At 63.8% G+C, this 229,047-nt stretch carries 213 protein-coding genes, 2 tRNA genes and 4 pseudogenes (1 of these 219 cut by a window edge); 103 read left to right on the top strand and 116 right to left on the bottom strand.

Going from position 1 to position 229,047, the window contains the following annotated elements; translation table 11 throughout:
* Positions 1–116 precede the first annotated feature (116 nt).
* The 10 genes from BLR13_RS17640 (at position 117) to BLR13_RS17685 (ending at position 11,674) form a co-directional block, all read left to right on the top strand.
* The gene (locus tag BLR13_RS17640; RefSeq protein ID WP_074821207.1) at positions 117–455 is read left to right on the top strand and encodes a P-II family nitrogen regulator; all 339 of its coding nucleotides are present in this window, start codon (positions 117–119) and stop codon (positions 453–455) included.
* A 74-nt stretch (positions 456–529) separates the two neighbouring features.
* The gene (locus tag BLR13_RS17645) at positions 530–1,837 is read left to right on the top strand and encodes an ammonium transporter (RefSeq protein WP_074821204.1); all 1,308 of its coding nucleotides are present in this window, start codon (positions 530–532) and stop codon (positions 1,835–1,837) included.
* 306 nt (positions 1,838–2,143) lie between these two features.
* Positions 2,144–2,482, top strand: coding sequence for a P-II family nitrogen regulator (locus BLR13_RS17650; RefSeq protein ID WP_007598642.1), 339 nt, complete (start codon positions 2,144–2,146; stop codon positions 2,480–2,482).
* 36 nt (positions 2,483–2,518) lie between these two features.
* Entirely contained in the window at positions 2,519–3,961 is a 1,443-nt protein-coding gene (locus BLR13_RS17655; protein ID WP_074821200.1) for an ammonium transporter, read from the top strand.
* Between the two features lie 204 nt (positions 3,962–4,165).
* The gene (locus BLR13_RS17660) at positions 4,166–4,966 is read left to right on the top strand and encodes a DUF3658 domain-containing protein (RefSeq protein WP_074821197.1); all 801 of its coding nucleotides are present in this window, start codon (positions 4,166–4,168) and stop codon (positions 4,964–4,966) included.
* A gap of 40 nt (positions 4,967–5,006) precedes the next feature.
* Positions 5,007–5,408 carry a GFA family protein gene (locus BLR13_RS17665; RefSeq protein WP_074831391.1) on the top strand — a complete coding sequence of 134 codons (402 nt, stop codon included), beginning with the start codon at positions 5,007–5,009 and terminating at the stop codon, positions 5,406–5,408.
* Between the two features lie 690 nt (positions 5,409–6,098).
* Positions 6,099–7,325, top strand: a complete 1,227-nt coding sequence (locus tag BLR13_RS17670; protein WP_074821194.1) for an aminotransferase class I/II-fold pyridoxal phosphate-dependent enzyme — start codon at positions 6,099–6,101, stop codon at positions 7,323–7,325.
* Positions 7,326–7,338: 13 nt separating this feature from the next.
* The gene (locus BLR13_RS17675) at positions 7,339–9,786 is read left to right on the top strand and encodes a DNA translocase FtsK (RefSeq protein ID WP_074821191.1); all 2,448 of its coding nucleotides are present in this window, start codon (positions 7,339–7,341) and stop codon (positions 9,784–9,786) included.
* Between the two features lie 180 nt (positions 9,787–9,966).
* Complete coding sequence (locus tag BLR13_RS17680) at positions 9,967–10,770, top strand: outer membrane lipoprotein carrier protein LolA (RefSeq protein WP_079586220.1); 804 nt, start codon at positions 9,967–9,969, stop codon at positions 10,768–10,770.
* Between the two features lie 88 nt (positions 10,771–10,858).
* A complete protein-coding gene (locus BLR13_RS17685) occupies positions 10,859–11,674 on the top strand; it encodes an exodeoxyribonuclease III (RefSeq protein ID WP_074821185.1) in 816 nt (271 codons plus the stop codon).
* Positions 11,675–11,680: 6 nt separating this feature from the next.
* Here the strand turns inward: BLR13_RS17685 and BLR13_RS17690 are convergent, their stop codons facing one another.
* Together BLR13_RS17690 and BLR13_RS17695 are read right to left on the bottom strand one after the other, a co-directional pair.
* A complete protein-coding gene (locus tag BLR13_RS17690; RefSeq protein ID WP_074821182.1) occupies positions 11,681–12,121 on the bottom strand; it encodes a cyclic nucleotide-binding domain-containing protein in 441 nt (146 codons plus the stop codon).
* A gap of 54 nt (positions 12,122–12,175) precedes the next feature.
* Positions 12,176–12,862 carry a response regulator transcription factor gene (locus BLR13_RS17695; RefSeq protein ID WP_027540370.1) on the bottom strand — a complete coding sequence of 229 codons (687 nt, stop codon included), beginning with the start codon at positions 12,860–12,862 and terminating at the stop codon, positions 12,176–12,178.
* Positions 12,863–13,117: 255 nt separating this feature from the next.
* Here BLR13_RS17695 and BLR13_RS17700 point away from each other — a divergent pair, with 255 nt between their 5' ends.
* Together BLR13_RS17700 and BLR13_RS17705 are read left to right on the top strand one after the other, a co-directional pair.
* Positions 13,118–13,687 carry a L,D-transpeptidase family protein gene (locus BLR13_RS17700; RefSeq protein ID WP_074831390.1) on the top strand — a complete coding sequence of 190 codons (570 nt, stop codon included), beginning with the start codon at positions 13,118–13,120 and terminating at the stop codon, positions 13,685–13,687.
* A gap of 15 nt (positions 13,688–13,702) precedes the next feature.
* A complete protein-coding gene (locus BLR13_RS17705) occupies positions 13,703–14,488 on the top strand; it encodes a 2-keto-4-pentenoate hydratase (RefSeq protein WP_074821179.1) in 786 nt (261 codons plus the stop codon).
* A gap of 103 nt (positions 14,489–14,591) precedes the next feature.
* Here BLR13_RS17705 and BLR13_RS17710 read toward each other — a convergent pair whose 3' ends face one another.
* Complete coding sequence (locus BLR13_RS17710) at positions 14,592–15,281, bottom strand: YggS family pyridoxal phosphate-dependent enzyme (RefSeq protein WP_074821177.1); 690 nt, start codon at positions 15,279–15,281, stop codon at positions 14,592–14,594.
* A gap of 106 nt (positions 15,282–15,387) precedes the next feature.
* Between BLR13_RS17710 and BLR13_RS17715 the strand changes: the two genes are divergently transcribed.
* From BLR13_RS17715 to holA, 4 genes are all read left to right on the top strand, one after another.
* The gene (locus BLR13_RS17715; RefSeq protein ID WP_074821174.1) at positions 15,388–17,082 is read left to right on the top strand and encodes a diguanylate cyclase domain-containing protein; all 1,695 of its coding nucleotides are present in this window, start codon (positions 15,388–15,390) and stop codon (positions 17,080–17,082) included.
* A gap of 130 nt (positions 17,083–17,212) precedes the next feature.
* Positions 17,213–19,837 carry a leucine--tRNA ligase gene (leuS, locus tag BLR13_RS17720; RefSeq protein WP_074821171.1) on the top strand — a complete coding sequence of 875 codons (2,625 nt, stop codon included), beginning with the start codon at positions 17,213–17,215 and terminating at the stop codon, positions 19,835–19,837.
* The gene (gene lptE / locus BLR13_RS17725; RefSeq protein WP_074821169.1) at positions 19,824–20,375 is read left to right on the top strand and encodes an LPS assembly lipoprotein LptE; all 552 of its coding nucleotides are present in this window, start codon (positions 19,824–19,826) and stop codon (positions 20,373–20,375) included. The genes leuS and lptE overlap by 14 nt, the downstream gene beginning before the upstream one ends.
* Positions 20,376–20,378: 3 nt before the next feature.
* Entirely contained in the window at positions 20,379–21,407 is a 1,029-nt protein-coding gene (gene holA, locus BLR13_RS17730; protein ID WP_074821167.1) for a DNA polymerase III subunit delta, read from the top strand.
* 134 nt (positions 21,408–21,541) lie between these two features.
* Here the strand turns inward: holA and BLR13_RS17735 are convergent, their stop codons facing one another.
* From BLR13_RS17735 to hemJ, 7 genes are all read right to left on the bottom strand, one after another.
* Entirely contained in the window at positions 21,542–22,429 is an 888-nt protein-coding gene (locus BLR13_RS17735) for a ParB/RepB/Spo0J family partition protein (protein WP_074821165.1), read from the bottom strand.
* A 104-nt stretch (positions 22,430–22,533) separates the two neighbouring features.
* Entirely contained in the window at positions 22,534–23,385 is an 852-nt protein-coding gene (locus BLR13_RS17740) for an AAA family ATPase (protein WP_074821163.1), read from the bottom strand.
* The gene (gene rsmG, locus BLR13_RS17745; RefSeq protein ID WP_074821161.1) at positions 23,382–24,071 is read right to left on the bottom strand and encodes a 16S rRNA (guanine(527)-N(7))-methyltransferase RsmG; all 690 of its coding nucleotides are present in this window, start codon (positions 24,069–24,071) and stop codon (positions 23,382–23,384) included. The genes BLR13_RS17740 and rsmG overlap by 4 nt, the downstream gene beginning before the upstream one ends.
* Positions 24,072–24,268: 197 nt before the next feature.
* Positions 24,269–26,164, bottom strand: a complete 1,896-nt coding sequence (gene mnmG / locus BLR13_RS17750; RefSeq protein WP_074821158.1) for a tRNA uridine-5-carboxymethylaminomethyl(34) synthesis enzyme MnmG — start codon at positions 26,162–26,164, stop codon at positions 24,269–24,271.
* 139 nt (positions 26,165–26,303) lie between these two features.
* On the bottom strand, positions 26,304–27,635 hold the full coding sequence (gene mnmE, locus BLR13_RS17755) for a tRNA uridine-5-carboxymethylaminomethyl(34) synthesis GTPase MnmE (RefSeq protein WP_074821156.1): 1,332 nt from the start codon (positions 27,633–27,635) through the stop codon (positions 26,304–26,306).
* A gap of 314 nt (positions 27,636–27,949) precedes the next feature.
* Positions 27,950–29,215, bottom strand: coding sequence for a transcription termination factor Rho (rho, locus tag BLR13_RS17760; RefSeq protein WP_074821153.1), 1,266 nt, complete (start codon positions 29,213–29,215; stop codon positions 27,950–27,952).
* Between the two features lie 259 nt (positions 29,216–29,474).
* The gene (gene hemJ / locus BLR13_RS17765; protein ID WP_074821150.1) at positions 29,475–29,897 is read right to left on the bottom strand and encodes a protoporphyrinogen oxidase HemJ; all 423 of its coding nucleotides are present in this window, start codon (positions 29,895–29,897) and stop codon (positions 29,475–29,477) included.
* A gap of 443 nt (positions 29,898–30,340) precedes the next feature.
* Between hemJ and BLR13_RS17770 the strand changes: the two genes are divergently transcribed.
* The 4 genes from BLR13_RS17770 to dnaQ are packed head-to-tail and all read left to right on the top strand — an operon-like array spanning position 30,341 to position 33,152.
* On the top strand, positions 30,341–31,180 hold the full coding sequence (locus BLR13_RS17770) for a pyruvate, water dikinase regulatory protein (protein WP_074821148.1): 840 nt from the start codon (positions 30,341–30,343) through the stop codon (positions 31,178–31,180).
* A 10-nt stretch (positions 31,181–31,190) separates the two neighbouring features.
* Positions 31,191–31,799 (top strand): Maf family protein, encoded by a 609-nt coding sequence (locus BLR13_RS17775; protein ID WP_074821145.1) that lies wholly within the window; start codon positions 31,191–31,193, stop codon positions 31,797–31,799.
* Between the two features lie 27 nt (positions 31,800–31,826).
* Positions 31,827–32,426 (top strand): dephospho-CoA kinase, encoded by a 600-nt coding sequence (coaE, locus tag BLR13_RS17780; protein ID WP_074821142.1) that lies wholly within the window; start codon positions 31,827–31,829, stop codon positions 32,424–32,426.
* Between the two features lie 30 nt (positions 32,427–32,456).
* A complete protein-coding gene (gene dnaQ / locus BLR13_RS17785; RefSeq protein WP_074821140.1) occupies positions 32,457–33,152 on the top strand; it encodes a DNA polymerase III subunit epsilon in 696 nt (231 codons plus the stop codon).
* A gap of 152 nt (positions 33,153–33,304) precedes the next feature.
* Here dnaQ and secB read toward each other — a convergent pair whose 3' ends face one another.
* Positions 33,305–33,793, bottom strand: a complete 489-nt coding sequence (secB, locus tag BLR13_RS17790) for a protein-export chaperone SecB (RefSeq protein ID WP_074821139.1) — start codon at positions 33,791–33,793, stop codon at positions 33,305–33,307.
* Between the two features lie 558 nt (positions 33,794–34,351).
* Here secB and BLR13_RS17795 point away from each other — a divergent pair.
* From BLR13_RS17795 to BLR13_RS17805, 3 genes are read left to right on the top strand one after another with little or no spacing between them, the layout of a single operon-like run.
* A complete protein-coding gene (locus BLR13_RS17795; RefSeq protein ID WP_074821137.1) occupies positions 34,352–35,059 on the top strand; it encodes a Tim44/TimA family putative adaptor protein in 708 nt (235 codons plus the stop codon).
* On the top strand, positions 35,037–36,593 hold the full coding sequence (gene mltA / locus BLR13_RS17800; protein ID WP_083387599.1) for a murein transglycosylase A: 1,557 nt from the start codon (positions 35,037–35,039) through the stop codon (positions 36,591–36,593). Before BLR13_RS17795 ends, mltA begins: the two co-directional genes overlap by 23 nt.
* Positions 36,590–37,186 carry a Smr/MutS family protein gene (locus BLR13_RS17805; RefSeq protein ID WP_074821134.1) on the top strand — a complete coding sequence of 199 codons (597 nt, stop codon included), beginning with the start codon at positions 36,590–36,592 and terminating at the stop codon, positions 37,184–37,186. The genes mltA and BLR13_RS17805 overlap by 4 nt, the downstream gene beginning before the upstream one ends.
* A gap of 4 nt (positions 37,187–37,190) precedes the next feature.
* Here BLR13_RS17805 and BLR13_RS17810 read toward each other — a convergent pair whose 3' ends face one another.
* The 4 genes from BLR13_RS17810 to hslV form a co-directional block, all read right to left on the bottom strand.
* Positions 37,191–38,315 (bottom strand): hypothetical protein, encoded by a 1,125-nt coding sequence (locus tag BLR13_RS17810; RefSeq protein WP_074821131.1) that lies wholly within the window; start codon positions 38,313–38,315, stop codon positions 37,191–37,193.
* A 229-nt stretch (positions 38,316–38,544) separates the two neighbouring features.
* Positions 38,545–39,849 (bottom strand): ATP-dependent protease ATPase subunit HslU, encoded by a 1,305-nt coding sequence (gene hslU, locus BLR13_RS17815; RefSeq protein WP_074821128.1) that lies wholly within the window; start codon positions 39,847–39,849, stop codon positions 38,545–38,547.
* Positions 39,850–39,900: 51 nt separating this feature from the next.
* Entirely contained in the window at positions 39,901–40,512 is a 612-nt protein-coding gene (locus tag BLR13_RS17820) for a DUF2585 domain-containing protein (RefSeq protein WP_074821125.1), read from the bottom strand.
* A gap of 31 nt (positions 40,513–40,543) precedes the next feature.
* The gene (hslV, locus tag BLR13_RS17825; RefSeq protein ID WP_074821122.1) at positions 40,544–41,095 is read right to left on the bottom strand and encodes an ATP-dependent protease subunit HslV; all 552 of its coding nucleotides are present in this window, start codon (positions 41,093–41,095) and stop codon (positions 40,544–40,546) included.
* A 212-nt stretch (positions 41,096–41,307) separates the two neighbouring features.
* Between hslV and hisB the strand changes: the two genes are divergently transcribed.
* From hisB to coaA, 7 genes are all read left to right on the top strand, one after another.
* On the top strand, positions 41,308–41,901 hold the full coding sequence (hisB, locus tag BLR13_RS17830; protein ID WP_074821119.1) for an imidazoleglycerol-phosphate dehydratase HisB: 594 nt from the start codon (positions 41,308–41,310) through the stop codon (positions 41,899–41,901).
* Positions 41,902–41,928: 27 nt separating this feature from the next.
* Positions 41,929–42,459 carry a DUF2628 domain-containing protein gene (locus BLR13_RS17835; RefSeq protein ID WP_074821115.1) on the top strand — a complete coding sequence of 177 codons (531 nt, stop codon included), beginning with the start codon at positions 41,929–41,931 and terminating at the stop codon, positions 42,457–42,459.
* Entirely contained in the window at positions 42,456–43,106 is a 651-nt protein-coding gene (hisH, locus tag BLR13_RS17840; RefSeq protein WP_074821112.1) for an imidazole glycerol phosphate synthase subunit HisH, read from the top strand. The genes BLR13_RS17835 and hisH overlap by 4 nt, the downstream gene beginning before the upstream one ends.
* Positions 43,103–43,843, top strand: a complete 741-nt coding sequence (gene hisA / locus BLR13_RS17845) for a 1-(5-phosphoribosyl)-5-[(5-phosphoribosylamino)methylideneamino]imidazole-4-carboxamide isomerase (RefSeq protein ID WP_074831387.1) — start codon at positions 43,103–43,105, stop codon at positions 43,841–43,843. Before hisH ends, hisA begins: the two co-directional genes overlap by 4 nt.
* Before the next feature lie 64 nt (positions 43,844–43,907).
* Positions 43,908–44,684, top strand: a complete 777-nt coding sequence (gene hisF / locus BLR13_RS17850; protein WP_074821110.1) for an imidazole glycerol phosphate synthase subunit HisF — start codon at positions 43,908–43,910, stop codon at positions 44,682–44,684.
* Positions 44,685–44,767: 83 nt separating this feature from the next.
* Positions 44,768–45,091, top strand: coding sequence for a phosphoribosyl-ATP diphosphatase (locus BLR13_RS17855; RefSeq protein WP_074821108.1), 324 nt, complete (start codon positions 44,768–44,770; stop codon positions 45,089–45,091).
* Between the two features lie 15 nt (positions 45,092–45,106).
* Positions 45,107–46,063 carry a type I pantothenate kinase gene (coaA, locus tag BLR13_RS17860; RefSeq protein ID WP_074821106.1) on the top strand — a complete coding sequence of 319 codons (957 nt, stop codon included), beginning with the start codon at positions 45,107–45,109 and terminating at the stop codon, positions 46,061–46,063.
* 103 nt (positions 46,064–46,166) lie between these two features.
* Here the strand turns inward: coaA and BLR13_RS17865 are convergent, their stop codons facing one another.
* The 10 genes from BLR13_RS17865 to rsmI all read right to left on the bottom strand — a co-directional run bounded on the left by BLR13_RS17865 (position 46,167) and on the right by rsmI (position 57,990).
* A complete protein-coding gene (locus tag BLR13_RS17865; protein ID WP_074821103.1) occupies positions 46,167–48,395 on the bottom strand; it encodes a PAS domain-containing hybrid sensor histidine kinase/response regulator in 2,229 nt (742 codons plus the stop codon).
* A gap of 178 nt (positions 48,396–48,573) precedes the next feature.
* A complete protein-coding gene (locus tag BLR13_RS17870; protein ID WP_074821100.1) occupies positions 48,574–49,041 on the bottom strand; it encodes a hypothetical protein in 468 nt (155 codons plus the stop codon).
* Between the two features lie 753 nt (positions 49,042–49,794).
* Positions 49,795–51,333, bottom strand: a complete 1,539-nt coding sequence (locus tag BLR13_RS17880) for a YifB family Mg chelatase-like AAA ATPase (RefSeq protein ID WP_074821098.1) — start codon at positions 51,331–51,333, stop codon at positions 49,795–49,797.
* Positions 51,334–51,462: 129 nt separating this feature from the next.
* Positions 51,463–52,716, bottom strand: a complete 1,254-nt coding sequence (locus BLR13_RS17885) for a GGDEF domain-containing protein (protein ID WP_157793707.1) — start codon at positions 52,714–52,716, stop codon at positions 51,463–51,465.
* Between the two features lie 142 nt (positions 52,717–52,858).
* Positions 52,859–53,179 (bottom strand): hypothetical protein, encoded by a 321-nt coding sequence (locus BLR13_RS17890; protein WP_074821092.1) that lies wholly within the window; start codon positions 53,177–53,179, stop codon positions 52,859–52,861.
* Between the two features lie 135 nt (positions 53,180–53,314).
* Positions 53,315–54,298: an MBL fold metallo-hydrolase gene (locus tag BLR13_RS17895; RefSeq protein ID WP_074821089.1), complete on the bottom strand. Its 984-nt coding sequence runs from the start codon at positions 54,296–54,298 to the stop codon at positions 53,315–53,317.
* Between the two features lie 316 nt (positions 54,299–54,614).
* Positions 54,615–55,436 (bottom strand): hypothetical protein, encoded by an 822-nt coding sequence (locus BLR13_RS17900; RefSeq protein WP_143039718.1) that lies wholly within the window; start codon positions 55,434–55,436, stop codon positions 54,615–54,617.
* Between the two features lie 166 nt (positions 55,437–55,602).
* Positions 55,603–56,550, bottom strand: a complete 948-nt coding sequence (gene gshB, locus BLR13_RS17905; RefSeq protein WP_074821082.1) for a glutathione synthase — start codon at positions 56,548–56,550, stop codon at positions 55,603–55,605.
* 92 nt (positions 56,551–56,642) lie between these two features.
* On the bottom strand, positions 56,643–57,050 hold the full coding sequence (locus BLR13_RS17910; protein ID WP_074821079.1) for a YraN family protein: 408 nt from the start codon (positions 57,048–57,050) through the stop codon (positions 56,643–56,645).
* Positions 57,037–57,990, bottom strand: coding sequence for a 16S rRNA (cytidine(1402)-2'-O)-methyltransferase (rsmI, locus tag BLR13_RS17915; protein ID WP_074821077.1), 954 nt, complete (start codon positions 57,988–57,990; stop codon positions 57,037–57,039). The genes BLR13_RS17910 and rsmI overlap by 14 nt, the downstream gene beginning before the upstream one ends.
* A gap of 332 nt (positions 57,991–58,322) precedes the next feature.
* Between rsmI and BLR13_RS17920 the strand changes: the two genes are divergently transcribed.
* Positions 58,323–59,570 (top strand): penicillin-binding protein activator, encoded by a 1,248-nt coding sequence (locus BLR13_RS17920; RefSeq protein ID WP_074821075.1) that lies wholly within the window; start codon positions 58,323–58,325, stop codon positions 59,568–59,570.
* A gap of 5 nt (positions 59,571–59,575) precedes the next feature.
* On the opposite strand, the gene hemW is transcribed toward BLR13_RS17920, so the two are convergent.
* Genes hemW through rph form a run of 3 tightly spaced genes read right to left on the bottom strand, consistent with a single transcriptional unit; the run spans position 59,576 to position 62,083 of the window.
* A complete protein-coding gene (gene hemW / locus BLR13_RS17925; RefSeq protein WP_074821072.1) occupies positions 59,576–60,733 on the bottom strand; it encodes a radical SAM family heme chaperone HemW in 1,158 nt (385 codons plus the stop codon).
* Positions 60,726–61,355: an RdgB/HAM1 family non-canonical purine NTP pyrophosphatase gene (gene rdgB / locus BLR13_RS17930; RefSeq protein ID WP_074831385.1), complete on the bottom strand. Its 630-nt coding sequence runs from the start codon at positions 61,353–61,355 to the stop codon at positions 60,726–60,728. Before rdgB ends, hemW begins: the two co-directional genes overlap by 8 nt.
* A gap of 11 nt (positions 61,356–61,366) precedes the next feature.
* Positions 61,367–62,083 carry a ribonuclease PH gene (gene rph, locus BLR13_RS17935; RefSeq protein WP_074821068.1) on the bottom strand — a complete coding sequence of 239 codons (717 nt, stop codon included), beginning with the start codon at positions 62,081–62,083 and terminating at the stop codon, positions 61,367–61,369.
* 257 nt (positions 62,084–62,340) lie between these two features.
* Between rph and hrcA the strand changes: the two genes are divergently transcribed.
* Entirely contained in the window at positions 62,341–63,429 is a 1,089-nt protein-coding gene (gene hrcA / locus BLR13_RS17940) for a heat-inducible transcriptional repressor HrcA (RefSeq protein ID WP_074821065.1), read from the top strand.
* 98 nt (positions 63,430–63,527) lie between these two features.
* Positions 63,528–64,151, top strand: a complete 624-nt coding sequence (gene grpE, locus BLR13_RS17945; RefSeq protein WP_074821062.1) for a nucleotide exchange factor GrpE — start codon at positions 63,528–63,530, stop codon at positions 64,149–64,151.
* Here the strand turns inward: grpE and pncA are convergent.
* Positions 64,148–64,873, bottom strand: coding sequence for a bifunctional nicotinamidase/pyrazinamidase (gene pncA, locus BLR13_RS17950; RefSeq protein ID WP_091977530.1), 726 nt, complete (start codon positions 64,871–64,873; stop codon positions 64,148–64,150). The genes grpE and pncA overlap by 4 nt on opposite strands.
* A gap of 95 nt (positions 64,874–64,968) precedes the next feature.
* Entirely contained in the window at positions 64,969–65,907 is a 939-nt protein-coding gene (locus BLR13_RS17955) for a hypothetical protein (protein WP_074821057.1), read from the bottom strand.
* Between the two features lie 413 nt (positions 65,908–66,320).
* Between BLR13_RS17955 and hisC the strand changes: the two genes are divergently transcribed.
* The 9 genes from hisC to BLR13_RS18000 all read left to right on the top strand — a co-directional run bounded on the left by hisC (position 66,321) and on the right by BLR13_RS18000 (position 74,944).
* A complete protein-coding gene (hisC, locus tag BLR13_RS17960; protein WP_074821055.1) occupies positions 66,321–67,397 on the top strand; it encodes a histidinol-phosphate transaminase in 1,077 nt (358 codons plus the stop codon).
* Between the two features lie 281 nt (positions 67,398–67,678).
* Complete coding sequence (gene dnaK / locus BLR13_RS17965) at positions 67,679–69,589, top strand: molecular chaperone DnaK (RefSeq protein ID WP_074821053.1); 1,911 nt, start codon at positions 67,679–67,681, stop codon at positions 69,587–69,589.
* 141 nt (positions 69,590–69,730) lie between these two features.
* Positions 69,731–70,873: a molecular chaperone DnaJ gene (dnaJ, locus tag BLR13_RS17970; protein ID WP_074821050.1), complete on the top strand. Its 1,143-nt coding sequence runs from the start codon at positions 69,731–69,733 to the stop codon at positions 70,871–70,873.
* 212 nt (positions 70,874–71,085) lie between these two features.
* A complete protein-coding gene (locus BLR13_RS17975) occupies positions 71,086–71,694 on the top strand; it encodes a class I SAM-dependent methyltransferase (protein WP_074821047.1) in 609 nt (202 codons plus the stop codon).
* Positions 71,695–71,745: 51 nt separating this feature from the next.
* A complete protein-coding gene (locus tag BLR13_RS17980; RefSeq protein WP_074821044.1) occupies positions 71,746–72,324 on the top strand; it encodes an NADPH-dependent FMN reductase in 579 nt (192 codons plus the stop codon).
* Positions 72,325–72,330: 6 nt separating this feature from the next.
* Positions 72,331–73,041: an orotidine-5'-phosphate decarboxylase gene (gene pyrF, locus BLR13_RS17985; RefSeq protein ID WP_074821041.1), complete on the top strand. Its 711-nt coding sequence runs from the start codon at positions 72,331–72,333 to the stop codon at positions 73,039–73,041.
* A gap of 54 nt (positions 73,042–73,095) precedes the next feature.
* Complete coding sequence (locus tag BLR13_RS17990) at positions 73,096–73,398, top strand: DUF1330 domain-containing protein (protein ID WP_074821036.1); 303 nt, start codon at positions 73,096–73,098, stop codon at positions 73,396–73,398.
* 63 nt (positions 73,399–73,461) lie between these two features.
* On the top strand, positions 73,462–74,277 hold the full coding sequence (gene dapB / locus BLR13_RS17995) for a 4-hydroxy-tetrahydrodipicolinate reductase (RefSeq protein WP_074821033.1): 816 nt from the start codon (positions 73,462–73,464) through the stop codon (positions 74,275–74,277).
* Between the two features lie 43 nt (positions 74,278–74,320).
* Positions 74,321–74,944, top strand: a complete 624-nt coding sequence (locus BLR13_RS18000; protein WP_074821031.1) for a 2,3-bisphosphoglycerate-dependent phosphoglycerate mutase — start codon at positions 74,321–74,323, stop codon at positions 74,942–74,944.
* Positions 74,945–75,062: 118 nt separating this feature from the next.
* Here the strand turns inward: BLR13_RS18000 and BLR13_RS18005 are convergent, their stop codons facing one another.
* Positions 75,063–75,959: a methylated-DNA--[protein]-cysteine S-methyltransferase gene (locus BLR13_RS18005; protein WP_074821029.1), complete on the bottom strand. Its 897-nt coding sequence runs from the start codon at positions 75,957–75,959 to the stop codon at positions 75,063–75,065.
* Positions 75,960–76,015: 56 nt separating this feature from the next.
* On the bottom strand, positions 76,016–76,537 hold the full coding sequence (locus BLR13_RS18010; RefSeq protein WP_074821027.1) for a DUF2244 domain-containing protein: 522 nt from the start codon (positions 76,535–76,537) through the stop codon (positions 76,016–76,018).
* 22 nt (positions 76,538–76,559) lie between these two features.
* On the opposite strand from BLR13_RS18010, the gene nth reads away from it, so the two are divergent.
* The 6 genes from nth (at position 76,560) to BLR13_RS18040 (ending at position 83,474) form a co-directional block, all read left to right on the top strand.
* Positions 76,560–77,333, top strand: a complete 774-nt coding sequence (nth, locus tag BLR13_RS18015; protein ID WP_074821025.1) for an endonuclease III — start codon at positions 76,560–76,562, stop codon at positions 77,331–77,333.
* Between the two features lie 199 nt (positions 77,334–77,532).
* Positions 77,533–78,570 (top strand): HlyD family secretion protein, encoded by a 1,038-nt coding sequence (locus BLR13_RS18020; protein ID WP_433994283.1) that lies wholly within the window; start codon positions 77,533–77,535, stop codon positions 78,568–78,570.
* Positions 78,557–80,185, top strand: a complete 1,629-nt coding sequence (locus BLR13_RS18025; RefSeq protein ID WP_074821019.1) for an MFS transporter — start codon at positions 78,557–78,559, stop codon at positions 80,183–80,185. Before BLR13_RS18020 ends, BLR13_RS18025 begins: the two co-directional genes overlap by 14 nt.
* Before the next feature lie 171 nt (positions 80,186–80,356).
* Positions 80,357–81,409, top strand: coding sequence for a type III polyketide synthase (locus BLR13_RS18030; protein ID WP_074821016.1), 1,053 nt, complete (start codon positions 80,357–80,359; stop codon positions 81,407–81,409).
* On the top strand, positions 81,406–81,921 hold the full coding sequence (locus BLR13_RS18035) for an isoprenylcysteine carboxyl methyltransferase family protein (protein WP_074821010.1): 516 nt from the start codon (positions 81,406–81,408) through the stop codon (positions 81,919–81,921). Before BLR13_RS18030 ends, BLR13_RS18035 begins: the two co-directional genes overlap by 4 nt.
* On the top strand, positions 81,918–83,474 hold the full coding sequence (locus tag BLR13_RS18040; protein WP_171944953.1) for a DHA2 family efflux MFS transporter permease subunit: 1,557 nt from the start codon (positions 81,918–81,920) through the stop codon (positions 83,472–83,474). Before BLR13_RS18035 ends, BLR13_RS18040 begins: the two co-directional genes overlap by 4 nt.
* A 242-nt stretch (positions 83,475–83,716) precedes the next feature.
* On the opposite strand, the gene BLR13_RS18045 is transcribed toward BLR13_RS18040, so the two are convergent.
* Positions 83,717–84,496, bottom strand: a complete 780-nt coding sequence (locus BLR13_RS18045; RefSeq protein ID WP_074821006.1) for a hypothetical protein — start codon at positions 84,494–84,496, stop codon at positions 83,717–83,719.
* A gap of 346 nt (positions 84,497–84,842) precedes the next feature.
* Between BLR13_RS18045 and BLR13_RS18050 the strand changes: the two genes are divergently transcribed.
* Both BLR13_RS18050 and BLR13_RS40210 read left to right on the top strand, forming a co-directional pair.
* Complete coding sequence (locus BLR13_RS18050) at positions 84,843–86,708, top strand: caspase family protein (protein WP_074821003.1); 1,866 nt, start codon at positions 84,843–84,845, stop codon at positions 86,706–86,708.
* Between the two features lie 49 nt (positions 86,709–86,757).
* Positions 86,758–86,898, top strand: a complete 141-nt coding sequence (locus BLR13_RS40210; protein WP_157793708.1) for a hypothetical protein — start codon at positions 86,758–86,760, stop codon at positions 86,896–86,898.
* 132 nt (positions 86,899–87,030) lie between these two features.
* Here the strand turns inward: BLR13_RS40210 and BLR13_RS18055 are convergent.
* Positions 87,031–87,323 (bottom strand): annotated as a pseudogene (locus BLR13_RS18055) (IS701 family transposase); the annotation flags it as partial.
* Positions 87,324–87,707: 384 nt separating this feature from the next.
* Here BLR13_RS18055 and BLR13_RS18060 point away from each other — a divergent pair.
* The gene (locus BLR13_RS18060; protein WP_074831382.1) at positions 87,708–88,073 is read left to right on the top strand and encodes a RidA family protein; all 366 of its coding nucleotides are present in this window, start codon (positions 87,708–87,710) and stop codon (positions 88,071–88,073) included.
* On the opposite strand, the gene BLR13_RS18065 is transcribed toward BLR13_RS18060, so the two are convergent.
* The 3 genes from BLR13_RS18065 to BLR13_RS18075 all read right to left on the bottom strand — a co-directional run bounded on the left by BLR13_RS18065 (position 88,074) and on the right by BLR13_RS18075 (position 91,528).
* Positions 88,074–88,826 (bottom strand): sulfate transporter family protein, encoded by a 753-nt coding sequence (locus BLR13_RS18065; RefSeq protein WP_074821000.1) that lies wholly within the window; start codon positions 88,824–88,826, stop codon positions 88,074–88,076. It abuts the gene before it with no gap.
* Positions 88,827–89,002: 176 nt separating this feature from the next.
* Positions 89,003–90,415: an MFS transporter gene (locus BLR13_RS18070; RefSeq protein ID WP_074820997.1), complete on the bottom strand. Its 1,413-nt coding sequence runs from the start codon at positions 90,413–90,415 to the stop codon at positions 89,003–89,005.
* Between the two features lie 186 nt (positions 90,416–90,601).
* Positions 90,602–91,528, bottom strand: coding sequence for a LysR family transcriptional regulator (locus BLR13_RS18075; RefSeq protein WP_074820991.1), 927 nt, complete (start codon positions 91,526–91,528; stop codon positions 90,602–90,604).
* 113 nt (positions 91,529–91,641) lie between these two features.
* Here BLR13_RS18075 and BLR13_RS18080 point away from each other — a divergent pair, with 113 nt between their 5' ends.
* Positions 91,642–92,805 (top strand): CaiB/BaiF CoA transferase family protein, encoded by a 1,164-nt coding sequence (locus BLR13_RS18080; RefSeq protein ID WP_074820988.1) that lies wholly within the window; start codon positions 91,642–91,644, stop codon positions 92,803–92,805.
* 7 nt (positions 92,806–92,812) lie between these two features.
* Positions 92,813–93,760, top strand: a complete 948-nt coding sequence (locus BLR13_RS18085; protein WP_074820985.1) for a hydroxymethylglutaryl-CoA lyase — start codon at positions 92,813–92,815, stop codon at positions 93,758–93,760.
* On the opposite strand, the gene BLR13_RS18090 is transcribed toward BLR13_RS18085, so the two are convergent.
* A complete protein-coding gene (locus BLR13_RS18090) occupies positions 93,757–96,171 on the bottom strand; it encodes a heavy metal translocating P-type ATPase (RefSeq protein WP_074820982.1) in 2,415 nt (804 codons plus the stop codon). The genes BLR13_RS18085 and BLR13_RS18090 overlap by 4 nt on opposite strands.
* Before the next feature lie 50 nt (positions 96,172–96,221).
* On the opposite strand from BLR13_RS18090, the gene BLR13_RS18095 reads away from it, so the two are divergent.
* Both BLR13_RS18095 and BLR13_RS18100 read left to right on the top strand, forming a co-directional pair.
* The gene (locus BLR13_RS18095) at positions 96,222–96,497 is read left to right on the top strand and encodes a metal-sensitive transcriptional regulator (protein WP_074820978.1); all 276 of its coding nucleotides are present in this window, start codon (positions 96,222–96,224) and stop codon (positions 96,495–96,497) included.
* A 199-nt stretch (positions 96,498–96,696) separates the two neighbouring features.
* Entirely contained in the window at positions 96,697–98,844 is a 2,148-nt protein-coding gene (locus BLR13_RS18100) for a TonB-dependent receptor domain-containing protein (protein ID WP_079586175.1), read from the top strand.
* Here BLR13_RS18100 and BLR13_RS18105 read toward each other — a convergent pair.
* The gene (locus tag BLR13_RS18105; RefSeq protein ID WP_074820974.1) at positions 98,841–99,830 is read right to left on the bottom strand and encodes a YiiX/YebB-like N1pC/P60 family cysteine hydrolase; all 990 of its coding nucleotides are present in this window, start codon (positions 99,828–99,830) and stop codon (positions 98,841–98,843) included. The two genes, BLR13_RS18100 and BLR13_RS18105, sit on opposite strands and share 4 nt — an antisense overlap.
* A gap of 203 nt (positions 99,831–100,033) precedes the next feature.
* On the opposite strand from BLR13_RS18105, the gene BLR13_RS18110 reads away from it, so the two are divergent.
* Positions 100,034–101,455: a flavin monoamine oxidase family protein gene (locus BLR13_RS18110; protein WP_074820971.1), complete on the top strand. Its 1,422-nt coding sequence runs from the start codon at positions 100,034–100,036 to the stop codon at positions 101,453–101,455.
* A 274-nt stretch (positions 101,456–101,729) separates the two neighbouring features.
* Here BLR13_RS18110 and BLR13_RS18115 read toward each other — a convergent pair whose 3' ends face one another.
* The 7 genes from BLR13_RS18115 to rpmI form a co-directional block, all read right to left on the bottom strand.
* Positions 101,730–102,497, bottom strand: coding sequence for a sulfite exporter TauE/SafE family protein (locus BLR13_RS18115; protein WP_074820968.1), 768 nt, complete (start codon positions 102,495–102,497; stop codon positions 101,730–101,732).
* A gap of 75 nt (positions 102,498–102,572) precedes the next feature.
* On the bottom strand, positions 102,573–104,981 hold the full coding sequence (gene pheT / locus BLR13_RS18120) for a phenylalanine--tRNA ligase subunit beta (RefSeq protein WP_074820965.1): 2,409 nt from the start codon (positions 104,979–104,981) through the stop codon (positions 102,573–102,575).
* Complete coding sequence (locus BLR13_RS18125; RefSeq protein WP_074831381.1) at positions 104,978–105,412, bottom strand: endonuclease domain-containing protein; 435 nt, start codon at positions 105,410–105,412, stop codon at positions 104,978–104,980. The genes pheT and BLR13_RS18125 overlap by 4 nt, the downstream gene beginning before the upstream one ends.
* 227 nt (positions 105,413–105,639) lie before the next feature.
* Positions 105,640–106,044, bottom strand: coding sequence for an ASCH domain-containing protein (locus tag BLR13_RS18130; protein ID WP_074820962.1), 405 nt, complete (start codon positions 106,042–106,044; stop codon positions 105,640–105,642).
* On the bottom strand, positions 106,041–107,123 hold the full coding sequence (pheS, locus tag BLR13_RS18135; protein WP_074831379.1) for a phenylalanine--tRNA ligase subunit alpha: 1,083 nt from the start codon (positions 107,121–107,123) through the stop codon (positions 106,041–106,043). The genes BLR13_RS18130 and pheS overlap by 4 nt, the downstream gene beginning before the upstream one ends.
* Before the next feature lie 174 nt (positions 107,124–107,297).
* Complete coding sequence (gene rplT / locus BLR13_RS18140) at positions 107,298–107,657, bottom strand: 50S ribosomal protein L20 (RefSeq protein WP_074820961.1); 360 nt, start codon at positions 107,655–107,657, stop codon at positions 107,298–107,300.
* Between the two features lie 78 nt (positions 107,658–107,735).
* Positions 107,736–107,936, bottom strand: a complete 201-nt coding sequence (gene rpmI, locus BLR13_RS18145; RefSeq protein ID WP_027540021.1) for a 50S ribosomal protein L35 — start codon at positions 107,934–107,936, stop codon at positions 107,736–107,738.
* A gap of 190 nt (positions 107,937–108,126) precedes the next feature.
* Here rpmI and BLR13_RS41755 point away from each other — a divergent pair, with 190 nt between their 5' ends.
* Both BLR13_RS41755 and BLR13_RS18150 read left to right on the top strand, forming a co-directional pair.
* The gene (locus BLR13_RS41755) at positions 108,127–108,318 is read left to right on the top strand and encodes a hypothetical protein (RefSeq protein ID WP_244525202.1); all 192 of its coding nucleotides are present in this window, start codon (positions 108,127–108,129) and stop codon (positions 108,316–108,318) included.
* Entirely contained in the window at positions 108,278–108,622 is a 345-nt protein-coding gene (locus BLR13_RS18150; RefSeq protein ID WP_244525203.1) for a hypothetical protein, read from the top strand. The genes BLR13_RS41755 and BLR13_RS18150 overlap by 41 nt, the downstream gene beginning before the upstream one ends.
* Before the next feature lie 204 nt (positions 108,623–108,826).
* Here the strand turns inward: BLR13_RS18150 and infC are convergent, their stop codons facing one another.
* Positions 108,827–109,366 (bottom strand): translation initiation factor IF-3, encoded by a 540-nt coding sequence (gene infC / locus BLR13_RS18155; RefSeq protein ID WP_091977533.1) that lies wholly within the window; start codon positions 109,364–109,366, stop codon positions 108,827–108,829.
* A 226-nt stretch (positions 109,367–109,592) separates the two neighbouring features.
* Between infC and BLR13_RS18160 the strand changes: the two genes are divergently transcribed.
* Together BLR13_RS18160 and BLR13_RS18165 are read left to right on the top strand one after the other, a co-directional pair.
* Entirely contained in the window at positions 109,593–110,408 is an 816-nt protein-coding gene (locus BLR13_RS18160; RefSeq protein ID WP_074831378.1) for an alpha/beta hydrolase, read from the top strand.
* Positions 110,409–110,571: 163 nt separating this feature from the next.
* The gene (locus BLR13_RS18165) at positions 110,572–111,042 is read left to right on the top strand and encodes a nuclear transport factor 2 family protein (protein ID WP_074820951.1); all 471 of its coding nucleotides are present in this window, start codon (positions 110,572–110,574) and stop codon (positions 111,040–111,042) included.
* Between the two features lie 138 nt (positions 111,043–111,180).
* On the opposite strand, the pseudogene BLR13_RS18170 reads toward BLR13_RS18165, so the two are convergent.
* The 3 genes and pseudogenes from BLR13_RS18170 to BLR13_RS18180 form a co-directional block, all read right to left on the bottom strand.
* Positions 111,181–111,977, bottom strand: a pseudogene (locus tag BLR13_RS18170) (thioesterase family protein).
* Between the two features lie 144 nt (positions 111,978–112,121).
* Positions 112,122–113,321, bottom strand: coding sequence for a tRNA epoxyqueuosine(34) reductase QueG (gene queG, locus BLR13_RS18175; RefSeq protein WP_074820948.1), 1,200 nt, complete (start codon positions 113,319–113,321; stop codon positions 112,122–112,124).
* The gene (locus tag BLR13_RS18180) at positions 113,270–113,962 is read right to left on the bottom strand and encodes a glutathione S-transferase family protein (protein WP_074820943.1); all 693 of its coding nucleotides are present in this window, start codon (positions 113,960–113,962) and stop codon (positions 113,270–113,272) included. The genes queG and BLR13_RS18180 overlap by 52 nt, the downstream gene beginning before the upstream one ends.
* A gap of 182 nt (positions 113,963–114,144) precedes the next feature.
* On the opposite strand from BLR13_RS18180, the gene BLR13_RS18185 reads away from it, so the two are divergent.
* Positions 114,145–114,951, top strand: coding sequence for an undecaprenyl-diphosphate phosphatase (locus BLR13_RS18185; protein WP_074831376.1), 807 nt, complete (start codon positions 114,145–114,147; stop codon positions 114,949–114,951).
* Positions 114,952–115,081: 130 nt separating this feature from the next.
* On the opposite strand, the gene BLR13_RS18190 is transcribed toward BLR13_RS18185, so the two are convergent.
* On the bottom strand, positions 115,082–116,050 hold the full coding sequence (locus BLR13_RS18190; RefSeq protein WP_074831375.1) for a complex I NDUFA9 subunit family protein: 969 nt from the start codon (positions 116,048–116,050) through the stop codon (positions 115,082–115,084).
* 160 nt (positions 116,051–116,210) lie between these two features.
* Between BLR13_RS18190 and BLR13_RS18195 the strand changes: the two genes are divergently transcribed.
* Positions 116,211–116,297: transfer RNA gene (locus BLR13_RS18195), tRNA-Leu, on the top strand.
* 83 nt (positions 116,298–116,380) lie between these two features.
* Here the strand turns inward: BLR13_RS18195 and BLR13_RS18200 are convergent.
* Positions 116,381–116,638: a hypothetical protein gene (locus BLR13_RS18200; RefSeq protein WP_074831373.1), complete on the bottom strand. Its 258-nt coding sequence runs from the start codon at positions 116,636–116,638 to the stop codon at positions 116,381–116,383.
* Positions 116,639–116,811: 173 nt separating this feature from the next.
* Here BLR13_RS18200 and BLR13_RS40215 point away from each other — a divergent pair, with 173 nt between their 5' ends.
* A complete protein-coding gene (locus BLR13_RS40215) occupies positions 116,812–116,970 on the top strand; it encodes a hypothetical protein (protein WP_154070814.1) in 159 nt (52 codons plus the stop codon).
* Positions 116,971–117,013: 43 nt separating this feature from the next.
* Here the strand turns inward: BLR13_RS40215 and BLR13_RS18205 are convergent, their stop codons facing one another.
* Together BLR13_RS18205 and BLR13_RS18210 are read right to left on the bottom strand one after the other, a co-directional pair.
* Entirely contained in the window at positions 117,014–118,270 is a 1,257-nt protein-coding gene (locus BLR13_RS18205; RefSeq protein ID WP_074831372.1) for an MFS transporter, read from the bottom strand.
* 141 nt (positions 118,271–118,411) lie between these two features.
* Positions 118,412–119,167 (bottom strand): NYN domain-containing protein, encoded by a 756-nt coding sequence (locus tag BLR13_RS18210; RefSeq protein WP_074820939.1) that lies wholly within the window; start codon positions 119,165–119,167, stop codon positions 118,412–118,414.
* A 160-nt stretch (positions 119,168–119,327) separates the two neighbouring features.
* Between BLR13_RS18210 and BLR13_RS18215 the strand changes: the two genes are divergently transcribed.
* From BLR13_RS18215 to ptsN, 7 genes are all read left to right on the top strand, one after another.
* Positions 119,328–119,942, top strand: coding sequence for a ribonuclease D (locus BLR13_RS18215; RefSeq protein ID WP_074820937.1), 615 nt, complete (start codon positions 119,328–119,330; stop codon positions 119,940–119,942).
* A gap of 134 nt (positions 119,943–120,076) precedes the next feature.
* Positions 120,077–120,805, top strand: coding sequence for an LPS export ABC transporter periplasmic protein LptC (gene lptC, locus BLR13_RS18220; protein WP_074831369.1), 729 nt, complete (start codon positions 120,077–120,079; stop codon positions 120,803–120,805).
* Positions 120,806–120,810: 5 nt separating this feature from the next.
* Complete coding sequence (locus BLR13_RS18225) at positions 120,811–121,476, top strand: LptA/OstA family protein (protein ID WP_074831370.1); 666 nt, start codon at positions 120,811–120,813, stop codon at positions 121,474–121,476.
* A 176-nt stretch (positions 121,477–121,652) separates the two neighbouring features.
* Positions 121,653–122,717: an LPS export ABC transporter ATP-binding protein gene (gene lptB / locus BLR13_RS18230; RefSeq protein WP_074820933.1), complete on the top strand. Its 1,065-nt coding sequence runs from the start codon at positions 121,653–121,655 to the stop codon at positions 122,715–122,717.
* 93 nt (positions 122,718–122,810) lie between these two features.
* Complete coding sequence (gene rpoN / locus BLR13_RS18235; RefSeq protein ID WP_074820930.1) at positions 122,811–124,469, top strand: RNA polymerase factor sigma-54; 1,659 nt, start codon at positions 122,811–122,813, stop codon at positions 124,467–124,469.
* A 132-nt stretch (positions 124,470–124,601) separates the two neighbouring features.
* Complete coding sequence (gene hpf, locus BLR13_RS18240) at positions 124,602–125,201, top strand: ribosome hibernation-promoting factor, HPF/YfiA family (protein WP_074820926.1); 600 nt, start codon at positions 124,602–124,604, stop codon at positions 125,199–125,201.
* 230 nt (positions 125,202–125,431) lie between these two features.
* Entirely contained in the window at positions 125,432–125,893 is a 462-nt protein-coding gene (ptsN, locus tag BLR13_RS18245) for a PTS IIA-like nitrogen regulatory protein PtsN (RefSeq protein ID WP_027540046.1), read from the top strand.
* An 87-nt stretch (positions 125,894–125,980) separates the two neighbouring features.
* Here ptsN and BLR13_RS18250 read toward each other — a convergent pair whose 3' ends face one another.
* Positions 125,981–126,619 (bottom strand): TetR/AcrR family transcriptional regulator, encoded by a 639-nt coding sequence (locus BLR13_RS18250; protein ID WP_079586174.1) that lies wholly within the window; start codon positions 126,617–126,619, stop codon positions 125,981–125,983.
* 319 nt (positions 126,620–126,938) lie between these two features.
* On the opposite strand from BLR13_RS18250, the gene BLR13_RS18255 reads away from it, so the two are divergent.
* From BLR13_RS18255 to BLR13_RS18265, 3 genes are read left to right on the top strand one after another with little or no spacing between them, the layout of a single operon-like run.
* On the top strand, positions 126,939–127,742 hold the full coding sequence (locus BLR13_RS18255) for an SDR family NAD(P)-dependent oxidoreductase (RefSeq protein WP_074820923.1): 804 nt from the start codon (positions 126,939–126,941) through the stop codon (positions 127,740–127,742).
* Positions 127,743–127,778: 36 nt separating this feature from the next.
* Positions 127,779–128,900: a DUF5938 domain-containing protein gene (locus BLR13_RS18260; RefSeq protein WP_074820921.1), complete on the top strand. Its 1,122-nt coding sequence runs from the start codon at positions 127,779–127,781 to the stop codon at positions 128,898–128,900.
* Positions 128,901–128,959: 59 nt separating this feature from the next.
* Positions 128,960–130,510 carry an acyl-CoA synthetase gene (locus BLR13_RS18265; RefSeq protein ID WP_074820918.1) on the top strand — a complete coding sequence of 517 codons (1,551 nt, stop codon included), beginning with the start codon at positions 128,960–128,962 and terminating at the stop codon, positions 130,508–130,510.
* A 136-nt stretch (positions 130,511–130,646) separates the two neighbouring features.
* Here BLR13_RS18265 and BLR13_RS18270 read toward each other — a convergent pair whose 3' ends face one another.
* From BLR13_RS18270 to BLR13_RS18305, 8 genes are all read right to left on the bottom strand, one after another.
* The gene (locus BLR13_RS18270; protein WP_027538066.1) at positions 130,647–130,913 is read right to left on the bottom strand and encodes a DUF1150 family protein; all 267 of its coding nucleotides are present in this window, start codon (positions 130,911–130,913) and stop codon (positions 130,647–130,649) included.
* 50 nt (positions 130,914–130,963) lie between these two features.
* Positions 130,964–131,389, bottom strand: a complete 426-nt coding sequence (locus BLR13_RS18275) for an Hsp20 family protein (RefSeq protein ID WP_028347911.1) — start codon at positions 131,387–131,389, stop codon at positions 130,964–130,966.
* 220 nt (positions 131,390–131,609) lie between these two features.
* Positions 131,610–132,701 (bottom strand): sn-glycerol-3-phosphate import ATP-binding protein UgpC, encoded by a 1,092-nt coding sequence (locus BLR13_RS18280; protein WP_074820914.1) that lies wholly within the window; start codon positions 132,699–132,701, stop codon positions 131,610–131,612.
* A 33-nt stretch (positions 132,702–132,734) separates the two neighbouring features.
* Positions 132,735–133,583, bottom strand: coding sequence for a sn-glycerol-3-phosphate ABC transporter permease UgpE (gene ugpE, locus BLR13_RS18285; protein ID WP_074820911.1), 849 nt, complete (start codon positions 133,581–133,583; stop codon positions 132,735–132,737).
* The gene (gene ugpA / locus BLR13_RS18290) at positions 133,583–134,464 is read right to left on the bottom strand and encodes a sn-glycerol-3-phosphate ABC transporter permease UgpA (RefSeq protein WP_074820908.1); all 882 of its coding nucleotides are present in this window, start codon (positions 134,462–134,464) and stop codon (positions 133,583–133,585) included. The genes ugpE and ugpA overlap by 1 nt, the downstream gene beginning before the upstream one ends.
* Positions 134,465–134,530: 66 nt before the next feature.
* Complete coding sequence (ugpB, locus tag BLR13_RS18295; protein WP_074820901.1) at positions 134,531–135,844, bottom strand: sn-glycerol-3-phosphate ABC transporter substrate-binding protein UgpB; 1,314 nt, start codon at positions 135,842–135,844, stop codon at positions 134,531–134,533.
* A gap of 196 nt (positions 135,845–136,040) precedes the next feature.
* Positions 136,041–137,246, bottom strand: a complete 1,206-nt coding sequence (locus BLR13_RS18300) for a CaiB/BaiF CoA transferase family protein (RefSeq protein ID WP_074820898.1) — start codon at positions 137,244–137,246, stop codon at positions 136,041–136,043.
* 156 nt (positions 137,247–137,402) lie between these two features.
* The gene (locus BLR13_RS18305) at positions 137,403–137,828 is read right to left on the bottom strand and encodes an organic hydroperoxide resistance protein (RefSeq protein ID WP_027538073.1); all 426 of its coding nucleotides are present in this window, start codon (positions 137,826–137,828) and stop codon (positions 137,403–137,405) included.
* Between the two features lie 164 nt (positions 137,829–137,992).
* Between BLR13_RS18305 and BLR13_RS18310 the strand changes: the two genes are divergently transcribed.
* A complete protein-coding gene (locus BLR13_RS18310) occupies positions 137,993–138,451 on the top strand; it encodes a MarR family winged helix-turn-helix transcriptional regulator (protein ID WP_074820895.1) in 459 nt (152 codons plus the stop codon).
* A gap of 13 nt (positions 138,452–138,464) precedes the next feature.
* On the opposite strand, the gene BLR13_RS18315 is transcribed toward BLR13_RS18310, so the two are convergent.
* The 3 genes from BLR13_RS18315 to BLR13_RS18325 all read right to left on the bottom strand — a co-directional run bounded on the left by BLR13_RS18315 (position 138,465) and on the right by BLR13_RS18325 (position 139,506).
* Entirely contained in the window at positions 138,465–138,701 is a 237-nt protein-coding gene (locus BLR13_RS18315; protein ID WP_074820892.1) for a GIY-YIG nuclease family protein, read from the bottom strand.
* Positions 138,702–138,942: 241 nt separating this feature from the next.
* Positions 138,943–139,018: transfer RNA gene (locus tag BLR13_RS18320), tRNA-Ala, on the bottom strand.
* Between the two features lie 68 nt (positions 139,019–139,086).
* On the bottom strand, positions 139,087–139,506 hold the full coding sequence (locus BLR13_RS18325; protein WP_074820889.1) for a TIGR02300 family protein: 420 nt from the start codon (positions 139,504–139,506) through the stop codon (positions 139,087–139,089).
* A 143-nt stretch (positions 139,507–139,649) separates the two neighbouring features.
* On the opposite strand from BLR13_RS18325, the gene aroA reads away from it, so the two are divergent.
* The 4 genes from aroA to cmk are packed head-to-tail and all read left to right on the top strand — an operon-like array spanning position 139,650 to position 142,624.
* Complete coding sequence (gene aroA, locus BLR13_RS18330; protein ID WP_074820885.1) at positions 139,650–140,987, top strand: 3-phosphoshikimate 1-carboxyvinyltransferase; 1,338 nt, start codon at positions 139,650–139,652, stop codon at positions 140,985–140,987.
* 10 nt (positions 140,988–140,997) lie between these two features.
* Positions 140,998–141,603 (top strand): hypothetical protein, encoded by a 606-nt coding sequence (locus BLR13_RS18335; protein ID WP_074820882.1) that lies wholly within the window; start codon positions 140,998–141,000, stop codon positions 141,601–141,603.
* The gene (locus tag BLR13_RS18340; protein WP_074820879.1) at positions 141,581–141,988 is read left to right on the top strand and encodes a hypothetical protein; all 408 of its coding nucleotides are present in this window, start codon (positions 141,581–141,583) and stop codon (positions 141,986–141,988) included. Before BLR13_RS18335 ends, BLR13_RS18340 begins: the two co-directional genes overlap by 23 nt.
* Positions 141,989–141,994: 6 nt before the next feature.
* Positions 141,995–142,624 (top strand): (d)CMP kinase, encoded by a 630-nt coding sequence (gene cmk, locus BLR13_RS18345; RefSeq protein WP_074820876.1) that lies wholly within the window; start codon positions 141,995–141,997, stop codon positions 142,622–142,624.
* Between the two features lie 29 nt (positions 142,625–142,653).
* On the opposite strand, the gene BLR13_RS40220 is transcribed toward cmk, so the two are convergent.
* Positions 142,654–142,821, bottom strand: coding sequence for a hypothetical protein (locus tag BLR13_RS40220; protein WP_154070813.1), 168 nt, complete (start codon positions 142,819–142,821; stop codon positions 142,654–142,656).
* A 495-nt stretch (positions 142,822–143,316) separates the two neighbouring features.
* On the opposite strand from BLR13_RS40220, the gene rpsA reads away from it, so the two are divergent.
* The 11 genes from rpsA to BLR13_RS18405 all read left to right on the top strand — a co-directional run bounded on the left by rpsA (position 143,317) and on the right by BLR13_RS18405 (position 155,141).
* Positions 143,317–145,017: a 30S ribosomal protein S1 gene (rpsA, locus tag BLR13_RS18355; protein WP_074272187.1), complete on the top strand. Its 1,701-nt coding sequence runs from the start codon at positions 143,317–143,319 to the stop codon at positions 145,015–145,017.
* A 465-nt stretch (positions 145,018–145,482) separates the two neighbouring features.
* A complete protein-coding gene (ltrA, locus tag BLR13_RS18360; protein WP_244525128.1) occupies positions 145,483–146,868 on the top strand; it encodes a group II intron reverse transcriptase/maturase in 1,386 nt (461 codons plus the stop codon).
* 323 nt (positions 146,869–147,191) lie between these two features.
* A complete protein-coding gene (sppA, locus tag BLR13_RS18365) occupies positions 147,192–148,172 on the top strand; it encodes a signal peptide peptidase SppA (RefSeq protein ID WP_074820870.1) in 981 nt (326 codons plus the stop codon).
* A 171-nt stretch (positions 148,173–148,343) separates the two neighbouring features.
* The gene (locus BLR13_RS18370; RefSeq protein WP_074820867.1) at positions 148,344–148,649 is read left to right on the top strand and encodes an integration host factor subunit beta; all 306 of its coding nucleotides are present in this window, start codon (positions 148,344–148,346) and stop codon (positions 148,647–148,649) included.
* A 114-nt stretch (positions 148,650–148,763) separates the two neighbouring features.
* Complete coding sequence (locus BLR13_RS18375) at positions 148,764–149,156, top strand: lipopolysaccharide assembly protein LapA domain-containing protein (protein WP_074820864.1); 393 nt, start codon at positions 148,764–148,766, stop codon at positions 149,154–149,156.
* A gap of 64 nt (positions 149,157–149,220) precedes the next feature.
* The gene (locus BLR13_RS18380; RefSeq protein ID WP_074820859.1) at positions 149,221–149,880 is read left to right on the top strand and encodes a phosphoribosylanthranilate isomerase; all 660 of its coding nucleotides are present in this window, start codon (positions 149,221–149,223) and stop codon (positions 149,878–149,880) included.
* Positions 149,877–151,094 (top strand): tryptophan synthase subunit beta, encoded by a 1,218-nt coding sequence (gene trpB / locus BLR13_RS18385; protein WP_074820856.1) that lies wholly within the window; start codon positions 149,877–149,879, stop codon positions 151,092–151,094. The genes BLR13_RS18380 and trpB overlap by 4 nt, the downstream gene beginning before the upstream one ends.
* Entirely contained in the window at positions 151,091–151,927 is an 837-nt protein-coding gene (gene trpA, locus BLR13_RS18390; RefSeq protein WP_074820854.1) for a tryptophan synthase subunit alpha, read from the top strand. Before trpB ends, trpA begins: the two co-directional genes overlap by 4 nt.
* Before the next feature lie 159 nt (positions 151,928–152,086).
* On the top strand, positions 152,087–153,028 hold the full coding sequence (gene accD / locus BLR13_RS18395; RefSeq protein WP_074820851.1) for an acetyl-CoA carboxylase, carboxyltransferase subunit beta: 942 nt from the start codon (positions 152,087–152,089) through the stop codon (positions 153,026–153,028).
* The gene (locus BLR13_RS18400) at positions 153,025–154,365 is read left to right on the top strand and encodes a bifunctional folylpolyglutamate synthase/dihydrofolate synthase (protein ID WP_074820849.1); all 1,341 of its coding nucleotides are present in this window, start codon (positions 153,025–153,027) and stop codon (positions 154,363–154,365) included. The genes accD and BLR13_RS18400 overlap by 4 nt, the downstream gene beginning before the upstream one ends.
* 35 nt (positions 154,366–154,400) lie before the next feature.
* Complete coding sequence (locus tag BLR13_RS18405) at positions 154,401–155,141, top strand: metallophosphoesterase family protein (RefSeq protein ID WP_074820847.1); 741 nt, start codon at positions 154,401–154,403, stop codon at positions 155,139–155,141.
* A gap of 55 nt (positions 155,142–155,196) precedes the next feature.
* Here the strand turns inward: BLR13_RS18405 and trxA are convergent, their stop codons facing one another.
* The 11 genes and pseudogenes from trxA to ubiE all read right to left on the bottom strand — a co-directional run bounded on the left by trxA (position 155,197) and on the right by ubiE (position 172,248).
* Positions 155,197–155,517 carry a thioredoxin gene (gene trxA, locus BLR13_RS18410; protein WP_027538091.1) on the bottom strand — a complete coding sequence of 107 codons (321 nt, stop codon included), beginning with the start codon at positions 155,515–155,517 and terminating at the stop codon, positions 155,197–155,199.
* A gap of 69 nt (positions 155,518–155,586) precedes the next feature.
* Positions 155,587–159,121 (bottom strand): annotated as a pseudogene (addA, locus tag BLR13_RS18415) (double-strand break repair helicase AddA).
* The gene (gene addB / locus BLR13_RS18420) at positions 159,115–162,261 is read right to left on the bottom strand and encodes a double-strand break repair protein AddB (protein WP_074820841.1); all 3,147 of its coding nucleotides are present in this window, start codon (positions 162,259–162,261) and stop codon (positions 159,115–159,117) included. The pseudogene addA and the gene addB overlap by 7 nt, the downstream one beginning before the upstream one ends.
* 215 nt (positions 162,262–162,476) lie before the next feature.
* Positions 162,477–163,199: a nucleotidyltransferase family protein gene (locus tag BLR13_RS18425; protein WP_074820838.1), complete on the bottom strand. Its 723-nt coding sequence runs from the start codon at positions 163,197–163,199 to the stop codon at positions 162,477–162,479.
* A gap of 138 nt (positions 163,200–163,337) precedes the next feature.
* On the bottom strand, positions 163,338–163,658 hold the full coding sequence (locus tag BLR13_RS18430) for a PilZ domain-containing protein (protein ID WP_074820835.1): 321 nt from the start codon (positions 163,656–163,658) through the stop codon (positions 163,338–163,340).
* A gap of 88 nt (positions 163,659–163,746) precedes the next feature.
* A complete protein-coding gene (tsaE, locus tag BLR13_RS18435; RefSeq protein WP_074820832.1) occupies positions 163,747–165,267 on the bottom strand; it encodes a tRNA (adenosine(37)-N6)-threonylcarbamoyltransferase complex ATPase subunit type 1 TsaE in 1,521 nt (506 codons plus the stop codon).
* On the bottom strand, positions 165,264–167,783 hold the full coding sequence (locus tag BLR13_RS18440) for a PAS domain-containing sensor histidine kinase (protein ID WP_074820829.1): 2,520 nt from the start codon (positions 167,781–167,783) through the stop codon (positions 165,264–165,266). The genes tsaE and BLR13_RS18440 overlap by 4 nt, the downstream gene beginning before the upstream one ends.
* Positions 167,784–167,957: 174 nt before the next feature.
* Complete coding sequence (dut, locus tag BLR13_RS18445) at positions 167,958–168,416, bottom strand: dUTP diphosphatase (protein ID WP_074820824.1); 459 nt, start codon at positions 168,414–168,416, stop codon at positions 167,958–167,960.
* Positions 168,413–169,858, bottom strand: a complete 1,446-nt coding sequence (gene coaBC, locus BLR13_RS18450; RefSeq protein WP_074820821.1) for a bifunctional phosphopantothenoylcysteine decarboxylase/phosphopantothenate--cysteine ligase CoaBC — start codon at positions 169,856–169,858, stop codon at positions 168,413–168,415. Before coaBC ends, dut begins: the two co-directional genes overlap by 4 nt.
* Before the next feature lie 57 nt (positions 169,859–169,915).
* On the bottom strand, positions 169,916–171,490 hold the full coding sequence (gene ubiB, locus BLR13_RS18455) for a 2-polyprenylphenol 6-hydroxylase (protein WP_074820819.1): 1,575 nt from the start codon (positions 171,488–171,490) through the stop codon (positions 169,916–169,918).
* Positions 171,487–172,248: a bifunctional demethylmenaquinone methyltransferase/2-methoxy-6-polyprenyl-1,4-benzoquinol methylase UbiE gene (gene ubiE, locus BLR13_RS18460; protein ID WP_074820816.1), complete on the bottom strand. Its 762-nt coding sequence runs from the start codon at positions 172,246–172,248 to the stop codon at positions 171,487–171,489. The genes ubiB and ubiE overlap by 4 nt, the downstream gene beginning before the upstream one ends.
* A gap of 78 nt (positions 172,249–172,326) precedes the next feature.
* On the opposite strand from ubiE, the gene mutM reads away from it, so the two are divergent.
* From mutM to ggt, 3 genes and pseudogenes are all read left to right on the top strand, one after another.
* A complete protein-coding gene (gene mutM / locus BLR13_RS18465) occupies positions 172,327–173,211 on the top strand; it encodes a bifunctional DNA-formamidopyrimidine glycosylase/DNA-(apurinic or apyrimidinic site) lyase (protein ID WP_074820814.1) in 885 nt (294 codons plus the stop codon).
* A pseudogene (locus tag BLR13_RS18470) lies at positions 173,199–173,763 on the top strand (GNAT family N-acetyltransferase). The gene mutM and the pseudogene BLR13_RS18470 overlap by 13 nt, the downstream one beginning before the upstream one ends.
* 85 nt (positions 173,764–173,848) lie before the next feature.
* A complete protein-coding gene (gene ggt / locus BLR13_RS18475) occupies positions 173,849–175,528 on the top strand; it encodes a gamma-glutamyltransferase (protein ID WP_074820812.1) in 1,680 nt (559 codons plus the stop codon).
* Positions 175,529–175,664: 136 nt separating this feature from the next.
* On the opposite strand, the gene BLR13_RS18480 is transcribed toward ggt, so the two are convergent.
* Complete coding sequence (locus tag BLR13_RS18480; RefSeq protein ID WP_074820810.1) at positions 175,665–177,044, bottom strand: serine protease; 1,380 nt, start codon at positions 177,042–177,044, stop codon at positions 175,665–175,667.
* Between the two features lie 117 nt (positions 177,045–177,161).
* Here BLR13_RS18480 and BLR13_RS18485 point away from each other — a divergent pair, with 117 nt between their 5' ends.
* Entirely contained in the window at positions 177,162–177,962 is an 801-nt protein-coding gene (locus BLR13_RS18485; protein ID WP_074820807.1) for a HesA/MoeB/ThiF family protein, read from the top strand.
* A 68-nt stretch (positions 177,963–178,030) separates the two neighbouring features.
* Here the strand turns inward: BLR13_RS18485 and BLR13_RS18490 are convergent, their stop codons facing one another.
* Both BLR13_RS18490 and BLR13_RS18495 read right to left on the bottom strand, forming a co-directional pair.
* The gene (locus tag BLR13_RS18490; protein ID WP_074820805.1) at positions 178,031–178,303 is read right to left on the bottom strand and encodes a hypothetical protein; all 273 of its coding nucleotides are present in this window, start codon (positions 178,301–178,303) and stop codon (positions 178,031–178,033) included.
* Positions 178,304–178,499: 196 nt separating this feature from the next.
* Positions 178,500–179,504 (bottom strand): aldo/keto reductase, encoded by a 1,005-nt coding sequence (locus BLR13_RS18495; protein WP_074820803.1) that lies wholly within the window; start codon positions 179,502–179,504, stop codon positions 178,500–178,502.
* Positions 179,505–179,625: 121 nt separating this feature from the next.
* Here BLR13_RS18495 and BLR13_RS18500 point away from each other — a divergent pair, with 121 nt between their 5' ends.
* On the top strand, positions 179,626–180,585 hold the full coding sequence (locus BLR13_RS18500) for a LysR family transcriptional regulator (protein ID WP_074820800.1): 960 nt from the start codon (positions 179,626–179,628) through the stop codon (positions 180,583–180,585).
* Between the two features lie 106 nt (positions 180,586–180,691).
* Here the strand turns inward: BLR13_RS18500 and BLR13_RS18505 are convergent, their stop codons facing one another.
* On the bottom strand, positions 180,692–181,693 hold the full coding sequence (locus tag BLR13_RS18505) for a 2-hydroxyacid dehydrogenase (RefSeq protein ID WP_074820795.1): 1,002 nt from the start codon (positions 181,691–181,693) through the stop codon (positions 180,692–180,694).
* Between the two features lie 334 nt (positions 181,694–182,027).
* Here BLR13_RS18505 and BLR13_RS18510 point away from each other — a divergent pair, with 334 nt between their 5' ends.
* Positions 182,028–182,555: an SH3 domain-containing protein gene (locus BLR13_RS18510; RefSeq protein WP_074820790.1), complete on the top strand. Its 528-nt coding sequence runs from the start codon at positions 182,028–182,030 to the stop codon at positions 182,553–182,555.
* A 141-nt stretch (positions 182,556–182,696) separates the two neighbouring features.
* On the opposite strand, the gene irrA is transcribed toward BLR13_RS18510, so the two are convergent.
* On the bottom strand, positions 182,697–183,167 hold the full coding sequence (irrA, locus tag BLR13_RS18515) for an iron response transcriptional regulator IrrA (RefSeq protein WP_283806904.1): 471 nt from the start codon (positions 183,165–183,167) through the stop codon (positions 182,697–182,699).
* 351 nt (positions 183,168–183,518) lie between these two features.
* On the opposite strand from irrA, the gene fabA reads away from it, so the two are divergent.
* The 3 genes from fabA (at position 183,519) to fabV (ending at position 186,576) form a co-directional block, all read left to right on the top strand.
* Complete coding sequence (fabA, locus tag BLR13_RS18520) at positions 183,519–184,040, top strand: 3-hydroxyacyl-[acyl-carrier-protein] dehydratase FabA (RefSeq protein WP_074820786.1); 522 nt, start codon at positions 183,519–183,521, stop codon at positions 184,038–184,040.
* A 55-nt stretch (positions 184,041–184,095) separates the two neighbouring features.
* Positions 184,096–185,319: a beta-ketoacyl-ACP synthase I gene (fabB, locus tag BLR13_RS18525; protein WP_074820783.1), complete on the top strand. Its 1,224-nt coding sequence runs from the start codon at positions 184,096–184,098 to the stop codon at positions 185,317–185,319.
* 84 nt (positions 185,320–185,403) lie between these two features.
* On the top strand, positions 185,404–186,576 hold the full coding sequence (gene fabV, locus BLR13_RS18530) for an enoyl-ACP reductase FabV (RefSeq protein ID WP_074820779.1): 1,173 nt from the start codon (positions 185,404–185,406) through the stop codon (positions 186,574–186,576).
* Positions 186,577–186,666: 90 nt separating this feature from the next.
* Here fabV and BLR13_RS18535 read toward each other — a convergent pair whose 3' ends face one another.
* The 10 genes from BLR13_RS18535 to rimP form a co-directional block, all read right to left on the bottom strand.
* Positions 186,667–187,263: a glutathione S-transferase family protein gene (locus tag BLR13_RS18535; RefSeq protein ID WP_074820777.1), complete on the bottom strand. Its 597-nt coding sequence runs from the start codon at positions 187,261–187,263 to the stop codon at positions 186,667–186,669.
* A gap of 84 nt (positions 187,264–187,347) precedes the next feature.
* Positions 187,348–187,821: a GNAT family N-acetyltransferase gene (locus tag BLR13_RS18540; protein WP_074831363.1), complete on the bottom strand. Its 474-nt coding sequence runs from the start codon at positions 187,819–187,821 to the stop codon at positions 187,348–187,350.
* 173 nt (positions 187,822–187,994) lie between these two features.
* A complete protein-coding gene (pnp, locus tag BLR13_RS18545; protein ID WP_074820774.1) occupies positions 187,995–190,154 on the bottom strand; it encodes a polyribonucleotide nucleotidyltransferase in 2,160 nt (719 codons plus the stop codon).
* 283 nt (positions 190,155–190,437) lie between these two features.
* Positions 190,438–190,707 (bottom strand): 30S ribosomal protein S15, encoded by a 270-nt coding sequence (gene rpsO / locus BLR13_RS18550; RefSeq protein WP_027538116.1) that lies wholly within the window; start codon positions 190,705–190,707, stop codon positions 190,438–190,440.
* 2 nt (positions 190,708–190,709) lie between these two features.
* Entirely contained in the window at positions 190,710–191,849 is a 1,140-nt protein-coding gene (gene truB, locus BLR13_RS18555; protein WP_074831361.1) for a tRNA pseudouridine(55) synthase TruB, read from the bottom strand.
* Positions 191,849–192,262, bottom strand: coding sequence for a 30S ribosome-binding factor RbfA (gene rbfA / locus BLR13_RS18560; protein WP_027538118.1), 414 nt, complete (start codon positions 192,260–192,262; stop codon positions 191,849–191,851). The genes truB and rbfA overlap by 1 nt, the downstream gene beginning before the upstream one ends.
* A gap of 183 nt (positions 192,263–192,445) precedes the next feature.
* Positions 192,446–195,106: a translation initiation factor IF-2 gene (infB, locus tag BLR13_RS18565; RefSeq protein ID WP_074820771.1), complete on the bottom strand. Its 2,661-nt coding sequence runs from the start codon at positions 195,104–195,106 to the stop codon at positions 192,446–192,448.
* 59 nt (positions 195,107–195,165) lie between these two features.
* On the bottom strand, positions 195,166–195,849 hold the full coding sequence (locus BLR13_RS18570; RefSeq protein WP_074820768.1) for an RNA-binding protein: 684 nt from the start codon (positions 195,847–195,849) through the stop codon (positions 195,166–195,168).
* Positions 195,850–195,924: 75 nt separating this feature from the next.
* Positions 195,925–197,535, bottom strand: coding sequence for a transcription termination factor NusA (gene nusA, locus BLR13_RS18575; RefSeq protein WP_074820767.1), 1,611 nt, complete (start codon positions 197,533–197,535; stop codon positions 195,925–195,927).
* Positions 197,536–197,538: 3 nt separating this feature from the next.
* The gene (rimP, locus tag BLR13_RS18580) at positions 197,539–198,315 is read right to left on the bottom strand and encodes a ribosome maturation factor RimP (protein WP_074831360.1); all 777 of its coding nucleotides are present in this window, start codon (positions 198,313–198,315) and stop codon (positions 197,539–197,541) included.
* A gap of 336 nt (positions 198,316–198,651) precedes the next feature.
* Here rimP and BLR13_RS18585 point away from each other — a divergent pair, with 336 nt between their 5' ends.
* Together BLR13_RS18585 and BLR13_RS18590 are read left to right on the top strand one after the other, a co-directional pair.
* Complete coding sequence (locus BLR13_RS18585) at positions 198,652–199,734, top strand: DUF2336 domain-containing protein (RefSeq protein WP_074820765.1); 1,083 nt, start codon at positions 198,652–198,654, stop codon at positions 199,732–199,734.
* A gap of 213 nt (positions 199,735–199,947) precedes the next feature.
* Complete coding sequence (locus tag BLR13_RS18590; protein ID WP_074820763.1) at positions 199,948–200,793, top strand: phytanoyl-CoA dioxygenase family protein; 846 nt, start codon at positions 199,948–199,950, stop codon at positions 200,791–200,793.
* A 2-nt stretch (positions 200,794–200,795) separates the two neighbouring features.
* On the opposite strand, the gene BLR13_RS18595 is transcribed toward BLR13_RS18590, so the two are convergent.
* The 16 genes from BLR13_RS18595 to murJ form a co-directional block, all read right to left on the bottom strand.
* Entirely contained in the window at positions 200,796–201,542 is a 747-nt protein-coding gene (locus BLR13_RS18595) for a tRNA (guanine(46)-N(7))-methyltransferase TrmB (protein ID WP_074820762.1), read from the bottom strand.
* A complete protein-coding gene (locus BLR13_RS18600; RefSeq protein ID WP_074820761.1) occupies positions 201,539–202,666 on the bottom strand; it encodes a M20 family metallopeptidase in 1,128 nt (375 codons plus the stop codon). The genes BLR13_RS18595 and BLR13_RS18600 overlap by 4 nt, the downstream gene beginning before the upstream one ends.
* Positions 202,667–202,758: 92 nt before the next feature.
* Positions 202,759–203,175, bottom strand: a complete 417-nt coding sequence (locus BLR13_RS18605; RefSeq protein WP_074820759.1) for a helix-turn-helix domain-containing protein — start codon at positions 203,173–203,175, stop codon at positions 202,759–202,761.
* Positions 203,176–203,426: 251 nt separating this feature from the next.
* A complete protein-coding gene (lnt, locus tag BLR13_RS18610) occupies positions 203,427–205,037 on the bottom strand; it encodes an apolipoprotein N-acyltransferase (protein ID WP_074820758.1) in 1,611 nt (536 codons plus the stop codon).
* Positions 205,034–206,179, bottom strand: a complete 1,146-nt coding sequence (locus BLR13_RS18615; protein ID WP_074820756.1) for a hemolysin family protein — start codon at positions 206,177–206,179, stop codon at positions 205,034–205,036. Before BLR13_RS18615 ends, lnt begins: the two co-directional genes overlap by 4 nt.
* Position 206,180: 1 nt before the next feature.
* Positions 206,181–206,696 carry an rRNA maturation RNase YbeY gene (gene ybeY / locus BLR13_RS18620; protein ID WP_433994270.1) on the bottom strand — a complete coding sequence of 172 codons (516 nt, stop codon included), beginning with the start codon at positions 206,694–206,696 and terminating at the stop codon, positions 206,181–206,183.
* 97 nt (positions 206,697–206,793) lie between these two features.
* On the bottom strand, positions 206,794–207,849 hold the full coding sequence (locus tag BLR13_RS18625) for a PhoH family protein (protein WP_079586169.1): 1,056 nt from the start codon (positions 207,847–207,849) through the stop codon (positions 206,794–206,796).
* A gap of 4 nt (positions 207,850–207,853) precedes the next feature.
* Positions 207,854–209,290: a tRNA (N6-isopentenyl adenosine(37)-C2)-methylthiotransferase MiaB gene (miaB, locus tag BLR13_RS18630; protein ID WP_074820750.1), complete on the bottom strand. Its 1,437-nt coding sequence runs from the start codon at positions 209,288–209,290 to the stop codon at positions 207,854–207,856.
* Positions 209,291–209,357: 67 nt separating this feature from the next.
* A complete protein-coding gene (locus BLR13_RS18635; RefSeq protein WP_079586167.1) occupies positions 209,358–210,062 on the bottom strand; it encodes an HAD family hydrolase in 705 nt (234 codons plus the stop codon).
* A gap of 73 nt (positions 210,063–210,135) precedes the next feature.
* A complete protein-coding gene (locus BLR13_RS18640) occupies positions 210,136–210,585 on the bottom strand; it encodes a Fur family transcriptional regulator (protein ID WP_074820746.1) in 450 nt (149 codons plus the stop codon).
* A 51-nt stretch (positions 210,586–210,636) separates the two neighbouring features.
* Positions 210,637–211,143, bottom strand: coding sequence for a ribosomal protein S18-alanine N-acetyltransferase (gene rimI, locus BLR13_RS18645; RefSeq protein WP_079586166.1), 507 nt, complete (start codon positions 211,141–211,143; stop codon positions 210,637–210,639).
* Positions 211,143–211,838, bottom strand: coding sequence for a tRNA (adenosine(37)-N6)-threonylcarbamoyltransferase complex dimerization subunit type 1 TsaB (tsaB, locus tag BLR13_RS18650; protein ID WP_074820744.1), 696 nt, complete (start codon positions 211,836–211,838; stop codon positions 211,143–211,145). Before tsaB ends, rimI begins: the two co-directional genes overlap by 1 nt.
* A gap of 374 nt (positions 211,839–212,212) precedes the next feature.
* The gene (locus BLR13_RS18655) at positions 212,213–212,782 is read right to left on the bottom strand and encodes a NifU family protein (RefSeq protein WP_074820742.1); all 570 of its coding nucleotides are present in this window, start codon (positions 212,780–212,782) and stop codon (positions 212,213–212,215) included.
* Positions 212,783–212,934: 152 nt separating this feature from the next.
* On the bottom strand, positions 212,935–213,429 hold the full coding sequence (locus BLR13_RS18660; RefSeq protein ID WP_074820740.1) for a universal stress protein: 495 nt from the start codon (positions 213,427–213,429) through the stop codon (positions 212,935–212,937).
* A gap of 92 nt (positions 213,430–213,521) precedes the next feature.
* Positions 213,522–214,574 (bottom strand): tryptophan--tRNA ligase, encoded by a 1,053-nt coding sequence (gene trpS / locus BLR13_RS18665; protein ID WP_074820738.1) that lies wholly within the window; start codon positions 214,572–214,574, stop codon positions 213,522–213,524.
* A gap of 53 nt (positions 214,575–214,627) precedes the next feature.
* Positions 214,628–216,187: a murein biosynthesis integral membrane protein MurJ gene (gene murJ, locus BLR13_RS18670; RefSeq protein WP_074820736.1), complete on the bottom strand. Its 1,560-nt coding sequence runs from the start codon at positions 216,185–216,187 to the stop codon at positions 214,628–214,630.
* 90 nt (positions 216,188–216,277) lie between these two features.
* Between murJ and BLR13_RS18675 the strand changes: the two genes are divergently transcribed.
* Positions 216,278–217,279, top strand: coding sequence for an adenosine kinase (locus BLR13_RS18675; protein ID WP_074831355.1), 1,002 nt, complete (start codon positions 216,278–216,280; stop codon positions 217,277–217,279).
* Between the two features lie 163 nt (positions 217,280–217,442).
* On the opposite strand, the gene BLR13_RS18680 is transcribed toward BLR13_RS18675, so the two are convergent.
* A complete protein-coding gene (locus tag BLR13_RS18680) occupies positions 217,443–219,137 on the bottom strand; it encodes an AMP-binding protein (protein ID WP_074820734.1) in 1,695 nt (564 codons plus the stop codon).
* Positions 219,138–219,259: 122 nt separating this feature from the next.
* On the bottom strand, positions 219,260–220,447 hold the full coding sequence (locus BLR13_RS18685; RefSeq protein WP_074820732.1) for a serine hydrolase domain-containing protein: 1,188 nt from the start codon (positions 220,445–220,447) through the stop codon (positions 219,260–219,262).
* 354 nt (positions 220,448–220,801) lie between these two features.
* On the opposite strand from BLR13_RS18685, the gene BLR13_RS18690 reads away from it, so the two are divergent.
* Positions 220,802–221,122, top strand: coding sequence for a hypothetical protein (locus BLR13_RS18690; RefSeq protein ID WP_074820731.1), 321 nt, complete (start codon positions 220,802–220,804; stop codon positions 221,120–221,122).
* A 225-nt stretch (positions 221,123–221,347) separates the two neighbouring features.
* The gene (locus tag BLR13_RS18695; RefSeq protein ID WP_074820729.1) at positions 221,348–222,844 is read left to right on the top strand and encodes an NAD-dependent succinate-semialdehyde dehydrogenase; all 1,497 of its coding nucleotides are present in this window, start codon (positions 221,348–221,350) and stop codon (positions 222,842–222,844) included.
* A 38-nt stretch (positions 222,845–222,882) separates the two neighbouring features.
* Here the strand turns inward: BLR13_RS18695 and BLR13_RS18700 are convergent, their stop codons facing one another.
* From BLR13_RS18700 to BLR13_RS18720, 5 genes are all read right to left on the bottom strand, one after another.
* On the bottom strand, positions 222,883–223,917 hold the full coding sequence (locus BLR13_RS18700) for an alpha/beta fold hydrolase (protein WP_074820726.1): 1,035 nt from the start codon (positions 223,915–223,917) through the stop codon (positions 222,883–222,885).
* Positions 223,918–223,992: 75 nt separating this feature from the next.
* The gene (locus BLR13_RS18705) at positions 223,993–226,191 is read right to left on the bottom strand and encodes an SLC26A/SulP transporter family protein (protein WP_244525205.1); all 2,199 of its coding nucleotides are present in this window, start codon (positions 226,189–226,191) and stop codon (positions 223,993–223,995) included.
* A 107-nt stretch (positions 226,192–226,298) separates the two neighbouring features.
* Positions 226,299–227,111, bottom strand: coding sequence for a crotonase/enoyl-CoA hydratase family protein (locus BLR13_RS18710; RefSeq protein WP_074820722.1), 813 nt, complete (start codon positions 227,109–227,111; stop codon positions 226,299–226,301).
* Positions 227,112–227,427: 316 nt separating this feature from the next.
* Positions 227,428–228,342: a phosphoribosylaminoimidazolesuccinocarboxamide synthase gene (locus tag BLR13_RS18715; protein WP_074820720.1), complete on the bottom strand. Its 915-nt coding sequence runs from the start codon at positions 228,340–228,342 to the stop codon at positions 227,428–227,430.
* 69 nt (positions 228,343–228,411) lie between these two features.
* A protein-coding gene (locus BLR13_RS18720) for a pirin family protein (RefSeq protein ID WP_074820718.1) crosses the window boundary here: on the bottom strand, positions 228,412–229,047 show its 3' portion. The gene runs 282 nt beyond the window's last position; 636 of the gene's 918 nt are visible here — the last part of the coding sequence; the start codon falls outside the window, past its right edge — the gene reads right to left on this strand; the stop codon is at positions 228,412–228,414.

Here is a 229,047-nt window from a genome sequence, read left to right on the forward strand (position 1 = left end):
TGCAAGTTTTTTGTGCCATTTGCCCAGAAAAATGCCAGATTTGGGCAGGCAGCCGAACCAACGGGTGGTAGGCCTGCCAACAGCGAACAGCCAAGAGAAGAAATGAAGGCCTGACCATGAAACTCGTCGTCGCGATCATCAAACCCTTCAAGCTTGACGAGGTGCGCCAGGCGCTGACGGCCATCGGGGTGCACGGCATGACCGTGACCGAGGTCAAGGGTTACGGCCGCCAGAAGGGGCACACCGAAATCTATCGCGGCGCCGAATATGTCGTGAACTTCCTGCCCAAGCTCAGGATCGAAATCGCGGTTGCTTCCGACATCGCGGACAAGGCGGTCGCCGTCATCACCTCGAGCGCACGCACCGGACAGATCGGCGACGGCAAGATCTTCGTCACGCCGATCGATCACGCGCTGCGAATTCGCACCGGCGAGACCGACAGCGACGCGCTCTGACACCCACACAATTCGAGGCGCGCCGGCGACGACGCCGGACGCGCGAGAGAACGACAACAGGCCGGGGAAATTCCATGGGGGCACTATCGGTTCGTGCAGCGAAGCTGGCTGCGCTCATCACAGTTGCGGCGGGCTGCCCGCTGGCGACACCGGCCTTCGCCGAGACGTCGACCATCAACGCCGCCGATACCGCATGGATGATCGTCGCCACCGCGCTGGTGCTGATGATGACGATACCGGGCCTCGCGCTGTTCTATTCCGGCATGGTGCGCAAGAAGAACGTGCTCGCGACCATGGCACAGAGCCTCTCGGCGGTCGCGATCATCTCGATCCTGTGGGTGGCGTTCGGCTATTCGCTGGCCTTCGTCGGTGACGGGCCCTGGCTCGGTACGCTCGACCGCTGGCTCCTGATTGGGATGACGATGGATGGCGTCAACCCGGCGGCAAAGACCATTCCGGAAGCGCTTTTCATGCTCTACCAGATGACGTTTGCGATCATCACGGTGGCGCTGGTGGCGGGTTCGGTAGCCGACCGGATGCGGTTCTCGGCCTATCTTCTGTTCTCGATCGGCTGGTTCATGTTCGTCTATGTGCCGCTGGCGCATTGGGTATGGGGCGGCGGCTTCCTCGCCACCATGGGCGTGCTGGATTTCGCCGGCGGACTTGTCGTGCATCTTTCCGCCGGCATCGGCGGACTGGTCGCAGCAAAAGTAATGGGCCGGCGCCACGGCTATGGCAGCGAGAACCTTTCGCCATTCGACCTGTCGCTCGCGGTGATGGGCACCGGTCTGTTGTGGGTCGGCTGGTTCGGCTTCAATGGCGGATCGGCGCTGGCGGCCAATTCGCGCGCGGTGATGGCGATCATCGCGACGCATCTTGCCGCCTGCGCCGGCGCGCTGACCTGGGGCGCGATCGAGTGGGCGACGCGGCGCAAGCCCTCGGTGCTCGGCATGATCTCCGGCGCGGTCGCCGGTCTCGGAACGATTACGCCGGCGTCCGGCTTCGTCGCACCCTGGCACGGCGTCATCATCGGCATCGTTGCTGGTATCGTCTGTTTCTGGGCCTGCACCTGGCTCAAGCACCGGTTCAACTATGACGATTCGCTTGACGTGTTCGGCGTGCACGGCATCGGCGGGCTGACCGGCACCCTGCTCGCCGGCGTCTTTGCGGTCAGCGCCATCGGCGGAACCGCCGGCCTGATCGAGGGCCATCCGCAGCAGCTGCTGATCCAGCTCTACGGGGTCGCGGTGACCTTGGTCTGGTCCGGCGGCGTGACCTATGTGCTGCTCAAGCTGGTCAGCGTGTTCGTGCCGCTGCGGGTATCGCTGCAGCAGGAGCTCGAAGGCCTGGATATTTCGCAGCACGGCGAAGCGCTGCAATAAAATCCCCACCTGAATACCTTTCAACTGCCCTCGCGCTGGGCAGGATTATGGTCGCAGTCTGGCGTGCTCATGTTTTGAGCATGTCTGACTATGCTTTGGGCGCGACGGAATATCGCAGTGCACGCCTTTTCCCGCAAAGGGCGAAAAGGGCCGGATTCATAAACCGTTAGAGAATTCGGCCGATCTGGCACGGTATTTGACTCTAAGGGTCCTGGCTGTGCCCGCGTAGTGAACTTCTCCGCGTGGTGAACCTCAGTCGAGAACGCCCGGTTTTGTCTAGGCCGGGCCCAAGCGGGGATAGGACCCATGAAAATTGTTATGGCGATCATCAAGCCATTCAAGCTCGAAGAAGTCCGTGACGCCCTGACCGCCATTGGCGTTCACGGTCTCACGGTGACGGAAGTCAAAGGATATGGCCGACAGAAGGGTCATACCGAAATCTATCGCGGCGCTGAATACGCCGTGAGCTTCCTGCCCAAGATCAAGATCGAGGTCGCTGTCGCCTCGGACCAGGTCGACAAGACCATCGACGCCATCACCACGGCTGCCAAAACCGGCCAGATCGGCGACGGCAAGATCTTCGTCATCAACCTCGACCATGCGGTTCGCATCCGCACGGGTGAGGCGGATGCCGCGGCCCTCTGATTTCGCGCTCAACCTTACCACTCAGGAGTACAACAAATGACGTTCAAGCGTCCCTATAGCGCGGGATTGGCGGCCCTCGCAGTCGGCCTGTTCGCGGCGACCGCTGCCTACGCCGAACCAACGATCAACAAAGGCGACAACGCCTGGATGCTGACATCGACAGTGCTGGTGCTGTTGATGACGATCCCGGGCCTTGCGCTGTTCTATGGCGGCCTGGTCCGCTCCAAGAACATGCTCTCGGTGCTGATGCAGGTTTTCTACACGGTCTGCATCGTGACCCTGATCTGGGCTCTCTACGGCTACAGCCTCGCCTTCACCGGCGGTTCCGACTTCATCGGCGGCTTCTCCAAGGCCTTCCTGATGGGCGTGACGCCGGATTCGAAAGCGGCGACCTTCAGCGTCGACGCCAACATCTCGGAGCTGGTCTATGTCTGCTTCCAGATGACCTTCGCGGCGATCACCCCTGCCCTCATCGTCGGCGCCTTTGCCGAACGCATGAAGTTCGCGGCGATCGCATTGTTCATCCCGCTCTGGGTGACGCTGATCTACTTCCCGATCGCACACATGGTTTGGTACTGGGCCGGACCGGACGCGATCTCGGATGCGGTGAAGGCGCTTGCCGCGGCGGCTGACGGCGCGGCGAAGACCGCGGCGCAGGCCAAGCTCGATGAAGTGAACGCCGACGCCGGCTGGATCTTCAAGAAGGGCGCGATCGACTTCGCCGGCGGCACCGTGGTGCACATCAACGCCGGTATCGCCGGTCTCGTCGGTGCGCTCCTGATCGGCAAGCGGGTCGGCTACGGCAAGGAGCTGATGGCTCCGCACTCGCTGACCATGACCATGATCGGCGCTTCGCTGCTCTGGGTCGGCTGGTTCGGCTTCAATGCCGGATCGAACCTCGAAGCCAACGGCGGCGCCGCGCTCGCCATGACCAACTCCTTCGTTGCAACTGCAGCGGCGGCGATGGCCTGGATGTTCGCGGAATGGATCGTCAAGGGTCATCCCTCGGTGCTCGGCGCGTTGTCGGGTGCGGTGGCTGGCCTCGTCGCGGTTACGCCGGCGGCCGGTTACTCCGGTCCGATGGGCGCGATCGTGCTCGGTCTCGTGGTTGGCGTCGTCTGCCTGTTCTTCTGCACCGTGGTGAAGAATGCGCTCGGCTATGACGACTCGCTCGATGTGTTCGGCGTCCACTGCGTCGGCGGCATCGTCGGCGCGCTCGGCACCGGCATCCTGGTGAATCCGGCGCTCGGCGGCACCGGCATCATGGACTACACCACCGGCAAGATCGCGGACTACGACTTCGTTGCCCAGATGACCTCGCAGAGCTGGGGCGTCTGCACCACGCTGGTGTGGTCGGGCATCGGTTCGGCGATCCTCTACAAGGTGGTCGACGTCATCGTCGGCCTGCGCGTCAACGTCGAGACCGAGCGTGAAGGCCTCGATGTCACCGAGCATACGGAGCGCGCTTACAACATGTGAGTTCTCCCGGGGTGCGGACCCCCAAGGCCCGCACCCACAACTTCGGTTTGGGCACATACCCGGCAATGCCCTGACCGTAGAGGGGCTCCAGCGCAAGTTGGAGCCCCTTTCTTTTTTGTCCGCCGCGCGAAGCCGCAGGTTGCAAACAAGGTGGACGTGGGATTCCGGAAGTGCCATCAAGGGCTCCTCCATTGAGGATCCGCGATGAAGACCACCCTTCATTTCGTTTTCACGCAATCAGGCGCGGGATGCCTGGTCCAGGCCTTGCGGAAGGCGGGGCGATCCGACCCGGTCATCGTCACGCACGACGACCTCAGCTTCGGACCCGTCAATTCTTCTGATCGAGACGTACGCACCAAGTGGGTCGCTGATGAGTTGGGCGAGCCCAGGTGGATCAACATCCGCACCGGCTCCGAGCGACTGTGGGACGACTCTAATGCCCCCGACAACCGCAAAATCCTCTGGCTGACGCGCCGATCCGCGATGGAATATGCGGGTTTCCTCGATTGGTTATCTCACCTAGGTGATGCCCCCTGTGAAGTGGTGGACCTGAGCGAGATCATGGTACCCAACCAGTCCGAACAAGACAGATCTCGACCGCCACGCTTGTTAGTGAGCCTTGGCATGCTTCATCCCGACGTCATCTGCCCCGAAAAGTTCTGGGAGTTGGCAAAGCCGCTGCAGGAAACCGCTCGAAAGCGCTATCAAAATCTTTGGCAGCAACTTCTGGCGGAGAACGCGCCGCTGCGGGTCATCAAAGGTGACGTACTTGTATCGGCACCCATTTCCTTCTTCGACTCCAGATTGATGTCGCAAGTGACGAACAAGTGGCAAAATGTCTGGAAAGTTGTGGGGCAGACTTTGGTGAGCGGGCCAGACGACTTAATCGAATACGGCGACACCTTCGTCATGGGACGACTGAGGGCGTTGGTAAAAAGTGGTCAATTGGAAGTTCAGGGCGAACTCCGCGATGAAGTGCGCGACAGCCGAGTGAGGTTGTCCTGAGCGCAATGATCTAGAAACAACAACAAACAGGGAGGACATGATGAAACTCGAAGGTGGATGCTATTGCGGCGCGGTGCGCTATGAGGCCGAAGGCGAGCCGATGTTGCAGGCGCAATGTCATTGCCGCGAATGCCAATTCATCACCGGCGGATCGCCCAACATGTTCGTGGTGATGCCGCTTGACGGCTTCAAATACACCAAGGGCGCGCCGAAGCAGTTCGCGCGCAAGGATCTGGAGAAGCCGGTGACGCGCGAATTCTGCGCCGAATGCGGCACGCATGTGGTGACGCTGCCGCAGCGGCCGGTCGTGGTCGTGAAGGTCGGAACGCTCGACAACCCCGCCCAGATCACGCCGCAAATCGCGATCTACACGATCGACAAGCAGCCGTTCCACCACATTCCCGAGGGCATGCCGAGTTTCGAGCGCATGCCGCAGGGGTAGCGCAGGAAAATCGAGCCGCCGCAGGCAAGTTGGGCGCTTTACGAAGCCGTTTCCGTCATGGCGGGGCATAGCCGTTCGAAGGACGGCGTCGCTTCCGCTCGCCTATGCCGGCCATCCACGTCTTCACTTGCTGAGATACGCGCAACCAGGGCGAACGCGTATAAGCCGTAAAGCCATTGCGCAGGGAAGGCCGGGTGTTCTCCGCTGAACCTGTATGCTCGTGTGCGCATTTCCTAGTGCATCATGCACGCGAGACCGCGGGTGCAGCGCGCACCCGGTCTTCCCTGCGCCCTCTATCTCAGAGGGCCAACGAATTTGCAGAACTCGGGCGGATCGCGCCGCGGGAGTGCAAATTCATGTTCAACTTCGTAGCCCGGATGAGCCAACGGGTCGCGCGAATGCGCGCTCGATGACAGGCTCCGCGACATCCGGGGCCACTCCCACACCGTCCCCGGATATCGCTTCGCTCATCCGGGCTACTTGCTGTTACCCCCGTCATTTCGGGATGGGCTCGGAATGACAGTCCAAGGACATCGCCGTGGACACCAATCCCCAACCCAAATCCATCAAAATCGGCGCTGGCGTCGATGGTTAATCGCGTCTTAACCTCGCCGTATCTATGGTGGTTTGATCCGTTTCCTGGGTCGCTTAGATCCTTCGACGGCTTTTGAAAGTGTTGGCGTATCAGACATGGCAATGACCGCCTCTTCCGGTGTGGCGCAGGGCGCCGGCAGCGTCTCTCCTGCCGGTCAGGCCGAGCGTTCGCCATTTGCGCGGACGGCCGAGCTGCTGGCCCCGTATCAGCCGGCTAAACCATTGATTACGCTGTCCTTGGGTGAGCCGCAGCACCCGGTGCCGGCCTTTGTCGGCCCGGTCCTGGCCAAGCATATCGCCGAGTTTGGCCGCTATCCGATCGCCAAGGGAATCGAGCCGTTCCGGCAGGCCGCGGCTCGCTGGCTTTCGACCCGCTTTCATTTGCCGCGGCCGATCGATCCCGAGAGCGAAATCCTGGTCCTGAACGGCAGCCGCGAAGGGCTTTTTTTCGCGGCCATCACCGCGGCCCGCTATGTCGGCGCACGCCGGGGCAAGCCTGCTATCCTGGTGCCCAACCCGTTCTATCCGGCCTATGGCGCCGGGGCGCGAGCGGCAGGATGCGAGACCATCTATCTGCCGACCACGCTGGCCAACGGATTTTTGCCGGATCTCGATGCGCTGGATGACGCGACGCTGGCACGCACCGTTGCGATCTTCATCGCATCGCCCGCGAATCCGCAGGGCTCGGTCGCCTCATCAGACTATTTCGCGAAGCTGAAAAAACTCGCGGACCGCTACGGTTTCATGATCCTGAGCGACGAGTGCTATTCGGAAATCTACACCAGGCAGGCGCCGGGCAGCGCGCTGGAATATGCCGGGCCCGATTTTACCAATGTGGTCGCGTTCCAGTCGCTGTCGAAGCGATCGAACCTGCCCGGCATGCGCGTCGGCTTCGCCGCCGGCGACAAGAAGTTTCTTTCGGCCTTCCACGAACTGCGCAACGTCGCCGCACCCCAGGTGCCGGTACCGCTGCAGCATGTCGCGGTCGCCGCCTATAGCGACGAGGCGCATGTCGAGGAAAATCGCCGGCTCTACCGCATCAAGTTCGACCTCGCCGACCAGATCCTCGGCAATCGCTACGGTTATGTCAGGCCGGCCGGCGGCTTCTGCGTCTGGCTCGATGTCTCCGAGCGTGGTGGCGACGAGGCCGCGGCCGTGAGGCTGTACCGCGATGCCGGCGTGCGCGTGATCCCCGGCAGCTATCTGTCGCGCCCGCAGGACGACGGCTTCAATCCCGGCGCGGGTTACATCCGGCTCGCGCTGGTCTCGGACAGTGAATCAACGGCCGAGGCGTTGCACCGGCTGGTCGAAATTCTGGATTAATCGCAGGGCCCACATGAGCATGCCAGCGATCGAACGTGTCATTCCCCTGGTCGGCCACCTGCCGGCCTCGATCCGCGACGCCTTGGCGCGGCGCCTGCGCGAAGTCGCGGGTCTCAGCCTGATCGCCTTGTCAGGCGTGGCGGCGACCGCGCTGATGACCTGGTCGGTGCAGGACCCGAGCCTGAGCCATGCGACCTCGCGCGCCATCCGCAACTTTGTCGGCTATCCCGGCGCGATCGGTGCCGACCTGCTGATGCAGATTCTCGGCCTCGGCGCGATCATGTTGATCCTGCCGGTCGCGGTGTGGGGCTGGCGCATGCTGACCCATCGCACCTTCGACCGCGAGGCGCTGCGGCTGGGATGCTGGATTCTCTGCACCGTGATCGCGGCGGGATTTGCCAGCTGCTGGCCGCATGGCGGTGCATGGCCGCTGCCGACTGGACTTGGCGGCGTCGTCGGCGATGCGCTGGTGCGGGCGCCGGCCGTGGTGTTCGGCCCTGCCGGCTTCACCTATCGGCTGGTGCTGGGAATCATTCTGTTCGCGGCGATGAGCGCCGCGTTTCTGTTCGCAAGTGGCTGGGGTTCGCGCCCGCGCGACGAGGAACTGACGCCGATCGAGGACGACGACACGCCGTTCGTGGAAGAAGACGATCGCAGCTCGGTTTCGCTCGGATGGGTGTTTCATGCGCTGATGAGTACGAAGGCCCGGCTGGCCTGGCTGCTCGGCACCGCCTATCGCTCGCTTGTCGCAAGCGCGCCGCAGCCCCGCACGTCGTCCTTTGAACGCCAGGAACCAAACCTGAGCGGCCGCACCGCGCCGTCGATCGCCCCGCAGGGAGAAGACTTCGAGGACGAAGAAGAGGAAGAAGACGAGGAAGAGGAAGCCCCGGCCGCGCGCGCTCCGCGCAAGAAGGCCGCCCCGCGTGCCGCCGCGCGCAAATCCGACAAGTTCGAACTGCCTTCGGTCTCGGTCCTGACCGCGCCCAAGGCATCGGATCGCCAGCCGCTCAGCAAGGCCGAGCTGGAAGCCAATTCACGTGCGCTGGAAGGCGTGCTCGGGGATTTCGGCGTCCGCGGCGAGATCGTCAAGGCCAACCCCGGACCTGTCGTGACGCTGTATGAACTCGAGCCGGCGCCGGGCATCAAGTCCTCGCGCGTGATCGGTCTTTCCGACGATATCGCCCGTTCGATGAGCGCGCTTTCGGCGCGCGTCGCCGTGGTCGCCGGCCGCAACGCCATCGGCATCGAATTGCCGAACGCCCACCGCGAAAAGGTTTATCTGCGCGAGTTGCTGACCGCAAAGGACGAGTCGTCTGCGAAGCTCCCGCTCTGCCTCGGCAAGAACATCGGCGGCGAGTCTATCATCATCGATCTCGCGCGCACGCCGCACATGCTGATCGCCGGCACCACCGGCTCGGGCAAGTCGGTCGCCATCAACACCATGATCCTCAGCCTGGTCTACCGCCTGAGACCGGACCAGTGCCGCCTGATCATGGTCGATCCCAAGATGCTCGAACTCTCCGTCTATGACGGCATCCCGCATTTGCTGACGCCGGTCGTGACCGATCCGAAGAAGGCGGTGGTCGCGCTGAAATGGGCCGTGCGCGAGATGGAAGAGCGCTACAAGAAGATGTCCAAGCTCGGCGTCCGCAACATCGACGGCTACAATCAGCGTCTCGTCGAAGCCAGGGGCAAGGGCGAGGAACTGACCCGCACGGTGCATACCGGCTTCGACAAGGAGACCGGCAAGGCGATCTACGAGGAAGAGAAGCTCGACCTCGATCCGCTGCCCTACATCGTCATCATCGTCGACGAAATGGCCGACCTGATGATGGTCGCCGGCAAGGACATCGAAGGCGCGGTGCAGCGCCTGGCGCAGATGGCGCGCGCCGCCGGCCTGCATGTCATTCTCGCGACCCAGCGTCCGTCGGTCGACGTCATCACCGGCACGATCAAGGCGAACTTCCCGACCCGCATCTCGTTCCAGGTCACTTCAAAGATCGACAGCCGCACCATCCTTGGCGAGATGGGCGCCGAACAACTGCTCGGACAGGGCGACATGCTCTACATGGCGGGCGGCGGACGCATCAGCCGCGTGCACGGACCGTTTGTTTCGGACGAGGAAGTCGAGAAGGTGGTGCGCCACCTCAAGACCCAGGGCCAGCCGGAATATCTCGAAGCGGTCACGGCGGAAGAGCCGACCGACGAGGACGGCGCGGTATTCGATTCCACCGGCATGGGCGGCGATGGCGGCGGCGACCTGTTCTCGCAGGCGGTTGCGATCGTCAAACGCGACCGCAAGGCCTCGACCTCCTACATTCAGCGCCGGCTGCAAATCGGCTACAACCGCGCCGCCTCGCTGATGGAACGGATGGAACTCGAAGGCATCGTCGGGCAGGCTAACCATGCCGGCAAGCGCGAAATTCTGATTGAGGAAGAAGAGGGCCAAGGCCGATTCTAAGAGGCCGCTTCCAGATGCGGCCCGCAAACCAGGTCAGGCGAAACGATTTTCACGGAAAAACGATACCTCCTTTGGTCGAAAGCGCGATAAAATGACCGGAAGCGGCAAGACTGATGAGATCAAGACCAGTGCGATCAAGACTCGTCAGACGCCGCGTCGAATAGAGATCCGAAATATCTGATGACACAACCATCCACCTATCGCCGCTTCCGTCACGGACTCGCGCTGCTGATCGCGACATCCATCGGGGGGGGTGCGGCACCCGTTTTCTCGCAAACCGTTCCGGTTCCGAAACCCGCGCCCAAGGCGCGCGACGGCGGCGTGCAGATGAGCGCGCAGGACAAGGCTGCGATGACGACCGGGACAACCCAGGCGCCGCCTAATCCGGTGATCCCGGATCCGCGCCGCAATGTCCCCACCAATATTTTCGCGAGCTTCGACGCCAACCAGAAGGCACAAGCCACCAAGGTGAGCTCCTATCTGTCGTCGCTGCAGACGCTGGTCGGGAATTTCGTCCAGGTCGGACCCGACGGCAGCAAGACCAAGGGCGATTTCTACATCCAGAAGCCGGGCAAGCTGCGCTTCGAATATGACGCGAGCCCGATCGCCATCGTCGCCGACGGATCGTCACTGGCGGTACGCGACAAGAAGCTCGCGACCCAGGACATCTATCCGCTGTCGCAGACGCCGCTGCGCTTCCTGCTGTCGGACCGGATCGATCTGCTGAAGGACACCAATGTCGTGAGCATCACTGCCGACGATGTCTTCATCAGCGTCACGATCGAGGAGAAGAATGTCGTGATCGGCACCAGCCGCCTGATGCTGATGGTCGGCGCCAAGGACGGCCAGCTCAAGCAATGGACGGTGACCGATCCGCAGGGCTACGACACCACCGTTGCGGTCTACAATCTGGACACCTCCAAGAAGGTCGATCCCGGCCTGTTCAAGATCGATTTCACCAACTATATGACCCCGCCGGGCTGACGGTGCTGCAGCAGAAAGGCGTGGATGGCCGGGACATAGGCTGGTGGAAGCGACGCCGTCCTTTGGACAGCTATGCTACATCCCTGCCATGCGCTTCTCCCTGACAACGTGGAATATCAACTCGGTGCGCCTGCGCATCGATCTCGTCGCCAAATTCCTCAAATCGGTGCGGCCGGACGTGCTGTGCCTGCAGGAAACCAAATGCATCGACGATGCATTCCCGCTGAAACGCTTCAAGCGCCTCGGCTATGAGCACGTCGCGCTGAACGGGCAGAAGGGCTATCACGGCGTCGCCATCGTCTCGAAGCTGCCGTTCGAAAACACCGACATCCGCACCTTCTGCGATAAGATCGATTCACGCCATATCTCGGTGTCGTTCGGCGAGAAGGCGCAACTGACAAAGCCGCTGGAGCTGCATAATTTCTACGTGCCGGCCGGCGGCGACATTCCCGATCCCGTGCTCAATCCGAAATTCGATCACAAGCTGAAATTCCTCGACGAGATGAAGGCCTGCGAGCCGCTGCACCCGCGCGGCGACGATCGCCACATCCTGGTCGGCGATCTCAACGTCGCGCCGCACGAGAACGACGTATGGTCGCACAAGCAGCTCTTAAAGATCGTGTCGCACACGCCGATCGAAACCGAGAAGCTGCTCGCCGCGCAGACCCATGGCGAATGGTTCGACGTCGCGCGCGAGCGCATTCCGATGTCGGAAAAGGTCTATACCTGGTGGAGCTACCGCGCCGCCGACTGGACCGTGGGCAACCGCGGCCGCAGGCTCGATCACATCTGGGTCTCGCGCGCGCTCAAGGACGGCATCAGCGATTTCCGCATCACCCGCGACGCCCGCGGCTGGGAACGGCCGTCCGACCATGTACCGGTTACGGTGACGCTGGACGTGTAAGGGAGATCAGGTGCTCAGCTTGGCGCCGGCCATCAGAATATCGCTGGCGAGCTGGCTGGTGCGGGTAGCGAGTTCGTCGCGCAGCCGGCGCGCCGCGGCGGGATCGCTTTCGAGGACGCGCTGGAACAGGCTGCGCGCGACACGAATGACCGAGGAATGTTCGATCGCAACGGCGCTGGACGGCCGCCGCATTGAGACGATCAGCGCCAGCTCGCCGATCAGGGCGCCGGGTCCGGCAATGATTTCAGCGCCGCCATCCTCAACCCGGAACGCGCCACGCTGAACCACATAGCCGGCATCGGCTTCGTCGCCGGCGTTGAACAACTGGTCGCCGCGCGCGAAATCGCGCTGCTCGGAGCCGATCGCCAGCATGCGCAGAGCCGTATTTCCCAACAGCCGCAATGTCGGGACCCGCTCGAGCAGGGCTACATCATCTTCGATCGACATGCGTACCGGGCACCGGGATGCGCAAAAATTTACGAATCGCAGGTGCCAAACGTATCACGGCACCAGCTTGTAGCCACCGGCTTCCGTCACCAGGATTTCCGGATTGGCTGCATCTTTTTCGATTTTCTGGCGCAGGCGGTAGATATGGGTTTCCAGCGTGTGCGTGGTGACGCCCGAATTGTAACCCCAGACTTCCTGCAGCAGCGTCTCGCGCGACACCGGCATCTGGCCGGCGCGATACAGGAAGCGTAGAATCGCGGTTTCCTTCTCGGTCAGCCGCACTTTCCGGGCGTTGGCGCCGGTCAGCATCTTGGAGCCGGGGCGGAAGCTGTAGGGACCGACGGAAAATACCGCGTCCTCGCTGGCCTCATGCTGGCGGAGCTGGGCCCGGATCCGGGCCAGCAGCACCGCGAACCGGAACGGTTTTGCGACATAGTCGTTGGCGCCGGATTCGAGGCCCAAAATGGTGTCCGAATCGGTATCGTGGCCGGTCAACATGATGATCGGGGCCTTGAAGCCGCCCTTGCGCAGGGACCGCACGACTTCCCTGCCGTCGGTGTCGGGCAACCCGACATCCATCAGCACCAGATCGGGGGAATTGGCCTTCGCGGCACTGGCGCCCTTGGCGCCGGTATCGACCGCGGAAGCTTCGAACTCTTCATGCAGCGATAATTGCTCGACCAGCGTATCGCGCAGATCGGTGTCGTCTTCCACGATCAGGATCTTGCGGGCATTGGCCATAGGTACGATCCTCTTGAGGCAGGCGGCGGACACAAGGGAAGCGTCTCAAGCCGGGTCTTGGTAGGTGATGAACCCTGTCAGCGGGACAGACCGGGTCATCGGTACTCATTCGCAATCAGGTAAGAGATTGTTACAGTTTCACAAGGCGAACCGCAGTCTATCCCAGATTCGGAGGGCATTTGGATGAATGTCCTGTAATGGCGCCAAATAGATCAATTGCGGCCGGGCAGGCAACCCCAAGATTCGAGCATGGGCATGGGAAGCACCACCTTTTCAATCACTTATGAGACAGTTGTGCGTGATCGGCCGGTCTCGATGATTCGCATCCACCGCGCCGCCGGCGACCCCCGCCGGGGCTGGCTGACCGCTGATAGCTGGACCATACCGGTGGCGCTTGGCCGCGGCGGCATCCTGGCCAACAAGCGCGAGGGCGATGGCGGCACCCCCATGGGCAGCTTCCGCCCCCTGCAGTTATGGTGGCGCGCCGACCGGCATCCGCGGCCGCAGACCTATCTGCCGGCGCGGCCGATCCGGCCCGAAGACGCCTGGTGCGAAGACCCGAGCGACCGCCATTACAACCAGCCGGTCCGGCTGGTTCACGACCAGGCCGGCGACCGGCTGACGCGCCAGGATCACCTCTACGACTTCATCGTCGAGATCGATCACAACTTTAGCCCGCGCATCGCCGGACGCGGCAGCGCCGTATTCCTGCATCTGGCGCGAATTAATTTTTCACCGACGGCGGGATGCGTTTCGATGACGAAATCCGCCATGCTACGGCTGTTGCGGCGGATGGGCCCGCAGACCAAGATCATCATCGGCTGACCGGGGATCCAATCCATGCTCGACAAGAACCAGATCGCCGCGGCGTCGAAGACCCTGCACGACCATTGGCGCGCCGGCACCAAGTTCACCGGCATCGACGCCGATCAGCGGCCGCGCGACCGCGCCGAAGGCTATGCCATTCAGGCGGCGATCGAAAAATATTCTTCCGAACCGCTGTTCGGCTGGAAGATCGCAGCCACCAGCGAGGCCGGTCAAAAACACATCAATGTGGACGGCCCGATGGCCGGACGAATCCTGGCCGAGACCGTCATCGCCGATGGCGGCACGGCTTCGATGGCCGGCAATGAAATGCGCGTCGCCGAGCCCGAATTCGCCTTTCGCATGCGCAAGGATTTGCCGGCACGTTCGACCCCCTACACCCTGCAGCAGGTTCTCGATGCGGTCGACACGCTGCATCCCGCGATCGAAATTCCGGATTCGCGATTTGCGGATTTCGTCAGCGCCGGAGCCGCGCAGATCATCGCGGACAATGCCTGCGCGCATTTGTTCGTGCTCGGCCCGCCGACAACGACGGACTGGCGTGCGCTCGATCTCGTCGAGGAGAAACCTGTCATCACGCTGCGCGGCCAACAATTCACCGGGCACGGCAAGAACGTGCTCGGCGATCCCCGCGTGGCGCTGACATGGCTTGCCAATGAATTGCGTCAACTCGGCATGACGCTGAAAGCCGACCGCGTGGTTACGACCGGCACCTGTCACCCGCCGCTCCCGATCCAGTCGGGCGATCGCGTCGAATGCGATTTCGGTTCGCTCGGAAAAGTGTCGGTGGGGTTCAAGTAGGCTCTCTCCCCGTCATTCCGGGATGGTGCGTCAGCACCAGACCCGGAATCTCGAGATTCCGGGTTCGATGCTTCGCATCGCCCCGGAATGACGGTAACGCGCTTTACCGATGCCCGAAGATCGCCGACCCCACGCGCACATGCGTCGCGCCGAACTGAATCGCGACCGCGAAATCCGCGCTCATGCCCATCGACAGATTCGTGAACCCGTTGCGCGCGGCGATCTTGGCGGTCAGCGCAAAATGCGGCGCCGGCGCCTCGTTGACCGGCGGGATGCACATCAGCCCGGAAATCACGAGGCCGTATTTGTCGCGGCAGCTCGCAATGAACGCATCCGCCTCGCCCGGCGCGACCCCGGCCTTCTGCGGTTCCTCACCGGTGTTGAGCTGGACGAACAATTCCGGCTGCTTTTTCTGCGAATTGATTTCCTTGGCTAACGCTTCGCAAATGCTCGGACGGTCGACCGAATGGATGGCATCGAACAGCGCCACCGCCTCCTTCGCCTTGTTGGATTGCAGCGGCCCGATCAGATGCAGGGCAATGCCGGCGTAAGCGGACGTTAGCGCCGGCCACTTCGTCTTCGCCTCCTGCACGCGATTTTCGCCGAATACGCGCTGTCCGGCGTCGATAACAGGCGAAATCGCCGCCGCATCGAACGTCTTCGACACGGCGATCAGCGTCACCGACGCGCGCTCGCGGCGCGCTTCCTTGCAGGCCCGCGCGATCTCCTGCTCCACCGTGGCGAGACCGTTTGGTAAAGGCTTGGTTAGCGGTGCTGTCATCTCTCGCGTCATCTCGCGTGCTGAACGTAGATTTACGGGATTTCCTCGAATTTTACCAAGTTCGGGAAAGGCTTTTTGAACCCTTCGCTCTACCTTGCCAACGGGGTAGGGGACAAAGATGTCTGGCGTCAGTTTCAACCGCAACAGGGTTAAACTCAAGAAGCTTCTGGGAATCCGCGCACGGCTGGCCTTGCTCGCCGTGATCCTGGTGGCGCCCTTGATGCTGGAACGCGCCCGGTCGCTCGAAGACACCCGTGCCCGCCAGATCGCACAGGCCTCCGACGAATTCTCCAACCTCGCCCGCCACAGCGCCGATGCCCAGCGCGAGGTGATTTCGTCGGTCGAGACCATCCTGAAGTCCGCCGCCTATATCCGCGCCTCGGCCGGCGGTATCGCCCGCAGTTGCGACATGATGCGCGCCAGCCTCCCCGCCAACCTGCCCTGGATCCGCACGCTGTTGATCGTCGGCGGCAACGGACGGGTACAGTGCTCGACCACCAACGCCTTGGTCGGCCTCGATCTCAGCGACCGGGCCTATATGAAGAAAGCGCGCGAAACCCGCGACTTCGTCCTGAGCGACTTTTTGTTCGCGAAGCCAACCAATTCACCGATCGTGATGGCCGCCTATCCGGTGTCGGCCATCAACGACGAGGCCGATTCCGTCATTCTCGCCGCCGTCAGCCTCGACTGGATGTCGAAGATCCTCGGCAATCTCAGCGGCCGCCCCGGTGTCACGGCAGCGCTGATCGACAGCACCGGGACCATCATGGCGGCACCGGGCGATCAGGCCAGCATGATCGGCCGGTCGCTCGACAATGTGCCGCTGTTGTCGGCGATCGCTGACAAGGCGCTAAGTTCCGACGCGCCCAACGGCTCGATCGCGTTTTCGGCGGCCGATGGCTTCAAACGAGCCCTCAGCTTCATCCGCATTCCTGGCACCGACTCACGCCTGATCGTCAGCATCGACGAAGCCAAGGTCACGGCGGCGATCAATCGCGAGATTCGTACCGCCTATCTCCAGCTTTGCTTCGTCTGCCTGTTCGTGCTGCTCGGGGCGCTGATCGCGGCGGAGAAGCTCGTCATCAACCCGATCGAAGTCATGACCGGAATGGCCAGGCGCTTCGGCGAGGGCGACTCGTCGGCCCGCGTCGCGCGCAGCCGCCTGCCGTCCGAATTCATGCCGCTGGCCCGCGCCTTCAATGCGATGGCAGCGCAACTCAGCCAGCGCGAGCGCGAACTGGTCGCCACCAATGACCGGCTCACCGTGATGGCCTCGATCGACATGCTGTCGGGCCTGGCCAACCGGCGCGGCTTCCAGAGCCGGCTCGATTTCGAATGGATGAAGGCGCAGCAGTACAACAGCGAGCTGTCGCTGCTGATGATCGATGTCGATCACTTCAAGCTCTACAACGACACCTACGGCCATCCCGAAGGTGACACCTGCCTGACCCGGCTCGGCGAAACCCTGGCCGGCATCGCCGCCGACACCATGGGCTTTGCCGGCCGCTATGGCGGCGAGGAATTTTGTCTGTTGCTGCCGAATACCGGGCCGTTGAAGGCGCTCGAAGTCGGCGAAACGGTGCGGGCGGCGATCCTGGGCCTCGCCATGCCGCATGTGACGTCCAATCACCAGATCGTCACCGTGAGCGTCGGCGTCGCCGTGACGCTGCCAAACGAGAGCCAGCGCCCCGGCGACCTGATCGAGGCCGCCGACGCCGCCCTCTACGCCGCCAAACACCGCGGCCGCAACACCGTGGTCGAGCACGGCTTTGCCAAGCTGGTCGACGAGGCCGGGCTGGCGATGGCGGGGTAATCGTCGTCACGCGGCCCGGGCCAAACGGCCGTTAGCACCCTCCCCGACCCGTTGACCCCACAGCCGCTTTTGTGGCCTAGTCCGCCGTCCCTAAACGGGCCCCCGAATCCACAAAAAGCCCTGCGATTTCATGACCTCCGAACGCTATAACGCCCGTGATTCCGAGCCGCGCTGGCAACGCCAGTGGGACCAGAAGGCGATCTTCGCCTCCAAAAACGACGATCCGCGGCCGAAATATTACGTGCTCGAGATGTTCCCCTACCCGTCCGGGCGCATCCATATCGGGCATGTCCGCAATTACACGCTGGGCGACGTGCTGGCGCGGTTCATGCGCGCCAAGGGTTTTAACGTGCTGCACCCGATGGGCTGGGACGCGTTCGGACTGCCGGCGGAGAACGCCGCGATCGAGCGCAAGGTGGCGCCGAAAGCCTGGACCTACGACAACATCGCCGCGATGAAGAAACAGCTGCAGTCGATCGGGCTGTCGCTCGACTGGTCACGCGAATTCGCGACCTGCGACCCCAGCTACTACAAGCACCAGCAGAGGATGTTTTTGGATTTTCTGCGCGAAGGCCTCGCCGAACGCGAGAAGCGCAAGATCAACTGGGACCCGGTCGACATGACCGTGCTCGCCAACGAGCAGGTGATCGACGGCCGCGGCTGGCGCTCCGGCGCTGTCGTCGAGCAGCGCGAGATGAACCAGTGGGTCTTCAAGATCACGAAGTACTCGCAGGAACTGCTGGACGCTTTGGATGGCCTGGATCGCTGGCCCGACAAGGTCCGCCTGATGCAGCGCAACTGGATCGGCCGCTCCGAAGGCTTGCTGGTGCGCTTCGCGCTCGATCCGGCAACGACGCCGGCCGGCGAGTCCGAGCTGAAGATTTTCACGACGCGGCCCGACACGCTGTTCGGCGCCAAGTTCATGGCGATCGCGGCCGATCATCCGCTGGCACAGGCAGCGGCTGCAAAGAATCCGAAGCTCGCCGAGTTCATCGCCGAGGTGAAGAAGATCGGCACCGCGCAGGAAATCATCGACACCGCTGAGAAGCAGGGTTTCGACACCGGCATCCGCGCCGTGCATCCGTTCGACCCAAGCTGGAAGATTCCGGTTTACGTCGCCAACTTCGTGCTGATGGAATACGGCACCGGCGCGATCTTCGGTTGCCCGGGGCACGACCAGCGCGATCTCGACTTCGTCAACAAATACGGCCTCGGCGTCACGCCGGTGGTCTGCCCCGAGGGCCAGGACCCGGCCACCTTTGTCATCACCGACACCGCCTATGACGGCGACGGCCGCATGATCAATTCGCGCTTCCTCGATGGCATGACCATCGAGCAGGCCAAGGAAGAAGTCGCAAAGCGGCTGGAAACCGAGGTTCGCGGCAACATGCCGGTCGGCGAGCGGCAGGTGAACTTTCGCCTGCGCGACTGGGGCATCTCACGGCAGCGCTATTGGGGCTGCCCGATCCCGGTGATCCATTGCCCGAAATGCGACGTCGTGCCAGTGCCCGATGCGGATCTGCCGGTCGTGCTGCCCGAGGATGTCTCCTTCGACAAGCCCGGCAACGCGCTCGACCATCATCCGACCTGGAAGCACGTCGCCTGCCCGAAATGCGGCGGCAAAGCCCAGCGCGAAACCGACACCATGGATACCTTCGTGGACTCGTCCTGGTATTTCGCGCGCTTCACCGACCCCTGGAACGACAAGGCGCCGACGACGCCAGAAGTTGCGAACCGGATGATGCCGGTCGACCAGTATATCGGCGGCGTCGAGCACGCGATCCTGCATCTGCTGTACAGCCGCTTCTTCACCCGTGCGATGAAGGCGACCGGACATATCGGCATGGACGAGCCGTTTGCCGGCATGTTCACGCAGGGCATGGTGGTGCACGAGACCTATCAGAAGGCCGACGGCTCCTACGTGACGCCGGCGGAAGTGAAGATCGAGACCGCCGCCAACGGCAAGCGCGCCACGCTGCTCACGACAGGCGAAGACATCCATGTCGGCGCCATCGAGAAGATGTCGAAGTCGAAGAAGAACACCGTCGACCCCGACGACATCATCGCGACCTATGGCGCCGATGTCGCGCGCTGGTTCATGCTGTCGGACTCGCCGCCCGATCGCGACGTGATCTGGAGCGACGAGCGCGTGCAGGGCGCCTCGCGCTTCGTGCAGCGGCTGTGGCGGCTGGTGAACGAATCCGCTGACCTTGCCAAATCAGCCCCGGCGGCCCGGCCGGCGGCGTTCGGCCCGGACGCCCTGGCGCTGCGGAAAGCGGCCCATGGCGCGCTGGACAAGGTGTCCTCAGGTATTGAGCGGCTGCATTTCAATGTCTGTCTCGCCCATATCCGCGAATTCGCCAATGCGCTGGCCGAGGTGCTGGCGCGCGAGGGAACCCCTGCGCCCGATCTCGCCTGGGCAGTCCAGGAGGCCTCCGTCATCCTTGTTCAACTGTTTGCGCCCATGATGCCGCATCTGGCCGAGGAGTGCTGGACGGTATTGGGGCAATCCGGGCTGATTTCGGAGGCCAATTGGCCCCAAATCGAACGCGATTTGCTGGTTGAAGACACCGTGACGCTGGTGGTCCAGGTCAACGGCAAAAAGCGGGGTGATGTAACCGTGCCACGGGGCGCCCAAAATCCGGAAATTGAGGCTGCCGTTCTGGCACTCGATGCGGTAAAACTGGCCCTCGGCGGCAAGTCCGTCCGCAAGGTGATCGTGGTTCCGATGAGGATTGTGAATGTCGTTGGCTAACACCCGGATCGTCGCTCGGCTGCTCGCCGTGGCCGCTCTGGCAGCGCTGACGGCCGGCTGCTTCCAGCCGATGTATGCCGAGCATGCCGACGGCACCCCAGGGCTGCGCGAAAAGCTGATGGGCGTGGAAGTCCCGCCGGTCGACAAGAACAACGCGTCGCGCGAAGCCCGCATCCAGGTCGAAATCCGCAACGCGCTGGCGTTCAAGCTCTACGGCACCGCCACCGGAATGCCGCCGACCCATCGGCTGGTGCTTCGCTTCAACTCCAGCCGCTCTTCGCTGATGATCGATCAGGCCACGGGACTGCCGACCAGCGAGAACTACGGCATCGACGCGCAGTACAATCTGATCGACCTCGCCACCAACAAATCGGTCATGACCGGCACCACCTTCTCCCGCGTGTCCTACGATATCCCGGGCCAGCTGCAGCGCTTCGCCCGTGCCCGCGCCTTCCGCGACGCCGAAGATCGCGCCGCCAACGAAATCGCGGAAAACATCCAGACCCGGTTGGCGTCGTTCTTCGTCGCCGGCACCTGATCCTTGGTCGCGCTCCGCGGAAAAGAGATCGACGCTTTTCTCGCCCGGCCCGATGCCGGCCGCCCCATCATCCTGCTTTACGGTCCCGACGCCGGCCTCGTGCGCGAACGCGCCGATGCCTTGTTGGCGTCTGCGGTCGACGATCCCAACGATCCCTTCTCGCTGGTCCGGCTGGATGGCGACGAACTGGCGGCCGAGCCTTCGCGGCTGGTCGACGAAGCGATGACGGTGCCGCTGTTCGGCGGCCGCCGCGCCATTCGGGTGCGCGCCGGCTCGCGCAGTTTCGCTGGCGGAGTCGACACGCTGGCGGACATGCCGCTGAAGGATTGCCGCATCGTGATCGAGGCCGGCGAGTTGCGGCCGGAGTCGGCGCTGCGCAAGGCCTGCGAACGCGCCAAGACCGCCGTCGCCATCGCCTGCTATCCCGACACCGAGCGCGACCTCGCTAAATTGATCGATGACGAGCTGCGCGTCTCCAACCTGCGCATCGCGCCGGACGCGCGCGCGGTGTTGGCGGCGCTGCTCGGCGGCGACCGGCAGGCCTCCCGCAACGAGCTTCGCAAGCTCGCGCTTTATTCCCATGGCCAGGGCGAGGTGACGCTCGACGACGTCATGACCGTGGTTTCCGACGCTTCCGAACTAAAGCTCGACCCGATCGTCGACAGCGCCTTTGCGGGCAAGCCGGATCTGGTCGAGAGCGAGTTTGCGAAAGCGATGGTCGCCGGCACCTATCCCGGCGTGATCATCATGGCCGCGCAGCGCCAGGCGGCATGGCTGCACAAATCATCGCTGGCGGTGGCCGAGGGCACGCCGACCTCGGTCCTGCTGGAGAGCGGATATCCGCGCGTCCATTTCTCGCGCAAGGCCAATGTCGAAATCGCGCTGCGCAATTTCAGCCCGGCCAAGCTCGTCGCCATCATCGAGCAGCTCGCCACCGCCGCGTTCGACATGCGCAAGCAGGCCACGCTGGCGTCCGCGATCGCGCAACGCACGCTGCTTTCGATCGCTGTCAATGCGCGGCGACGGGGGTAGCTTTCTCGGTGTCGTCCCGGCGAACGCCGGGACCCATAACCACCGTCACCAGTTGTTGGAGAAGGCGTTAGCGATCTTGCTTAATCGATAGCACAACGCGGTATGGGTCCCGGCGTTCGCCGGGACGACGGTGACTAACTTCCCCGCGCCAACCGCCGCATTACTTCGTCGAGCTGTTCGAGGTTGCGATAGTTGATCTGCACGCTGCCGCCGGGATCGCGGTGGTTAACCGTCACGGCAAGACCGAGCGCGTCGCTGACGCGCTTTTCCAATGCGATCGTATCGGGGTCCTTGACCTTGGCGCCACCGCCACTGCGCGCCTTCTGCGGCTTGCGCTCCGGCACGCCTTCCTCATGCGCCAGCGCTTCGGTCTGTCGTACGCTGAGGCCTTCGGCGACGATGCGCTTCGCGGCGGTCAGCGGGTCGGGCACGCCGATCAGCGCACGGGCATGGCCGGCCGACAATTCGCCCGTGGCGATATAGGCCTGCACCTCCGACGGCAGTTTGGTCAGCCGCATCATGTTGGCGACGTGGCTGCGGCTCTTCCCGACGATCTTGGCGATGTCTTCCTGGCTGCGTTTGAATTCGTCCGCCAGCGCGTGATAGCCCTGCGCCTCTTCCATCGCGTTGAGGTCTTCGCGCTGCACGTTTTCGATGATCGCGATTTCGAGCGCATCGGCGTCGCTGACGTCCAAGGGGACGATCGGCACTTCGTGCAGGCCGGCGAGCTGCGACGCGCGCCAGCGGCGTTCGCCGGCGATGATCTCAAAGCGATCCTGCGCGCCCTTGACCGGGCGCACCACGATCGGCTGGATCACGCCATGCTGCTTGACGGAGGCGGCGAGCTCGCCGAGTTCGGAATCGGAAAAAGTCCGGCGCGGGTTGCGCGGATTGGGTTTCAGGAATTCGATCGGCACCTTGCGCTGGTTGCGCGGCCGGTCGACATGCGCGGCCTCGCCGCCGACATCTCCGATCAGACTTGCAAGACCGCGGCCCAGTCGCGAACGCGCTTCGTCGGCCATTGCCAACTCCCTTGGATTCACTTCGCATCACTCCGGAACTAGAAATTCGTAGGGTGGTGAAGGTGGTGGGCACGGCGAAGACGCCTTTGCCCACCCTACGTAGCTCAATGCGTCTTCAGCTCGCGCTCGCGCTGGATCACTTCGGTCGCGAGCTTCAGATACGCATCGCTGCCGACGCATTTGAGATCGTAGACCAGCACCGGCTTGCCGTAGGACGGCGCCTCGGAGATCCGCACGTTGCGCGGGATCATGGTGTTGTAGACCTTGGAGCCCATGAACTGCCGGACGTCGGCGACGACCTGGTTCGACAGGTTGTTGCGCGAGTCGAACATGGTCAGCACGATGCCGTGGATCGACAGGTTGGGATTGAGCGTCGAGCGCACCTGCTCCACCGTCTGCAGCAATTGCGACAGACCTTCGAGCGCGAAGAACTCGCATTGCAGCGGCACCAGGATCGCATCCGACGCCGCCATCGCGTTGACGGTGAGAAGATTGAGCGACGGCGGGCAATCGATCAGCACATAGGTGTACTCGGACCCGGCCTCGGCATTTTGATTGAGCGCGGCGATCGCATCGCGCAGGCGGAACGCGCGGCCGGGCGTCGATCCCAATTCCAGTTCGAGGCCCGACAGATCCATCGTCGAGGAGGCGATGTGCAGCCGCGGCACCGCGGTGGCGACCACCGCCTCGCGCAGCGGCGCTTCGCCGATCAGAACGTCATAGGTCGAGCAGTTGCGGCTGCGCCGATCGATCCCGAGACCGGTGGAAGCGTTGCCCTGCGGATCGAGATCGACGATCAGCACGCGTTCGCCAATCGCTGCGAGTGCGGTGCCGAGATTGATCGCGGTGGTGGTCTTGCCGACGCCGCCCTTCTGGTTGGCGAGCGACAGGATACGCGGATGGCCGGCCCGCATGGGTGCCCTATCCTCTTGATAAACTTGATCAATTACCATCACACTTGATTTCCGTCTGCCGTCGCGGAGCTCGTTCGCCGATCGATTTGGTCGAGTTCGACGATCCAGCCGTTTCCGCTGGTGCGGCTGGAGTGGAGTCGTGGCGTAATATTCCAATATTTAGTGGCTTCGGTCAATTCAGCCTCTACATCTTGGCCCTTGAGAAACAGCGCTTTCGCGCCCTTTCTCACCACCGGTTCCGCGAAACCGATGAGTTGATGTAACGGAGCCAGCGCCCGTGCAGTGACGCAATCGATCGGTCCGGCGATTCTATCCACACTATCCCCGATGTCAGCCAGATGCACGGTCCCCGCCGCCGAGGTGACGCGGATCGCCTCGCGCAGGAAGGCGGCCTTCTTGGCGTTGCGCTCGATCAAATGAATATTTGCGCCTGGCGTCTCCGCCAACGCACACGCCAACACCACACCGGGAAAGCCGCCGCCGCTGCCGAGGTCGACCCATGTCTTCGCCGACGGCGCCAGACTCAAGAGCTGCAGCGAATCCGAGATGTGCCGGGTCCAAAGATTTGGAAGTGTCGACGGCGCGACGAGATTGGTTTTCGCCTGCCACGCCACCAGGAGATCGACATAGCGATCCAGCCGCGCCTCTGTTTCACGTGAAACCGGAGTGAGGGCCAGAGCCGCAGCCTTGTCGGATGGGTGGATGGGTGAGATGGGGGCTTTGGGCATAGGAATCTGCTGGGGTTGACCGGTCGACGCTGTCATTGCGAGCGCAGCGAAGCAATCCACCTAGCCGCCCGCAAAGTATGGATTGCTTCCGCCTTCGCTCACGGAGCTACGGCGGACAAGTCGTCGCTACGCTCCTCGCAATGACGGCCGCGGGAGCGAGGCGCAACCCCCCACCCCGTTTCACGTGAAACACTCCCCTACGCGCTGACCTTCGACGTCCTCCGTCGCGCTTCGCGTCGCAGATAGGCCGCGAGAATTCCCAGCGCCGCTGGCGTCAAACCATCGAGCCGGCCCGCCTGCCCCACGGTGCGCGGTCGCGCCGCCTCGAGCTTTGCACGCGCCTCGTTGGAGAGCCCAGGTACCTCGGCGTAATCGATATCAGTCAGAACCAGCCCTTCGTCGCGCCGGAAGGCATCGACGTCAGCGGTCTGGCGCTTCAGATAGACGTCGTATTTGGCGTCGATCTCCAGATGAAACGCGATCGATGGGTCAATGGCCGATAGCTCCGGCCAGATCCCGCGCAGCATGCTCCATTCGACGTCCGGATAGGCCAGCAGCTCGAACGCGGTGCGGCGATGACCGTCCTTGTTCAGCGCCAGGCCGTGCTTGGCCGCTTCATTGGGAGTAATTGCCAACGACTTCGCCAGCGACTTCGCGGCATTGAGCGCGGCCATCTTCGCGGCATGGCGCGCCGAACGCGCCGGGCCAACACAGCCCAAGGCAATTCCCTTGTCTGTCAGGCGCTGGTCGGCATTGTCGGCCCGCAGGGTCAGGCGATACTCGGCCCTGGAGGTGAACATCCGATACGGCTCGGTAATCCCGCGGGTCACGAGGTCGTCGATCATGACCCCAAGATAGCCGTCGGCGCGATCGAAGACGATCGGATCGGCACTGCCCGCCATCAGGGCGGCGTTCAGACCTGCGACAATCCCCTGCGCCGCCGCTTCTTCATATCCGGTGGTGCCGTTGATCTGCCCGGCCAGGAACAGGCCCGGCAGACGCTTGGTCTGCAGGGTCGGCTCAAGTTCACGGGGATCGACATGGTCATATTCGATGGCATAGCCCGGCCGGACCATCCTGACCCGCTCGAGACCGGGAATGGTCGCCAGGATCGCCAGCTGAACCTCCTCCGGCAGCGAGGTCGAGATACCGTTGGGGTAGACCGTGGAGTCGTCGAGACCTTCCGGCTCAAGAAAAATCTGGTGGCCGTCGCGGTCGCCGAAGCGGACGATCTTGTCCTCGATCGAAGGGCAATAGCGCGGACCGCTGCTCTTGATCTGGCCGGAATACATCGGCGAACGATGCACGTTGGCCCGGATCACCTCATGGGTCGCCGGCGTCGTCCGGGTGATGCCGCACTGGATCTGCGGCGTCGTGATCCGGTCGGTCATGACCGAAAACGGCTCCGGCGGATCGTCGCCCGGCTGCATCTCAACCGCCGACCAGTCGATGGTGCTCCCATCGAGCCGCGGCGGCGTGCCGGTCTTCAACCGGCCAAGGGTAAAGCCGGCGCGTTCGAACGAGGCCGAGAGCCCCATGGCCGGAGCTTCATCGACCCGGCCCGCCGGCCAGTTCTTTTCGCCGAGATGAATCAGCCCGCGCAGGAACGTGCCGGTCGTAACGACCACAGCGCCGCAAGCGAGTTCGCGGCCATCGCCGAGGCGGATGCCGGTAACCCGGCCGCCGGAGACGATCAGTTCGTCCGCCTCGCCTTCGATGACGCTGAGATTGGCGGTGTCGATAATCGCGGCCTGCATGGCGGCGGCGTAAAGCTTCCGGTCCGCTTGGGCCCTTGGCCCTCGGACAGCCGGACCCTTGCGGCGGTTCAGCATCCGGAACTGGATGCCGCCGGCGTCGGCGACCCGGCCCATCAAGCCATCCAGGGCATCGACCTCGCGCACCAGATGGCCCTTGCCGAGACCGCCGATGGCGGGGTTACAGGACATGGCGCCGATGGTCGCGAAACGGTGCGTCACCAGGGCGGTCTTCGCGCCCATCCGCGCAGCCGCGCTCGCGGCTTCGCAGCCGGCATGGCCGCCGCCGATGACGATGACGTCGAATGAATCCGCCACTGAATCCGCCTTGGAAATCATGCCGCGACTTCTATCCCGAAGTCGCAAAACCGGAAAGCTGGAAATGCCGCAAGAGCTGCCGATTGTTTCACGTGAAACGGCGAGGTTCCCGAAAGTGTTTCACGTGAAACAGCGTCGCTATGAAATGAACAAAGAAATATTATTTTCCAACACAAAACTCACGGAAGATCACATCAAGGATATCCTCGACGTCGACCCGGCCAAGCAGTCTTCCCAAGGAATGAGCTGCCGTTCGGAGCTCCTCAGCCGCGAGTTCCTCGCCCTCCCCGACAACACCGATGCTGCGTCGCAGCGAAGCCGCCGTTTCCTCCAGCAATTTTCGCTGCCGGGTTCGGCCGATCAACCCGCCTTCATTGCCGCCAAAGTAATCCTGCGCAAAGCCGACCAGCGCGGCGATCAACTCCGGCAATCCGTCACCGCGGCTAGCCGAGATCTCGAACCCCGCTTTCCCTTGCCCCTGGGCCATTGGCCGACCCGGTGCCGCGATATCAATCTTGTTCCGCACCAGCCAAACCGGCGCCGCGCCCTGCTGCTCCATCCGGGCTTGCGGCGAATCGGCGAGCCACAGCACCAGGTCGGCATCCGCTGCGCGGGCCCGGGCGCGGCGCACGCCCTCCTGTTCTACGGGATCGTCGGTCTCGCGAATGCCGGCGGTGTCGATGACAGTCACCGGATAGCCGTCGAGATCGAGCTGCACTTCGATGACGTCGCGCGTGGTGCCGGCGTGCGGCGATACGATCGCAACCTCGCGCCGCGCCAGCTGATTCATCAGCGTCGATTTTCCGACATTCGGCGGACCCGCGATCGCGACCACCAAGCCGTCGCGCAGCCGTTCACTTTGTCCCTGTGCCGCAAGGACTTCCTGAATCTCCGCCAGCAGCGTCTTGATTTTCGCCATCGCAGGCGCAATCAATTCCGCCGGCACGTCACCCTCGTCCGAAAAATCGATGCCCGCCTCGATCAGTGCCGACGCTTCTATGATCCGTGCGCGCCAGTCGCGCGCTCTGTCGCCGAGCAATCCCTTGAGCTGGCGCAGCGCCTGGCGGCGCTGACGATCGGTGTCGGCGTGAATGAGATCGTCGAGGCCTTCGGCTTCGGTCAGGTCGAGCTTGCCGTTCTCGAACGCCCGCCGGGTAAATTCGCCCGGGTCGGCGGTGCGAACATTTTCGAACCCAGCCAGCGCCGCAAACAAGGCGGCCAGCACCGCCCGGCCGCCGTGGACGTGGAACTCGGCAACATCCTCACCGGTCGCACTGGCCGGTCCCGGAAACCACACCACCACAGCATCGTCGATCGGCTGCTGGCCGACATCGCGAAGCAGTGCCCGGGTAGCCGCACGCGCCGGCGGGACTTTTCCGCCCAGGGCGCTCAATAGCGGCCCGGCCTGCGGACCCGAAACCCGCACCATCGCGATGGCGCTCGGCGGCCGGCCTGACGACAGCGCAAAAATGGTCTGATCCCGCGGATGCATCGCCTATTTGTGCAGGAGACCTTGAAAAGGCAACGCAATTTCAGCCTGGCCGCCTGCACCTGAAGCGCAGGAAGTGGCCTCACCCGAAAGCGTCACGCCGCAGGATTGATGCAGCAATGATGTTGCAAAAATTCTCAGCGATCGCCCTGCCCGCAGCGGCACTCTAAATAACCAATAAATATCAGATACTTATCTGAATATCTCGCCGCACAGGAGCTCGTCCTCGTGCTGCAGGTCTGCTGCAGCAATGCCTGCAGCATGAAAAAGGGCGCCCCGCTTGCACGAGACGCCCTGATCAAACCCGAACCGATGGCTTAGGTATTCATGGAATCGAAGAATTCCGAGTTGTTCTTGGTGTTGCGGAGCTTGTCGAGCAGGAAGTCGATCGCATCCATGGTGCCCATCGGATTGAGGATCCGGCGCAGCACATACATTTTCTTCAGGAGCTGCGGATCGGTGATCAGCTCTTCCTTGCGGGTGCCGGAGCGCGAGATATCGATCGCCGGGAAGGTCCGCTTGTCCGAGACCTTGCGGTCCAGAATCAGTTCGGAGTTACCGGTGCCCTTGAACTCCTCGAAGATGACTTCGTCCATGCGGCTGCCGGTATCGACCAGCGCGGTCGCGATGATCGTGAGCGAACCGCCCTCCTCGATGTTGCGCGCGGCACCGAAGAATCGCTTCGGCCGCTGCAACGCGTTGGCGTCGACGCCGCCGGTCAGCACCTTGCCGGATGACGGCACCACGGTGTTGTAGGCGCGGCCCAGACGCGTAATCGAGTCGAGCAGGATGACGACGTCGCGGCCGTGTTCAACGAGACGCTTGGCCTTCTCGATCACCATCTCGGCGACCTGGACGTGACGCACCGCCGGTTCGTCGAAGGTCGATGACACCACCTCGCCCTTCACCGAGCGCTGCATGTCCGTGACTTCTTCCGGACGTTCGTCGATCAGCAGCACGATCAGGTAGCATTCCGGATGATTGGCGGTGATCGAGTGCGCGATGTTCTGCATCAGCACCGTCTTGCCGGTGCGCGGCGGCGCCACGATCAAGGCGCGCTGGCCTTTGCCGATCGGGGCGACGATGTCGATAACCCTTGCAGAAAGGTCTTTTCGGGTCGGATCTTCGAGTTCGAGCCGGAAGCGCTGATCAGGAAACAGCGGCGTCAAATTGTCGAAATTGACTTTGTGCTTCGACTTTTCCGGATCTTCGAAATTGAGGGTGTTGACCTTCAGCAGCGCGAAATAGCGTTCGCCTTCCTTCGGGCTGCGGATGTGGCCTTCGATGGTGTCGCCGGTGCGAAGACCGAAGCGGCGGATCTGCGAAGGCGAAACGTAGATGTCGTCCGGGCCCGGCAGATAATTCGCATCGGGCGAGCGCAAGAATCCGAAGCCGTCGGAGAGAACCTCAACGACGCCTTCGCCGATAATGTCGGTTTCTTGAATCGCGAGTTGCTTGAGAATGGCAAACATCAGCTCCTGCTTGCGCATCGTGCTGGCGTTTTCGACCCCGTTCTCTTCCGCGAACGAGACGAGCTCGGCCGGCGTTTTAGCTTTGAGGTCCTGGAGTTTCATTTCCCGCATTGGGGTGGTCCTGTGGAGTGTCTTGGGGGGAAGGGGTGCGAGGTGGCTTTAAGAAAAAGCGGACAGGAGAAATGGAAGGTCCGCAGGTCTAAGCAAGGAAAGCGCCGGTGAGGCTTCAAACCTGATGCGGCGGCCGGTCCAATGAGGAAACCGGAACACGACCACATCCGCCTGCGAGGGGTGGGATTTCGGCAATATAGAAAATCGTCGGACGTTCCGCAAGCAGGTCAGCAGGCGGGATATCAGGCGAATGCATCGCCTAGAACGGCTTTACCACGACCAGAATAACGATCAGGATCATCAGGACTGTCGGTACCTCATTGATAATTCGATAGAATTTCTGGCTTCTGGTATTTCGGTCAGCGGCAAAGTCCTTCACGCAACGGGAAAAAAAGCCGTGGACGCCCGACAACAGCAGCACCAGCGCAAATTTGCCGTGAAACCAGCCGGACGTGTACCAGTGGCCGCTCCACGCCAGGTACAGCCCGGCCAGCCAGGTGACGATCATGGCGGGATTGATGATCGCTTTCAGCAGCCGCCGTTCCATGATCTTGAACGTCTCGGACTGTTTCGAGCCGATCTCCGCCTCGCAATGGTAGACGAACAACCGCGGCAGGTAGAGCATGCCGGCCATCCACGCGATGACCGCAATCACATGCAGCGCCTTGATCCACTCGTACATCGCGATCGCCCTTGCCCTGAAACCTTGCAGTCACGCCGACGTTGCAGAGAGCCTTCGCCAGCGTGGGAGCGAGACATATCCGCAAAGCACCGCTTCTCTAAACTAATAATTTTAGAATCTTAGGTTTGAGTCTAAGTAGCGGTGAATTGGACTCACACAAAATCGTCCCGTATTTCTGCCGGACTTGTTCACAGTCATCACCGATTCCGCGCGTCAATGCGCTGTTGCGAATAATGCTACGTGCTTCAAGCGCTTGCGCCGATCCGTGGTCGGGTTATGAAGAGACAAGTCCACATCTTCCCACTACCGTCGGGACCTGCGATTTGAGTTGTCCTCACGGGAGGCCCTGTGAAGAAAAGTCCGGGTTATCCCTGACGTGGCGATCCAGGGCCGATTATCTCGGTTAAGCTCCACAGGGATTCACAGATTACACAGGGGTTCTGGTGCCCACGACCGGCAACTATTTTCATCTTCATCTGGTCTCCGATTCGACCGGTGAGACGCTGATCACGGTGGCGCGCGCGGTGGCCGCGCAGTACGCCAACGTGTCGGCGGTTGAACATGTCTATCCGCTGGTGCGCAGTCAGAAGCAGCTCGATCGCGTGCTCGACGAGATCGAGGAGGCGCCGGGCATCGTGCTCTTCACGCTGTTGGAAAAGGATCTGGTTAGCCGTCTCGAAGCCAAATGCCGGGATATCAATATTCCGAGCCTGTCGATCATCGGGCCTGTGATGCAGTTGTTCGAGGCCTATCTCGGTGCGGCCACCACCGGTCGCGTCGGCGCCCAGCACGTCCTGAACGCGGAATATTTCAAGCGCATCGACGCCCTGAACTACACGATGATTCATGATGACGGCCAGCACGTCGAAGGCCTCGAAGACGCCGACGTGGTTCTGGTCGGCGTGTCCCGCACCTCGAAGACGCCGACCTCGATCTATCTCGCCAACCGCGGGATTCGCACCGCGAACGTGCCGCTGGTGCCCGGCATTCCGCTGCCGCATCAACTCGAGACATTGAAAAAGCCGCTGGTCGTCAGCCTCCATGCGACGCCGGAACGGCTGATCCAGGTCCGGCAGAATCGGCTGTTGAGCATGGGCGCCGAGACCGGCAACGACGATTACATCGATCGTCAATCCGTCACCGATGAAGTGGCCTATGCGCGAAAACTCAGTGCCAGGTTCAGTTGGGCGCAGCTCGACGTGACGCGGCGATCGATCGAGGAAACGGCCGCCGCTGTTATGAAGCTGTTTACAGATCGCCAGCGCCAGCGGCTTCCGGAATAGTGACGACGCGATGACCGTCTGGCGTGGAAACCATCCCCTGATACTGGCCTCGCAAAGCCGCGCGCGGCAGATGCTGCTCGGCGATGCCGGGATCAGTTTCGAAGCGGTTCCGGCCGACATCGACGAACGTGCGGTACAAAAAAATGCCGGCCTCACGTCGCCCGGCGAGATTGCCGGCCTCCTGGCGCGCGAGAAGGCGCTGTTCGTGGCGTCAAAAAATCCCGGCCGCCATGTGATCGGCGCAGACCAGACGCTGGCGTTGGGAGAACGGCTGTTCAGCAAGCCATCGGGCAGGGCGCAGGCAGCGGAGCAATTGCGTTTGCTTGCCGGCAACAGTCATGCGCTGCATTCCGCCGTTGCGGTCGCCCGCGACGGCAAGATAGTGTTTGCCGATGTCAGCATCGCCAAAATGACGATGCGGCATCTGAGCGACAGCGAGATATCAGCCTATCTCGATGCGGCCGGCGAAGCGGTGACGACCAGCGTCGGCGCCTATCAACTGGAGGGTCTCGGGGTGCATCTGTTCGAGCGCATCGAGGGCGATCATTTCACCATCCTCGGCCTGCCGCTGCTGCCCTTGCTTGAGTTCCTGCGCCGCGAACGGCTGCTCGGTATCTGAAAATCTTTTGAGAAAACGGCGACCTTGATGCTGATCCTTGGACTGACCGGCTCGATCGGAATGGGAAAATCCACCACCGCAAAACTGTTTATGGAAGCGGGCGTGCCGGTCTACGACGCCGATGCGGCGGTTCACAAAATCTACGAAGGCGAGGCGGCGCCGGCGGTGGAAGCCGCGTTTCCCGGCACCACCGTCGACGGCAAGGTCGACCGCGCCAAACTCTCGGCCAAGGTCGTGCACGATCCGGCCGCCATCAAGCAGCTCGAGCAGATCGTTCACCCGATGCTCGGCGCCTCCCGCCAGAAATTCCTGGCCGAGGCCGAGCGATCCGGCGCTCCCGTCGTGGTGATGGATATCCCGCTGTTGTTCGAGACCGGCGGCGAGAAGCGCGTCGATGCCGTGGTGGTGGTCACCACAACGCCGGAAAGCCAGCGTGAGCGGATTCTCGCGCGCGGCACCATGACTCATGAGGCGCTCGACGCCATCCTGGCGCGGCAGTTGCCCGATGCGGAAAAACGCAAGCGCGCGGATTTCGTGGTGGATACCTCGCACGGACTGGACCCGGTGCGGACTCGGATCCGCGACATTCTGGCCGAGGTCGTTAAGATGCCGCAGCGGCGGTCCTGATTCGCCTTGAACTCAATTTCCTGAAGAGCCATGCGCGAAATCGTTCTCGATACCGAAACCACAGGCCTCGATCCGCTGCGCGGTGACCGGCTGGTCGAAATCGGCTGCATTGAGATCTACAACCGGATGCCGACGGGGCAGACCTTCCACCGCTACATCAATCCCGAGCGCAACATGCCGGCGGAAGCATTTGCCGTGCATGGCCTGTCCGCCGAGTTCCTGGCCACGAAGCCGCTGTTTACCGAAGTGGTCGAGGAGTTTCTGGAATTCATCGCGGATGCGCCGCTGGTGATCCACAACGCGTCGTTCGACATCAGCTTCATCAATGCCGAACTCGATCGCATCAAGCGGCAGCCGATCCCGCGCGACCGGCTGGTCGACACGCTGCTGCTGGCGCGCCGCAAGCATCCGGGCGTGTCAAACCGGCTGGATGATCTCTGTTCGCGCTACGCGATCGACAATTCCCGCCGCACCAAGCACGGCGCGCTGCTCGACGCCGAGCTGCTGGCGGAAGTCTATATCGACCTGATCGGGGCGCGGCAGTCGCAGCTTGTCCTGGCGTCCGAAACCCGGGGGAACCAGACCAACGGCATCGGCGAAACCCCGCGACGGCAGCGCGAGGTTCCCCTGGCGCCGCGGATCACCGACGCCGACCGCGAAGCGCATCGCGCTTTCGTGGCCACGCTGGGCGACAAGCCGATCTGGAACGAGTTTCTCGCAGGTTAGAGCCTTATCGGTTCTGATTGCATCAGAACCGGGCTCTACTCTTTTATTTGACGCGTTTTCTTTACGCGAACCGGCGACCACCCACGGATCAAGTCCGAGGGCATGCTTCGCTCGAAAACGCTATGTCAGCGGCTAACCGCCGCTACGTTTGTTCAGCTCGGTTTCACGCCGGAAGCGACCTGCTCCGCAGCCTGCCGTTCCATATTCTGGCGGTACAGACCGACAAAATCGACGGGATCCAGCATCAGCGGCGGGAAGCCGCCGTCGCGCACCGCGGTTGCGATGATTTCGCGCGCGAACGGGAACAGCAGCCGCGGACACTCGATCATGACCAGCGGGTGCAGGTTTTCCTTCGGCACGTTGACGATCCGGAACACGCCGGCATAAGCGAGCTCGAAGCTGAACATCACCTTGCCGCCGTTTTCAGCCTTGCCTTCGACCGAAAGCGTTACCTCGAACTCGTTCTCGGAGACGTTGTTGGCGCCGACATTGATCTGGATGCTGATCGCCGGCTGCTGCTGCTGCGGCGCCAGGGAGGCGGGGGCGTTCGGATTTTCGAACGACAGGTCCTTGGTATACTGGGCCAGCACGTTGAGTTGGGGAGGGGCCTGCTCGGGAGGCGCGCCGTTACCGTTGGTCATGAAACTCTCTCCTGAAGCGCTGGCGAGCGGAGACCGGATTTTCGTCTGAATTCGCTCGGAGGGCGGAAATGCCTTTGCCGGGCGAGTGGCTATCATAGCCCCGCCTCATTCCACAAGGACGACGGGCCGGCGGCCAAGCGGACCGGCGGTGATTTGTGCCGGATATGGCTCATACGCCGCCGCCGGCTACCCCGGCGAGCGCCTAAATAGTTGAATATACGTGATTTCCGGGCATCATCGGGTTTCCCCTCGCGGTCAAAACGCGCTAAACTTCACCCGCGCCAAAACGCGCCATTGGCTGGGCAAAGTTTCGTGCCTACATGCTGCAGACTCAATTGATGATGTAATCTCTGCCGTTCCCCGGGGTAAACTCTTAAGGAAGACGTGTAAGAGGGCTCTCAAGAGCGTTTTCGAGTGAAGTGGTCACCGGTTCACGTCAAGAAAGCGCGTCAAAACTTCAAGACGAGAGCCGGGTTCTGATTCAATCAGAACCGGGCTCTATGGAACACTCGACCGCCGGGGCCGTTGCCGGCGTTAGAACCAGAAAGCGAATAAGACGTGTTCGATATTTACACCATCATCTTCCTGGCGTTGGCGGTCTTTATTTTCCTGCGCCTGCGCAGCGTCCTCGGACAGCGCACCGGGAGCGAGCGGCCGCCCTATGATCGCGCCGCGCCCAACGTCGTGCAGCGTACCCAGGACAACAACGTCGTTCCGATGCCGGGTGCCGTCATCGACCAGGCGCCGCTGGCGCCGACTGCGGATGTCGCGCCGCCGACCGACCGCTGGAAGGGCATCGCCGAGCAGGGCACCCCGCTCGCGCAGGGCCTCGATGCCATTGTCGCCCAGGATTCCTCGTTCGATCCCAAGCACTTCATTTCCGGTGCGCGCAGCGCCTATGAAATGATCGTGCTGGCCTTTGCCAACGGCGATCGCCGCGCGCTGAAGGACCTGCTGTCGTCGGAGGTCTATGACAGCTTCGACGGCGTGATCAAGGATCGCGAGAAGCACGAGCAGAAAACCGAGACACGCTTCGTTTCGATCGACAAGGCCGAACTGGTCGGCGCGGAAGCCCGCGACCGGGCGGCGCAACTGACGGTTCGCTTCGTGTCGCAGATGATCTCGGTCACCCGCGACAAGGCCGGCACCATTGTCGATGGCAACCCGGATAAGGTCGCCGATATCACCGATGTCTGGACATTCGCCCGCGACACCACCTCTCGCGATCCGAACTGGAAGCTGGTTGGCACGGGAAGCGCGGGCTAAAGCGCACAGCCTTGCAGGGCTTGCGATTGGCGTGGCTGCTTTGGCGTTGTCGATCGCTGCCTCGGATGCGTATGCCGCCCGTCATTCACGCTGGCATTCCCGTCCGCCGGTAGCAGCCGTCCGTCAACTGCCATACCCGCAGCTCGAATTGCCGCTTCAAATCACCGGCACCCAGTATGCGCCGGTGGCCTGGGCCGATATCGCGGGCTGGAGCGAGGACGATCATCTCGCGGCGTACAAGGCCTTCCGCACCAGTTGCAAGCCGATCGCGGCGCAGACGACGCCTCCCGCCGAGCCGAAGGCGCTCGGCACCTCGCTGCGGGATCCCTGTCGCATCACCAAGGGCCTCGATTTGTCCGACGGCGCCGGGGCGAAAGGCTTCTTCGAAGAACATTTTCTGCCGCTTCGGATCTCGCGGCTTGGCGAGGGCGAGGGGTTCGTCACCGGTTACTATGAGCCCGTGATCGACGGCTCGAAGACCCAGAACGAAGTCTACAATGTGCCGGTCTATCGCCGTCCCTCCAATCTGTTCGTCCGGGGCACCAACCAGAATTCGGCCGGATTGCCCAACAAGGGACAGGTGTTCCGCAAGATCGGCCGCCGCAAGCTGGTGCCCTATTACGACCGCGCCGAGATCGAGGATGGCGCGATCGAGGGACGCGGTCTCGAAATCTGCTGGCTGAGGAATCAGACCGATTTGCTGTTCTCGCAGATCCAGGGCTCCGCCCGCGTAAACCTCGACGACGGTTCAACCATCCGCATCAATTACGATGCGCATAACGGCTATCCCTACACGCCGGTCGGCCGCATCCTGATCGATAGGGGCATCATCCCCAAGGATCAGATGTCGATGCAGAAGATCCGGGAGTGGATGGAGCAAAATCCCGATGGCGCCGACGAACTGCGGCGGCAGAACAGGTCCTACATCTTCTTCCGCGAGGTGCAACTCTCCGACAAGGATGAGGCCGTCGGCGCCCAGGGCGTGCCGCTGACGCCGGGCCGCTCGATCGCGGTCGACAAGTCGTTGCACGTCTACGGCACGCCGTTCTTCATCGAAGGCCAGCTGCCGATCGAATCTGAAGTGTCGAAGACGCCGTTTCACCGGCTGATGATCGCGCAGGACACCGGCTCCGCCATCGTCGGGCCTGCGCGCGCCGATCTCTATTTCGGCGCCGGCGTCGACGCCGGGAAGATCGCGGGCCGCCTCAAGAACAATATGCGTTTCGTCATTCTGGTCCCGAAGAGCCTCGATCCCGCGGCGCGCGGCCGCCTGGTGCCGGTGCCGGACGCGCGCCCGTCGGGAAAAATCGCAAAGCTGTTTTCGCAAACCGATCCGCTGAAGGATCAGAAAATTGGTGCTCCGGCGGTAACGCCACCGGCGGCAGGCTCGACGCAAAAGCCGGCCACTCCAACTGCCCAAGCCGCTTCCACTGCTCAAGCCACGGTCGTAAAACCGGTGCCGCTGCCGGAAGCGCGCCCGAGCACTGCGCCGGCTCCCGAAAAGCTTCGCCGTGGCCGCCGATATCGCCGATGAAACGCCGGTCTTCGAGTTTGATTCCTGAATTGCCGCTGCCGCCGCGGCGCAAGCGTGGCCTCAGCGAGGAGGAGCACGCGCTCTGGGAGAGCGTGGCCAAGCAGGTCAAGCCGCTGCGCAAGCGGCAGCGCGCGCCGAAGCCGCCGGCCGCTTCGCCGGAAATCGAGGCCAAGGCCGCGCCGAAACCGGTGGCCTCGCCAAAGCCGCCGCTGCCGGCGCCGATCGTTTCCCCGCCAAGACCGGCACCGCCGCCGCTGGCGCCGATCGGCCGCCGCGAGCGTTCGCACCTGTCGCGTGGCCGCAAGGAGATCGATGCCAGGCTCGACCTGCATGGCATGACGCAGACGCGTGCGCACCGCGCGCTGTTCGGCTTTCTGCAGCGCGCCCATCATGACGGGCTGACCTTCGTGCTCATCATCACCGGCAAGGGCAAGATGGGATCCGAATCCGAGCGCGGCGTGTTGCGCCGCCAGGTGCCGCTCTGGCTCGGCCTGCCGGAATTCCGCGCGCTGGTGGTCGGGTTCGAGGAAGCGGGTATCGGCCATGGCGGCGAGGGCGCGCTGTATGTCCGGGTCAGACGTTCGAGACTCTAGCCCATCAGAACGGCCGAACGATCCCGACGCGCGGGATCAGCGTCACGATCCAGCCGAGGACCATCGTCCTTCGATCGTCCGTCGAAATCGGCGGCACGTCCTGTGAGGCCGGCAACATCTTCACGGCGTGCAGGACCAGGAACAGGCACACGGCCCAGTTCGAAATCCACCGGGAATAATCGAACACCATCGCGAACATCACGAGATAAGCGAGGCTGATCACAGAGATCGCCGCGGTGACGATGCGGCGATGCGCGTCAATGCTGAGGGCTGCGATCAGGGCGCGAAAATATCGCCACAGCGGCGTGTGCAGCCAGATCAGCAGCGCAAACACGGGAATGCCGAGGAGATTGTGCGGCAGTCGTTCCCAGGTATCCGAAACTTCCTTCGCCAGCGGTTGGTACCAGATATAGGCAAAGCTGAGCAGGTCGTTCCGCGATGAATCCGCCATTCGGTTTCGCAGATAGGCCGTAAATTCCGGCTCCGGCACCGCCATCGTGCCGTAGAATTGCGCGGCAACGAACAGTGCGCCGACGGCCGCGAGCAGCATGATTCCAACGGCTACGTTTTGCCGGCTTACGCCCAGCACCAGGTAATAACGCAGCACCACGATGGCGGCGATGGTCGGCACATACATCAAGAGATGGATGTGGTGGATCATGACGAGCACGGCCGAGAACAGCGCCGCGAGCAGCACATAGAAAAGCGAGCGGGCTGGAATCAGCAGCAGAACAATTGCGAACAGGCAGCCATAGATGTCGAAATGGCCGAGCGTGTGCATAAAATTCTTCAGGTAGAACGGCGAGCCGGCGATGAAAACGAACAGCGGCCAATGCTTTTCATCGAGGCCGAACGTCCGCCGGAACAGATGCACGAACAGGCCCGCCGTGATCAGCCACACCGCGCCGCCGAGCGCGAACACCAGCCACACCGGCACCGTGGCGTCGAACAGACCGACGATCGCGCCGATCAGCGCGCGTTTGGTGAAGCCGAAATGATAGTCGACCAAGAGATGGATGTAGGGGACGAAGGGCGACAGCCTGATCTTGTGGAGGAAAACCCCGAAGATGACGGCGGCATTGACGACGAGCATCAACCGCCAGGGGTTTTCCCATACCCGCAAATTCATTCGGCACCCGAAACGACCAGATCAGGCGCGGACTATCACATGGGGAGCGCGTAGGGCGCAATTATTCTCGATGTCGTCCCGGCCAAGCGAAGCGCGAGCCGGGACCCATAACCACCGTTGCTGATTGTTGAGCTGGGTTGGAGCCACAGCCGGCGCAATAACAACCATTTGTGGCTATGGGTCCCCGCGCCCGTGCGGAATCGCGCACTAGGCGGGGACGACAGCGAGCCTACAAAATAAACCGGCTCAGATCGGCGTTCTTGGCGAGGTCGCCGACATGCTTCTGCACATAGTCGGCGTCGACCTTGATGGTCTCGCCGCCGCGATCCGGCGCGGCAAAGGAAATCTCGTCAAGCACGCGCTCCATCACCGTCTGCAGCCGCCGCGCGCCGATATTCTCCACGGTCGAGTTGACGGCAACCGCGACGTCGGCCAGCGCATCGATCGCGCCGTCGGTGATGTCGAGCGTCACCCCCTCGGTCTGCATCAGCGCGACATATTGCTTGATCAGCGAGGCTTCCGGCTCGGTGAGGATCCGGCGCATGTCGTCGCGGGTCAGCGCCGAAAGCTCGACGCGGATCGGCAACCGGCCCTGCAGCTCCGGTAACAGATCCGAGGGTTTGGCGATGTGGAAGGCGCCTGACGCGATGAACAGGATGTGGTCGGTCTTGACCGCGCCATGCTTGGTCGAGACCGTGGTGCCTTCGATCAGCGGCAGCAGATCGCGCTGCACGCCCTCGCGCGAGACGTCGCCACCCGTGCGGCCGTCGCGCACGCATATCTTGTCGATCTCGTCGAGGAACACGATGCCGTTGTTCTCGACCGCGTTGATCGCTTCCTGCACGAGTTGTTCGCTGTCCAGGAGCTTGTCGGATTCCTCGTTGATCAGAATTTCGTGCGAGCTCTCGACCGTCAGGCGACGGGTCTTGGGTCGTCCGCCCAATTTGCCAAAAATGTCGCCGATCGAGATCGCGCCCAGTTGCGCGCCCGGCATGCCCGGGATTTCGAACATCGGCATGCCGCTGCCGGACGATTGCGTCTCGATCTCGATTTCCTTGTCGTTGAGCTCGCCGGCGCGCAGTTTTTTGCGGAATGAATCCCGCGTCGCCGGGCTGGAGGCGGGCCCGACCAGCGCGTCGAGCACGCGCTCCTCAGCCGCCTGTTGCGCGCGGGCCTGGACATCCTTGCGCTTGCGTTCGCGCACCTGCGAGATCGCAACTTCGACGAGATCGCGGATGATCTGCTCGACGTCGCGGCCGACATAGCCGACCTCGGTGAATTTGGTGGCTTCGACCTTGATGAACGGCGCGCCGGCAAGTTTCGCCAGCCGCCGCGCGATTTCGGTCTTGCCGACGCCGGTCGGCCCGATCATCAGGATATTTTTCGGCAGCACTTCTTCGCGCAGGTTGCCGGTGAGCTGCAACCGCCGCCATCGGTTGCGCAACGCGATCGATACCGCGCGTTTGGCGTCGGACTGGCCGACGATATAGCGGTCAAGTTCGGAGACGATTTCGCGAGGGGAAAATTCGGTCATACTTCCTAGCTAGGGCTCGAATGTCGTGAGAACAAGTCACATTTCGCGGCATCAAATGATCGGCGGTCCGGCCTGCCACTGTTTGATGGCCTCGAAAGGATGAATCAGCATGATGATGTTCAGCGTCAGATTGTCGCGAATATGGAGCGCCAGCACCAGTTCGAACAACAGCGCCAGCCCGACGGTAGCCGCGACCGGAAATTTCTTGGCGAACAGGAAGCCGCCGATCATCGCCAGATTATCGGAGACCGAGTTGACGATGGAATCGCCGAAGTAGTCCAGCGAGATGGTTCCGGCGCGATAGCGTTCGATAATCCAGTTGGAATTCTCGACCAGTTCCCAGCCGCCTTCGACCAGCATCGCGAGGATCAAGCGGCCCTGCCAGGCGAGGCGCGGGAAGGCGAGGAAGGCCGCGCCGTAAAACAGAAAGCCGTGCAGGATATGCGACAGCGTGTACCAGTCGGTGATGTGCTGCGAATTTTCCGAACTCTGCACCACGCCGTGCCATAGCTTGACGGTGCCGCAGGCGCAGATCGGCAGCCGTCCCATCGCGTAGAGGATCGACGCCTGGACTGCGAGGATAGCGGCCGCAACCGCGAGCCACTGCCATGGCGAAATATGGCTGGCGGCGGGAGATTTTCCGGTCGTGTAGCCGGCGGTCATGGATTGCCGACCATCAGAGGCCCCCACGCTGCTACAGCGTTTCGATGGTCACGTTGCGGTTGGTGTAGACGCAGATGTCGGCGGCGATATCGAGCGCACGGCGCACGATGGTCTCGGCATCCTTGTCGGAGTCGACCAGCGCGCGGGCGGCGGCCAGTGCGTAATTGCCGCCGGAGCCGATCGCCATCACGCCGGCTTCCGGCTCGAGCACGTCGCCGGTGCCGGTCAGGACCAGCGAGACGTCCTTGTCGGCGACGATCATCATCGCTTCCAGCCGGCGCAGATAGCGGTCGGTCCGCCAGTCCTTGGCGAGCTCGACCGCGGCGCGGGTCAGTTGCCCCGGATATTGCTCGAGCTTGCTCTCCAGCCGCTCGAACAGGGTGAAGGCATCGGCGGTGGCGCCGGCGAAGCCGCCGATGACGTCGCCCTTGCCGAGTTTGCGGACCTTTTTGGCGTTGGACTTGATCACGGTCTGGCCGATCGAGACCTGGCCGTCGCCGCCGATCACCACCTTGCCGCCCTTGCGGACCGTCAAAATCGTGGTGCCGTGCCAGACCGCCGGCTCATTCTGGGATGCTTGCATGAATTACCCTCTTGTCGGGCCAGATTTAGGGATTTGCGCCGGGGGTTACAATCGCGCCATTTCGCCGCCAATTCCGGTCACCATAGGCGGAAGTCGGTCATTTAGGCGTCATCCCGCAGTAGCGAAGGCACCATCGGCCTGTTAAAAGGGCCGCGTTTTCGGCCAGTCCACTCAAGAATCGGCCCAAGGAAAGCATAAGGGAAGCACTTTCCATGCGCACAGCGTCCATCAAGCGCAAGACCAAGGAAACCGACATCGAGGTGGCGGTAAACCTCGACGGCACGGGCGTGTCCAAGGTTTCGACCGGTATCGGCTTCTTCGACCATATGCTCGACCTGCTGGCCCGGCATTCGCGTATCGACATCACGGTCAAGGCGGATGGCGATCTCCATGTCGACCACCACCACACCACCGAAGACGTCGGGATCGCGCTCGGGCAGGCCGTGAAGCAGGCGCTCGGCACCATGGCCGGCATCACCCGCTATGCCTCGATCCACATGCCGATGGACGAGACGCTGAGCCGCGTCGTGATCGACATTTCGGGTCGCCCGGTGCTGGTGTTCAAGGTGGATTTTCCGCGCGACAAGGTCGGCGAGTTCGATACCGAGCTGGTGCGCGAATGGTTCAACGCCTTCACCATCAATGCGGGCGTGACTTTGCACGTCGAGACCCTATATGGCGAGAACAGCCATCATATCGCCGAATCCTGCTTCAAGGGTCTGGCCAGGGCGCTGCGTGCGGCCGTTGCAATCGACCCGCGCAACGCAGGCGAAGTGCCTTCCACCAAGGGTCAGCTCGGCGGCTGACCTCGTTCTTCGCGGCGGAGAGTCTCGATGCCGGTCTACACAGTGCATGCCCCCGTGGCCATCGGCGCCGATCTTGCGGCGACCGACAAGTTCGTATTCGTGCGCGACGGCTTCCATTTCTGGGCCGCGGTCGCGAGCGTGATCTGGCTGGTCTGGAACCGGCTGTGGCTGGCGCTGATCGGCTGGGTCGCGGTGACGCTTGCCATCGACTTCGGAATGACGGCGCTCGGCGCCGGTCGCGGAGCAATCCTGTTCGTCGATCTTCTGCTTGCCATCCTGATGGGATTCGAAGCCGCCAGCCTGCAGCGCTGGACGCTGTCGGGCCGCAAATGGCGTCAGCTCGATATCGTGGTGGCCGACGACGCGGAATCGGCCGAGCGCCGCTTCTTCGATCGCTGGACCGCCAGGCAGCGCGGCCTCACCAACGATCAATGGGCGGTCGATCGCGGCGGCCCGCCGCCGACGCGCAATATTCCGGGCCAGCCGTTTTCGAAGCCGCCGCCGTTGCCGCAAGGCGGGATCATCGGATTGTTTCCGGAGCCGGGAGGGTCGCGATGAGCGTTGCTATCATCGATTATGGTTCCGGCAATCTGCACTCTGCCGCGAAAGCGTTTGAGCGCGCCTCGCGGACCATGCAGGACCCGCAGAAGATCGTGGTGACGCGCGACCCTGAAGTCGTGTTTCGCGCCGATCGCATCGTGCTGCCCGGCGTCGGCGCCTTCGCCGATTGCCGCCGCGGCCTCGATTCGCTTGACGGCATGCTGGAAGCGATGACCGAAGCGGTGCGCGCCAAGGCGCGGCCATTCTTCGGCATCTGCGTGGGCATGCAGTTGATGGCGACGCGCGGCAAGGAGCATGTCACGACCGACGGCTTCAACTGGATCGCGGGCGACGTCGAGAAGATCTCGCCGCGCGAGGAGAATCTGAAGATTCCGCACATGGGCTGGAACACGCTCGACATGGTCGGGGAGCATCCGGTGCTGGAGCGCCTGCCGCTCGGACCGAAGGGCCGTCACGCCTATTTCGTTCACTCCTATCACCTCAATGCGGCCAGCGAGGCCGACGTGCTGTTGCGCGCCGATTACGGCGGACCGGTCACGGCGATGGTGGGTAAGGACACCGCGATCGGCACCCAGTTCCATCCCGAGAAGAGCCAGCGCTTCGGGCTGGCTTTGATCTCGAACTTTTTGAAGTGGAAGCCGTGATCCTTTTTCCCGCCGTCGACCTGAAAAATGGCCAGTGCGTGCGCCTCGAGCAGGGCGACATGTCGCGCGCGACCGTGTTCAACCTCGATCCCGCCGCGCAGGCGCGGTCCTTTGCCGCGCAAGGATTCGAGTATCTGCACGTCGTCGATCTCGATGGCGCCTTTGCCGGCAAGCCGATGAACGCTGTGGCCGTCGAGGCGATGCTGAAGGCGGTGACCATGCCGGTGCAGCTCGGCGGCGGCATTCGCGATCTCAAGACCGTGGAAGCCTGGCTCGACAAGGGCATCGCGCGGGTCATCATCGGCACCGCCGCGGTGCGCGATCCGGAGCTGGTAAAGAGCGCCGCGCGAAAATTTCCCGGCCGCGTCGCGGTCGGACTCGATGCGCGCGACGGCAAGGTCGCGGTCGAAGGCTGGGCCGAGACCTCGCAGGTGACCGTCCTCGAAATCGCGCAGCGGTTCGAGGATGCCGGCGTCGCCGCGATCATCTTCACCGACATCGCGCGCGACGGCCTGCTGAAGGGCCTCAATCTCGACGCGACCATTGCGCTCGCCGAGGCGATCTCGATTCCCGTCATCGCGTCCGGCGGTTTTGCCTCGATCGAGGACGTCAAGGCGCTGTTGCAGCCGCGCGCCGCAAAGCTCGCCGGCGCCATCGCTGGCCGCGCGCTTTACGACGGCCGGCTCGATCCGGCTGCGGCGTTGACGCTGATCCGCAACGCGCGCGCCGCGGCGTAGCGCATGATCCGGAAAAGTGGGAACCGGTTTTCCGAATGGATCATGCGCCAATAGGAGTTTTCTGATGTTCAAGGTTCGCGTGATCCCCTGCCTCGACGTCAAGGACGGGCGTGTGGTCAAGGGCGTCAACTTCGTCGATCTGCGCGACGCCGGCGATCCCGTCGAAGCGGCGATTGCCTATGACGCGGCCGGCGCCGACGAGCTTTGCTTCCTCGACATCACCGCCACCCATGAAAATCGCGGCACCATGCTCGACGTCGTGCGGCGGACCGCGGAGGCGTGCTTCATGCCGCTGACGGTCGGCGGCGGGGTGCGCACCGTCGACGATATCAAGGTCCTGCTGCGCTCCGGGGCCGACAAGGTCTCGATCAACTCCGCGGCCGTCAGCAACCGTGAATTCGTCAAGCAGGGCGCTGAAAAGTTCGGCGAGCAGTGCATCGTGGTTGCGATCGACGCCAAGCGGGTCAAGCGCGGCGGTGGTGGCGAGCGCTGGGAGATCTTCACCCATGGCGGCCGCAATTCCACCGGGATCGACGCCATCGAATACGCCCAGGAGGTGGTCTCGCTCGGCGCCGGCGAAATCCTGCTGACCTCAATGGACCGCGACGGCACGCGGCAGGGGTTCGACTTGCCGCTGACACAGGCGGTCGCCGACAGTGTCTCCGTACCGGTAATCGCGTCCGGTGGCGTCGGCAATCTCGACCACCTCGTCGACGGCATCCGCAAGGGCCACGCCACCGCGGTGCTGGCGGCCTCGATCTTCCATTTCGGCGAATTTACCATACGTGAGGCCAAGGAGCACATGGTCCGGGCCGGGCTGCCGATGCGGCTCGATCCATGACGACTCGCTGTCACAAAAGTGCTAAGTCCTACCCGGGATGGCGCCATCGGCCTGTTGCCGGGCGCATGAGTTGAGTTCAGTTGATGTCGCGTTTCACGGTCCATGATCTGGCCGCCACCATCGATGCACGGGCCGCATCGGGCGGAGAGGCGTCCTATACCCGCAAATTGCTCGACAAGGGCGCGGAGCACTGCGCCAAGAAGCTGGGCGAGGAAGCGGTCGAGACCGTGATTGCGGCCGTCGAGAACGATCGCGATCACCTGATCGGCGAAAGTGCCGATCTGCTGTTTCATCTGCTGGTGCTGCTGAAGTCGCGCGGCGTGACGCTCGAAGAGGTCGAAGCCGCATTGGGCCAGCGCCAGAATATGTCCGGACTTGAAGAGAAGGCTTCGCGCAAGCGCGACTAGTTCAAGAGACGCATCATGGATATTCGCGCCCCCGACCAACAGTATAATCCCTACCGGCTGTTCTCCCGCGAACAGTGGGCGCGACTGCGCGACGACACGCCGATGACGCTGGAGCCCGGCGAATTCGAGCGGCTGCGCTCGATGCACGACCGGCTCGACCTGCGCGAAGTCGAGGACATTTATCTTCCGCTGTCGCGGCTGCTGTCGATCTATGTCGATTCGACGCTGCGGCTGTACCAGGCGCAGCGCCAGTTCCTCGCCATCCGGGATCGCAAGGTGCCCTATATCATCGGCGTTGCCGGTTCGGTGGCGGTCGGCAAATCGACCACCGCGCGCGTGCTGCAGGCGCTGCTGGCGCGCTGGTCGCCGCGGCCCAAGGTCGAGCTCGTCACCACCGACGGTTTTCTGTTTCCCAAGGCCGCGCTCGAGCGGGAGGGCCTGATGCAGAAGAAGGGCTTTCCGGAGAGCTACGACCTGCCGATGCTGCTGTCGTTTCTCTCCGACATCAAGGCCGGGCGGCGCAAGGTGCGGGCGCCGGTCTATTCGCACATGACCTACGACATCGTTCCGAACGAGTGGATCGAGATCGACCGGCCGGACATCCTGATCGTCGAGGGCGTCAATGTGTTGCAGACCGGCCGGCTGCCGCGCGACGGCAAGGCGGTGCCTGTGGTCTCCGACTTCTTCGACTTCTCGGTCTATATCGACGCCGAGGAGCCGGTGCTGCGCAACTGGTTTATCCGCCGCTTCCTGGCGCTACGCGATACCGCGTTCCACGATCCGCGCTCGTATTTCAATCGCTACGCGCTGCTCTCGGACGAGGAGGCGACTGCGACCGCGATCGCGATCTGGGAACGCACCAACCTCGCCAATCTCGAGGACAATATTCTGCCGACCCGGCCGCGCGCAACGCTGATCCTGAAAAAGCGCGCCGATCATCTGGTCGAGACCGTCGCGCTGCGGCGGCTGTAATCCTGACTTCGTAGGGTGGGTTAGCGAAGCGTAACCCACCGTCCGGACCACCCGCGCTGCACGAAGTTGGTGGGTTACGGCTTCGCCTAACCCACCCTACAAGCTACGCCGCGATGTGCCGTGACGCCGCCAGACCCGCCAGCGCCTCGGCGAGCTTGTCGCGATCGAGCGGCTTGATCAGGAATCCGTCCATGCCGGACTCGAAGCAGGCGTAGCGATCTTCCACCAGCGTGTTGGCGGTGAGCGCGAGGATCGGCGTCCGGCGTCCGGACTGGCCGGCTTCGAGTTGACGGATGCGTTTGGTGGCGTCGATGCCGTTGAGCTGCGGCATCTGGATGTCCATCAGCACCAGGTCATACGGGCTGCCGGCGGATGTCGCCGATAGCCAGGATTCCAGCGCCTCTTCGCCGTTGGTGGTGATGACAGCATGGTGCCCGAGCCGGCCGAGCAGCGAGCGCATCAACAGCGCGTTGATCTCATTGTCCTCGGCGACCAGGATCGACAGGCCCGCGCGCGACGGCGCAGCCGGCGTCTCGATCGGCGCGTCGCCAGCAATACCCGGCGCCATGATATCAGGCGCGTCGGTCAGGCGGGCGGCGAGCGAGGCCGCGCGCAGCGGCTTGACCAGATAGCCGGTGCAGGCGGAGCTGCCGGAGGGCTGCATCTCCTGCCGCGTCGCCGGCGTGAACATCACGATACGCTGGGCGGCATGAAGCCGCGCGGCCTCGGCCAGTGCTTCGATATCGGCCGTTCCCAGCGCATGATCGATCAGGATCGCGTGCCAGGACCGTTCCGGCAGCAGCGCCTGTGCGACGCCGCCGTCCGACACCATGCAGGTCTGCGCGCCCCAGCGCTGCAGCCGCCGCGCGGTCAGGGAGGCCTCGATGCCGTGCTGCGAAACCAGCATGATCGACTGGCCGGAGAGATCCGGCGCGGTAAAGGTCTTCGGTCCGCCGTCGGCGGTTGCGAGCGGGATCGATACCTCGAAGGTCGAGCCGGCTCCCGGCTGGCTCTCCAGCGTGATCCGGCCGCCCATCCGCTTGACGATGCGGTCGCTGATGCTCAGCCCGAGACCGGTGCCGCCATAGCTGCGGGCGATGCGATCGTCGGCCTGCTCGAACTCGCGGAAAATACGCTGCTGCGCCTCGGGCGCGATGCCGATGCCGGTATCGCGTACCAGGAAACTGATTTCGTTCGGCCAGATGCCGGGCTCGACGATCAGCGCGACGCCGCCGGAGGAAGTAAACTTGATCGCGTTGCCGGCGAGATTGAGCAGCACCTGCCGCAGCCGTGCCGCGTCGCCGATCACTTCCATCGGCAGCCGCTCGTCGACATAGGCCGCGATCTCGATCTTGCGCGCCTGCGCGCGCGGCGCCAGCAATTCGGTGATGTCCTCGATCATGCCCGACAGCGCGAAGGCGCGATGTTCAAGGTCGATCTTGCCGGCCTCGATCTTGGAGTAGTCCAAGAGTTCCTCGATCAGCGACAGCAGCGCGTCGCCCGAGGTCTTGACCGCCTTGACATAGGTCGCCTGTTCCGGCGTCAGCGTTGTATCCATCAACAGCCCGCTCATGCCGATGATGCCGTTCAACGGCGTGCGGATCTCGTGGCTCGCCATCGCGAGGAAGCGCGACTTGGCGCGGCTCGCAGCATCGGCCTGGTCGCGGGCTTGCGCCAGCGCGCGTTCGCTTTCGGTGCGATCGGTGACGTCGCGGCCGACGCATTGCAGTTCGGCGGTTTCGCCGGCGTCGCTGCGGACCAGTCCTTCGCGCCAGGCGATCCAGCGCGGGCCGAGGGGGCCTGCGATCCTCTGGTCGTGGATGCGGGTGCCGTTGGATTCGAGCGCAGCGTCGCCCTGCTCGAGCACCCTGAGCTTGACGGTACTGCCGATCAGGGCGTCGCGATCCATCTGGGCCAGTTCGCAATAGGCGTCGTTGGCGAAGGTGATGCGGCCATCGGCGTCGCGCAGCACGATCAGGTCGCCCTGAGCCTCGAACAGGCGGCGGGTGCGCTGCTCGGCCTCCTGCAATTCCCAGTTCCGGTCTGCCATCGCCTCATTGTGCATGGCGATCTTGCGCATCTTCTTGCGCAGCATGCGGTAGCGAAAGCTCATGGTGGCAAGCCCAACGCAGGCCATCGCGAACAGAAAGCCGACGCCGATCGCAAAAGCATAGGGGTCGTCGTTCGGACTCGACCGGGCGCCTGCGATGAATCCATAGACGCCGCCGAAGGCGGCGGAGAAGACGCTGAAGGAACGGACGATGAAGACGAGCCAGGGGTGACGGCGGGCGAAGCGGCGAAAATGCAGTTTGATCCGGAACGTTCGACCCATCGTCAATGATCCTGAACTCTGTGCCCGAACCGGGACGATCCAACTGCGCGACGCGCTTCCCCGGGACGATGCGTCGCTGAGACTTGCGAAGTGTTTGAGACCCGGCGCGGTTGCGGCCCGCGATGAGAACATGGTTGATGAAGGGTTAACCGGGCATGGTTGGGACCATGCTCCGGTTTCAGAGCGACGCGGCCTCGAGCCGATGGTGGTTGCCACGGGCGCCGACGATCAAGGCGGCGGCATCGCGCACCGAAAAGCTCTTCGATTGCACGAAGATCCGGTAGTCCGCCGGCCCGTGGGCGGAAAGATAAATCACCGGCTCCGATGCCTGCGGCCCGGTCGAGATCGCCACCAGTTCCGCCGCCGTGCCGGCCGCGCAAGCGCCGGCCTCGGCACTGTCGACGTCGTCGATCACGGTGAAGTCGGCCGCTGCGGCGCTGTCGGAGATCTGGACCCGCACGGTCGCCCGGGAGGGATCGCTGGTGAAACTGACGTGTCGCTGCGCCTGCCAGGAGAGTGTGGCGATCTGGACCGTCGTGCCCGCCACTTCGATGCAGGGACGGGACCCCGAAGAGAACTCGCCGCGCGCAAACACGGCGGCAACGGCCAACGGCACGACCGAGGCCAGGATATTGAAACGCAACATGACACGATACTCGCCAGACATAAGCCCGCGGAGCGCGGCTTATGGTTGGTGAAGCGTAAATGAAAGTCGTTACTGTCGGGTTTATGGTGGGGCGGGCTGGAACACAGCCCGTGGACCGTAGGATGGGTGGAGCGCAGCGATACCCATCAATAGCGCCCGTGTGGCGATGGGTATCGCTGCACTCCACCCATCCTACAAATTTCGAATACGACATCGCGATCTCGCGGCGCGATGCGCCCGGAGTTTTGCAAGAAAACCTTGCCCTCGGAATCAGAGGGCGCAGGGAGGACCGGGTGCGCGCTGCACCCGCGGTCTCGCGTGCCTGATGCACAAGAAGATGCGCACACGAGCATACAGGTTCAGCGGAGAACACCCGGCCTTCCCTGCGCAATGGCTTTACGGCTTATACGCGTTCGCCCTGGTGACCGGCTTTCTTGCCACCATCACCGTGAGAGGCTTCGCCTCTACACGACTTGACGCCAGCACCGGGGCGTCAGGCCCACACGACTTCACCGTACGCGACAACAGCGTTCGTCTTCGCCGCTATCGCGTCCACCGCTACCCGCCCCAACGTCTGCGACGATGGCCTACGCCCCTCTGGTGGGACAGGATGGCGCGAGTCGTAAATCTGATTTGCGCGACGGGAAAAGCGAAATATTTTTATGCGAAGGGCTGGACAGACTTTTGGTGATTTGCCCGTCGTGCCAATTTGTCGCGGGCTCGGACGATTGCGTGTTGGCGCGACTCGCCCTCCTACGCCGCCCGTCGCAAATCCTCGGCCAGCGCGCGATACGACAGCGCTTCCGCCAGATGCAGCCGTCCGATTCTTTCGGCGCCGTCGAGGTCGGCGAGCGTGCGCGCGACGCGCAACACGCGGTGATAGCCGCGCGCGGTCAGCTTCATGGTATCGGCGGCGTCGCGCAGCAGTTTCTGGCCCTGCGCATCCGGCTGCGCAATCGTCTCCAGCAGCGAGGCCGGCGCTTCGGCATTGGTGCGGACATGCGGCATGCCGGCGGCGGCATAACGCTTAAGCTGGATGTCGCGGGCCGCAGCGACGCGGGCTGCGACTTCCGCCGAGCCTTCGGAAGGCGGCGGCAGGATCAGGTCGGCGGCGGTCACCGCCGGCACTTCGATGCGCAGGTCGATGCGGTCCATCAGCGGGCCGGAGATACGCATCTGATAATCCGCGGTGCAGCGGTCGATGCGCCCGCGCTTGCAGGAATAGCCGGGCTCATAGGCATGGCCGCAGCGGCACGGGTTCATCGCCGCAACCAGCATGAAGCGCGCCGGATAGGTGACGCGATGGTTGGCTCGGCTCACCGCCACCTCGCCGTTCTCCAGCGGCTGGCGCAGCGAGTCCAGCACGCGCGGATCGAACTCCGGCAGTTCGTCGAGAAACAGCACGCCCTGATGCGCCAGCGATATTTCACCCGGCTTGGCGCGGATGCCGCCGCCGGTCAGTGCCGCCATGCTGGCGGAATGATGGGGGCTGCGGAACGGCCGCCGCGCCGTCAGCGCGCCATCGCGGATTTCGCCGGCGACGGAGGCGATCATCGAGACCTCCAGCAGTTCCGACGGCGACAGCGGTGGCAGGATCGAGGGCAGCCTTGCTGCCAGCATCGACTTGCCGGCGCCGGGCGAGCCGATCATCAGTAGATGATGCCCGCCGGCCGCCGCGATCTCGAGCGCGCGTTTGGCACTTTCCTGGCCCTTGATGTCGCGCAGGTCCAACTGCGTGGCTTCCTGTTCGTGCACCCGCGGCTGCGGGCGCGACAGCACCTGCGTTCCCTTGAAATGGTTGGCGATCTGGATCAGCGATTTCGCCGCGATGATCTGGATATCGGGGCTCGCCCATGCTGCTTCCGAACCGCAGGCCGCCGGGCAGATCAGCCCCTCGTCGCGCGAATTCGCCCCGATCGCCGCCGGCAACACGCCCGCGACCGGCGCGATCGAACCATCGAGGCCGAGTTCGCCGAGCACGGTGTAGCCGGCCAGCGCATCCGGCGGGATCGCGCCGATCGCGGCCATCAGCCCCAGCGCAATCGGCAGATCGTAATGGCTGCCCTCCTTCGGAAGATCCGCGGGCGCGAGGTTGACCGTGATCCGGCGTGCCGGCAGCGCCAGCCCCGAGGCGATCAGCGCCGAACGGACCCGCTCGCGGGCCTCGGACACCGCCTTGTCCCCTAGGCCAACGACCGCGAACGCCGGCAATCCCGGTGCGACCTGCACCTGCACGTCGACCGCGCGGGCCTCGATCCCCTCAAAGGCTACGGTAGAAACCCGCTGAACCATGCCGCCCTCATTGCGCAATCGAAGGTAGCGGAACCGGGCGACAAGTCAAGAACATTACGGGAACGGAGACGGGGCGCGGCAGTGCCGTCCGATTGACGCGCAGAATGCTAGGCAGCCGAATCCACCAGATCAGGCGACCGCCTCGGCAAATCCAGCATGGTGCGCATCCACCTCCGGCACCAGACTCACCGCCTCCACATCAGGCGCGTGGATCACGAACCCGCCCTTGCCGCGGCGCTTGGCTTCGTACATCGCGCGGTCGGCGGCGCTGAGCAGTTCGTCGGCGGTGTTGCCGTCGCGGGTCGCGGCGGCGATGCCGATGCTGACGCCGATCTTGGCCGCGGGGGCGAATTCGAACGGCGTCGAGACCGCGGCGATGATCCGCCGGGCGATCGAGATGGCTGCGTCGCTGGAAATATCAGGCAGCAGGATGACAAATTCGTCGCCGCCGAGGCGGCATGCAAAATCGACCTCGCGCACGCTGGCGCGCAAACGCCTGGACACCTCGACCAGAACGGCGTCGCCGGTCGCATGTCCCAGTCCGTCATTGACGGCCTTGAAGCCGTCGAGATCGAGACAGAACACGGTGAGTTTCGAATTGGGCGATGTCGGCTCCGGTGTGGCGAGCAGCTCGGCGAACAGTTTCTGGTTCATGGCGCGGTTGGGAAGACCGGTGAGCAGGTCGTGATGCGCCATCTGGCGATTACGATGCTCGGAACGATGCAGGTTGAGCAAGCCCTTGTGGTTCTCCAGCAGCAGGAAAATCATTCCGGCCGTATAGAGCGGCGTCTGCAGGCCGACCAGAAACAGATACGGGATCGGCGACAGGATCGTCGCAACCCCGAACGGCAGCGTCAGGATGCAGATCAGCAGCGCGCCATAACGCGGCGTGCCGGCGTTGCGCGAGGAAATGCCGCCGACCAGATTGGCGATACCGATGCCGGCCATCAGGATCAGCGGCAGCACGCCCGATCCGACACATTGATAGCAGCCGACGGTAATCAGGATCGTGGAGGTGAGCCCGGCCCAGATCGGCGCGATGGTGGTTCCGGTTCGTTGCGCGGCCTTCGCTTTCGCGACGTCCGCCATCATCAGGTAAACCCGGATGCTGCCCAGAACCAGCTCTGCCGCCATCCAGGCATAGGCCCATGCGGCGCCGGTCAGTGCTGCGGCGATCGTCGCCGCCAGCAGCGAAGCGAAGATCGCGACCGCGAGCGTCTTGGTCTTGCTGGCGCGCTGGTGCAGCAACTCGTTGCGGATATCGTCGGGCTCCGGATGCGTGCCGGCGAGCAGCCAGTCGGCACCTACGCGCAAGCGCGACTTCGACCGCTGCGGTGGCGCGGCAGGAACGGAATGGATGTTCGATGCGACGATGGCTGTCATGGCCGCAGTCTCGCCGAAGGGCATTGAAGGCCGCTTAAGCGCGGCGGCAAAGTTCCCGAAAGCGTAAATATTTAGCTTCTTCGGAAGTTTGCCGACGCGACGGCGATCGTTTTCCCGCGTGACGAAAATCGGCGCGTGCCCCTCAATTCAGCTTGCTCGCCGCAATCGCCGTCGTCTTGGCCTCCGGCTGCTCCAGCATCTTCAAGGCCGCATCGAGGCCGTTGCGCAGATTGGCGGCGGCATTCGCGGTGCAGCGCAGCCGGCCGGACGAGATGAATTTCACCTCGGTGGCGCCGTCCACTTTGGGCACGAGAATCCGGGTCGCCAGCTCCAGCTCGATCGAGCCGTTCATGGTGCCGTAGGCGCCGACGATGTCGAAATAGACCAGAGGCGCCGCGGCGCCAGTGTCCTCATAGATGAGAGGCGGCGCCAGCGGCGGCTTGGTGGTCGGTTGGTCGGCCATAGAGACTCTCCGAATCGGACGCAAGGCGTGATCGCGTGATCAGGCCTTACGCTAGTCAGGGTCCCATCGATAGCCGCGGCGGAGGTGCCCGGGGGGCCGGCCGGCGGCCTTCCCCCCCGGGGAGAACGCTTCCGTTCAGAGCAGCATGTTCATCGGCTCCGGATAATACCGAAAACCTTCGCCGTTCTTGGCGACGTGGCCATAGCCCGGCCACGCGAAGTGATAGGACATGACCGGGATTTTGTTGGCGGCCAGCATGGTCAGCATCTTGACCCGTGTCTGCGCCGACTGTTTTGGGTCGGTGTCATAGGAAAATTCCATCAGCGGCCGTTCCAGCAGCAGCACCGCATGATGGGTGAGGTCGCCGAGGAAGGCGAAGGATTTTCCGTTCGAGGTCACCATGAACATGTGATGGCCCACGGTGTGGCCGGGCGCCGCCATCGCCTGAACGCCGGGCAGGAATTCCTGGCCGTCCTTGAAGAACACGAGGCGGTCGCGCACCGGCAGCAGGTTCTTGCGGGCATGAACCACAAAATCCTTCAGCGGGCTGCCGAGCTTGCCTTCGTCGGTCCAGTAATCGAAATCCGCCTGCGAGATGTAATACTGCGCGTTCGGAAACAGCGGCTTGTCGTCGGCGCCGACGATGCCGCCGATATGGTCGATATGGGCGTGCGACAGCACCACGGCGTCGATATCGCTGGCCTTGATGCCGGCTTCCGCCAGGCTCTTCTGCTGGCGGCCGGTGGTCGGGCCGAAGGCCTGCGAGGTGCCCATGCCGGTGTCGAACAGGATCAGCTTGTCGCCGGTGTTCACGACCGGCGAATTCTGCTCCAGCACGACATTGTCGGGGTTGAGAAAATTGTCCGTGAGCATCTTCTTCACTTCTTCCTTCGGCACGCCGGTGAAGGTGCCGGAGGGATCGCCGAGCGGCAGCGGCCCGTCGGAAACCACCGTCACTTCGGCGTCGCCGAGCTCGAAGCGGTGCCAGTAGGGCGTCTGGGTGCCGAGTTTGGGGGCGCGCGCCAGCGCGCTGCCGCCGAGCAAGGTCGAGGCGCCGAGACCCGCACCGAGGCCGGCACCGAGCGCAAGCAGTGACCGTCGCGAAAGATTCGTCGTCATGCGTCTTCCTCCACTGATTTTGATTTGTCGCTTTTGATTGGTCGCGCGTTTTTGCGGACGCGGTAGTCCGCAGCTACAGGCTGCGCCCGCTTCCGGAAATTGGCAAGTGGGATAAGACGACGGAGTAGAAAACAACTGACGGCACAACCGGGGACGGAAAATTATTTCTTGGCCCGCTTCGCCTCAATGGTGTCCCTAATCTTTGCAGCCACATCCGGACCGCCGAGTGGCTACAAACGAGGATATCGCGCAACCCCATGGCGTCGCGTCGAAGCGTTGTTGCAGGAGAAGATGTCGATGATCACGGCGCCGGCGGCTACCAATCGTCGTACATCCACTCCCTCGGGTAATATCGAGGTCGGGCCCTCGCTTGCGGTGGCTGATACGTCCGCTCGGGCCGGCGCAAGGCCGGAGCCGGCTGCGCCGGAGGCGGTGACGCCTTGGGCAGAGTCTGCTCCGAAACCTTCGCGAGCACGCGCTTCATTTCTTCCTGGCTCGCCTTGAGCTCCGCAATGGCTTTTGAATTGTCGCTGACCATTTGTTGTTGGTTCGCCCTGAGCTGTTCGATGTTCCGCTCCAACGTCGCGAGATCGCGCACAATCGTTTGCAGCAACTGTGCCTGATCTGGAGACGCCGCGGCGGCTGTCGGCGCGGTGTCTTGCGGTGCGGCCTGAGCCAGGGATGTTGCTTGCGGTGATGTTGCCTGTGGTGATGCCGGCTCCGCCGCGGCCACTTGAACGGTAGATGGCGCGGGCTGCGCGGGAAGCGGTGGATCTTCCGGCGGCAATGCTGGAGTTGAAACGAGCTGCGGCGCCCAACGGGCGACAACCAGTTTGGCCCCGTCGCCATAGGACGACTGCAAAACCAGGGCGCCGACAATGATGCACGCCGCCAAGGGCAAGGCTGCGAGGGTCCGGAGCAACGGCCTTCCAGGTGACGATTGCGTGGGTGGTGATTGCTGGCCGGGTCCCGCCGAAGGCGGGCGCGCAGCATCGCGTTCCATTTTTGCAAGCTGTTCACTTAGGCGCGTGAGCTGTTCGCCCGCGCACGTGATCTGTTCGTGGGCGTGCGCGAGTCGTTTATCGGCGCGCCCGATTGGGGCAGGTTCGGTTTCTTTCGGCGTCGGAGTGGGGTTCATTGGCGTTTCCCTTTTTCCGTCCAATGTCATCCGAAGGCCGCCGGTCGACTATCCGCCGGCGCTCCGTCCAGTCTTGTCCAAAGAATGGCCGTATGATGGTGGAACATGGGATCGCATGGCGATGCCCCGGGATCCGGCGGACTGCTGCCGGCAGCGCTGCCGGAAATTATTTCCCGGCGCGCTTCTTCTCGATGGTATCCCAGATCATTGCGGCTACGTCCGGGCCGTTGAGCCGCTGGATCGCGCGGATGCCGGTGGGCGAGGTGACGTTGATCTCGGTGAGGTTGCCGTCGATCACGTCGATGCCGACGAACAGCAACCCGAGTTCACGCAGCACGGGGCCTACGGTCGCGCAGATCTCGCGCTCGCGGTCGGAGAGGTCGGTGGCGTGGGCGGCACCGCCGCGAACCATGTTGGAGCGCAGGTCGTCGGGGGCCGGCACGCGGTTGACGGCGCCGGCGAATTCGCCGTCGACCAGAATGATGCGCTTGTCGCCATGCTTCACTTCGGGGAGGAAGCGCTGGATCACCCAGGGCTCGCGGAAGGTGACCGAGAACATGTCGAACAGCGAGCCGAAATTCATGTCCTGCGGCATCACGCGAAATACCGCGGCGCCGCCATGGCCGTGCAACGGTTTCATGACGACGGCGCCGTGCTCGTCGCGGAACGAATTGATTTCGTCGAGATCGCGCGAGATCAACGTCGGCGGCATCAGCTGGGGAAAGTTCATCACCATGATCTTTTCCGGCGCGTTGCGCACCGAGGCCGGGTTGTTCACGACCAGCGTCTTGGGGTGGATGCGCTCGAGGAAATGCGTCGAGGTGATGTAGGCGAGGTCGAACGGCGGGTCCTGGCGCAGCAGCACCACGTCGAAGGCGGTAAGCGGCGTGCGCTTCGGCTCGCCGAGCGTGAAATGATCGCCGGCCTCGTCGCGCACGCTCAGCACCTGCACCGGCGCCACCAGTTCCTCGCCGCGCAGCGAGAGCTTGTCCGGGGTGTAATAGGAAAGGCCGTGGCCGCGCTTTTGCGCTTCCAGCAATAGCGCAAAGGTCGAATCGCCGCGGATGTTGATACGCGCGATGGGGTCCATCTGGACGGCGACATTCAATTTCATGTGGGGGTCCGGGTCTCTGGAGGGAATTAAGTTTCTATAGCGTTTTCAAGCGAAGTGGGTACCGGTTCGCGTTAAGGAAACGCGTCAGAAAACTAACGGCTGGCGTCGAACGCCGCTAACAGATGGCGCGGCAGGTGCCGCGGCGCAATCAGGATGGCGTCAAATCGCAGGTCGAATTCCGCATGCTCGGGATGCACCATCAGCCACCCCTGCGCGGCGTCGATGATGCGGGCCTGCTGGCGCGGCGTCACCGCATAGGCGGCATCGTCAAGGCGGGCGCGGGCCTTGACCTCGACGAAAACCAGCAGATTGCGCTTCTTCGCTACCAGGTCGATCTCGCCATGGGGCGTTTTGAAGCGCTTTGCCAAAATGCGGTAGCCCTTGGCCATCAGCAGCGCGGCGGCGCGGCTCTCGGCGGACAATCCAGTGCGGAAGGCCGCGACCCGGGCCGGCGAGGCGGGCTTGGCTTCGGCGGGCTCGGCGCCGTCAGTCTTCGCCATCGCCGCCTCGAACCTCTTTGGCGAGCTCCAGCGCGCGGGCATAGACCTCGCGGCGCGGCCGGCCGGATAATTCGACCGCATGCGCGACGCTGTCCTTGACGCTGTCGCGCATAAGCTGCGATCGCAACAGGCCGTCGAGGGCATCATCCGTCATGATGAGCGAGTCCGGACGCGGAGGTGCCACCACCAGCACGAATTCGCCGCGCGTCTCCAGCGTATCGGCGGCCTTCGCCAATTCCGCGATCGGCGCGCGGGTAATTTGCTCGTGCATTTTCGTCAGCTCGCGGCAGATCGCGGCGTCGCGATCGCCCATGATGTCGGCCAAATCCGCCAGCGTGTCCTGCACCCGGTTGCCGGAATCGAACATGACCAGCGTGGCGTCGATCTTGGAAAGCTCGGCGAGCCGCGCGCGCCGCGCGCCCTGCTTGGGCGGCAAGAAACCCTCGAAGTAAAACCGGTCGGTGGGCAGGGCCGCGACGCAGAGCGCCGTCAGCACCGACGACGCGCCGGGCACCGCGATCACGGCGTGGCCGGCGGCGCAGACTTCGCGCACCAGCTTGAAGCCGGGATCCGATATCAAGGGCGTGCCGGCGTCCGACACCAGGGCGATCGCGGCGCCCTGCGCCAGCTTTTCCAGGATTTTTGGCCGCGCCAGTGCGGCATTGTGCTCGTGATAGGGCTTGAGCTGCGCCGAGATCGCATAGCGCTCGGTCAGGCGGCGGGTGATGCGGGTGTCCTCGCAGGCGATGATGTCGACGCCGGCCAGCGTCTCCAGCGCGCGCAGCGTGATATCGCCGAGATGGCCGATCGGGGTGGCCACCAGATAGAGGCCGGGAACCGGCTTTGGCGCGTTCAGGACATGGCCGCTGACCGAATATGTTCTGGAAGGCGAACCCGGTTCGCCTTCAGTCTCGTAGTTGGAGCTGGTTTTTGCGCGCATAATACCAATCCTAGAGCGTTTTCGAGCGAAGTGGATACCGGTTCGCGTCAAGAAAACGCGTCGAAACTAGAAAGATGAGCGGCAGCTCCCATATCATGGGGGCGAACGTTCAGGGGCGGTAGTAGCTTCGGCGCCACAGCGCGGTGCGTCCGGAAGGGCTAAGTCGAGGCTACGGAAAGAGGGAGGAGGGCAGGTTCCTGCAACCGGCAACGCTGCCGTGGGACCATAATCCTTTTATTTTAGTTAACCATTCGCCGACAATATGGCTGAATCCACCTCTGACTTCAGGGTGGTTTCCTGGCCGATCCTGGTCGGTCAAGAGAAGAGACACGATGGTAGGGCCGCTCAATCGCAAGCCTGGATCTTCGGATCCCAAGCCTTCCGATCCCAAGCCGTCAGGCGCGACACGGCGGACGGCGGTCGGCCTTATTCTCGGCGCGCCGCTGCTCGGCGCCTGCGCCGGCGTACAGCAATCGCTCAGCCAGTTTTCCAATCCGTTCAGCTCGTCGCAGCCGGACGCCGGTCCGGCCGGCCCGCAGCAGCAGCCGCTGTCGGTCGGCAACGGCCAGGTCAAGGTCGGCCTGATCCTGCCGCTGTCGGCGGCGGGCAATGCCGGCGTCGCAGCGCAATCGATGAAGAACGCGGCCGAGATGGCGCTGGCCGAATTTCAGAACCCGAACGTCCAGCTCCTGATCAAGGATGACGGCGGCAGTCCGCAAGGCGCGCAGCAAGGCACCCAGCAGGCGCTCGGCGAGGGCGCCGAAATCATTCTGGGTCCGCTGTTCGCGGCCTCGGTTCCCGCGACCGCGCAATTGACGCGCACGCGCGGCACGTCGGTCATTGCGTTCTCGACCGATTCCAGCGTGGCCGGTCGCGGTGTCTATCTGCTGAGTTTTCTGCCCGAGTCCGACGTCAACCGGATCATCGATTACGCCGCCGGCACCGGCAAGCGCTCGTTCGCGGCGCTGGTGCCTGACAACGCCTATGGCAATGTGGTGGAAGCCGCCTTCAAGCAGGCGGTCGGCCGCAAGGGCGGGCGCGTCATTGCGTTCGAGAAATACACCGGCGATCGTTCGGCCGCGGTGCGGACGGTGGCGGCGGCACTCGGCTCGGCCGATGCGCTGATGATCGCCGACGACGGCGATTCCGTGGTGGCGACCGCGGATGCGCTGACGGCGGCGGGCGCGAACTTGCGCAACATCCAGTTGCTCGGCACCGGGCTGTGGGACAATCCGCGCGTGTTCGCCAGCCCCGCACTTCAGGGCGGGCTTTATGCCGCGCCGGATCCGTCGGGCTTTCGCAGTTTCGCCGGCCGCTACCGCAGCAAATACGGCGGCGAGCCGGTGCGCACCGCAACCCTGGCGTACGACGCGGTGGCGCTGGTCGCGGCCTTGGCGCGCACCCAGGGCGCGCAACGCTTCGCGCCGGAAACGCTGACCAACGCGTCGGGTTTCGCAGGGATCGACGGGCTGTTTCGATTCCGCTCCGACGGCACCAACGAACGCGGCCTTGCGGTGATGAAGGTCGCGACCGGCGGCGGCGTCGCGGTTGCGGGCTCGCCGAAGAGTTTTGGGGCGTAAAAAATCTACGCAGCCAAATCCGCGACCACCGCATCCAGCACCGGAAATCCGGACTGCGTCACGCGCAGGCGGCCGTCGGCGTCGACAATGATGGCGCCTTCGTCGCGCAGGATGGCAATGCGTCCTGGATCGAGCGTGCGGCCGGACAGCGCCGCGTAGCGCTTGGGATCAATGCCCTCGGCGAGCCGCAATCCCATCAGCAAAAATTCGTCGGCGCGCTCCTCGCTGTTGAGGAGATCGTCGGTCGTGACGCCGTGGCCGTTGGCCTCGACGCGCATCAGCCACGCCTCGGGACGCTTTTCGGTCGCGATGGCGTGCCTGACACCGTTGATGTCGAGGCGGCCGTGGGCGCCGGGACCGACGCCGGCATATTCCTCGCCGCGCCAGTAGACCAGGTTGTGCTTGCACTCGGCGCCCGTCCGGGCGTGGTTGGAAATCTCGTACGAAGGCAGACCGTGCGCCGCGCAGACCTCCTGCGTCACGTCATACAGCGCGCGCGAAACCGCTTCATCCGGCGTCTTCAATTTGCCAGCGGCGTGCAGGCCGAAGAATGGCGTGCCTTCCTCGATCGTGAGCTGGTACAGCGACAGATGTTCGGCGGCTTCCGAAATCGCCAGCTTCAATTCGGCGGCCCACATCTGCGGGGTCTGGTCGGGGCGGGCGTAGATCAAATCGAACGAGTAGCGGTCGAATGCGGTGCGCGCGATCGCGACCGCATCCAGCGCTTCGCGCGCCGTATGCAGCCGGCCCAAGGCTTTCAATGACGCATCATCCAGCGCCTGCACGCCGAGCGAGACGCGGTTGACGCCGGCGGTGCGATAGCCGCGAAACCGTGTCGCCTCCACGCTGGTCGGATTGGCCTCGAGCGTCACTTCGACGTCGGGCGCGACCTGCCAGTGTTTTCCGATCGCATCGAGAATGGCGCCGACCGTCTGCGGCTGCATCAGCGACGGCGTGCCGCCGCCGAGAAAGATCGACGACACCGTGCGCCCCGGCACCCGCGCGGCGGTGGTTTCGATCTCGCGCGCAAAGGCGCTGGCAAAGCGCGCTTCGTCGATCGGGGCGTGGCGGACATGGCTGTTGAAATCGCAATACGGGCATTTCGACAGGCAGAACGGCCAGTGCACGTAAACGCCGAATGCTTGCCGGTTGCCGTCAGTCAAGGCAGATCTCCGCCAGTTTGACGAAAGCGCGGGCGCGGTGCGACAGGCCGAGGCCGAGCGGTGGCAGGCCGTGCTTCTCGATCGAGGTCATCTCGCCGAAGGTGCGGGTATGTCCATCGGGCTGGAACGCCGGATCGTAGCCGAAGCCGGCCGTGCCGCGCGGTGGCCACACCAGAATTCCGTCGGCGCGCGCCTCGACTTCTTCGAGATGATCGTCGGGCCAGGCCACGCACAATGCCGAGACGAAATGCGCTCTTCGCTTGTCTGACGTGGTGGCGCCGCGCTCCTGCAGCAGGCGTTCGATCCGCGTCATCGCGGCGGTGAAATCCTTGGTCTCGCCGGCCCAGCGCGCCGAGTAGATCCCGGGCGCGCCGTCGAGCGCCTCGACCACGAGACCGGAATCGTCGGCGAAGGAAGGAAGCCCCGAGGCCTTCGCCGCCGCGATCGCCTTGATCGCGGCGTTGGCGCGAAAGGTGTCGCCGGTCTCTTCGGGCTCGCCGAGCCCGAGCTCGCCCGCGGAAATCGCCTCGACGCCATGCGGTGACAGCAATTCCCGCATCTCGGCGAGCTTGCCGGGATTATGGGTTGCGATCACGAGCCGGTCGGTGATTCGACGGTGCATGATCAATCAGACTACGCGACGGCCAGTTTCTGCAAGTCCACCAGACGCGCGACACCCTTGCGCGCCAGTTCCATCAGCGCCAGGAACTCGTCCTGCGAGAACGGCGTCTTCTCGGCGGTGCCCTGCACCTCGATGATGCGGCCGTCGCCGGTCATGACGAAATTGGCGTCGGTATCGGCCTCGGAGTCCTCGGCATAGTCGAGATCGAGTACCGGGGTGCCCTGATAGATGCCGCAGGAGATCGCCGCGACATTGTCGCGCAGCACGTTGTTGGCCTTGATCATGTTGCGGTTCTTCATCCAGGCGATGCAGTCGGCCAGCGCCACCCAGGCGCCGGTAATCGAGGCGGTGCGGGTGCCGCCGTCGGCCTGGATGACGTCGCAATCGACGGTGATCTGGCGCTCGCCGAGCGCTTCGAGGTCGACCGCGGCGCGCAGCGAGCGGCCGATCAGGCGCTGAATTTCGACAGTGCGGCCGCCTTGTTTACCGGCGGCGGCCTCGCGGCGGGTGCGTTCCAGGGTGGCGCGCGGCAGCATGCCGTATTCGGCCGTGACCCAGCCGCGGCCCTGACCCTTCAGCCAGGGCGGCAGCCGCTCTTCCAGCGTCGCGGTGACCAGCACATGGGTGTCGCCGAATTTCACCATGCAGGAACCTTCGGCATATTTGACCACGCCGCGTTCCAGCGACACGGGACGCAGCTCATCGGGCGCACGGCGGCTTGGCCGCATGGGGGAATCCTTTCGAAAATCAGGCAAATCTCGGTTGCGGTGCTTGTAGGAGGGGGCGCGCGCAGCGGCAAGGCTTTTTGCCCCTGTTTCCGGCCATAGAGCCTCGATTCCCAGGAATCAGAACCGAGGCTCTATCTTTTTGGTTTGACGCGTTTTTTTCACGCGAACCGGCGGCCACTTCGCTTGAAAACGCTATACTACGCGCTTGTCATTGGCCCCCCGGATGGACAGATTAGGGGGGCTGGGAGGAGTAAATATTGGCCCACCACGATCCGATTGGCCTGATCGCGCCGAATGCGGGGCTCGCCCAGCTCAACGAGCGTTCGCGCGACATTTTTCGTCAAATCGTCGAGAGTTATCTCGCGACCGGCGAACCCGTCGGCTCGCGCAACCTCTCGCGCCTGATCGCGGTGCCGCTGTCGCCGGCCTCGGTGCGCAACGTGATGTCCGACCTCGAACAGCTCGGCCTGATCTACGCGCCGCATACCTCGGCTGGCCGGCTTCCGACCGAACTTGGCCTGCGGTTCTTCGTCGACGCCCTGATGCAGATCGGCGATCTCACCGAAGCCGAGCGGTCGTCGATCCAGACCCAGCTTGCCGCCGTCGGCCGCGCGCAGTCGGTCGAGGCCGCCCTTGGCGAAGCCCTGACGCGGTTGTCCGGCCTGACCCGGGCGGCGGCCGTGGTGCTGACCGCCAAATCCAATTCGCGGCTGAAACATATCGAATTCGTGCGGCTGGAGCCGGAACGCGCGCTGGTGGTGCTGGTCGGCGAGGACGGCCAGGTCGAAAACCGCGTCCTGACCCTGCCGCCCGGCGTTCCCTCTTCGGCACTGACGGAGGCGACCAATTTTCTTAACTCGCGGATTCGTGGGCGAACGCTCGCCGAAGCGCGGCTGGAACTTGAAACCGCGCTGACGCAGAGCCGCACCGAACTCGATCAACTGACGCAGAAGGTGATCGCGGCCGGCATCGCCAGCTGGTCCGGCGGTGAAACCGAGGACCGGCAACTGATCGTGCGCGGCCACGCCAATCTGCTGGAAGACCTGCATGCGCTGGAAGATCTCGAGCGCGTCAAATCGCTGTTCGACGATCTCGAGACCAAGCGCGGCGTCATCGACCTGCTCGGCCGGGCGGAACGCGCCGAAGGCGTGCGGATTTTCATCGGGTCGGAGAACAAGCTGTTCTCGCTGTCCGGTTCCTCCACCATCATCGCGCCCTACAGCGACGCCTCGGGGCGCATCGTCGGCGTTCTCGGTGTGATCGGGCCGACCCGGCTGAACTATGCCCGGGTAATTCCGACGGTGGATTATGCGGCCCGGATCGTCAGCCGGATGCTGGGCGGCTGATCCAGCCCCGATTAGGGTTGATTTTCGCCGCCTAAAGCACGATATCCCCGGCAGCAAATCCCCATTCGACCAGATGCGTTTTTTGAGAAGGCAGCCTTATGACCGATCCTAACCGGCCGAATGACGACGCGGCGAAAGCGGCTCCGACCGGCGAGCCCGTGGTCTCGAAACCCTACATCATGCCGGACGATCCCGAGGAAGGGTCGGTCGAGGCGCTGACCAAGGAACTGGCCAAGGAACTGGCTGATGCGCGCGACAAGACGCTGCGCACGCTGGCGGAGATGGAAAACCTGCGCCAGCGCACCCGGCGCGAGGTCGCCGATTCCAAAACCTACGGCATCACCGGTTTCGCGCGCGACATTCTCGATATCGCCGACAATCTGCAGCGCGCGCTCGATGCGATCCCGGTCGAGGCCAAGGAGACCGCCGATCCCGGCATCAAGGCCTTCATCGAAGGCGTCGAACTGACCGAACGCTCGCTGCTCAACACGCTGGAAAAGAACGGCGTCAAGAAGTTCGATCCGTCGGGCCAGAAGTTCGACCCGAATTTCCAGCAGGCGATGTACGAGGTGCCCGATGCCTCGGTTCCGGCGGGGACGGTGGTTCAGGTGGTGCAGGCCGGCTTCATGATCGGCGAGCGCGTGCTGCGTCCGGCGCTGGTCGGCGTGTCCAAGGGCGGCGCCAAGGCGGCGCCGTCCACCGCTCCCTCCGAGCAAGACTAAGCCGCGATATCCGCGGACTGGATGCGCTTGACGCCGGCCTTGGCCATATCGGCCCAGGCTTTGGCGAGCGAGCCCTGGGCGTCGATGCCGCGGCAGGCGTCTTCGACCACATAGGTCTCGAAACCGGCCTTGCGCGCATCGAGTGCGGTCCATGCCACGCAGAAATCGGTGGCAAGGCCTGCCACGAACAGGCGCTTGACCTTGCGCGCCTTCAGGTAGGCCGCGAGGCCAGTCGTGGTCTTGCCGTCGGCCTCGGTGAACGCCGAATAGCTGTCGACGTCCTTGTGAAAACCCTTGCGGATGATCAGCGCGGCCTGCGGCACCGCGAGATCCTTTGACAGCGACGCGCCGTCGGTTCCCTGCACGCAGTGATCGGGCCACAGTACCTGCTTGCCGTAGGGGAGGTCGACGGTTTCGAACGGCTTCTTGCCCGCATGGGATGAGGCGAACGAGATGTGGCCCGCGGTGTGCCAGTCCTGCGTCATGACAACGTTGGCAAAGCCCTTGGCGATGCGGTTGATGACGGGCACGACCTGATCGCCGTCCTTCACCGCGAGGCTGCCGCCCGGCAGGAAACAGTTCTGCACGTCGATCACCAGCAGCGCCGAGGCGTCATCAGGCTTGATCGCAGCAGCCTGGAGCGCGCGCGGGAAAACCGTCGCCATTACGGCCGTGCCGGCGATGGTGCCTAGCCCTGCGAGAATTTGCCAGCGATCCAATATTCGGTCGAACATGGTGCATCTCCCTGTCAAAGACAGGCGTCAGCAAATCAGGTCGCCGGGAAAGCGTAAAGCAGCTTTACGCGGCGACACGCCGATCAGCCGCGTGGCTGAATGCCGTCACGGACGGCGCGGAAGCGCGGAAACGCCTTGGTCCAGTCGTCGCGCGGCGAACTGCCGATGATGCGCAGCGACGATTGGGCGCCGAACCGCAGCCACTGCACGACCGTAACCGGCGTGTTGTCCTTGCCGCTGATGGCGTCGATACGCGTCTCGTAGCCGGCCTGGCCGTCGATGCGCACCGGTTCGGACATCGTGATCCTGGCGTCGCGTACGCCGGGAATGGTGGTTGCGATCTGTTGGGCAATTCGGCCGCGATCGTCGGGTGAGGCTGCCGTGGAGCTGATCAGGCCGATGATCATGAAGGGCGCGCTTTCGAAGCCGGCCTTTTCGTCGCTGTCGGCGAGAATGATGGCTGCACCAGGCGCCAGCGTGCGGACATTCTTGAAATTGCTGAGCTCGCTCATGTTGAATGGCATCGTCCCGATCTGCTCCTCGACCGGAACCTCGTTGCGGATCACGGCGGAAGCAAACATCTGGCGCACGGCTTCGTCGGTGTAGATCTTCGAGGCATTTTCAGGCACCTGCACCGCGACGTAGCCGGAGAAGGTCGGGCCGGGCAGGATCATCGAATAGCGCCGCACATTGGTTGCGCCTTCCTTGGCGTTTTCCGCCGTGTAGTAGGCCAGTCCCGCCGCAGTTTCGATGCTCTCCGGCTTGATGCCGCCGGTGCCGCCGGGGTTCGCCTTGAAGGCATTGGAGACCTCGCCGTAAGCTTCGGCGGGCAGGTCCGCCATCAACACCTTGACCCCGTGATCCTCGGTCTCGAACCCGACAAAGGCTTTGGCCTTGACGAGGCCGACCAGCGGCGTGAGGCCGACCCTGGCGCCCGGCGCGAACACCGGGTCCGCCGCGCGCGCGGAACAGGTGGCGGCAACAACGAGGGCAAGCGCAGCGAAGTATCGAAGTGGCTTCATGGAGGATCTACCGGGTTTGCATTGAGGCCGTTCAATGGTCGGCCGGTGCATTAAGGCCGTGGCGGCCTCGGTTCAGTCGGCCTGCTTTTAGCGGTTTTGATGTCCGTGCAACAGGGCCGGGGCTGGCGGATCCGTAGGCAGCGGCGTTTGGGTCGACGAGCCCCCGGCGGCAACATGAACGGACCGGGCGGCGGCAAAATCAGCCCGGCAGGGACCGGCCGGCAAAAGTTTTTGCAGTGTTCCGGATTGTTCCGATTTCGATAGTTTGTTCAGTGTGTTATCGCCTGTGCCGCGCGATCGGTGAGGGACGCTTTCTCTTCCCTCATGAGCCCGCTTGCCGTCATACTGGAACCCGGAGCGCACCGCTTCCTGCCGCCGCCGCGCGGCCGCCTTAACGAGATCTGGACCGAGAGATGAGCCGCTACTGGAGCAGTTTGACGCACGGCCTGACGCCCTACGTACCCGGCGAACAGCCGCGCATGACGGAACTGGTCAAGCTCAACACCAATGAAAATCCGATCGGTCCTTCGCCGCGCGCGCTGGAAGCGATCCGCAACGAGGCCACCGATGCGTTACGCCTGTATCCGGACCCGCAGGCGAATGCGCTGCGGGCGGCGCTGGCCAGGTATCACCAGGTGCGACCCGAACAGGTGTTTGTCGGCAACGGTTCCGACGAGGTGCTGGCGCACGCTTTCGCAGCACTGCTGAAACACGACGCGCCGCTGCTGTTCCCGGATATCACCTACAGTTTCTACCCGGTCTATTGCCGCCTGTTCGGGATCGCTTACGAAGCGGTGCCGCTCGACGAGAAGATGCACATCCGCATTGCCGATTATCAAAGGCCCGCCGGCGCGCTGATTGTGCCCAATCCGAACGCGCCGACCGGGATCGCGCTGTCGCGGGCCGAGATCGCAACGTTGCTGGCGCAACATCCGGACGCTCCCGTGGTGATCGACGAGGCCTATGTCGATTTCGGCGCCGAAACCGCTATACCGCTGGTCGCCTCGCACCCCAATCTTCTGGTCGTTCAAACCATGTCGAAGTCGCGGGCGCTGGCCGGACTTCGGATCGGCTATGCGATCGGCGATGCCGACCTGATCGAGGCGCTCAACCGGGTCAAGGACAGCTTCAATTCCTATCCGCTTGGCCGGCCCGTTCAGGCCGGCGCCATCGCCTCGCTGGAAGACGAGGGTTACTTTCAACAGGCCCGCGCGCGCGTCATCGAAGGCCGGGGACGGCTGAATCGCGGACTGGTGCGGCTTGGCTTCGACGTGCTGCCGTCCTCCGCCAACTTCGTCTTCGCACGTCATCCAGCCCATGCAGGCGCGGCGCTGGCCGCAGCCCTGCGCCAGCGGGCGGTGATCGTCCGCCATTTTTCGGCGCCGCGTATTGCCGACTATCTGCGCATTACCGTGGGCAGCGATGGGCAGATCGACCGGCTGTTGTCGGCACTCTCGGAGATCCTGGGCAGCAAGCCGGCCGCGGCCTGACGGCCGTTGTTCGTGGTCCGTTCGACCAAGGCGCGGCCGCAAACATTACCGACCTCTTAACGTGGCCTTGGGCTGAACCTGCCTGCACCCTGAGTTGACACAATCTTTCAAACGTCAGTCTTTTCAGGCCCCAAGGTTGCGTTCAGTCCTTGCAGGCCCAACCCCCCCTCCTATATGAGGCTCACCGTCGCAATATCGCGAGTATTTGATAGTTGGGGGTTCGGTTAGGTGCGCCGCTCAGGGCCCAGCCAACCTGCCGCAAAAAGAAGGGTATGAGGACCATGGGAAAGGTCATTGGGATCGATCTCGGCACCACGAATTCGTGCGTCGCCGTAATGGATGGCAAGACTGCGAAAGTCATCGAGAACGCCGAGGGCATGCGCACGACGCCGTCGATTGTTGCTTTTACCGACGATGGCGAGCGCCTCGTCGGCCAGCCGGCCAAGCGCCAGGCGGTGACCAATCCCGAGCGTACCTTCTTTGCGGTCAAGCGCCTCGTCGGCCGCCGCTATGACGACCCGATGGTCGAGAAGGACAAGAAGCTCGTCCCCTACAAGATCGTCAAGGCATCGAACGGCGACGCCTGGGTCGAAGCCGACGGCAAGACCTATTCGCCCTCGCAGGTCTCCGCTTTCATTCTGCAGAAGATGAAAGAGACCGCCGAAGCCCATCTCGGCCAGAAGGTCGAGCAGGCCGTCATCACGGTTCCCGCCTATTTCAACGACGCCCAGCGTCAGGCCACCAAGGACGCCGGCAAGATCGCCGGCCTTGAAGTGCTGCGCATCATCAACGAGCCGACCGCGGCCGCGCTCGCTTACGGTCTCGACAAGACGAAGACCGGCACCATCGCGGTGTACGATCTCGGCGGCGGCACCTTCGACGTTTCGGTTCTGGAAATCGGCGACGGCGTGTTCGAGGTGAAGTCCACCAACGGCGACACCTTCCTCGGTGGTGAGGACTTCGACATGCGGCTGGTCGGCTATCTGGCCGATGAGTTCCAGAAGGAGCAGGGCATCAACCTGCGCAACGACAAGCTCGCCTTGCAGCGCCTGAAAGAGGCCGCCGAAAAGGCCAAGATCGAACTGTCCTCGACCACGCAGACCGAAATCAATTTGCCGTTCATCACGGCCGACCAGACCGGTCCGAAGCATCTGACGATGAAGCTGACCCGCTCCAAGTTCGAGGCGCTGGTCGACGATCTGATCCAGAAGACCATCGAGCCGTGCCGCAAGGCGCTGAAGGATGCAGGCCTCACCGCCGCCGAGATCGGCGAAGTGGTGCTGGTCGGCGGCATGACCCGCATGCCGAAGGTCCAGGAAGTGGTGAAGCAGTTGTTCGGCAAGGAGCCGCACAAGGGCGTCAACCCGGATGAAGTCGTGGCCATCGGTGCGGCGATCCAGGCCGGCGTGCTGCAGGGCGACGTCAAGGACGTGCTGCTGCTCGACGTGACCCCGCTCTCGCTCGGCATCGAAACGCTGGGCGGCGTGTTCACCCGCATCATCGATCGCAACACCACGATCCCGACCAAGAAGAGCCAGGTGTTCTCGACCGCCGAGGACAACCAGAACGCCGTCACCATCCGCGTCTTCCAGGGCGAGCGCGAAATGGCGGCCGACAACAAGGTGCTCGGTCAGTTCGACCTGATGGGCATTCCGCCGTCGCCGCGCGGTATGCCGCAGATCGAGGTGACGTTCGACATCGACGCCAACGGCATCGTCAACGTCTCGGCCAAGGACAAGGCGACCGGCAAGGAACAGCAGATCCGGATTCAGGCATCCGGCGGTCTGTCCGACGCCGACATCCAGAAGATGGTCAAGGACGCCGAGGCCAATGCGGCCGAGGACAAGAAGCGCCGCGAGGCCGTCGACGCCAAGAACCATGCCGACGCGCTGGTGCACTCCACCGAGAAGGCGCTGGCCGAACACGGTTCGAAGGTCGAGGAGAGCGAGCGTCGCGCCATCGAAGACGCCGTCAGCGATCTGAAGGAAGCGCTGAAGGGCGACGATGCCGAGGCCATCAAGGCCAAGACCAACACGCTGGCGCAGGCTTCGATGAAGCTGGGCGAGGCCATGTACAAGCAGCAGGCCGAGGCCGACGCGGCCAAGGACGCCGCCAAGGATGACGTGGTCGACGCGGAGTTCACCGAGGTCGACGACGACAAGGACGACAAGCACAACAAGAAGTCGGCATAAGCGGGCTATCGATCATGACCCCCACACCAAAGAGCGCGAAGCTGCGTCTCAATGGGTGGGGGTCATTTTTCTTTAAGCCGAAGGCGGCATCTTTCTTTTGAGTGTTGCTTCGGCATGAAGAACTTCAGGCGGGTTTGACTGATGTCCACGACCAAGCGCTGCTACTACGAGACCCTGGAAGTCGACCGGACCGCCGACGAGTCCAAGTTGAAGGCGGCCTTCCGCAAGCTCGCGATGAAATGGCATCCGGACAAGAATCCGGGCGATGCCTCGAGCGAAGTGAAGTTCAAGGAAATCAACGAAGCCTACGAGGTCCTGAAAGACGGCGACAAGCGCGCCGCCTATGACCGCTATGGCCATGCCGCGTTTGAGCAGGGCATGGGCGGCGGCGGGCCCGGATTCGGCGCCGGCTTCGCCTCGTCGTTTTCGGATATTTTCGAAGACCTGTTCGGCATGGCCGGGCAACGCGGTGGCCGCGGCGGTGGCGGCCGCGAGCGCGGCGCCGACCTGCGCTACAACATGGAAATCACGCTGGAAGAGGCCTTCCAGGGCAAGACCGCGCAGATCGAGATTCCGGTCTCGGTCACCTGCGAGCCCTGTTCGGGCACCGGTGCCAAGGCCGGCACCAAGCCGAAGACCTGTTCGATGTGCGGCGGGCAGGGCCGGGTACGCCAGGCCCAGGGCTTCTTCACGCTGGAGCGGACCTGCCCGACCTGCCAGGGACGCGGCCAGATGATCGAGGATGCCTGCCCCAACTGCTCAGGCTCAGGACGGGTGACGCGCGACCGCACGCTGTCGGTCAACATTCCCCAGGGCGTCGAGGACGGCACCCGCATCCGCCTCGCCGGCGAAGGCGAGGCCGGCGTCCGCGGCGGCCCGCCCGGCGACCTCTATATTTTCTTGTCGCTGTCGACCCACGAATTCTTCCAGCGCGACGGCGCCGACCTGCATTGCCGGGTTCCAATCTCGATGGTGGCGGCAGCGCTTGGCGGCGAATTCGAGGTCCCGACCATCGACAAGGGCAAGACCAAGGTCAAAGTGCCGCCGGGAACGCAGTCCGGCCGCCGTTTCCGCATTGCCTCGAAGGGCATGCCGGTACTGCGATCGCGCCAGACCGGTGACATGTACGTCCAGGTCATGGTCGAAACGCCGCAGAATCTGACCAAGAAGCAGCAGGAATTGCTGTCCGAGTTCGAAAAACTGTCATCGGGCGCAACCCAGCCGGAAGCCGCGGGCTTCTTCACCAAGGTCAAGGACTTCTTCGGCACCCGCGCCGGCTCGTAGGCTTTCGTCCCGATGCGACGGGCAGTTATGACACGGCGTCGCCATCGCGCCGAATAATTCAGGCTGCGCAGGGCTTTATTGCCGAATCGCAGGCGCTTTGTCGGAACCGGCACGTTACCGTTTGTCTTGACCATATCGGCTTCGACCTATACGTCTTTATGACTGTTTTCTGACATTCCCCCGCGTTGTTGCGGGTCCCGCCTGGTAGCGACATGCCTTTGCAATCGTCCGTGCGTGCGTTGAAGTTGAAGAAGCCTCTACGTCTCGACGACGAGGTTCGCTTCCTCCGTTCATGGATCGAGAAGCCGCTTCACATGGGCGCGGTGATGCCGTCGAGCCGGGTGCTGGCCCGGACCATGGCGCAGTATGTCGATGTCAACTCCACAGGACCGGTTGTCGAACTCGGACCCGGTACCGGTGCGATCACCAATGCGCTGATCGAGCATGGCATCGATCAAAAGCGGCTGGTGCTGGTCGAATATAATCCGGGCTTCTGCGCGCTGCTGCGCGATCGCTATCCGCAGGCCAGGGTGGTGCAGGGCGATGCCTATGCGCTCCGCACCTCGCTCGGCGGCGCGCTGGATGCGCCGGCCGCCGCGGTGGTCTCCGGCCTGCCGCTGGTCACCAAACCGATGCTGATGCGCCTGAAACTGATCCGCGACGCCTTTTCGGCGCTGGCGCCGGGCGCGCCGTTCGTGCAGTTCACCTATTCGGTCGCGCCGCCGATTCCGAAATCGCTGCCCGGCGTCACCACCGAGGCTTCCGAGCGGATCTGGATGAACCTTCCGCCCGCCCGCGTCTGGGTGTATCGCAAGCGCTAAGCTGCCGCGTATTCGCGTGGCAGGGTCTGCCCCCGAGTACGATTTCTGAAAATGTCCGCGCTGAAAATCCTCGTGATCCCGGGATCGCTACGATCAGGCTCGCTCAATGCGAAGCTGGCCGCTGTGGCTGCCCATGAACTCGCGCAGATGGGCGCCGAGGTCACGCGGATCTCGCTGTCAGATTTTCCGCTGCCGATCTATGACGGCGACCTGCAGGCGAAATCCGGGGTGCCGAAGCACGCGGTCAATCTGAAGCGGATGATCGGCGCGCATCACGGCGTGCTGATCGTGACGCCGGAATATAATTCCTCGGTGCCGGCGCTGGTCAAGAACACCATCGACTGGCTCAGCCGGGTGCAGGACACGCATGAGAGCCGCGGCGACGTCTTCAAAGGCCGCGTGTTTGCGATCGCGTCAGCCTCGGGCGGGCGGCTTGGCGGCACCCGCGCGCTGGCAGCGCTGCGGCTGATCTTGACGGCCTGCCACGCCACCGTGATTCCGAACCAGCTCGCGCTGTCGTTTGCGGACCAGGCCTATGACGAGATGGACCACCTGAAGCACGCTGCCGACAGCGAGGCGCTGAAAGCGCTGGCGCGGCAGTTGATCGACATTTCCCAACGCATGATGTGAGGTGACATGCAGCCCGCCAAGATCGCTCCCCGCGACCGCCTGATTGTGCCGCTCGATCTGCCCGGTGTTGCCGAGGCCGAAGCGATGGTGGCGCGGCTCGGCGACAGCGTGACCTTCTACAAGATCGGCTATCAGCTCGCTTATGCCGGCGGGTTGCCGCTGGTCAGCCGGCTTAGCGGCGCGGGCAAGAAGGTCTTCGTCGATCTCAAGCTGCACGATATCGGCAACACCGTCGCGCGCGGCGTCGAGAGCGTGGCGAAGCTCGGCGCGACATTCCTCACCGTGCACGCCTATCCGCAGACCATGAAGGCCGCGGTCGAGGGACGTGCCGGATCGAGTCTGAAGATCCTCGCAGTCACCGTGCTGACCTCCTACGACGACGGCGATCTCCACGCCGCCGGCTACCGGCTCAATGTCGCCGATCTGGTCGAGGCCCGCGCGCAGCAGGCGCAGGTGCTCGGCATCGACGGGCTGGTCTGCTCGCCCGAGGAAGCGGCAAGCGTGCGCAAGATCGTCGGCCACCAGATGAACCTAGTGACCCCGGGGATCCGCCCCGCAGGCGCCGATGTCGGCGACCAGAAGCGCATCATGACGCCGGCGCGGGCGATCGCGGCCGGCGCGGACTATCTGGTGGTCGGGCGGCCGATTACGGGGGCCGCCGATCCCAGGGCTGCAGCGGATGCCATCCAGGCGGAAATCGCGCAGGCGCTGGCATAGCGCTTTCGAAGAAAGCGCATCAAAAACAAACGATCAGAAGAAGGGAGCGGACAAATGGCAAAGGGATACTGGATCGCACGCGTCGACGTTCACAATGACGAAGGCTACAAACCCTACGCGCTGGCAAACCCGGGCATCTTCCAGAAATTCGGCGGGCGGTTCATCGTGCGTGGCGGCAAATTCACCGGTGCCGAGGGCGAGAGCCGTTCGCGCAACGTGGTGATCGAGTTTCCCGACTACGAGGCCGCGATGGCCTGCTATCGCTCGCCCGAATACCAGGCCAACATCAAGGTCCGGCAGCCGCATTCGATCGCCGATCTGGTCATTATCGAGGGCTATGACGGCCCGCAGCCCTGAAATACGGGGGCCTTGGTTGCCGGAACGGCCTCGCCCCGCTATAGGGCGTGAAGAGGTGAAGCCATGGCCGACATGCGTTTGATCGTTGCGGGAGCCGGCGGCCGAATGGGCCGCGCGCTGGTACGCGTTATTTCAGAGACTCCGGGCGCCGTCGTTGTCGGCGCGCTGGAAGCGCCGGGTTCGGCCTTGCTGGGCAAGGATGCCGGCGTGCTCGCCGGGCTTCCGGCCAATGGCGTGGAACTGTCGGCGGACCTGTGGAAGCTGTCGGCCAACGCCGACGCCATCATGGATTTCACCGTGCCCGCCGCCACCATCGCCAATGTCGCGATCGCCGCCGAGCGCGGCCTGGTGCACATCATCGGCACGACAGGACTTTCGGCGTCCGACATGGCTGTCATCAAGAGCGTGACGTCGCGCGCGGTGGTCGTACAGTCAGGCAATATGAGCCTCGGCGTCAACCTGCTCGCCGCGCTGGTCAAGCGGGTAGCGGCGTCGCTCGACGAGAGCTTCGACGTCGAGATCGTCGAGATGCACCACAAGGCCAAGATCGACGCGCCATCGGGCACCGCCTTCCTGCTCGGCGAGGCGGCGGCGGCGGGCCGTGGCGTCGACCTGCATACCCATTCGGCGCGCGGTCGCGACGGCCAAACCGGGGCGCGGCGATCCGGCGATATCGGCTTCGCCTCGCTGCGCGGCGGCACCGTCACCGGCGATCACAGCGTGATCTTTGCGGGGCCCATGGAGCGCATCGAACTGACGCACCGGGCCGAAGACCGCACCATGTTCGCGCAAGGCGCGGTCAAGGCCGCACTCTGGGCGCATGGCAAGAAGCCCGGCTTCTACACCATGACCGACGTGCTCGGGCTCACGGACTTCTAGACCTCAGATAACTCGTCGAAATCGAAAACGGAATTTTTTTGAAATGAGCGATCGCCTACTTGTGCTGGTGCGTCACGGCCAGAGCGACTGGAATTTGAAGAACCTGTTCACCGGCTGGAAAGACCCTGACCTCTCCGAAAAGGGCGTCGCCGAGGCCAAGGAAGCCGGCCGCAAATTAAAGGCACAAGGGCTGTCGTTCGACGTCACCTATACCTCGGTGCTGACGCGCGCGCAGCACACGCTGGACCTGATGCTGACGGAGATCGGCCAGACCGGGCTTCCGATTACCCGCGACCTTGCGCTCAACGAACGCGACTACGGCGATCTCTCCGGCCTCAACAAGGACGACGCCCGCAAGAAATGGGGCGAGGACCAGGTGCTGATCTGGCGCCGGTCCTACGACGTGCCGCCGCCCGGCGGCGAGAGCCTGAAGGATACGCTGGCGCGCACGCTGCCTTATTACGTCAAGGAAATCCTGCCCGGCGTGCTGCGCGGCGAACGCACGCTGGTCGCCGCCCACGGCAACTCGTTGCGCGCGCTGATCATGGTGCTGGAGAAGCTGACGCCGGAGCAGATCCTGAAGCGCGAACTCGCGACCGGCGCGCCGGTGATCTACCGGCTCAATGCGGACTCGACGGTGGCTTCGAAAGTCGATCTCGCGGGGTGAGTGATTGATTTTTCGTCATGGCCGGGCTTGTCCCGGCCATCCACGTCTTTCTTGCTTCGAGGCAGTAAGGACGTGGATGCCCGGCACAAGGCCGGGCATGACGACGAAAATGCTGCCTTCAATGCACTCCGACCTGTCCGGCTTCCCAGCCCAGCATCGCCTGTTTGCGGGTGATGCCCCAGTGATAGCCGGTCAGCGCGCCGCCCTTGCCGAGCGCGCGATGGCAGGGCACCACGAACGAGACCGGATTGCGTCCGACCGCGGCGCCGACGGCGCGTGAGGCCTTCGGGTTCTTGATCTTGTTGGCGATGTCGGAATAGCAGACCGCGCGGCCCATCGGGATCTTCAGCAGCGTCTCCCACACCCGCACCTCGAAATCGGTGCCGATCAGCACCACGCGGAGCGGCTGGTCCGCCCGCCACATCCGGGTGTCGAAGATGCGCTGCGCCAGACCGGACGTGCCGTCACGGTCTTCGACATAGGTCGCATTGGCCCAGCGCCGCTTCATGTCGGCGAACGCGGCCTGCTCCTCGCCGGGATCGGCAAAGGCGAGGCCCGCGAGGCCGCGGCCGCTCGCGATCACGATCGCGGTGCCGAACGGAGAGGGGTGGAATCCGTAGCGCAGCGTCATGCCGGCGCCGCCGTTCTTCCATTCGCCCGGCGACATCGCCTCATGGGTGACGAACAGATCGTGCAGCCGGCTCGGGCCCGACAGCCCGGAGTCGAGTGCGGCGTCGAGCACGCTGGCGGAATCGCGCAGCAGGCCTTTTGCGTGATCGAGCGTCAGCGCCTGCATGAACGCCTTTGGCGTCAGCCCGGCCCAGCGGCGGAACAGGTGGTGCAGTTCATCCGGCGTCACGGCGGCGGCATCGGCCATCGCCTCGATGGTCGGCTGCGCACGCCAGTGTTCCGAGATGAATGCAATGGCCCGTCGCACGGAATCGTAGTCGCGCAACGCGGCGTTCTGGGGTCCCGGTTTGGCGAGGCGGTGCTCATTCATGGCAAGGTTCATCATGCTGATCGATGTAGGACGGACAGGGCGTCCGAACCACCCGATTCCCGACAAGCATTTTACTTGACCGGGTTATAAGTGATGCCGCGCTTGGCGGTCTGCAGCGCAGCCAATAAAGCCTTGGCAAAACTGGCTTTTTCGTCGGCGCCTAAAAAATTGCCGATCGAGACGCGGCGGCCGCGGGAGACCAAGTATAGCCGCTCGATGCCGAATTCGGCATGAACTTTCTGGTCGAGCTGCACCCAGAGCGGATTGAGCACCCATTCGGCGACATGGCCGCGGTGGCTGACCCGGCGCACCCGCAATTCCGATGGCGTGACGGTGATTTCCTCGGTGGCGGCGGCGCGGCGGAAATTGACCCGGAATGCCCAGTAGATCACCAGCACGTCGAGCCCGAGAAAGCCGAGCACTGGCCAGGCGCCCATCAACAGAAACGCGATGCCGGTGGCAAAGCTGACGACGCTCAGAAACGTCATCAGCACCAGGAAGCCGGTGCGGCTCAGCGAGCGATGTGGCGTCAGCAGCGCCGAAAACAGTTCGGGCTGGTCAAGCGCCGGATCAAAGTCGTTGCTTGCGGTCATCGCGTATCAGTATACCCGGATCATGGCCAAAAGCATCCGTTCCCAACGCGCCCAAAAACCGGCGGTTCGATCCGCGCCGAAAAAGCCGGCGAAAAAACCTGCCAAACCGCTGCCCAAACCGGCGGCAAAAAAGCCAGCCCAAAAATTGGCCAAGCCGAGACCGTGGACCGCGGCCGAGGTCTATGAGGCCTTCAGCCGTTTCCGGAAAGCCAATCCGGAGCCGAAGGGCGAACTCGAACATCTCAATCCCTATACGCTGCTGGTGGCCGTGGTGCTGTCGGCACAGGCAACCGACGCCGGCGTCAACCGGGCGACGCGCGCGCTGTTCGCGGTTGCCGACACGCCGCAGAAGATGCTCGCGCTCGGCGAGGAGACCGTGCGCGATTACATCAAGACCATCGGGCTCTATCGCAACAAGGCCAAGAACGTCATAGCGCTGTCGGAAAAACTGATCGCCGAATTCGGTGGCGAGGTGCCGCGCACCCGCGCCGAGATCGAGAGCCTGCCCGGCGCCGGGCGCAAGACCGCCAACGTCGTGCTCAACATGGCCTTCGGCGAACACACCATGGCGGTGGATACCCACGTATTCCGCGTCGGCAACCGCACCGGGATGGCGCCGGGCGATACGCCGCTCGCGGTCGAGCTCGGGCTGGAAAAGGTCATTCCGTCCGAATTCATGCTGCATGCCCATCACTGGCTGATTCTGCACGGGCGCTATATCTGCCTGGCCCGCAAACCCCGCTGCGACGTATGTCTGATCAACGATCTTTGCCGCTGGCCGGAAAAGACGGTCTGAGGCATGCTCATCGTTACGTCGCGAAGCGTCGTCATTCTCGCGAGGAAGAACCTGATTTGAGGGGGATAGCTTGAGTCAGCAGGATCAGACCAGCCCGGCACCGTCGGCTCCGGCCGCCACAGCGCCCTCGCAAACCGCGGCGGCGGTTGCCGCAGCCCGCGCGGCAGCACTTCAGCGCGGCGCGTGGAGCCGGTTTGCGATTCCACTGTTCGCGGTGCTGGTGGCCTTCCTCTTCATCGCGCTGGCGACGTTGCGCTGGGATGCCTGGGTCGGTAACGCCACGACCCAGACCACCAACGACGCCTATGTTCGCGCCGAGATGACGCGGCTGAGCAGCCGGGTTGCCGGCGAGGTTTTGACCGTCGCCGCCAATGATTTCCAGCGCGTCAAGGCCGGCGATCTCCTGATCCAGATCGATCCCGCCGACTACCAGGCCCAGGTCGCCCAGGCCGATGCCGCCGTCGCGGCCGCGCAAGCCGCCCTCGACAATCTGAGCAACCAGGTCGAGCTGCAATACGCCACCATCGCGCAGGCCGAAGCGGCCCAGGTCTCCGCCGCTGCCGAAGAGGTTCAGGCGCGCCAGGAACAGGAACGCCAGCAGTCGCTGTCACAGACCGAAGCCGGCACGCGGCAGAAGTTCGAACAGGCGACGGCTGCCTATGCCAAGGCGCAGGCCGACGTGCGCGCCAGCCGCGCCGTCATCGCCGCGCAAAAGCACCAGATGGAAGTGCTGGCCGGAACCAAGAAGCAGCGCGCCGCCGACGTGCTGGGCGCGCAGGCCGCATTATCGGCGGCACGGCTCAAGCTCGGCTACACCAAGATCGTAGCACCGTTCGATGGCGTCGTCGGCGAACGCCAGGTTCAGCCGGGCGACTATGTCAATATCGGCAGCAGTCTCATCAACGTCGTGCCGCTGCCGAACGTCTATGTGATCGCCAATTACAAGGAGACTCAGTTGACGCGGGTCAAACCGGGCCAGCCCGTCGACATCACCGTCGACAGTTTCCCGGACGAGAAACTGCACGGCCGCGTCGAGCGGGTTTCTCCGGCCTCCGGATCGCAATTCGCGCTGCTGCCACCGGACAACGCCACCGGCAATTTCACCAAGGTGGTGCAGCGCGTTCCGGTCCGGATCATCCTCGACAAGAACCAGCCGCTGCTCGAGCGCCTGCTGCCGGGCATGTCTGTTGTCACCAATATCCACACCGGGGATGCGGGGACGGATGGCGGAAAATGACGGCGCCGATCGCGGGCCGCTGTCGCGCGGCGGCATTGCTCCCCAACCGCTGTTCGCGGTCGGTGCAGTGCTGCTTGGATCCTTTCTGGCCAATTTCGACAGCCGCCTGACCTCGGTTGGCCTCGCGGATCTGCGCGGCGCGTTTTCACTGGGGTTCGACGAGGGCGCGTGGCTCTCGACCGCCGGCATCGGCTCGCAGATCTTCATTGCGCCGGCGGTGGCGTGGCTGGCGACCGTGTTCGGCCTGCGCCGCGTGCTCGGTATACCCAGCCTGGTCTATGCGCTGGTCTCGCTGACGATCCCGTTCGTCCACGACTATCCCACGTTGATCGCGCTCAGCATCGTGCATGGCATGCTGCTCGGCACCTTCGTGCCGGCGACGCTGATGATCGTGTTCCGAAACCTGCCGATGCGCTGGTGGCTGCCGGCGATCGCGATCTATTCCATCCGCGTCGGCTTCGCGCTCGATACTTCGACCTCGCTGGTCGGCTTCTATGTCGAGCATTGGGGCTGGCAATGGCTGTACTGGCAGGGTGTCGTGATCGCGCCGCTGATGGGCCTGATGGTCTATCTCGGTACGCCCAGCGAGCCCGTCAATCGCGCGCTGCTGCGAGATGCCGACTGGGGCGGTATGTTGCTGCTCGGCACGGCGGTGTCGATGATCTATGCCGGGCTCGATCAGGGCAACCGGCTGGATTGGCTGGAATCCGGTACGGTGATGGCGCTGTTGCTCGGTGGCGGTGTGCTGTTCATTCTGTTCCTGGTCAACGAGATGCTGGCGCCGCAACCCTGGGCGCACATCAACGTGCTGTTTTCGCGCAATGTCGGCCTCTCGCTGGTCATCATCCTGCTCTATACCCTGACCAGCCTATGCAACTCGTCGCTGGTGCCGAATTTTCTCTCGGTGGTTGGAGGGCTCAGGCCCGAGCAGACCGGCGTGCTGTTGTTCACCTATGGCGCGCTGCCGATGTTCGCGCTGGTGCCGTTCGCGATCTATCTGCTGCGCCATTTCGACGCCCGCACCGTGGTGGTGCTGGGATTTTCGGCGTTCGCGGCGGCCAATCTCTGGGGCACGCAGCTCAGTCACGATTGGGCGCGGGAGGATTTTGTCGGGATCGTGCTCCTGACGTCGGTCGGTCAGGCGCTCACACTGTTGCCGATCATCATCATGGCGCTGTCGAATTCCGATCCCACCCGCGCGACCTCGTTCGCGGCCTATATCCAGATCATGCGGCTCGGCGGCGCCGAGATCGGCGTCGCCCTGATGGGAACCTGGCTGCGCGTGCGCGAACAGATCCACTCCAATTATCTGGGTTCGCATATCGAAAATGGCAGCGGCGACGTCACCCGCATGCTCCAGAAGCTGTCGAATTTCTTTGCCAGCCACGGCGTGGGGACTGCGCCGGCGCGCGCGGTGGGAACGCTCTCGGCGCAAGTCGCGCGCGAGGCCAACACGCTCGCTTATATCGACGGCTTCTGGCTGTGCTTCTGGCTGGCGATGGCCGCCCTCGGCTGCACCGCCCTGATCACCCGCGCGCCGCCAGGCCCGTTCACGCCGGCGCCGTTCGGCTTTGCGAAAAGCCTGCTGCGGAAATGCGGCGTGCCCGTGTCGTAACGGCGGACGGACCGTCATCAACGCGCCGCCATTTCCTGCAGGATGGTCGGAGATCTCGACCGGCGGCATTCAACTTATCTTGAATGCCCGGAGCGTTCGACGATCGCCGCTGGCGAAATAATCGTCCCGCCAAACGGTTCATGTTCTTGGGCCAGAGGCAGGGACAGCGACATGGGTGACACGGCCGCGTTGATTTCTTTGGCGACCTCGGTTCCGCCATATCAATTTCACCAGAAGCAAATCCTTGCGGCCGCGCGTGACGTCCTGACCGATCGTTACCCGGAGTTCGAAACGCTTTCGAGCCTGTTTGCCAATACCGGCATCCGCCACCGTTACGGCGTCAAGCCGATCGAATGGTATCTCGAGCGACGCGGCTGGCCGGAGCGGACACAGGCTTTCCTGGAAGGCGCCGAAACGCTGTTCATCGATGTCGCGGGCAAGGCGATGGCGGGTGCCGGCCTCTCGGCCGGCGATATCGATACGGTCGTCACGGTGAGTTCGACGGGGATTGCGACGCCGACGCTGGAGGCGCGCGTCGCCGGCAAACTCGGCTTGCGCCCGGATGTCTCGCGCGTTCCGGTGTTCGGTCTGGGCTGCGCCGGCGGCGTGTCGGGGCTGTCGATCGCCGCAAGGCTGGCGCAGGCGCGGCCCGGCACCAATGTGCTGCTGGTCGCGCTCGAGCTCTGCACGCTTGCGGTACGTCATGACGAATTGACCAAGGCGAACGTCGTCGCCGCCAGCCTGTTCGGCGATGGCGCCGCGGCGGTCGTGCTGCGCGCGGGTGATGGCGGCGCAACCCGGATCGAGGCATCAGGCGAAAAACTGTGGCCGGATACGCTCGACATCATGGGCTGGAGCGTCGACCCCGAAGGATTTGGCGTCATTTTCCAGCGGACGATTCCAGGCTTCGTTGCCGAACATATGCGGCCCGCCGTGGCCGAGATGCTGTTGCGTATGGAGCTTTCGGTCGACGATATCGATCGTTTCATTTGCCATCCCGGCGGGACCAAGGTGATCCATGCCCTGGAGCAGGCGCTCTCGCTTCACCAGGGCGCGCTCGACCACGAGCGCGAGGTCATTGCCGATTACGGCAACATGTCGTCGCCGACCGTCCTGTTCGTGCTGGAACGCACGCGCGCACAGGGGTTGCCGCCGCGGTCGCTGCTAACGGCGCTCGGGCCCGGATTCACCGCAAGCTGCGTCGCGCTGCGGCACGCATCATGAGTTTCGCTGCCATCATTCTCGCCGTGGTCACGCTGCAGCGCCTGGGCGAGCTCGCGCTGGCGCGCCACAACACCGCAAAATTGCTGGCACGCGGCGCGATCGAGGTCGGCGCGAGGCATTATCCACTGCTGGTGTCGGTCCATGCGGCGTGGCTGATGGCCTTGTGGGTGTGGGGACGCGACCAGCCTGTCAATCTCACGGCACTTGCCGGCTTCGTCGCGCTGCAGGGCTTGCGGCTGTGGATTCTGGCAACGCTGGGGTCGCGGTGGACCACGCGCATCATCGTGCTGCCGGGCGAGCCGCTGGTCGTGTCCGGGCCTTACCGGTATTTTTCGCATCCCAATTATGCCGTCGTCGCCGGCGAGATTGCGCTGCTTCCCTTAGCGCTGCATCTGCCGGTCACGGCGCTGGTCTTCACAGTGCTGAACGCTGTTGTGCTCTGGATCCGGACACGTGCCGAGGCACGCGCGCTTTCTTCCCTGCGCGGCCAGCTCGCACGCGCCGCTTCATGAGCGGGCGGCAGGAGTTTTGGTCGGGCACGCCGGAGATCACGCCGTCGATTCGAACCTGGGCCGGCTTTCTGCTGATGTGCCTTGGCATGTTCATGGCCATTCTCGACGTCCAGGTGGTGGCGACGTCGTTGCCGACGATCCAGCGTGAGCTGGCCATCTCCCCGGATGCCATGAGCTGGATCCAGACCGCCTATCTGATCGCGGAGGTCATCGCGATTCCTCTGACCGGCTTGTTCACGCGCGTGCTCACCTTGCGGGGGTTGTTCGCCGTGGCGGTCGCGTTGTTCACGCTGGCATCGGTCGGATGCGCCTTCTCAGGCTCGCTGGCCGAGCTGCTGGCTTACCGGGTGGCGCAGGGTTTTTCCGGGGGCGTGCTGATCCCTGCGGTATTCTCCGCGGTATTCCTGCTGTTTCCGGCGCGGCTTCACGCCGTTGCCACCACCATCGGCGGCGTCGTCGCGGTGATGGCGCCGACGGTCGGGCCCGTCGTCGGCGGCTGGATCACGGACAACTGGTCGTGGCCGTGGCTGTTCCTGATCAATGTTGTTCCGGGATTGATCGCAGCCTTGGTGACGCCGTTGCTGTTGCCGCGGCAGGAGACCAATTTCGGCGAACTCGCGACGCTGGACGGCCTCTCGCTGGTGCTGCTCGCCGCGGCGCTTGCCGCGCTCCAGATCGGGTTGAAGGAAGCGCCGCAGCGCGGCTGGCTGTCGCCCACCTGCGTTTGCCTGCTGCTGGCGAGTGCGGTCGGCATAGCCTGGTTCGTGCGCCGCTCGCTGCGTTCGGCGCATCCGGTGGTGCAGCTCGCGACGCTGCGGCGGCGTTCGTTTGCGATCGGTTGCGGCCTGAGCTTCTGTCTCGGCGTCGGGCTGTTCGGCTCGGTCTACCTGATGCCGGTGTTTCTCGCTTTCGTGCGCCGCCATGACGCGTTCGAAATCGGCACCATCATGCTGGTGACCGGGGTCGCGCAACTCGCCGCAGCGCCGGTCGCCGCTTTGCTGGAGAGCCGGCTCGGCGCACGGTGGCTGACCGGCGCCGGCTTTGCCCTGTTCGCGCTCGGGCTTGGCCTGAGCGCCAATCAGCCGCGTACGGCCGACTTTGACGAAATGCTCTGGCCGCAAATCCTGCGGGGCATCGCCATCATGTTTTGCCTGCTGCCGCCGACCCGCATCGCGCTCGGCGCGCTGCCGCCATCCGAAGTCGCGGACGCCAGCGGATTGTTCAACCTGATGCGCAATCTCGGCGGCGCCATCGGCATCGCGCTGATCGACACCATCCTGTATGGCCGCAGCGGCATCTATGCCGAGGACTTTCGCGTTCGCCTGCTGGCGGGTGACCTCACTGCGGCCATCGCGATCGGGCTCGATCCGGCGCTAGTCGCCAACCGGCCGCCGGGACCGCCCGACGAGGCCGCCATCGCGTTCGTCCGGCCGCTGGTCGAGAAAGCGTCGCTGGCGCTCTGCGTCAACGAGGCCTGGGCGATGCTCGCCTGCGTGGCGGTTGTCGGCGTGCTGCTGGTGCCATTCGTGCGCGAGCGGGATGCGCAAGACTAGAGCGGCCAAGCGCTCTAGGCCGTGTACTCCTGAACCCGCAATGTCCGCTCTCAAGCGCAAACCGGATGCTCAATCCTGTTGAGGCTGACTTCCGTTTCTGGACCCATTGCGGGCATTCCGGTCCAGAGTTTAAGTTTAACCGGTGGGTGATCAGCTCTCTGCCTTTGCTGCGCCTGTAGCAGCGGCCGCCCGCGTGCGGGGCATAGCAAAGGAGGCTCGGACAAAGTTACTTCCTGCTAGGCCTAATTGCGCCAACCGAAGGTTTGCAGGAACGACGGCGCCTGGACATTTTGCACAACCTGGCCCTGTTCCTGTGCTCGGGCCTCACGTGCGGGCGGGTCCTGTACCCGTGAATTTTGCTCCCGCCGGACTTTCTTTCGGGGATTGTGCTCGGGCCGCATCTCTGCCCGTGCATTAAGGGTGTGCCGGACGTGTCGGTGCTTTTGCATGGGCCGGAGAGATGCTCGGGTATCTTCCGCAACCTGTGGTCGGTCATTTTGCAGAACCTGTGCCGGGGCATCCTGAACAGACTGTACGGGGCCGACCTGCGCATCTTTCTCGGCCGCCCAAGCCTGGAATTGCCTAAACAGGCCTTCAGATGCTGGCTCACTATTTTCCGTCTGACTCTGCGTCTGACTCTGACCGGCGGGTTCAGAGGCGGCAGCAATTTCTTCGCGGGGTGGCGCGTCCTTTGCGGTCGGCGACAAAGCCTGAACATCGGCGGTAGATTGAATTGTTGGCGCTGACTGATCGGTGCCAGGCTGGAGCGCCGATTTGTCGACCAGCGAAGCCTTGACGTCCGCTATGGAAGCCGTGACGTCCGCAAAGAGCGTCACTGGATTTCCCATCGATAGAATCGCAATACCCAGCGCTGCCGCCGCTGCAGCCCAAATACTCGCATTGAGGACGCGGGACGAGATAACAGCTCTGTCCCAAGCTTTCCCCATAACCTGCTGCTCAGGTTCATCGGCGAGAAAGCGAGGCAAACGATGGTCCGGATTAAAACCGTCTTTGATCCGCATTGGGAGATGCCTCCTCTTAGTGGTCTTGTCGGGAGTACCCTCTATCGAGGTCCAAAAGGCGGAGAAACCTTGACTTTACTCGGGCCGGGGAACCACGAGATTCACCGGCCGTACCCTCGGGTTTCGGGAACTCGCCTTGTTCGCCGATGGATAGAGCTAGTCGCCACCGCCCCACGCAGCGCAAAATTGTGAAGCGCCGCGGTGACTCGCGCAAAGACACGTCGCCTATTGGACCCACAGCGGACTGTCTCAACACCGAGTGTGATCGTAGTCACAGACGATTTCGGGTTGGGTTTTGTTATGGTCGGCTAGACTGGTAGCCTATTGCTGATTTGGAAATTTGCCGATGCGCGCCGTGGGGGCATTTGTATTAGCTGTTTGTTCGTTCTGGCTTTTTAGCCAGCCTGCTTTGGCTGAAAAGCGCGTCGCACTGGTGATCGGCAACTCTTCCTATCGGAACGTGGCCAAGCTCAGTAATCCCGCGAACGATGCAGCGGCCGTTGCCACGATGTTCAAGTCGGCAGGCTTCGACACGGTCGAGTCCAAGCTCAACCTAACCGTGGGCGAATTGCGCAAGGCACTGCGCGACTTCGGCAACAGGAGCCGGGACGCAGATGTCGCCGTTGTCTACTATGCCGGACACGGCATCGAGCTTGATGGCACGAATTATCTCATTCCGGTCGACGCCACGCTCGAGACGGATACAGACGTCTTGGACGAGACGCTGCCGCTGGACCGCGTCCTGGTAGCGATTGAACCGGCGAAGCAATTGCGGCTTGTTATCCTCGATGCCTGCCGGGACAACCCGTTCGCTAAAAACATGAAGCGAACGATTGCGTCGCGCGCGATCGGGCGCGGCCTCGCCAAGGTCGAGCCTTCCAGTCCTAACACGATGATCGCGTTTGCCGCCAAGGCGGGTTCGACGGCGTCTGATGGTGACAGCAAGAACAGCCCGTTTGCGACGGCGCTGGTCAATCACCTGACCAAACCCGGCCTCGATCTTCGCAAGGCGTTCGGATTTGTCCGTGACGATGTCTTGAAAGCGACCAATAATGCGCAAGAGCCGTTCGTTTATGGTTCGTTGGGCGGCAACGACGTAACGCTTGTGCCGGCGGCGCCAGCGGCTGTCGCTGCGCCGGTCGACCAAGACGCCACCATGCGGCGCGACTATGAATTCGCTGACCGGGTCGGGACAAAGCCCGTATGGGATGCCTTCATCGAGAAGTATCCTTCAGGTTTCTTTACCGCACTTGCCAAAGCGCAGCGTGACAAGCTTGCAGCGGAAGCCGCGCGGGTCGAAGCCACGAACAAGGCAAAAGCAGCCCAGGAGGAGCAAATGCGGCTTGCCGCCGAAGGCGCCAAAGCCGCCGAACAGGCAAAGGCCGCTGAAAAGGCGAAAGCGGCTGAGAAGGCGCAGGTTGCCGCTGAACTTACCAAGAAGGCCGAGGAAGCCAAGGTGGCAGAAGCCGAGCGCGTAAAGGCCACAGCGCTTGCGAAGGCCGCTGAGAAGGAAGCTCAACGCGTCAAGGCGGCCGAAGAGGCCAAGATAGCAGAAGCCGCTCGCCTGAAGGCCGCCGAAACGGCCAAAGCCGCGGCGGATGCAAGGGCTGCCGCTGAACAAGAAATAAAGGACGACAAGGTCGCAGCGTTAACGCCGCCGGCTGAAAAATCCGATCAGCCGAAGGCGGTCGATCTCCCCCGGTCGCTCCAGGCCGAGCTGCGGCGGGTTGGCTGCAACACGGGTGCGGTGGACGGCAACTGGAATGCGGCCTCGCAGCGGTCGCTCGATCTGTTCAACAAGCACGCAGGTTTGAAGCTGGAGGCCAAGCTTGCGAGCGTCGATGCACTCGATGCCGTCAAGAGCAAGACGGCGCGCGTTTGCCCGCTGATTTGCGAGCGCGGCTTCCGCGCCGATGGCGATCGCTGCGTGAAGATCACCTGCAAGGCCGGCTTCCGCGTCAACGAGGACAATGAATGCGAGAAGCTGCCGGAGAAGCCGGTCGCCAAACGCGAAGACGCTGTGCCGAAGCGCGATGCCGAGCGCAAGCAGAACGAAGCTGCACCGGCGAAGCCACAGGCGTCGGGACAAATCATTTGTTCGATGCAGGGATGTCGTCCGGTTCAGAAAGGGTGCCGGATCGAGCAAAACAGACCCGGCACATCAGGTCACGGTTCTAACGGTGGTTCGGGCCAAAATGAAGTTTGCAACTAGAGCTGAAGATCGATGCGTGGTATATATATATATACGGATATTGCTGTTCGTGACCGCCCTGTCACTTTGCGCCCACGAAGCCTATGCCGACAAGCGCATTGCGCTGGTGATCGGCAACTCGGCCTATAAGGAAGAATCCCGCCAATGGTGCCAATGCGGTCGCGACGTCACTTCCGTTCATGGCACTTAGCGGACTGCCACCGGCGGGGTTCCTTTGTCCGCTTTCGGGGATGAAGCGAGACTACGTGTCAGAGTTGAAGCGACAGCTCTATGAGTCCACGACCTAGCACTACTTTGGCAGATTTACCCACGCCACTGTTTTTCACGGCTTCGTCTTCGGCAGTGTGGGCATTGCTGAGATAGTGGTCGAAGAATGAGATCGACGATGGCGTGGCGGCCGGCAGGCTAGGCTGAGGCGGCGGTCGGTTGATTCTTTTTTTCGCCCCGCTTGTGTGAGGTGACGATGTTGCAGGAAGGCGTAGGCGATCATGGTCATCAATGCGTGACGATGAAGACATTGCCAGGATCGTCCCTCGAAGTGATCAAGTCCGAGTTTTTCTTTCAACTGCTGATGCCCTGTTCGCAAATCCATCGTGCCTTGATGGTGGCGGCTAGTCCGGCGCGCTTCATCCGACGAAAGCTTGCCAACGCCGAAACTGTAGCGCTGCGCGTCGTCGCGGCAATAAAGCCACGCCAAGGTTACGCACGTTGGTGTCCTTGACGACGTAGCACTCCGAATTTTCCCGGACCAACGTGCAGGGAGGTCGAAAACGGCGGCTTGATTCTGTAAGAACATGACCCGTCGACGGTCAATCTGGAATAGCGCATGTCCCCGGTCTCTCAGACGAACGAATGGGACGATGAAAAATGTCAAGTGCGGGTTCAAGAATGTCTCGACTTGTCTACTGAGCCTACCCTAGGTAATTCGTTAGTCTGCGGGGATGCGATCAGCCAAACATGGCCGGCGGGCGCCCTTTTGTGTGCAAACAGGAGCGTGCAGTGGCGGTACGAAAGCTCGATCCGGAGGGTGCCAGGCGCTTCGCACACTTCAGTCAAGCGGTCTTGGTTGAGGTTCCCGGTCCCACACTCTACGTCGCCGGTCAGGGCGACGTGATCGGAGACTTCGAAATCCAGGCGCGGAAGGCCTGGACGCAAATCGAGGTCCTGCTCAATGAGGCCGGAATGACGTTGACCGACGTGGTTAAGGTCACCGGTTATGTTGTCGATCGAAATTACGTTTCCGCGTATCGCGCCGTTTTCCTGGAAGTGATGGGCGAGGTACGCCCAGCGTCCACGCTCGTCATTTGCGATTTGGTGCACCCGGCGATGCTGGTAGAGATCGAAATTGTAGCTACGAAGAACTAGCTAGATCGTCGGCACGCCGCTCTGCCGTCTCGGTTCGATCAGTTCCGGCCGCGGGCCGCTCAATCGCTTGTGCATGTGAACCATCAAGGCCATGCCGAACAAAGGCGTCGCCAGGTTGACGATTGGGATCGACACGAAGGCTGCGATAATCAGCCCGGCGGTGAATACGGTGGCGGCATTGTCCTTGCGCATCGCCTTGGCTTCCGCCGGCGAGCGGAACCGCATGGCCGCGAGTTCGAAATATTCGCGCCCCAACAGCCAAGCGGTGGCGATGAAGAAAATCAGGAAGCCGGCACCGGCGAACAGCACAAAGGGCAGCGCGACCAGATAGACCAGGATCGTCAGCAGCGCGGTCTTGACGCCCTCGGGGATTGCGACGCCGAGCGGCAGTGCAGTGCCGGGGCGCTCTGCCGGATAATGTTCACGCTCGACATGGTCGGCGACGTCGTCGACGAACACGCTGGCGACCAGCGAGGTAATCGCCGGCATTAAAAAGATACCTCCGAGCACGACGCCAAGGCCTGCCGCGATCGAGACGATCCAGGCCAGCACGTTGAGCGGGGTATGAAAGCCCGGGCCCAGCATCGCTTCGGCCCAGCCTTCGCCGTATTCGGCGAACCAGCTCAGCAGCCGCTGCAGCCCGATCGCCAGCACCGTGATCATCACCAGCGCCAGCCCGATCGAGCGCCACAGGATGGAACGCATCGGTGGCGACAGGATCTGCGATAGCGCCTTGACGGCGGCGTCCAACATGGCGGTTCTACCTCTCCTCGAAAAACCCTCGCGAGAGGTAGAGATGCGCAAGGGTTAAGACAAGCCCTTCGGCAAGAGGGAGATCACAAGCTGATAAGCCAGCTTCTGGTCTCTGCACTTTTTTGGCGCATGATCTTGTCGGAAAACCGGAATCCACTTTTCCGGATCATGCGCGTTCAGGCGTCGAGCGGCTTGCCGCGCACGTTGGGGCCGAAGGTCGCGATCACGATGAGGACCAGGATCATGGCCGAGGTGATCAGGCCGAACACGCCGCCGACGCCGCCCACCTTCAGCATGTAAGCGACGATGAAGCCCGAGAACATCGCGCTGACCCGGCTCATCGAATAGACCAGCCCCGATGCCCGCGCGCGGATCGCGGTCGGGAACACCTCGGTCTGATAAGCGTGATAGGCGTAGGACATCGTCATGTTCGCAGCCGTGAGCAGCACGCCGCTCAGGATCAGGAGCGCCGGCGCCGTCAGTTGCGAGAACGCAGCCCCGAACAGGATGATCGCGACGCAGGCGCCGCAGATGATCCATTTGCGCTCGAGCTTGTCGGCGAAGCTTGCGGCCAGCAGCGGCGCGATCGGATAGGCGAAGGCCACGATGAAGGAATATTCCAGGCTCTTGGTGACGGTGATGCCCTTTTCGACCAGCAGCGTCGGCACCCAGTTGGCAAAGCCGTAGAAGCCGAACGCCTGGCAGAAGTTGAACACCATGAACATCACGACCAGCGGCAAATAGGGCGCCCGGAACAGGTCGCTGAAGCCGACCTTCACGGGTGCACTCGCGGGCACCATGCTCGGTGCCGCTTTCGGACGCGCCGTGGCGCGACCGGCGGCGGCTTCCAGTTTTGCCAGAATTTTGAGGGCCTCATCGGTCCGGCCGTGGCGCGCCAGCCAGAGCGGGCTTTCCGGCACGTAGAGCCGCAGCACCCAGATCACCATGCTCCCGGCGACGCCGATCAAGACCACCCAGCGCCAGCCATCGATGCCATAGGGTTTGAGCGGCACCAGCCACCAGGAGAGAAAGGCCACGATCGGCACAGCAATGAACATCACGGACTGGTTGACCGCAAACGCACGGCCGCGCATCCGGCTCGGCACCAGTTCGGTGATGTAGGCGTCGATGGTGATGATCTCGACGCCGATGCCGATGCCGGCGATGAAGCGCCACAGCAGCAGTCCTTCGGATGTCGACTGGCACGCCATGATCACCGACGCCGCCGAATAGCCCAATAGCGCGTAGGTGAAGATCGCGCGCCGCCCGAAACGGTCGGCGAGAAAGCCCAGGAAGAACGTGCCGGCGAACAGCCCGGCAAAGGTCGCGGCGACGAACGCGCCGATGCCCGAAAAGCCGAAAAAGGCCTGGGTCGTCGTGGTCAGGAGGCCGCTGCGGGTCAGGCCCGGCGCGATATAGCCGGTGAAGAACAGGTCGTAGATCTCAAAGCAGCCGCCGAGCGACAGCAGGATCACGAGTTTCCAGACATAGGAGGAGGCCGGCAGGGCCTCGAGCCGCTGCGATATCGCGTCCGCGCCGCCGCTATTGGCCGCAAGCCGGGTGCCGGCGTCGATTTCGAGCGCACTCATGATGTCCTCCCCTGAAGGTCCTTTGGCCGTCTTTCTTGGAAGACGTTGGTGCCGACATATTTTGACGCGTTTTCTTGACGCGAACCGGTATCCACTTCGCGTGAAAACGCTACTGGAGCATGTTTGGCGCTTGCGAGCCAGAAATCCAGACGAACATATCGATTGGAATGTTCGATAATTTCGAACTCAGATCAAAAGCGTCGCTTCCCAGGCGCCGCGCCCGACCTGTTCGGCGATCAGCGCCAGCATCAGGCGGCGCATTTCCTCCATCACATAGGTCATGGGACGGTTGCGCAAACGACACAGATAGAGCGTGCGGGTCAGCTTCGGCTCGATCACTTCCCGCGCCACCAGGGTGCCGGCGGCAAGCTGTTCCTGCGCGAACAGCTTGGTCGCGATGCCGCAGCCCAGTCCCGCCAGCAGGGCGCCTGACATGCCGGAGATCGAATTGAGATGCAGGATCGCATTGGCCTCCAGCCGCTTCAGCAGCACGGGGTCGTCGAGCAAAGCGCGCGAGGACAGCCCGTGCCGCAACAGGATCAGCGGCAGTCGCGTCAACTCCTCGAAGGTGATCGGCGCCTTGCTCTTGCCGACCAGCTTGGCGGTGCCGACGCAGAACATCTGCTCTTCCAGCACGGCTTCCGCGACCAGGTCCTTTTCCGACGGCGGATTGTAGACCAGCGCGAGATCGACCTCGGAGGCCATCAGATGCAGCAGCGTTGCGCCCGACAGGCTTTCGGTCAGCGACAGTTTCAGATCGGGATATTTGGTGAGAACGGTGCGCATCAGCGGGACGCCGATCGCCTTGACCCCGGAATTGGCCATGCCGATCGAGATGTCGCCGGCGATGACGCTGCCGCCCTGCTTGATTTCGCGTTCGGCCGCGGCCATCGCGCGCAGGATGATACGGGCGTGCTCGTAGAGCCGTTCGCCGGCTGCGGTCGGTTCCATGCCGCGCGGCTTGCGTTCGAACAGCGGCATTGCGAATTCGGATTCGAGGTTGGATATATGATGGCTGAGCGCGGATTGGGCCACATTGGCCTGGTCCGCCGCCCGCGACAGGTTGCGCTGCTCGTAAACGGCGATGAAATAGCGAAGCTGGCGCGAATCCATGGGAGTTTGCGTTCTAGAAGGACGAATGCACTATTCGACAGATTATATTTTTCAGATGGCGTGTGAAGCCTTAAGCGTAGGGTCAAAGAGCCAATCGGGACGGGAGATGCGCGATGACCGGGACGGGACTGCCGCTTGAGGGCGTAAGGGTCGTCGAAATGACCCATATGGTGATGGGCCCGACCTGCGGCATGGTTCTCGCGCAGCTGGGTGCCGAGATCATCAAGGTCGAGCCGCCGGCCGGCGACAAGACCCGCTCGCTCGGCGGCATGGGTACCGCGTTCTTCCCGCTGTTCAACCGCGGCAAACGCAGCATCGTGCTCGATTTCAACAAGCCTGAAGACCGCGAAACTATGGACCGGCTGCTCGCCAGCGCCGACGTCTTCCTGGAAAACTTTCGCGACGGCCAGCTCGACAAGCAGGGGCTCGGCCCCGAGGAACTGCGCCGCAAGCATCCGCACCTGATCGTGGCCGGCCACAAGGGTTTTCTGTCCGGCCCCTACGAGCATCGCCCGGCGCTCGACGAGGTCGTGCAGATGATGTCGGGGCTCGCCGCCATGACCGGCACGCGCGACAAGCCGCAGCGCGTCGGTTCCTCCGCCAACGACATCATGGGCGGGATGTTCGGCGCGATTTCGATCCTGGCCGCGCTCTATCAGAAACGCGGGGGCCACAAGAACGGTGCCGACATCCGCATCGGACTGTTCGAAAACTGCCTGTTCCTGGTCGCCCAGCACATGGTCGAATATGAAATGACCGGCAACAAGCCGCGCTCGATGCCGGAGCGCGAGCATGCGTGGCCGATCTACGATATTTTCGATACCGCCGAAGGCGACCGCATCTTCATCGGCGTCGTCACCGAGGGTCACTGGTGGACCTTCTGCAAGGAATTCGGGTTGAAGGAATTTGCGGACGACCCGAGCTTGCGCAACACCACGGACCGCATTCTGGCCCGCGGGCGGATCATTCCGCGCGTCGCCGAGGTGGTCAGGCAATGGAAGATGGCCGATCTGTCGGCCAAGCTCGATGAGCTGAATATCTGTTTCTCGCCGATCAACCGCCCTGAGGACCTGCTAACGGATCCGCATGTGCTGCGACCCGGCGGGCTGGTGCAGAATTTCAACGCCAATGGCGCGCCGTTCCGCGTTCCCGCGTTGCCGATCGAATGGAACGGCGGCAATATCGGCGAAGGGCTGAAAGTGCCGGTGCTGGGCGCCGATACCGACGCCGTTCGCGCCGAACTCGACAAACTTTCCTCAACCGACAACGCTGCGTGAGGCCATCATGACCCGTCTTCAAGACGTCTATCCCGACAACAGAGTGATCCTGCGCGAAGTGGGCCTGCGCGACGGCCTGCAACTGGTGAAGACGTTTCCGTCCACCGCCGCCAAGCAGCGCTGGATCCGCGAGGAGTATGCCGCGGGCGTGCGGCATTTCGAGGTTGGTTCGTTTCTACCTGCCAAGACCTTTCCGCAATTCGTCGACGTGCGCGAGATCATCCAGACGGTCGGCGCTCTGCCCGGCGCCTACGGCATTGCGCTGACGCTGAACGAGCGCGGCGTCAACGAGGCGCTGGCCTCAGGCGTTGCCGAAGTGGCGACGGTAGTCTCGGCCACCGAGGAACACAGCCAGGCCAACGCCAATCGCACGCGCGAATCGGCGATCGCCAACGTCAAGCGGCTGTGCGAATTGCGCGATGCCAGCGAACACAAGCCGATTATCAACGCCGCGGTCTCGATGGCGCTGGGCTGCTCGATCGTCGGCGCCGTTGACCCTGTGGAAGTGCTGCGAATCACGGAAAAACTGTTCGAGGCCGGCGTCGACATGGTCGCGATCGCCGATACCGTCGGCTTTGCCGGGCCGAAGCAGGTCGGCGAACTGACCGCTGGCGCGGTGAAGATTGCGGGGAACAAGCCGATCTGCATTCACCTGCACGACACCCGCGGCATGGGCATCGCGAATGCGTCGGCGGCGCTCGATGCCGGCGCACGCGTGCTCGACGGCTCGCTCGGCGGTCTCGGCGGCTGCCCGTTCGCGCCGGGCGCGACCGGCAATGTCGTGTTCGAGGATCTCGCGTTCCTGTGCGAGAGCAAGGGTTTCAAGACCGGCATCGATATCGAGAAACTGGTCGCGGTGCGCTCGATCCTGAAATCGGAAATGCCCGGCGAGGCGCTCTACGGCGGCATGGCGCGTGCGGGATTGCCGCGTGGCACGGCAGCGAAGGCGGCCTAGAGCCGCGTCACTCGCAAGCGCAGTGCGTTGCCGACCACGCTGACCGAGGACAGCGCCATCGCGGCGGCGGCGAGGATCGGCGATAGCAGCAGGCCGAACGTTGGATAGAGAATGCCCGCAGCGATCGGGATGCCGGCCGCGTTATAGATGAACGCGAAGAACAGGTTCTGGCGGATATTGCGCATCGTCGCCTGCGACAGTTTTCGCGCCCGGACGATGCCGCCGAGATCGCCGCCGAGCAGCGTGATCCCCGCACTTTCCATCGCGACGTCGGTACCGGTCCCCATCGCGATGCCGACTTCGGCCGCAGCCAGCGCCGGCGCGTCGTTGACGCCGTCGCCGGCCATCGCGACGATTTTGCCGCTCTTCTGCAGCTTCGCGACAACAGCGCTTTTCTGATCGGGCAGCACTTCGGCCTCGACATCGTCGATGCCAAGCGTCCGCGCCACCGCGTTCGCGGTGGTCTTGTTGTCGCCGGTCAGCATGATGACCTTGATGCCTTCGGCGGCCAGCGCCTTCAGCGCATCTCGTGTCGACGCCTTGATGGGATCGGCGATCGCGAACAGTGCGGCCAGCTCGCCATCAACCGCGACGTTGATGACGGTGGCGCCGTCGCGGCGCAGCAGCTCGCTTTGCGCCTGCAGCGAACTGGTGTCGATACCGAGCGAGGTCAGGTAATTCGCATTGCCGAGCACAATGGCCTTGCCGTCAACCTTGCCGGTAGCGCCCTTGCCAGTCGGAGAATCGAATTCCTCGACCTTGCCCAATTCGAGATTGCGTTCCATCGCCGCCCGCACGATGGCGTCGGCCAGCGGATGTTCGCTGGCGCGTTCCACACTCGCCGCGAATCTTACGACATCGGCGACTTCGAACGCATCGGTTGTCACCACGCCGACGACTTTTGGCTTTCCTTCGGTCAGCGTTCCCGTCTTGTCGACCACCAGCGTGTCGATCTTTTCCATGCGCTCGAGCGCCTCGGCGTTCTTGATCAGCACGCCGGCCTGCGCGCCGCGGCCGACGCCGACCATGATCGACATCGGGGTGGCCAAGCCGAGCGCGCAGGGGCAGGCGATGATCAGCACGCTGACGGCCGCGACCAGGCCGAACGCCATGCGCGGCTCCGGTCCGAACCAGGCCCAGGCGGCGAACGCCAGCAGCGCCACGGCAATCACCGTCGGCACGAACCAGCCTGCGACCTGATCGGCGAGCCGCTGGATCGGCGCGCGCGAGCGTTGCGCGTCCGCCACCATCTGGACGATCTGCGACAACAGCGTGTCGCGGCCGACCTTGTCGGCACGCATGACGAAGCCGCCGGACTGGTTCAGCGTGCCGGCGATGACCTTGTCGCCGCTCTCCTTGGTGACCGGCATGGATTCGCCGGTCACCAGCGATTCATCGAGCGCCGAGCGGCCTTCGAGGATGACGCCGTCGACCGGTACTTTTTCACCGGGCCGCACGCGCAGGCGATCGCCGACCGCGAGGCTGTCGATCTCGACCTCTTGGTCGGTGTCATCCTGGCCGATCCGCCGCGCGGTTTTCGGCGCGAGCTGCAGCAGCGCCTTGATCGCCCCCGACGTCGCCTCGCGGGCGCGCAGTTCGAGCACCTGGCCCAGCAGCACCAGCACGGTGATGACGGCGGCCGATTCAAAATAGACCGCGACTGCGCCGCCATGGCTGCGGAAGGTTTCCGGAAAAATTCCCGGCGCGACCGTCGCCACGACGCTGTAGAAATACGCCACGCCGGTGCCGATCGCGATCAGCGTGAACATGTTGAGATGGCGCGTCACCAGCGATTGCCAGCCGCGTACGAAAAACGGCCAGCCGGCCCACAGCACCACGGGGGTCGCGAAGGCGAACTGAATCCAGTTCGATAGCGCTGGCTCGATCAGGCCATGCCCGCCGACCAGATGCCCGCCCATCTCCAGAGCCACCGCCGGCACCGCGAGCACGAGACCGATCCAGAACCGGCGCGTCATGTCCTTGAGTTCCGGATTGGGGGCATCGTCGAGGCTCGCGACCTCCGGCTCCAGCGCCATGCCGCAGATCGGGCAGCTTCCGGGCCCGACCTGGCGGATCTCCGGATGCATCGGGCAGGTATAGATCGCGCCTTCGGGCACGGCGGCCTTCGGCTTAGAGTCTTTCTCGAGATAGGAAACCGGATCGGCCGCAAACTTGGTGCGGCAGCGGGCCGAGCAGAAATGGAAAGTCTCGCCGCGAGTGTCGAAGCGGTGCTTGCTGGTCGCAGGGTCGACCTTCATGCCGCAAACGGGGTCGAGCACGCGAACCGTATCGTCCGCCTGATGGCTGGTGTCGGCGTGATGCTGATGGCCGTGGCCTGAGTGATCATGGCCGCCGCAGCAGGCGGACTTCGCTGCAGTGTCGCCATGAACAGAATGTTCGGCTTTGGTCATCGACGTCTCCGGCTCTTGAAAACTATACCCTATGGGGGTATATAGGACGCATGCGAAAAGACATCAAGACTTCCTGTCAGAAACGTCTCAGCCGGATCGAGGGCCAGGTCCGCGGACTCTCGAAGATGGTCGACGAGGACCGCTACTGCATTGATATCGTGACCCAGATATCGGCGGTCCGGGCGGCGCTGCGGCGCGTCGAGGAGGAAGTGCTGCGGGATCATGTGTCGCATTGCGTCGAGCACGCCATCACCAGCGGCAACAAGGCCGACCAGCGCGAAAAGATCGCGGAGCTGATGGCCGTGATCGGCCGCTCTGACCGGTAGATACCTGGATCAACGTGCCTCAGTCGCGACAATGCCCGCGCTTGTTGTTTCGTCATACCCGGCTTGCTAGCGTGGCGGGCCGGGTTTAGTCGAACTGGTGCGGTCGTTTGCCGACCGTAGCGGGTATCATGCAGGGGCATGGGCGTTGCGTGTTCTCGCTTGGAGGCTATTTCCTGCCGCAGCGTCGCTGCTCGCGCTCGTGTCTCCGGCCGGTGCTCAAACCGTTGCGGCAGTGACGCCAGGCCAGCTTCCCGCGGTGACGGTTACGTCGCCCGACAATCCACCACCGAAGCGGACCAAACCGACACCACGTCCTGCACGGAGCGCGCGAAGTACCACTGCGGTCCAGCCGATCCCGCCCGCGGCACCGTCCGCCAGCGGTGTGACATCCGGCTCTGCCACGTCAGGACCGGGCAATCTCCAGCCCACGGCGGCCAGCGAGAAAATCATCAGTGGCGAGGAATTGAATGCGCGGCCGGCCGCGCGCGTCGGCGAGCTGCTGGAGGCGGTGCCGGGCCTGATCGTGACCCAGCATTCCGGCGAGGGCAAAGCCAACCAGTATTTTCTGCGCGGTTTCAATCTCGACCACGGCACGGACCTCGCCATTTCCGTTGACGGCATGCCGGTGAACATGCCGACCCATGGCCACGGACAGGGTTACGCCGATATCAACTTCCTGATCCCGGAGCTGGTGCAGTCGGTCAACGTGCGCAAAGGGCCGTACTTCGCCGACAAGAGCGATTTCGCGTCTGCCGGCGCGGTTGACATCGACTACGTCAGCAAGCTGCCGAACAACATCGCCGAACTGACCTTCGGAAGTTTCGGCTACCAGCGCGCGCTGGCAGCGGGATCGACCGCCGCAGGCAACGGTACGCTGCTCACAGCTTTCGAGGCCGACAAATATAACGGCCCGTGGGATGTGCCGGATAATGTGCGCAAGCTGAACGGGGTCCTGCGCTACAGCCAGGGTACCGCGACCGACGGATTCACGCTGTCGGCGATGGCTTACGCCAACGGCTGGAACGCGACCGATCAGGTGGCGCAGCGCGCGATCGACCAGGGCGTGATCGGCCGGCTCGGCTCGCTCGATCCGACCGATGGCGGCACGTCGAGCCGGTTCTCGCTGTCGAGCAACTGGGCGCAATCGAGTGCGTACGGCGAGACCAAGGTCAACGCCTATGTGATCCGCTCCTCGCTGCAGCTTTTCAACGACTTCACTTATTTCCTCGACGATCCCGTCAACGGCGATCAGTTCAGCCAGACCGACCGGCGCACCGTGTACGGGCTCGATGCCAGCCATGCCTTCGCGGTGCGCTTTGCCGGTATCGAAACCCAGACGCGCGTCGGCCTGCAGACCCGCGGCGATGACATTGACGTTGGCCTGTTCAAGACCATCGCCCGCGAGACGCTGTCGATCGTTCGCGAAGACAGTGTGAAGGAAGGCAATGTCGGCCTGTGGGCGGACACCACGGCGAGATGGACCGACTGGCTGCGCACCACGGTCGGTATCCGTGAAGATTATTTTGCCGGACGTGTCGTCAGCGATACGCCGCAGAACTCCGGAAACGCACAGGCGTCGATGACGAGCCCCAAGGCCGGGATCGTACTGGGGCCCTGGTACCGGACTGAATTCTACGGCAATGCCGGTTACGGCCTGCACTCCAACGATATCCGCGGCGCCACCATCACCGTCGATCCCAACGACAAGGTGACGCCGCTCGACCGCGTGCCGCTGCTGGTTCGCTCCAAGGGCGCCGAAATCGGGATCCGCACCAAGGTGATCGATGGCCTCACCAGCACGCTCGCCGTGTTCGTGCTCGATTTCGATTCCGAATTGCTGTTCGTCGGCGACGCCGGCACCACCGAGCCGAGCCGTCCCAGCCGCCGCCTCGGCGTCGAATGGACCAACCAGTACAAGATGCTGCCGTGGATGACGTTCGATTTCGATCTCGCCTATACGCGTGCCCGCTTCACCAATTTTGATCCCGTCGGTGATTTCATCCCGGGCGCGCCGGCTTGGGTGGCGAGTGGCGGCGTGACGTTCGGGGCTGATAGCGGCTGGTTCGGCGCGTTGCGCGGGCGCTATTTCGGTCCGCGTCCGCTGATCGAGGACGACAGCGTCCGCTCGCAGCCGTCGCTGATCTTCAATGCGCGCGCCGGCTACAAGTTCGACAACGGGCTGCGGATGCAGCTCGACGTGTTGAATCTCTTCAACGCCAAGACCAACGAGATCGAATATTATTATCTGTCGCGATTGCCGGGCGAGCCGATCGACGGCGTCGCCGATCGCCATGTGCATCCGGCGGAGCCGCTCGCGGTGCGGCTGACATTGGCGGCGAAGTTTTAAGCCGCCTCCGACACCTTGTCTTGCGGACCGGCGTGGTGTTCCGGCGGGTGGACCGGGACATCTTCGACGGCGGGGAACTGTTCCGGCACGGTCACGCGTTCGACCATCGCCGATTCAGCGGCGGCGGGGGTCACTTCCGCAGCCGGAAGCGGCGCCTCTTGGTCAACCTCTTCAGGAACAACTGGCGGCGATTCGACCGATGGAAACACTCCGAATTCGCCGGCTACCTCCGGGAGCGGCTTCTGCTTATCGGCCCAATGCAAGGCGGTGTAGTCGAAGCCGTGCACGATGGTGGGTTTGACGATTTCGAAATAGGGCGAGATATCGAAGTCGCGCGGCATGTAGAGCGAGGAATCGCGGATATGCAGGATCTCGCGCCGGGCCTTGCGGGAGGCGGCGCGGGTAATCTTGGGCAGGATCGGGTAGCGCACGGCGTCGAACGCCTGCGCGATCAGTGCCGAGCAGATGATCTTGGTCGGATCGCCGGAACCGAACGCGATCATGCGCCGCCGCCAGCGCTGCGGCACCGGCAGCGGGATCAGGTAGCGCATCAGGTCGACGATGTTCTTGGTGTCGTAGCCGAAGCCGATCCGGTTGATGGCGTAGCGGCACACCGTGGTGCGGTCCTCGTAGGACAGGCCGACCGGCCGGCAGAGGCGGGTGTGATAGGGATAATATTTCGACAGCGGCGCCGAGGTCACGCCCTCGCCGACATTGGCCTCGATCAGGACATGCGGCTCGCCGTCGGGCTCGGTCGCGCCGCCCACCGGGCCGACATAGAGTGCGGCATGCGACCAGGTCGATTGGGTGAGGTATTTGATGATGCCGGAAATCCGGTTGTTGCCTTCGACCAGCAGCACGTCGCCGGGCTCGATGATTCCGCGCAGATGTTCGGGGTCGCTGGGTGTGAACGGCTCATAGCCCGGGACTTCCTTCTGGAGGTACCTCGCAATCAACTGGCCGATAGTATCGAGCACTACGCCCATCAAACTCTCCCCAGCGCGGCTTGTTCGTCCGCCTTTTTTTGTTCCCTTAGCATGGTCTCAAGCCGTTTCAATTTAGTTCATGCGTGAAGCGGATCAATCATGATTGATTTACCATGAGTGTTGCTGCGCACCGTGAGATGCGGCACAGTTCGCTAGCTGTTCTCTTTTCCCTAGATTTCCTGCAAGACCCCGGAAACCATGCCATGACAATGACCCGCCGCGATTTCCTGTCGGCGTCCGCGGCACTGGCGGTGACCCCGGTGCTTGCCGGTCGTGCGGGAGCCGCGCCGTTGCCGCGCGAGGCCGACATCGTCGTGATCGGCGCCGGCGCGGCCGGTATTGCTGCGGCGCGGCGGATCATGGCGGCGAACCGCAAGGTGATCGTGGTAGAGGCGGCAAGCCAGATCGGCGGCCGCTGCCAGACCGATGTCACGAGCTTCGACGTGCCGTTCGACCGCGGCGCCCGCTGGATGCACAACCCCGACACCAATCCGATGATCAGGCTGGCGCGCTCGGCCGGGCTCGAGATCACGACCGCGCCGTCGGGCCAGAAGATCCGCGTCGGCCGCCGCAACGCCCGCCCCGGCGAGACCGAGGAATTTCTTGCGGCCCTGGTGCGCACCAATCGCGCCATCGATGAAGCCTCGCGCAAGAGCGACGTTTCCTGCGCGTCGGTACTGCCGAAGGATCTCGGCGACTGGGCCGGTACCGCGGAGTTCGTGCTCGGCGCCAATTTCGCGGGCAAGGATCTCAAGGATATCTCCGTCGCCGACAAGGCGCGGGCGCAGGACCGCAATACCGCGATCGGCTGCCGCCAGGGGCTCGGCACGCTGGTCGCCAAGCTCGGCGAGCAGGTGCCGCTGTCGCTGTCGACGCCGGCCAGCCGCATCGCGTGGGGCAGCCGCGACGTCACGGTGGAGACGCCGTCCGGCAAGATCGCCGCGCGCGCCGCCATCATCACGGTGTCGAGCAACGTGCTGGCGGCGGGCAATATCAAGTTCACCCCTGATATCCCCAAGCGCACGCTCGATGCCGCGACAAGACTGAGCCTCGGCAGCTATGACCGGATTGCGCTGCAGATGCCGGGCAATCCGCTCGGCCTTTCCCGCGACGACGTCATCATCGAACAAAGCAATTCGACCAGGACCGCGTTGATGTTCGCCAACATGGGCGGCTCGTCGCTCTGTTCGATCGACGTCGGCGGATCGTTCGGCCGCGATCTCTCCGCCCAGGGCGAGGCGGCGATGGTTGCGTTTGCGGTGGAGTGGCTCGGCAAGCTGTTCGGCAGCGAAGCCGCGGCGGCGGTGAAGAAATCGAGCGCGACGCGCTGGAATGCCGCGCCGTTCGCGCTTGGCGCGATGTCGGTCGCGGGACCCGGCGGCCAGGCGTCGCGAAAGGTCCTGACCGAGCCGGTCGGCTGCATGTATCTCGCCGGCGAGGCCACCCACGAAACGCTGTGGGGAACGATCGACGGCGCCTGGGAAAGCGGCGAGCGCGCCGCTGAAGCGGCGTTGCGCCGGATCGGTGCGTTGAAGGATGCCGAACCGGCAGTCCCGGTGCGGGCACCGCGGCCGCAGCGGCGCGCGCCGGCGCGGCAGGCGACACCGTTCTCGCCGATCCATTGACGGGATGACATAGGGCCGTTCTCTCTTACCCTCCCCTAGAGGGGTCCGAGACGAGCGAAGCTCGCTCGTGGGTCGACGCGCCTCGGCGACGCGTAGCGTCGTCCGGTAGCGGCGGGGTGGGGTGACGGTCTCTCCTCACGAGCAGTGCCTGAGTTGAGAGATGACCCCACCCCGTCTCACATTCCGCTGCGCTCCATGTGAGCCGACCCTCCCCCTCCAGGGGAGGGTGCGATCAAACTCTCCGGCATCAAACTCTTCGCGACGATCCGAGTATCTACCGCAGCACGCCGTCCAGCGCCGGCAGGCCGATGAGGACGGCGGCGGCGATCAGCGCGTAGCAGATCGAGCGGAACAGGTTCTCGCTGGCGCGGCCGAACAGCGAGGCGCCGAACCAGACACCGACGGCGTAGATCGGCCCGACGATGATCGAGAACCGGATCGCATCCGCCGTGATCAGGCCGGTCAGCGCATAGCTGACAAGGGAAAAGAAATCCGACGCGGCGAAGAACAGCACGATATTGGCGCGCTGGATCACCGAAGCGATCGGGCGGCCGAGCCAGTAGCCGACGATCGGCGGTCCGCCGGTCTGGGCGAGGCCGCTGCAAAAGCCCGAGAGCCCGCCGATCCCGATCGAAATCGCTGCGTGCTCCTTGCCCCGGTAGCGCCAGCCGGACAGCAGCAGCAACAAGGCGAAGACGAAAACGGAAATGATCCAGCGCGTGGTTACCGGCTCGAGCCGGCTGAGCAACCAGGTTCCGATGGGAACGCCGACCAGCGCGCCGAGCGTCATGATCGCGGTCGCCTTGCGGTCGGCCCGCTTCCACGCGTTCGGGATCAGCGGTGCCGAGCCGACAAAATCGATGATCAGCAGCAGCGCCGCCACCAGCCGTGGCGCGGCGATCGAACTCGCCAGCGGCATGAAGATCAGGGCGGAGCCGAAACCGGAAAATCCGCGCGCGATGCCCGAGACCAGTGCGATCGCGCAGATCGCGATCGCCACGTTGAGGCTGATGTCGGTCGGGATGAGGCCGGTGATGATCATGCTTTAGTTCTTGAGCATGATGTTGTCCGAAAACCGCCTACACTTTTCGGCATCATGCTCGACGTCCGAGCATGGTCATGCGCGCAACGTGCCGCCGGTCTTCTTCGTTACCTCGGCCACGATTTTCGCCGCCACCGCATCGATTTCCTGATCGGTCAGCGTTTTCTCGCGCGGCTGGATCGTGACGGCGATCGCGATGGACTTCTTGCCGTCCTCGATGCCCTTGCCTTCATAGACGTCGAACACGGTCACGTCCGTAATCAGCTTCTTGTCGACGCCCTGCGCCGAACGCACGATATCGCCGGCCCTGACGCTGCGATCGACGATGAACGCGAAGTCGCGCGACACCGGCTGGAACGCGGAGAGTTCGAGCACCGGCTTGGCGCGGGTCGGCTTCTGCTTCGCATCGGGGATGCGGTTGAGGATCACTTCGAAGGCGATCAGCGGACCATCTGCGCGAAGCGCCTCTAATGTGCGCGGATGCAGTTCGCCGAAATAGCCGAGCACGTTTTGCGGGCCGATCTGAATGGTGCCGGAACGGCCGGGATGCAGCCATGCGGGCCCTCCCGACACGATCTGCAGCGCCTGCATCGGCGCGCCCGCTGCCGCCAGCACCGCGAACGCATCAGCCTTGCCGTCGAGCGCGTCGGCCATGACAGCGCCGGACCAGTGCCGTCCCATGCCTTTCGAGGACGCAAAGCCATGGCGCACGCCGGAGGCCGCGACCATCTGGTCCTCGGGTCTGTCGCCCCTGAACACCTGGCCGACTTCGAACAGCGCCACATCGGAGAAGCCGCGATGGACGTTGGCCTGCGCTGCGGCAACGAGGCCCGGCAGCAGGCTCGGCCGCATGTCGGACAGGTCGGATGCGATCGGATTGGCCACCGCGAGTTCGGCCTGTCCGCCGCCGAACAATTCGGCCGCGGATTTTGAGATGAACGACCACGTCACGGCTTCGACCATGCCGCGCGCGGCGAGCGCGCGCTTGGCGCGGCGGGTGCGGAGCTGGATCTGGGTCAGCACCGGCTTGCGCGGGGCGTCACCGCGGTCGAACGGCGTCATCGGCACCTTGTCGACGCCGACGATGCGCACGATTTCCTCGACGATGTCCGCCTTGCCGCTCACATCGGTGCGCCAGGACGGTACCGCGATCTTCACCACCGGGCCGCTGCCGGCGACCATGAAGCCGAGACGGCCCAGGATCAGTTTCACTTCCGGGAAGGGCACCTCAACGCCCGCGAGCCGCTTGACCTCGGTCAACGGGAATTCGATCACCCGGTCTTCGCCAAACGCCTTGCCGACGACGACGTTCTCGGATGGCGTGCCACCGCACATTTCCATCACCAGCTTGGTGGCGAGTTCCAGCCCCGGCACCATGAAGGCCGGATCGACGCCGCGTTCGAAGCGATAGCGCGCATCCGAATTGATGCCGAGCTTGCGGCCCGACTGCGCGATGTTGATCTCGTTCCACAGCGCGGATTCGATCAGCACGTCCGTGGTGTTCTCGTCGCAGCCGGAGGCTTCGCCGCCCATGATGCCGGCGAGCGATTCGACGCCGTGGTCGTCGGCGATGACGCAGACGCCGCTGTCGAGGGTGTAGGTGCGGCCGTCGAGCGCCAGCAGCGTCTCGCCGTCCTTGGCGCGGCGCACGGTCAGATTGCCCGTCACCTTTTTGGCGTCGAACACATGCAGCGGCCGGGCGCGGTCGTAGGTCATGAAGTTGGTGATATCGACCAGCGCGTTGATCGGGCGCAGCCCGATCGAGGTCAGGCGCTGCTGCAGCCACTCCGGCGAGGGTCCGTTCTTGACGCCGCGCACCAGCCGCAGCGCAAAGCCCGGGCACAGCGCGGCGTCTTCGACCTTGACCTGCACCGGGCAGGGGAATTCACCCTTGATCGGCTTGATACCGGGGTCTTTGAACTTGCCCATGTCGGCGGCGGAGAGATCGCGCGCGATGCCGTGCACGCCGGTGCAGTCCTGGCGATTGGGCGTCAGGTTGATTTCGAGCATGGGATCGCCGAGGCCGGCCCACTGCGCGTAGGCGGCGCCGATGGGCGCATCGGCCGGCAGCTCCATGATGCCGTCATGGTCTTCGGAAATCTGCAATTCGGCCGCCGAGCACAGCATGCCGCGGCTCTCGACGCCGCGGATGGTGCCGACGCCGAGCGTGATGTTCTTGCCGGGAATGAAGGTGCCGGGTGGCGAGAACACGCTGACGAGACCGGCGCGCGCATTCGGCGCGCCGCACACCACCTGCACCGGCGCACCGCCGTCGCCGGTATCGACCATGCAGACGCGCAAGCGGTCCGCATTCGGATGCTGTTCGGCCGAGATCACCCGTGCGATCGAAAACGGCGCCAATGCCTTCGCCTTGTCCTCGATATGCTCGACCTCGAGCCCGATCATGGTGAGCTTGTCGGCAAGCTTTTCCAAGGGCTCGTCGGTGTCGAGATGTTCCTTCAGCCAGGAGAGCGTGAATTTCATGATCTTTGCTTCTCTTGTCCCCTCTCCCGCTTGCGGGGGAGGGTTAGGGTGGGAGCTCTCTCCGCGACGGCAGCGGCAATTGTTTCAAGCACACCATCGCGGTTTGTCATCACGTCGTGATTGCTGAAGCGAAGGACCTGAAACCCCTTCGCCTCGATAACGGCGGAGCGGGTACCATCCTTCTGCTCCGCTTGATTGGAGAAATGCTGCCCGCCGTCGAGCTCGATCACGAGCAGGGCGGCGTGACATACGAAGTCGGCGATATAGTTTTGGATCGGGACCTGACGACGAAAGGAAGCGCCGTTCAATCGATGGCCGCGCAGAGCGGCCCACAGGAGCCGTTCCGCGTCGGTAGAGTTTTTTCGGAGCGCGCGGGCGTTGGAACGAAGTTTGGTGGAGACCTTCCACGTCGGATTGTTCTCGTCAGCCATTGAGACCTCCGATGCGGCGGCACCCCCACCCCAACCCTCCCCCGCAAGCGGGAGAGGGAGTCCGACCTGTCGAGCCGATGGAAGATTCGTACCCCTATATTCGCTCATAGTATGCGTGCGTGCGAAGGTGTTCATCTCGGCGGCAGTCCATTCCCTCTCCCGCTTGCGGGGGAGGGTTAGGGTGGGGGCTCTCTCCGCGGCGAGAGTGTTGAGATACGCCGAGCCGTTCACGACACCCGCTCCGCAAAAACCTCGACCAGACGGAAACGTTCGCACATCAGCATCATGTCTTCGCTGAAGCGGCCCATCCGCCCGAAATAGGTGCGATGGGCTTCGCGCCAATAGCGGAGGCTGCGGTCGCCTTCGCCTTCTTCATAGGCAAAGCCGGCGTCCACTTCGTTGTAGCTGATGTAGCTCACCTCGAGCGTCTCGATCACGCAAGCGGGTACGCCGCGTCCGTCGAGCACGATCCAGCGTTCGCCGGGCGTCGACGTGTTGGGCTCATCCTCGGTGGAGCAGGTCGCGGTCTTCACTTCCCGAACGACAAGGTCGAGCAACTCGTCGGCCAATGCCGGCCCGTCGCCGAACGCGAACGAGCGCAGGCCCTGATATTTCGCAGGGACGGCACTCACGTGCTCAGTCCCCCCGCGAGCGTCGGGACGTCGAGCGGCTTGAAGCCGTAATGCGCGAGCCAGCGCACGTCGTTTTCGAACAACTGCCTCAGATCGGATATGCCGTATTTCAGCATCGCGATGCGATCGATGCCCATACCCCAGGCAAAGCCCTGGTAGACGTCGGGATCGATGCCGCAGGCGCGCAGCACGTTCGGATGCACCATGCCGCAGCCGAGAATCTCCAGCCAGTCCTCGCCTTCGCCGAAGCGAATTTCACCCTTGTCGCGGCGGCACTGGATGTCGACCTCGAGCGAGGGCTCGGTGAACGGGAAGAACGACGGCCGGAACCGCATGTTGAGGTGGTCGACCTCGAAGAACGCCTTGCAGAACTCCTGCAGGATCCATTTGAGATGGCCGAGATGCGAGCCCTTGTCGATGACGAGACCTTCGACCTGGTGGAACTGCGGCGTGTGCGTCGCGTCGGAATCGATGCGATAGGTGCGGCCCGGGCAGATCACGCGGATCGGCGGCTTCTGGGTCAGCATGGTGCGCACCTGCACCGGCGAGGTGTGGGTGCGCAACAGCATGCGCGAACCGTCTTCCTTGGGATTGAAGAAGAAGGTGTCGTGCATTTCCCGCGCCGGATGGCCTTCGGGAAAGTTCAGTTTTGTAAAGTTGTAGTCATCGGTCTCGATGTCAGGACCTTCGGCGACGGCAAAGCCCATGTCGGCGAAGATCGTGTTGACCTCCTCGAACACCTGGCTCAGCGGATGGATGCGGCCCGCTTCGGCCGGCGCTTCGCGCAGCGGCAGCGTGACGTCAATGGTCTCGGAAGCAAGCCGCGCATCGAGTGCGGCCGATTTCAGGATGTCGCGGCGCGCGGTCAGCGCCTCCGTCACCTTGTCCTTGGCGAGGTTGATCGCGGCACCCTGCGTCTTGCGCTCGTCCGGCGACATCTTGCCGAGTGTGGCGAGCAGCGCGGAGATCGAGCCTTTCTTGCCGAGCGCTGCGACACGCACCGCTTCGAGCGCGGGCTCGTCGGAGGCCGCGGCGATTTGGCTGAGAATCTGAGATTCGAGTTGAGCGAGATCGGACATGGCGACGGGCACCTCTGGGGAACACGCGCTCGCAGTCCAAGCGGGATCGTCATCATCCGCGAAAGCGGATGATCCAGTAACCCCCGGGGTCAGTAGGTCGGTCGGTGGTTACTGGATGCCCCGCCTGCGCGGGGCATGACACCGGAATTGCAAGACGCCGCGGCGATTGCGAACTTAAGCCGCGAGCGCGGCCTTGGCCTTCTCGGCGATCGCCTGGAACGCCGACGGTTCGGTGATGGCGAGATCCGACAGCACCTTGCGGTCGACCGTGATGCCCGACTTGGCAAGGCCGTTGATAAACACGCTGTAGGTCATGCCGAACGGACGAACGGCCGCGTTGATGCGCTGGATCCAGAGCGCGCGGAAGGTACGCTTCTTGCGCTTGCGGTCGCGGAAGGCATATTGCCCGGCCTTCTCGACGGCGGCCTTGGCGGCGCGGATGGTGTTCTTGCGGCGGCCGCGGAAACCCTTGGCGGCCTTGTAGACTTTCTTGTGCCTGGCGTGAGAGGTCACACCGCGTTTGACGCGAGACATGACTGCTATCCTTGAATTTTAAATGGGTGACAGATCGCCGCGCGAACGCGGCTCGGCTAATTTGGACCGCGTGCGCGATCAGGCGTTCGGCAAGAAATACTTCTTGATGTTGTCGCCATCGGTCTTGAACAGCACGCGGGTGCCGCGGAGCTGACGAATCTGCTTCTTCGTCCGCTTGATCATGCCGTGGCGTTTACCGGCCTGGGCGGCCATTACTTTGCCAGTGGCAGTCACCTTGAAGCGCTTTTTAGCGCCCGACTTGGTCTTCAGCTTGGGCATTTGGCTCTCCTGTTGCCACAGAAAAACGCGCCCCGAGGGGCGCTTTTGCGGCTTAAAATGCTCGTTAGAGCGTTGGAAGTGCTCAGGTTTTTCCGAAAACGAAACAACCCGCACGGGTCATCGACACGGCAGCCCTTAATCAGCCGGGCGATGAAGGCTGGGCTTATGGCAGAGGAAGCGGAAATTGGCAATGATGAACCGTCACATGGTTTGCATGGACGAATGGCCTGATGTCATCACCCTCAGCCTGGAACAGGAAGAAAATGACCCATTTCAATCAACCTATTTCCCAATCTGCCCGTTTTTCCCTGCTGCGCCGTCCCCTGCGCTGGTTGCCCGTTTTGGCCGTTCTGGCCACTGCGGCGGCACCTGGTACCGCTGACGCGGCCCGAAGGGGCGGAGCCTATGACGGCACCTGGACCACGGTATTCGCGACCACACGGGGCAATTGCTCCTCCGGCTACAGCGTGCCGTTTCTGGTGACCGGCAGCCGGGTTTCCTCGGCCGGCGGCGGCCGGGTCGCCGGCTCGGTCCGCCGCGGTGGCGCGGTAGCGGTTCGGGTATCGGTCGGCGCGTCCAGAGCGAGCGGCGGCGGCCGGCTCGTCGGCAACAGCGGTGCGGGCTCATGGAGCGGCATCATTACCGGCGACCGCTGCAGCGGCACCTGGCAGGCGACGCGAAGCTAGAGGGAGCGCGGCGCGCCCATTCTACTTTGCATGGGGTTGTTTTCGCAATTTTGGTCAGCGAAATCCGGGACCCAAGTGTCCCCGGGTCAGCAACGCACCACGCCGCAAAGTGCGGCGCGTTGCGCAGCATCCGGGGAGCGCATCAAAACGAAAACGGCCCGCCAGATCAACTGACGGGCCGTCTTGCAATCTCACAAATTCAAATCAGCGCGGCGCCAGTACCATCACGACCTGGCGGCCTTCGAAACGCGCATCCTGCTCGACCTTGGCGTATTCGGCGACGTCGGCCTTGACCTTGTCCAGGAGCTTGGTGCCGATTTCCTGGTGCGCCATTTCGCGGCCACGGTAGCGCAAGGTGATCTTGACCTTGTCGCCTTCCTCGAAGAACCGCTGCATCGCGCGCATCTTCACGTCGTAATCGTGATCGTCGATCATCGGCCGCAGCTTGATCTCCTTGATCTCGACGACCTTCTGCTTCTTGCGGGCTTCGGCGGCTTTCTTCTGCGCGGAATACTTGAACTTCCCGTAGTCCATGATCTTGCAAACGGGAGGATTATTGTTCGGCGAAATCTCGACAAGATCCATGCCCGCTTCAAGGGCCATCTTGACGGCCAACACGGTTTCGACCGTGCCGTGGTTGAGGCCGGTCTGATCAATCAGCTGGATCTGCGCGTTGCGGATTTCATCATTGGTGCGCGGCCCGTCTTTGGTCGCGGCGGGCGGGGCTCTGTTGGGACGGCGAATGGGTAACTCTCCAAAGTTGTGAAGGAAGGCCTTATTTTGAAGCAATACGCGTCGGCGAGCAAGCGAACTCGCTGTGTGCGCGCTAAAACCGTCAAATGCGAGGCATTTTGGTCACGCCGGGCAAATATAGCGCGATCGCATGATCCGCAAGGACAGTCCGGACCGGTCGACCGTTGACCGATCGGGCGTGCTCACGGACAAAGCAGCGGGCGAGAGCAGCGGAACCATGACCAATTCAGCGCCAATCGATCAGGAACCGGCCTTTATCGAGGTCGGCGAGGGCGATGGCCGCCGCCGGATCGCGGTGCGCGCTCGTGCCGGGGCTGCGCCCGGCAGCACAAGCGGTGCGCCCGGGCTGTTCTGGCTCGGCGGCTTCAATTCCGACATGCGGGGCACCAAGGCGCTGGCGCTGGATGAATGGGCCGCCAGCAATGGCCGCGCCTGCGTCCGGTTCGATTATTCCGGCCACGGCGAATCCGGCGGCGCCTTCATCGACGGCACCATCGGGCGCTGGCTGGAAGAGAGCGTGGCCGTGTTCGAGCAGTTCTGCCGCGGGCCGCAGGTCGTGATCGGCTCGTCGATGGGCGGCTGGATGGCGCTGCTGCTGGCGCGCGCAATCGCGAGCCGCGCGGCGGCGCGTGCGTCGCTGGCCGGGCTGGTGCTGATCGCGCCGGCCCCGGATTTTACCGAACAATTGATGTGGAACGGCTTCTCGCCTGACATCCGCGAGGAGATCACGACCAAGGGAGTCTGGATGCGGCCGTCGGAATATGGTGACGGCACGCCCTATCCGATCACGCGCGCGCTGATCGAGGAGGGCCGCAACCACCTCCTGCTCGGCAGCGCCATCGATGTCGGATGCCCGGTGCGCATCCTGCAGGGCGCGCAGGACCCCGACGTGCCGTGGCAGCACGCCTTTGCACTGGCGCACCGGTTGCCGGCCGAGGACGTGGTGATGACGATGATCCAGGACGGCGACCACCGCCTGTCGCGGCCGCAGGACATCGCACGGATTCTCGCGGCGGTGGCGGAGATCGGGTGAGCTATCGCTACGCTTCCCGGTGTCATCGTCCGCCTTGTGCGCAATTGCGCACTGGGGCGGACGACCCAGTACGCCGCGCCATATCGATTTATCTCGCGCTCTCTGGAATACTGGGTGCCCCGCCTTCGCGGGGCATGACAAGAATGGGTGAGGAGACAACGCCATGAACACCGCCACCATGCTCCGCGCCTTCTGCGATGCCGTCGAGCAGCGCAACGGCAAGGCGTTTGCGGAACTGTTCACGGAAGATGGCGTCTATCACGACGTGTTCTACGGCGCGTTCGCAGGGAGCGCCAAAATTGCCGAGTTGGTCGACGACTGGTTCTATCGCACCGCGACCGATTTTCGCTGGGACATGCACACGCCGGTCAGCGACGGCCACACGCTCTATGCGCGCTACACCTTCAGCTACCGCTCGACGCTGCCGGAAGCCGAGGGCGCCCGCGCGATGTTCGAGGGCGTCGCGATCATGAAATTGCGCGACGGCAAGATCACGGAATACCACGAGGTCGCCAACACCGCGCCCGCTTTCGTCGACATCAAGTTCGCACCCGAGCGTATCGCGAAAATCATCGCCAGGCAGGGCGCCGCGCTGAAGGCGCGGCCGGAGATGAAGCGGCATCTGGTGGAGTGAGCTTCATGCTCCAGCTTCCACGAACTCGTCATGCCCGGGCTTGTCCCGGGCATCCACGTTCTTCCTAACAACAAGCAAGACGTGGATGGCCGGGACAAGCCCGGCCATGACGAAGAAAACCTCGCGACGCGGACGCAACTACGGCGGCGGCACATTCGTCATCGGCTTCTTCTGCGCCAGAGCCGCTACCGTCGAGGTGCCGATCGGGCCCTTCTCGTCATAGAGCCAGCATTCGCCGATCGCGATGCCCTCGCTGGCGTGGTGGTTCACCACGTCAAAGCCGATCCATCGCGTCACCGGCAGACGGTGCAGATACAGCGTGACGTCGCTGTTGATGTAGCCGAGGCCCTGGTCACCGGCATTGGCGAACGGGCTCGCAAAATCCGCGCCGGTTGCGACATGGACGAACGGCGACATCGGTACGCCCTCGACCATCTCGCGGACCTCGCTCATCCACAGCCGCCGGGGGCCGCGCGAGCCCATCGCGCCGACAATGGGCCGCGTCGTCCATTTGCCGTTCATGCCTAACCGGGGGTCGGTCGGCGCCGGAATCGCGTCGGGCACGGCGCGTCTCAGTTCGCTGGCGACCAGACGTTGCCGGGCGCATTTTCCGTCCGGCGCAACAACTGGCAGGAGGCGCGCGCCATGCTGGTGCCGCCGGAAAGAAACTCGGCTTCCACCACCTTGACCCGCTTGCCGTCGCGGATGAGCTTGGTGGTGACTTCCACCGGCGTCTGGATGTTAGGCAGCCGAAACATGTCGACCGTCAGTCGCGCGGGTACGAATTCGTCGGAGCCGTGCTGCTCCTCGATCACGTGGGCCAACAGGCCGATGACGACGCGACCATGCATCGAGTTCGGGTCCCACGGACCGTTCGAGACTGGATTAGGGATGAAGGTGTCGCCGCGCTTGGCGAAGAAGGGTTGTTTTGTCATGGCCGGGGAACATGACGGAAAGCGTGCAACGAAATCAAGGGTGATAGCTGTGCTGATTCCTCATGGTGAGGAGGCGCTCTTGCGCCGTCTCGAACCATGAGGCCACAGACGGGCCTACATCCTTCGAGACGCGCTACGCGCTCCTCAGGATGAGGGTTGGCCGGTTGTGCACCACTCCAGACGCACACTATCGTCGGTCTCGCTCGCGTCGGCGCGCTTCGCCAATGCGGCAAAGGCCTCCCGCGCCATCAGCTGCGACAGCGCCCACACCGCCGCGCCGCGGACCAGCGGGCTTGCGTCATTGAGCAGGCGCTCGGCCTCTGATGCCAGTGACGCATCGTCGGCGTTGCCGATCGCGATCAGCACGTTGCGGATGAAGCGGTCGCGGCCGATGCGCTTGACCGGCGATTTGGCAAACAGGGCGCGGAACGCGGCATCGTCGAGTCGGACCAGTTCTGCAAGCAGCGGCGCGCGCAATTCCGCGCGCGCGGCAAGTTTTGCTTCGCGGCCCGCTTGCGCGAACTTGTTCCACGGGCACACCGCGAGACAATCGTCGCAACCATAAATGCGGTTGCCGATGGCTTTGCGAAACTCGTGCGGGATCGGTCCCTTGTTCTCGATCGTGAGATAGGAAATGCAGCGCCGCGCATCGAGCTTGTAGGGCGCCGGAAACGCCGCGGTCGGACAGATCTCCTGGCAGGCGTTGCACGAGCCGCAGTGATCGCCGTCAGCCTGGTCGCGCGGCAGGTCGGCTGCGGTGTAGATCGCGCCGAGGAACAGCCATGAGCCGAATTCGCGCGAGACCAGATTGGTGTGCTTGCCTTGCCAGCCCAGTCCCGCCGCCTGCGCCAGCGGCTTTTCCATCACGGCGGCGGTATCGACGAAGACTTTCAGCTCCTCGCCCGATTCGGTAGCAAACCATCGCGCCAGCGCCTTCAGGCGCTTCTTGACGACGTCGTGATAATCGTCGCCCTGGGCGTAGACCGAGATCGTGCCGTGGCTGCGCCTTGCGAGCATCTCAAGCGGATTTTCATCCGGTCCGTAGTTGACGCCGAGCATGATGATCGAGCGGACGCCGGGCCACAACGCCTGCGGATCCATTCGCCGTTCGGGATTGGCCGCCAGCCAGTCCATGTCGCCGTGCGCGCCGGCCTCGAGGAATTCGCGAAAGTATTTTCCGGCCCCTGCGATCGCATCCGGATCGGTGACGCCGATGCAATCGAAGCCCAAAGCGCGGGCTTCTCGCGCCAGCGCGGCTTTCAGTTCCGTGCTGGAACCCCTGGCGTTGCCGTTCAGAAGTCGAGGTCCACGTAGGTCCGCGACGCCGGCACCCCCGCCAGCCATTCGCTCAGCAGCGGGCGGAACGACGGGCGGGATTTCACCCGCGCGTACCACGCCTTTGCCGCGTCGTCCTCGCTCCATGGCACGTCGCCCAGATAATCGATCGCCGAAAGATGCGCCGCGGCGGCGAGGTCCGCATAGGTCAGCCGGTCGCCGGCGAGAAAGTTCCGCGTCTGCGCCAGCCAGCCGATATAGGCCAGATGATAGCGCACATTGACCTTGGCCGCGCGGATCACGTCGGTCGCGGGCGCGCCGCCGCCGTTCTCCTCGCTCATGAAGCGCTTGTAGATGCGCTCGGTCACCAGCGGGTTGGAGGCCTCCTCGAAGAACTTGTCGTTGAACCACGCCATCAGCCGGCGCACCTCGATGCGTTCGCCCATCGACGTCGGCAGCAGCCGCCGCTCGTCGGCATCCGCGCCGTGAACCTCGTCGAGATATTCGGCGATGATGCCGGCGCCGGGAATTGGCGGCCGGCCTTCGGCGATCATGACCGGCGTGTGACCCGCCGGATTGAGCGCGAGGAACGCCTCGCGTCGCTCCCAGGGCCGTTCTTCCACCAGGCGCAGATCGAGGCCGTGTTCGCCGAGGATCAGGCGAATGAAGCGCGAGTGCGGACAGAACGGATGATGAAACAGCGTGTACATGCAGTCCTTGGTAGCTGCGCGGCGCTTTACGAAGCCTCAACCGGGCCGCCGCGGTGCGAATCCGGACGCTATAGCCCAGCAGAGGCGTGAGGCAACCTGTGTTTTGGCGTTTTTTTGCGATTGCGAGAGCCGAGCGAATAAGCGAGAAGAGCCCGGCTTTTGCAGCAAAAATGGACCACATCATGATGTCTGATGCAGTACGGGCGGTGATTCTCGGCATCGTCGAGGGCATCACGGAATTTCTGCCGGTTTCCTCGACCGGCCATATGCTGCTGGTGCAGCGCTTCTTCGGCCTTGGCGAGGGCAATTTCTGGAACAGCTTTGTCGTGCTGATTCAGCTCGGCGCGATTCTCGCGATCGTCGTGCTCTACTTCGCCAAATTGTGGCGGGTCGCGCTCGGCATGTTCTCGAACCCGGACGACCGCCGGTTCGTGATCGGCGTGCTGGTAGCGTTCCTGCCCGCGGTTGTCATCGGCCTGATCGCCGGCAAATACATCAAGGAATTTCTCTTCAATCCGTGGGTGGTGTGCTTCTCGCTGATCGTCGGCGGTGCGATCCTGATGTGGGTCGATCAGCTCGATCTCAATCCGCACGAGGACGACGCCACCAAGTTTCCCCTGCTGATGTATCTGTGGATCGGCATCGCGCAGTGCCTCGCCATGATTCCCGGCGTGTCGCGCTCCGGCGCCAGCATCGTGGCGGCGATGTTGCTGGGTGCAGAAAAGCGCGCGGCGGCGGAGTTTTCGTTCTTTCTGGCGATTCCGACCATGGTCGGCGCCTTCGCCTATGATTTCTACAAGAACCGCGGCGAGATGACGACCGATCACCTCGGCATCATCGCGATCGGATTCGTGGTCTCGTTCATCACGGCGATGATCGTGGTGAGGAGCTTCCTGAACTACGTCACCCGCCACGGCTTTACGTTCTTCGCCTGGTGGCGCGTCATCGTCGGCACGCTCGGCCTGATCGCGCTGGCGCTGGGGAAGTAGGAAGTAATTTGCACGGAAGCCGTAGGATGGGCAAAGGCGCCTTTGCGCTATGCCCACCATCTATCGATTTAATTCGGGCTCCAAATGGTGGGCACGCTTCGCTTTGCCCACCCTACTGGGGAAGTAGGGCTTACGCGCCGTTGCGCTGAAACTGCCCGGCGGCGCGGAAGCGCCAGAGATATTGCGGGGCGATCGCTTCCATCGAATCCGGCGCGATGCCGAGCCCTTCCAGCGTCAGGCTGGCTGCCTTCGCGGCATCCGACACCACGTTGTCGGACCGCAACAGCTCGACCTGGTCCGGCGTCAGCTTCAGCGCGCCGGGCGCGAACTGCAGGAACAGCGCCTGCAGCTTGGCGAGGCCGAACGGCAGCGGAATCAGCATGCGGTTGCGTTCGGTGATGGCGAGGATGATTTCCATGATCTCGCGCATGGTCAGCACTTCCGGCCCGCCGAGCTCGTAGGTCGCGCCAGCCCTGGCCTTGCCGTCGACGGCTTCCGCCACCGCGGTCGCGACATCGCCGACATAGACCGGCTGCATCCGGGTCGCGCCACCGCCGATCAGCGGCAGCATGGGAGATATGCGCGCCAACGCGGCAAAGCGGTTGGTGAATTGGTCCTCGGGGCCGAACACCACCGAGGGTCGCAGGATGGTGGCCGAAGGCACCGCCGCCAGCACGGCCTGTTCGCCGGCCGCCTTGGAGCGGGAATAGGCCGACAGCGAGTTCTCGTGGGCGCCGATCGCGGAGACATGCACCATCCGCGCGCCTGCGGCCGCGGCCGCCCGGGCGACGGTCTCGGCGCCCTTGGCCTGCACCGCGTCAAACGATTGCGCGCCACTTGCAGCCAGGATGCCGACCAGGTTGATGGCGATGTGGGAATCGCGCATCGCCGCCTCTACCGAGGCCGGATAGCGCAGATTGGCCTGCACGGCGTGGATCTGGCCGACCCGGCCGAGGGGCTGCAGGTAGCCCGCCAGTTCGGGCCGCCGCACCGCCACCCGGATGCGGAAACCGCGCTTGGCCAGGGCCCGGACCACGTTTCGCCCCAGAAAGCCCGATCCGCCGAAAACCGTGACGAGCGTTTCCTGGTTCGATGCCAAGTCCGATGCCATAGGGTCCATTCCTGCGGGTCAAATTCGAGAGATCGCTGGGGTAGTTAGCGGATTCGCGATACGCCAACCCGCCGCCGCTGTACAGCGTATTTGGAATGCATTGAAGCAATTTGACAAGCGCGTAACCGGTCCTTACTAACCCGCCCGGGCCCAGGTGGCGGAATTGGTAGACGCGCTGGCTTCAGGTGCCAGTGGCTTAACGGCCGTGAAGGTTCGAGTCCTTTCCTGGGCACCATTTGCCCATGCCCAAAAATCGTTGTGATCCGGCTTGGCGTGATGCGCCGAGCCGCGCTCGCGCGTGCGCCAAGGGCATCGCGGCTAACCCGCGGCCTCCGGATCGGAGCCCGAGCCGCCCTGGGTGTGCCCGTCCGGGCCGCGGCTGAACACGCCGTAATTGCTCGATTTCATCCCGCCGCCGCCATTGCTGGTGCCGTGAACGGTCAGCCCCAGCTTCAACAGTTCGCGAACGGCCGCCGCGCGCGTCGGCATCCGGTGCTTGAAGCGAAAATCGTCGAGCGCCGAGAGTTCTTCCGGAGAGAGCATCACCTGCAGTCGTTCGTCGCGAAGGTCAGCCATCGGAAACACCCAAGTTGAGATCATTGAGTAGTTTACTCAACGTCCGCCCTTGGCGCCGGTTCCGCAAAAGCAGATTCAGCCGCCAAATTAGCTAAATACTATAGTAAAAACAATAACTTAAGTGTTGATTCGGGGTTAACGCGGGCGCATATTTGGAGGCGAGGAGCCAGCCCATGACCATGACAGAGACCGTCAAGTTGCCACGCAAGCTTTCCGAAGAGGCCAATCAGCGACCGCCGCTGCGACCGAGCCACGCGGACGTCATCAAAAATCTCGAACGCTGGGCCAACAGCGCAGGCTTGCAGCCGCCGAAACTGGAAGCGCAAAAATGAATCACGACGGCGGGCGCGTCTCGCCGCCGCAGAACGATTCGCCTCAGACGAATCGCCGGCCGGCCCGTTGGGCCACGGACTTCTGCACGAAGTACATTCCGACCAGCGAAACGGTCGCCGTTGCGACGACGATGTATCCCAGCCAGTCGAAATGCCGGAGCGAACCATCGGCATTTTCCGCGATGATCGCCGCCGCCAGCACGGAGCCGAGTCCGCCCGAGAGTTGTTGCAGCGAAGCGCTGACGGCGCTGAAGGAACCGCGCTGACTGGGGTCGGGGATCGCCGAAATCAGCGCCTGCGACGGGATCATGCGCGAAAAGATGCCGACGAACATCAGCACGTTGACCACAATGGCTGTCGTCAACGAGACCTGACCGAGATGCGTGTAGATCAGCACCATGACAACAGACATCGCGCTGCCGAACACGAAGGTCGGAAACTTTCCGAACGCATCGCTGGCACGCCCCACCAGAGGCCCCGTGACAATGCTGAACAGGCCCGAGACCAGATAGATCGTCGGCAGATGCAGGATGTCGATGCCGAGATTGTGCACGGTGTAGGCACTGCCGAACGGCATCAGCATGTAGCCGCCGGTCGCCAGCAACGTCGTCACCAGGAACGCCATCGTGTAACGGGTTTGCGTGACCGTCGCGATCAGGTGCCGGAACGCGGTGCCTTCCTGCTTGAGCAGCAGATGGGCGTTGACGGGCTTCATCAGCAGCACGACCGCAGCCATCGCGGCGATCGACAACACGATGAGCGCCGCGAAAGAGACGTGCCAGTTCCAGTGGTTGGAAAGAAACAGGCCGGCCGGAATTCCGAGCACCTGACTGGCGGCGAATGCGGTTTGAACAAAGCCCATCACGCGACCGCGCTGCTGCAGCGAAAACAGGTCGGTGGTGATTGCGAGCACGACCGAGCCGATCACGCCGCCGAACAATCCGGTTACGATTCGACCCAGCAACAACACGTGGTAGTTCGGCGCGAGCGCGCACAACGCCGTCCCGAGGGTGAAGCCGACATAGAAAAACAGCAGCAGGCGCTTGCGGTCGAAACGATCGGCAAATCCTGCGCTGAGGATGCCTGAGATTCCGGCGCTGAACGCATAGGCCGAGACTGCCACGCCGAACTGTCCGGCGGTGATATCGAGCGCCGGCATGATGATGGCGCCGAGCGGCGACATGATCGTGAAGTCGAGAATCACGGTGAACTGGACGAACGCCAGCAGCGCGACCAGCAGCGACTGGTAGCGCGTGAACCCGCGATCCAACGGCGGTTGATCGGCAATCTGTTCGTTCATGACGTCCATTCATGCAGGGGAAAGCGGGTTGCGCGTTCAAGCAGCGCGGCGTCGCCGGATCAAGCGATTATCGATGCACCGATACGCCCGGGGATCACATAAAAGTGCTTCCGGACTATGTCGGTGACTCGGTGAGCAATCCTATCGTGCCTTGGCCTTCGGGCCGCCGTCGACCGGCTTGGCCCTGATGCGCATGCGGTCGCCGGAAACCTTCTCGATCTCGAAAGCGTCGGTTTTTCGCACGAGATCGCTGAGCTTGCTCGAGCCGTAGGTCCGCGCGTCAAAGTCCGAGAACAGATTCGAAATCTGCTCGCCCACCGTGCCGAGCAGGACCCAGCCATCTTCGCTCTCGATTTGCGAAATGGCTTTTTGCAGGATCGGGATCGCGGCGCTTGGCGGCTCCAACGAGCTCGGCTTCGCGGTAGCGTTCGCGCCGCTACTCGCGGCCCTCGGCACCAGGTTCTCGGTGTAGATGAACCGGCGGCAGGCCTGCCGGAAACTTTCCGGCGTCTTCTGCGCGCCAAAACCGTAGACGTCGGCGCCCTGCTCGCGGAGGCGCGAAGCAAGGCGGGTAAAATCGCTGTCGGAAGATACCAGGCAGAAGCCGTCGAACCTTCCGCTGTGCAGCAGGTCCATCGCATCGATGACGAGAGCGATATCGGACGCGTTCTTGCCCTTGGTGTAGGCGAACTGCTGGTACGGATCGATCGCGTATTTCTGCAGGATATCGGACCAGGATTTGAGCTGAGGCGTTGAAAAGTCGCCATAGATGCGGCGCACGCTGGCCTCGCCGAACTTCGCCACCTCTTCGAACAGCCCGCCGGCGATCTGCGGCGAGGTGTTGTCGGCGTCGATAAGCACGGCAAAACGGGGCAGTCGTTGCTGTTCGGCTTTCACAGGGCACCCCCGGTTGTGGCGACGGGCGATCGATACTGACGCGATTCCACCTGTTCTGGAAAGGCCCAGAAAATACGCGTTTGGCACGCCGCGCCCCTCGTTTGTTGGCGATTTCGACGTTAGTTTAGGCCCTCATCGATTCGAAGAGGTTCTGAACGTAATGACCATCCGCCTGCATCGCGGCGATCTGCCCGATTTGTCCCGCTACACGGATTCGGTGGCGATCGATACCGAGACCATGGGGCTCAATCCGCATCGCGACCGGCTCTGCGTGGTGCAGATGTCGAACGGCGACGGCAGCGCCGACGTGATCCAAATTCCGAAGGGGCACACCGACGCGCCGAACCTGAAGGCGCTGCTGGCGAATCCGAAGATCACCAAGATCTTCCATTTCGCGCGGTTCGATCTCGCCGCGCTCTACAACGCCTTCGGCGTGATGCCGCAGCCGGCCTACTGCACCAAGATCGCCTCGCGGCTGACCCGCACCTATACCGACCGCCATGGCCTGAAGGATCTGGTGCGCGAGGTGCTCAACATCGATCTGTCGAAGCAGCAGCAATCGAGCGACTGGGGTTCGCCGAACCTGAGCGAGGCGCAGCTCGCTTACGCCGCCTCCGACGTGCTGCATCTGCATGCCTTGCGCGAACGGCTCGACGCCATGCTGGCGCGCGAAGGCCGCACCGAACTGGCCCAGGCCTGCTTCGACTTTCTGCCGTTCCGGGCCAAACTCGATCTCGGCGGCTGGGAGGCCGAGGACATTTTCGCGCATTCCTGAGCCCGGAATTGACCGAATCCTTGCCGGGCGACGTTCCCGCCCCGTTTCGGTCACAGTGGTGGGACCACGTCCGGGCTGCATATTCAGGCAATCCCGGCTACAATCCCGGGTGAATCTCTCGCTCTGGAGCGGTGGTGAACTCGGTACAGAACCCAGCAGCCTTTGGCGCCGGCATGGAGGCGCGCTTCGCCGCAGCCGCCCGCCACAGCCGCATGGTGCGGGTGCTGCGGGTCGCGGTACCCGCCGCCGTGATTGTCGCGATGGCCGCTATCGTCGCCGTGTCGGTCTTCAATCCGTTCCGCATGCTGCTGCCGAAGCTGCCGGTCGACATGGGAAATCTGGTGGTGTCCGGCACCAAGATCACGATGGAATCGCCGCATCTCGCCGGCTTTTCCACCGACCAGCGGCCCTACGAGATGTGGGCCAAGGCCGCCACCCAGGACCTGACCGATCCCGATCATGTCGAGCTCAGTCAGTTGCGCGCCAAGGTGGCGATGGAAGACAAGAGCACCGTGACGCTGGATGCCCGTACCGGCTATTACGACAGCAAGTCGCAGATGCTGGACCTTCGAAAGGATATCTTTCTGCAATCCTCCACCGGGTATGAGGCCAAACTTTCCCAGGCCTATGTCGACATCAACAAGGGCGCGGTGACCTCGGACGAACATGTCGACGTCAAACTGCTGAACGGCACGCTGACCGCCGACAGGCTCAGGATCATCAACAGCGGCGAGGTGGTTCGCTTCGAAGGCAATGTGGTGATGAACCTGGTCATGGAGCAACCGACCGCTCCTGCTCCCGAGCCTGAACCGGCGGCGCCGAAGCAGCGGTCCACATCGGCCAAGTTCGCCAACCCGAAGTGATATTGATGAAGCAATTTTTCCCGCGCAGCCTTGCAATGATGGCGTTCGCGCTCGCGATCGGCGCGTGCAACGGCGCCCACGCCCAAGGCGCCGTGTCCGGCGTGCCGAATGCGATGCAGGGATTTTCGCAGAACCGCGACCAGCCGATCCAGATCGAGGCGGCCTCGCTCGAGATGCGCGACAAGAAAAAGGAAGCGACCTTCTCCGGCAATGTGAAGGTGGTGCAGGGCGACACCACCATGACGGCGAAGTCGCTGGTGGTGTTTTACGATTCCGGTGGTTCGGCCGCGGCGCCTGCTGCGAAGGGCGCAAAGAACGCACCGATGCAGGCCGCGTCACCCGGCCCCGGCGGCAGTTCGTCGATCCGCAAGCTGGAAGCCAAGGGCAATGTCGTGGTGACCCAGAAGGAGCAAGTCGTGACCGGCGACAGCGCGATCTTCGATACCCGCGCCAATCTGATCACCATGGCGGGTGGGGTGGTGCTGACCCAGTGCAAGAACGTGCTGCGGGGCGACCGTCTGCTGGTCGACATGACGACCGGCGTGTCGCGGGTGGAATCCGACAGTGGCAGGGTGCAGGGCCTGTTCGACCAGTCAGCAGGAAAGGACTGCGGATCCGGCGCGGGTGGCGCGAAGCCGGGCATGCCTTCGTTGATTCCTGGAAAAAAATGATATATATCAATGGCTTAAATATTATTTAGGCCGTCTGTGGTTGAAGCTGATGGTGTGAGCCTGTATCTACGGCTGGCACGACGGGGTGTTTGGGGACATCCATTCATGGTTCGCAGGCGATTTGATTCGCCAGCGCACGCATCGCGGATCATCGCGAAGGGCTCAAGCGAAGCGGGATGGTGGATTTACTTGGCATGTTCCGTCGACGCCCCGCGAAACGCGGGCCGGCAGGGTTTGCGCGTTCGCGGGACGACATTACCGCGCTCGGCGATTCCTTCGGCAACATGCTGACGAGCCCGGTGCGCGACGCGCCGCCGATGGCGCGCACGGCGCCGGTGCCGGGGCTGGAACTGCCGCGGCCACAGCCGGCCGCGGAGCCGGCGCTCGACGAACGTCCGCGCGCCCGCGCCCCGGCCCCTGGTAACCCGGCCCCCAATACCCAAGCCCCAAGGGCCCAGGCGCCCAACACCCAGGCCCCCAAGACCAACGGCGCCGCCGCCCCGCGTTTCATCAAGCGGCCGGGCTATCTGGCTGTGCATAGCGTGGAAAAGAGTTTCGGCACCCGCAAGGTCGTGCGGGGCGTCAGCATCTATGTCCGGCGCGGCGAGGCGGTCGGTTTGCTGGGTCCGAACGGCGCCGGCAAGACCACGGTGTTCTACATGATCACCGGGCTGATCAAGGCGGATCGCGGCGCGATCGAACTCGACGGTCACGACGTCACCAAGTTGCCGATGTACCAGCGCGCGCGGCTCGGCATCGGCTATCTGCCGCAGGAAGCCTCGATCTTTCGCGGCCTCACCGTCGAGCAGAATATTCGCGCGGTGCTCGAAGTGGTCGAGCCGAACAAGAAGAAGCGCGAAGCCGAACTCAATTCGCTGCTCGAGGAATTCAACATCACGCGCTTGCGTAAATCGCCGTCGATTGCGCTGTCCGGCGGCGAACGCCGCCGCGTCGAAATCGCGCGCGCGCTGGCGACGCGCCCGAACTACATGCTGCTCGACGAACCCTTTGCCGGCATCGATCCGATTGCGGTCGGCGACATTCAGGATCTGGTCCGCCACCTCACCAATCGCGGCATCGGCGTGCTGATCACCGACCATAATGTGCGCGAAACGCTCGGCCTGACCGATCGCGCCTATATCGTCTATGCGGGAGAGATCTTGACCGAAGGCAGCCCGGAGGAGATCGTCAACGATCCGGATGTACGGCGCCTTTACCTTGGTGAGGAATTCCGCCTCTAGTCGTTTTTTAGTGGGCGTCAAGCCGTGTACAAGGGCTTTGGACTAAGATAAGCAAGAATCGGACCAAGTTTCACTGGATCGGTTCTCGCCTCCATGGCTCTGACGCAGAGACTAGAATTCCGCCAGTCGCAGTCGCTGGTTATGACGCCGCAGCTGATGCAGGCGATCAAGCTGCTGCAGCTGTCGAATCTCGACCTTTCGGCCTTCGTCGAGGAGGAGCTGGAGCGCAATCCGCTGCTGGAGCGCGCCAGCGACGGCCCGGAAGCCCCGGTTGCGGGCGAGCCGGTTGCCGAGCGCGCCGAATTCTCCGATTCCGGCGATTCCCAGGGCTATGGCGATGATTCCGGCGGCGACGCTTCCGAGATGTCCGGCGGCTCCGCCGGCGATTCCTTCGAACCCGGCCAGGAAGAGTGGCTGAACCGCGATCTCGGCACCCGCACCGAAATCGAGCAGACGCTCGACACTCCGCTCGACAACGTCTTCACCGAAGAGCCCGCCGAAGCGGCCGCGCGCGTGGCGCAGGACGCCGCGCCCACCGCCTATACCGAATGGGGCGGCGGCGCCTCCAACGACGAAGACTACAATCTGGAAGCCTTTGTAGCCGCCGAAGTAACGCTCGGCAGCCATCTCGCCGAGCAGCTCGCGGTCGCGTTCGCGTTCCCCGCCGAGCGGATGATCGGGCAGTATCTGATCGATCTGGTCGACGACGCCGGCTACGTGCCGGCCGATCTCGGGCAGGCCGCCGAACGGCTCGGCGCCTCGCAAGGGGATGTCGAGGCGGTGCTCGCCGTGCTGCAGAAATTCGATCCGCCCGGCGTGTGCGCGCGAAATCTCAGCGAATGCCTCGCAATCCAGCTCCGCGAACTCAATCGCTACGACCCCGCGATGCAGGCGCTGGTCGAGCATCTCGATCTCCTCGCCAAGCGCGATATCGCCTCGCTGCGCAAGCTGTGCGGCGTCGACGACGATGACATCACCGACATGATCGGCGAGATCCGCCGGCTCGATCCCAAGCCCGGCCTGAAGTTCGGCTCGGCGCGGACGCAGACCATGGTGCCGGATGTCTATGTGCGGCCCGGTCCGGACGGCGGCTGGCATGTCGAGCTCAACAGCGACACGTTGCCGCGCGTGCTGGTCAATCAGGTCTATTACACCGAGCTGTCGAAGACGATCCGCAAGGACGGCGACAAATCCTATTTCACCGATTGCCTGCAGAATGCGACCTGGCTGGTCCGCGCGCTCGATCAGCGCGCCCGCACCATCCTCAAGGTCGCCACCGAAATCGTGCGCCAGCAGGACGGCTTCTTCACCCATGGCGTCGCGCATCTGCGCCCCCTGAACCTCAAGGCGGTGGCGGACGCGATCCAGATGCACGAATCGACGGTGTCGCGGGTGACGGCCAACAAATACATGGCGACCAACCGCGGCAGCTTCGAACTGAAGTATTTCTTCACCGCCTCGATCGCATCGGCCGACGGCGGCGAAGCCCATTCGGCGGAGGCCGTTCGTCATCACATCAAGCGGCTGATTGACGCGGAGGCCCCGGCCGCGATCCTTTCCGACGATACCATTGTGGAACGATTGCGCGAGACCGGCATTGATATTGCCCGCCGCACCGTCGCGAAATACCGCGAAGCGATGCGTATTCCATCCTCGGTGCAGCGTCGCCGTGATAAACAGAGCATGCTCGGTAATGCCCTTTCCGCCCCCGCCACCTCCTCCGACCGGTCCCGCGATACGGCTCCTGCCTGATTGCGTTCGCGTCAAATCGCGATAGTCTCGATCCCCCTTAGAGTGCGATCCGGAAAACTACCTACTGGTTTTCCGAACAGATCATGCTCCACTAACAAACGTCAGAGTGGTGGGCATCCAGCGAGGCATCCAATGACCCTTCGAATCTCCGGGAAAAGCATCAGCGTCGGCGAAGCGCTTCGTTCGCGCGTCAGCGAGCGCACCGATGAAGTCCTGCGAAAATATTTCGACGGCAACTATTCCGGCCACATCACGCTGAGCAAGGACGGCTTCGGCTTCCGCACCGACTGCTCGCTGCACCTCGATTCCGGGATTACGCTGGAAGCCGATTCGAACGCCACCGACGCCTATGCCAGCGCCGACCAGGCGCTTCTGATGATCGAGAAGCGGCTGCGCCGCTACAAGAGCCGGCTGAAGGACCGCTCCGCCCGCAAGACCTACGCAGCCTCCGCAGCGCTCGCCGAGATGGATGCGCCGACGCTGGACGCGCCGAGCTATGTGATCGAGGCGCCCGCCGAGGACGACGAGGTCACTGCCTACAGCCCCGTCATCATCGCCGAGGCCACCACGTCGCTGAAGCGGTTTTCGGTCAGTGAGGCGGTCATGGAGCTCGATCTGACGGGGGCGGCCTGCATCGTGTTCCAGCACGGTTCCAGCGGCCGGGTGAACATCATTTACCGGCGTACCGACGGCAATGTGGGCTGGGTCGACCCCCCGGCGGTTACCCCCTGACATATATGCCGGAGAGCATTGACGCCCCCAGCCGCCCTACCTATGGTCCGCCGCCTTTAAGCATAGGGTGCAAGAACGGGCCGTTCGGGAGTTGGCACCGGTCATGTGTTGGAGTAGAAGCCCCCAACTCGGGACCCGGTCCTAAGCCCGCCTCCCGTCTCACCTTCTTGACGCCACGGTTCTAAAACCTATCTCGCAACCTGTCGGTTCAATTCACCTCGGAACGCCCCATGACGATTACCGATCTGGTCGCACCCGAGGCGATTCTCCCTGCATTGAAGGTCATCAGCAAGAAGCAGGCGCTGCAGGAACTGGCGGCGCGGGCGGCCTCGCTGACCGGCCAGAACGAGCGCTCGGTGTTCGAGGTGCTGTTGCAGCGCGAGAAGCTCGGCACCACCGCCGTCGGCTACGGCGTCGCCATCCCGCACGGCAAGCTGCCCAAGCTCGAAAAGCTGTTCGGACTGTTCGCCCGGCTTGAGCGCCCGATCGACTTCGAGGCCATGGACGGCCAGCCGGTCGACCTGATCTTCCTGCTGCTGGCGCCGGAAGGCGCGGGCGCCGATCACCTGAAGGCGCTGGCGCGGATCGCGCGGCTGCTGCGCGACCAGGACGTCGCCAAGAAACTGCGCGCCTCGCGCGACGCCCAGGCGATCTATTCGGTCCTGGCGCTGCCGCCGGCGAGCGCGGCGTAAGGTTTCGCGTTCGGCGCGATCACCATCAAAGAGAAGCCCGCCGCCGACGCTGCCGCGAATTTCCTCGCAGCCGGCTGGTCGCGGTCATCAGCAGATCGTCGGTAGCAAGCGCCTGACTTCGTCGAGCAGGTCGGGGACCGCTGTCTCGTCGCCTGCGAGGTGCCTGAGCAACGCGCTCTGAAACAGGCCGTCGAGCAGCGCATAGAGCGCGGCCGGGGACGCCGCCGGCCGTTTGCCGCCGAGCTCGGCATAGCGCGAGGCGATGCGCCAGATCATCGCTTCCAGGCTCTTGTCGATCTCGAGCACGTCCTTGCGAAATGCGGCCTCGAACATCGCCTGAGAGCGCAGATCGTACCAAAGCCGATGCATGCGGGCTTCGTTCTGTAGCGTCGCCGCAAGCTTGGCGAGGAAGCCCTCGGTCAATTCGTCGCGGCTCTTTGCCGTCGTGACCACTTCGTCATATCGCGTCACGCATTTGGCCTTGTAGTGGCGGACGCAGCAGCAGATCAGGTCGAGCTTGTCGCTGAAATAGTAGTGAAAGACGCCGTGCGTAAACGCGGAATTCTGCGCGATCTCGCGCAGGCTGGTGCGTGCGAAGCCAAGCTCTCCGAGCGTTTCCAGCGCGGCCTCGGCAAGCTCGATCCGCCGCGCGTTGAACTTCTCGTCGCGCAGTGCCTCGGTCGCCACCGCGACCCGCTGGGCCGCCCCCGTCGCCTGCCGCGCCATCGCATCCCTTTCCTCAGCCCCGATCTTTCAACGGCTTATACCGCGCCGACGGCTGATAGCTGCATCCCCTCACAACCACTTCCTTGGACAACTGTCAAATTCGTTCTTGACAAGTGTCAAGATTCTGGCGGAGGTTCGGGAAAATAATTTGGACAGTCGTCAAGATGTCCGATCAGGGAGGAACGTTTCGCTGGGTGCGGCCCAAGGTCCGCACTCATGGCCATGGCCATGGCCGCGACCGCGCAAAGCCGTGCAGTGCCGGCATGCGCCGCCGATCGGCCGCAGCACCAATCAATCACCAGCAACGGAGGAGTACGTCATGAGTGGGAAGAGCCTTGCAGGCAAGAAAGCCCTGGTCACCGGTGGCGCCCGAGGGATTGGCGCTGCAATTGCGCAGTCGCTGGCACGGGCCGGCGCCTCGATCATGATCGCCGACATCCTGGACGACGCCGGCAAGGCCAGCGCTGCGGCCATCGCCAAGGAAGGCGTCGCGACAGGATTCGTCCAGCTCGACGTCAGCGATGACGCGCAATGGGAGAGGGCGGTGGCCGCGACGGTCTCCACGCTCGGCGGCTACGACATCCTCATCAACAACGCCGGTATCGAGATCACCTCTCTGGTCAGCGAAGTCAGGGCCGAGGACGCGCGGCGAATGTGCGACGTCAACATCGTCGGCACTGTGCTCGGCATGAAGCACGCATTCCGCGTGATGCGGCCCGGCGGCGCTGCGGGCAAGGGCGGCGCGGTCGTCAACATCGCATCCGTCGCGGCAACGATCGCCTTCCCGAGCATCGCGGTCTATTCGGGCACCAAATCCGCGGTCGACCGCATGACGCGGGTCGGGGCGATGGAAGCCGGCAAGCTCGGCTACGGCGTGCGCGTCAACTGCATCTATCCGGGCCTGATACCGACCGACATGGGCCTGCAGCTCGCCAATGACATCGTCAAGGTCGGGCTCGCGCCTGACGTCAACGCAGCGGTGGGTTCGGTGGTGGAGCAAACCCCGCTCGGTCGCCTCGCTGAGGTCAGCGACATCGGCGATGCCGCGGTGTTCCTGTGCTCGAACGAGGCACGCTTCATCACCGGCATTGGACTGCCGGTCGACGGCGGCATGGGCATGTAACAACGAACCAACAGAAATCATTTCGGAGGATACGACATGAGTGAGAAGAAGCCCGTCGTCGTCTACGGCGTGTCCGGCTATACCGGCCGCCTGGTCTGCGAGTACCTGCGCGAGTACAACATCCCCTTCATCGCGGCGGGCCGCGATGCCGCCAAGGTGAAGGCGGTGGTCGAGAAGATCCCCGGCATCGAGACCGCCGACTACGAAATCGCAGGCGTGGAGCATACGGTCGAGGCGCTGACGAAATTGTTCAAGGGCGCCAGGGTCGTCAGCAACATGGTCGGCCCGTTCATCAAGCATGGCTCGGAGGTCGTGGAGGCCGCGCTGCAGGCTGGTTGCCACTACACCGACACCACGGGCGAACAGGACTGGGTCCTGCACGCGCAGGAGCGCTGGGGCGCCAAGTTCGCCGAGAAAGGCCTGCTGCTGTCGCCGAACCTCGCGCAGATGTACACTACCGGCGAAATCGCCGCCAACATTTGCCTGGAAACGCCGGGCCTCGACACCCTCGACATCCTGGTGTTCTGGAAGGGCTTTCCGACCTACGCCTCGACGCAGACGATTTTCACCATCCTCAAGGCGAACTGGTACTACCTCGAGCAGAACAAGTTCGTCGAATGGGACGTCACCGCGCGCGCCGACGTCGTGGTGCCCGGCCAGCACGAGACCGCGATCGCGGTGCCATGGGGCGGCACCGCGCATCCAGTCTGGTTCAAGAACGATCCGCGCGTGAGCAACTGCCGGGTGCTCGGCGGCGTTCTCGCCCGTCCGGTGATGGAAGGCGTGGTGCAGACCACGCAGATGGTGAAGGAGAAGATCAAGCCGTTGCCGCCGGCGGAGCAGGAAAAGGCGCTCGCCGACATCGCCGCCACCTTGCAGGCCTCGATGCCGCCGCGCGAGAATCCGCGCATCAACACCTCGATCGATTCGGTCTACGCGTCCGGGCCGCTCGGTCGGGCGCACTGCGTGATCCACGGCAACTGCAACTACAAGCAGACCGGCATGCTGCAGGCCTACGCGGCGTTCGCGCTGCTGCAACAGCCGCCGAAGCGGACCGGCTTTGCATCAGGATGCCAGGCATTCGGGTATCGCGAACTGCTCGGCCAGTTGCGCAGCTTCGGGCTGGTCAGCAAGCCGATCGTGACCGTGCACGACTGAGTTGATCGCGGGTGGCGCGGTCACGCGCGCCACCCGCCTTTTGCCCAACGGGGTCGCCCATGCGCTTCATCGATTACCTCGACAAAGGCGCCTCGCTCGGCGCCGATGCGCCGTGCCTGACCATGGACGGACGCGACCTCAGCTACCGCGAGGTGCAGCGGCTGAGCTACCGGATCGCGCGCGGGCTTGCTGGATCTGATATCGCGGCCGGGGAGAAGGTTGCGATCCTCTCCGGCAACGATCCGCTCGCCTTCGCCTGCGTGTTCGGCATTTCGCGCGCGGGTGCGGTCTGGTGTCCGATCAATCCGCGCAACGAGGCAACCGAGAACAGGTTCATCCTCGACCAGTTCGACTGCAGCCTGCTGCTGTTTCATTCGAGCTTCGCCGCGATGGTCGAGGCGGTGCGCGCCGAACTGCCGAAGCTGCGCGCGCTCGTCTGCCTCGATGCCGAGCTGCCGTTCGCGCCATCATTCGAAAGCTGGCTGTCCGGCGTCGCCGACGACCATTATCAGCGCGAGACGGTCGACGACCTCGCGATGATCCCGGGCACCGGCGGGACCACCGGCAAGCCCAAGGGCGTCATGCTGTCGGGGCGCAACATCGAGGCCATGACCGCGCTGACGCTGATGGGCTACCCGTTCAAGGGGCGCCCGGTCTATCTCGCGCTGGCGCCGCTGACCCATGCGGCCGGCGTGCTCTGTTTCCCGATCATGGCGCTCGGCGGCCGCATCGTGATCATGCACCGCCCGGATATTGGCGAATTCCTCGATCTGATCGAGCGCTATCGCGTCACGCACACGTTCCTGCCGCCGACCGTGATCTACATGCTGCTCGATCATCCGAAGCTCGATGATGCGAATCTCTCCTCGCTGCAATGCTTCTGGTACGGCGCGGCGCCGATATCGGCCGCGCGGCTGGCGGAGGCGTTGCAGCGGATCGGGCCGATGGCGCAATTGTTCGGCCAGACCGAAGCGCCGATGATGATCTCGATGATGGCGCCGGATGAGCACTACAATGCCGACGGCACGATCGCGATGCAGCGGCTGTCCTCGGCCGGGCGGATCAGCCCGCTGGTCCAGGCCGGCATCATGGATGCCGACGGCAATCTGTTGCCTGAGGGAGGGCGCGGCGAGATCGTGGTGCGCGGCTCGCTGGTGATGGAGGGCTACTACAAGAATCCCGAGGCCACGGCCGAAGCCTCGGCGCATGGCTGGCACCACACCGGCGACATCGGCTACATCGATGGCGACGGCTACCTGTATATCGTCGACCGCGCCAAGGACATGATCATTACCGGCGGCTTCAACGTCTACTCGATCGAAGTCGAGAACGCGCTGCGGGCCCATGAGGCGGTACAGGATTGCGCCGTGATCGGCCTGCCCGATGACAAATGGGGCGAGCGGATCGTCGCGGTGGTGCAGCCTCGCGCGGGCCACAGCGTCGATGCGACAGCGCTGGCCGCCTTCGTCAAGCAGCGGATAGGCAGCATCAAGACGCCGAAACAGATCGAAATCTGGGACGACCTTCCGCGATCCAGGGTCGGGAAAATCCTGAAGCCGGATATTCGCGCGCGACTGGCCGATCGATCAGGTAGCCCGGGCGTGTCTTGATAAATGGCTTGCAAAAAAATGCGCGGGCCGCCTCGGTTGACGTCGAGGCATGCCCGCGCATTTGAACTCTGATGTCGCGCTCAGTCCCGCATCATTGACAGCGGCAAGCCGCCTCAGTGACAGCAGAAGATCCGCGTCAGTGCACGCTGACGGCCTGAAGCTCGTTGCTCCACGCGTTGGCAATCGCCGCCTCGCGGCTGTCGGTCAGCATGATCGGCGTGCCGTCCGCGGCATGCAGCGCGAACAGCTTCAGTCCCGGCGCGATCTTCGGCGCCTGGGGAAACAGCCCCGGCACGTCCTCGGAACGGACCTGCTTCACGTAGGCGATATGGCCTTCGCCAAGATGGGCCAACGCCTCGGTGGAAACCTTTTCGGGTTCGAACGTCACACTCACTTCACTCATGGTCTCGACTCCTTTGTCAGATTAAGCGGTCGAGTCCGCTACTCGTTCCATTATTCGTGCTCATTGATAGCGATTGTCTTAACGACCCTTTCAGGCTCCGGCCTGGCAAGGTCGATCGACAACAGCCCGTTTTTCAGATCCGCGCCCAGCACCTGCATCCCCTCCGCGAGCACGAACGTGCGCTGGAAGTGGCGCGCGGCGATGCCGCGATGGATGTATTGCCGGGCCTTGTCGTCCTGCTGGCGGCCCCGGATCACGAGCTGGTTTTCCTCAATGGTTACATCGAGTTGGTCACGGGTAAATCCCGCCACTGCCAGCGTGATGCGCAAGCGTTCGGGTTGACCGTTGGCGCGATCACAGCGCTCGATGTTGTAGGGAGGATAACCGTCGGCGCCTTTGACGACGCGATCGAGCGCACGCTCGATTTCGTCGAACCCAAGCAGGAACGGACTGGATAACGAAGGAACACGAGACATTACAAAGTCCTCTCGAAGCGACTTTGAGGGGCCCTTGCGGCACCCCATGCGACCGGCCGGCGGATCTGCTACCCGGTCAATGAACAATATGGGGGTGATTTGAGGAGGCTTCAAGTCCCTCAGGAAGCTGCGTAAATCAGCCGCGGACGGCTGCATGGCTGTTATTCCCCGGTGCGCAATTGCGCACCTGAGGGCGTGGGGCCAACCCGGAATAAGCGGATCAGTCACCCACCCGTTTGCGGCCATCGGCGGTAAACAGATGCAACTTGTCGGGGGTGGCCACCGCCCTGATTCGCTCGCCGATGGCAGGGCCGATCGCGCCGGGAATTCGCACGATCACCTCGCCGGGCGGCAATTCACCGGGGTTGGCCGCGATGCCCTGCACGTCCTTCTGCCGTGTGCCGTAGATGAAGGTTTCGGCGCCGACGCGCTCGATCGCTTCCACGGTGAGGCCAAGGGCCACGCCGCCGGTGGCATTCTCGCTTGAAATGACAAAATCCTCGGGCCGGATTCCAAGGATGCCGGCCTCGCCGAGCCGGCTGTCGCCGTTAAGTTGCGAGGTGAGTTCATCCGATCGCAGTGGCATCAGGTTCATCGGCGGGGCGCCGATGAAGGAAGCGACGAAGGTGGTCGCGGGCTTCTGGTAGATGTCGAGCGGATTGCCGATCTGTTCGACCTGGCCGCCGTTCATGACGACGAGAATGTCGGCCAGCGTCATCGCCTCGAGCTGGTCGTGGGTGACATAGATCGAGGTCGTGCTCAGGCGGCGCTGCAGTTTGCGGATCTCGACCCGCATCGCGATGCGCAGCTTGGCGTCGAGGTTCGACAGCGGCTCGTCGAACAGAAACACCTTTGGTTGGCGCACGATGGCGCGGCCCATCGCCACGCGCTGGCGCTGGCCGCCGGACAATTGCCGCGGCTTGCGCTCGAGCATGGCGGCGAGTTCGAGAATGCGCGCGGCTTCCTGCACGCGGGTGTCGATCTCCGGTTCCTTCATGCCGCGGTTGCGCAGGCCGTAGGCCATGTTGTTGTAGACCGTCATGTGCGGATAGAGCGCATAGTTCTGGAACACCATCGCGATGTCGCGATCGGCCGGCTCGATCTGGTTGACGATGCGCCCGCCAATATCGATCTCGCCGCTGGAGATGGTTTCGAGTCCCGCGACCATGCGCAGCAACGTCGACTTGCCGCAGCCGGACGGGCCGACCAGCACGCAGAACTGGCCGTCGCCGACATCGAAATTGATGCCCTTGATGGCCTCGAAGCCCCCGGCATAGGTCTTGCGGACATTGCGCAGCGTTACGTTAGCCATGGACGTTTACCTGGATCACCGCGACTCGCTTCCTCATTTTTCCGTCTCGACCAGACCGCGCACGAACAGCCGCTGCATGAACACGACCACGGCGACCGGCGGCAGCATCGCCAGAATGGCGGTTGCCATCGCGAGCTGCCATTCGGCGAGTTCGTCGGTGGTGTACAGCATCTTCTTGATGCCGGTGACGATGGTCTGCATCGAATCCTGCGTGGTGATCAAAAGCGGCCACAGATATTGATTCCAGCCGTAGATGAACTGGATCACGAACAAGGCCGCGATCGTGGTGACCGACAGCGGCAGCAGCGTATCCCAGAAGAAACGGAACGGACCCGCGCCGTCGATGCGCGACGCTTCCAGCAGCTCCTCCGGGATCGTCATGAAGAACTGCCGGAACAGCAGCGTGCCGGTGGCCGAGGCGATCAGTGGCAGGATCAGCCCGGCATAGGTGTCGAGCATGTGCAGGTCGGCGACCACCTTGTAAGTCGGGTAGATGCGCACTTCGACCGGCAGCATCAGGGTGACGAAGATGATCCAAAACGCGGCCTTGCGGAACGGAAAGCGGAAATACACCACCGCATAGGCCGAGAGTATCGAAATGAAGATCTTGCCGAGCGCAATCCCGGTTGCCGAGATGAACGAATTCAGCAGCATGCGCCCGACCGGCTCCTGGCTGGCGCGCGATCCGCCGACGAAAACCGCGCGGTAGTAGTTTTCCAGCATATGGCCGCCCGGCGTCAGCGGCATGTTGCCGCCGACCACGGTGGCGGCGTCATGGGTCGAGGCAATCAGCGCGACGTAGACCGGAAAGGCGACGATGAAGACGCCCAGCGTCAGGATCGCGTAGGCGATGATGTCGGTGAGCGGGCGGTGCTCGACCATCAGTACTGCACCTTGCGTTCGACGTACTTGAACTGGACCGCGGTCAGCGCGATCACGATCACCATCAGCACCACCGATTGCGCGGCCGAGCCGCCGAGATCGCCGCCGAGCCGTCCGTCGGCAAACACCTTGTAGACCATGGTGGTGGTGGCGCCGGCCGGGCCGCCGCCGGTGACGGCGTCGATGATGCCGAACGTATCGAAGAAGACGTAGACGACGTTGACGACCAGCAGGAAGAACGTGGTTGGCGACAGCAGCGGGAAGACGATGGTCCAGAACCGCCGCATCGGACCGGCGCCGTCGATCGCGCCGGCCTCCAGCACGCTCTTCGGGATCGATTGCAGCCCCGCGAGGAAGAACAGGAAGTTGTAGGAAATCTGCTTCCACACCGCGGCCATCACCACCAGGACCATGGCATGGTTGCCGTTCAGCAGTGGATTCCAGTCGAAATTCATCCAGCGCAGCGGCCGCGCCAGCGTGCCGAGCGAGGGGTGGAACATGAAGATCCACAGCACGCCGGCGACCGCGGGCGCCACCGCATAGGGCCAGATCATCAGCGTCTTGTAGGCGCCGGCGGCCTTCAGGTTCTTGTCAGCCTGCGTTGCGAACAGCAGTGCGATCGAAAGTGAAAGCGCTGCGACCAGCGAGGAAAACACCAGCGTCGTCAGCATCGCCTTGTAGTATTCGGGCTGGGCAAACAGCGACTGATAATTCTCCAGGCCGACGAATTCGGTATTGAGGCCGAACGCGTCCTCACGCTGGAACGACTGCCAGACCGCCTGGCTCGCGGGCCAGTAGAAGAATACGAATGTGATGATGAGCTGCGGCACCAGCAGCAGGTATGGAAGCAGCTTGTTGTTGAAGACGACAGACTTTTCCATTCCGGACGCTGTGTGATGCAAAAGAGGCGCTCCCTCTCCGGACGGAGAGGGAGCTTTGGTCGACTGTTACTTTGCCGTCTTTTCGAACGTGCGCAACATGGCATTGCCACGTGCGACCGCCGCGTCCAGTGCTTCCTGGGCGGTTTTCTTGCCGGCCAGGGCCGCCTCGATTTCCTCGGCCCAGAGGTCGCGCATCTGCACCATGTTGCCGAAGCGCAGGCCACGCGAATTCGTAGTCGGCTCCTTGTTGGTGAGCTCCTTCAACGGTGTCTGCAGCGTCGGGTTCTTGTCGTAGAAGCCGTCCTTGACGGTCTTTTCATAGGCCGCCTTGGTGATCGGCAGATAGCCGGACTCCTGGTGCAGCTTGGCCTGGCGGTCGGTGTCGGACAGGAACGTGAAGAATTTTGCGATACCCTTGTATTCCTCGGGCTTCTTGCCGCCCATCACCCACAGCGAAGCACCGCCGATGATCGAGTTCTGCGGCGCTCCCTTGGCGTCGGGGTAATACGGCATGGGCGCTGAGGTGAAGTCGAACTTGGCGGTGCTCTTGGCGGTGGCGTAATAGCCCGACGAAGTCAGGAAGATCGCGCATTCGCCGGACGCGAAGCGGTTTTCGCTTTTGTTTTCGCGGCCGGAATAGTCGTAGGTCTTGTCCTTCTGCAGATCGATCAGGTTCTGCAGGTGCTTCACATGCAGCGGCGAGTTGAATTCCAGCACGGTGTCGAAGCCGTCGAGGCCGTTGGCCTTGGTGCCGATCGGCACGTTGTGCCAGGCGGAGAACTGCTCGATATGCGCCCAGGTCGCCCAGGCGTTGGAGAAGCCGCAGGTGGCGTGACCGGCTGCCTTCAATTTCTTGGCGGCGTCGAACACCTCGGGCCAGGTCTTCGGAATCTCGGCGACACCGGCCTTCTTCAATTCGTCCTTGTTGATCCACATCACCATCGACGAGGAATTGAAGGGGAATGACAGCATGTCGCCCTTCGACGTCGAATAGTAGCCGGTGATCGCCGGCAGATAGTTCTTGGGATCGAACGGCTCGCCGGCGTCCTTCATCAACTGGTAGACCGGCTTGATGGCGCCGGTGGCGCTCATCATCGTCGCGGTGCCGACTTCGAACACCTGAATGATGTGCGGCGCAGTGCCGGCGCGGAACGCGGCGATGCCGGCGTTCATGGTGTCGGGATAGCTGCCCTTGAAGGTCGGGACGACCTTGTAGTCGGACTGGCTGGCGTTGAAATCCGAGGCGAGCTTGTTGACGATGTCGTTGTTGCCGCCGGTCATGGCGTGCCACCACTGGATCTCGGTCACAGCGTAGGCCGGCGTTGCGAGCGCCAGCGCGACAGTGATTGCAGCGGCTGCGCCGAATTGTCGAAATGCCATCAAATTCCTCCGGGTTGGGGTCGTCACCTTCGTTTCGCGCGATAACAGCGCCGGATGACGTATAAATGACCGTATAAGCGAAAGGATGATATTGGGGAAGCGTGTGGCGAGGGAAGCCGTCCAATAGGCGAAGGGCAAGGGGGTGGACTTTCGATCGTCCCGGCTTTCGCCTGGCTTTCGCCGGGACGATGAACCGTCAGCGCTTGCGCTCGGATCCGCAGACCGCGCCCTTGGCGATCAGGGCCTCGATCTCGGTCTTGGAATAGCCGAATTCGCCCAGCACCTCTGATGTGTGCTGGCTGAATTTCGGCGGCGTGCGGCGCAGGCTCGGCTTGGTCCGGTCGAGCCGGATCGGGGAGGCGACGCCCTTGTACCAATCCTTGGCGATGACATCGCCGCGATGGAGGGTGTGCGGATTGGTCAGCGCCTGATCGATCTTCTGCACCGGACCCGCCGGCAGGCCCGCCGCCAGCAGGCGGTTGCAGAGCGGTTCGGCCTCGTGCTGGCTGAACACCGCCGCGAGTTCGGCGCGCAGCGCGTCGCGGTTGGCGATGCGGTCCTTGTTGCGGGCAAAGCGCGGATCGGTGCCGAGTTCGGGCTTGCCGACCTCCCTGGCCAGCTTGCGGAAGGTGCCGTCATTGCCGACGCCGATGAAGATGTTGTCGGTCTTGGTCGGAAAGATCGCGTAGGGCACCAGATTGGGGTGTTCGTTGCCGGTCAGGCCCGGCGGCTTGCCGTGCATGAAATAATTCGCGGCATGCGGGTGCATGATCGCAAGCCCGGTTTCATACAGCGTGGTTTCGAGAAACTGCCCCTGACCGGATCGCTGCCGCTCCGACAGCGCCATCAGGATGCCGATTGCCGCGTAGAGCCCGGTGGTGATGTCGACGAGGGGAACGCCGATGCGCATCGGGCCGCTTTCCGGCGAGCCGGTGGCGGCGATCATGCCGGTCATGGCCTGGATGATCGCGTCATAGCCGGGATTGCCGCCGCGCGGGCCGTCGGCGCCGAAGCCGGAAATCCGGCAATGCACCAGTTTTGGAAATTTCGCGCGCAGCACGTCGTTGCCGATGCCCCATTTGTCGAGCGTGCCCGGCTTGAAATTCTCGATCAGGACGTCGGCGGTCTCCAGCATCTTCATCAGCACCGCGCGGCCGCCCTCGGAGGCGAGGTCGAGCCCGATCGAACGCTTGTTGCGGTTGATACCGACGAAATAGGCCGCGTCTTCGTCGTGGAACGGAGGGCCCCAGTCGCGCACTTCATCGCCGGCGGGCGGTTCGACCTTGATCACGTCGGCGCCGTGGTCGGCAAGGATTTGCGTGCAATAGGGGCCGCCGAGCACGCGCGTGAGATCGACCACGCGCAGTCCGGCCATCGCACCGGGAGCCGCTTCAGAACTCATGGAAAGAACCTTCGCTCAGGACAGGAATGGAATTCCTGAGCTAGCGGTCTTCGCGCGTGGCGGCAATGGCTTCGGGCGCACGGGCGTATGTTCGGGGCGAACCCGTAGCGCGGAAAATGGCCCGCCGCCAACAGCGGCGGGCCATCCGGAATGTCGTTACACAACCGTCAGGCGCACATCCACATTGCCGCGCGTGGCGTTGGAATAGGGGCACACCTGGTGGGCCTTCTCGACCAGGGCTTCCGCATCGGCGCGGGCAAGGCCGGGCAGCGAGACGGCGAGGTCGATATCGAGGCCAAAGCCGCCGGCCGAACGCGGTCCGATGCCGACCGTAGAGGTCACCGAGGCGTCCGCAGGTACCTTGGGGCCGCCCTGGGAGGCGACGAACTTCATGGCGCCGATGAAGCAGGCGGCATAGCCGGCCGCGAACAACTGCTCGGGATTGTTGCCGGCGCCGCCGCCGCCGCCGAGTTCCTTCGGGGTGGTCAGCTTGACGTTGAGCGATCCGTCGAGGGTGGCGGCGCTGCCATCGCGGCCGCCGGTTGCCTTGGCGCTGGTCTTGTAGAGCACGTTCACGGACATGGTGGTCTCCCTTTGGGTTGGCCGTTTCGACGGGGTTTATATTGCAGACAATTAGATTGTGTACAATATAAAATTCATTGGCTCACATTTAATTGTTCGCAATTGAATGCCGGGACGCCGTGCCCCACAATGGGGGGAAGCCGATCGGCTGCTTGAGGATACATATGGCACGGAAACCGGCGGCGGACTGGCCGCTGCAACTGGATAATCAAATCTGCTTTGCGGTCTATTCGACCGCGCATGCATTCAACCGCGTCTACAAGCCGCTGCTTGATCGCCTTGGGCTGACCTATCCGCAATATCTCGTCATGCTGGTACTGTGGGAGCGCGACGACGTGCCGCTCAAGGACATCGGCGAGCGGCTGTTCCTGGATTCCGGGACGCTAACGCCGCTGCTGAAGCGACTGGAGGCGGCCGAACTCATCAAGCGCACCCGCAGCACCGAGGACGAACGCCAGGTGCTGATCGCGCTGACGCCGAAGGGTCAGGCGCTCAAGGAAAAAGCCAGGGCGGTGCCCGAAGGCATTCTCGCGAGCTCAGCCTGCTCGCTCGGGGAATTGTCGAGAATAAAGAACGATATCGTGGCGCTGCGCGACCGGTTGAATGCGGCGCTGGGGGAATAGGGGCGGGGAAGCGTCAAAAATGCTTCTTCGCGAAAGCTCTACCCGATCCCGACTTCAAGTATTTTTCGAAGGCGACAGCCAGCGACGCGTCGGCGAATGCAACATAGGTTCTCATCCGCCACGGTCCGTACTTCGAGGTATGTGGCACCTCGCCGGCGTTGTACTTAGCCAGCCGAGCACGCAAATCGTCGGTGATCCCGACGTAGAAATGTTCGCCATTCAGACTTTCCAAAACGTAGACGTATTTCATGTGCCCACCTTGGCGCGCCAGGAAGGTCGAGAAAGTAACCGTTTACGGGAAAAAGTAACCGTTTACGGGAAGGGGAGTCACTCGCCTGCGGCCCAACGATAGACTGCAGCTGGCGAATTTGGCGCTAACCGATGGAGCCCGCCGTCGCCCTTCGGGCTATGGCGGGGCAGCCTTCGCTGGCTTCGCTACGATAGAGCCGGGCGTGGCTTGCCCAGCCGTAGCTGGCGAAGCCAGCGAAGGCTGGTGGAGCCAGGCGGGATCGAACCGCCGACCTCTTGCATGCCATGCAAGCGCTCTCCCAGCTGAGCTATGGCCCCGTAACCGTCGCGCGCCTCAAATCAGTTGGCGTGCGGGCATGACCCTGAACCACAGTTCAGGGCCGATCTCAAGTCTCTTCGTCGCCGCCGACGTCACCAATGATGTCGGTGACGTCCTCGTCACCCTCTTCCTCGTCGGCAATGAAGGTCGAATCGTCGTCGTCATCGTCTGCGATGGTCTCGTCGATCTCGATATCGTCTTCCGATTCGGGAACCACGGCCTTGACCTTGCCGCTGTTCTCTTCGGCGTCGGCCTCCTCCAGCGACACCAATTCCTCGGCCTCTGCGGGCTCCGGCGTATCGGCGGCGGCATTGGCGGCAGCAGCGGCGCGCGCGGCATCGCCACGGGCTGCCCGTGGCGGCACAATCGGCGCAATCGGCACAACCTCGCCGGTATAGGGCGAAATCACCGGACTCTTGTTCAAGTCATAGAACTTCTTACCCGTCGTCGGGCAAATACGTTTGGTTCCGAGATCGGATTTGGCCACGTGTGGAATCCTGGGAATTTCTGAAAAACGGTGCTTCACTTGGCTAGTTGAGGGGCCGGTGTCAATAGCGGTTTGACGCATTTGACGGCCGCGTGACGCCGTGTGGCCCATGTGATACTGCCCCCGGCGTAGAGGACACAATCTTGACCCATTCAACCGTCTCCACCCCGCTGGAATCCCGCTCCAGTGGCCCCCTGACCGGTAAAGTCCGCGTTCCCGGCGACAAGTCGATTTCGCACCGGGCCCTCATCCTGGGGGCGCTTTCGGTCGGGGAAACCAGGATTTCGGGCCTGCTGGAGGGCGAAGACGTCCTCAATACCGCCAAATCGATGCAGGCGCTCGGCGCCAAGGTCGAACGTACCGGCCCGTTTGCCTGGTCGGTGCGGGGCGTCGGCGTCGCGGGCTTCGCCCAGCCGGCCTCCCCGCTCGATTTCGGCAATTCCGGCACCGGATGCCGGCTGGTGATGGGGGCGGTGGCCGGTTGCCCGATTACGGCGGTGTTCGATGGCGATGCCTCGCTCCGCACCCGTCCGATGCGGCGAATCCTGGATCCCCTCGAATTGATGGGCGCAAAAACCGGCGAAGCCAAAGAGGGTGGCCGCCTGCCGCTGACGCTGCATGGCGCCCGTGATCCCCTGCCGATCCTGTACCGGACGCCGGTGGCCTCGGCCCAGATCAAGTCGGCGGTGCTGCTGGCGGGGCTTGCGGCACCGGGTGTCACCACCGTGATCGAGCAGGAAGCCAGCCGCGACCACACCGAACTGATGCTGAAACATTTCGGCTCGCAGATCGTCTCGACCCAGGAAGGCAGCCACGGCCGCCGGATCGCGCTCACCGGCCAGCCCGAACTGCACGGTGCCGATGTCGTGGTGCCTGCGGACCCGTCGTCGGCTTCGTTCCCGATCGTGGCGGCGCTGATCGTCGAAGGCTCCGACGTCGTATTCACAGACGTCATGACCAATCCGCTGCGCACCGGCCTGTTCACGACGCTGCGCGAGATGGGCGCGTCGATCGAGGAAAGCGAAGTCCGCGGCGACGCCGGCGAGCCGATGGCGCAGTTGCGCGTGCGCGCTTCCAAACTGCGAGGCGTCGAGGTGCCGCCGGAGCGTGCACCCTCGATGATCGACGAATATCTGGTGCTGGCGGTCGCGGCTGCGTTCGCCGAAGGCACCACCATCATGCGCGGCCTGCAGGAATTGCGGGTCAAGGAATCCGACCGTCTGGAGGCGACCGCCGACATGCTGCGCGTCAACGGCGTCAGGGTCGAGGTGTCAGGTGACGATCTGATCGTCGAGGGCCGCGGACATGTGCCGGGCGGCGGCATCGTCGCCACCCACATGGATCACCGCATCGCGATGTCGGCGCTGGTAATGGGGCTCGCCTCCGACAAGCCGGTCAAGGTCGACGACACCGCCTTCATCGCCACCAGCTTTCCCGATTTCATCCCGATGATGCGATCGCTGGGGGCCGAGTTTTCATGAGGTTCGCGCGATGAGTGCAGCCTTTGGCCGCGACGCGCTTCTCGACGCCTTCGACAGGATTGGGCGCGCGGCGGTAGAGGCTGGAACCAAGTTGCAGATCGCGGTTTACGGCGGCTCGGCGCTCATGCTGGCGAGCAATTTCCGATCCGCGACCGAAGACGTCGACGTCTCCAGACTGGACCATCCGATGCCTGACTGGTTGGGGACCGTCGTGCGCGAAATCGCGAGCCAAAATCGCTGGCACGAGGACTGGTTCAATGATGGCGTCGCGTTTCACCTCAGTTCGCTCGCCGATAGTGCGGGCGATCATTTGGAGTTTGGGACCTTTCCGCGCGACGGCACATCGGTAGGGCTTGTGGTTTCGGTCCCTTCGGCCGAATATTTATTGGCGCTCAAACTGAAGGCGTTCCGGATTATGGACCCGCTTCGCGGCGAAACCGAGCGATTGGACATCCTCAATTTGATGCAGGTTGTCGGCATCTCAACGGCAGACGATGCCATCGCTGTGCTCGGTCGATACTTCCCACTGAGCGCGGCTTCTGCCGAGAAACAGCGATTCTTGTTGAAGAACATGAATAGCGAGGGAGCGGTCGATGCGCCCAAATACCCTCGCTGATGCAGTGGAAAGTATTCAGGCCGGCTCGGCACGGGACGTCGTCCTTGCAGAGTTTGTGGATATGTTTGATTTGGCAAAAACCGATCAGGACCGCTATGCATCGATCGAGCAGGAGCCGAAATTGACTGGCGATGTCAGGCTTGATGCGCTGGTCGGTGCGATGGCTGAATACCTGGCGAAGCAGCGCCGGCTGGGGCGCGTCCCGCACTGGGTTTGCGATCCCGCGCGCCGCCTGGATCGGCCGTGGTTTACGGTGGCCAATCCGTCAGACGCCATGCGGGAGTTCCTGACCTTCAGCAGCCCGGCCGAGTTTGCTTCGCGCAACATTTTTACCGAAGAACGGCCGCTGCGCCGGGCGCGCGGCCTTCGTCCTTCCAAGTCATAGGTCAGCATGATCATCGCCATCGACGGACCGGCGGCGTCCGGCAAGGGTACGCTCGGCAAGCGGCTCGCCCAGCATTACGGCTATCGCCATCTCGACACCGGCGTGATTTACCGCGCGGTCGCCAAGATGCTGCTGGATCAGGGGTTTGAACTGACCGACGAAGTGCGGGCGGTGGCCGCTGCGATGGCGCTCGATCCCACGAAATTCGATCATCCCGAACTGAAGTCGCAACGGATCGGTGATGCCGCGTCGGTGGTGTCGGCGTTTCCCAAGGTGCGCGACGCGCTGGTCAGCTTTCAGCGTCAGTTCGCGGCCGATCCGCCGGGCGCCGTACTCGACGGACGCGATATCGGAACGGTGATCTGCCCGGATGCCGATGTGAAGATTTTTGTGGTCGCGGACCCGCAGGTGCGCGCCCGCCGCCGCACGCTCGAAGCGCGCGGGCGCGGCGAAGAGGCCGACGAGGCATTGGTGCTGGCCGACATCATCCGCCGCGACGAGCGGGACCGGAATCGCGCGGCGGCCCCCCTGAAGGCGGCCGCCGACGCGCATATCCTGGATAATTCAAATCTCGACATCGAAGGCGGCGTTCGCGCCGCCATCGCGATCGTCGAGGCTGTGCTCGCCAGGCGCTAAGCGCCCGGCTTGTGATCAGTTCTTGGGGATCAGTTCTTCGACCAGTAGCGGTCGAACGGCAGTTCCTGCTCGGCCATGCTCACGATCGGCTGGTCGGCAGAGATGGTGCGCATGGATCCGGCGGCGCCGGGCATCGCGGCAATGGCGTTTCCGATGGTCAGGACGGCGACAGCCGTCAGCACGATAAAGCTCTTCATAGCGGTACTCCCCCTGTTTTTATAACGGTGTCATTGTGTGGGGCGGTGCTTAAGGCGGGGTTCCGGTCAGGGCTCGGCCAAAGGGCATTCGCAGAATGCGGTCAACAAGCCGTTGAAACAGGCGGTTAATGCGCCCGTGGCTCTGTCCCTGTCTGCCCCGAAGGCCCGCAAATCGGGCATTTCCGGCTTGCCGAAAATGGCCCTTGGCGCTATATCCACGCCCATCCGGGCCGCCATCGATGAGATCAGGGCTGTCCGAGCGGGCCGGCAGGAGGTTTTAGCCCCTGCCGTCATTGGAGGAATGTCCCGCTCCAGGTTCTTGAAGTCGATATTCAGGCCCCGGATAAATCAACGTATCGAACGTGCAGGCAAGCTGCCGGCCCGCCTTTGCGCACTCCCGCAAACAGCGGTCGTCAGGGTTTGCGGATCCCTGACACTTCACGCGCGATATGCCCTTAACCCGACTGGCCGGCGATCCCCGCATCTGGAGAACAAATGGCTTCGACTGCTGCTTCTTATAATCCTACCCGCGACGATTTCGCTGCGATGCTGGACGAGTCCTTCGCCGGCGGCAATTTGCAGGAAAGCTCCGTCATCAAGGGCAAGGTAGTTGCAATTGAAAAGGACATGGCCGTCATCGACGTCGGCCTGAAGACCGAAGGCCGCGTGGCGCTGCGCGAGTTCGCAGGACCCGGCCGCGAAAGCGATCTCAAGGTTGGCGACGAAGTCGAGGTGTTCCTCGACCGGATCGAGAATGCGCTCGGCGAAGCCGTGCTGTCGCGCGACAAGGCGCGCCGCGAGGAAAGCTGGGGCAAGCTCGAGAAGGCCTTCAACAACAACGAGAAGGTTCACGGCGTCATCTTCAACCAGGTCAAGGGCGGCTTCACGGTCGACCTCGACGGCGCGGTTGCGTTCCTGCCGCGCTCGCAGGTCGACATCCGGCCGATCCGCGACGTCGCACCGCTGATGAACAACTCGCAGCCGTTCCAGATCCTCAAGATGGACCGCCGCCGCGGCAACATCGTGGTGTCGCGCCGCACGGTTCTCGAAGAGACCCGCGCCGAGCAGCGCCAGGAGCTGGTGCAGAACCTCGAAGAGGGTCAGGTGATCGACGGCGTGGTCAAGAACATCACCGATTACGGTGCGTTCGTTGATCTCGGCGGCATCGACGGCCTGCTCCACGTCACCGATATCGCCTGGCGCCGGGTCAATCACCCGACCGAAGTGCTCACCATCGGCCAGACCGTGAAGGTCAAGATCATCAAGATCAACCACGAGACCCACCGCATTTCGCTCGGCATGAAGCAGTTGCTGGACGATCCGTGGCAGGGCATCGAGGCGAAGTACCCGCTGAACGCGCGCTTCACCGGCCGCGTTACCAACATCACCGACTACGGCGCGTTCGTCGAACTGGAGCCGGGCATCGAAGGCCTGATCCACGTCTCGGAAATGTCGTGGACCAAGAAGAACATGCACCCCGGCAAGATCGTTTCGACCTCGCAGGAAGTCGAAGTGCAGGTTCTCGAAGTCGATTCGGTCAAGCGCCGTATCTCGCTCGGCCTCAAGCAGACCATGCGCAATCCCTGGGAAGTCTTCGTCGAGAAGTTCCCGGTCGGTTCGACCGTCGAAGGCGAAGTCAAGAACAAGACCGAGTTCGGTCTGTTCCTCGGCCTCGAAGGCGACGTCGACGGCATGGTCCATCTGTCCGACCTCGACTGGAAGCTTCCGGGCGAACAGGTCATCGACAACTTCAAGAAGGGCGACATGGTCAAGGCCGTGGTGCTCGACGTCGATGTCGAAAAGGAGCGCATCTCGCTCGGCGTCAAGCAGCTCGAAGGCGACCCCTTCGCCGAGCCGGGCGACGTCAAGAAGGGCGCGGTCGTGACCTGCGAAGTGCTCGAAGTGAAGGAAGCCGGCATCGAGGTGAAGATCTCGGGCACCGACTTCACCACCTTCATCAAGCGCTCCGAACTCGCCCGTGATCGCAACGATCAGCGCGCCGAACGTTTCGCCGTCGGCGAGAAGGTCGATGCCCGCGTGATCCAGTTCGACAAGAAGGCCCGCAAGGTGCAGGTCTCGATCAAGGCGCTGGAAGTTGCCGAAGAGAAGGAAGCCATCGCGCAGTACGGCTCCTCCGATTCGGGAGCGACGCTGGGCGACATTCTCGGCACCGCGCTGAAGAACCGCGACAAGTAAGCGTAAGGCTTATTGTCCAGACATCAGGCCCCGGTTTCGACCGGGGCCTTTTTGTGTGTGCCCAGTATGAACGACAGCTTGGAGGTGGAAGTCCTCTATCCAGCCTGATGACGGCGAAGGATTAGTGAAGCGCAAGGGCGTCACCGCGAGGTGGGGTCTGAAGAAAGCGTGGAGCAAAACCGCGGCTCGATGGACAAGTACCGGATAACGAGGCCTACCCGGGCGGACGAGCGAGCACATGATCGCGAAGTCCATGGTCATCAAGGGCCGGGGTGGTAAATCCGGCGGGCGTGCGGCGAAGGCGGTCGGTCTTACCTCGGGAGGTCTGCGCGGTGTCCCGGCAACGGGACTGAGGCTGTCGTAAGGCGGCCTGATCGCCGCGCAGAAGTCAGCAGAGGGCATAGTAGGCGGTCGCGCGCCGCCGAAGGCCTGAACGGTGGAAGAGGTCAGTAGAGCGGCAATCTCGTGCAGACCGTGCAGCAGAAGACACAGCAAACACTGGACTTGGGCCGCGACGCGTCGGGTGAAGCCCGAAGCGCCCCCTCCCAAGGGACTGAAGCCGGCACGGCGAAAGCCTGTCTCGAACGCCCGGCGGTCGCGGGACCGTCGATGGAAGTAGTGATCGAGCGTGAGAACCTGAAGAAAGCGTTGGCGCGAGTAACGCGCAACAAGGGTGCGGCGGGCGTCGACGGGATCACCGCCGGCGAACTGCCGGCCTACCTGAAGGAGCACTGGCTCGCGATCCGAGCCCAACTGCTTGAGGACACCTACCAGCCACAGCCGGTGCGGCGGGTGGAGATACCGAAGGCGTCGGGCGGCCTGCGGCCGCTCGGCATTCCGACGGTGCTCGACCGGTTCATCCAGCAGGCGGTGATGCAGGTGCTGCAAGCGGACTGGGACGGAACGTTCTCCGAGACAAGCTTCGGCTTTAGGCCGGGCCGCTCGGCGCATCAGGCGGTGGAACGGGCGCAGGCGTATATCGCGTCCGGGCATGCCGTCGTCGTGGATATCGATCTGGAAAAGTTCTTCGACCGGGTCAACCACGACATCCTGATGGGGCTGGTTGCCAAGCGGGTCGCTGACAAGCGCCTCCTGAAGCTCATCCGCGCATTCTTGAATGCGGGGGTGATGGAGGGAGGACTGGTCAGTCCGACGGAGGAGGGTACGCCGCAAGGCGGACCGCTCTCGCCGCTGTTGTCGAACCTGATGCTGGATGTGCTGGACAAGGAATTGGAGAAGCGCGGTCACCGCTTCGTGCGCTATGCTGATGACTGCAACATTTATGTGCGCAGTCAGAAGGCGGGCGAGCGGGTACTGGCCGGCATCGAGAAGTTCCTGGAAAAGCGTCTCAAGCTCAAGATCAACAAAGCCAAGAGCGCGGTCGCCAAACCGAGTGTCCGCAAGTTCCTGGGCTTCAGCTTCACCGGCGGGAAAGAGCCACGGCGGCGCATCGCGCCGCAGGCGATCGCCCGCTTCAAAGCAAAAGTCCGGGAGCTGACGCGGCGCACGTGCGGGCAAAGCCTCGCGCAGATCGTCAAGAAGCTGTCGGTCTACCTGATCGGGTGGCGCGGCTACTTCGGCTTCTGCCAAACACCGTCAGTGTTGCGCGCGCTTAATGAGTGGCTCAGGCGGCGGTTGCGCGCCATCGCCTGGAAACAATGGAAACGGGGTGACACTCGCTTTGCCGAGTTGCGACGCTGCGGCGTCGGCCGGGATCTGGCGGCACAAACCGCCGGCAGCCCACATGGCCCTTGGCGGCTCGCAAACAGCCCCGCGCTCACCATCGCCATGCCAATCGCGTTCTTCAGTGCACTCGGCCTAACTTCCGTCGCGGCACCACAGACCGCATGATCCACCGAACCGCCGGATACGGACCCGTATGTCCGGTGGTGTGGGAGGGGCGGAGCTGTGAGGCTCCCCCCTATCCCGATTGCCTTCGTCGTCCCGGCCAAGCGAAGCGCGAGCCGGGACCCATAACCACCGAGGGAATGATGTGAGCGGGGCTGAAGCAACATCGAATGCAGCAACGATCGCCTGTGGTTATGGGTCCCCGCCTTCGCGGGGACGACGACGGGGCCTTGTTTTCTTCATATTGGATCGCAATTGATGTATCTGGATAACGCTTCGCTAGCGCTGCGGCTGCAAAACGCGCGGGATATTTTGGGAGAATTTCGATGTCGCTCGATTCGGATGTGATCGTCGATCGCCGCAGGATCCGCCGCAAGCTGACCTTCTGGCGCGTCTTCGCCGCCGTGGTCGCGATCGCGGCGGTCATAGCCGTCGGCGTGATCGCGACGCCGGGCGGCCGCGCTTCGCTGACCTCGTCGGGGTCGATCGCGCGCGTCAACATCGAGGGGCTGATTCGCAGCGACCAGGAGCGGGTCCAGGCGCTGGAGCGGCTGGAGAAGTCGCAGGCGGCCGCCGTCATCGTCCACATCAATTCGCCTGGCGGCACCACGGCCGGCTCCGAGCAACTTTATGATGCGCTGGTGCGCCTGAAGGCCAAGAAGCCGCTGGTCGTGGTGGTCGAGGGGCTGGCGGCTTCCGGCGGATATATCGCGGCGATCGCGGCCGATCGCATCATCGCCCAGCAGAGCTCGCTGGTCGGTTCGATCGGCGTGTTGTTTCAATTCCCGAATTTCACCGAGTTGTTGAAGACCGTCGGCGTCAAGGTCGAGGAAGTGAAATCCTCGCCGTTAAAGGCTGCGCCGAACGGGTTTGAGCCGACCAGCCCGGAAGCCCGTGCCGCCCTCGACGCGCTGGTGAAGGACTCCTACGCCTGGTTCCGCGACCTCGTGAAGACGCGGCGCGGGATGGACGACGCGCTGCTCGAAAAGGTCGCGGACGGACGTGTGTTCACCGGCCGCCAGGCGGTGGAACTGAAGCTGATCGATCAGCTCGGCGATGAAAAAGCCGCGGTTGCCTGGCTGGTTGCCGAAAAGAAGGTCAAGAGTGACCTGCCGGTGCGCGATTACAAGCTCAGCCCGCGCTTCGGCGACCTGACTTTCCTGCGAACAGCGGCCTCCATCACGCTCGATGCCCTCGGTCTGGGCACCGTCGCGCGGCAAATCGAGCAGGCCGGCGTCGCACAGGCGGTCGACCAGCTCCGGCTCGACGGGATGTTGGCCTTGTGGCGGCCCGCGGCCTCCAATTGAACCGTGATGGGGCAGTGCGGGACGATTCTCCCGCATTGCGAGTATTGCCCCAATCCCCTTCCGGACCGTTTGTCACGTCATTTCGCGACGTCCAAAATTGATTTAGCGTCTTGACAGTTCAAGGCATTTTCACGGAAATGGATACCCGCACGACCGTGGATCCCAGTTTCGATGATCAAATCCGAGCTTGTTCAGCGCATCGCCGAGCACAACCCGCATCTCTATCAGCGGGATGTGGAGAACATTGTGAACGCGATCCTCGATGAGATCGTCGCTGCCCTGGCGCGTGGCGACCGTGTCGAGCTGCGCGGGTTCGGCGCTTTCTCGGTCAAGCATCGTCCGGCGCGCGCGGGGCGCAACCCGCGTACCGGCGCGCATGTGCCGGTCGACCAGAAGAGCGTCCCGTTCTTCAAGACCGGCAAGGAAATGCGTGAGCGGCTGAACCGCGAGGGCGGCGCGCCGGAGGCCGGCGCGTAAGGCTCCCCTTGGGGGCCAGACGATCTGTAGCCGTGTTGCGGAACCTGACGAGCCCTGCGAGACGTACCCTACGCGGCTTGGGCCCGCCGAGCTCCATCACACCGAGAGATGGTCATGCGAAAGTTTCTAACGGCGCTGGTCGTCATTCCCTTAGGGCTCATCTTCATCGTCTTCGCGGTCGCCAATCGCTATCTGGTGACGGTGTCGTTCGATCCGTTCAATTCCGCCGATCCCTCGGTCGCGGTGACGCTGCCGCTGTTCGTGGTGATCATCGTGGCCGCCATTCTGGGGGTGGCGGCAGGCGGCATGGCGACCTGGTTCCGGCAGCGCCACTGGCGCCGCGCGGCCCGCCAGCATGAGGCCGATGCCCGCAGGGCCCGGGCCGAAACCGCCGATTTACGGGCTGCGGCGGCAGCTTCCCGGGGCCAGCCGCAGCAGCTTCCGGCACCGGCCCAGCGCGGGATTTACGGGGCCGCCGGGCGAGACAAGCTGGGCGCGACGTTGTAGAACCCGCCCCTTAAGCTCCGTTCCAAACCGGCCATCGCGGCTTCAAATCCGCCCCCGAGAGACCATGTCCCTGCTTGTCAAAATTTGCGGCCTGTCCACGCGCGAGACGCTCGACGTCGCGCTCGGAGCCGGCGCCGACATGGTGGGTTTCGTGTTCTTCCCGCCGTCGCCACGGCACCTCAGCCTCGAAACCGCGCGTGAGCTCGGCAAGCAGGCCAAGGGCCGGGCCACCAAGGTGGCGCTGACGGTCGATGCCGACGATGCGACGCTTTCCAATATCGTCGAAACCCTGCAGCCGGATCTGCTGCAGTTGCACGGCAAGGAAACCATCGCACGGCTGCGCGACGTCAAGGCCAGGTTCGGCCTGCCGGTCATGAAGGTGATCGCGGTCGAAACGTCGGCCGACCTCGCCGCACTGCCGGGCTTTGCCGACGTTGCCGACCGGATCCTGTTCGATGCCCGCGCGCCGAAGGGCGCCACCCGCCCCGGCGGCCTCGGCGCCGTATTCGACTGGCAGTTGCTTTCGAAACTCGATCTCAAACTGCCGTATATGGTTTCAGGCGGGCTTAACCCCGACAACGTCGCGGAGGCCATTCGCGTCACCCGCGCCGGCGGCGTTGACGTCTCCTCCGGCGTCGAGCGGTCGCCAGGTCACAAGGATCCCGAGATGATCCTGAAATTTATTCGCGCCGCGCGCGCCACCGAAGAGCTGATGGTCCGATGAATCCAAACCTGCCCAATTCCTTCCGCAGCGGTCCTGACGAGCGCGGGCATTTCGGCATCTTCGGCGGCCGCTTTGTCGCGGAAACGCTGATGCCGCTGATCCTCGACCTCGAAAGGGCCTATGCCGACGCCAAGGCCGATCCGTCATTCCAGGCCGAGATGAACGGCTATCTCAAGGACTATGTCGGCCGGCCGTCGCCGCTGTATTTCGCCGAACGCCTGACCGAGCATCTCGGCGGCGCGAAGATCTATTTGAAGCGCGAGGAGCTCAATCACACCGGCTCGCACAAGGTCAACAACGTGCTCGGCCAGATCATGGTCGCGCGCCGCATGGGCAAGAAGCGCATCATCGCCGAGACCGGCGCCGGCCAGCATGGCGTCGCGACCGCAACTTTGTGCGCGCGGTTCGGGCTCGAATGCATCGTCTACATGGGCGCGGTCGACGTCGAACGGCAGCAGCCCAACGTCATCCGCATGGAAATGCTGGGCGCCAAGGTGGTCCCGGTGCAGTCGGGCTCGCGCACGCTCAAGGACGCGATGAACGATGCGCTGCGCGATTGGGTCACCAACGTGCACAACACCTTCTACTGCATCGGCACCGTCGCGGGCCCGCATCCCTATCCGATGATGGTGCGCGACTTCCAGTCGATCATCGGCATCGAGACCCGCAAGCAGATGCAGGAGACCGAGGGGCGCTTGCCGGATTCGCTGATCGCCTGCATCGGCGGCGGCTCCAATGCGATGGGCCTGTTTCATCCCTTCCTCGACGATCCCTCCATCGAGATCTTCGGCGTTGAGGCCGCCGGTCATGGCCTCACCCAACTGCACGCGGCTTCGATCGCGGGCGGCCGGCCGGGCGTGCTGCACGGCAACCGCACCTATCTGCTGATGGATGACGACGGCCAGATTCAGGATGCACATTCGATCTCGGCGGGGCTCGATTATCCCGGCATCGGCCCGGAGCATTCCTGGCTGCACGAGACCGGCCGCGTCACCTATCTGTCGGCGACCGACGACGAGGCGCTGGCGGCGTTCCAGCTGCTGTCGCGGCTGGAAGGCATCATCCCCGCGCTGGAGCCGGCACACGCCATCGCCAAAGTCATGGACCTCGCGCCGAAGCGGCCGAAGGATCATCTGATGGTGGTCAACCTCTCCGGCCGCGGCGACAAGGACGTGCCGCAGGTCGGCGACATCCTGAAGGGCAAGAAGAAGTGACCACCCGTATCGACGCACGCTTTGCCGAACTCGCCAAACAGGGCCGCTCGGCTTTCGTTACCTTTGTGATGGCCGGCGATCCCGATCCGAAAACCGCGCTCGACATCATCAAGGCGCTGCCGAAGGCCGGCGCCGACATGATCGAGATCGGCATGCCCTTTACCGATCCGATGGCCGACGGCCCGTCGATCCAGGCGGCGGGCTTGCGCGCGCTCAAGGCCGGGATGACCCTGAAGAAGACGCTGGAGATGGTGCGCGCGTTCCGCAAGGACGACGACACCACGCCGCTGGTGCTGATGGGTTACTACAATCCGATCTATATCTACGGCGTCGACAAGTTCCTCGTCGATGCGAAGACTGCCGGCGTCGACGGGCTGATCATCGTCGACCTGCCGCCGGAGGAAGATACCGAACTCTGTCTGCCGGCGATGAAGGCGGGATTGAATTTCATCCGTCTGGCGACGCCGACCACCGACGACAAGCGCCTGCCCGCGGTGCTCGCGAACACGTCGGGCTTTGTCTATTACGTCGCGATCACCGGCATTACCGGCAGCGCCAGCGCCGATTCGGGCGCGGTCGGTGAGGCCGTCGCCCGCATCAAGCGGCATACCAAATTGCCGGTTTGTGTCGGCTTCGGCATCCGCACGCCGGAAGCGGCGCGGGCGATTGCCGAGAATTCCAATGGCGCCGTGGTCGGCACCGCGCTGGTCGATGCCTTGCGCGGCAGCCTCGATGCCGAGGGTCGCGCGACCGCCAAAACCGTTACCGCGGTGGCTGACCTCGTCGCCGCGTTGGCTCAGGGCGTGCGTGGAGCGAAACAGGCCGCGGAATAAGCCATAATTTGATGGAATTAAGCGGGGGCATGATCCGGAAAAGTGGGTACCGGTTTTCCGAAAAGATCATGCCTAATCTAAAAGACAGCGGCTTGCCGGAATAACTCCGGGCCGCCATATCTTCCAGTTGATGCGTCTAACCGCATTTCGGAGCGAAACATGAATTGGCTCACCAATGTCGTCCGGCCGAAAATCCGCAGCATCCTGCGGCGCGAGACGCCGGAGAATTTGTGGATCAAGTGCCCGGATTCCGGGCAGCTCGTGTTCTACAAGGACGTCGAGGCCAACCAGTTCGTGATCCCCGGCTCGAACTACCACATGCGCATGGGCGCGGGGGCGCGGCTGAAGTCGGTGTTCGACAACCAGACCTGGTACGACATCGCGCTGCCCGACGTCACCGCCGACCCGCTGAAATTCCGCGACGAGCGCAAATACGCCGACCGTATCAAGGACGCGCGCGCCAAGACCGGGATGAACGACGCCGTCAAGGTCGGCTTCGGCAAGCTGGAAGGCGCCGGCGTCGTGATCGCGGTGCAGGATTTCGATTTCATGGGCGGCTCGCTCGGCATGGCGGCGGGCGAAGCGATCGTGCGCGGGATGGAGCTCGCGGTCGAAAAGAAATCGCCGTTCATCATGTTCGCAGCCTCCGGCGGCGCGCGGATGCAGGAAGGCATCCTGTCGCTGATGCAGATGCCGCGCAGCACCGTCGGCGTGCAGATGTTGCGCGAGGCCAAGCTGCCCTACATCGTGGTGCTGACCAACCCGACCACCGGCGGCGTCACCGCGTCCTATGCGATGCTCGGCGACGTGCAGATCGCCGAGCCCGGCGCGCTTATTGGCTTCGCCGGCGCGCGCGTGATCGAACAGACCATTCGCGAAAAACTGCCGGAAGGTTTTCAGCGCGCCGAATATCTGCGCGACCATGGCATGGTCGACATGGTGGTGCATCGCCACGAGATGCGCCCCACTCTGGCAAGACTCTGTCGTCTCCTGACCAAATCGCCGGCGATCGAGGTTGTTTCCAAGCCTGCGCCTGTCATCACCGACCCGGCCCAGATCGTCCAGGCGCCGGATGCGGTGCCGGCCGCTCCCCACGCGTGAACGCGCCTGCCGCCAAACCCCAACCGCTCGATCAGTTGATCGCGCGGCTGTCGGCCCTTCATCCGCGTCAAATCGACCTCAGCCTCGATCGCATGCACCGGCTGCTGGCGGCGCTCGATCATCCCGAGCGCCGGCTGCCGCCGGTCATCCATGTCGCGGGCACCAACGGCAAGGGCTCGACGGTCGCTTATCTGCGCGCGATCCTCGAAGCCGCCGGCTTGCGCGTCCATGTTTTTACCTCGCCGTATCTGGTTCGGATCAACGAATGCTTTCGCCTGGGCCGCAACAAGGGCGGCGTGCTGGTGGACGATGACGAATTGCGCGGAACGCTGGAGCATTGCGAGCGGGCCAACAAAGGCGAGCCGGTCACGATCTTTGAAATCGAGACTGCTGCGGCGTTCTGTCTGTTTGCGCGGCATCCGGCCGATGTCGTGTTGCTGGAGGTCGGTCTCGGTGGCCGGCTTGATTCCACCAACGTGATCGCGGCGCCGCTGGCTACCGTCATCGCGCCGGTCAGCATGGATCACACCGAATTTCTCGGCAATTCGCTGACGGCGATCGCGGGCGAGAAGGCCGCCATCATCAAGCGCAACGTGCCGGTGGTGTGCGCCGAGCAGGCGCCGGACGCGATGGCGGTGATCGAGGCGCAAGCCGGCCGCATGCGTGCGCCGCTGCATGCAGCCGGCCAGCAATGGCATGTCAGCGTCGAGCGCGGCCGGCTGGTTTACCAGGACGAGCGCGGCCTGATGGATCTGGCGGCGCCAAAGCTGTTCGGGCGGCATCAGTTCGACAATGCCGGACTGGCGATTGCGACCTTGCGTGCGATCGATGCGTTCAAGATCGGCATGCCGGCGTTCGAGGCCGGTATCGTCAACGCGGAATGGCCGGCGCGGATGCAGCGCCTGGTCTCGGGCGCGCTGGTCGATCAGGGCCCGACGGGTTGCGAGATCTGGCTTGATGGTGGCCACAATGCCGAGGGCGGCCGCGTGACGGCCGCAGCACTCGGCGATCTCGAGGAACGGGTGTCTCGCCCGCTCGTCGTGATCGCGGGCATGATGGCGAACAAGGATGCCGGCGCCTTCCTCGCCAATTTCGCCGGGCTGACGCGTCACATTATGGCGGTGCCCATTCCCGGCCGCGGCAACGCGATGCCGCCGGACCGTCTGGCGGATGCCGCCCGCGCGCTCGGCATGCGCGTGGAGAATGCCGCCAGCGTCGAAGCCGCGCTGCAGACGCTGTCGCGCCTCGCTTACGAAGTGCCGCCGCGCATCCTGATCACGGGCTCGCTCTACCTCGCCGGGCATGTCCTCGCTGTCAACGGCACGCCTCCTGCATAGTAATTTGCGTGTCGAGATAGCGATTGGAATTTAGGATGCGTTTTGCCGCGATTGCCGACGTGCACGGGAATTATCTCGCGCTGGAAGCCGTGCTGGCCGACATCCGCGCGCAGGGAATTACTGACATCGTCAATCTCGGCGACATAGCGAGCGGCCCGCTCGACGCGCGGCGCACGATGGACATGCTGATGGCGCTCGACGCCGTGCATGTGCTCGGCAACCACGACCGCTATCTGATCGACCGGCTCCCGGAGAAGATGGGTTCATGGGACCGGCCGGCCCATGCGCAACTCGATGCCAGTCATCTCGACTGGCTGCGCGCGGTGCCGAAGACGCAGGTGTTTCGCGAAAAAGTCTTCCTCTGCCACGCCACGCCCGCGCATGACGAGATCTACTGGCTGGAGACCGTCTTGCCTGACGGTACGGTGCGAATGTCGTCGCTCGACGCGATCGAGGAGCGAGCCAAGGGGGTCACGCAGTCACTGATCCTGTGCGCCCACACCCACGTCGCCCGCGCTGTCCAGCTTCGTGACGGCCGCCTGGTCGTCAATCCCGGCAGCGTCGGCTCGCCCGGCTATCGCGATATTCATCCATATCCGCATGTCATCGAAGCCGGCACGCCGGATGCGCGTTACGCGATTTTAGAACTCGTCGCCGGCGATTGGCGCGTGACGTTTCGTCATGTGCCGTACGATCACGCCGCGATGGCCGATCTGGCGAGGCAGAACGGTCAAGCCGAATTGGCGTCCGCGCTGGCGACGGGATGGATTGAATAAAACAAAACGGCCGGCGATGAGCCGGCCGCTTCAGAACAACGATCGTATCAGCCGATCACACCGCAGCGGTGATCCACTGCTGCAGCTTCTGCTTCGGCGCGGCGCCGACCTGGCGCGAGGCCATCTCGCCGCCCTTGAAGATCATCAGGGTCGGGATCGACATCACGCCGTACTTCGAGGCCGTCTTCGGGCTCTCATCGACGTTCAGCTTCACGATCTTGACCTTGTCGCCCATGGCGCCGGAAATCTCGTCAAGCGCGGGCGCGATCATGCGGCAGGGGCCACACCATTCGGCCCAGAAATCGACCACGACCGGGCCGGTCGCGTTGAGCACTTCGGCTTCGAAATCAGCGTCAGAAACCTTGCCAACGGCCATGGGAATACCTCGTTCGGTTGGATTAAGGGACGCGGCTTGGAGAATCGCGCCGGGGATCATGCGGCAAACCTATGAACGCGACCTTGCCGGGTCAAGCACGGTCATCCCTTTGGATAATGGCGGCCAGCTCCGCGTCCAGCGCAGGGGCTGAAATCTCCATGAATTCAGGCGTTTCGGTCCAAAGCAGCGCGGCACGAACCGGCAGCTGGGGATAAAGTTTGCCGAGCACCGCCCGATATAGCGCCAACTGGCGGACATATCCCTTCGGCGCCTCGGCTGCGTGCGTCGGCGGGGCGTGGTTGGTCTTGAAATCGACGATCAGAACCTCGTGATCGGTCACGACCAGACGGTCGATCTGCCCCGAAACCAGCGCCGGTTGCCGGTGCGGCCGCTCCAGCCGGCCGACGATCGAGACCTCGGCGCGGCTGCCGGGTGCGAATACCGGCGCGAAACGTGCGTCGGCAATCAATGCCAGCGCGCCTTCCGCCAGCTGCCTGCGCTCATCTTCGGTCCAGCCATCGGCGTTGCGCGCGAGATAAGCGAGTGCCGCATCGTGGCGGCTTGAGGCCGCGATATCGGGCAGCGACTGCAGCAGCCGGTGCACCAGCGTCCCGCGCTGAAGCGCACGGGCCCGCTGTGCAATGGATTCGCCGGTGCGGACCGGATGGCTGTCTCCATTGGTGGGTTCGGAAGGCCGCAACGCGCTGTCCGCTGACGTTTCCGGCTGCGCTGGTGTCAGCAGCCAGGTCGGCAGTGCGATCGGTGCGGCTGTTGGCGTCGCGGCGGCAGCGGAGCCTGTGGCAGGAACGGCTTCCTCGGCCAGCGTGTAGCGCGTCACCTTGCCGTTTGGCGTTTCGAGTTCCAGCACCTGCAGATCGGAACGCGCGAGACCCTTGGCGATCAGATCGTACCAGGAGGATTTCCGCACCGTGCTCATGTTGCCGGGCATGCAGCCGCCGACGATCAGCCGGTCCGCTGCGCGCGTCATCGCCACGTACAACAGGCGACGATATTCGTCCTCGGTATCGGCGATCATGGCCGCGCGCGCGGCAACGACGGAGGAGGGATCCTCGGCCTTGCGCCCGGCCCACACCACGACGCCGGGCGCATGCGGATCGGCGTTTCCCTGGGACAGGTTGATCAGCTTCAGCCGCTGCGTGTCCGAAGGCGAGGTGGTGGTGTCGACCAGGAACACGACGGAGGCTTCCAGGCCCTTGGCGCCGTGCACGGTCATGACGCGGACCTCGTCGCGCGAGATTTCCATGTCGCGCTTCACTTCGGTGTCGGCCGCGCGCAGCCACGCCATGAAGCCCTGCAGCGAGGCCGGTGCCTTGCGCTCATAGTTCAGCGCCAGTTCGAGAAACTCGTCGAGCGCGTCGTTGGCCTCATGTCCGAGCCGTTGCAGGATTCGCGCGCGGCCGCCGTCGCCGCCGAGCAGCCAGGCGTAGAACGCAAACGGTGTCTCGTGGACGACGCGGCGCTCGCATTGTTCGAGCCGCCACAGCACATCCCGCAACAGGCCGTCGGTCGCGGCGCGGGCGGTCAGCGCGGCGCGCAGCGAACCCTTGCGATCCCGCGCCAGCTTGAACAGGTCGCCATCGGTGAGGCCGAACAGCGGGCTCTTCAGCGCCACCGCGAGCGCCAGGTCGTCCTGCGGCAGCAGCAGCGCGTCGGCAAGGTTCATCAGGTCGATGATCGCGATATGCTCGGTCAGCTTGAGCCGGTCGGCGCCCGCGACCGGGATACTGGCGTGCTTCAGCGCCTGGATGACGGCGTCGAACGCATTGCCGCGCCGCCGCACCAGCACCAGCATGTCGCCGTAGCGCAGCGGCCGGCGGGCGCCGGTACTGCCGGTCATGGTGCCGCCATCGACCAGCGCCTTGATCTCGGCTTGAATGCGTCGCGCCAGTTTCACTTCCGGGCTGGTCAGCGAGACGCCGTCGAACGGCGCGCGCCAGCCCTCGATGTCCTGCCTGTCGTCGGATTCCGCGAGTTCCCAGAGATCGATCAGGCTCGGGCCGGCGTCGGGAAGCGCCTCATGCCGAGGCATGCCGTCCTTGTCCGTGGTGATGCTCTGGTAAATCTCGGAAGAGTGAAAGGCGTTCTCCACGGCGCGGAGTACGCCCATCCCCGAGCGGAAGGAGTAGGTGAAGGAAATCGGCTCGAATTTCTGACGCGCCGCCTGGAGCTTGTTTTGAAAATATTGGCGCATTTCGGCGAACTCGCGCGGCTTCGCGCCTTGAAACGAAAAGATCGATTGCTTTTCATCTCCGACAGCAAAGACCGTGCGAACGACGCCGTCGCGGGCACCTGCGCCAGTCGTGAACTCGGACGTGATATGCTTGACGATGTCCCACTGCCGCGGGCTGGTATCCTGCGCCTCGTCAATCAACACGTGGTCGACGCCGCGGTCGAGCTTGTAATGCACCCAGCCGGAGGAGACGCGGTCGAGCATGGCGAGCGTCTTGTCGATCAGGTCGTCATAGTCGAGCAGGCCGCGTTCCTGCTTCTCGCGCCGGTAATTCGCCGCCGCCGCAGTCGCGATATGCAGCAGCGCCTCGGTGCGGTCGCGCGCCGTGACCGCACGGCGGCGTTCGATCAGGGGCGCGATCCGGGAGGTCTCCGCGTCGAACAGCCGGCCTAGGGCCGGATTGCTGTCGATGAATTTCTTCGTTACGACGGATTTGCGGGGCGTGCGATCGGCCTCGGTAAGAAACACCCCGAAATATTCGTCGACCTGCGCGGCGCCGGTGAAGATCACGGCGTCGCGCAACCGGCGCGCCTGCTCCTGGTCGGTTTTGCTGCCGGTATCGAGAATGCCGGCGATTTCCCGCCAGATCGACCGCGGCAGGTTCGGTCCATCGACGATGGCGCGCTCGACGTCTTCGATGCGGTCATTCGGATCGACGCCGAGGGCTGCGGAAATCTGCGCTGCGGCGGCATGCGCGCTGCCGGCGGCGTCGGTCCATGCCATGAAGTGATCGCGGCTCAGGCACGCCTCGCGCACGACGTCCTTGAAGGTCACGTCGGCGGCGCTCGCCATCGCCGTCATCAGCGCGCGCCCGGTGGCGCTGTCGGGGTGCCGCGACGCCTCCAAAAATACCCCGAGATTGGCGCGTTCCATCATCTCGTTCTGGTCGCGGTCGTCGAGCACGGCGAAGCGCGCCGGCACATTGGCCTCGAACGGGAATTGCTGCAGCAGCCGCGTACACAGCGCGTGGATGGTCTGCACCTTCAAGCCACCCGGCGTTTCCAGCGCACAGGCAAACAGTTTGCGCGCGTCCCGCCGCAGCTTGGCGCTGGGATGGGCGATGCCGGCCTCCCGGATCGCCGTATCGAGTTCCGCGTCATCGAGCGTGACCCAATGACCGAGGGTGGAAAACACCCGTTCCGCCATATTGGCGGCGGCAGCCTTGGTGAAGGTGATGCAGAGGATTTTTTCCGGCGCCACGCCGTCGAGCAGCAGCCGGATCACGCGCTGCACCAGTACGTGCGTCTTGCCGGAACCGGCGTTCGCCGAGACGAAGGCGGAGGCTGCCGGATCGGAGGCGCGCGCCTGCGTCGCGCGGACCGCGGGCGGAATGATGCGCGGGGCCTTCACCATTCCTCGATTCCCAGGCCGCCGGCTGCAGACCATTCCTTGATGCGGGCGAGGTCGTCATAGGCGCCGTAGCGGTTCGACCACATCGACAGGTTCAGGGAGGTGTAGGCCTGATCCTCGTTCTCGAAAGCGCGGATCAGGGCTTCCAGCTTCTGCAGCGCCTCGTCGGCCGCAGCATCCGGTGGCTGTGGCGTATCGTTGTTTCGGATTTTCAGCTCCAGCGTCCGTTGCAGGCCGGGCGGATTGTTGCCGCTGAGCCTGACATAGACCAGTTCGCCGACGGAGGAATCCGCCGGAATATCCTTGAAGCCGCCTTTGCGCAGGATCGCGGCCTCCAGCGTCAGTTGCGGCGACAGGCCCATGCGCACCTGCTTGCCGGTCGGCGGTTGCCCGGTCTTGTAGTCCAGGATCGCAAAGCTGCCGTCGTGGCGTCGCTCGATCCGGTCGGCGCGCGCGGAGAGAACGAAAGTCCGCGCATTGTCGAGCGAAATTCCGATGTCGCCTCGGGTCTCGGCCTTGATGTTGTCGATGCTGTCGCGCCGCGCCTGCTCCCAATCGGCGAACCAGCCGACAATGCGCTGAAACCGCGGCCACCACAGCGCCTTTGCCTCCGGCCGTTCCATCAGCGGGGCAAAATGTTTCGCGCCGATGGCGCGCAGCGTCTGCACGACGTCGCCGGGCAGTGCTTCGGCAAAGGTCTGGGTGAATTCCCCGAGCGCATTGTGAATCGCCGAGCCGCGATCGGCGGCCGACAGCGGCATGTCGACGGGATCGAGCGGATCGAGCCGCAAAATATATTTCGCGTAGATGGTGTAGGGATCGCGCAGCCAGTCCTCGATTGCGGTGACCGACAGTTTGAGCGGCCGCGTTGCCAGCGGCGGCTTTGGCGCGGGCTGTTTGACCGGCTCGACTTTCTCGGGCCGGTCCAGTTCATCGGCGAAGCGGACATAGTTTTCGCCGGCACGCTTCGCTTCTTCCCAGCGCGCTTCGCCGGCGACGGCTTCGAGCCGGTGCAGGAAGCGCGAGGCGACGGCCGGCGCGCCGCCGACTTTCGCGGAATGGGTGAGAATCACCTCATTGGTCCCGAGCAGTTGCGCGAAGTCGTGCGCGGCGAGGCCGATACGGCGCTCCGGAAGATCGAGGCCGAGTTCATGCCGCATCGGCCGGCTCAGCCATGGATCGACCCGCGGCGCCGGCGGCCACACGCCCTCGACCAGTCCGCCGAGGATGACACGATCGGCTTCCGTCATGCGCGCTTCGAGCTGGCCGTAGATCTGCAGGTGCGCATTGGCATGCTCCGGCCGGCGCACCATGCGGTCGGCAAAGGCGGTTTGAAACACCTCGGGATAATCGCCGAGCTGGACCATCAGCCCGCTGGGCTTGCCTTCGCCGAGCAGATCGTCGAATGCCGCCGCCAGTGCCGATCCCTGACTGCCCTCGAACACCACGGCCACGCCGTCCTGGTCGCCGCAAAGCGCGGTCAGCACCTCGTGGTGGCGTTGCGCCAGTTCGGCAAAATCATAGGGCCTCGATGGCGCCATGCTCTCCAGCGGTGCGAACGCCTTCTGCAGCGCGGCGATCAGCGATCGGGCCAGATCAAGCTCATCCTCTTTCAACTTCGCGCGCTGCTCGGAGCGGTGAAGTGACGAGGTTTCCTCGTTGTTGAGTTTTTTGAGCTCGCTCCGGAAACGATCGAAGTCGCGGGCGAGGCCTTGGCTACCGGCTTGCGGCCGGGTGCCGCGCAGCACCGCCAGTTCGAGCACTTCGATGGCGCGCTTGAGCGTTCCCAGCGCACCGCCGAGCCGGAGCAGCGGATGCTTCAACAGCGCCAGCAAGGTCGGCGGTTCCAGCCCCTTGGCGGCGGCCTCCGCGGTGAGGCGCGCAAAAATGCCGGCGGGGGTGTCTGTCAGGGCGTCGCCGCCGGAATCGTCGAATTCGAGATTCCAGCGGGTCAGCGCCGCCATCACCCGGCGGGCCAGCGCGCGGTCCGGCGTCACCAAGGCTGCCGATTTGCCGAGATGCCGCGCCTCGCGCATCGCAATCGCGATCGCCAGCGACTCCATTTCGGAATTCGGCGCTTCGACCACCGCGAGGTTGGCCATCCCGGCGGAAATCTTCGCGGATACCTCCGGCTGCGCCAGCCGGTCATGCCATTGCTCGGTCGCGCTCGACGGCCGCATCGTCTCCGAGACCAGCACGTCGCGACCCTGTGCCGCCGGCGTGCCCAGGATCTCGACATCGCGGCGCCGGATGCCGAAGCGGTCGAGCAGTCCCTGCATCGCGAATTGCGGATGGTTCGACGAGGGCTGCGTGGTGAATTTGCCCTTGATGTCCCTGACGCCGCCGATGATCTGCCAGGCGTCGTCGTCAAGATCGGTATCGAGCCCCGGCAGCACCACCGCGCCTTGCTTCAGGCCGGCGACGACGGCCAGGAATTTCGCGGTCGCGGGCATCGAGCCGGTCGAACCCGCCGCGATCACCGGGCCGTCGTGATGCGCGGCGAGGCGCACGGCTTCCGCGTCGATCAGACGATCGCGCCGTTCCGCGGGCTCGATCCTGCCGATTTCCTTCAGATGATCCGGCCATATCTGGCGCGCGATGCGCAGGAATTGCAGCGAGTGCTGCCAGTATTGGTCGAGCTGGTCGGGCACCAGTTTGTCGAGCGCTTCCCAGGCGACGCCGCGCGTCACCATGTCGTCCATCAGCCGCGCCAGGTCGCCGGCCAGCGCCAGCGTCGAAGCTGGGCCGCCGACCACGAGCGGCGCCAGCACCGGACCCTTCGCCCAAGCGGCAACGAGGTGCGCCAGCGTCAACCGGCGTTCGAGCTCGCCGAGCCGCGGCGGAATGTCGAGCGGCGCGGTGCCGCCGAACTGTTCGGAGCTTTCCGAAAACGCCAGCTCATCCTCGTCGATGTCGCCGAGCGCGACGATGCGCGGCAGGATCGCGGCATCGCTTTTCAACTCATCGAGAAAAATTTCCCGCGCCAGCCGTCCGGCGCGCCGGGTCGGCAGATAGAGCGTCGCCCGCGCCAGATTCAACGGATTGTTGCGGGCCTCGAATCCATCGACCAGCCGGCCATCGACCAGAGCGGCGATAACGGTGCGCAACAGCGGCACGGAGACGGGAACGCTGAAAACGCGCATGGGCTTCCTGATTCGAGGTCAGGGGCCAATATAGGGAGCGAAGGTCGCTCTTCCCACTCGCTTTTCGCGGAGCGGGGCGATCTATCAGACCTCATCCTGAGGAGCCTGCGCAGCAGGCGTCTCGAAGGATGAACGGCACCGACCGGACCACATGGTTCGAGACGGCGCTATGCGCCTCCTCACCATGAGGGTCCGACGGCTGTTGCGAAGCGAGCTTACGCCACGCTCTCCAGAAACGCCTCTTCCGCGGCCTCGACCGCATCGGGGGTTCCGACATGCATCCAGACGCCGTCGAGCCGCAGGCCGAACAGCCGCTCCTGTTCGTTGGCGCGGTCGAACATCTTCGTCAGCGAAAACTCGCCGGCGGGCGCGCCGTCAAACAGCGACGGCGACAGGATGGCCGCGCCGGCATAGACGAACGGCACCACCTGATGCTCCCTGCGTTTGCGCAACGCACCATCCGGCAGCATCGCGTAGTCGCCGCGGCCGGCATAGCCGATGCTGGTCGTGGTCGGCGCCATCAGCAGCAGGATGTCCATCCGCGCCGGATCGAAGGTTTCGGCCAGCCGCGTCAGGTTAGGCCGCACGCCGTCGATCCACATCGTGTCGGCATTGAGATGGAAGAACGGCTGGCTGCCCAGCAGAGGCAGCGCCTTGACCACGGCGCCGCCGGTGCCGAGCACCTGGTCGCGTTCATCGGAGATGATGACACGGGGGCGGCTGCGGGTAGCGGTATGCGTGATGATCTGGTCGGGCAGGTAATGCACGTTGACCACGGCTTCGCTGACGCCGGCATCGGCGAGCTTGTCCAGCACGTGATCGAGCAACGGCTGGCCCGCCACACGCACCAGCGGCTTCGGCATGTGGTCGGTCAACGGGCGCATGCGCAGGCCAAGACCGGCGGCGAGAACCATGGCTTTGGTGGGGATAACGGGCATGTCGGGAATTTCTCTAACCCTCAAAGGCGCGCCAAATCCGCGCCACGGATCATATCACGGTGATTCGCCGGTGACAGCGACTGTCAGGCGATAGTCGCCGGACATGACGGCTGTACGACGGCACCGGCACCCCCGACTTCAGGCCTCGGCGTCGGCGCGCTTGGCCGCTGCCTTTTTCTTCTTGTCGGCCTGCTTCAGGAAATTGACGCCAATCTGGTCGCCATTGACCCAGGCCAGTTCGCAGCGGCGATAGGCGAGCCCGGTTGACGACAGCAGCAGGAAGAATTCCTTCAGATGCAAACCCTCGACGGAACCATCGACCGTCAGCTTGGCGCCGGTCTCGGAGACGTCCTCCATCACGCAGTCGCGCCGCCAGGTGCCGTCGATGCCCATCATGTGCGCGGCAAAGCCGCGCTCGAATGTGACGCGATCACCCTTGCGCCGTTCCGATGTCGCCATGGCCGAATTCCCGCTTCCAAGACGGCTGCCCCATATCGCGAGCACAGCCTTTTCCAGCTTAAAGGGAAGGTGGCTAACAAGTGGTAAATCAGGGAACCGGCGGGGGGACGTTCGCGGCGTACCAGTCGCGAAACCCGGCCAGCGCCGGGTGCACCAGCGAGCGGTTCAAATAGGTCCAGATCCGGGGCTGGTGGCGCAGATATTGCGGCTTTCCGTCGCGGCGGTTGAGCCGGGCGAAGGTGCCGAGCAGGCGCGTGTTTCGCTGCGCCGACATGATGGCGTAGAGCTCGGCGAAATCGGCGGCGTCGAACTGGCTGTCGGCCGCGCGCCGCGCCTTGATGTAGCGGGTCAACAGCGTCAGCTCGAGCTGCTCCGGGACATCGATCCGGGCATCCTGCAGCAGCGACACCAGATCGTAGGCGGCAGGCCCCAGCACGGCATCCTGGAAGTCGATGATGCCGACGCGCAGGATGCCGGTGCGTTCGCCGAGCCAGATGATGTTGGGGGAATGAAAGTCCCGCATCACCCACGTCCGCAGCGCGGCTGCCGGCTTCGCCAACACCTGGCGCCACATCGCTTCGAATTGTTCGCGGCCTTCACGGCTGAGCTCGGCGTCGCGGTCGGCGAGATACCATTCCGTCATCAGCCCGATCTCGACCAGCCACGCGTCGATGTCGAACACGGGCATGGCGTAGCTGAGCTCTGGTGTCAGCGGCAGCGTTTCGGGCAGCGTCTCGCGGTGCAGCGCCGCCAGCATGTCGACGGCGGCCTCGTAGCGCTCGGCGATCGGCCGCGGCGGGTCGCCTTCGATCACACCAGCGTCGCCGAAATCCTCGGTGATCAGGAAACCCTGGTCGAGATCGATGTGCCGGATCGCGGGCGCCGAGAAGCCATGCCGGCGCAGGCCGTTGGCGATGGCGACGAACGGCTTGACGTCTTCGGCGAGATGCACCGCCGCGCTGTAGGATTTCCCGTCATAGATCGCCGGTCCATCCGGACGCCGCGGCGAGTTCATCAGGATGGCGGCGTCGCCGTCCTGGACGAGCCGCGCATAGGAACGCGTCGAGGCATCGCCGGGCATGCGCTCCCGCTCCGCATTCGTGAAGCCGGCGTCATCGAGGAAGTAGCGCAGGGCGCTCAGCCTCTCGACCTGCGCGGCGGCCTTGCCGTAGCCGGTAATCGCGGCGGCGCGCGCGGAGGATCCGAACGCCGGACGATGGCTGAAGGCAAGGTCGATGCGATCTTCGGGAAGCGCGTCCGGGGCGCGCTCCGGCCACTCGATCAGGACCAGCGTGCCCTCCGGCAGCGGCGACAGTCCGATCTCCTCCAGCTCGCTGGCATCGTTGATGCGATAGAGGTCGGCGTGAACGATCGGAAACGGCAGGTCGTAGCTCTGCGCCAGCGTGAAGGTCGGGCTCGGCACCTCCAGCGCGGCGTCGTCGGCGAGATAGCGGATCATCGCCCGGGCTGCTGCGGTCTTGCCGGCGCCGAGATCGCCCGACAGCGTGATCACATCGCCGGGGCCGACCAGAAGCGCGAGGTCCGCCATCAGATGCGCGGTCGCCGTCTCGTTCGGGAGCGCTATGGAGAATGTCGCGGGCGCGGTCATTCGGCGGCGTTGCGATGGGCGTTCTGATCGATCGGGAAGTCGCAGGAAACCGCCGTGCCCTGGCCGACCGCCGAATCGACCCGTACCTTGCCGCCATGCAGTTCGACAAAAGAGCGCACCAGCGACAGGCCGAGGCCGGCGCCGCGGTGGCGCGAGCCGTTGGAATGGCTCTCGAACCAGTCGAACACCTTGTCTTTCACGTCGGGCGGAATGCCGGGGCCGGAATCGGTGACGGTGAAGGTCACCCGATGCTCGCTTCGCTGCGCGCTGATCGTGACGGCTGCATCATGCGGCGAGAAGCCGACCGCATTGGCGAGCAGGTTGTAGAGCACCTGCACGACGCGGCGTTCGTCGCCAATGAAGACGCCGATACTGGGGTCGATGTCGACCTTGAGCTCGATGCGATCGGTCGCGAGCCGGTCCTGGATGCCTTCGGCGGCATCGCGGATCGCCTTCTCGATATTGACCGGGCCGAGCTCAAGCTTCATGGCGCCGGCATCGATGGTGGCGAGATCGAGAATGTTGTTGGTCAGTGCCAGCAGCGCATTGGTCGATTTGGTGACGTAGTCGAGATATTCGGCCTGCTTTGCCGTCAGCGGGCCGGTCGAGGGGTCGCTGAGGAAATGCGCGAAACCGATGATGGTGGTGAGCGGCGCGCGCAATTCGTAGGAGACGTGGTGGACGAAATCGACCTTCATCTGGTCGGCGGCCTCGAGCGCCTCGTTGCGCTCGCGCAGCGCCCGTTCGACGTTCTCGGTGTCGCTGATATCCTGGAAGGTCAGCATGGTCGCGCCGTCGGGCAGCGGCATGGTCATGCAGTCGAGCACGCTGCCGTCCTTGCGCTCGAGCTTCAGCGCCACCTGAGCGCGGTTGTCGATCGCGGTGATCGCCTCGCGCAGCGTTCGCCACGCCACAAGGTCGTCGAACAGCGGCTTGCACCAGGCTTCGACGGTCTCGATGTGGGGCTGTTCCTTGAGCGATTCAGCGGACAGTTTCCACATCTTCGCGAAGGCGGGATTGAACAATTCCACGCGGCCGTTGCTGCCGAACACGGCCACCGCTTCGACGAGATTGTCGAGCGTTTCGTGCTGGACCCTGGTCAGCCGGTCGAACCGGCGCGCCAGATCGAGGCTTTCGGTGACATTGTCGAACAGATAGGTGACGCCGCCTTCGAGGTTCGGCGTGGTGACGACGCTGACCGCGCGGCCGTCCGGCAGGAACCAGGTGTAGGTTTCGGGTTCGACGGCGCGATAGGCCTCGTGCAGTTTCGCCTTCCAGGCCCGGAAGTCCGGCTGCTCCGGCAGTTTGCGCGCGGCGCGCAGCCGGTCGAGCACGCTGGAATCGTCGGGGTTGGCGTCGAGAAATGCCTGATCGAGGCCCCACAGCCGCCGGTAGGATTCGTTGTAGAAAGCGAGCCGCCGCTGGCCGTCGAAAACAGCCACGCCGGACGATAATTGGTCGAGGGTGCGGCGATGCGCTTCCGCCATCCGGTCCATGGCGGCGCGGAGCGAGGTCGCCTCACTGGCGTCGATCGCGATGCCGGCGCTGCCGCCGGCCAGCTTCACGGCCTGGACATCGTAGATGCGCCGCTCGCCGCCGACCACGATCGGCAGCCGCGCGTTGAAAGTGGAATTGCCGTTCAGCGTCCGGCTCATGTCGCTGCGCTGCTCGGTTTCGAGCAGTTCGAGGTTGCGCTGGATCGCGTCGGCGACGCTGGCCCCCTCGGTGGCCCGCACATAGGCCGTATTGGCGTAGCGAAGGTTGCCTTCCGTGCTCTTGGCCCAGATCGGCCAGGGCGCGGCGGCGGCGAAGTCGCGCAACAGCTCGGTTTCTTCCTGCAGCGTCTTGTAGCGGAGGTTTGATTCGGCGAGTTCGCGGCGCAGTCCGCCGAGTTCACGAATCCTGACAATGGCTTGTCCGCCGATGGCGCGGCCCATGGCCTCGATCGCGCGGCCGTTGGAGGTGGAGAGGTTGAGCAGGAAGCCTTCGCCGGCCTCGCGCAGCGCGTCGACCGCATGGTCCATTTGCAACGCCGGTTCCGGCGGCAGCCAGGTTCCAAAAGCGAGAATACGCTGCGGCGAATTTTGCGCGGCGTCGGGCGAGATCAATAGCGAGGTGTCGCCAGAGATCTGTGGCCGGTTTTCGCCCGCGGCCCAGGCAATCAGGATTTGCGGCTCGGCGAACAGCAGCGCGCGCAGCCGGTCGGCCTGATCCTGCAATCCAGCGATGTTGGCGCGCAGGCCGAGTTCGGTGCGGGTGGCCCGAACGCGGGTGTGCATCAACAGGATCGCCGCCACCACGGAAAAGCCAACGAGCGCCAGCGCCGTCGTCAGCACCGCGACTTCCTGATGATTGAAGTTGAACCAGACCGAAATCGCCTGTTCCACGGTCAAATCGCCGGCAAAGGCGGGTTCCGATGCGGCCGACAGCGCGGCGGCGAGCGCGAGCAGGCCGTGGCGCGCCAGTGAGGTGCACGACAGCAGGTTTCGACGCATCGCCGCGACTACGCCCGACATAATTTGCCCCAGAACGCACGACTCGAATGCACGAGCGCTTCCCCACGCCGTGCACGAATCGAGTGACATTATCTGCTTCGGGAGTCGGCCGGTAAGAGTCCAGACCGTGAACGTGAATCTGCTTGTGAAAAAATGAGCGGATTACCGCTCAGGTGCCAATCGAGTTCGAACGAATCAGCGTCCGGTGGAACCGAACCCGCCGCTGCCGCGGTCGGTTTCCGAAAGCGTGGCAGCGGTGACAAGCTGCGCCTGGGTCACCGGCGCGATCACCATTTGCGCGATGCGCTCGCCGCGCCTGATCGGGAACGGCGCATCGCCGTGGTTGATCAGCAGCACGTTGATTTCGCCGCGATAATCGGCATCCACCGTGCCGGGCGAATTGAGCACCGTAACGCCATGCTTGGCGGCAAGCCCGGAGCGTGGCCGCACCTGCGCCTCGAAGCCGCGTGGCAGCGCGATCACAAGCCCGGTCGGCACCATCGTGTATTTTCCCGGTGACAGGATCAGGGGTGTTTCGGCCGGCACGGCAGCCAGCAGATCGAGCCCGGCGGCGTCGGCGCTCTGATAGGCCGGTAATGCGAGACCTTCGCCGTGCGGCAGTTGGCGGATGTCGACCTTGACCGTTGCGCTCACGTCGTTTTCTCCACCGTCTTTGCTATCTTTGCCACCAGTTCGGTCGCGACCTGTTCCTTGGTCATGACCGGCCAGGACTCCACGTTAATGCTGTCGACGCCGATCTTGTCCGCACCTTCGCGCGTCAGGAGATGCACGGTGTTGCGGTCGCCGCCCATCACGCCTGACGCCGGCGAGACGTCGTTGGCGACGATCCAGTCGCAGCCTTTTCGCGCGATCTTCGCCTTGGCGTTGTCGATCAGATGCTCGGTCTCGGCGGCAAAGCCGATCACCAGCGGCGGGCGCTTTTCCTTGAGCTTCGAGATCGTCGCCAGGATGTCGGGATTTTCGACCAGTTGCAGCGGCGGCATGCCGGCAGCGGTTTTCTTCAGCTTCTGCTCGCCTTCATTGGCGACGCGCCAGTCGGCGACCGCCGCGGCAAAAATTGCAATATCCGCCGGCAGCGCGGCTTCGACCTTGTGCAGCATGTCGCGCGCCGATTCGACCCGGATCACGGTGACACCAGCGGGATCGCGCAATTCGACCGGACCGGAGACCAGCGTGACGTCGGCGCCAGCGGCCTGTGCGGCGGCGGCGATCGCAAAACCCTGCTTGCCGGAGGAACGGTTGGCAATGTAGCGCACCGGATCGATCGGCTCATGTGTCGGGCCTGCGGTGATCAGCACGCGCTTGCCGGCGAGCGGGCGGGGGCGCGGCGGACGCAGGATATCGGCGGCGGCTGCGGCGATTTCGGCGGCCTCCGACATCCGGCCGACGCCGGCTTCACCGGCCTCGGCCATTTCGCCGGCATTGGGACCGATCATGACAACGCCATCGCGGCGAAGCTGCAGGACGTTGCGGCGGGTTGCGGCGTTGTTCCACATCAGCGGGTTCATGGCAGGCGCCAGCAGGATCGGGCGGTTGGCGGCAAGCAGGATGGCGCTGGCGAGATCGTCGGCATGGCCCTGCGCCATCTTCGCCATCAGGTCCGCGGTGGCCGGCGCCACCACGATCAGATCGCATTCCCGCGCCAGGCGAATATGCCCGGCGTCAAACTCGCTCTCGGGATCGAACAGGTCGGTATAGACGCGCTCATGCGACAGCGCGCTGGCCGCGAGCGGGGTGACGAATTGCTGCGCGGCCTTGGTCAGCACGCAGCGCACGTTGATGTGGCGCTCCTTCAGCCGCCGGATCAGGTCCAGCGACTTGTAGGCAGCGATGCCGCCGCCGATGATCAGGGTAACGTAGGCCTCGCCGGTGGCGCTGACGGCCCGGGGAGGCGGCACGGCAGCCGCTGCGGCCGGCGACGGGCTGGTGGCGCCCGGCTGCTCCGGGCGCCCCTGGATCAGCTCCCCGAGGATGACCCGGACTTCCTCTTCGACCGAGCGGCCGTTGCTGGCCGAGCGCAGCCGCAGATAGGCTTTGACGGTGTCGTCGAGTTTTCGGATAGTTATGCTGGCCATGGACGGGCTCCGGCAGGAACTGACAGCATTGATATCAAATATATGATATCAATGCAATCAAAGTTGCCGCACGGCGACCAGAATTCCAATGAAGGTCGCCGCGATGATCCACAGCGCCAGCGTGCGCCAGCGGTTCTTGCGGCTCTCGGTCCGGGCCATCGCCGCGATCGTCTCCGGCGACAGCGTAACGCCCTCGCGCGTCATCCTCTCGAGATTTTCCAGCACCGCGACCGCCCGCGAGGCAATCGCGGGCAGGCTTGCCGCCACCCGGCCGAGTTCGCCGGCGCCGGACATCGCACCCTGGATGCGTCCGATCGGTCCGAGGTTGCGCTCGATCCATTCGCGCACGACGGGATCGGCGACCTTCCAGATATCGAGCTTGGGATCGAAACCGCGCGCCACGCCTTCGACCACCACCATGGTCTTCTGCAGCAGGATCAGTTCGGGCCGGGTCTGCATGTCGAACAGGCCGGTGACCTCGAGCAGCAAGGTCAGGAGCTTCGCCATCGAGATTTCTTCGGCGGTGCGGTTGTGGATCGGCTCGCCGATGGCGCGGATCGCTTGCGCGAAATTCTCGACCGAGTGATGGCCCGGCACATAGCCGGCCTCGAAGTGCACCTCGGCGACGCGACGATAGTCGCGGGTGATGAATCCTAAGAGAATTTCGGCGAGGAAGCGCCGCTCCTTCAGCCCGAGCCGGCCCATGATGCCGAAATCGACCGCCACCAGCCGGCCGGCCGCGTCGAGGAACAGATTGCCCGGATGCATGTCGGCATGAAAGAAGCCGTCGCGCAGCGCGTGGCGCAGAAAACTCTGGATCACCTTGCGGCCGAGCTCGGGCAGGTCGATGTGCGACTGTTCGAGCCGCACATGGTCGTTCAGCGCGATGCCGTCGATCCACTCCATCGTCAGCACGTTGTGGGTGGTGCGGTCCCAATCGACAGTGGGCACGCGGAAATCCGGATCGTCGCGGATGTTCTCGGCCATCTCGGACATCGCCGCCGCTTCCAGCCGCAGGTCCATTTCCATCGCGACCGAGCGCGACATCGTGTTGATGACTTCGATCAGCCGCAGCCGCCGCGCTTCGGCCGAATGCGCCTCGGCGTTGTACGCGACAAAGAAGAAGTCGGCGAGGTCGCGGCGGAAACGCGCGGCGACATTGGGCCGGAGTACTTTGACCGCGACGTTCTTGTGCTTGCCGTCGCGTTCGACCACGCCGCGATGCACCTGCGCGATCGAGGCCGCGGCCACCGCCGGGCCGAGGTTCACAAACGCCTGCGCCACAGGGCGTTCCAGCGATTGCGCGATCACGGCTTCGGCCTCGGCCTCGGAGAACGGCGGCAGCCGGTCCTGCAGGGCTTCGAGATCGCGCGCCATCGCGACGCCGACCACGTCGGGCCGCGTCGCGAGAAACTGCCCGAGCTTGAGATAAGCGGGTCCCAATCGCGTCAGCGCGCGCGACAGCCGCGGGCCGGATTTGGCGCCGGGCCGTTCGATCAGCCGCGCCAGACGCAACGCGAGTTGGCCGGGCGGCGGCACCAGGCTCGGATCGACGACGCCGAACACGCCTTCGCGCGCGAACACGTAACCAGCGCGGACCAATCGCGCGATGTGGGTCGCCGCAGAAATCACAAACGCCAGCCCGAATGCAGCGCCACGATACCGCCGGAGAGGCTTTCCCACTTCACCCGCGAGAAGCCGGCCGCGCGGATCATCTCGGCGAAGGCATTGGGCTTGGGAAACTTGCGGATCGATTCGACGAGATATTGATAGGACTCGGCATCGCCAGTCACGGCGCGGCCGAGCGGCGGGATCACCTTGAACGAGAACAGGTCGTAGATCCGGTCGAGCCCGGGCACGTCGACGGTGGAAAATTCCAGGCACAGGAATCGGCTGCCGGGCCGCAGCACGCGATAGGCCTCACGCAGCGCGGCGTCGATCCGCGGCACGTTGCGGATGCCGAACGCGATGGTGTAGGCGTCGAAGCCGCGGTCGGGAAAGGCCAGCGCTTCGGCATTGCCCTCGACGAAGGAAACCCGCTGGTCGAGATGACGCGCGGCGGCGCGGGTGCGGCCGACTTCGAGCATGTCGGTGTTGATGTCGCAGACGGTGGCATGGAAGCCGGCGCCGGCCGCCTTGGCGGCTCGAAACGAGATGTCGCCGGTGCCGCCGGCGACGTCGAGCAGCGCAAACGGCGCATCGCTCTTCGGCGGGTTGAGCGCCGTGATCATGATGTCCTTCCAGATCCGGTGCAGGCCCACCGACATCAGGTCGTTCATCAGGTCGTAACGAGCAGCCACGCTGTGAAACACGTCGTTCACCAGCGTCTGCTTGTCCCCGAGGGGCACGTCCCTGAAGCCAAAATGCGTGGTTTGGTCCGGCCGATCCATCAACTCAACTCCATACCGGACCATAGCGCGCCCGCCGCAATGGCGCTATCACGTCACCTTCATAAGGTGAATACCTGCATGCCTGAATTGCCCGAAGTTGAGACCGTCCGCCGCGGCCTGCAGCCCGCCATGGAGGGGTCAAAAATCCTCAAAGCCGAAGCCCGGCGCAAGGATTTGCGGTTTCCGTTTCAAAAAGACTTTATCGCGCGGCTGGAAGGCCAGGTTGTGACCGGCCTCGGCCGCCGCGCCAAGTATCTGATGGCGGATCTCGCCTCCGGCGACGTGCTGCTGATGCATCTGGGCATGTCCGGTTCGTTCCGGGTGCTTGAAGGTAAGGCCGGCAGCACGCCCGGCCAATTCCACCACCCGCGCAGTGAAGACCGCGCCCATGACCACGTCGTGTTCCACATGTCGTCGGGTGCGGCGGTGGTCTTCAATGATCCGCGCCGCTTCGGCTACATGAAGATCATCGCCCGCAATGCGCTGGAGGACGAGCCGTTGCTCAACGGCCTCGGCCCCGAACCGCTCGGCAACGAATTCGACGCGGCGATGCTGGCGCGCGCCTGCGCCAACAAGAAGACCAGCCTGAAGGCGGCGCTGCTCGACCAGCGCGTGGTCGCGGGGCTCGGCAACATCTACGTCTGCGAGGCGCTGTTTCGCGCGCATCTGTCGCCACGCCGGCTGGCTGCGACGCTGGCCACCAAAAAAGCCGCCGAACCTACCGATCATGCCCAGCGCCTGGTGAGCGCGATCCACACCGTGCTGAACCAGGCGATCAAGGCCGGCGGCTCCTCGATCAGCGATCACCGCCTGACCTCGGGCGAACTCGGCTATTTCCAGCACTCGTTCAGGGTCTATGACCGCGAGGGCGAGACCTGCCAGACCGCCGGTTGCGGCGGCATCGTGCGGCGCTTCGTCCAGAACGGCCGCTCGACGTTCTGGTGCCCGAAATGCCAGAAATAGCGACGCCGACATTGCAGACAAAGCGGCTGGTGCTGCGGCCGCTGGCGCTTTCCGACGCGCCTGACATTCAGCGCCATTTCAACAACTGGAACGTCATCCGGCGGCTCGCACGCATCGTGCCCTGGCCGTATCCGGATGACGGGGCGGAAACCTTCGTCAAACTCCAATTCGAAAAGATCGCCGCCGGCGAAGAAATCTATCAATGGGTTCTGACGTTGCGGTCCGGTAACGGCGAGGCGATCGGCAACATTCATTTTCCGCCCAAGGGCCGAGAGTGCAAAAGGCAACCGTGGCTTCTGGCTCGCGGAGCCGTACTGGAACCAGGGCCTGATGACCGAAGCCATCACGGCGGTGAACGACTTTGCCTTCAACACGCTGGGCATCGAGAGTTTCTACGTCTGCAACGCGGCCACCAACGTGGCGTCACGCCGGGTCAAGCAGAAGACCGGCGCCGAGTTTGTTGGCTATGTCGAGCTTCCGCATCACGATGGTCAATCCAGATCGGAAAAATGGCGCGTGACCCGGGAAAACTGGCTGAACAGCAATCGATAGCGCGCCCTCGCTATTCCGTATGAATACTGGCGGATTTGCGCTGTAATGCGATGATCGGTTCAAGAACAACAAACGGGAAACGAGCATGAGCGGCAACTGGCGGGATCGCGCGGCCACCACCTTTCAATGCCTGAAGCAGCCGGCGTCCGGCAGCCGCGGCATGGTCGTCAGCAACCATCCGCTGGCCTCGGCTGCGGGCGCGGAGATGCTGGCGGCCGGCGGCAACGCCATCGATGCGGCGATCGCGACCTTGTTCACGCTGACGGTGGTCGAACCGATGATGGTCGGCATCATCGGCGGCGGCATGGCGCATATCCGGCTCGCCGACGGCAGCCATCGTTTCATCGACGGCCAGAGCACCGTGCCGTCGGCAGTTCGTCCCGACACCTACACATCAAAGCCGGGTTCGGCGCATGACGTGTTCGACACGATAGGCGATGAAAATCTGAACGGTCCGAAAGCGGTCGCGGTGCCGGGCTCGCTCAAGGCCTGGTGCGAGACGCTGCAGCGGTTCGGCACCATGAGCCTTGCCGATGTGATGCAGCCCGCGATCAAGCACGCCTCGCGCGGCTATGCCGCAACGCCGTATCTGCACGAATGCATCACCGACGGCGCGGAGGAAATGCTGAAGGACGAAGCGATCTCGGCGATCTATCTGCCTGACGGCGTGCCGCTGAAGGCCGGCGAACGCGTGCTGCAATCGGAATATGCGGAGACGCTCAAGCACATCTCGCAGCATGGCGAGGCGGCGCTGTATCAGGGGCCGCTCGGCGATATCCTGGCCGATTACATGAAGGCGAATGGCGGCTTCATCACCCGCCAGGATCTCACCTCCTACAGGACCGTCGAGCGGCAGCCGATCCGCGCCGATTATCGCGGTTGGGAAATTCTGGGGCCGCCGCCGCCCGCTGCCTCCGGCGTGCACATCGCGCAGATGCTCAACATCCTCGAAGGCTACGACATCGCGAAACTCGGCTTCGGCTCCGCCGAGACGATCCATTACCTCGCCGAAGTGCTGAAGATCGCCTTTGCCGATCGTGCGGCGGCGAGCGGCGATCCTGATTTCATCCATGTCCCGGTGGAGCGGCTGACCTCGAAGGCCTATGCCGAGGAACGCCGCGGCGCGATCGATTCCAACCGCGCGCAGGCCTGGGGCGCCGGTATTGCCCAGCTCGAAAGCGCCCACACCACGCACATGACCGCGGCGGATGCGTTCGGCAACGTGGTCGCGACCACGCAGACCATCAACAACCTGTTCGGCGCCAAGATTTTGATCCCCGGGCTTGGCACCGTGCCGAACAATTACATGAACCTGTACGATCCGCGGCCGGGCCACGCGCTGTCGCTGGCGCCGGGCAAGCGCGTCACCACCTCGATGTCCCCGATGATGGCGCTGCGCGACGGTAAACTCGTCTATGCGCTCGGGCTGCCCGGCGGAAAGCGGATTTTTCCGAGCGCGATGCAAGCGCTGGTCAATCTGATCGACCACGGCATGAGCCTGCAGGAAGCGGTCGAGGCGCCGCGGGTCTGGACCGAGGGTAACGCGCTCGAAGTCGAGCTCGCCGTGCCTGACAGCGTGCGCGCCGAACTCGCGTCGATGGGCCACAAGGTGCTGGCGCTGCCGACGGTAGCCGGCGGTATGAACGGCATCCAGTTTCACGATGATGGCAGGATGTCCGGCGCCGCGTGCTGGCGCGCTGACGGCACACCGGTCGCTCTCGCCGGCGGGCTCGCGCGCGCGGGGGTGAGGTTCGGGCTGGCGTAAGGAACGCTGCTCGCCGTCACATCAGCAGATGTCATTCCCGCGAAAGCGGGTATCCAGTACGCCGCGGCCTGTCGATCCTATCGCTGATGTCTCTGGAATACTGGATCACCCGCTTTCGCGGGTGACGACAGCGGAGCTACTTCCTCACACAGATCACGCGGACCACGGATGCTTTCGCATCGAACGAAGCACCGGCCGCATTCACACCATTGGCCTTGAGAAAATCGCGCACGGTGTCCGATGTCACCAATACCGCCTGCGCCGCAGGCGTGGCATTCGCGGGCCCCGAGACCAGTACCGGTTTCAGCAGCGCGATGCCGGCGAACCTGCCGTCGCCGTCGAGCGCGGCGGCGCCGGAAAAGCCGAGCGACGGTGGCGGCGAGAGTGCGACGTCGCTGCCGCCGCCAAGCTGGGCGACCGAGGCCTTGACGCTGCTTACTGCGGCATTGCCGCCCTGGTTTTGCGGATCCGAAATGCCGGTCAGGTCGAGTGCGGTCTTGGTCGCGGCGTTGGCGAGATTGAGCGCCTTCAGCCCGCGCGCGCCGTAGATGCGCAGCAGCGCCAGATCATGGTCCTTGTCCTCGGCGACCCGGTCGGCATTGCCGAAGCCTGCGATCGTGACCGCAAGGCAGCCGTCGGTGATCTGCCGGTCGGCGACAACAGCGCCGTCGTCGCTGACGACGACACCGGTGCCGTATTCCACGGTCTTGCGCGGCGGCGGTCCCGCGGCCTGCGCGCCCGACGGAAACGCGTTGAACGCGCTCGACATCGCGATCACCACCGGCTCCACGGTATTTTCGGTCGCCTGATCGTAGAGGATGGTGAGGATACGAACCTCGTCGCCCTTGAAGGTGCCGCGAAGATAAAACTTCTTCAGACCCTGCAGGCCGGACAGCACGAAGAAGTCCGGCTTGACCACGGTGTAGTCGATGTTGCGGCCGGCCTCCTTCTTTTCCCGCTCGGCGAGTTTGGCCGTGGTGGGATTGGCCTCCTTGCGCCGCGCTAGCTGGATCTGGATCGTTCCGGTCGGGGACGTCCATTTGACGCCGTTGGCGTCGCTGGTCTGCTGCGGCACCAGCTTGGTCGGAATGCCGAGCCGCACGCCGGTGCCGGGATCGGCGACGATCTTCCAGCCGACATTTTCCTGCCGCCGCTTCGCGGTATCGGCGAGGACGCCGCGTTCCTGCGAATTGAGCACGCCGGTCTCCCGGCCGCCGCGGGCCTTCTGGAATTCCTTGATCGCGTTGACCATGCGCTCGCTGACGTCGCCGGTGATGGCGCCGTTATATTGCCCGACCCAGGCGAGGTCCGACTGCAGCGCCAGCCGCTCGGCCTGCGCCATCGCATTCGCCGTATCCTCGGGCTTTTGCAGCGCGGGGCGGATCGGTACGGTCGTGACCGGTTTCGGCTTGACGCCGGCGGTGGATGGCGGCGTCAACTGCGCCTGCGCGGATACCACCGAGACCGTCAAGATCGAAGCCGCGATCATCCATATTGCCCGAAGCACCGATCTCATGACAAATCCCGGCAGACGATTGAGGCGCTCATTGACCTCAGGCCAATTAAGCACATCTGCTTGGTCGGCAACAACAGCGCGCCGGTTCACGGAACCACGCAAGGACTAGACGGACCCATGCTGACGGCCGACGAACTCGAACGCTACGCCCGCCATATCGTGCTGCGCGACGTCGGTGGCCCCGGCCAGGCGGCGCTGAAGGAGGCCTCCGTGCTGGTGATCGGCGCCGGCGGCCTCGGCGCGCCGGTCCTGATGTATCTGGCGGCCGCCGGTGTTGGCACGCTCGGCGCCGTCGATGACGATATCGTGTCGCTGTCCAATCTGCAGCGCCAGATCATCCATGCGACGCCGGATATCGGCCGGCGCAAGGTCGACAGCGCCGCCGAACAGATTCACACCCTCAATCCCCATGTCCATTTCGAGGCGCATGCGGTGCGTCTCGATGCGAAGAATGCGATGTCGCTGATCGGCGGCTATGATCTCGTGCTCGACGGCTCCGATAATTTCGAAACCCGCTACCTGGTTTCCGATGCCTGCTATCTCGCCGGCAAGCCGTTGATCACCGCGGCGCTGGGCCAGTTCGACGGCTCGCTGACGACGATTCGCGCGCATGAGCGCGGTGCGGACGGCCAGTTCAATCCGACCTATCGTTGTCTGTTTCCTGAAGCCCCGCCGCCGGGCGCGGTGCCCGCCTGCGCCGAGGCTGGCGTAATGGGCGCGCTGGCGGGCATTCTGGGATCGATGATGGCGCTGGAAGCGATCCGCGAAATCGTCGGCTTCGGCGACAGCCTGGTCGGGCGGCTGGTCATGGTGGATGCGCGCGCGATGCGGTTCGAAACCCTGCGCTATGCCCGCGATCCCGCCAACCCGCTCAACGGCGACGCACCCACCATCACCGATTTGAGCGCTTATCTCTGAGCTTCGTCGCGGCAATGTAGAATCGCCGGTCTGCGACTTGACCCCGCTGCCAGCACCAAGGCTTTCGATTATTCCGCACTCCAGCTGACGCGGCCGCGGCTGCTGGCCACCACCTGGGTTTCGCCAGCCCGCAAGGTAATACTACACCCGCCGTTGTTCTGGCACGCGAATTCGTCGGTCCAGCGTACCACGACCCGGCGGCCGCAGTTGTTGATGAACCGACCGGGATTTCTTGAAAAATCGACGCAACTTTCGGCCGCAGCAGGTTCGCTCGATACGGAAGTGAAGGCAGCGGCAATACCCAGGGTGAGAATGCTGAGACACACGGCACGGTTCATCATCTATTTCCTCGTTCGTTGGCGCAAAATTTTTCAGAATCTTCATTCTGCGAAGGAGGCATAATAAGATTGCTGCAGACGTAGATCGTCCCCCAAATGGGGGATGTGGCTCTGGCCAAGCGTGCCCCCAACGCAATAGAAGCGCGCCATCGGCTGAGGTCCAGCGAATGGAAACATTCGCCGAACCCCAGCCGCAACCTCACGCCGTCAGCTTCCTCTCGCTGTCCATGTGCGCAAGCTGCGCTTCGGGATAGCGCGCGCCGGCTGCGGCACCCGGCGGAAACGCCTTTGCAAGCGCCGCCAGATGCGCATCCGTCAGTTTCACCTCGAGCGCGCCGAGCGCCTCGGTGAGGCGGTCGCGGCGGCGGGCACCGACCAGCGGCACGATGTCGTTGCCCTGCGCGGCGACCCAGGCGATCGCGACCTGGGCGGGCGACGCGCCGATGTCATCGGCAATCGCGCGCAACTGGTCCACCAGTGCCAGGTTGCTGTCGAGATTGCTGCCCTGGAAGCGCGGGCTCATCTGGCGGAAATCCTTGGCCGCCGTGCGATCCTTCGACCAGTGACCGCTGATCAGCCCGCGCGACAGCACGCCATAGGCGGTGATGCCGATGCCCAGCTCGCGGCAGGTTTTCAGGATATCGCTCTCGATGCCGCGCGCGATCAGCGAATATTCGATCTGCAGGTCGGCGATCGGATGCACGGCATGCGCCCGGCGAATGGTGTCCGAGCCGACTTCCGAAAGTCCGATATGCCTGATCCAGCCGGCCTTGATCATGTCGGCCATGGCGCCGACGGTTTCCTCGATCGGCACGTCCGGATCGAGCCGGGCCGGCCGGTAGATGTCGATATGGTCGACGCGAAGCCGCTGCAGCGAGTAAGCGAGGAAATTCTTCACCGCCGCCGGGCGGCTGTCATAGCCGGACCAAGCCTTCGCCGGATCGCGCAACGCGCCGAATTTGACGCTGATCTGCAGATTGTCGCGGCCGCGGGTCGCGAGCGCGTCGCCGATCAGCATTTCATTGTGCCCCATGCCGTAGAAATCGCCGGTGTCGAGCAGGGTGATCCCGGCATCGAGCGCGGCATGAAGGGTGGCGATGCTCTCGCTGCGGTCGGCCGGGCCGTAAAAGTCCGACATGCCCATGCAGCCGAGGCCGATGGCGGAGACGGCCGGGCCTGACGTGCCGAGTTGACGCTTGTCCATGGTGGTTCTCCTCGAGATCGGCGGCGGATATTCCGCGCCGTGATGACGAGGCTGATATGGGGCATTTTCATTGCAGCGATAAGCTGGACAATGCTTAAGAGCTTGTTCAATATATCGAACAATGAAGGATATCGATCTTCGCGATCTCGATGCGTTTGTCGCCGTCGCGCGCACCCGGAATTTCCGCCGTGCGGCGCTGGAGCAACGGGTCTCGGTCTCGAGCCTGAGCCAGCGGTTGCGCGAACTGGAGGAGCGGCTCGGGGTCCGCCTGATGAACCGGACCACGCGCAGCGTCGGGCTCACGGAAGCCGGCGAGTTGCTGCTGGCCGGGGTCGGGCCGGCGATATCGGATGTCGGTACCGCGCTCGATCAGGTCCGTGGCCTGCGCGGCGTTCCCTCGGGCCGGCTGCGCATCAACGCGCCGCCACCGGCGATCGATCTATGTCTGGCGCCGATGGTTGCGCCGTTTCTTCAGGCGCACCCGCAGATCGATCTTGAAATCGTCAGCGACAGCACCTTCGTCGACATCGTCGCCGATGGCTTCGATGCCGGCGTGCGCTATGGCGAACATCTGGCGCAGGACATGATCGCGGTCTCGCTCGGTCCGCCGCAACGCTATGCGGTGGTGGCGTCGCCGGACTATGTCGAAAAGCATGGCCGGCCGAAACACCCGAAGGACTTGCTCGATCACGTCGGCATCCGGATCCGGTTCGGCCGCGGCGCGATCCGCGATTGGGAATTCGAGAAAGCCGGCCGTGTCGTCAAGGTGGCGCCAACCGGAAGGCTGATCGCGAACTATCCGGGACTGGCGCGGCGCGCGGCGCTCGATGGCGTCGGCTTCTGGCCGACCTTCGAGGGCTATGTGCGCGACGAAGTGAAGTCCGGTGAGTTGGTCAGCGTGCTCGAAGACTGGTGCGCGCCGTTTCCCGGCCCATTCCTGTATTACCCAAGCCGCCGCCAACCGCCGCCGCCACTCGCCGCGTTCGTGAGCTTTGTCGCGGAGTGGCGGAAGCAGGAGCGGCGGAGAAACGAAAAATCCATCGTCGTCCCGGACAAGCGAAGCGCGATCCGGGACCCATAACCACAGGACGTTGTGAGGCGGGAAGCTGGAGCAACAGCCGCGTTAACAACAGGCTATGGTGGCTATGGGTCCCCGCTTTCGCGGGGACGACCCGTTGAGATATTCGTTACAGCATGCTCGGCAGCACGCGATCCGGCGGCTTGTGGTTGTCGAGGAAGGTGCGGATGTTGATGATCACCTTCTCGCCCATTTCGACGCGGCCCTCGATGGTGGCCGAACCCATATGCGGCAGCAGGGTCGCTTTGCCGGCCCTGGCCAGCCGCACCAGTTTCGGATTGACCGCGGGCTCGTGCTCGTAGACGTCGAGCCCGGCGCCGCCGATCTCACCGGCTTCGATCAGCTTGATCAGCATGTCCTCGTCGATCACCCCGCCGCGCGCGGTGTTGACGATATAGGCCTCCTTGCGGATCAGCTTCAGCCGTCGCGCCGAGAGCAGATGATAGGTCGCCGGCGTGTGCGGACAGTTCACCGAGATGATGTCCATCCGCGCCAGCATCTGGTCGAGGCTTTCCCAATAGGTGGCGCCGAGTTCTTCGGCGATCTTGGGCGCGACGGGACGGCGGTTGTGATAGTGGATCTGCAGGCCGAACGCCCGCGCGCGGCGCGCCACCGCCTGGCCGATACGGCCCATGCCGATGATACCCAGCCGCTTGCCGCCGATGCGATGACCGAGCATCCAGGTCGGCGACCAGCCCGGCCAGCTCTTGCCCTCGGTCAGAATCGCCGCGCCCTCGATCATCCGCCGCGGCACGGCGAGGATCAGCGCCATGGTCATGTCGGCGGTGTCTTCGGTCAGTACTTTTGGCGTGTTGGTCACGGTGATGCCGCGCGCATGCGCCGCCGTGACGTCGATGTTGTCGACGCCGTTGCCGAAATTGGCGATCATGCGCAGCTTGCAGTCGGGATGCTTGAGCAGTTCTTCGCCAATCATGTCGGTGACGGTCGGCACCAGCACGTCGGCGGTGCAGACGGCTTCGGCGATCTGTTCCGGCGTCATCGGCGTATCGTCGAGATTCAACCGCGCGTCGAACAGCTCGCGCATCCGGGTCTCGATCGAGTCCGGCAGCTTGCGGGTAACGACGACGAGCGGTTTTTTCTTAGCCGACATGTTCTGCTCTCATGAGGGGATGGCTCGCTGAGGCTTGCCGTTCAGACCTCATTAACCCGGTTGTTCGACACTGCGGGTGCCGCGCGATCCCGGTTTCCTTGGGTTCCCCCTGAAGCCCTGAGTTTCTTGGGGTTTCCACGGGAAAATCCGGGCGTTCTGGTTCTAAATCGTTCCGTCCTCTCTATCAGAAGGCCGGGCCAAGACAAGAACCCTGCGGAAAGCACGGTCCGGGAAGCGACCAGGCGAGGCACAGGGGTCTGGGGTTTTCGGGCGTAAGCAGGGCGTTTCAACTCGAAGAATTCGAGTTGGCAGTATTTCGGCAGGAGATGGGTTGATGGCGTGGGGGCGTTTCTGTTCGGTGGCGGTGCTGGCGGGTTGCTGGCTGGGCGCATCGGTCAGCACAGGATTTTCGGCCAAGGATACGGCCACGACCAGCAGCGGCCTGCCGGTGCCGCGATATGTCAGCCTCAAATCCGATCATGTGAATGTCAGGGCCGGTCCGACCAAGGATAACGATGTCGCCTGGGTCTATACCCGCTCGGGCCTGCCGGTCGAAATCACCGCCGAATTCGAGAACTGGCGCCGCGTGCGCGACTCCGAGGGCGCCGAGGGCTGGGTCTATCATTCCCTGCTGTCCGGCCGTCGCACCGCCGTCGTCACCATGAAGACCAAGGACGAACTCGCGCCGCTCTACGATCGCGCCGATCCGGACAGCGCGGTCGCGGCCCGCCTGCAGGCCGGCGTCGTCGCCCAGGTCAAGAAATGCACCAGCGGCTGGTGCCGCGTCATCGGCAGCGGCTTCGACGGCTGGATCGAGCAGCAGCGGCTGTGGGGTGTTTATGCCGACGAGAAGGTGGAATAGCCAAGCTCGCGCGTCATTCGTAGGGTGGGCAAAGCGAAGCGTGCCCACCATCAACGACGGCAGTCCGGGAAAGACGGTGGGCACGGCGCAAAGGCGCCTTTGCCCACCCTACGGCTTTTCAGAATGTGAGAATGAAAGCGCTCAGCGCTTCTTGCGCAGCCGCACGACCATGTCGACGCGGGCGATCTCGTAGCCTTCGGGCACATCCGGCATCCGGTTCAGCACCAGGTGCGGATCCGGAATGTCGACCAGCTCGTGATTATTCTCGAGATAGAAGTGATGATGCGCCGTGACGTTGGTGTCGAAATAGGTCTTGGTGCCGTCGACGCTGACCTGGCGCAGCAGACCGGCATCGGTGAGCTGGTTGAGGGTGTTGTAGACGGTGGCGAGCGATACCGGGACCTTCGCCAGCGTCGCTTCCTCGTAGAGCATTTCCGCGGTGAGGTGGCGCGCGCCCTTGCCGAACAGCAGCCAGCCGAGCGCCATGCGCTGACGGGTCGGCCGCAGGCCGGCCGCCTGCAGCATTTCGTTGACATCATGCCAGGGACAGCCGGTCAGCGCCGGTTGATGACCGGTACCGTGGGCGGCCGGATCAATGGCGTCATCGTTCAAGGTCTGCTCGTTTATATCCACGTCGGGCACCGCACTCGATCACTCGGGTAATATTCTTACCGAATATAGGGACGAAATATTCCAGATGCAAGTTTTTCGCAACTAGAACGGACCCAGGGTTAAGGAGAACCCGCATGGCAACGCGGCATTTTAGCCCTTTCCAGCGCTTTGCCGCCCGCCAAGGCCTATGTTACAGAGCGCGCGGACCACATATGCGATTTCGGCAGAGGCAATCGCCGATAGCACCCTAAGTAGCGCCAATTTGCGGGAAGCAAGTGAGTTTCCCGTGGGGAGACCGGTCCGGTTCACTCGAAAGCGCTCCATCGGGATATCTAACTAGAGGCTGAATAGATGCTGGAGCGGCGCAGCGGTTACGAATACGAGGATTTGCTGGCATGCGGCCGGGGCGAGATGTTCGGCCCGGGCAATGCGCAATTGCCGCTGCCGCCGATGCTGATGTTCGACCGCATCACCGACATTTCCGAGACCAGCGGCGAGTATGGCAAGGGCCTGATCCGCGCCGAACTCGATGTGAAGCCGGACCTCTGGTTTTTCGGCTGCCATTTCAAGAACGATCCGGTCATGCCGGGCTGTCTCGGCCTCGACGCGATGTGGCAAATGGTCGGCTTCTACCTGGGGTGGATCGGCGGCGAGGGACGCGGCCGGGCGCTCGGTCTCGGCGAATTGAAGTTCTCCGGCCAGGTGCTGCCGCAGGCCCGCAAGGTTGTGTACAACATCGACATGAAACGGGTGATGCGCTCAAAGCTGGTGCTCGGCGTTGCCGACGGCTGGCTTTCCATGGATGGCGAGATTATCTATCGGGCGAAGGACCTGAAGGTCGGGCTGTTCAAGCAGGGCTCCGCTCCCACTTGAGCAGCGCGGTCAACGACATCATCACAGAACAACATAACTGCAGGGCGAGGCGATCATGAGGCGGGTTGTCATCACGGGGATGGGGATTGTCTCATCCATCGGAAACAACACCCAGGAAGTGCTGGCGAGCCTCCACGAGGCGAAATCCGGCATCACCCGGGCGGAGAAATACGCCGAGCTCGGCTTCCGTTCGCAGGTGCAGGGCGCGCCGACGATCAATCCGGCCGATGTCATCGACCGGCGCGCGATGCGATTCCTCGGCGAGGGCGCGGCGTGGAATCACATCGCGATGGAGCAGGCGATCCAGGATTCCGGACTGACGCCGACCGAAGTATCCAACGTCCGCACCGGCATCATCATGGGCTCCGGCGGACCGTCGGCGCGCACCATCGTCGAAGCCGCCGATATCACCCGCACCAAGGGACCCAAGCGGGTCGGACCGTTCGCGGTGCCGAAGGCGATGTCGTCGACGGCGTCGGCGACGCTCGCGACCTGGTTCAAGATCAAGGGCGTGAACTATTCGATCTCGTCGGCCTGCGCGACCTCGAACCATTGCATCGGCAATGCCTATGAAACGATCCAGATCGGCAAGCAGGACGTGATCTTCGCCGGCGGCTGCGAGGAACTCGACTGGTCGCTGTCGGTGCTGTTCGACGCCATGGGCGCGATGTCCTCGAAATACAATGCGACGCCCGCCACCGCCTCGCGGCCGTACGACGTCAGCCGCGACGGCTTTGTGATCGCCGGCGGCGCCGGTGTCGTCGTGCTCGAAGAGCTCGAACGTGCCAAGGCGCGCGGCGCGCGCATCTACGGCGAAGTGATCGGCTACGGCGCGACGTCTGACGGCTACGACATGGTGGCGCCGTCGGGCGAAGGCGCCGAGCGCTGCATGCGCATGGCGATGGAAACCGTTAAAACGCCGATCGACTACATCAACCCGCATGCGACCTCGACGCCGGCCGGCGATCCGCCGGAAATCGAGGCGATCCGAAAAGTGTTCGGGACCGGCGACAAGTGCCCGCCGATCTCGGCGACCAAGGCGCTGACCGGGCACTCGCTCGGCGCCACCGGCGTGCAGGAAGCGATCTATTCGCTGCTGATGATGAACAACGGCTTCGTCTGCGAGAGCGCCAACATCACCGAGCTCGATCCGGTGTTCGCCGACATGCCGATCGTGCGCAAGCGCATCGACAACGCCAAGCTCGGCACCGTGCTGTCGAACTCGTTCGGTTTCGGCGGCACCAACGCCACACTGGTGTTCAAGCGGATGGATGCGTAGTTCGCTTTTGCCACTTCTCGCTTGCGGCGGGAGGTCGGCAGGCAGCGAATCAAGACCTTGCAACAATCCGAAAATGGGGTGGGCATGATTATCGAACCGCGCGTGCGAGGCTTCATCTGCACGACGGCACATCCGGTCGGCTGTGCCACAAATGTCCGCGAGCAGATCGCCTATGTTCTTCGCCAGGGGCCGATTCCGGAGTGTCCCAAGCGCGTCGCCGTGCTCGGCTGTTCGACGGGTTACGGCCTCGCCAGCCGCATCGTTGCGACCTTCGCCGGGGGCGCGGAGACCATCGGCGTGTCGCTGGAGCGCGAGCCCACGGCAACCAAATCGGGCAGCGCCGGCTGGTACAACAACCGCGCATTCGAGATCGAGGCTCAGAAGATCGGTCGGTCCCCCCTCACGCTGGAGGGCGACGCCTTTTCGCACGACATGAAGAAAAACTTCATCGACCGTGTCCGCGAACGGTTCGGACAGCTGGACATGCTGGTCTACAGCATGGCCGCTCCGGTCCGGACCGACCCGGACACCGGCCAGACCTATCGTTCGGCGATCAAGCCGCTGGGCGCCCCCGTCGAAATCAAGACCCTCAACACTGAAACCGGCGAGGTCTTCGAGACCACCATTGCGCCGGCGAGTGAGGATGAAGCGGCGGCCACGGTCGCGGTCATGGGAGGCGATGACTGGAAGCGCTGGATCGACCAGCTCGCGGACGCCGGTGTTCTGGCGCCGGGCTTCCGGACACTCAACTACACCTATATCGGCAGCGAACTGACCTGGCCGATCTACTGGAACGGCACGCTCGGTCGCGCCAAGGTCGATCTCGATCGCAAGGCGGAAGCGATCCGGGGCCGGCTCGGCCCGGACGCGGCCCGCGTTGTGGCGCTGAAGGCCGTGGTCACCCAGGCGAGTTCGGCCATTCCGGTGGTGCCGCTCTACGGGACGGTGCTGTTCAAGGTGATGAAGAAACTCGGGCTCCACGAAGGCTGCATCGAGCAGATCGATCGCCTGTTCCGGACGCGCCTTGGCGCGAATGCACCCGTCGACGAAGCGCAGCGTCTGCGGCTCGACGACTGGGAGCTTTCGCCCGAAGTTCAAAAGGAAGTGTCGCGCCGATGGCCGCTGCTTTCGACGGAAACGCTCGGCGAGTTGGCGGACCTTGGCGAATACAAGAGCCAGTTCCTGCGCCTGTTCGGATTTGGCATCGACGGCGTCGATTACGCGCAGGACGTCGATCCACGTGTCGTCCCAGGCTAAGGCGGCTCGGCGCAACGCTGCGCGGGGGGCTCGTTTCTACTTTGCATGGGGTTGTTTTCGCTATTTTGTGTCAGAGCCGCCCATCATGCCCTATCCCGCAGCGATCTTCTCCGCGCGCTGGAACGCCGGCCGCTCCATGCAGCGGGTGATGTAAGCGTCGAACGACGGCCGCGACGGGATCATCTTGAACAGCCGCACCGCGAAGTTCAGCCCCGAGCCGATGACGATGTCGGCCGCCGAAAACGTCTCGCCGAGAATCCACGGGCCTTTCTCCAGCGCGTTGTCGAGCACGTCGATGACGCGCTGCGCGTCGCCCCAGCCGGCGGCGACCGGATTCATCTCGATCTTGGTCGCGATCTGAACCATCGCGGGCTCGATGCAGCCGGGGCCGAAGAACAGCCAGTAGAGATACCTTGCCCGCAGCGGATCGCCGAGCGGCGGCGCCAGTTTCGCCTCGGGGTAACGCTCGGCGACGTAGGCGCAGATCGCCGCGGCTTCCGCCAGCGCCGTGTCGCCGTCCTTCAGCGCCGGCACCTTGCCCATCGGATTGATCGCCAGATATTCGACCCGCTTCTGCGCGCCGGTGGAAATATCGGTCAGCACGCGCTCATAAGGCTGCCCGGTTTCTTCCATCAGCCACAGCGACGAGAACGAGCGAGAGCGGGGCGACCAGTAGAGCTGCATCATGGCGATGGTTCCTTGTGGGTCTGTCGATGCTGTTGTGCTGAGATTCGACGGAACGTGCAAGCCAGGCAATAGGGCGAAGAGACGCTATGTTTGGTGTTGCGCTGTTGCCGGCTGCTGCCAGCGATAATATTTCATCACAAAGCCGGTCATCGGCTCGACCTGCTCCTGCTCGAACACGAATCCCTCGCGCTCGTACCAGCGCCAGGCCTTTTCGTTCTCGCGCACGCAACGCAGGAAGATTTCGTCCGGCATATGTTGTCGCGTAAAGGCCAGCAACTGGCGTCCGACGCTGCGGCCCTGATATTCGGGTGCTACGAACAACTGGTCGAGATAGCGCTTGGGCAGATGCATCGCGAGCATCGCCGCCAGCCTTCCGTTGTCGTCGGCGACGAAGAGGCTCCAGCCATTCTCGACCTCCATCGGGACGCGGGCGCGCAATTTGGCCAGCAGGAAATTGCTGGCGTGCTCGAGCCCGGTGGATACCCAGCTCTCCATCCACACCCGGGCGACCTCGTCGTATTCGTCCGGTCGGGCGGGACGGATGGTCGGCAGCGGCATCGACAGGTCCACGACAAGAGTAAAATTCGCGGCGATATTATCGCGAGGGCGCGGAACTTCAATCGGTTGCTGCGGTCCGCTTCGCGGGGGCCTGCGCAAGGCCACGAACAAGGCGACAAGCAAAAAGGGCGGCCTTTCGGCCGCCCTTCGTTGTTCGTGATTTGCGTTGAGGCTTACTCGCCAGCGGCTTCGCGCGGGGCGGAAGCTTCCGCCGCCTTCTGCTTGGCTTCGAGGTCCTCGCCGGTCGCCTGATCGACCACCTTCATCGACAAGCGCGTCTTGCCGCGATCGTCGAAGCCGAGCAGCTTGACCTTGACCTTGTCGCCTTCCTTGACGACGTCGGAGGTCTTCTGCACGCGCGCCGAAGCGAGCTGGCTGATGTGAACCAGGCCGTCCTTGGCGCCGAAGAAGTTCACGAACGCGCCGAACTCCATCACCTTGACCACGGTGCCCTCGTAGATCTGGCCGATCTCCGGATCGGAGGCGATCGACTTGATCCACTTGATCGCGGCCTTCATCGCCTCGCCGTCGTTGGAGGCGACCTTGACGGTGCCGTCGTCCTCGATGTTGACCTTGGCGCCGGTCTTCTCGACGATCTCGCGGATCACCTTGCCGCCGGTGCCGATCACTTCACGGATCTTGTCGGTCGGGATCTTGAAGGTCTCGATCCGCGGCGCGTATTCGCCGAGCTCGGCGCGCGCGTTGGTGAGTGCCTTCGACATCTCGCCGAGGATGTGGATACGCCCATCCTTGGCCTGGCCGAGGGCGACCTTCATGATCTCCTCGGTGATGCCCTCGATCTTGATGTCCATCTGCAGCGAGGTGATGCCCTGCTCGGTGCCGGCCACCTTGAAGTCCATGTCGCCGAGATGATCCTCGTCGCCGAGAATGTCGGACAGAACCGCAAAGCGCGAACCTTCCAGGATCAGGCCCATCGCGATACCCGCGGTCGGCCGCTTCAAGGGAACGCCCGCATCCATCAGCGCCAGCGAGGCGCCGCAGACCGACGCCATCGACGACGATCCGTTGGATTCGGTGATCTCCGACACCACGCGCACCGTGTAGGGGAATTCGTGGTGCGGCGGCAGGATCGGATGGATCGCGCGCCAGGCCAGCTTGCCGTGGCCGATCTCGCGGCGCTTGGTGCCGCCGAGGCGTCCGGTTTCACCGACCGAGTAGGGAGGGAAGTTGTAGTGCAGCAGGAACGTCTCTTTGTAGGTTCCCGACAGCGCGTCGATGTACTGCTCGTCCTCGCCGGTGCCGAGCGTGGTCACGACCATCGCCTGGGTCTCACCGCGGGTGAACAGCGCCGAGCCGTGGGCACGGGGCAGAATACCGACTTCGGCGACGATGTTGCGGACGGTCTTGGCGTCGCGGCCGTCGATGCGCTTGCCGGTGTCGAGGATGTTCCAGCGAACGATCTTGGATTCGAGTTCCTTGAACACCGCGGCGATGCGCAGCTTGTTGTGGCTCGACTCCTGCCCTTCCGGGAAGTAGTGCGCCATCACCTTTTCCTTGGCCTTGCCGACCGCGGCGTAGCGGTCCTGCTTGACCGGAATTGCGTAGGCCGCGCGCAGCTCCTGCTCGATCAGGCCGAGCATTTCCTTCTCGATCGCGCTTTCGTCGATGACCTTGACCTCGCGCGGCTCCTTGGCGGCCTTCTCGGCCAGTTCGATGATCGCCTTGATCACCGGCTGGAAGTGACGGTGGCCGAACATCACGGCGCCGAGCATGATGTCTTCGTTGAGCTCCTTGGCTTCCGATTCCACCATCAGCACGGCGTCGGCGGTGCCGGCGACGACCAGGTCGAGCTGGGTATCGACCATCTCGTCGAGCGTCGGGTTGAGCACGTATTCGTCATTGGCGAAGCCGACGCGGGCGGCGCCGATCGGGCCCTTGAACGGGGCGCCGGAAATCGTCAGCGCCGCGGACGCCGCCACCAGGGCGACGATGTCGGGATCGTTCTCCATGTCGTGCGACAGCACGGTGACGATCACCTGGGTTTCGTTGCGCCAGCCGTCAACGAACAGCGGACGGATCGGGCGGTCGATCAGGCGGGAGACCAGCGTCTCCTTTTCGGTCGGCCGTCCTTCGCGCTTGAAATAGCCGCCGGGAATGCGGCCCGCGGCGTAGGTCTTTTCCTGATAGTCGACGGTGAGCGGCAGGAAGTCGACGCCTTCGCGCGGCGACTTGGCGGCAACCACGGTCGCGAGCACGATGGTCTCGCCATAGGTCGCCATCACGGCGCCGTCGGCCTGACGCGCGATCTTGCCGGTTTCAAGCTTGAGGGGACGTCCACCCCAGTCGATTTCGACTGAATGAGCATTAAACATAGTGGTCTTCTTTCATGGGTTCACGAGAGAACGGTGCCCTCAAAACACAAAGACCATGCGCAAGATTGCGGGACGCTGATCGGAATGATCAGCGTCCGGCGATCCTGCCATGGTCTTTATATTTCGGATGGCGTCCATCCTCTCGGTAGTCACGGGCATCTTGCCCCGTCCAGCGGCCGGATTGCTGCTGAACGTTATTGCGCATGATCGTCTCCAGGAAATCTGGAGTCCGGTCTCGGAAAACCATGCGAAAACGCGCGCAAACCTTGCGCGCGTGAACTGATCAACGACGAATATTGTGCTTTTCGAGCAGCGCCTTGTACCGCGCCTCGTCCTTCTTCTTGATGTAATCGAGAAGGGAACGGCGCGTCGACACGAGCTTCAGGAGGCCGCGGCGTGAATGATTGTCCTTCACGTGGGTCTTGAAGTGGCCCGTGAGGTTGGTGATGCGTTCCGACAGGATCGCAACCTGGACCTCCGGCGAGCCGGTGTCGCCGGCCTTGTTGGCATTCGTCTTGATGACTTCCGCTTTGCGTTCGGCGGTAATCGACATCGTCAAACTCTCTCGTTGTTGCGACCGGAACTGGCAGTCAGTCCGGTCAGGTTGAACACGCGCTTGGGGATGAGTTCGCCATTGCCAATTTCGGCGAGGGCCAGAAGCCGGCCTGCCACCGTGACATAGACTGTGCCGCTACTATTGGGCGCATCCCGTCCGCGCAACAAAACGGCCTGGCCCCTGTGGAGCCTTGCCGCATCAGCCCGTGTGACGGCCAGTGCCGGGATGTCGTCCAGCGCGGTCTCAACGGGCAAAAGCGCGTCGGCGAGGCTTCCCTCGCCCGACGCGGCTCTATTGCATAAAGCCTCCAACTGTTCCAGCGGAATCATGTCCGCCTCGCGGAATGGCCCGACCAGGGTCCGCCGCAGCGCGCAGATATGGCCGAAACAGCCCAGAATCCGGCCCATATCGCGGGCCAGGGCCCGCACATAGGTTCCCTTGCCGCACTCAGCCTCGAACACGGACAGGCCATCATCTCCATGTTCCACAAGGGACAATTCGTGAATCTCGACCGGCCGGGGCTTCAATTCCACGGTTTCGCCGTCCCGCGCCAAGTCGTAGGCGCGCTCGCCCTGCACCTTGATGGCGGAATATTGCGGCGGGATCTGCTCGATCACGCCGGTAAAGCGCGGCAGCAGCGCTCGGATCGCGTCCGCGGACGGTCTCTCGGCAGAGGTCTGGGTGACCCGGCCTTCGGTATCGTCGGTATCGCGTTCCTCGCCCCAGGCGACCGTGAAGCGATAGCGCTTGCGGCCGTCCATCACGAAGGGGACGGTCTTGGTGGCTTCGCCGAGCGCAATCGGCAGGCCGCCGGAGGCCAGGGGATCGAGGGTGCCGGCGTGTCCGGCGCGCTTGGCCTGGAACAGGCGCTTGAGAACGGCGACCGCGTGCGTCGAGGTCATGCCGATCGGCTTGTCGAGGATCACCCAGCCGTGGACGTCGCGCTTGTCGCGCCGCGGCTGGTTGTTCTGGCGCGGTTGCTTGCCCGGACGCTGATCCTGACGTGCATCCTGGCGCGGATCGTTGTTGCCACGGCGCGCCTCGTCGCCGTGCGATTGATCGGTAAAAATATTTTTCGGGACATCATGCGATTCGGTGTTTTCCGCACCGATCACGCTGTCAGCGGTCGTCACAATCATCATTCGTCGTCCGAATCGGGTGCGAGGTCTCTTTGCACCGCAGGTGTTCGCAGTAATTTCTCGATACGTTCCGCTTCGTCGAATCGTTCGTCGGTGCGGAAGCGAAGATCAGGGGAAAATTTCAGGTTAACGCGGTGCGCGATCTCGCCGCGCAGGAACTTCTTGTTGCGTTCGAGCGCGGCCAGCACCACGTCGGTGTCGCGGCCGCCGAGCGGCATCACGTAAACGGTGGCGAGTTTCAGGTCGGGCGACATGCGTACCTCGGGAACCGTAATGATGTGGCCTTCGAGATCGGGGTCGTGGACGTTACCCTGCGACAGAATATCGGCGACCGCATGGCGTACGGTCTCGCCGACGCGCAATTGCCGTTGCGAGCCGCCGGGAGCGGAACTCTTGTTGTGGTGACGGGGCATTAAAGTCCTCGAAAACAAATCGTGATGGCCGGGCTTTTCCCGGCCATCCACGTCCATTTACCTGCTGAATTCCTGGAGACGTGGATGCCCGGCACATCAAAGCGAAGACGCGCTTCGCGCTGTTGGCCGGGCATGACGTCGAACTATTTCGATATCCTTCTGACGCAGCCGTAAGGTTCAGACTTACAGACTGCGCTGGATGGTTTCCACGCGATAACACTCGATGATGTCGCCGGGACGCATGTCGCCGTAATTTTCGAACGCCATGCCGCATTCCTGGCCGGACTGCACTTCCTTCACTTCGTCCTTGAAGCGCTTCAGTGTCGAGAGCTTGCCTTCGTGCACGACGACGTTGTCGCGAATCAGGCGCACATTGGCGCCGCGTTCCACGGTGCCGTCGGTGACGCGGCAGCCGGCGACCTTGCCGACCTTGGAAATGTTGAACACTTCCAGGATCTGGGCATTGCCGAGCATGGTTTCGCGCAACGTCGGCGCGAGCAGGCCGGACATCGCCTTTTTGATGTCGTCGACGAGATCGTAGATGATGTTGTAGTAGCGGATCTCGATGCCGTTGCGTTTTGCAGCGGCCGCGGCTTCCTTGTTGGCGCGAACCGAGAAGCCGATGATCGCGGCGTTGAAGCCTTCCGCCAGCGTGACGTCGGACTCCGAGATGCCGCCGACGCCCGCATGCAGGATGCGCGCTGCGACTTCGTCGGTGCCGAGCTTTTCCAGCGAGCCCAGGATCGCTTCGAGCGAGCCCTGCACGTCGGCCTTCACGATCAGCGGGAATTCCTTGCGGCCCGCGGTCTTGAGCTGCGACATCATCTGTTCGAGCGAGCCGCGCATGCCGGAAATCGAGGCGGCGGCGTTCTCGCGCTTCTGGTGGGCGCGATAGCTCGTGACCTGGCGGGCGCGGGCTTCGTTCTCGACCACCGCGAGGCGATCGCCGGCTTCCGGCGGACCGTTGAAGCCGAGCACTTCGACCGGGACCGACGGTCCGGCCGCGGTGAGGTTCTCGCCCTGATCGGAGATCAGCGCGCGGACGCGGCCCATTTCGGCGCCGGCCACAATGATGTCGCCGACCTTCAGCGTACCGCGCTGGACCAGCACGGTCGCAACCGGACCGCGGCCGCGATCGAGCTTGGCTTCGATCACGGTGCCTTCGGCCGGACGTTCCGAATTGGTCTTGAGGTCGAGCAGTTCGGCCTGCAGCGCGATCATCTCGAGCAGCTTGTCGAGATTGGTCTTGTTCTTGGCGGATACCTCGACGTCGACGACGTCGCCGCCGAACGATTCGACCTGCACTTCGTGCTGCAGCAGTTCGGTGCGCACGCGCTCCGGCTTGGCATCGGGCTTGTCGATCTTGTTGATCGCCACGATCATCGGAACCTTCGCCGCCTTGGCGTGGTTGATCGCCTCGATGGTCTGCGGCATGACGCCGTCATCGGCCGCCACCACCAGGATCACGATGTCGGTGACCTTGGCGCCGCGCGCGCGCATCGCGGTGAACGCGGCGTGGCCGGGCGTATCGATGAAGGTGATCTTCTTGCCGCTTTCCGGCGAGGTCACCTGATAGGCGCCGATATGCTGGGTGATGCCGCCGGCTTCGCCGGAGACCACGTTGGCGTGGCGCAGCGCGTCGAGCAGCGAGGTCTTGCCGTGGTCGACATGGCCCATCACGGTGACGACCGGCGAACGCGGCTCGGTATCGGTGGAGTCTTCGATGACGTCGAACAGGCCTTCTTCGACGTCGGACGCCGCGACGCGCTTGACGCTATGGCCCATTTCCTCGGCGATCAGCTGCGCGGTGTCGGCATCGATCACGTCGGTGATCTTGTGCATCGCGCCCTGCTTCATCAGCAGGCGGATGACGTCGACCGCGCGCTCGGTCATGCGGTTGGCGAGTTCCTGGATCGTGATGGCTTCCGGAATCGTCACTTCGCGGATGAGCTTTTCCTTCGGCTCGTTGGCGGCGTGTCCCTTCAGGCGCTGGGTGCGGCGGCGGAACGAGGCGATCGAACGCTCGCGCACGTCGTCGGCAGTGAGCGCGGTGACCAGCGTCAGGCGGCCGCGGTCCTTCTGCGGTCCGGGCTTGTGGGTCGTCTTCGGCGGTACCGCGGGGCGCATGGCGCCGCCGGGGCCGCGACGGATCTGGCGCGGACCTTCATCCTCGTCGGAAGCATCGGCGGCGACGCCGGGGGCACGCGCCGGCGGCACGGCCGCTGATGTGGCCGGACGGGCGCCGGCCGGGCGGGCTGCGCCAGGGCGCGCCGTCGCCGGAGCGGCGGCGGCTGCCGTCTTGGCCTCGGCTTCGCCAAATCGCTTCTTGGCCTCGATTTCCGCCTTGCGCTTGGCTTCCTCTTCCAGCCGGTGCCGTTCTTCCTCGGCCTTGCGGCGGGCTTCGGCGGCTTCGCGTTCGGCCTGCTCGATGCCTTCCTTGCTCGAGCGGCGCTTGGCCTCTTCCTCAGCGATCCGCCGCTCTTCGATTTCACGTACCTTGGCGTCGGCCAGCGCGCTGGCGCGCGCGGAGCGCTCATCTTCGGTCAGGGTGCGCAGCACGACGCCGGAACCGCCGCGGGGTGCTGCGGGTGCGGGCCGCGAGAGCGGCGCCTTGACGGGCGCTGCTGCCGGCTTCGGAGCGGCTACGACCGGCTCGGGCGCATGGGTTTCGGTCGCCGGCGCGTCGCCGCCGACGCGGCGCTTGCCGCGCTTTTCGACCACGACCTGCTTGGTCCGGCCGTGGCTGAAGCTCTGGCGGACGGTGCCGGTCTCGACGCGCGGCTTGAGCGTCAAGGTTTTGCTGACACTCAAAGTCTTGTCGCCAGGCGTTTTGGTATCAACCATTCAGCAGTCCTAATCTTGTTGCGTGGTGCGTATCCGCACAGTCTTTGAAGCTGTCTTCGTTAGTCAGAATTTCTGGCCGCATTGGCGGTCTTGTCGTCATCGGCCATCCGGTATCGGACCAGGATTTGGCAGCGCGACAGGAACGTCTTGCGCGCCGGGCCCGCGAGCAGGGCAGCATGTATCACATTTGACCGCCCCAGTGCCAAATCCAATTGTTCGGACGCTAAAACAGTAACGATCGGAAAAACCGGCGATTCACCGGAATTTCCGCCTCTCTGCCCGGCGATCGCGTCCAATTTGCGGATTCCGTCGGGGGCGCCGTCAGAAGCGTGGATCAGGGCTGCGGCCTGGCCGTGCTGGAGGGCGCCCTCGACCTTGCTGAAGCCGGAAACCACCTGGCCGGCCTTGGCGGCCATGGCCAGCGCGTCGGTGCAACTTCGGACCAGCAACGCCTCGGTATCGTCGGGGAGGGTTGCCGCGGCCCGGACCTGGCGCTTGAACCCCTTGCTAAATTGGTTACGCCGCACCGCTTCCGCAACGGTCCAGTGCGATGCCGAGACCCACAGGCCGCGGCCGGGCAGTTTGCGCTTGAGGTCGGGGATTACTTCGCCCGTGGGCGAGACGACGAACCGGATCAGTTCGTCGATCGGGCGTACCTCGCGGCTGACCGCGCACATCCGCATGGTCGCGGACCTGTCGGTCCGCGGTCCATTGTCGAGATCGGGGTCAGCCAAAGCGAGCATGCCTGTTCGGTCACTCCAGTCATCTGCGCACGGGATGCGCGCAGAAACGGTATGGGGCGTTGCGGAACACCCGCACTACGCCGTTTCGTCTTCAGCAGCCTCGGCCGTCTCCGCCTGCTTGGCGAGGTCGGCCTCGGTGATCCAACCGGCAATGACGCGCGCCTGCATAATCATGCGCTCGGCATCGTCGCGGGAGGTCTCGTTGGCATCGAGAATGCCGGGGTGCTTGGTCGGCTCGCCGCCTTCCTTGCGCTCAGTCCAGCCGACCAGGTCGTCGGTGGCGCAGCCGGCCAGATCCTCGACCGACTTGATGTCGTTCTCACCGAATTTCACCAGCATCTTCGAGGTTACGCCGGGCACCGTTTTCAAAGCGTCATCCACACCGAGTTCCTTACGTTTGTTTTCCAGCTCCGTCTCGAGCTGTTCCAGATATTCTCTTGCCCGGCTCTGCAGCTCGTTGGCGGTTTCGTCGTCAAAACCCTCGATGCTGGCCAGCTCCTTGGCGTCGACCAGCGCGAGTTCCTCCACCGAGGTGAAGCCTTCCGAGGCCAGCAACTGGCCGACCACTTCGTCGACATTCAGCGCTTCCATGAACACCCGCGTCGAGTTCTCGAAATCGGCCTGGCGGCGTTCGGATTCTTCCTGCTCGGTGAGAATGTCGATGTCCCAGCCGGTCAGCTGCGAGGCGAGCCGCACGTTCTGGCCGCGACGGCCGATCGCCAGCGAGAGCTGGTTGTTGGTGTCGGGCACCACGACCTCGATCCGCTCGCGCTCTTCGTCGATCACGACCTTGGCGACTTCGGCAGGCGCCAGCGCGTTGACGACAAAGGTCGCGATGTCGGGCGACCACGGAATGATGTCGATCTTCTCGCCCTGCAATTCATTGACAACCGCCTGGACGCGCGAACCGCGCATACCGACGCAGGCGCCAACCGGATCGACCGAGGAATCCCTTGAAATCACGCCGATTTTCGCGCGCGAGCCGGGATCGCGGGCCACCGCCTTGATCTCGACGATGCCGTCATAGATTTCCGGCACTTCCTGCGCGAACAGTTTTGCCATGAACTGCGGATGGGTGCGCGACAGGAAAATCTGCGGTCCGCGGGTTTCGCGGCGGACGTCGAAGATGTAGGCGCGGACGCGGTCGCCGTTGCGGAACACTTCGCGCGGCAGCATTTCGTCGCGGCGCACGATGGCTTCACCGCGGCCGAGATCGACGATGACGCTGCCATATTCGACGCGCTTGACGACGCCGTTGACGATGTCGCCGATGCGGTCCTTGAATTCCTGGTACTGGCGGTCGCGCTCGGCCTCGCGCACCTTCTGCACGATCACCTGCTTGGCCGACTGCGCGGCGATGCGACCATATTCCAGCGGCGGCAGGGTGTCGGCGATGGTGTCGCCGACCTGGGCGCCGGGATTGGCGCGCTGCGCATCCGCCAGCGAGATCTGGTTCGACGAGTTCTCGACCTGTTCGACCACCAGCATGTGGCGCGACAGCCGCAGCTCGCCCTTCTTGGCGTCGATCTCGGCGTGAACGTCGGTCTCGCTGCCGTAGCGGGCACGGGCGGCCTTGGCGATGGCGTCTTCCATCGCGGCGATCACGATCGAACGATCGATCGATTTTTCGCGGGCGACCGCGTCCGCGATCTGCAGCAGCTCGAGTTTGTTGGCACTGACTGCCATGGCCTAGTCTCCTTCAGTAGGATCGAATTCGCCCCCGGGCAGTCCTTGCGCGGCGAGGCGGTGTTTCTTGGTATTCTTCGGTAGCGGCTTCTTCAGCGGCTTATTGAGTGTCTTGGGCTTCGGCTTGTTGCTCTTGGCCGGATCGCTCTTCTTTGCGTGCGGCGGTGACGGCGGCGCGAGCCCGAGATTCTGCTTGAGTTCGCGCTCAGCCTGCTTGCCGCGCCGCATCGATTCCGCGACCAGCTCGTCGGTCAGGACCAGCCGCGCATCGGAGATGTCTTCCATGACAAGCAGCACGTCGGCATCTTCGTCGCTGCGTATGTCATCGCGATGTAGCCGCACCGCATCGCCCTCGACGCCGGCGAGATGTCCGCGGAAGCGCTTGCGGCCCTGATGGGCGACCGCCATCTCGATCTTGACGAGATGACCGGCATAACGCTCGAAATCGGTACGGCGCACCAGCGGACGGTCGATGCCCGGCGACGAAATTTCCAGCCGATAGGCCCGCTCGATCGGGTCGGCGATATCCAGCACCGGCGACAGCGCCCGCGAGATCGCCTCGCAATCCTCGATCTGCATCGTTCCGTCGGGCCGTTCGGCCATGATCTGGACCGTGCAGCCGGCCTCGGCGGATATCTTGATCCGGACCAGCCGGTAGCCCAGCCCCTGCAAAACCGGCCCGGCAACCGCCGAAACCCGCGCGGCCACGCCCGGCTCGACGACGAGACGGGGCTCGGCCAAGAGGTCAATATCCACGGAGCCAGTAGTTGGATCGGTCATGTCGAGGGTCAAAAGCGTCTTGTTTACAAGGGTTTAAACCGGGCTCAATCGCGCCCGGCCGGTTCCCTGAACTTGGCCTGTCGCCCGCTCGGGGCTGGGGATCGCTCAGGTAATAAAAAAGAGCGGGTCCGGAGGGGCCCACTCTCGATACGCGATCGTATGAGAACGATAAGTTGCCGCGGATATAGCGGTTTTCACGCAATCCGGCAAGGCCTGCGCGGCATCGGCGGGCGATTTTGCGAGGTTTCCCGCCGACCCCCAAAACCTAACCCTTCATTCACATACGATGCCTAGATTGCCCGAAAACCAGCCAATTCGGCCGGTTTGGATGGGTTGATGACCACCGCGGCAACGCTGATCCCGGAACTTGACGACATTGTCCGGCGCGGCGGCCCAAAACGCCGGGCTGACGCTGCGCGGCGGGTTAGCGAATTATTCCTGCAGGGTGCCGCCAGTTTCCGCGCCGATCACGTCGATCTGTTCGATGGGGTGCTGACCAGCCTCGTTCCCCATGCCGAACTTGCCGCGCGCGCCAGCCTGGCCGAGCGGCTGTCGTTGCTGGTCAACGCGCCGCGCGGACTGGTCGGCCAGCTCGCGCGTGAGGATGAAATTGCGATCGCCGGGCCGCTGTTGCGGCGATCTCCCGTGATCGACGACCAGACGCTGATCGCGATTGCCCAGGCAAAAGGTCAGGACCATCTGCTGGCGATGACGGAACGGCGGGCGCTCTCGTCCGATCTCACCGACGTCATGGTTCGCCGCGGCGACCGCGACGTCGTCAGGGGCGCGGCCGGCAATGCCGGCGCGGCGTTCTCGTCGGACGGTTATTCGACATTGATCAAGCGTGCCGGCCAGGACGGCGTACTGACGCTCAAGGTCGGTCAGCGCGACGATCTCTCGGCCGAGCAGTTGAAGGATCTGCTGTCCGGATCGGTCGACGTGGTCCGCCGCCGTTTGTTCGAAGTGGTCAAGCCGGCCCGGCAAATGGCGATCAAGCGGGCGATGAACGAAATCTCCGGCGTCGTGGAGCGGGTCGACGGTAACCGCAATTTCGAGCCGGCGCAGCGCACGATCCTTGCCTTGCATCGCGACGGCGCACTCGTCGAAAGTGCGCTGCTCAACTTTGCCAAGGCAAATAAATACGAGGAATCCATCGCCGCGCTGGCGGCGATGACCGGCGTGAAGATCGCCACCCTCGATCGCCTGATCGCCGGCGACCGCTACGATCCGATCCTGATCGCCGGCAAGGCGGTCGGTCTGGAATGGGCCACCGTGCGTGCCCTGATCCTGCTCCGGCTCGGCCCGAACCGGGTGGCGTCGCCGTCGGATATCGAAAGCGCGCGCGTCAATTTCGCGCGCCTGATGCCTTCGACCGCCGAGCGTGTGGTTGGCTTCTGGAAGACCCGCCCGCCGGCCTGACGTATTTCTTCCGTCATTGCTGTGCGAAGCGACGCGATCCATGAGGCCTCAAGCAAAGTGTGGATTGCTTCGCGGAGCCTGTCATCGGGCGCGCATTCGCGCGACCCGTTGGCTCGCAATGACGGCGTTCGCTAAAATATCTCCCAAACCAATAATCAGCACGTTATGGTCGGGTAAAGACGCGGGACAGCGTCAAGCCGGGGAGCGCGAAAAATGCTGACGGACGTCCAGGTTCAAGCCCATGCCGATCGGATCCGCGATGACGGCTTCACCGTCATCGAACAGGCGGCGAGCCGTGAACTGGTCGAAGGCTTGAAGCAGGCGCTGGAGCGCATCGAGCGCGAGCATCATCTTGGCCCGGCGAAAACCTCGTTCGAGGGCTTCAAGACCGTGCGCATCAATAATCTCCTCACCTATGACGATCTGTTCTGGGAAGTGCCGCTGCACGAGAACGTGCTGCCGGTGGTCGAGCGCGTGCTCGACAGGGAATGTTTGCTGTCCTCGTTCTGCTCGCTGGTGCTCGGCCCCGGCCAGGAAGCGCAGCCGATCCACGAAGACACGCAGTTGATCCCGCTGCCGCGTCCGCACATTCCGATCACCATCAATGCGATCTGGGCGCTGTCGGATTTCAGGGACGACAATGGCGCGACGCGAATTCTGCCGGGCAGCCACAAACTCGCGTCCTCGCCGGAATACGGCAAGGAATATGACGCCGTCACCGCCACCATGCCGGCCGGCAGCGTGATGCTGTTCGACAGCGCGCTCTGGCACGGCGGCGGCGCCAACACGTCCGATGCGCGGCGGTTTGCGTTCTCCTGCGCCTATTGCTGGGGCTGGATGCGGCAGCAGGAAAACCTGCAGCTCGGTATTCCCCAGGACACCGCCAGGCGATTTCCGCGGCGGCTGCAGGAGCTCTGCGGTTACAGCGTCTACAAGGGACAGTTCGGTCACATCGACAACCACGATCCGATCGAACTGCTCGGCCGTGAGCGCGGCAAGCGCATGGTGTGGGAAGCCACCGACGCGAGAAAAGCGCGGATGGCGGAAGTGAAGGGCTGAAGCTACCCCGCCCTGCGAAAGCGTAAATACGCCGCCACGCGGCCCTCGCGTTCGGCCTTGCGGCCGTAGCGGGTCATGGTGTAGCCGTCCCACGGCTGACGCCAGTCGATCGCGCGCTCCGCGGTCCAGAGAAAATCCGGCGAGCGCAGCAGATGCGCCAGCGTCCACGCGCAGTAATCGTCGATGTCGCTGACGAAACGAAACTCGCCGCCGGGCTTGATGATGCGTGCCATCGCGGCGACCGTTGCGTCCTGCACGAAGCGGCGCTTCCAGTGCCGCCGCTTCGGCCAGGGATCGGGATGGATCAGGTCGATCCGCGCCATCGATTGCGGCGGCGCCCAGGCCAGCAATTCCGCGGCGTCGCCGGCATAGAGGCGGATGTTGCCGATGTTGAGGGCTTCGATCTGCGTCAGGATCTTCGCCATGCCGTTCACATACGGCTCGCAGCCGATGAACCCGACCTGCGGAAAGGCCTGCGCTTCGGCGATCAGATGTTCGCCCCCGCCGAATCCGATTTCGAGCCTGACATGGTCGATCTCGCCCTCGAACAGTTCGGCGAGATTGGACGGCGCAGCGCCGCCGCCGATATCGAGCGCCAGATGCGGCAGCAGGTTGCCGATCAGGTCGGCCTGGTGATTGCGCAGCTTGTGACCCTTGCGCCGGCCGAAGAACGACCCGCGCGCATGCGCCGACGCGCCGTCGTCCGGCGGCGTGTCCTGATCGTCGGGCTCGCTGACGGGGGCGATCATCGCAGCGTCTGGTACAGCCGGTGCAACAGCCGTGCCCGCGGCTCGATCGACGAGATGTACATCTGCTCGTAATGGGTATGCGCGCCCTGGCCGTCGACGCCCAGACCGTCGAGGGTCGCGGTATGCGGCGCGGTGAAATTGCCGTCAGAGCCCCCGCCGGTCGCGGTGTCCACCAGCTCGAAGCCGATTTCGGCCGCCAGGGTTTTGGCGTGCTCGTAAAGTGCGGCGCCGGCGTTGCCTTTTTCATAGGGCGGGCGATTGAGCTCGCCGACCACCTTGACGCTGACGCCTTCGGTGCGTGATTTCAGATTGAGGATCCTTGGAACGAGTTCGTCGGAATCGGCGGTCGTCGGCACCCGCATGTCGACCTCCGCATAGGCCTCTTCCGCAATCACGTTCGGCTTGGTGCCGCCGCGGACGACGCCGACATTGACTGACACGCCACGCTTGAGGTCGTTCATCGCTTCCAGCGTCTGGATGATGTTGCCGAGTTCGCGGATCGCGCTGCGGCCGTCCTCGGGCCGGGTGCCGGCATGCGAAGGCACGCCCTTGATATAGATCTCGAAGCGCGCGACGCCCTTGCGTCCGGTGACGATCTTGCCGCCGTCGCGCGCCGGTTCGGTGACGAGCACGTATTTTGCCTTGCGGCCCTCTTGTTCGATCAACGCCCGCGATGTCGGGCTGCCGATCTCTTCATCGGACACGTAAAGCTGGGTCACGCCGAGCGGCGAGCGCGCAGGATCCGCGCAGACTTGGCGAAACGCGTGATAGGCGAGATAGGCTCCGCCCTTCATGTCGTAGATGCCGGGGCCGAAGGCGCTGTCGCCCTCGATCCTGAACGGCAGCCGCTCGATGAAGCCCATCGGATGCACCGTGTCGAGATGGCTCAGCACCAGGATTCCCGGTGCGTCCTGTCCCCATGACGAACGCGCGATGAGATGGTCGCCGCATCCGGAGCGGCCCGCGATCCGTTCGACGGTCGCGGGCAGGTCGCGATAGCCGCCGGCGACGAGGTCGGCGAGCTTGTTGACCTGTGCGGGCGCTTCGGTCGGGGTCTCGATCTCGACCCAGCGGCGGATGCCGTCGAGGATCGCTTTGGAGTCGAAGGGATTGATGTCTGTCATCGGCGCATCGTGATTGTCGGGCGAATTCGCCCGATGTCATGCGCTCACGCCGGTGGGTGCGTCAATCGTTCCGTGCGAACGGCAGTTCGCATTCAGCGCTGGTCGGGGCCTTCGCGCGTTGCGATCTGTTCGACCAGATCGACGATGGAGCGGCGCATCTTGGCGTCGGTGATGCGCGTGAAGGCACGCGTCAGCGCCAAACCTTCGGAAGTAGCGAGAAAATCGGAAACATAGGCCGGCGAGGAGCCCTCGCTGAAGCCGTCGGTATTGGCCGTGCCGCTCGGTCCGCCGTCGAACAGAAACGATACCGGGACCTGCAGGATTTCGGAAATCTGCTGCAGGCGGCTGGCGCCGACGCGGTTGGTGCCCTTTTCGTATTTCTGGACCTGCTGGAAGGTGAGTCCCAAAGCCTCGCCCAGTTTTTCCTGACTCATGCCCAGCATGATGCGACGCATGCGGACACGGCTGCCGACATATTTGTCAACAGGATTGGGCGCTTTGGTGGACATCTCAACGCTCCTCGGGATTGCGCGCCGGGGGTGAGGCAGGACTGTCGTGCCTCAGGCGCCGGTACCGTCAAATCCTGCTCGGAGGATCGGGTGGAAATGCAGACAAGATGAGCATTGAGCTGACTGGTTATTGCTTTTGGTTGCGGAACCCAGAATGCGAAGGGCGTGGCCGCTCTGTCAACTGGTGGAATCGCGCATGCCGGTTCGTTGCGGCAAACCGGCAACAGTAAACAATCTGCAAAATGCAAATTTCAGGCGGTTCGCCTGGCAAGGCGGCGGCGGATGACCAACAGCAGCGCAAGTGCTGCGATTACAACGACTGGAATGTCTCTAAGTTGAGCATAAACCGTCGGCGGCAACGCGGCTGGAAGGTTGGCATCGAGGACACCTTCGATACCCAAACCGAGACGTGCGACGATTCGCCCCGAGGGATCGATGACGGCGGAGATGCCGGTGTTCGCTGCTCGAACCAGCGGCAGCCCTTCTTCGATGGCGCGCAGGCGTGCCTGCTGCAGATGCTGATAGGGTCCGGTCGAAATTCCGAACCAGCCGTCATTGGTCAGGTTGACGATCCAGCCGGGACGGTCGTCGCGTGTCGCAACGCTGCCGGGAAACGCCACTTCGTAGCAAATCAGCGGCAGCGCGCGCGGCGCGTTCGGTATCTCCATCACGCGGCGGCGCGTGCCCGGAATGAATCCGCCCTGCACCTTGGTGAGCTGCACGAAGCCGAGTTTTTCCATCCAGTCCTGGAACGGCAGGTATTCGCCGAACGGCACCAGATGCAGCTTGTCGTAGACCGACAGCACGCTGCCGTCATGGTCGATCACATATATCGAATTATAGGCCCGCGTGATTCGGGCGCCGGGCGGTCCCTCCGGCGCCCGCACCGAGCCCGTGATCAGCACGGTGCCCTTGGGCAGGAGTTCGGCGATCTGCGCCATCGCATCCGCCTCGCGCGTCAGGAAAAACGGGAAGGCGGACTCGGGCCAGATCAGGATATTCGCGTCGCGTACACCGGTCGACTGCGGCCCGGACGCGCGGTCGGACAGCGTCAGATATTTCTGCATCACGTCCGCTTTGGCGGAATAGTTGAACTTGGCGTCCTGCTGCAGGTTGGGCTGCATGATGCGCAGCTTGACCTTGGTGAGCACGGTCGGCTGCAGCGACAGCCGGACGGCGCCGTAGATGCCCATGGCGGCGAGCAGCAGCAGCGCCAACACCGGCGCGATCCATGGCTTGCGGCCGCGCGAACGGCCGTCGATCAGCACTGCCGGGCTCGCGAAGATCGCCACGCTGAGGAACGTCATGCCCCACAGCCCGATCAGCGACGCGGTCTGCGCCAACGCCAGCGGCTCCGACAGCGCGTAGCCGAACGCGTTCCACGGAAATCCGCTCAGCAGATGGCCGCGCAGCCACTCGCTGATCGTCAGGCCGATCGCGAGCGCCAGCAGCCGTGATGCGTCCCGGGTCCACAGCAGCCGCGCCAGCGCGAAACCCAGAGCGGTGAACAGCGCCAGATAGGCCGGCAGGCCGAGTGCCGCGAACGGGATCAGCCAGGCGAAGGTCGAAGCGTCGACCAGGAAGGCGTTGCCGATCCAGTACAGGCCGGGCACGAAATAGCCGAGCCCGAACCAGAAGCCGGACATCGCCGCCGCCGGCACGCCGCGCCATTTTCCGGCCGCGGCGCCGTCGATCAGCCAGACCGCGATCGGAAAGCTCACGAACAGCACCGGCCATGCATTGAACGGCGCCATCGCCAGCGCCGACAGCGCGCCGGCGAACAGCGCGAGGCCCGCGCGTTTCCATCCCCAGGCCAGGATGATCGCAAGGACGGCGACGCGGAGTCTGCTGGTTGAGATCACTGCGAGCCGGCTCCATCGCCCGGTGCCGGCGGCGCATTGTCGTTTGCCTGCGGCGCGTTGTCATGCGCCTGCGGCGTATTGGCGTCGGGCGCCGGCTCGCGGCGGCGGCTTTCGCGCTGAGTGCGGGCGGCGGGACGCTCCTTGCGGACGGCGATGCGCAGCCGCTTGACCCGTCGCGGATCGGCGTCGAGCACCTCGATCTCGAAATTGCCCGGGCCCGAGATTACCTCGCCGCGCACGGGCAGGCGGCCGACCTGCGACACCAGATAGCCGCCGAGCGTTGCGACTTCGTCGCTGGCCTCGCCGGTGATGAAATCCTCGCCGATCACCTTGCGGGCGTCCTCGAGGCTGGCGCGGGCATCGGCGAGGAAAGAACCTTCCGCCTGCTTCACGATCGCGGGCGGCTCGTCGCTGTCGTGTTCGTCGTCGATCTCACCGACGATCTGTTCGACGATGTCTTCGATCGACACCAATCCGTCGGTGCCGCCATATTCGTCGACCACCAAAGCGAGATGGATGCGCGAGGCCTGCATCTGCGCCAGGAGGTCGATCGCCCGCATCGACGGCGGCACGTAGAGCAGCTTGCGAATGATGTTGGCCTCGGCCAGCGGCTGCGCGAGGTCGACCGCGCGCAGATCGAGGCCGGCCGGATACGGCTTCTTTCGCTTGGCCTTGCCGACCACACCGACGCGCGCTTTCACGGTCATGAACGCCAGGAGATCGCGGATGTGAACGATGCCTTCGGGATCGTCGAGGGTTTCGTTGTAGACCACGAGGCGCGAATGCGCCGCGCTCTCGAACAGGCTCATCAATTCGCCGAGCGGGATGTCGCGCTTGACCGCGACGATGTCGGCGCGATGGATCATCACGTCGGCGATCCGCCGCTCGTGCAGGCCGAGGATATTGCGCAGCATGGTGCGCTCGATGGCGGAAAAGCCGACATCGTCAGGCGTCGAGGTATCGAGCACGACCTGCAGGTCGTCGCGGACCGATCCCGGCTTCCAGCCGAACAGCGTGCGGATCGCGCGCAGCAGCCAGTTGTCCGCGGCCGGCCGCAGCACTTCGCCTTCCTGCACCACGGCGGGCAGATTGCGCGAGTGGCGCGCATTGTCGTGCGAAGGGTCGGGGTCCGGATCCGGCATGTCAGTTCACCCGTTCCCGGTCCGCATACGGATCTCGATCCTGGTAAGGATCGGGAATGCCGAGTTGCGCGAGGATTTCGCGTTCGAGACCTTCCATCGCTTCGGCGTCGTCGTCGTTCTCGTGATCGTATCCGATCAGATGCAGGAAACCGTGGACGGCCAAATGGCTGAGGTGATGGTCGAACGGCTTCTGTTCGTCGTCGGCCTCCTTGCGCGTGGTCTGATACGCGATGGCGATATCGCCGAGCATGCGCGGCGCGTCGGACGGCGCACCGGCAGGGGCCTGCAGCGCCGGAAACGACAGCACGTTGGTCGCCTTGTCGATGCCGCGCCAGTTGCTGTTGAGGGTGCGAATCCCGGAATCGTCGGTCAGCATGACCGCAAGTTCGGCCTCGCCGACATCGGCGAATTCGGCCGCGGCCTCGATGGCGCGATGGATCACCGCCTCGGCGCCTGGCTCGGTCTGCCAGCAATCGGCGACGACGAGAACTTCAGTGAGCGGAAGGGCGGAAGACACGAGCGTTCCAGATAATTGCGTAATTGGGTTTTGCATTCCAGCGTTCAGGGTGCGGCCCGGATCTGCCCAAGCAGGTCCGGGGGCGAAAATGGTTCGATCAAGATCGGCCGGTTGCCGGCTTTTGCGGCAATCCCTCATAGGCGGCGACGATTCGCGCCACCAGTTCATGGCGGATGACGTCTTCGGCCGTGAATTTCACCTGCGAGATGCCCTCGACACCGTCGAGCAATCTCGCGGCCTCGGCCAATCCCGAGGTCTGGCCCGGCGGCAGGTCGACCTGCGACGGGTCGCCGGTGATGATCATGCGGCTGTTCTCGCCGAGCCGGGTCAAAAACATCTTCATCTGCATCGACGTGGTGTTCTGCGCCTCGTCGAGAATGATGACGGCATTGGTCAGCGTGCGGCCGCGCATGAACGCCAGCGGCGCGATCTCGATCTCGTTCGACTGCAGCGCCCGCTCCACGATCCGCGAGTCCATCAGGTCGTACAGCGCGTCGTAGATCGGCCGCAGGTACGGATCGACTTTTTCTCTGAGGTCGCCGGGCAGGAAGCCGAGCCGCTCGCCGGCCTCGACCGCGGGACGCGACAGGATGATCTTGTCGACTTCCTTGCGTTCGAACAATTGCGCGGCATGCGCCACCGCGAGCCAGGTCTTGCCGGTGCCGGCCGGGCCGACGCCGAATACCAGTTCGCTGCGCTTCAGCGCGCGGATGTAGGAATCCTGCGCGGCGGTGCGCGCGCGCACCGGGCGCTTGCGCAGGTTGATGGTCTCGAACTGGGTCTTGGCGGTCTTGGCGTCGAATTCGAACAGCGAGCCCTGCGCGATCACGGCGCGGATGGCGCCTTCGACGTCGCCCTGCGCCAGATCCTGGCCCTTTGTGGCCTGTCCGTAGAGCGTCTCCAGCACGCGCCGCGCGGCGTCGCAGCCGTCGCGCGATCCGGCGATGGTGATGTGGTTGCCGCGGGAATCGACGACGACGCCGAGCCGCCGTTCGACCAACGCGAGATTCTGTCCGTAGGGACCGACCAGCGCGGAAGCGGCGCGATTGTCGTCGAAGTCGATGACGACCTGGGTTTCGGGCGGAATTTGCATGTCGCGTTCAAACTTGCGGCTGGGAGCGAGTGAAGGTGAATCCGATGCGCTTTTGGGCAAGGGTTCAGGCCCCCCGGGTTAGTTGAAAGGAATCGGTTATTGGAGAAAGATCGGCCGTTGGCGACAGCGGAGACGATGCCGGCGGCGCGGAAGGGCCGGCGAGTTCGCCGAGCAGGCTGTAGCGCTCCAGGCTTTCGATCCTGACCGCCAGCACCTGTCCGATGATGTCTGACGAGGCAAACACATGCGCGGGCTGCAGGTAAGCGGTGCGGCCGACGATCTGGCCGGGATTGCGCGCCGCGCGCTCGAACAGCACATCGACGGTGTTGCCAATCATGGCCCGGTTGAAGGCCGATTGCTGACTGTCGATCAATTCCTGGAGCCGCACCAATCGCTCGTCCATCTCTGCCGCTGACACTGTCTCCCGCATGTCCGCCGCCGGCGTGCCTGGCCGTGGCGAATATTTGAACGAATAAGCGCCAGCGTATCCGATTTGCATGACAAGCGCGAGGGTCGCGGCAAATTCTTCTTCGCTTTCGCCGGGGAAGCCCACGATAAAATCCGATGAAAACGCAATATCTTGGCGGGCGTCGCGAAAACGGTCGATGACGCGGCGATAATCATCGGCGGTATGCTTGCGGTTCATGGCGGCCAGGATGCGGTCGGAACCGGATTGTACCGGCAGATGCACGAACGGCATCAGCGCCGCGAGATCGCGATGCGCCGCGATGAGCGAATCATCGACGTCGCGGGGATGGCTGGTGGAATAGCGCAACCGCACGATGCCGGGAATTTCAGCCAGCCGATGCAGCAACCTGCCGAGCGGCCAGATCCGTTCGTCCGGGCCTTCGCCGTGATAGGCGTTGACGTTCTGTCCGATCAGCGTGATCTCGCGCACGCCATTGTCGGCGAGCCGCATCACGTCGTCGATGATTTTGGCGACCGGCCGCGAGACTTCCGAGCCGCGCGTATAGGGCACCACGCAGAAGGTGCAGAACTTGTCGCAGCCTTCCTGTACGGTCACGAATGAAGAGATGCCGCGCGCGCGGATCGCCGCGGGCTTTGGCGCGCGGAGGAAGCCGAACTTGTCCTCGACCGGAAATTCGGTCTCCAGCGCGCGGCCATGACTTTTGGCGCGCGCCAACAGCTGCGGCAGATGGTGATAGCTCTGCGGGCCGACCACGACGTCGACGGCCGGCGCGCGGCGGATGATCTCTTCGCCTTCGGCCTGCGCGACGCAGCCGGCCACCGCGATGCGCATCTCGCGACCGTTGCGCGCGGCCTCATCCTTGGCGACCCGCAGCCGCCCGAGTTCGGAGTAGACTTTTTCGGAAGCCTTCTCGCGGATATGGCAGGTGTTGAGGATCACCAGGTCCGCATCTTCAGCGCTAGCGGTCTCGACAAAGCCTTCCGGCGCCAGCGTGTCCACCATGCGCTGCGCATCGTAGACGTTCATCTGGCAGCCATATGACTTGATATGCAGCTTGCGCGGCGGCTTCATGGAACCTGGATATAGGGCTGGAGCGGCGCCAATGCGGCGCGGACGTCTATTGAGGGTCAAATATAGGCTAAACCGCTGAAAATCCAGCGATCAGGTCCGGCTTTTGGCCGATTTGAGCGATCAAGTCAGGTAATTGCCGCATATCGTCAAAGGTCACAGCGGCGCCGGCGGTGCGCAACGTGTCGGCGGTGTTCGGTCGGCAATGGCTGCCGCCGTGATAGCCGAACACGGTCATTCCGGCGGCCCGCGCGCCCGTCACGCCGGCCACGCTGTCTTCGATCACGAGGCATCGCGCGGGCGACGCCTGCATCTGCTCGGCGGCGAACAGAAACAGATCCGGCGCAGGCTTGCCGTTCTTGACCTGCACGGCGGAGAAAATATGCGGCGCGAATCGTTGGTACAGTCCGACGTGGTTGAGGCTGGTGCTGATCTTCTCGGGCGGGCCGCTCGAAGCGACGCATACGGGCATCCTGATCGCGGCCAGCGCCGTGTCGATGTGAGGCGTGGCTTCCAGCGAGGCCGCAAACAGTCGGAAAATCTCGGCGTACACCTGGGTATGAAAGTCATCCGGCAGGCGGCGACCCAGTTCCGCTTCAATTTCGAGCGTGGCCTTTCGCATCGAATGACCGAGGAAGCGGTCGAACACCTGATCTGCGGTGATCGGATAGCCGTGACGCGTCAGTGTTTCCGCATGCGCGCGGCATGAAATCACTTCGCTGTCGACCAGCACGCCGTCGCAATCGAAAATGACGAGATCGATGTTGGCGTTCAAGATTTTATTTTGACGCGTTTTCTTCACGCGAACCGGTTCCCACTTCGCTTGAAAACGCTATGGAGCCACACGCTCAGCTTTTGTCGTCGTCGAGCGGGACGCAGTACAATTCGAGCCGGTGATCGACCAGCCTGTAGCCGAGCTTGCGGGCGATCTCGGCCTGCAGTTTCTCGATTTCCTCGGAGGTGAATTCGATCACCTTGCCGTCGCGCAGATTGATCAGGTGATCGTGATGGCTTTCGGGCATCTGCTCGTAACGCGCGCGGCCCTCGCGGAAATCGTGCCGCTCGATGATCCCGGCATCTTCGAACAGCTTGACGGTGCGGTACACCGTCGAGATCGAGATCTTGTCGTCGACCGCGACGCAGCGCCGGTAGAGTTCCTCGACGTCGGGATGGTCGACGGAATCCGCCAGCACGCGTGCGATGACCCGGCGCTGCTCGGTCATGCGCATGCCGGTGGCGGCGCAACGCGCCTCGATACCGGTATTCTTGTGCGCTGGCGGGGATTTCAGTACAGGCATGATCTTAAGGCCTTGGAGAACAGGTCGCGGCGTTGTGCCACCGCGGGGATATTACGACAAGTCGCGCCGCATCAGAAGTGCATTCAATTGCTCCCCGCCGGGCTGCTGATAATAGCGTTCCCGGCGTCCAACGACGCCGAATCCGGCCCATTCGTACAGCCGTCGCGCCGGCCGGTTATTTTCCTCGACCTCGAGAAATATCGTGCGCACGCCGCGGCCGGCGAGATGGCCGAGATGAGTCATCAGAAGATTGCGCGACAGGCCGCGGCCGCGCTGGTTCGCATCGATGGCGATGGACAATATTTCGGCCTCGTCGGCGGCGATGCGCGATACCGCAAAGCCGATGATCTTGCCTCCCTGCCGCAGCCGGTCGACCAGCGTGTTGCGCTCGGTCAGCATGGTCTCGAATTCGCCTTCGCCCCAGCCGCGGTGAAACGAGGCGCCATGCAATTGCGCCAGCCGCGCCGCGTCACGCGCGCCGGCCGGCTCGACCAGGGCGATACCGCCGCCCCGCCATCCGGAAAACCTGGAACGCCAGGATTGCAGCAGGCCGGCCATCAGGGTGCCGTCGGCGCCGGGGCAAGCAGCGGGTCCTTTGGCGGCTTGGCGTCGGGCGCGCGCAGATAATAGGGACGGGCCGGCGAGTTCTCCGGACTGACGGCGGCGCCGAGCCATGCCACCCAGCCGATGTCGGGCGCCGGCAGCGCATCGACCTTGAACGGCGGCGGCGCATCCTTCGGCCAGCGGTCGGCGAGAATTTTCGCGGCATTGCCGACCAGATGCGGTGCGCCGAAGCGCGATGCGTCGAGCGCCTCCGATATCGGCGCCACTCTCGGCTTGATCAGCGAACCGCCGTCGCCGCTCACCACCTGGAAATACACATGGTCGTGCCGTGCATCGATCGCGGAGATGATCGGATGCTCGCCGTTCTCGCTGACGACGGGAGCGGCGTAGGCCGTGAGCGTCGTCAATCCGACCACCGGCTTGCTGGCCGCCAGTGCAATGCCGCGCGCAGCCGAGAGACCGACGCGCAATCCGGTAAAGCTGCCGGGACCGGTGGTCGCCGCGATGCGATCCAGCGCATCGAATGCAACCCCGGAGGCTTTCATCACGCGCGCAATCAGCGGCATCAGGGCTTCGGCATGGCCGCGCTTCATCGGCTGCGACTCGTGCGCGAGAAGCTTGTTGGCGTGGGTGTCGAGCACGGCTGCGGCGCAGGCATCAAGCGCGGTATCGATGGCGAGGATCAGCATCGCGCCAACCTAGAGGTTTTTTGGTTCCGTTTGAATGCGGCGCCGGGGATGAATTTCAATCGGTGTGTATGGCTGGAGAAATCCGGCGTGGTCGGATTTTTTGAGTCCTATAAGGTATTGAAATTGTTATGAAAAGACGTTGATGGGGCGGCGTAGCCGCTGCCGGCAATATCTTACTTACCCTCCCCTGGAGGGGGAGGGTCGGCTCACATGGAGCGTAGCGAAATGTGAGACGGGGTGGGGTGATCTCTCAACTCGGGCAGCGTTCGTGTGGAGAGACCGTCACCCCACCCCGCCGCTCCTTTCAGTCGCGTCGACCCACGAGCGAGCTTCGCTCGTCTCGGACCCCTCCAGGGGAGGGTGGAGACTGGCCGTCACACCGGCCGGACTTCAATCACATCAGGCACGAAATGCTTCAAGAGGTTCTGGATGCCGTGCTGCAGGGTGGCCGTCGAGGACGGGCAGCCGGCGCAGGAACCCTTCATGTTGAGATAGACGATCCCGTCCTTGAAGCCGCGGAAGGTGATGTCGCCGCCGTCATTGGCGACCGCCGGACGAACCCGCGTCTCGATCAGGTCCTTGATGGTCTCGACCGTCTCGGCGTCGGACTCGTCGAAGAACTCGTCTCCCTCGTCGAGCGCCTCGTCGTTGCCGGCGGTGCCGTCCGCCAGCAGCGGCGCACCGGACATATAGTGCTCCATGATGGCGCCGAGGATCGCGGGCTTCAGGTGCTGCCAGTCGCTGTCGTCCTTGGTCACCGTGACGAAATCGGATCCGTAAAACACGCTGGTGACGCCGTTGACGGCGAACAGCCGTTCGGCGAGCGGCGAGCGGGAGGCGGCTTCACGGTTGGCGAATTCCATCGTGCCGGTGTCGAGCACGGCGCGGCCCGGAATGAATTTCAGGGTGGCGGGATTGGGCGTGGCTTCGGTCTGGATGAACATTGGCTTTCTCCGGCGTCGCCGGTTCAAGGCCGGCGCGTGGTTTGCACTTAGCAGATGGCGACGGACAACGCACGGTCAAGGGGCGCAGGACAGCCGTTCCAGGCCTGCATTTGTCGGGTTTGGAAGGGCAAAACGCCGTAAAACAGCGGATATTACGACAATGCGTCGATATCGGCGTCGCTCAGGTCGCCGGGCACGATGGTGAGGGGGATCGGAAACGAACCGGCGGCCTCGGCGATCAGGGTGACCAGTGGACCGGGGCCCTCGGCGCCGGGGTTGGCCGCCAGCACCAGCGTCGTAATGTCGACGTCCTTGTCGATCACGTCGAGGATCTGCTCGGTCGGATCGCCCTCGCGAATAACCCGCTCCGGCGTGATCGCGGCAATGCCGTTGGCGCGGCCGGAGGCGCGGTCGAGCGCTTCATTGGCGGCTTCCTCGGCCTCGGCGCGCATGATGTCGGCCACCCCCAGCCATTGCTGGTTCTGGTCTTCGATCTCGATGATGCGCAGCATCACCACCCCGCCGCCGACCCGGATTGCCCAGCGGCTGGCGTAATAGACCGCGCGGTCCCACTCCGCGGTGTCGTCAACGATAACAAGACATTTTGGCTTGTGGCCCGCCTCGTAGCTTCGTCGCTGGGTTGTCATGCATGTCCCGGTGCTGCGCCAAACCGGCGCATGCTGCCACGGCGAAGCCGCTTTCGACAAGCGGCGTCGCGATCCGACGATGGTCGCAACACTTACTTCTTCCGGATGAACCCGACGATGTCCTTGGCCGCGTTCATGGTTTCCTGCGCGATCGCCTCTGCGCGCTCCGCGCCGTCGATCAGGATCGAATCGACATGACCGGGATCGGCGACCAGCCGTTTCATCTCGGACGCGATCGGCGCGAGTTTTTCGACGCAAAGTTCCACCAGCGCGTTCTTGAAGCTGGAAAACTGTCCGCCGCCGAATTCGCCGAGCACGTCGGCCTTGCTGCGGCCGGACAGCGCCGCATAGATGCCGACCAGGTTATCGGCCTCGGGGCGGGGCTCCAGTCCCTTTTCTTCCGACGGCAACGGCTCCGGATCGGTCTTCGCCTTGCGGATCTTCGCCGCGATGGTGTCGGCGTCGTCGGTCAAATTGATCCGCGAATTGTCCGATGCATCCGACTTCGACATCTTCTTGGTGCCGTCGCGCAGGCTCATCACCCGCGTCGCCGGTCCGGTGATCACGGGCTCCGGCAGCGGAAAGAACACGCCGTCGTTGAAGCCATGGCCGCGGATCGAGTCGCCGAAGTCATTGTTGAATTTCTGGGCGATGTCGCGCGACAGTTCGAGATGCTGCTTCTGATCCTCGCCGACCGGAACATGGGTGGCGCGGTAGACCAGAATGTCGGCCGCCATCAGCACCGGATAATCGTAGAGTCCGACCGACGCCGCCTCGCGATCCTTGCCGGCCTTGTCCTTGAACTGCGTCATGCGGTTGAGCCAGCCCATCCGCGCCACGCAATTGAAGATCCATGCCAGCTCGGCATGGCCGGAGACCTGGCTCTGGTTGAACACGATGTGCTTTTTCGGATCGATGCCGGAGGCAATGAACGCCGCGGTCACTTCGCGGGTGTTGCGCGCCAGTTCGGCCGGCCCGCCCCAGACGTCCACGCCTTGCGTGATCGCGTGCATGTCGACCACGCAGTAGATGCAATTATGCGTCTGCTGCAGTTTGACGAAATTGACGATCGCGCCGAGGTAATTGCCGAGATGCAGATTGCCCGTCGGCTGGACGCCCGAAAAAACCCGTTCAACCATGGCCATGGCTAGCTTTCCAGAAGGTGTGCCGCTGTGGCGCGTCGTTTGCCACGCGAGGCCTATTCGCGCAAGTCGCCGGGCGTGGTGTGCCGGAGCGCGTTAACCGCTTCGCGCCAGCCCGTAATGCCGAAAAGCCGCAGAAACAGGCCGTAAATCGCAATTCCGCCGGAGATCAGTATCGCAACAACCGCCGCCTGGGCAAGGCCATGCGCGCCTGCCGCCAGCGGCAGCACGAACCTCGCCGTCAGCCACAACAGCGCGCCCATTGCGAGCGCCGCCGCGACCATGCGCGGCAGTTTCCGGCGCGCATCCGTGTCGATCGAAAACCCGAAGGTCTCGGCGCCCCGGCGGATCAAGGTCAATGCCGTGCTCCAGGCTCCCAGTGCGATGGCGGCAGCGATGCCGCCGGTGTCGAAGAAATGACCGAGCACAACGGCCAAAGCGAGCGCGAGCACGACGCCCTTCAGCGTCGCCAGCAACGGCGTCAGCGTGTCCTCGCGCGCGAAGAACGCCGGCGACAGCGCCTTGACCAGCACATGGGCGGGCAGTGCGAGCGCCAGCCATGTCAGCGTCTGCGCGGTCGCCGTCGCATCCGCCGCGGTGAAGGCGCCGTGCTCGAACAGCAGACGCACGACAGGTTCGCTCAGCACCATCAATCCGAGCATCGCCGGCACGGCCAGCCCGACCGCAAGTTCGAGTCCGCGCGATTCCGCGTAAGCGACCGCGGCGCGGTCGTTGCTGCGCAGCGCGCGCGTCATCTGGGGAATCAGCACCGTGCCCATGGCGACGCCGACGATGCCGAGCGGCAGCTCGATCAGCCGGTTGGCGAAATAGAGCCAGGACACCGCCGATGGCGAACTCGATGCGATGATTAAGCCTGCGATCATCAATAGCTGTGGCGCGCTGGAGGCGACCATGCCGGGGATCGCCTTGGCGAGAAAGCCGCGTATTTCCGCATCGAACGAAATTCGCAGCGGCGTGGCGACAGTTCCGCCACGACGCAGCACCAGCATCGAGAGCTGCAGCAGTCCGGCGATGCCGACGGTCGCGGCGATAATCTGCGCGGCGTCTGCGGCATCCTGCCGGCGCCACAGCAGCACGGCCATCACCAAGATCAGCGCGATGTTGAACAGCAGCGGCGAGAATGCCGTCAACGCGAAGCGGCCCTGCGCGTTCAACAACGACATCAGCACCGTCACGGGGCCGGCGAAGGCGAGATAAGGCAGCATCAGGCGGGCATCGTCGACGGCGATCTGCAAGGTCTCGCGGCCGGAAAATCCCGGCGCCAGCACCGTGATGACAAATGGCATCAGCACGGCGAGCAGCGCGGTAGCGGCGATCAGGCCGGCCGTGATGGTGCCGAGCACGCGGCCGGCGAAGGCCGCCGCCGCTACGGCGCCGCCGGTTTCGCGGACGCGCAGCCATGCCGGCACCAGCGCCGCGTTCAGGCCGCCTTCGGTCAACAGCCTTCTGACGACGTTGACCAGTTGAAATGCGGCGAGAAACGCGTCGGCGACCGGCCCGGCGCCAAGCAGCGCCGCGAGGATGGAATCGCGCGCGAAGCCAAGCAGCCGCGAGGCCAGCGTTCCCGTCGATACCGTTAAGAAAGAGCGGAGCATTCAGGCTCTATAGCAGCCTGTTTGCTTGCTGGCGCGGGGCCGATCTGGTAGGCCGCAGCCTTTCCCACATTGCCGTAAACAGGACGGATGATGACTGACGCAAAATACGACGTTCTCGGGATCGGCAATGCGATTTTCGACGTGCTGGTGCAGACCGACGAGGGCTTTCTGGCCCGCCACGGCATGACCAAGGGCGGCATGGCGCTGATCGACGAGGCGCGCGCCGCCGCCATCTATAAAGACATGGGACCGGCGACCGAGATGTCCGGCGGATCGGCCGCCAACACCATCGTCGGCGTCGCCAGCCTTGGCGCCCGCACCGCCTATGTCGGCAAGGTCAAGGCCGACCAGATCGGCGGTCTCTATACCCACGACATCCGCGCCGCCGGCGTCGCGTTCGAGACCAAGGCCGCTTCCGGCGGACCGGCCACCGGCTGCTCCTACATCCTGGTGACGCCGGACGGCGAGCGCACCATGAACACCTATCTCGGCGCGGCGCAGGAGCTGACGCCATCCGATATCGACGAAGCGCAGATCGCGGCGTCGCGCATCGTCTATCTCGAGGGCTATCTCTGGGATCCCAAGAGCGCCAAGGAGGCCTTCGTCAAGGCGGCGGGAATAGCGCATGGCGCCGGCCGGCAGGTGGCGCTGACCTTGTCGGATTCGTTCTGCGTTGATCGTTATCGTGATGAGTTTCTCGACCTGATGCGCAAGGGTACCGTCGACCTCGTATTCGCCAACGAGGCCGAACTGCATTCGCTGTACCAGACCTCGGATTTCGATACCGCGCTGAAGCAGTTGCGCGCCGACACCAAACTCGGTGTCGTCACCCGCAGCGAAAAGGGCTGCGTGGTGGCCTCGAAGGACGGCGTCGTCGCGGTGCCGGCATCGCCGATTCAGAAGCTGGTCGACACCACGGGCGCCGGCGATTTGTTTGCGGCCGGATTCCTGTTCGGCCTGGTCCGCAATGCCGGCGATGAAAATGCCGGGCGGCTTGGTGCGCTGGCGGCCGCCGAAGTGATCCAGCACATCGGCGCGCGGCCGCAGGCCTCGCTGAAGGAACTGGCAAAGCAGGCCGGGCTGCCGGTGTAGGGAATGCTTCTTCCTTCTCTCCGCGGGGTTGGAGAAAAAGGAACGCCAGGAACCGCCAACCTCGTCATGCCCGGCCTTGTGCCGGGCATCCACGTCTTTGCAGTCTGATAGCAGCAAAGACGTGGATGGCCGGGACAAGCCCGGCCATGACGGAAAGCAACCCTCACGCCGTCTTCGCCGCTTTCAATCCGAGGCGCGCCTCGACCGCGTCGCGCATCAAAAACTTCTGGATCTTGCCGGTGACGGTCATCGGGAATTCGTCGACGAATTCGACGTAGCGCGGAATCTTGTTGTGGGCGATCTGTCCCTGACAGAAGGCGCGGACCTCGTCTTGTGTCAGCGTCTCGCCGGGGCGGACGCGGACCCAGGCGCAAAGCTCCTCGCCATAGCGGTCGTCGGCAACGCCAAAAATCTGCACGTCCTGGATCTTGGGGTGGCGAAACAGGAATTCCTCGATCTCGCGCGGGTAGAGGTTCTCGCCGCCGCGGATCACCATGTCCTTGATGCGGCCGACGATGTTGCAATAGCCTTGCGTGTCGATGATGGCGATGTCGCCGGTGTGCATCCATCCGTTGGCGTCGAGCACGTCGGCGGTCTTCTCGGCCTCGTCCCAATAGCCCAGCATGATGCTGTAGCCGCGGGTGCAGAGTTCGCCGCGTTCGCCGCGCGGCACCACGCGCCCTTCGAGATCGACCACCTTGACCTCGACATGCGGATGGATGCGCCCGACGGTCGACACACGCCGCTCCAGCGGATCGTCGGTGGCGCTCTGAAAGCTGACCGGCGAGGTTTCGGTCATGCCATAGGCGATGGTGATTTCGCCCATGTTCATCGCGGCATTGACGCGCTTCATCACCTCGACCGGGCAGGGTGCGCCGGCCATGATGCCGGTGCGCAGCGATTTCAGGTCGAAGCGGGAAAACTCGGGATGATCGAGTTCGGCGATGAACATGGTCGGCACGCCGTAGAGTGCGGTGCATTTCTCCCGCTCGATGGTCTGGAGCGTCGCCAGCGGATCAAAGCCCTCACCGGGATAGACCATGGTCGCGCCGAGCGTCACCGAAGCGAGGTTGCCCATCACCATGCCGAAGCAGTGATACAGTGGCACCGGAATGCAGATCCGGTCCCGTTCGGTCAGCCGCATCGCGCGGCCGACGAAATAGCCGTTGTTGAGGATGTTGTGATGCGTCAGCGTCACGCCCTTCGGCGATCCGGTGGTGCCGCTGGTGAACTGGATGTTGACGGGGTCGTCGAACTGCAGCGTGTTCGCCAGCACCGCAAGCTGCTCGCGGTGCCGCGCGGCGCCCATGCCGGCGACGTCGGCGAATGCGATCGTGCCCGGACATATCGGTCCGCCGATCTGGATCACCGCGCGCAGGTGCGGCAGCCGCGCCGCCTGCAACTCGCCAGGCTGCGAAGTAGCCAGCTCCGGCAACAGCGTGTTCATCATCTCCATGTAGTTGGAGGTCTTGAACACGGTCGCGGTGACGATCGCGGCGCAGCCGACCTTGGCGAGCGCGAATTCGAGCTCGCTCAGGCGGTACGCCGGATTGATGGTGACGAGAATGAGCCCGGCTTTCGCGGCGGCAAACTGCGTCAGCGTCCATTCCGGGCGGTTCAGCGACCAGACGCCGATCCGTGCGCCGCGTTCGAGGCCGAGCGCGAGAAAGCCCGCAGCCAGCGCATCGACGCGTTCGGCGAATTGCTTCCAGGTCCAGCGGACATCATGACTCGGCGAAACCAGCGCCTCGCGATCGCTCCAGCGCGTCGCGGCCTGATCGAGCGCGCGCCCGATGGTGTCGCCCAGCAGCGGCGCATCGGCGGTGCCACAGACATAGCTGTCCTGGATTTCGGTCAAGTCGGGGTCTCCATGTTCAGGAGTGACAGACAAAATGTGCCGCAATCTCCGCTGCGCTCCCTCCCCCGCAAGGGGGGAGGGAATGATGACACCGCCCGCGTTCGAGCAGTGAGCTAAAGCGCCTACGCCGCTTTCTGTGCCGCATCCAGCCCGGCATAGACGCCGTGCTCGAAGCCGGCAAAGGCTTCCAGGCACTTCCTGTCGGCGAACGGCAACAACTGCATCAGGATCACGCCGGCGACGTTACGTGCCGGATCGATCCAGAAATAGGTGTTGGCGAGGCCGGCCCAGGCGAGGCTGCCGGCGCTGCGGCCTTCCGGGGTCTTGGCGGTGTTGATCAGGAAGCTGAGCCCCCATTTCTTGACGATGTCGGGATAGAGATCGACGTCGTTGGTGGCCCAGCCGATCGCCGTCGTCATCTTGCCCATGGTGAGATCGCCGATGTTGTTCTGGCCCATCAGCGCCACCGTCTCGGGCTTCAGCAGCTGGTGGCCGTTGCCGCGGCCCTTGTTGAGGATCATCTGGGTGAACTTGATGTAATCGCCCGCGGTGCCGTAAAGCCCGCCGCCACCCATGTGAAATTCCGGCGCCTGTTCGAGTTCGAACGGGATCGCCGCCAGCGTGCCGTCCTCGCCGCGCGCATGCATGCCGACCAGCCGCTTGCGCATGGCGTCGCTGATCTTGAATCCGGTATCGGTCATGCCGAGCGGCTTGAAGATGTGGTCGCGCAGGTAAGCATCGAGCCGATTGCCGCTAATGGCTTCCACCGCCTTGCCGACGAAATCGATGTTGGTGCCGTATTCCCAGCGGGTGCCGGGATCGGTCATCAGCGGCGTCTTCAGCGCCGCGTTCTGGCAGGTGGTGATCCCGGGCGTGCCGGTCTTCTCCAGATACTGCACCATGTCGCCGTTCCACATGTCGTAGGCGAAGCCGGCGGTGTGGGTCATCAGGTGACGCAGCGTGATCGGCTTCTTCGCCGGCCGCAGTTTCGGCTCGCCCTTGGCGTCGAAACCTTCGAGCACCTGCGGGCTGGCGAGATCCGGCAGCACCTTGCCAATCGGTTCATCGAGCGACAGCTTGCCGTGCTCGACGAGCTGCATGCCGGCTGCCGTGGTGATGGCCTTGGTCATCGAGGCGATCCAGAACACGCTGTCCGCGGTCATCGGATCGTCCTTCGACAGGTCGCGTTTGCCGAACGCGCCCTGATAGATCACCTCATTGCCGGTCGCAGCGATCGCGACCACGCCGGGAATTTCCTTGGCCTCGCATTTCTGACGCAGAATCTGATCGATCTGGGCTTTGCTTTGCATGGGTCACCTCCCTGTTTATTTTATGGAGCGGGAGCGATCTTCCTCCCGGCGACTTGTTCCCGCAAGAACAGACAAACTCCCGCCGGCGCTATCGCGATCTCGTGATGGGCTGACGGCGTGGGCCGGGGTGTGGGCATTGGCGGAGACACAAAACTGCAACACTTCATCACAATTTGCGGTGGACGAAATGCAAATCCGGTGACCGCTTGGGGCATCCACGGTAACGTGATCCCGGAATTATTTCCGGTACCGATTTTTTACAGTAAGATATTCAGATTCCAGCGGAAATGGTGCTTCTGGTCTGAATGATTTGATGAAAAAGCTAGTGGCTGCTGCTATTGCGAGGGTTCCGCGATGATCTCGACCTGGAGTGAATGGAAGCGATATCCCCGGGCCGGGCGCGGCGACAATATCGAGGCACCGATCACCCCCGGGCTCTATGAAGTGCGCATTGCCTCCACCGGCGCGCTGCATTCGTTCGAGGCGGTCGACAACGTGGCCCAGGCGCTGGCGCAACTGCCGGTCGGTTCGAAATCCTGGTTCGGCCGCCGCGAAACCTCGTCATTGCCCGATCTCGAATACCGGACGTGTGCGACCTCCTCGAAGTCCGACGCCAAGGCCGCCGCCGAACGCATGATCGGCCGCCGCGAAACCTACATGAACGGCGCGGCTTGAGAGACGCGCTGTAGCAACGCCGTCATTCCGGGGCGCGAAGCGAACCCGGAATCTCGAGATTCCGGGTTCTATGCTGCGCATAGCCCCGGAATGACAAACAACGACCAAGCCCTCAAAATTGCTTGAAGCAGCCCCGCTTCCGCGGCCGATGCATTGCGTCCGGTTTCGGCCTATACTCGGATCAATATCCAGAAAAATCCCGATAATAATCCGAGGAGTAACGCCATGAACCCGCCCGTCGCCGCACGTGCTTCGCACGCCAAAACCCCTTCGCTGCACGACCGCCTGAAGGATCCGTCGCTGCTGCGCGACCGCTGCTATATCGACGGCGCCTGGGTCGGCACGCCGGCCAAGGCCGTGACCAATCCGGTCAATGGCGTGGAACTGGCAAAAATCCCGGTCATGAGCACGGCGGAAGCGACGCAAGCGGTAGAAGCCGCCGAGCGCGCGTTCCCGGCCTGGGCCAAGCTCACGGCCAAGCAGCGCTCCAACATCCTGCGCAAATGGTTCGACCTCATCATCGCCAACCGCGAGGATCTCGCGCTGATCCTCACCTCGGAGCAGGGCAAGCCGCTGGCGGAAGCGCTCGGCGAAGTCGATATCGGCGGCGCCTATGTCGAGTTCTTCGCCGAGGAGGCGCGGCGGGTCTACGGCGAAACCATCCCGACCCAGCGCGCCGATGCGCGGCTGCTCGCGATCAAGCAGCCGATCGGCGTCTGCGGCGCGATCACGCCGTGGAATTTCCCCTGCTCGATGATCACGCGAAAAGTTTCGCCGGCGCTGGCGGCCGGCTGCACCGTGGTGCTCAAGCCCGCCAACGAGACCCCGCTGACCGCGCTGGCGCTGGTGGCGCTGGCTGAGAAGGCCGGCGTGCCGAAGGGCGTGTTCAATATCCTCACCGGCAATTCGTCGGCGATAGGCAAGGTCTTGTGCGAGCATCCCGCGGTGCGCTTCGTCGGCTTCACCGGATCGACCGAGGTCGGCAAGATCCTCTACCAGCAGGCCGCCGTCGGCGTGAAGAAGCTCGGCCTCGAACTCGGCGGCAACGCGCCGTTCGTGGTGTTCGATGACGCCGATATCGACGCCGCCGTCGAAGGCGCCATGGTTTCGAAGTATCGCAACATGGGCCAGACCTGCGTCTGCGCCAACCGCCTCTATGCGCAGGACAAGATCTACGATCAGTTCGTCGAAAAGCTCGCCGCGAAAGTTGCAGCGATGAAGATCGGCGACGGCACCGAGCAAGGCGTGACGCAGGGCCCGCTGATCAACATGGAAGCGATCGACAAGGTCGAGAAGCACATTGCGGACGCGGTCAAGGGCGGCGCCAAGATCGTCACCGGCGGCAAGCGCCATGCGCTCGGCGGCAGCTTCTTCGAGCCGACCGTGCTTTCCAACGTCAGCCCGAACGCGCTGGTCGCGCATGAGGAAACATTTGGTCCGCTGGCGCCGGTGTTCCGCTTCAAGGACGAGGCCGAGGTGATTGCGATGTGCAACAACTCGCCGTTCGGCCTCGCGTCCTACTTCTATTCCCGCGACCTCGGCCGCGTCTGGCGCGTCGCCGAAGCGCTGGAGTCGGGCATGGTCGGCGTCAACACCGGCCTCATCACCACCGAAGTCGCCCCGTTCGGCGGCGTCAAGGAGTCAGGCCTCGGCCGCGAAGGCTCGCATCACGGCATGGAAGAATATGTCGAGATCAAATACGTGATGATGGCGGGGATTTAGTTTACTTCTCCCTCTCCCCGCAAGCGGGGCGAGGTCGGTTAAGCCAAACTCTCCATAAACACCTTCAACCTCGGCGCCCACTTGTGGGCGTCGAGCCCCGACGCCGAATGACCAAGTTCGCTGTCGAGCAGGAAATAGTCCGCATCGACGCCGGCCGCTTTCAATCCCTGCATCACGCCGGGCGCGATGTCGGGCGGGAACAGTTTGTCGGTCCGCGACAGGACGAATAGCACCTTCGCCTTGATCCGCGAGAGCTGCGCCGTCACGTCGAAGCCGCGCAGCGCCTTCGCCAGAATGATCAGCGAATTGGCGTCAAAACCTTTTGCCCATCGCGCTGCCTCGTCGCGGATCGCGGCTTCGATCTCAACCGGATCGGACATCGTGGCTTTGAGGCGGTCCTCGATCCCATAGGTCTTCAGCGTCGCCATTCGGATCTCCGTCATGGTCTCCGCAACGCCGCCGCGGTCGTAGTAATCGCCGCCGTTCCAGTTCGGATCCTTCGACAAGGCCCCGAGCAGCCGCGCGACATTGCCCTCGGAGCGCTCGCGCGGCACCAGCGGCGAGGTGACCACCGGCGCGATGCCCTTCATCATGTCCGGGTAATTCACCGCCCACTGGAACGCCTGGAAGCCGCCATAGGACGGGCCGACGATCGCGAACAGTTTTGCGATCCCGAGCTGGTCGATCAATAGCCGCTGCGTGCCGACGATGTCGCTGAGCGTGATATCGGGGAACCGCGGCCCGTAAGGCTTGCCGGTGGCGGGATCGATGCTGGCCGCATTGGTCGAGCCATAGGACGATCCCAGCATGTTCGGGCAGATCGCGAACAAGCTGACGGTATCGACCGCCTTGCCGGGGCCGACGATCTCGTTCCAGCTGCCTTCGCCGGTCGAGCCGCCGGGATCGATCATTTGCGGGCCCGAAGTGTTGCCATGCGTCACCAGCACGGCGTTGCCGCGGTCGGCGGCGAGCGTGCCCAAGGTCCGGTAGGCAATCGTCACCTCTGGAAGCACGACGCCGCTCTGCAGGCGGAAGTCGCTGATAGCGAACGTCTTCAGATCGGTATCGACCATGTTCTCGAATCCTGTGAAGGAGATATCAGAGCATGCCGGCATCGATACGCAAAGCCCCGGCGGCCACCTGTCACGCTACCGCCGCAGCACCGCGATGGTGCGATTGGCGAACGTCAGCCGCTCCGCCATCACGGCGACGAAATAGGTCAGAAGTTTCTGCGCCAGCGCCGGGTCGTCTTCCTTGATGGCTTCGAACTGATGGGCGTTCAGCGCGTAGAGTACGCTGGCCACTTCGGCCTGGATCGTTGCACTTCGCGGCACATGCGCAATCAGGCCCATCTCGCCGATCGTGGTGTAGCGGCCAAGGCTGCGCACCCGTGTGGTGGCGCCCAGTGATGCCGGGATCATGATGCCGACCCGCCCGTCGAGAATGAAATACATGGAATCGGCGGCGTCGCCGGCATTGACGATGATCTCGCCGGTGTCGACCTCGATGCGCTGACAATGGTGGATCAACGTCGTCGCGTCTTCGTCGCTGCCGAGAATCTGGGTGAACCAGTCGCGTAAGCTGGCTTCTTCCTGCTCGAGGCCCTGATGTTCACTGATGATCTCGTTCTCGCACCGTTCCAGCGCATGATCGAGCTCGGGTACGATGCTGACGTCGCCGGAAATGAAGCCGCTCGACCGCAGCGCCTTTTCGGCGGCCGGGGCCAGATGCACCAGCAGCAGCTTGACGTCGCGGTCGTCGGCACTGCGCTTGATCTGGGCGAAGCTGTAAGCCGCGGACGAATCGATGCCGGTGACGAGCTTGAAGTCGAACACCAGATAGCGGCATTCGGGATGCCGCTGCAGCATCGCCTTGACGTATTGATAGAGCCGGTTGGCCGAACCGAAGAACAGATAGCTTTGCAGATTAAGGCCCTGGATCTTGCCGCCATACTCGGTCAGAAGCGCCTGGTCATCGCGGGAGCGATCCAGCGAACTGCGATACTCCTCGCCGTTGAAGCTGAACTTGATCGACTCGATTCGCGCCGCGCTGAGCGCAAACGTCGCGCAGCCGATCACGACGCCGATCAGGATGCCGGAAACGAAGCCCCATTTTGCGATAATGACGATGATCGCCAGCAGCGACAGATATTCCGCGATCGATAGCCGGCGTCGCGATTCGACGATCCATTTGTGCAATTGGTCGGCGCCGAGATAGATCAGGAGGCCGCCGAGCACGAATTTCGGCATGTAACCGAGCAGCATCGGCGCCGCCGCGAGCATCAGCGCGGAAACCGCCGCGACCGTCAGGCCGCTCAACCGGCCGATGCCGCCGGCATTGAAGCTGAGGATCGAGCGGCTGACCGAGACGCAGCCGGCATAGCCTCCCAGCGCGCCGGCCAGGATATTGGCGAGGCCGGCGACGTTCAGCTCCTGCTCGAGATTGGCCTCGCGCTGCGCCGCCACTTCGATCCCGGCGGTATTGAACAGCGTGCTGGTTGCCGTCACGAAAATGACCGCGACCAGGTCGCCCGAGAGATCCGGAAGCAGGTGCCACGGATAGTCTTCGATCGCGGCGGGATGCCATGGCAGCATGAAGGTGATCGACGGCGGCGGCTGAAAGGTCCAGCCCACCGCCTGGGCCTCGGTGGGTGAAATGCCGGCCAGCCAGAATGCAAGGTGGGCCGCGATCACGCCGCCGACCAGGATGACCGGCAAACCAAACGGAGTGCGCGAACGGTGCCAGGTCATATACAACACCAGCGCCATCACGCAGGCCGCGCCCAGCTCCGACAAGGTCGTCGGATTGGCAAATTGGCCGAGCGTGGCGAATTGCAGGCGATGTCCGGTGATCACCCTGATTGCACCGAGAACGATCAGCAGGCCGGTGGCGCCGAGAAAGCCGCCGACCACGGGATAGGGCACATAGCGGATGGCGCGGCCCATGCGCGTGATGCCGAAGCCGCAGAGCACGATACCGGTCACGACCGTCGAAAGACCGAGCGTGATCAGCACCGGCACCAGCAGTGGCGCCGAGGGATCGGCGGCCGTCATTCGCTCGACCAGCGACGAGGTCAGGATCGCAGATACCGCTGCGGTAGAGCTTTCCGGCCCGGCGATCGCGAATGGCAGGGAACTGCCGAGCGCCACCACGGTGGCGAGCACGGCCGACGCGATGAAGGTCGAGGCCACGCCGTAGGAAAGATAGGGCGAAAGCGGACCCGCAAAGATCAGCAGCGCGTAGGACAGGCCGAAGGTGATGGTCAGGACGCTGGCGGCGGCGCCGCCGAGGACGTCGTTAAGCGCGCCGCGTACGCCCGGATTGAATCTACTGGATCGACTGATCACGCCCGCGCCTGCCCCCAAACGTCAGCCCCAGTGGTAGCCGAGGGTAGCGCACTGCGCCAACAACATTTTTATGACAGCTTGTGACCGGTATGAACGGTACACTGGCGTCAGCCGTTGCCGACGTCCCCGCCGCCGCCGAACGCGCCATGCCTGCCAATCCCGGAGGTAAATCGCGCCGCGCCCGACAGCGTCTCGCCCGAAGCGATCACCTCGAGGCCGCCGCGCATCTCGTTGGCGATGGCGTCTTCCTCCCCGAGATCCCACTGTCGCAGCGCCGACAACCGGTCGGCGCGCATGCAGGTCTGCGGGAAGCGCGCGATGTCCTTTGCCAGTTGAACCGCCTGCGTGCGGCTCTCGCCTTTCGCCACCAGGCGATTGGCAAGCCCCATGCGCAACGCTTCCGGTCCGCCGACCGGGCGTCCGGTCAGGATCAGGTCCATCGCCTGGGAATGGCCGATCAGCCGCGGCAGCCGGACGGTGCCGAGATCGATCAGCGGCACGCCGAAGCGCCGGCAGAACACACCGAAGGTGGCGTCCTCGGCGACCACGCGCATGTCGGCCCACAGCGCCAGCTCCATGCCGCCGGCTACCGCAAAGCCTTCGATCGCTGCGATCACCGGTTTCGACAGCCGCAGCCGGCTCGGCCCCATCGGCGCAATGCTGTCGTGGCCGCCGATCTCGCGCTTCTTGTTGGGATCGTCCGCCGCCACCGCCTTGAGGTCGGCGCCGGCGCAGAAAGTGCCGCCGGTGCCGGTGAACACCGCGACCGAGGCCGTTTCGTCGGCATCGAAGGCCAGAAAAATATCGTACAGCTTTCGCGCGGTCGCGCCGTCAACGGCGTTGCGGCAATGCGGACGGTTGATGGATACGATGGTCACGGGGCCATCGCGTTCGACCAGCACGGCGTCGGGCTCGTTCATGTCAGGCGTCCTCGGTTATGATTTTGTGGGGCGAGCCTAGCGCATGACGGTATTGAATTAAACGACGGTCGTGTCCCGGACGCGGTGCAGCGTGTAACGCTGCTCCGCAGAGCCGGGACCTACGTTCGCGGTGCATGGACCCCGGATCAGCAGTGCGCCACGCCGCAAGCGCGGCGCGTTGCGCTGCATCCGGGGAACGCAGACCTGTCGAATCCATTCAATGCCATCGCGAACAAAGGCGAGGCGGATGGTGGGCACGGCGCAAGTGCGCCTTTGCCCACCCTACGACAGCATCGCGCGGAGAAGCGTCAGTGCATCACACCTTCAGCTCATGCCCCGTCACGCGCCGATACGCTTCGAGATAGCGCTGGCTGGTGGCATCGACGACGCTGGCCGGCAGCGGCGGGGGCGGGGCGTCGCCGTTCCAGCGGCCGGCCTTCCTCTCGGCGTCGAGATAGTCGCGCAGCGGCTGCTTGTCGAAGCTCGGCTGGCCCTGGCCGGGTTGGTAGACGTTGACAGCCCAGAACCGCGAACTGTCGGGGGTCATCACCTCGTCGATCAGAATGATGCGGCCGTCGCTGTCGCGGCCGAATTCAAACTTGGTGTCGGCGATGATGATGCCTTGCTTGCGGGCGGTCTGTTCGCCGAAGGTGTAGACCGTGCGCGCCATGCCTTCCAGCGCGGTCGCGACGTCATGGCCGAGCACTTCGCGCACGCGCGCGACCGTGATGTTCTCGTCATGGCCGGTCTCGGCCTTGGTCGCCGGGCTGAAAATCGAAGGCTCGAGCTTCTCGCTCTCGACCAGTCCGGCTTTCAGCTTCTCGCCGGCGAGCGTGCCCGACGCGGCATATTCCTTCCAGGCCGAGCCCGAGATGTAGCCGCGGATCACGCACTCGACCGGGAACACCGTGGTGCGCCGGCACAGCATCGCGCGGCCCACGATATCGGCGCGATGATTTTTCAGCGCCGGTACCTCGCGGATGATTTCGTCGGCGTCGGCGCTGATCATGTGATGCGGCACCACGCCTTCGAGCTGGCGGAACCACCAGGCGCTGATTTGCGTGAGCACCGCCCCCTTCATCGGGATGGTCTCGGCCATCACGACGTCGAACGCGCTGATACGGTCGGTGGTCAGCAGCAGCACGCGGTCGTCGCCGACGGCATAGATATCGCGCACCTTGCCGCGCCCGATCCGTGGCAAGGGCAGGTCGCTGGCGAGCATCGCGTTCATCAGGTCATGCTTTCAGGCAGGCGCCCGCGCGCGGACGCGAGGGCGAAAAGGAGAAGGCCGAGCTTTAGCTTACTCCGGCAGCGGAATGAACTCGTGTTCCTGGGGAACATGGGCAAAACGGCCGGTTTTCCAGTCCTGTTTGGCCTGTTCGATCCGCTCCTTGCTGGAGGAAACGAAATTCCACCAGATATGGCGCGGGCCTTCCAGCGCGTCGCCGCCGAGGAACATCATCCGCGTCGGCTTGACCGCCTTCACCGTGATGCGGTCGCCGGGCCGGAAGATCAGGAGGCGCGGCCCCTCGTAGCGCTCGTTCGCAATCTCGACCTCGCCCTCGACGAGGTAGATCGCGCGCTCCTCATGATCGGGATCGAGCGGCACGCTGGTGCCGGCCTGCGCGTTCACCTCGGCGTAAAACCAGGGCGACACCATGCTGACCGGCGATTTCAAGCCGAACGAACTCCCTGCGATGATCCGAGCGGTGAAGCCGTTATCCGTCACCGTCGGCAGGCTTTCGGCGGCGTAGTGCTGGAACGACGGCGCGATTTCCTCTGAGCCGATGGGCAGCGCGATCCAGCTTTGCAGGCCGAGCATCTTCTGGCCGTCGCGGCGCTGCACGTCGGGCGTCCGTTCGGAATGCGCGATGCCGCGGCCGGCGGTCATCAGGTTCATCGCGCCGGGCTGGATCTCCTGGATATTGCCCTCGCT

Source organism: Bradyrhizobium ottawaense, from assembly GCF_900099825.1.
GTDB lineage: Bacteria > Pseudomonadota > Alphaproteobacteria > Rhizobiales > Xanthobacteraceae > Bradyrhizobium > Bradyrhizobium ottawaense_A.

Bases quoted from the DNA above. Each gene is read 5' to 3' on its own strand.
- BLR13_RS17820 (WP_074821125.1), bottom strand. From the start codon at position 40,512: ATGACCGCCGGCTACACGACCGGAAAATCTCCCGCCGCCAGCCATATT.
- ugpB (WP_074820901.1), bottom strand. From the start codon at position 135,844: ATGGCATTTCGACAATTCGGCGCAGCCGCTGCAATCACTGTCGCGCTG.
- ugpA (WP_074820908.1), bottom strand. From the start codon at position 134,464: ATGGAAAAGTCTGTCGTCTTCAACAACAAGCTGCTTCCATACCTGCTG.
- BLR13_RS18040 (WP_171944953.1), top strand. From the start codon at position 81,918: ATGAGCGGGCGGCAGGAGTTTTGGTCGGGCACGCCGGAGATCACGCCG.
- lptB (WP_074820933.1), top strand. From the start codon at position 121,653: ATGGTGGATTTACTTGGCATGTTCCGTCGACGCCCCGCGAAACGCGGG.
- BLR13_RS17670 (WP_074821194.1), top strand. From the start codon at position 6,099: ATGGCAATGACCGCCTCTTCCGGTGTGGCGCAGGGCGCCGGCAGCGTC.
- lptE (WP_074821169.1), top strand. From the start codon at position 19,824: ATGTCGTTGGCTAACACCCGGATCGTCGCTCGGCTGCTCGCCGTGGCC.
- BLR13_RS18305 (WP_027538073.1), bottom strand. From the start codon at position 137,828: ATGTCCGTGAACGTGCTCTACAAGACCAGCGCCAAGGCAACCGGCGGC.
- BLR13_RS17690 (WP_074821182.1), bottom strand. From the start codon at position 12,121: ATGTCGATCGAAGATGATGTAGCCCTGCTCGAGCGGGTCCCGACATTG.
- cmk (WP_074820876.1), top strand. From the start codon at position 141,995: ATGATCATCGCCATCGACGGACCGGCGGCGTCCGGCAAGGGTACGCTC.
- BLR13_RS18035 (WP_074821010.1), top strand. From the start codon at position 81,406: ATGAGTTTCGCTGCCATCATTCTCGCCGTGGTCACGCTGCAGCGCCTG.
- BLR13_RS18110 (WP_074820971.1), top strand. From the start codon at position 100,034: ATGACAATGACCCGCCGCGATTTCCTGTCGGCGTCCGCGGCACTGGCG.
- BLR13_RS17835 (WP_074821115.1), top strand. From the start codon at position 41,929: ATGCCGGTCTACACAGTGCATGCCCCCGTGGCCATCGGCGCCGATCTT.
- BLR13_RS18405 (WP_074820847.1), top strand. From the start codon at position 154,401: ATGCGTTTTGCCGCGATTGCCGACGTGCACGGGAATTATCTCGCGCTG.
- miaB (WP_074820750.1), bottom strand. From the start codon at position 209,290: ATGAAGCCGCCGCGCAAGCTGCATATCAAGTCATATGGCTGCCAGATG.
- nusA (WP_074820767.1), bottom strand. From the start codon at position 197,535: ATGGCAGTCAGTGCCAACAAACTCGAGCTGCTGCAGATCGCGGACGCG.
- BLR13_RS18380 (WP_074820859.1), top strand. From the start codon at position 149,221: ATGTCCCTGCTTGTCAAAATTTGCGGCCTGTCCACGCGCGAGACGCTC.
- BLR13_RS18540 (WP_074831363.1), bottom strand. From the start codon at position 187,821: ATGCCGCTGCCGACCATCCGTCCCGCCCGACCGGACGAATACGACGAG.
- BLR13_RS17910 (WP_074821079.1), bottom strand. From the start codon at position 57,050: ATGGCGAAGACTGACGGCGCCGAGCCCGCCGAAGCCAAGCCCGCCTCG.
- BLR13_RS17645 (WP_074821204.1), top strand. From the start codon at position 530: ATGGGGGCACTATCGGTTCGTGCAGCGAAGCTGGCTGCGCTCATCACA.
- trpS (WP_074820738.1), bottom strand. From the start codon at position 214,574: ATGGCCATGGTTGAACGGGTTTTTTCGGGCGTCCAGCCGACGGGCAAT.
- rdgB (WP_074831385.1), bottom strand. From the start codon at position 61,355: ATGCACCGTCGAATCACCGACCGGCTCGTGATCGCAACCCATAATCCC.
- rbfA (WP_027538118.1), bottom strand. From the start codon at position 192,262: ATGCCCCGTCACCACAACAAGAGTTCCGCTCCCGGCGGCTCGCAACGG.
- truB (WP_074831361.1), bottom strand. From the start codon at position 191,849: ATGATTGTGACGACCGCTGACAGCGTGATCGGTGCGGAAAACACCGAA.
- pnp (WP_074820774.1), bottom strand. From the start codon at position 190,154: ATGTTTAATGCTCATTCAGTCGAAATCGACTGGGGTGGACGTCCCCTC.
- BLR13_RS18250 (WP_079586174.1), bottom strand. From the start codon at position 126,619: ATGGCGCGGCAGGCGACGGGGGCGGCCCAGCGGGTCGCGGTGGCGACC.
- BLR13_RS18070 (WP_074820997.1), bottom strand. From the start codon at position 90,415: ATGAGTGCGCTCGAAATCGACGCCGGCACCCGGCTTGCGGCCAATAGC.
- hisH (WP_074821112.1), top strand. From the start codon at position 42,456: ATGAGCGTTGCTATCATCGATTATGGTTCCGGCAATCTGCACTCTGCC.
- BLR13_RS17695 (WP_027540370.1), bottom strand. From the start codon at position 12,862: ATGGCCAATGCCCGCAAGATCCTGATCGTGGAAGACGACACCGATCTG.
- BLR13_RS18615 (WP_074820756.1), bottom strand. From the start codon at position 206,179: ATGCCGGATCCGGACCCCGACCCTTCGCACGACAATGCGCGCCACTCG.
- BLR13_RS18490 (WP_074820805.1), bottom strand. From the start codon at position 178,303: ATGATGAACCGTGCCGTGTGTCTCAGCATTCTCACCCTGGGTATTGCC.
- ubiE (WP_074820816.1), bottom strand. From the start codon at position 172,248: ATGGATCGGCCGGACCAAACCACGCATTTTGGCTTCAGGGACGTGCCC.
- rho (WP_074821153.1), bottom strand. From the start codon at position 29,215: ATGCGGGAAATGAAACTCCAGGACCTCAAAGCTAAAACGCCGGCCGAG.
- mnmE (WP_074821156.1), bottom strand. From the start codon at position 27,635: ATGCATCCGCGGGATCAGACCATTTTTGCGCTGTCGTCAGGCCGGCCG.
- BLR13_RS17880 (WP_074821098.1), bottom strand. From the start codon at position 51,333: ATGGTTCAGCGGGTTTCTACCGTAGCCTTTGAGGGGATCGAGGCCCGC.
- BLR13_RS17735 (WP_074821165.1), bottom strand. From the start codon at position 22,429: ATGGCCGACGAAGCGCGTTCGCGACTGGGCCGCGGTCTTGCAAGTCTG.
- BLR13_RS18710 (WP_074820722.1), bottom strand. From the start codon at position 227,111: ATGAACGAGCCCGACGCCGTGCTGGTCGAACGCGATGGCCCCGTGACC.
- ugpE (WP_074820911.1), bottom strand. From the start codon at position 133,583: ATGGTCGAGCACCGCCCGCTCACCGACATCATCGCCTACGCGATCCTG.
- BLR13_RS18275 (WP_028347911.1), bottom strand. From the start codon at position 131,389: ATGTCTCGTGTTCCTTCGTTATCCAGTCCGTTCCTGCTTGGGTTCGAC.
- BLR13_RS17665 (WP_074831391.1), top strand. From the start codon at position 5,007: ATGAAACTCGAAGGTGGATGCTATTGCGGCGCGGTGCGCTATGAGGCC.
- BLR13_RS18065 (WP_074821000.1), bottom strand. From the start codon at position 88,826: ATGTTGGACGCCGCCGTCAAGGCGCTATCGCAGATCCTGTCGCCACCG.
- BLR13_RS18185 (WP_074831376.1), top strand. From the start codon at position 114,145: ATGATGTCTGATGCAGTACGGGCGGTGATTCTCGGCATCGTCGAGGGC.
- rpsA (WP_074272187.1), top strand. From the start codon at position 143,317: ATGGCTTCGACTGCTGCTTCTTATAATCCTACCCGCGACGATTTCGCT.
- BLR13_RS18340 (WP_074820879.1), top strand. From the start codon at position 141,581: ATGCGCCCAAATACCCTCGCTGATGCAGTGGAAAGTATTCAGGCCGGC.
- rph (WP_074821068.1), bottom strand. From the start codon at position 62,083: ATGCGGCCAAGCCGCCGTGCGCCCGATGAGCTGCGTCCCGTGTCGCTG.
- BLR13_RS17715 (WP_074821174.1), top strand. From the start codon at position 15,388: ATGTCTGGCGTCAGTTTCAACCGCAACAGGGTTAAACTCAAGAAGCTT.
- nth (WP_074821025.1), top strand. From the start codon at position 76,560: ATGGCCAAAAGCATCCGTTCCCAACGCGCCCAAAAACCGGCGGTTCGA.
- fabV (WP_074820779.1), top strand. From the start codon at position 185,404: ATGATTATCGAACCGCGCGTGCGAGGCTTCATCTGCACGACGGCACAT.
- BLR13_RS18025 (WP_074821019.1), top strand. From the start codon at position 78,557: ATGGCGGAAAATGACGGCGCCGATCGCGGGCCGCTGTCGCGCGGCGGC.
- BLR13_RS17990 (WP_074821036.1), top strand. From the start codon at position 73,096: ATGGCAAAGGGATACTGGATCGCACGCGTCGACGTTCACAATGACGAA.
- BLR13_RS18570 (WP_074820768.1), bottom strand. From the start codon at position 195,849: ATGCTCGCTTTGGCTGACCCCGATCTCGACAATGGACCGCGGACCGAC.
- BLR13_RS18215 (WP_074820937.1), top strand. From the start codon at position 119,328: ATGACCATCCGCCTGCATCGCGGCGATCTGCCCGATTTGTCCCGCTAC.
- BLR13_RS18425 (WP_074820838.1), bottom strand. From the start codon at position 163,199: ATGCCCGTTATCCCCACCAAAGCCATGGTTCTCGCCGCCGGTCTTGGC.
- BLR13_RS18700 (WP_074820726.1), bottom strand. From the start codon at position 223,917: ATGGTCGATACCGATCTGAAGACGTTCGCTATCAGCGACTTCCGCCTG.
- BLR13_RS17775 (WP_074821145.1), top strand. From the start codon at position 31,191: ATGACCGTCTGGCGTGGAAACCATCCCCTGATACTGGCCTCGCAAAGC.
- BLR13_RS18500 (WP_074820800.1), top strand. From the start codon at position 179,626: ATGAAGGATATCGATCTTCGCGATCTCGATGCGTTTGTCGCCGTCGCG.
- BLR13_RS18270 (WP_027538066.1), bottom strand. From the start codon at position 130,913: ATGAGTGAAGTGAGTGTGACGTTCGAACCCGAAAAGGTTTCCACCGAG.
- BLR13_RS17920 (WP_074821075.1), top strand. From the start codon at position 58,323: ATGGTAGGGCCGCTCAATCGCAAGCCTGGATCTTCGGATCCCAAGCCT.
- rsmI (WP_074821077.1), bottom strand. From the start codon at position 57,990: ATGCGCGCAAAAACCAGCTCCAACTACGAGACTGAAGGCGAACCGGGT.
- BLR13_RS18695 (WP_074820729.1), top strand. From the start codon at position 221,348: ATGAACCCGCCCGTCGCCGCACGTGCTTCGCACGCCAAAACCCCTTCG.
- hpf (WP_074820926.1), top strand. From the start codon at position 124,602: ATGACCCTTCGAATCTCCGGGAAAAGCATCAGCGTCGGCGAAGCGCTT.
- BLR13_RS18090 (WP_074820982.1), bottom strand. From the start codon at position 96,171: ATGACCAAAGCCGAACATTCTGTTCATGGCGACACTGCAGCGAAGTCC.
- murJ (WP_074820736.1), bottom strand. From the start codon at position 216,187: ATGCTCCGCTCTTTCTTAACGGTATCGACGGGAACGCTGGCCTCGCGG.
- hslV (WP_074821122.1), bottom strand. From the start codon at position 41,095: ATGCAAGCATCCCAGAATGAGCCGGCGGTCTGGCACGGCACCACGATT.
- BLR13_RS18370 (WP_074820867.1), top strand. From the start codon at position 148,344: ATGATCAAATCCGAGCTTGTTCAGCGCATCGCCGAGCACAACCCGCAT.
- hisB (WP_074821119.1), top strand. From the start codon at position 41,308: ATGCGCACAGCGTCCATCAAGCGCAAGACCAAGGAAACCGACATCGAG.
- BLR13_RS17855 (WP_074821108.1), top strand. From the start codon at position 44,768: ATGTCGCGTTTCACGGTCCATGATCTGGCCGCCACCATCGATGCACGG.
- BLR13_RS18030 (WP_074821016.1), top strand. From the start codon at position 80,357: ATGGGTGACACGGCCGCGTTGATTTCTTTGGCGACCTCGGTTCCGCCA.
- rpmI (WP_027540021.1), bottom strand. From the start codon at position 107,936: ATGCCCAAGCTGAAGACCAAGTCGGGCGCTAAAAAGCGCTTCAAGGTG.
- BLR13_RS18005 (WP_074821029.1), bottom strand. From the start codon at position 75,959: ATGATGAACCTTGCCATGAATGAGCACCGCCTCGCCAAACCGGGACCC.
- coaE (WP_074821142.1), top strand. From the start codon at position 31,827: ATGCTGATCCTTGGACTGACCGGCTCGATCGGAATGGGAAAATCCACC.
- hisC (WP_074821055.1), top strand. From the start codon at position 66,321: ATGAGCCGCTACTGGAGCAGTTTGACGCACGGCCTGACGCCCTACGTA.
- BLR13_RS18655 (WP_074820742.1), bottom strand. From the start codon at position 212,782: ATGTTCATCCAGACCGAAGCCACGCCCAATCCCGCCACCCTGAAATTC.
- dnaJ (WP_074821050.1), top strand. From the start codon at position 69,731: ATGTCCACGACCAAGCGCTGCTACTACGAGACCCTGGAAGTCGACCGG.
- tsaB (WP_074820744.1), bottom strand. From the start codon at position 211,838: ATGCTGATCCTCGCCATCGATACCGCGCTTGATGCCTGCGCCGCAGCC.
- BLR13_RS18675 (WP_074831355.1), top strand. From the start codon at position 216,278: ATGACTGACGCAAAATACGACGTTCTCGGGATCGGCAATGCGATTTTC.
- BLR13_RS17710 (WP_074821177.1), bottom strand. From the start codon at position 15,281: ATGACGCGAGAGATGACAGCACCGCTAACCAAGCCTTTACCAAACGGT.
- BLR13_RS18260 (WP_074820921.1), top strand. From the start codon at position 127,779: ATGAGTGAGAAGAAGCCCGTCGTCGTCTACGGCGTGTCCGGCTATACC.
- BLR13_RS18715 (WP_074820720.1), bottom strand. From the start codon at position 228,342: ATGAACGCGATGCTCGCCAGCGACCTGCCCTTGCCACGGATCGGGCGC.
- BLR13_RS17805 (WP_074821134.1), top strand. From the start codon at position 36,590: ATGAAACGCCGGTCTTCGAGTTTGATTCCTGAATTGCCGCTGCCGCCG.
- BLR13_RS17865 (WP_074821103.1), bottom strand. From the start codon at position 48,395: ATGGGTCGAACGTTCCGGATCAAACTGCATTTTCGCCGCTTCGCCCGC.
- hemJ (WP_074821150.1), bottom strand. From the start codon at position 29,897: ATGTACGAGTGGATCAAGGCGCTGCATGTGATTGCGGTCATCGCGTGG.
- BLR13_RS18105 (WP_074820974.1), bottom strand. From the start codon at position 99,830: ATGGGCGTAGTGCTCGATACTATCGGCCAGTTGATTGCGAGGTACCTC.
- BLR13_RS18075 (WP_074820991.1), bottom strand. From the start codon at position 91,528: ATGGATTCGCGCCAGCTTCGCTATTTCATCGCCGTTTACGAGCAGCGC.
- sppA (WP_074820870.1), top strand. From the start codon at position 147,192: ATGTCGCTCGATTCGGATGTGATCGTCGATCGCCGCAGGATCCGCCGC.
- BLR13_RS18280 (WP_074820914.1), bottom strand. From the start codon at position 132,701: ATGGCTAACGTAACGCTGCGCAATGTCCGCAAGACCTATGCCGGGGGC.
- BLR13_RS18000 (WP_074821031.1), top strand. From the start codon at position 74,321: ATGAGCGATCGCCTACTTGTGCTGGTGCGTCACGGCCAGAGCGACTGG.
- pheT (WP_074820965.1), bottom strand. From the start codon at position 104,981: ATGAAATTCACGCTCTCCTGGCTGAAGGAACATCTCGACACCGACGAG.
- ggt (WP_074820812.1), top strand. From the start codon at position 173,849: ATGAGCGGCAACTGGCGGGATCGCGCGGCCACCACCTTTCAATGCCTG.
- BLR13_RS18510 (WP_074820790.1), top strand. From the start codon at position 182,028: ATGGCGTGGGGGCGTTTCTGTTCGGTGGCGGTGCTGGCGGGTTGCTGG.
- BLR13_RS18050 (WP_074821003.1), top strand. From the start codon at position 84,843: ATGCGCGCCGTGGGGGCATTTGTATTAGCTGTTTGTTCGTTCTGGCTT.
- mnmG (WP_074821158.1), bottom strand. From the start codon at position 26,164: ATGATTTCCAAGGCGGATTCAGTGGCGGATTCATTCGACGTCATCGTC.
- BLR13_RS18080 (WP_074820988.1), top strand. From the start codon at position 91,642: ATGACCGGGACGGGACTGCCGCTTGAGGGCGTAAGGGTCGTCGAAATG.
- BLR13_RS17955 (WP_074821057.1), bottom strand. From the start codon at position 65,907: ATGAAGCCACTTCGATACTTCGCTGCGCTTGCCCTCGTTGTTGCCGCC.
- BLR13_RS18045 (WP_074821006.1), bottom strand. From the start codon at position 84,496: ATGCGGATCAAAGACGGTTTTAATCCGGACCATCGTTTGCCTCGCTTT.
- BLR13_RS18335 (WP_074820882.1), top strand. From the start codon at position 140,998: ATGAGTGCAGCCTTTGGCCGCGACGCGCTTCTCGACGCCTTCGACAGG.
- BLR13_RS18225 (WP_074831370.1), top strand. From the start codon at position 120,811: ATGAAGCAATTTTTCCCGCGCAGCCTTGCAATGATGGCGTTCGCGCTC.
- rimP (WP_074831360.1), bottom strand. From the start codon at position 198,315: ATGACCGATCCAACTACTGGCTCCGTGGATATTGACCTCTTGGCCGAG.
- secB (WP_074821139.1), bottom strand. From the start codon at position 33,793: ATGACCAACGGTAACGGCGCGCCTCCCGAGCAGGCCCCTCCCCAACTC.
- BLR13_RS17705 (WP_074821179.1), top strand. From the start codon at position 13,703: ATGCTCGACAAGAACCAGATCGCCGCGGCGTCGAAGACCCTGCACGAC.
- trpB (WP_074820856.1), top strand. From the start codon at position 149,877: ATGAATCCAAACCTGCCCAATTCCTTCCGCAGCGGTCCTGACGAGCGC.
- pyrF (WP_074821041.1), top strand. From the start codon at position 72,331: ATGCAGCCCGCCAAGATCGCTCCCCGCGACCGCCTGATTGTGCCGCTC.
- BLR13_RS18585 (WP_074820765.1), top strand. From the start codon at position 198,652: ATGACCACCGCGGCAACGCTGATCCCGGAACTTGACGACATTGTCCGG.
- BLR13_RS18605 (WP_074820759.1), bottom strand. From the start codon at position 203,175: ATGTCCACCAAAGCGCCCAATCCTGTTGACAAATATGTCGGCAGCCGT.
- BLR13_RS18640 (WP_074820746.1), bottom strand. From the start codon at position 210,585: ATGCCTGTACTGAAATCCCCGCCAGCGCACAAGAATACCGGTATCGAG.
- hisF (WP_074821110.1), top strand. From the start codon at position 43,908: ATGTTCAAGGTTCGCGTGATCCCCTGCCTCGACGTCAAGGACGGGCGT.
- BLR13_RS18115 (WP_074820968.1), bottom strand. From the start codon at position 102,497: ATGATCATCACCGGCCTCATCCCGACCGACATCAGCCTCAACGTGGCG.
- BLR13_RS17885 (WP_157793707.1), bottom strand. From the start codon at position 52,716: ATGACAGCCATCGTCGCATCGAACATCCATTCCGTTCCTGCCGCGCCA.
- tsaE (WP_074820832.1), bottom strand. From the start codon at position 165,267: ATGACCGCGCCCGCGACATTCTCCATAGCGCTCCCGAACGAGACGGCG.
- leuS (WP_074821171.1), top strand. From the start codon at position 17,213: ATGACCTCCGAACGCTATAACGCCCGTGATTCCGAGCCGCGCTGGCAA.
- fabB (WP_074820783.1), top strand. From the start codon at position 184,096: ATGAGGCGGGTTGTCATCACGGGGATGGGGATTGTCTCATCCATCGGA.
- ptsN (WP_027540046.1), top strand. From the start codon at position 125,432: ATGACGATTACCGATCTGGTCGCACCCGAGGCGATTCTCCCTGCATTG.
- BLR13_RS18300 (WP_074820898.1), bottom strand. From the start codon at position 137,246: ATGAGTTCTGAAGCGGCTCCCGGTGCGATGGCCGGACTGCGCGTGGTC.
- rpoN (WP_074820930.1), top strand. From the start codon at position 122,811: ATGGCTCTGACGCAGAGACTAGAATTCCGCCAGTCGCAGTCGCTGGTT.
- BLR13_RS18315 (WP_074820892.1), bottom strand. From the start codon at position 138,701: ATGAAATACGTCTACGTTTTGGAAAGTCTGAATGGCGAACATTTCTAC.
- trxA (WP_027538091.1), bottom strand. From the start codon at position 155,517: ATGGCCGTTGGCAAGGTTTCTGACGCTGATTTCGAAGCCGAAGTGCTC.
- BLR13_RS40220 (WP_154070813.1), bottom strand. From the start codon at position 142,821: ATGAAGAGCTTTATCGTGCTGACGGCTGTCGCCGTCCTGACCATCGGA.
- BLR13_RS17980 (WP_074821044.1), top strand. From the start codon at position 71,746: ATGTCCGCGCTGAAAATCCTCGTGATCCCGGGATCGCTACGATCAGGC.
- BLR13_RS18165 (WP_074820951.1), top strand. From the start codon at position 110,572: ATGAACACCGCCACCATGCTCCGCGCCTTCTGCGATGCCGTCGAGCAG.
- mutM (WP_074820814.1), top strand. From the start codon at position 172,327: ATGCCTGAATTGCCCGAAGTTGAGACCGTCCGCCGCGGCCTGCAGCCC.
- grpE (WP_074821062.1), top strand. From the start codon at position 63,528: ATGACCGATCCTAACCGGCCGAATGACGACGCGGCGAAAGCGGCTCCG.
- BLR13_RS18180 (WP_074820943.1), bottom strand. From the start codon at position 113,962: ATGTACACGCTGTTTCATCATCCGTTCTGTCCGCACTCGCGCTTCATT.
- BLR13_RS17975 (WP_074821047.1), top strand. From the start codon at position 71,086: ATGCCTTTGCAATCGTCCGTGCGTGCGTTGAAGTTGAAGAAGCCTCTA.
- queG (WP_074820948.1), bottom strand. From the start codon at position 113,321: ATGGCTGGCGGGGGTGCCGGCGTCGCGGACCTACGTGGACCTCGACTT.
- BLR13_RS17655 (WP_074821200.1), top strand. From the start codon at position 2,519: ATGACGTTCAAGCGTCCCTATAGCGCGGGATTGGCGGCCCTCGCAGTC.
- BLR13_RS17660 (WP_074821197.1), top strand. From the start codon at position 4,166: ATGAAGACCACCCTTCATTTCGTTTTCACGCAATCAGGCGCGGGATGC.
- BLR13_RS17685 (WP_074821185.1), top strand. From the start codon at position 10,859: ATGCGCTTCTCCCTGACAACGTGGAATATCAACTCGGTGCGCCTGCGC.
- BLR13_RS18010 (WP_074821027.1), bottom strand. From the start codon at position 76,537: ATGACCGCAAGCAACGACTTTGATCCGGCGCTTGACCAGCCCGAACTG.
- BLR13_RS18480 (WP_074820810.1), bottom strand. From the start codon at position 177,044: ATGAGATCGGTGCTTCGGGCAATATGGATGATCGCGGCTTCGATCTTG.
- BLR13_RS17810 (WP_074821131.1), bottom strand. From the start codon at position 38,315: ATGAATTTGCGGGTATGGGAAAACCCCTGGCGGTTGATGCTCGTCGTC.
- BLR13_RS18200 (WP_074831373.1), bottom strand. From the start codon at position 116,638: ATGGCTGACCTTCGCGACGAACGACTGCAGGTGATGCTCTCTCCGGAA.
- BLR13_RS18430 (WP_074820835.1), bottom strand. From the start codon at position 163,658: ATGGCGACATCGGAACGGCGCAAGGGTGATCGCGTCACATTCGAGCGC.
- BLR13_RS18685 (WP_074820732.1), bottom strand. From the start codon at position 220,447: ATGCAAAGCAAAGCCCAGATCGATCAGATTCTGCGTCAGAAATGCGAG.
- rimI (WP_079586166.1), bottom strand. From the start codon at position 211,143: ATGGCCGGCCTGCTGCAATCCTGGCGTTCCAGGTTTTCCGGATGGCGG.
- pheS (WP_074831379.1), bottom strand. From the start codon at position 107,123: ATGTCCGATCTCGCTCAACTCGAATCTCAGATTCTCAGCCAAATCGCC.
- BLR13_RS18595 (WP_074820762.1), bottom strand. From the start codon at position 201,542: ATGATCGCCCCCGTCAGCGAGCCCGACGATCAGGACACGCCGCCGGAC.
- BLR13_RS17650 (WP_007598642.1), top strand. From the start codon at position 2,144: ATGAAAATTGTTATGGCGATCATCAAGCCATTCAAGCTCGAAGAAGTC.
- rplT (WP_074820961.1), bottom strand. From the start codon at position 107,657: ATGTCTCGCGTCAAACGCGGTGTGACCTCTCACGCCAGGCACAAGAAA.
- BLR13_RS17675 (WP_074821191.1), top strand. From the start codon at position 7,339: ATGAGCATGCCAGCGATCGAACGTGTCATTCCCCTGGTCGGCCACCTG.
- BLR13_RS18265 (WP_074820918.1), top strand. From the start codon at position 128,960: ATGCGCTTCATCGATTACCTCGACAAAGGCGCCTCGCTCGGCGCCGAT.
- rpsO (WP_027538116.1), bottom strand. From the start codon at position 190,707: ATGTCGATTACCGCCGAACGCAAAGCGGAAGTCATCAAGACGAATGCC.
- BLR13_RS18310 (WP_074820895.1), top strand. From the start codon at position 137,993: ATGGCACGGAAACCGGCGGCGGACTGGCCGCTGCAACTGGATAATCAA.
- accD (WP_074820851.1), top strand. From the start codon at position 152,087: ATGAATTGGCTCACCAATGTCGTCCGGCCGAAAATCCGCAGCATCCTG.
- hslU (WP_074821128.1), bottom strand. From the start codon at position 39,849: ATGACCGAATTTTCCCCTCGCGAAATCGTCTCCGAACTTGACCGCTAT.
- BLR13_RS41755 (WP_244525202.1), top strand. From the start codon at position 108,127: ATGATGAACCGTCACATGGTTTGCATGGACGAATGGCCTGATGTCATC.
- BLR13_RS17640 (WP_074821207.1), top strand. From the start codon at position 117: ATGAAACTCGTCGTCGCGATCATCAAACCCTTCAAGCTTGACGAGGTG.
- fabA (WP_074820786.1), top strand. From the start codon at position 183,519: ATGCTGGAGCGGCGCAGCGGTTACGAATACGAGGATTTGCTGGCATGC.
- dnaQ (WP_074821140.1), top strand. From the start codon at position 32,457: ATGCGCGAAATCGTTCTCGATACCGAAACCACAGGCCTCGATCCGCTG.
- addB (WP_074820841.1), bottom strand. From the start codon at position 162,261: ATGCGCGTTTTCAGCGTTCCCGTCTCCGTGCCGCTGTTGCGCACCGTT.
- rsmG (WP_074821161.1), bottom strand. From the start codon at position 24,071: ATGCCCAAAGCCCCCATCTCACCCATCCACCCATCCGACAAGGCTGCG.
- BLR13_RS18505 (WP_074820795.1), bottom strand. From the start codon at position 181,693: ATGTCGGCTAAGAAAAAACCGCTCGTCGTCGTTACCCGCAAGCTGCCG.
- BLR13_RS18440 (WP_074820829.1), bottom strand. From the start codon at position 167,783: ATGTCGGGCGTAGTCGCGGCGATGCGTCGAAACCTGCTGTCGTGCACC.
- dnaK (WP_074821053.1), top strand. From the start codon at position 67,679: ATGGGAAAGGTCATTGGGATCGATCTCGGCACCACGAATTCGTGCGTC.
- BLR13_RS18125 (WP_074831381.1), bottom strand. From the start codon at position 105,412: ATGGCTGACGAGAACAATCCGACGTGGAAGGTCTCCACCAAACTTCGT.
- BLR13_RS18255 (WP_074820923.1), top strand. From the start codon at position 126,939: ATGAGTGGGAAGAGCCTTGCAGGCAAGAAAGCCCTGGTCACCGGTGGC.
- BLR13_RS18535 (WP_074820777.1), bottom strand. From the start codon at position 187,263: ATGATGCAGCTCTACTGGTCGCCCCGCTCTCGCTCGTTCTCGTCGCTG.
- BLR13_RS18205 (WP_074831372.1), bottom strand. From the start codon at position 118,270: ATGAACGAACAGATTGCCGATCAACCGCCGTTGGATCGCGGGTTCACG.
- BLR13_RS18485 (WP_074820807.1), top strand. From the start codon at position 177,162: ATGCTGACGGCCGACGAACTCGAACGCTACGCCCGCCATATCGTGCTG.
- BLR13_RS17700 (WP_074831390.1), top strand. From the start codon at position 13,118: ATGGGAAGCACCACCTTTTCAATCACTTATGAGACAGTTGTGCGTGAT.
- gshB (WP_074821082.1), bottom strand. From the start codon at position 56,550: ATGAAATTGAATGTCGCCGTCCAGATGGACCCCATCGCGCGTATCAAC.
- BLR13_RS18495 (WP_074820803.1), bottom strand. From the start codon at position 179,504: ATGGACAAGCGTCAACTCGGCACGTCAGGCCCGGCCGTCTCCGCCATC.
- BLR13_RS18375 (WP_074820864.1), top strand. From the start codon at position 148,764: ATGCGAAAGTTTCTAACGGCGCTGGTCGTCATTCCCTTAGGGCTCATC.
- BLR13_RS18690 (WP_074820731.1), top strand. From the start codon at position 220,802: ATGATCTCGACCTGGAGTGAATGGAAGCGATATCCCCGGGCCGGGCGC.
- BLR13_RS40215 (WP_154070814.1), top strand. From the start codon at position 116,812: ATGACCATGACAGAGACCGTCAAGTTGCCACGCAAGCTTTCCGAAGAG.
- BLR13_RS17680 (WP_079586220.1), top strand. From the start codon at position 9,967: ATGACACAACCATCCACCTATCGCCGCTTCCGTCACGGACTCGCGCTG.
- BLR13_RS17890 (WP_074821092.1), bottom strand. From the start codon at position 53,179: ATGGCCGACCAACCGACCACCAAGCCGCCGCTGGCGCCGCCTCTCATC.
- coaA (WP_074821106.1), top strand. From the start codon at position 45,107: ATGGATATTCGCGCCCCCGACCAACAGTATAATCCCTACCGGCTGTTC.
- BLR13_RS18085 (WP_074820985.1), top strand. From the start codon at position 92,813: ATGACCCGTCTTCAAGACGTCTATCCCGACAACAGAGTGATCCTGCGC.
- infB (WP_074820771.1), bottom strand. From the start codon at position 195,106: ATGGTTGATACCAAAACGCCTGGCGACAAGACTTTGAGTGTCAGCAAA.
- BLR13_RS18660 (WP_074820740.1), bottom strand. From the start codon at position 213,429: ATGACAACCCAGCGACGAAGCTACGAGGCGGGCCACAAGCCAAAATGT.
- dapB (WP_074821033.1), top strand. From the start codon at position 73,462: ATGGCCGACATGCGTTTGATCGTTGCGGGAGCCGGCGGCCGAATGGGC.
- coaBC (WP_074820821.1), bottom strand. From the start codon at position 169,858: ATGGCCAGCATAACTATCCGAAAACTCGACGACACCGTCAAAGCCTAT.
- BLR13_RS18600 (WP_074820761.1), bottom strand. From the start codon at position 202,666: ATGACAGACATCAATCCCTTCGACTCCAAAGCGATCCTCGACGGCATC.
- BLR13_RS18160 (WP_074831378.1), top strand. From the start codon at position 109,593: ATGACCAATTCAGCGCCAATCGATCAGGAACCGGCCTTTATCGAGGTC.
- BLR13_RS17900 (WP_143039718.1), bottom strand. From the start codon at position 55,436: ATGAACCCCACTCCGACGCCGAAAGAAACCGAACCTGCCCCAATCGGG.
- BLR13_RS17895 (WP_074821089.1), bottom strand. From the start codon at position 54,298: ATGACGACGAATCTTTCGCGACGGTCACTGCTTGCGCTCGGTGCCGGC.
- BLR13_RS17870 (WP_074821100.1), bottom strand. From the start codon at position 49,041: ATGTTGCGTTTCAATATCCTGGCCTCGGTCGTGCCGTTGGCCGTTGCC.
- BLR13_RS18590 (WP_074820763.1), top strand. From the start codon at position 199,948: ATGCTGACGGACGTCCAGGTTCAAGCCCATGCCGATCGGATCCGCGAT.
- BLR13_RS18095 (WP_074820978.1), top strand. From the start codon at position 96,222: ATGCGAAAAGACATCAAGACTTCCTGTCAGAAACGTCTCAGCCGGATC.